189 protein-coding genes, 3 tRNA genes and 1 riboswitch are annotated in these 230,686 nt (G+C 41.1%); of the genes, 80 read left to right on the top strand and 112 right to left on the bottom strand.

Annotated elements, in window-relative coordinates:
- Positions 1–592: 592 nt before the first annotated feature.
- Together ABDW32_RS08405 and ABDW32_RS08400 are read right to left on the bottom strand one after the other, a co-directional pair.
- Entirely contained in the window at positions 593–1,846 is a 1,254-nt protein-coding gene (locus tag ABDW32_RS08405) for an outer membrane beta-barrel protein (RefSeq protein WP_343561331.1), read from the bottom strand.
- Complete coding sequence (locus tag ABDW32_RS08400) at positions 1,843–2,520, bottom strand: sigma-70 family RNA polymerase sigma factor (protein WP_343561329.1); 678 nt, start codon at positions 2,518–2,520, stop codon at positions 1,843–1,845. The genes ABDW32_RS08405 and ABDW32_RS08400 overlap by 4 nt, the downstream gene beginning before the upstream one ends.
- A gap of 63 nt (positions 2,521–2,583) precedes the next feature.
- Between ABDW32_RS08400 and ABDW32_RS08395 the strand changes: the two genes are divergently transcribed.
- From ABDW32_RS08395 to ABDW32_RS08380, 4 genes are all read left to right on the top strand, one after another.
- Positions 2,584–3,432 (top strand): hypothetical protein, encoded by an 849-nt coding sequence (locus ABDW32_RS08395; protein WP_343561327.1) that lies wholly within the window; start codon positions 2,584–2,586, stop codon positions 3,430–3,432.
- Between the two features lie 153 nt (positions 3,433–3,585).
- Positions 3,586–3,990, top strand: coding sequence for a cytochrome c (locus ABDW32_RS08390; RefSeq protein ID WP_343561325.1), 405 nt, complete (start codon positions 3,586–3,588; stop codon positions 3,988–3,990).
- A gap of 12 nt (positions 3,991–4,002) precedes the next feature.
- Positions 4,003–4,551, top strand: a complete 549-nt coding sequence (locus ABDW32_RS08385; RefSeq protein WP_343561323.1) for a YceI family protein — start codon at positions 4,003–4,005, stop codon at positions 4,549–4,551.
- Positions 4,552–4,569: 18 nt separating this feature from the next.
- The gene (locus ABDW32_RS08380; RefSeq protein WP_343561321.1) at positions 4,570–5,508 is read left to right on the top strand and encodes a DUF5777 family beta-barrel protein; all 939 of its coding nucleotides are present in this window, start codon (positions 4,570–4,572) and stop codon (positions 5,506–5,508) included.
- Between the two features lie 144 nt (positions 5,509–5,652).
- Here ABDW32_RS08380 and ABDW32_RS08375 read toward each other — a convergent pair whose 3' ends face one another.
- The 8 genes from ABDW32_RS08375 to ABDW32_RS08340 all read right to left on the bottom strand — a co-directional run bounded on the left by ABDW32_RS08375 (position 5,653) and on the right by ABDW32_RS08340 (position 20,537).
- Complete coding sequence (locus ABDW32_RS08375; RefSeq protein ID WP_343561319.1) at positions 5,653–7,983, bottom strand: glycoside hydrolase family 95 protein; 2,331 nt, start codon at positions 7,981–7,983, stop codon at positions 5,653–5,655.
- A 44-nt stretch (positions 7,984–8,027) separates the two neighbouring features.
- A complete protein-coding gene (locus ABDW32_RS08370; protein ID WP_343561318.1) occupies positions 8,028–10,385 on the bottom strand; it encodes a discoidin domain-containing protein in 2,358 nt (785 codons plus the stop codon).
- Positions 10,386–10,493: 108 nt separating this feature from the next.
- Positions 10,494–11,705 (bottom strand): DUF4998 domain-containing protein, encoded by a 1,212-nt coding sequence (locus ABDW32_RS08365; RefSeq protein ID WP_343561316.1) that lies wholly within the window; start codon positions 11,703–11,705, stop codon positions 10,494–10,496.
- Between the two features lie 23 nt (positions 11,706–11,728).
- Positions 11,729–12,910, bottom strand: a complete 1,182-nt coding sequence (locus ABDW32_RS08360) for a DUF5000 domain-containing lipoprotein (protein WP_343561314.1) — start codon at positions 12,908–12,910, stop codon at positions 11,729–11,731.
- Positions 12,911–12,962: 52 nt separating this feature from the next.
- Positions 12,963–14,876 (bottom strand): RagB/SusD family nutrient uptake outer membrane protein, encoded by a 1,914-nt coding sequence (locus ABDW32_RS08355; protein ID WP_343561312.1) that lies wholly within the window; start codon positions 14,874–14,876, stop codon positions 12,963–12,965.
- A gap of 19 nt (positions 14,877–14,895) precedes the next feature.
- Positions 14,896–18,258 (bottom strand): TonB-dependent receptor, encoded by a 3,363-nt coding sequence (locus ABDW32_RS08350; RefSeq protein WP_343561310.1) that lies wholly within the window; start codon positions 18,256–18,258, stop codon positions 14,896–14,898.
- Positions 18,259–18,449: 191 nt separating this feature from the next.
- Positions 18,450–19,625, bottom strand: a complete 1,176-nt coding sequence (locus ABDW32_RS08345; RefSeq protein ID WP_343561308.1) for a FecR domain-containing protein — start codon at positions 19,623–19,625, stop codon at positions 18,450–18,452.
- Positions 19,626–19,937: 312 nt separating this feature from the next.
- Positions 19,938–20,537 carry a sigma-70 family RNA polymerase sigma factor gene (locus ABDW32_RS08340; RefSeq protein WP_343561306.1) on the bottom strand — a complete coding sequence of 200 codons (600 nt, stop codon included), beginning with the start codon at positions 20,535–20,537 and terminating at the stop codon, positions 19,938–19,940.
- A gap of 510 nt (positions 20,538–21,047) precedes the next feature.
- On the opposite strand from ABDW32_RS08340, the gene ABDW32_RS08335 reads away from it, so the two are divergent.
- Entirely contained in the window at positions 21,048–21,521 is a 474-nt protein-coding gene (locus tag ABDW32_RS08335) for a hypothetical protein (RefSeq protein WP_343561304.1), read from the top strand.
- Between the two features lie 73 nt (positions 21,522–21,594).
- Here ABDW32_RS08335 and ABDW32_RS08330 read toward each other — a convergent pair whose 3' ends face one another.
- The 6 genes from ABDW32_RS08330 to ABDW32_RS08305 form a co-directional block, all read right to left on the bottom strand.
- Entirely contained in the window at positions 21,595–22,557 is a 963-nt protein-coding gene (locus ABDW32_RS08330; RefSeq protein WP_343561302.1) for a hypothetical protein, read from the bottom strand.
- 167 nt (positions 22,558–22,724) lie between these two features.
- The gene (locus tag ABDW32_RS08325) at positions 22,725–24,086 is read right to left on the bottom strand and encodes a Gfo/Idh/MocA family oxidoreductase (RefSeq protein WP_343561300.1); all 1,362 of its coding nucleotides are present in this window, start codon (positions 24,084–24,086) and stop codon (positions 22,725–22,727) included.
- A gap of 186 nt (positions 24,087–24,272) precedes the next feature.
- On the bottom strand, positions 24,273–24,851 hold the full coding sequence (locus ABDW32_RS08320) for a fasciclin domain-containing protein (protein ID WP_343561298.1): 579 nt from the start codon (positions 24,849–24,851) through the stop codon (positions 24,273–24,275).
- A 4-nt stretch (positions 24,852–24,855) separates the two neighbouring features.
- Positions 24,856–26,229: a RagB/SusD family nutrient uptake outer membrane protein gene (locus tag ABDW32_RS08315; protein WP_343561296.1), complete on the bottom strand. Its 1,374-nt coding sequence runs from the start codon at positions 26,227–26,229 to the stop codon at positions 24,856–24,858.
- Between the two features lie 9 nt (positions 26,230–26,238).
- Complete coding sequence (locus ABDW32_RS08310) at positions 26,239–29,331, bottom strand: TonB-dependent receptor (protein ID WP_343561294.1); 3,093 nt, start codon at positions 29,329–29,331, stop codon at positions 26,239–26,241.
- A 531-nt stretch (positions 29,332–29,862) separates the two neighbouring features.
- Positions 29,863–30,312 (bottom strand): protein-disulfide reductase DsbD N-terminal domain-containing protein, encoded by a 450-nt coding sequence (locus ABDW32_RS08305; protein WP_343561292.1) that lies wholly within the window; start codon positions 30,310–30,312, stop codon positions 29,863–29,865.
- Between the two features lie 620 nt (positions 30,313–30,932).
- On the opposite strand from ABDW32_RS08305, the gene ABDW32_RS08300 reads away from it, so the two are divergent.
- From ABDW32_RS08300 to ABDW32_RS08270, 7 genes are all read left to right on the top strand, one after another.
- Positions 30,933–31,430, top strand: a complete 498-nt coding sequence (locus ABDW32_RS08300; protein WP_343561290.1) for a DinB family protein — start codon at positions 30,933–30,935, stop codon at positions 31,428–31,430.
- A gap of 852 nt (positions 31,431–32,282) precedes the next feature.
- Entirely contained in the window at positions 32,283–32,654 is a 372-nt protein-coding gene (locus tag ABDW32_RS08295) for a hypothetical protein (RefSeq protein WP_343561289.1), read from the top strand.
- 31 nt (positions 32,655–32,685) lie between these two features.
- Positions 32,686–34,221, top strand: coding sequence for a glycosyltransferase family 39 protein (locus ABDW32_RS08290; protein ID WP_343561287.1), 1,536 nt, complete (start codon positions 32,686–32,688; stop codon positions 34,219–34,221).
- A gap of 20 nt (positions 34,222–34,241) precedes the next feature.
- Positions 34,242–34,793: a putative glycolipid-binding domain-containing protein gene (locus tag ABDW32_RS08285; RefSeq protein ID WP_343561285.1), complete on the top strand. Its 552-nt coding sequence runs from the start codon at positions 34,242–34,244 to the stop codon at positions 34,791–34,793.
- A gap of 259 nt (positions 34,794–35,052) precedes the next feature.
- Positions 35,053–37,341, top strand: a complete 2,289-nt coding sequence (locus ABDW32_RS08280; protein ID WP_343561283.1) for a family 20 glycosylhydrolase — start codon at positions 35,053–35,055, stop codon at positions 37,339–37,341.
- A 289-nt stretch (positions 37,342–37,630) separates the two neighbouring features.
- Positions 37,631–38,188, top strand: a complete 558-nt coding sequence (locus ABDW32_RS08275) for a hypothetical protein (protein WP_343561281.1) — start codon at positions 37,631–37,633, stop codon at positions 38,186–38,188.
- A gap of 26 nt (positions 38,189–38,214) precedes the next feature.
- Positions 38,215–38,727 carry a GNAT family N-acetyltransferase gene (locus ABDW32_RS08270; protein ID WP_343561279.1) on the top strand — a complete coding sequence of 171 codons (513 nt, stop codon included), beginning with the start codon at positions 38,215–38,217 and terminating at the stop codon, positions 38,725–38,727.
- 88 nt (positions 38,728–38,815) lie between these two features.
- Here the strand turns inward: ABDW32_RS08270 and ABDW32_RS08265 are convergent, their stop codons facing one another.
- Positions 38,816–39,199, bottom strand: a complete 384-nt coding sequence (locus ABDW32_RS08265) for a helix-turn-helix domain-containing protein (RefSeq protein ID WP_343561277.1) — start codon at positions 39,197–39,199, stop codon at positions 38,816–38,818.
- Positions 39,200–39,408: 209 nt separating this feature from the next.
- Between ABDW32_RS08265 and ABDW32_RS08260 the strand changes: the two genes are divergently transcribed.
- Positions 39,409–40,092, top strand: a complete 684-nt coding sequence (locus ABDW32_RS08260) for a YceI family protein (RefSeq protein WP_343561275.1) — start codon at positions 39,409–39,411, stop codon at positions 40,090–40,092.
- A gap of 167 nt (positions 40,093–40,259) precedes the next feature.
- On the opposite strand, the gene ABDW32_RS08255 is transcribed toward ABDW32_RS08260, so the two are convergent.
- Positions 40,260–41,789, bottom strand: a complete 1,530-nt coding sequence (locus ABDW32_RS08255; protein WP_343561273.1) for a DUF2931 family protein — start codon at positions 41,787–41,789, stop codon at positions 40,260–40,262.
- A 264-nt stretch (positions 41,790–42,053) separates the two neighbouring features.
- Here ABDW32_RS08255 and ABDW32_RS08250 point away from each other — a divergent pair, with 264 nt between their 5' ends.
- Both ABDW32_RS08250 and ABDW32_RS08245 read left to right on the top strand, forming a co-directional pair.
- Positions 42,054–42,623, top strand: a complete 570-nt coding sequence (locus tag ABDW32_RS08250) for a GNAT family N-acetyltransferase (RefSeq protein WP_343561271.1) — start codon at positions 42,054–42,056, stop codon at positions 42,621–42,623.
- 208 nt (positions 42,624–42,831) lie between these two features.
- Entirely contained in the window at positions 42,832–43,449 is a 618-nt protein-coding gene (locus ABDW32_RS08245; RefSeq protein WP_343561269.1) for an HPP family protein, read from the top strand.
- Between the two features lie 145 nt (positions 43,450–43,594).
- On the opposite strand, the gene ABDW32_RS08240 is transcribed toward ABDW32_RS08245, so the two are convergent.
- Complete coding sequence (locus tag ABDW32_RS08240; RefSeq protein ID WP_343561267.1) at positions 43,595–43,999, bottom strand: VOC family protein; 405 nt, start codon at positions 43,997–43,999, stop codon at positions 43,595–43,597.
- Positions 44,000–44,115: 116 nt separating this feature from the next.
- On the bottom strand, positions 44,116–44,544 hold the full coding sequence (locus ABDW32_RS08235) for a hypothetical protein (protein WP_343561265.1): 429 nt from the start codon (positions 44,542–44,544) through the stop codon (positions 44,116–44,118).
- Positions 44,545–44,723: 179 nt separating this feature from the next.
- Between ABDW32_RS08235 and ABDW32_RS08230 the strand changes: the two genes are divergently transcribed.
- Entirely contained in the window at positions 44,724–45,107 is a 384-nt protein-coding gene (locus tag ABDW32_RS08230) for a hypothetical protein (RefSeq protein WP_343561263.1), read from the top strand.
- Positions 45,108–45,118: 11 nt separating this feature from the next.
- Here the strand turns inward: ABDW32_RS08230 and ABDW32_RS08225 are convergent, their stop codons facing one another.
- Positions 45,119–45,640: a hypothetical protein gene (locus tag ABDW32_RS08225; RefSeq protein WP_343561261.1), complete on the bottom strand. Its 522-nt coding sequence runs from the start codon at positions 45,638–45,640 to the stop codon at positions 45,119–45,121.
- Between the two features lie 532 nt (positions 45,641–46,172).
- Here ABDW32_RS08225 and ABDW32_RS08220 point away from each other — a divergent pair.
- From ABDW32_RS08220 to ABDW32_RS08205, 4 genes are all read left to right on the top strand, one after another.
- Positions 46,173–46,916, top strand: coding sequence for a LytTR family DNA-binding domain-containing protein (locus ABDW32_RS08220; RefSeq protein WP_343561259.1), 744 nt, complete (start codon positions 46,173–46,175; stop codon positions 46,914–46,916).
- A 26-nt stretch (positions 46,917–46,942) separates the two neighbouring features.
- A complete protein-coding gene (locus ABDW32_RS08215; RefSeq protein ID WP_343561257.1) occupies positions 46,943–48,832 on the top strand; it encodes a histidine kinase in 1,890 nt (629 codons plus the stop codon).
- A gap of 419 nt (positions 48,833–49,251) precedes the next feature.
- Positions 49,252–50,220 (top strand): preprotein translocase subunit SecD, encoded by a 969-nt coding sequence (locus ABDW32_RS08210; RefSeq protein ID WP_343561255.1) that lies wholly within the window; start codon positions 49,252–49,254, stop codon positions 50,218–50,220.
- A gap of 440 nt (positions 50,221–50,660) precedes the next feature.
- Positions 50,661–51,275 (top strand): DUF1062 domain-containing protein, encoded by a 615-nt coding sequence (locus tag ABDW32_RS08205; RefSeq protein WP_343561253.1) that lies wholly within the window; start codon positions 50,661–50,663, stop codon positions 51,273–51,275.
- Positions 51,276–51,446: 171 nt separating this feature from the next.
- On the opposite strand, the gene ABDW32_RS08200 is transcribed toward ABDW32_RS08205, so the two are convergent.
- Positions 51,447–53,912 (bottom strand): DUF4965 domain-containing protein, encoded by a 2,466-nt coding sequence (locus ABDW32_RS08200; RefSeq protein ID WP_343561251.1) that lies wholly within the window; start codon positions 53,910–53,912, stop codon positions 51,447–51,449.
- Positions 53,913–54,020: 108 nt separating this feature from the next.
- Between ABDW32_RS08200 and ABDW32_RS08195 the strand changes: the two genes are divergently transcribed.
- Together ABDW32_RS08195 and ABDW32_RS08190 are read left to right on the top strand one after the other, a co-directional pair.
- The gene (locus ABDW32_RS08195; protein WP_343561249.1) at positions 54,021–54,155 is read left to right on the top strand and encodes a hypothetical protein; all 135 of its coding nucleotides are present in this window, start codon (positions 54,021–54,023) and stop codon (positions 54,153–54,155) included.
- 107 nt (positions 54,156–54,262) lie between these two features.
- Complete coding sequence (locus tag ABDW32_RS08190; protein WP_343561247.1) at positions 54,263–56,065, top strand: mechanosensitive ion channel domain-containing protein; 1,803 nt, start codon at positions 54,263–54,265, stop codon at positions 56,063–56,065.
- Between the two features lie 2 nt (positions 56,066–56,067).
- Here the strand turns inward: ABDW32_RS08190 and ABDW32_RS08185 are convergent, their stop codons facing one another.
- The gene (locus ABDW32_RS08185) at positions 56,068–57,522 is read right to left on the bottom strand and encodes a PLP-dependent aminotransferase family protein (protein WP_343561245.1); all 1,455 of its coding nucleotides are present in this window, start codon (positions 57,520–57,522) and stop codon (positions 56,068–56,070) included.
- Between the two features lie 99 nt (positions 57,523–57,621).
- Here ABDW32_RS08185 and ABDW32_RS08180 point away from each other — a divergent pair, with 99 nt between their 5' ends.
- Positions 57,622–58,503 carry a DMT family transporter gene (locus ABDW32_RS08180; RefSeq protein WP_343561243.1) on the top strand — a complete coding sequence of 294 codons (882 nt, stop codon included), beginning with the start codon at positions 57,622–57,624 and terminating at the stop codon, positions 58,501–58,503.
- Positions 58,504–58,540: 37 nt separating this feature from the next.
- On the opposite strand, the gene ABDW32_RS08175 is transcribed toward ABDW32_RS08180, so the two are convergent.
- On the bottom strand, positions 58,541–59,059 hold the full coding sequence (locus ABDW32_RS08175) for a GNAT family N-acetyltransferase (protein WP_343561241.1): 519 nt from the start codon (positions 59,057–59,059) through the stop codon (positions 58,541–58,543).
- Positions 59,060–59,193: 134 nt separating this feature from the next.
- Here ABDW32_RS08175 and ABDW32_RS08170 point away from each other — a divergent pair, with 134 nt between their 5' ends.
- The 5 genes from ABDW32_RS08170 (at position 59,194) to ABDW32_RS08150 (ending at position 62,343) form a co-directional block, all read left to right on the top strand.
- Entirely contained in the window at positions 59,194–59,805 is a 612-nt protein-coding gene (locus ABDW32_RS08170) for an FMN-binding negative transcriptional regulator (RefSeq protein WP_343561239.1), read from the top strand.
- An 18-nt stretch (positions 59,806–59,823) separates the two neighbouring features.
- Positions 59,824–60,363 (top strand): GNAT family N-acetyltransferase, encoded by a 540-nt coding sequence (locus tag ABDW32_RS08165; protein ID WP_343561238.1) that lies wholly within the window; start codon positions 59,824–59,826, stop codon positions 60,361–60,363.
- Between the two features lie 9 nt (positions 60,364–60,372).
- Positions 60,373–61,107 (top strand): YggS family pyridoxal phosphate-dependent enzyme, encoded by a 735-nt coding sequence (locus ABDW32_RS08160; protein ID WP_343561236.1) that lies wholly within the window; start codon positions 60,373–60,375, stop codon positions 61,105–61,107.
- Between the two features lie 11 nt (positions 61,108–61,118).
- Positions 61,119–61,850: a glutamine amidotransferase gene (locus ABDW32_RS08155; RefSeq protein WP_343561234.1), complete on the top strand. Its 732-nt coding sequence runs from the start codon at positions 61,119–61,121 to the stop codon at positions 61,848–61,850.
- Between the two features lie 175 nt (positions 61,851–62,025).
- On the top strand, positions 62,026–62,343 hold the full coding sequence (locus ABDW32_RS08150; protein WP_343561232.1) for a hypothetical protein: 318 nt from the start codon (positions 62,026–62,028) through the stop codon (positions 62,341–62,343).
- 110 nt (positions 62,344–62,453) lie between these two features.
- On the opposite strand, the gene ABDW32_RS08145 is transcribed toward ABDW32_RS08150, so the two are convergent.
- Positions 62,454–62,744, bottom strand: coding sequence for a putative quinol monooxygenase (locus tag ABDW32_RS08145; RefSeq protein ID WP_343561230.1), 291 nt, complete (start codon positions 62,742–62,744; stop codon positions 62,454–62,456).
- Positions 62,741–63,352 carry an NAD(P)H-dependent oxidoreductase gene (locus tag ABDW32_RS08140; protein ID WP_343561228.1) on the bottom strand — a complete coding sequence of 204 codons (612 nt, stop codon included), beginning with the start codon at positions 63,350–63,352 and terminating at the stop codon, positions 62,741–62,743. The genes ABDW32_RS08145 and ABDW32_RS08140 overlap by 4 nt, the downstream gene beginning before the upstream one ends.
- A gap of 97 nt (positions 63,353–63,449) precedes the next feature.
- Between ABDW32_RS08140 and ABDW32_RS08135 the strand changes: the two genes are divergently transcribed.
- Positions 63,450–64,346, top strand: a complete 897-nt coding sequence (locus ABDW32_RS08135) for a LysR family transcriptional regulator (protein WP_343561226.1) — start codon at positions 63,450–63,452, stop codon at positions 64,344–64,346.
- Positions 64,347–64,353: 7 nt separating this feature from the next.
- Here ABDW32_RS08135 and ABDW32_RS08130 read toward each other — a convergent pair whose 3' ends face one another.
- On the bottom strand, positions 64,354–64,923 hold the full coding sequence (locus ABDW32_RS08130; protein ID WP_343561224.1) for a Crp/Fnr family transcriptional regulator: 570 nt from the start codon (positions 64,921–64,923) through the stop codon (positions 64,354–64,356).
- A 308-nt stretch (positions 64,924–65,231) separates the two neighbouring features.
- Here ABDW32_RS08130 and ABDW32_RS08125 point away from each other — a divergent pair, with 308 nt between their 5' ends.
- Complete coding sequence (locus tag ABDW32_RS08125) at positions 65,232–65,702, top strand: OsmC family protein (protein WP_343561222.1); 471 nt, start codon at positions 65,232–65,234, stop codon at positions 65,700–65,702.
- A gap of 2 nt (positions 65,703–65,704) precedes the next feature.
- Here the strand turns inward: ABDW32_RS08125 and ABDW32_RS08120 are convergent, their stop codons facing one another.
- Positions 65,705–66,400 carry a LytTR family DNA-binding domain-containing protein gene (locus tag ABDW32_RS08120; protein ID WP_343561220.1) on the bottom strand — a complete coding sequence of 232 codons (696 nt, stop codon included), beginning with the start codon at positions 66,398–66,400 and terminating at the stop codon, positions 65,705–65,707.
- A 2-nt stretch (positions 66,401–66,402) separates the two neighbouring features.
- Complete coding sequence (locus ABDW32_RS08115) at positions 66,403–67,413, bottom strand: histidine kinase (RefSeq protein ID WP_343561219.1); 1,011 nt, start codon at positions 67,411–67,413, stop codon at positions 66,403–66,405.
- A 171-nt stretch (positions 67,414–67,584) separates the two neighbouring features.
- Between ABDW32_RS08115 and ABDW32_RS08110 the strand changes: the two genes are divergently transcribed.
- From ABDW32_RS08110 to ABDW32_RS08100, 3 genes are read left to right on the top strand one after another with little or no spacing between them, the layout of a single operon-like run.
- The gene (locus ABDW32_RS08110; protein WP_343561217.1) at positions 67,585–68,973 is read left to right on the top strand and encodes a TolC family protein; all 1,389 of its coding nucleotides are present in this window, start codon (positions 67,585–67,587) and stop codon (positions 68,971–68,973) included.
- Between the two features lie 10 nt (positions 68,974–68,983).
- Positions 68,984–72,274, top strand: a complete 3,291-nt coding sequence (locus ABDW32_RS08105) for an efflux RND transporter permease subunit (protein WP_343561215.1) — start codon at positions 68,984–68,986, stop codon at positions 72,272–72,274.
- Positions 72,271–73,368, top strand: a complete 1,098-nt coding sequence (locus ABDW32_RS08100) for an efflux RND transporter periplasmic adaptor subunit (protein WP_343561213.1) — start codon at positions 72,271–72,273, stop codon at positions 73,366–73,368. The genes ABDW32_RS08105 and ABDW32_RS08100 overlap by 4 nt, the downstream gene beginning before the upstream one ends.
- A gap of 144 nt (positions 73,369–73,512) precedes the next feature.
- On the opposite strand, the gene ABDW32_RS08095 is transcribed toward ABDW32_RS08100, so the two are convergent.
- Complete coding sequence (locus ABDW32_RS08095) at positions 73,513–74,550, bottom strand: linear amide C-N hydrolase (RefSeq protein ID WP_343561211.1); 1,038 nt, start codon at positions 74,548–74,550, stop codon at positions 73,513–73,515.
- Between the two features lie 244 nt (positions 74,551–74,794).
- Between ABDW32_RS08095 and ABDW32_RS08090 the strand changes: the two genes are divergently transcribed.
- The 4 genes from ABDW32_RS08090 to ABDW32_RS08075 all read left to right on the top strand — a co-directional run bounded on the left by ABDW32_RS08090 (position 74,795) and on the right by ABDW32_RS08075 (position 77,683).
- Positions 74,795–75,352: a YdcF family protein gene (locus tag ABDW32_RS08090; RefSeq protein ID WP_343561209.1), complete on the top strand. Its 558-nt coding sequence runs from the start codon at positions 74,795–74,797 to the stop codon at positions 75,350–75,352.
- A gap of 150 nt (positions 75,353–75,502) precedes the next feature.
- On the top strand, positions 75,503–76,288 hold the full coding sequence (locus ABDW32_RS08085) for a class I SAM-dependent methyltransferase (protein ID WP_343561207.1): 786 nt from the start codon (positions 75,503–75,505) through the stop codon (positions 76,286–76,288).
- A 58-nt stretch (positions 76,289–76,346) separates the two neighbouring features.
- Positions 76,347–77,270 (top strand): Dyp-type peroxidase, encoded by a 924-nt coding sequence (locus tag ABDW32_RS08080; RefSeq protein WP_343561205.1) that lies wholly within the window; start codon positions 76,347–76,349, stop codon positions 77,268–77,270.
- A 50-nt stretch (positions 77,271–77,320) separates the two neighbouring features.
- The gene (locus ABDW32_RS08075) at positions 77,321–77,683 is read left to right on the top strand and encodes a DUF4180 domain-containing protein (protein ID WP_343561203.1); all 363 of its coding nucleotides are present in this window, start codon (positions 77,321–77,323) and stop codon (positions 77,681–77,683) included.
- A 149-nt stretch (positions 77,684–77,832) separates the two neighbouring features.
- On the opposite strand, the gene ABDW32_RS08070 is transcribed toward ABDW32_RS08075, so the two are convergent.
- Positions 77,833–78,282, bottom strand: coding sequence for a VOC family protein (locus ABDW32_RS08070; protein ID WP_343561201.1), 450 nt, complete (start codon positions 78,280–78,282; stop codon positions 77,833–77,835).
- 207 nt (positions 78,283–78,489) lie between these two features.
- Between ABDW32_RS08070 and ABDW32_RS08065 the strand changes: the two genes are divergently transcribed.
- The 3 genes from ABDW32_RS08065 (at position 78,490) to ABDW32_RS08055 (ending at position 81,966) form a co-directional block, all read left to right on the top strand.
- On the top strand, positions 78,490–78,981 hold the full coding sequence (locus ABDW32_RS08065) for a GNAT family N-acetyltransferase (protein WP_343561199.1): 492 nt from the start codon (positions 78,490–78,492) through the stop codon (positions 78,979–78,981).
- Between the two features lie 51 nt (positions 78,982–79,032).
- Positions 79,033–79,929 carry a helix-turn-helix domain-containing protein gene (locus ABDW32_RS08060; protein ID WP_343561197.1) on the top strand — a complete coding sequence of 299 codons (897 nt, stop codon included), beginning with the start codon at positions 79,033–79,035 and terminating at the stop codon, positions 79,927–79,929.
- 96 nt (positions 79,930–80,025) lie between these two features.
- Positions 80,026–81,966 carry an oleate hydratase gene (locus tag ABDW32_RS08055; RefSeq protein WP_343561195.1) on the top strand — a complete coding sequence of 647 codons (1,941 nt, stop codon included), beginning with the start codon at positions 80,026–80,028 and terminating at the stop codon, positions 81,964–81,966.
- Positions 81,967–82,040: 74 nt separating this feature from the next.
- Here ABDW32_RS08055 and ABDW32_RS08050 read toward each other — a convergent pair whose 3' ends face one another.
- Both ABDW32_RS08050 and ABDW32_RS08045 read right to left on the bottom strand, forming a co-directional pair.
- Positions 82,041–83,180 carry a serine hydrolase domain-containing protein gene (locus ABDW32_RS08050; RefSeq protein WP_343561193.1) on the bottom strand — a complete coding sequence of 380 codons (1,140 nt, stop codon included), beginning with the start codon at positions 83,178–83,180 and terminating at the stop codon, positions 82,041–82,043.
- Positions 83,181–83,392: 212 nt separating this feature from the next.
- Positions 83,393–83,956: a Crp/Fnr family transcriptional regulator gene (locus ABDW32_RS08045; RefSeq protein ID WP_343561191.1), complete on the bottom strand. Its 564-nt coding sequence runs from the start codon at positions 83,954–83,956 to the stop codon at positions 83,393–83,395.
- A 357-nt stretch (positions 83,957–84,313) separates the two neighbouring features.
- Here ABDW32_RS08045 and ABDW32_RS08040 point away from each other — a divergent pair, with 357 nt between their 5' ends.
- Positions 84,314–85,006, top strand: a complete 693-nt coding sequence (locus ABDW32_RS08040) for an HAD family hydrolase (RefSeq protein WP_343561189.1) — start codon at positions 84,314–84,316, stop codon at positions 85,004–85,006.
- A 64-nt stretch (positions 85,007–85,070) separates the two neighbouring features.
- Here the strand turns inward: ABDW32_RS08040 and ABDW32_RS08035 are convergent, their stop codons facing one another.
- The gene (locus ABDW32_RS08035; protein ID WP_343561187.1) at positions 85,071–85,595 is read right to left on the bottom strand and encodes a DinB family protein; all 525 of its coding nucleotides are present in this window, start codon (positions 85,593–85,595) and stop codon (positions 85,071–85,073) included.
- Positions 85,596–85,722: 127 nt separating this feature from the next.
- Here ABDW32_RS08035 and ABDW32_RS08030 point away from each other — a divergent pair, with 127 nt between their 5' ends.
- The 3 genes from ABDW32_RS08030 to ABDW32_RS08020 all read left to right on the top strand — a co-directional run bounded on the left by ABDW32_RS08030 (position 85,723) and on the right by ABDW32_RS08020 (position 88,307).
- Entirely contained in the window at positions 85,723–85,857 is a 135-nt protein-coding gene (locus ABDW32_RS08030) for a hypothetical protein (RefSeq protein ID WP_343561185.1), read from the top strand.
- A 35-nt stretch (positions 85,858–85,892) separates the two neighbouring features.
- Positions 85,893–87,185 carry a serine hydrolase gene (locus ABDW32_RS08025; protein ID WP_343561184.1) on the top strand — a complete coding sequence of 431 codons (1,293 nt, stop codon included), beginning with the start codon at positions 85,893–85,895 and terminating at the stop codon, positions 87,183–87,185.
- Between the two features lie 135 nt (positions 87,186–87,320).
- Positions 87,321–88,307, top strand: a complete 987-nt coding sequence (locus ABDW32_RS08020) for an N-acetylmuramoyl-L-alanine amidase (protein WP_343561182.1) — start codon at positions 87,321–87,323, stop codon at positions 88,305–88,307.
- A 60-nt stretch (positions 88,308–88,367) separates the two neighbouring features.
- On the opposite strand, the gene ABDW32_RS08015 is transcribed toward ABDW32_RS08020, so the two are convergent.
- Positions 88,368–89,132 carry a DUF3050 domain-containing protein gene (locus ABDW32_RS08015; RefSeq protein WP_343561180.1) on the bottom strand — a complete coding sequence of 255 codons (765 nt, stop codon included), beginning with the start codon at positions 89,130–89,132 and terminating at the stop codon, positions 88,368–88,370.
- A 213-nt stretch (positions 89,133–89,345) separates the two neighbouring features.
- A riboswitch (SAM-I-IV-variant riboswitch) is annotated at positions 89,346–89,439 on the top strand.
- Between the two features lie 66 nt (positions 89,440–89,505).
- Here ABDW32_RS08015 and ABDW32_RS08010 point away from each other — a divergent pair.
- Positions 89,506–89,772, top strand: coding sequence for a hypothetical protein (locus ABDW32_RS08010; protein ID WP_077436141.1), 267 nt, complete (start codon positions 89,506–89,508; stop codon positions 89,770–89,772).
- A 154-nt stretch (positions 89,773–89,926) separates the two neighbouring features.
- Here ABDW32_RS08010 and ABDW32_RS08005 read toward each other — a convergent pair whose 3' ends face one another.
- The 22 genes from ABDW32_RS08005 to pxpB form a co-directional block, all read right to left on the bottom strand.
- The gene (locus ABDW32_RS08005; RefSeq protein ID WP_343561177.1) at positions 89,927–92,293 is read right to left on the bottom strand and encodes a glycoside hydrolase family 95 protein; all 2,367 of its coding nucleotides are present in this window, start codon (positions 92,291–92,293) and stop codon (positions 89,927–89,929) included.
- Between the two features lie 96 nt (positions 92,294–92,389).
- Positions 92,390–94,588, bottom strand: coding sequence for an alpha-galactosidase (locus tag ABDW32_RS08000; RefSeq protein ID WP_343561175.1), 2,199 nt, complete (start codon positions 94,586–94,588; stop codon positions 92,390–92,392).
- Between the two features lie 12 nt (positions 94,589–94,600).
- Positions 94,601–96,841 (bottom strand): glycoside hydrolase family 95 protein, encoded by a 2,241-nt coding sequence (locus ABDW32_RS07995; protein WP_343561173.1) that lies wholly within the window; start codon positions 96,839–96,841, stop codon positions 94,601–94,603.
- A gap of 21 nt (positions 96,842–96,862) precedes the next feature.
- The gene (locus ABDW32_RS07990; protein ID WP_343561171.1) at positions 96,863–98,458 is read right to left on the bottom strand and encodes a solute:sodium symporter family transporter; all 1,596 of its coding nucleotides are present in this window, start codon (positions 98,456–98,458) and stop codon (positions 96,863–96,865) included.
- Between the two features lie 19 nt (positions 98,459–98,477).
- Positions 98,478–99,518 (bottom strand): GntR family transcriptional regulator, encoded by a 1,041-nt coding sequence (locus ABDW32_RS07985; protein ID WP_343561169.1) that lies wholly within the window; start codon positions 99,516–99,518, stop codon positions 98,478–98,480.
- A gap of 9 nt (positions 99,519–99,527) precedes the next feature.
- Positions 99,528–101,552 (bottom strand): alpha-galactosidase, encoded by a 2,025-nt coding sequence (locus tag ABDW32_RS07980; protein ID WP_343561167.1) that lies wholly within the window; start codon positions 101,550–101,552, stop codon positions 99,528–99,530.
- Positions 101,553–101,563: 11 nt separating this feature from the next.
- Positions 101,564–102,742 carry a DUF4998 domain-containing protein gene (locus ABDW32_RS07975; RefSeq protein ID WP_343561165.1) on the bottom strand — a complete coding sequence of 393 codons (1,179 nt, stop codon included), beginning with the start codon at positions 102,740–102,742 and terminating at the stop codon, positions 101,564–101,566.
- Between the two features lie 20 nt (positions 102,743–102,762).
- On the bottom strand, positions 102,763–103,953 hold the full coding sequence (locus tag ABDW32_RS07970; protein WP_343561163.1) for a DUF5000 domain-containing lipoprotein: 1,191 nt from the start codon (positions 103,951–103,953) through the stop codon (positions 102,763–102,765).
- 20 nt (positions 103,954–103,973) lie between these two features.
- Positions 103,974–105,872, bottom strand: coding sequence for a RagB/SusD family nutrient uptake outer membrane protein (locus tag ABDW32_RS07965; protein WP_343561161.1), 1,899 nt, complete (start codon positions 105,870–105,872; stop codon positions 103,974–103,976).
- Between the two features lie 13 nt (positions 105,873–105,885).
- The gene (locus ABDW32_RS07960) at positions 105,886–108,084 is read right to left on the bottom strand and encodes a SusC/RagA family TonB-linked outer membrane protein (protein WP_343561159.1); all 2,199 of its coding nucleotides are present in this window, start codon (positions 108,082–108,084) and stop codon (positions 105,886–105,888) included.
- Positions 108,032–109,078 carry a TonB-dependent receptor plug domain-containing protein gene (locus ABDW32_RS07955; protein ID WP_343561157.1) on the bottom strand — a complete coding sequence of 349 codons (1,047 nt, stop codon included), beginning with the start codon at positions 109,076–109,078 and terminating at the stop codon, positions 108,032–108,034. The genes ABDW32_RS07960 and ABDW32_RS07955 overlap by 53 nt, the downstream gene beginning before the upstream one ends.
- 274 nt (positions 109,079–109,352) lie before the next feature.
- A complete protein-coding gene (locus tag ABDW32_RS07950) occupies positions 109,353–109,658 on the bottom strand; it encodes a hypothetical protein (RefSeq protein WP_343561155.1) in 306 nt (101 codons plus the stop codon).
- A gap of 487 nt (positions 109,659–110,145) precedes the next feature.
- Positions 110,146–111,609: a polysaccharide lyase 6 family protein gene (locus tag ABDW32_RS07945; RefSeq protein ID WP_343561153.1), complete on the bottom strand. Its 1,464-nt coding sequence runs from the start codon at positions 111,607–111,609 to the stop codon at positions 110,146–110,148.
- 39 nt (positions 111,610–111,648) lie between these two features.
- On the bottom strand, positions 111,649–112,404 hold the full coding sequence (locus ABDW32_RS07940; RefSeq protein WP_343561152.1) for a hypothetical protein: 756 nt from the start codon (positions 112,402–112,404) through the stop codon (positions 111,649–111,651).
- Positions 112,405–112,428: 24 nt separating this feature from the next.
- Complete coding sequence (locus tag ABDW32_RS07935; protein WP_343561150.1) at positions 112,429–113,973, bottom strand: RagB/SusD family nutrient uptake outer membrane protein; 1,545 nt, start codon at positions 113,971–113,973, stop codon at positions 112,429–112,431.
- Between the two features lie 12 nt (positions 113,974–113,985).
- Positions 113,986–117,084: a TonB-dependent receptor gene (locus ABDW32_RS07930; protein WP_343561148.1), complete on the bottom strand. Its 3,099-nt coding sequence runs from the start codon at positions 117,082–117,084 to the stop codon at positions 113,986–113,988.
- 276 nt (positions 117,085–117,360) lie between these two features.
- On the bottom strand, positions 117,361–119,496 hold the full coding sequence (locus ABDW32_RS07925; protein WP_343561146.1) for a TIM-barrel domain-containing protein: 2,136 nt from the start codon (positions 119,494–119,496) through the stop codon (positions 117,361–117,363).
- 5 nt (positions 119,497–119,501) lie between these two features.
- Positions 119,502–120,638: a glycoside hydrolase family 88 protein gene (locus ABDW32_RS07920; protein WP_343561144.1), complete on the bottom strand. Its 1,137-nt coding sequence runs from the start codon at positions 120,636–120,638 to the stop codon at positions 119,502–119,504.
- A gap of 118 nt (positions 120,639–120,756) precedes the next feature.
- Positions 120,757–121,926: an NRAMP family divalent metal transporter gene (locus ABDW32_RS07915; protein WP_343561142.1), complete on the bottom strand. Its 1,170-nt coding sequence runs from the start codon at positions 121,924–121,926 to the stop codon at positions 120,757–120,759.
- Complete coding sequence (locus ABDW32_RS07910; protein ID WP_343561140.1) at positions 121,923–122,681, bottom strand: 5-oxoprolinase subunit PxpA; 759 nt, start codon at positions 122,679–122,681, stop codon at positions 121,923–121,925. Before ABDW32_RS07910 ends, ABDW32_RS07915 begins: the two co-directional genes overlap by 4 nt.
- Positions 122,674–123,630, bottom strand: a complete 957-nt coding sequence (locus ABDW32_RS07905) for a biotin-dependent carboxyltransferase family protein (RefSeq protein ID WP_343561138.1) — start codon at positions 123,628–123,630, stop codon at positions 122,674–122,676. The genes ABDW32_RS07910 and ABDW32_RS07905 overlap by 8 nt, the downstream gene beginning before the upstream one ends.
- Entirely contained in the window at positions 123,620–124,345 is a 726-nt protein-coding gene (gene pxpB, locus ABDW32_RS07900) for a 5-oxoprolinase subunit PxpB (RefSeq protein WP_343561136.1), read from the bottom strand. Before pxpB ends, ABDW32_RS07905 begins: the two co-directional genes overlap by 11 nt.
- Positions 124,346–125,137: 792 nt before the next feature.
- On the opposite strand from pxpB, the gene ABDW32_RS07895 reads away from it, so the two are divergent.
- Positions 125,138–126,697 carry a hypothetical protein gene (locus ABDW32_RS07895; protein WP_343561134.1) on the top strand — a complete coding sequence of 520 codons (1,560 nt, stop codon included), beginning with the start codon at positions 125,138–125,140 and terminating at the stop codon, positions 126,695–126,697.
- Between the two features lie 86 nt (positions 126,698–126,783).
- On the opposite strand, the gene ABDW32_RS07890 is transcribed toward ABDW32_RS07895, so the two are convergent.
- Positions 126,784–130,005 carry a carboxypeptidase regulatory-like domain-containing protein gene (locus tag ABDW32_RS07890; protein ID WP_343561133.1) on the bottom strand — a complete coding sequence of 1,074 codons (3,222 nt, stop codon included), beginning with the start codon at positions 130,003–130,005 and terminating at the stop codon, positions 126,784–126,786.
- 468 nt (positions 130,006–130,473) lie between these two features.
- Between ABDW32_RS07890 and ABDW32_RS07885 the strand changes: the two genes are divergently transcribed.
- The 5 genes from ABDW32_RS07885 to ABDW32_RS07865 all read left to right on the top strand — a co-directional run bounded on the left by ABDW32_RS07885 (position 130,474) and on the right by ABDW32_RS07865 (position 139,732).
- A complete protein-coding gene (locus tag ABDW32_RS07885; protein WP_343561131.1) occupies positions 130,474–130,950 on the top strand; it encodes a hypothetical protein in 477 nt (158 codons plus the stop codon).
- Between the two features lie 665 nt (positions 130,951–131,615).
- The gene (locus tag ABDW32_RS07880) at positions 131,616–134,741 is read left to right on the top strand and encodes a TonB-dependent receptor (protein ID WP_343561129.1); all 3,126 of its coding nucleotides are present in this window, start codon (positions 131,616–131,618) and stop codon (positions 134,739–134,741) included.
- 18 nt (positions 134,742–134,759) lie between these two features.
- On the top strand, positions 134,760–136,715 hold the full coding sequence (locus ABDW32_RS07875) for a RagB/SusD family nutrient uptake outer membrane protein (protein ID WP_343561127.1): 1,956 nt from the start codon (positions 134,760–134,762) through the stop codon (positions 136,713–136,715).
- Positions 136,716–136,753: 38 nt separating this feature from the next.
- Complete coding sequence (locus ABDW32_RS07870; protein WP_343561125.1) at positions 136,754–138,031, top strand: DUF4959 domain-containing protein; 1,278 nt, start codon at positions 136,754–136,756, stop codon at positions 138,029–138,031.
- Positions 138,032–138,055: 24 nt separating this feature from the next.
- Positions 138,056–139,732, top strand: coding sequence for a DUF4998 domain-containing protein (locus ABDW32_RS07865; RefSeq protein ID WP_343561123.1), 1,677 nt, complete (start codon positions 138,056–138,058; stop codon positions 139,730–139,732).
- Positions 139,733–139,891: 159 nt separating this feature from the next.
- On the opposite strand, the gene ABDW32_RS07860 is transcribed toward ABDW32_RS07865, so the two are convergent.
- The 4 genes from ABDW32_RS07860 to ABDW32_RS07845 all read right to left on the bottom strand — a co-directional run bounded on the left by ABDW32_RS07860 (position 139,892) and on the right by ABDW32_RS07845 (position 142,893).
- Positions 139,892–140,722: a M48 family metallopeptidase gene (locus tag ABDW32_RS07860; RefSeq protein ID WP_343561121.1), complete on the bottom strand. Its 831-nt coding sequence runs from the start codon at positions 140,720–140,722 to the stop codon at positions 139,892–139,894.
- Positions 140,723–140,882: 160 nt separating this feature from the next.
- Entirely contained in the window at positions 140,883–141,533 is a 651-nt protein-coding gene (gene plsY / locus ABDW32_RS07855; RefSeq protein ID WP_077436109.1) for a glycerol-3-phosphate 1-O-acyltransferase PlsY, read from the bottom strand.
- A 15-nt stretch (positions 141,534–141,548) separates the two neighbouring features.
- Entirely contained in the window at positions 141,549–142,406 is an 858-nt protein-coding gene (gene nadC, locus ABDW32_RS07850) for a carboxylating nicotinate-nucleotide diphosphorylase (protein WP_343561116.1), read from the bottom strand.
- A 76-nt stretch (positions 142,407–142,482) separates the two neighbouring features.
- Positions 142,483–142,893, bottom strand: a complete 411-nt coding sequence (locus ABDW32_RS07845) for a DUF4783 domain-containing protein (RefSeq protein WP_343561114.1) — start codon at positions 142,891–142,893, stop codon at positions 142,483–142,485.
- Positions 142,894–143,115: 222 nt separating this feature from the next.
- Here ABDW32_RS07845 and gpmI point away from each other — a divergent pair, with 222 nt between their 5' ends.
- From gpmI to ABDW32_RS07825, 4 genes are all read left to right on the top strand, one after another.
- Entirely contained in the window at positions 143,116–144,648 is a 1,533-nt protein-coding gene (gpmI, locus tag ABDW32_RS07840) for a 2,3-bisphosphoglycerate-independent phosphoglycerate mutase (protein ID WP_343561112.1), read from the top strand.
- Positions 144,629–145,219, top strand: coding sequence for a hypothetical protein (locus ABDW32_RS07835; RefSeq protein WP_343561110.1), 591 nt, complete (start codon positions 144,629–144,631; stop codon positions 145,217–145,219). The genes gpmI and ABDW32_RS07835 overlap by 20 nt, the downstream gene beginning before the upstream one ends.
- A 167-nt stretch (positions 145,220–145,386) precedes the next feature.
- Entirely contained in the window at positions 145,387–145,734 is a 348-nt protein-coding gene (locus ABDW32_RS07830) for a hypothetical protein (RefSeq protein ID WP_343561108.1), read from the top strand.
- 256 nt (positions 145,735–145,990) lie between these two features.
- Positions 145,991–148,288, top strand: coding sequence for a TonB-dependent receptor (locus ABDW32_RS07825; RefSeq protein ID WP_343561106.1), 2,298 nt, complete (start codon positions 145,991–145,993; stop codon positions 148,286–148,288).
- A gap of 96 nt (positions 148,289–148,384) precedes the next feature.
- Here ABDW32_RS07825 and ABDW32_RS07820 read toward each other — a convergent pair whose 3' ends face one another.
- Positions 148,385–148,939 (bottom strand): ferritin, encoded by a 555-nt coding sequence (locus tag ABDW32_RS07820; RefSeq protein WP_343561104.1) that lies wholly within the window; start codon positions 148,937–148,939, stop codon positions 148,385–148,387.
- A gap of 211 nt (positions 148,940–149,150) precedes the next feature.
- Entirely contained in the window at positions 149,151–149,801 is a 651-nt protein-coding gene (locus tag ABDW32_RS07815; protein WP_343561102.1) for a tetratricopeptide repeat protein, read from the bottom strand.
- Positions 149,802–150,146: 345 nt separating this feature from the next.
- On the opposite strand from ABDW32_RS07815, the gene lon reads away from it, so the two are divergent.
- Entirely contained in the window at positions 150,147–152,624 is a 2,478-nt protein-coding gene (gene lon / locus ABDW32_RS07810) for an endopeptidase La (protein WP_343561100.1), read from the top strand.
- Between the two features lie 253 nt (positions 152,625–152,877).
- Here lon and dctA read toward each other — a convergent pair whose 3' ends face one another.
- The 9 genes from dctA to ABDW32_RS07765 form a co-directional block, all read right to left on the bottom strand.
- Entirely contained in the window at positions 152,878–154,131 is a 1,254-nt protein-coding gene (dctA, locus tag ABDW32_RS07805; RefSeq protein WP_343561098.1) for a C4-dicarboxylate transporter DctA, read from the bottom strand.
- A gap of 4 nt (positions 154,132–154,135) precedes the next feature.
- Positions 154,136–155,191, bottom strand: a complete 1,056-nt coding sequence (locus ABDW32_RS07800; RefSeq protein WP_343561096.1) for an alpha/beta hydrolase — start codon at positions 155,189–155,191, stop codon at positions 154,136–154,138.
- Between the two features lie 351 nt (positions 155,192–155,542).
- Entirely contained in the window at positions 155,543–157,453 is a 1,911-nt protein-coding gene (locus ABDW32_RS07795; protein WP_343561094.1) for an amidophosphoribosyltransferase, read from the bottom strand.
- 120 nt (positions 157,454–157,573) lie between these two features.
- A complete protein-coding gene (locus ABDW32_RS07790) occupies positions 157,574–159,451 on the bottom strand; it encodes an Nramp family divalent metal transporter (protein ID WP_343561092.1) in 1,878 nt (625 codons plus the stop codon).
- An 83-nt stretch (positions 159,452–159,534) separates the two neighbouring features.
- Entirely contained in the window at positions 159,535–160,137 is a 603-nt protein-coding gene (locus ABDW32_RS07785) for a 2'-5' RNA ligase family protein (protein ID WP_343561090.1), read from the bottom strand.
- Between the two features lie 81 nt (positions 160,138–160,218).
- Positions 160,219–162,171: a gamma-glutamyltransferase gene (locus ABDW32_RS07780; RefSeq protein ID WP_343561088.1), complete on the bottom strand. Its 1,953-nt coding sequence runs from the start codon at positions 162,169–162,171 to the stop codon at positions 160,219–160,221.
- Positions 162,172–162,495: 324 nt separating this feature from the next.
- Positions 162,496–164,172 (bottom strand): sodium/sugar symporter, encoded by a 1,677-nt coding sequence (locus ABDW32_RS07775; RefSeq protein WP_343561087.1) that lies wholly within the window; start codon positions 164,170–164,172, stop codon positions 162,496–162,498.
- Positions 164,173–164,224: 52 nt separating this feature from the next.
- Positions 164,225–165,553, bottom strand: coding sequence for a xylose isomerase (xylA, locus tag ABDW32_RS07770; RefSeq protein ID WP_343561085.1), 1,329 nt, complete (start codon positions 165,551–165,553; stop codon positions 164,225–164,227).
- A 1-nt stretch (position 165,554) separates the two neighbouring features.
- Positions 165,555–167,039, bottom strand: coding sequence for an FGGY family carbohydrate kinase (locus ABDW32_RS07765; RefSeq protein WP_343561083.1), 1,485 nt, complete (start codon positions 167,037–167,039; stop codon positions 165,555–165,557).
- 120 nt (positions 167,040–167,159) lie between these two features.
- Here ABDW32_RS07765 and ABDW32_RS07760 point away from each other — a divergent pair, with 120 nt between their 5' ends.
- From ABDW32_RS07760 to ABDW32_RS07745, 4 genes are all read left to right on the top strand, one after another.
- Positions 167,160–168,182, top strand: coding sequence for a LacI family DNA-binding transcriptional regulator (locus ABDW32_RS07760; protein ID WP_343561081.1), 1,023 nt, complete (start codon positions 167,160–167,162; stop codon positions 168,180–168,182).
- A 196-nt stretch (positions 168,183–168,378) separates the two neighbouring features.
- Positions 168,379–168,936 carry a hypothetical protein gene (locus ABDW32_RS07755; protein ID WP_343561079.1) on the top strand — a complete coding sequence of 186 codons (558 nt, stop codon included), beginning with the start codon at positions 168,379–168,381 and terminating at the stop codon, positions 168,934–168,936.
- A 1-nt stretch (position 168,937) separates the two neighbouring features.
- Positions 168,938–169,411, top strand: a complete 474-nt coding sequence (locus ABDW32_RS07750; protein ID WP_343561077.1) for a hypothetical protein — start codon at positions 168,938–168,940, stop codon at positions 169,409–169,411.
- Positions 169,412–169,523: 112 nt separating this feature from the next.
- Complete coding sequence (locus ABDW32_RS07745; protein WP_343561075.1) at positions 169,524–170,546, top strand: oxidoreductase; 1,023 nt, start codon at positions 169,524–169,526, stop codon at positions 170,544–170,546.
- 196 nt (positions 170,547–170,742) lie between these two features.
- Here the strand turns inward: ABDW32_RS07745 and ABDW32_RS07740 are convergent, their stop codons facing one another.
- On the bottom strand, positions 170,743–172,818 hold the full coding sequence (locus tag ABDW32_RS07740) for a Na+/H+ antiporter (RefSeq protein ID WP_343561073.1): 2,076 nt from the start codon (positions 172,816–172,818) through the stop codon (positions 170,743–170,745).
- Between the two features lie 83 nt (positions 172,819–172,901).
- Positions 172,902–174,284 carry a phosphoglucosamine mutase gene (gene glmM, locus ABDW32_RS07735; RefSeq protein ID WP_343561071.1) on the bottom strand — a complete coding sequence of 461 codons (1,383 nt, stop codon included), beginning with the start codon at positions 174,282–174,284 and terminating at the stop codon, positions 172,902–172,904.
- A 201-nt stretch (positions 174,285–174,485) separates the two neighbouring features.
- Here glmM and ABDW32_RS07730 point away from each other — a divergent pair, with 201 nt between their 5' ends.
- Both ABDW32_RS07730 and ABDW32_RS07725 read left to right on the top strand, forming a co-directional pair.
- On the top strand, positions 174,486–175,067 hold the full coding sequence (locus ABDW32_RS07730) for a phosphatase PAP2 family protein (RefSeq protein ID WP_120259090.1): 582 nt from the start codon (positions 174,486–174,488) through the stop codon (positions 175,065–175,067).
- Complete coding sequence (locus tag ABDW32_RS07725) at positions 175,067–175,888, top strand: ZIP family metal transporter (RefSeq protein WP_343561067.1); 822 nt, start codon at positions 175,067–175,069, stop codon at positions 175,886–175,888. Before ABDW32_RS07730 ends, ABDW32_RS07725 begins: the two co-directional genes overlap by 1 nt.
- A gap of 1 nt (position 175,889) precedes the next feature.
- On the opposite strand, the gene ABDW32_RS07720 is transcribed toward ABDW32_RS07725, so the two are convergent.
- Positions 175,890–176,339, bottom strand: a complete 450-nt coding sequence (locus ABDW32_RS07720; RefSeq protein ID WP_343561065.1) for a MarR family transcriptional regulator — start codon at positions 176,337–176,339, stop codon at positions 175,890–175,892.
- Between the two features lie 130 nt (positions 176,340–176,469).
- Between ABDW32_RS07720 and ABDW32_RS07715 the strand changes: the two genes are divergently transcribed.
- The 4 genes from ABDW32_RS07715 to ABDW32_RS07700 all read left to right on the top strand — a co-directional run bounded on the left by ABDW32_RS07715 (position 176,470) and on the right by ABDW32_RS07700 (position 180,848).
- Positions 176,470–176,709, top strand: coding sequence for a FeoA family protein (locus ABDW32_RS07715; RefSeq protein WP_343561063.1), 240 nt, complete (start codon positions 176,470–176,472; stop codon positions 176,707–176,709).
- The gene (feoB, locus tag ABDW32_RS07710) at positions 176,709–178,811 is read left to right on the top strand and encodes a ferrous iron transport protein B (RefSeq protein ID WP_343561061.1); all 2,103 of its coding nucleotides are present in this window, start codon (positions 176,709–176,711) and stop codon (positions 178,809–178,811) included. The genes ABDW32_RS07715 and feoB overlap by 1 nt, the downstream gene beginning before the upstream one ends.
- Before the next feature lie 62 nt (positions 178,812–178,873).
- Positions 178,874–179,038, top strand: coding sequence for a FeoB-associated Cys-rich membrane protein (locus ABDW32_RS07705; RefSeq protein WP_343561059.1), 165 nt, complete (start codon positions 178,874–178,876; stop codon positions 179,036–179,038).
- Positions 179,039–179,417: 379 nt separating this feature from the next.
- Entirely contained in the window at positions 179,418–180,848 is a 1,431-nt protein-coding gene (locus tag ABDW32_RS07700) for an amino acid permease (protein ID WP_343561057.1), read from the top strand.
- Positions 180,849–180,932: 84 nt separating this feature from the next.
- On the opposite strand, the gene ABDW32_RS07695 is transcribed toward ABDW32_RS07700, so the two are convergent.
- The 7 genes from ABDW32_RS07695 to mnmA all read right to left on the bottom strand — a co-directional run bounded on the left by ABDW32_RS07695 (position 180,933) and on the right by mnmA (position 188,750).
- A complete protein-coding gene (locus ABDW32_RS07695) occupies positions 180,933–181,997 on the bottom strand; it encodes a PA0069 family radical SAM protein (protein WP_343561055.1) in 1,065 nt (354 codons plus the stop codon).
- A 111-nt stretch (positions 181,998–182,108) separates the two neighbouring features.
- Positions 182,109–183,155, bottom strand: a complete 1,047-nt coding sequence (locus ABDW32_RS07690; RefSeq protein ID WP_343561053.1) for a S41 family peptidase — start codon at positions 183,153–183,155, stop codon at positions 182,109–182,111.
- Positions 183,156–183,403: 248 nt separating this feature from the next.
- Positions 183,404–183,793, bottom strand: a complete 390-nt coding sequence (locus ABDW32_RS07685) for a hypothetical protein (RefSeq protein WP_343561051.1) — start codon at positions 183,791–183,793, stop codon at positions 183,404–183,406.
- Positions 183,790–184,554 carry a hypothetical protein gene (locus tag ABDW32_RS07680; RefSeq protein WP_343561049.1) on the bottom strand — a complete coding sequence of 255 codons (765 nt, stop codon included), beginning with the start codon at positions 184,552–184,554 and terminating at the stop codon, positions 183,790–183,792. Before ABDW32_RS07680 ends, ABDW32_RS07685 begins: the two co-directional genes overlap by 4 nt.
- 9 nt (positions 184,555–184,563) lie before the next feature.
- Entirely contained in the window at positions 184,564–185,205 is a 642-nt protein-coding gene (locus tag ABDW32_RS07675; RefSeq protein ID WP_343561047.1) for a hypothetical protein, read from the bottom strand.
- 312 nt (positions 185,206–185,517) lie between these two features.
- Positions 185,518–187,269 carry a hypothetical protein gene (locus ABDW32_RS07670; RefSeq protein ID WP_343561045.1) on the bottom strand — a complete coding sequence of 584 codons (1,752 nt, stop codon included), beginning with the start codon at positions 187,267–187,269 and terminating at the stop codon, positions 185,518–185,520.
- Between the two features lie 389 nt (positions 187,270–187,658).
- Complete coding sequence (gene mnmA / locus ABDW32_RS07665; RefSeq protein WP_046672147.1) at positions 187,659–188,750, bottom strand: tRNA 2-thiouridine(34) synthase MnmA; 1,092 nt, start codon at positions 188,748–188,750, stop codon at positions 187,659–187,661.
- 188 nt (positions 188,751–188,938) lie between these two features.
- Between mnmA and ABDW32_RS07660 the strand changes: the two genes are divergently transcribed.
- Both ABDW32_RS07660 and ABDW32_RS07655 read left to right on the top strand, forming a co-directional pair.
- Positions 188,939–189,011 (top strand) — tRNA-Phe (locus ABDW32_RS07660).
- A 42-nt stretch (positions 189,012–189,053) separates the two neighbouring features.
- Positions 189,054–189,126 (top strand) — tRNA-Phe (locus tag ABDW32_RS07655).
- A gap of 333 nt (positions 189,127–189,459) precedes the next feature.
- On the opposite strand, the gene ABDW32_RS07650 is transcribed toward ABDW32_RS07655, so the two are convergent.
- From ABDW32_RS07650 to fucP, 8 genes are all read right to left on the bottom strand, one after another.
- Entirely contained in the window at positions 189,460–190,251 is a 792-nt protein-coding gene (locus ABDW32_RS07650) for an SDR family oxidoreductase (protein ID WP_343561043.1), read from the bottom strand.
- Positions 190,252–190,433: 182 nt separating this feature from the next.
- Positions 190,434–191,261: an amidohydrolase family protein gene (locus ABDW32_RS07645; protein ID WP_343561041.1), complete on the bottom strand. Its 828-nt coding sequence runs from the start codon at positions 191,259–191,261 to the stop codon at positions 190,434–190,436.
- A 24-nt stretch (positions 191,262–191,285) separates the two neighbouring features.
- Positions 191,286–192,143 (bottom strand): fumarylacetoacetate hydrolase family protein, encoded by an 858-nt coding sequence (locus ABDW32_RS07640; RefSeq protein ID WP_343561039.1) that lies wholly within the window; start codon positions 192,141–192,143, stop codon positions 191,286–191,288.
- A gap of 100 nt (positions 192,144–192,243) precedes the next feature.
- The gene (locus ABDW32_RS07635) at positions 192,244–193,008 is read right to left on the bottom strand and encodes a glucose 1-dehydrogenase (protein WP_343561037.1); all 765 of its coding nucleotides are present in this window, start codon (positions 193,006–193,008) and stop codon (positions 192,244–192,246) included.
- Between the two features lie 2 nt (positions 193,009–193,010).
- Positions 193,011–194,324 (bottom strand): alpha-L-fucosidase, encoded by a 1,314-nt coding sequence (locus ABDW32_RS07630; protein ID WP_343561035.1) that lies wholly within the window; start codon positions 194,322–194,324, stop codon positions 193,011–193,013.
- 20 nt (positions 194,325–194,344) lie between these two features.
- Complete coding sequence (locus tag ABDW32_RS07625) at positions 194,345–196,003, bottom strand: altronate dehydratase family protein (RefSeq protein ID WP_343561033.1); 1,659 nt, start codon at positions 196,001–196,003, stop codon at positions 194,345–194,347.
- 3 nt (positions 196,004–196,006) lie between these two features.
- Complete coding sequence (locus ABDW32_RS07620) at positions 196,007–196,339, bottom strand: L-rhamnose mutarotase (RefSeq protein ID WP_343561031.1); 333 nt, start codon at positions 196,337–196,339, stop codon at positions 196,007–196,009.
- A 9-nt stretch (positions 196,340–196,348) separates the two neighbouring features.
- Positions 196,349–197,614: an L-fucose:H+ symporter permease gene (gene fucP / locus ABDW32_RS07615; RefSeq protein ID WP_343561029.1), complete on the bottom strand. Its 1,266-nt coding sequence runs from the start codon at positions 197,612–197,614 to the stop codon at positions 196,349–196,351.
- A gap of 143 nt (positions 197,615–197,757) precedes the next feature.
- Here fucP and ABDW32_RS07610 point away from each other — a divergent pair, with 143 nt between their 5' ends.
- Positions 197,758–198,621 (top strand): AraC family transcriptional regulator, encoded by an 864-nt coding sequence (locus ABDW32_RS07610; protein ID WP_343561027.1) that lies wholly within the window; start codon positions 197,758–197,760, stop codon positions 198,619–198,621.
- Here ABDW32_RS07610 and ABDW32_RS07605 read toward each other — a convergent pair.
- From ABDW32_RS07605 to ABDW32_RS07570, 8 genes are all read right to left on the bottom strand, one after another.
- A complete protein-coding gene (locus tag ABDW32_RS07605) occupies positions 198,610–199,578 on the bottom strand; it encodes an NAD(P)H-quinone oxidoreductase (protein WP_343561025.1) in 969 nt (322 codons plus the stop codon). The two genes, ABDW32_RS07610 and ABDW32_RS07605, sit on opposite strands and share 12 nt — an antisense overlap.
- Before the next feature lie 141 nt (positions 199,579–199,719).
- A complete protein-coding gene (locus ABDW32_RS07600; protein WP_343561023.1) occupies positions 199,720–202,485 on the bottom strand; it encodes a TonB-dependent receptor in 2,766 nt (921 codons plus the stop codon).
- A 135-nt stretch (positions 202,486–202,620) separates the two neighbouring features.
- Positions 202,621–203,148 (bottom strand): ferritin, encoded by a 528-nt coding sequence (locus ABDW32_RS07595; protein ID WP_077436013.1) that lies wholly within the window; start codon positions 203,146–203,148, stop codon positions 202,621–202,623.
- A 379-nt stretch (positions 203,149–203,527) separates the two neighbouring features.
- Positions 203,528–203,902 carry a DUF6686 family protein gene (locus ABDW32_RS07590; protein ID WP_343561017.1) on the bottom strand — a complete coding sequence of 125 codons (375 nt, stop codon included), beginning with the start codon at positions 203,900–203,902 and terminating at the stop codon, positions 203,528–203,530.
- A 311-nt stretch (positions 203,903–204,213) separates the two neighbouring features.
- Positions 204,214–204,573, bottom strand: a complete 360-nt coding sequence (raiA, locus tag ABDW32_RS07585) for a ribosome-associated translation inhibitor RaiA (protein ID WP_343561015.1) — start codon at positions 204,571–204,573, stop codon at positions 204,214–204,216.
- Positions 204,574–204,587: 14 nt separating this feature from the next.
- The gene (locus ABDW32_RS07580) at positions 204,588–205,469 is read right to left on the bottom strand and encodes a tyrosine-type recombinase/integrase (protein ID WP_343561013.1); all 882 of its coding nucleotides are present in this window, start codon (positions 205,467–205,469) and stop codon (positions 204,588–204,590) included.
- A gap of 103 nt (positions 205,470–205,572) precedes the next feature.
- The gene (gene rpsU / locus ABDW32_RS07575) at positions 205,573–205,767 is read right to left on the bottom strand and encodes a 30S ribosomal protein S21 (protein ID WP_046672133.1); all 195 of its coding nucleotides are present in this window, start codon (positions 205,765–205,767) and stop codon (positions 205,573–205,575) included.
- Between the two features lie 89 nt (positions 205,768–205,856).
- Complete coding sequence (locus ABDW32_RS07570) at positions 205,857–206,489, bottom strand: HAD family phosphatase (RefSeq protein WP_343561011.1); 633 nt, start codon at positions 206,487–206,489, stop codon at positions 205,857–205,859.
- An 89-nt stretch (positions 206,490–206,578) separates the two neighbouring features.
- Between ABDW32_RS07570 and ABDW32_RS07565 the strand changes: the two genes are divergently transcribed.
- Positions 206,579–206,652 (top strand) — tRNA-Ile (locus ABDW32_RS07565).
- A 222-nt stretch (positions 206,653–206,874) separates the two neighbouring features.
- On the opposite strand, the gene ABDW32_RS07560 is transcribed toward ABDW32_RS07565, so the two are convergent.
- From ABDW32_RS07560 to ABDW32_RS07525, 8 genes are all read right to left on the bottom strand, one after another.
- Complete coding sequence (locus ABDW32_RS07560; RefSeq protein ID WP_343561009.1) at positions 206,875–210,519, bottom strand: M1 family aminopeptidase; 3,645 nt, start codon at positions 210,517–210,519, stop codon at positions 206,875–206,877.
- On the bottom strand, positions 210,512–211,396 hold the full coding sequence (locus ABDW32_RS07555) for an ABC transporter ATP-binding protein (protein ID WP_343561007.1): 885 nt from the start codon (positions 211,394–211,396) through the stop codon (positions 210,512–210,514). Before ABDW32_RS07555 ends, ABDW32_RS07560 begins: the two co-directional genes overlap by 8 nt.
- A gap of 188 nt (positions 211,397–211,584) precedes the next feature.
- Complete coding sequence (locus ABDW32_RS07550) at positions 211,585–212,097, bottom strand: GNAT family N-acetyltransferase (protein WP_343561006.1); 513 nt, start codon at positions 212,095–212,097, stop codon at positions 211,585–211,587.
- Positions 212,098–212,271: 174 nt separating this feature from the next.
- The gene (locus ABDW32_RS07545; RefSeq protein WP_343561916.1) at positions 212,272–213,240 is read right to left on the bottom strand and encodes an arginine deiminase family protein; all 969 of its coding nucleotides are present in this window, start codon (positions 213,238–213,240) and stop codon (positions 212,272–212,274) included.
- A gap of 66 nt (positions 213,241–213,306) precedes the next feature.
- A complete protein-coding gene (locus ABDW32_RS07540; RefSeq protein ID WP_343561004.1) occupies positions 213,307–213,693 on the bottom strand; it encodes a glyoxalase in 387 nt (128 codons plus the stop codon).
- A gap of 22 nt (positions 213,694–213,715) precedes the next feature.
- Positions 213,716–214,165, bottom strand: coding sequence for an SRPBCC family protein (locus ABDW32_RS07535; protein WP_343561002.1), 450 nt, complete (start codon positions 214,163–214,165; stop codon positions 213,716–213,718).
- Between the two features lie 110 nt (positions 214,166–214,275).
- Complete coding sequence (locus ABDW32_RS07530; protein WP_343561000.1) at positions 214,276–214,695, bottom strand: DoxX family protein; 420 nt, start codon at positions 214,693–214,695, stop codon at positions 214,276–214,278.
- Positions 214,696–214,716: 21 nt separating this feature from the next.
- Positions 214,717–215,139 carry an SRPBCC family protein gene (locus ABDW32_RS07525; RefSeq protein WP_343560998.1) on the bottom strand — a complete coding sequence of 141 codons (423 nt, stop codon included), beginning with the start codon at positions 215,137–215,139 and terminating at the stop codon, positions 214,717–214,719.
- Between the two features lie 137 nt (positions 215,140–215,276).
- On the opposite strand from ABDW32_RS07525, the gene ABDW32_RS07520 reads away from it, so the two are divergent.
- Positions 215,277–216,245: a helix-turn-helix domain-containing protein gene (locus ABDW32_RS07520; protein WP_343560996.1), complete on the top strand. Its 969-nt coding sequence runs from the start codon at positions 215,277–215,279 to the stop codon at positions 216,243–216,245.
- Positions 216,246–216,385: 140 nt separating this feature from the next.
- Here ABDW32_RS07520 and ABDW32_RS07515 read toward each other — a convergent pair whose 3' ends face one another.
- Together ABDW32_RS07515 and ABDW32_RS07510 are read right to left on the bottom strand one after the other, a co-directional pair.
- Complete coding sequence (locus tag ABDW32_RS07515) at positions 216,386–218,143, bottom strand: DUF885 domain-containing protein (RefSeq protein WP_343560994.1); 1,758 nt, start codon at positions 218,141–218,143, stop codon at positions 216,386–216,388.
- Between the two features lie 62 nt (positions 218,144–218,205).
- Positions 218,206–218,349, bottom strand: coding sequence for a hypothetical protein (locus ABDW32_RS07510; RefSeq protein WP_343560992.1), 144 nt, complete (start codon positions 218,347–218,349; stop codon positions 218,206–218,208).
- A gap of 193 nt (positions 218,350–218,542) precedes the next feature.
- On the opposite strand from ABDW32_RS07510, the gene ABDW32_RS07505 reads away from it, so the two are divergent.
- Genes ABDW32_RS07505 through ABDW32_RS07495 form a run of 3 tightly spaced genes read left to right on the top strand, consistent with a single transcriptional unit; the run spans position 218,543 to position 220,679 of the window.
- Positions 218,543–219,016: a carboxymuconolactone decarboxylase family protein gene (locus ABDW32_RS07505; RefSeq protein ID WP_343560990.1), complete on the top strand. Its 474-nt coding sequence runs from the start codon at positions 218,543–218,545 to the stop codon at positions 219,014–219,016.
- Between the two features lie 50 nt (positions 219,017–219,066).
- Complete coding sequence (locus ABDW32_RS07500; protein ID WP_343560988.1) at positions 219,067–219,405, top strand: YciI family protein; 339 nt, start codon at positions 219,067–219,069, stop codon at positions 219,403–219,405.
- A 47-nt stretch (positions 219,406–219,452) separates the two neighbouring features.
- Positions 219,453–220,679, top strand: a complete 1,227-nt coding sequence (locus ABDW32_RS07495; RefSeq protein ID WP_343560986.1) for a DUF6596 domain-containing protein — start codon at positions 219,453–219,455, stop codon at positions 220,677–220,679.
- A gap of 248 nt (positions 220,680–220,927) precedes the next feature.
- On the opposite strand, the gene ABDW32_RS07490 is transcribed toward ABDW32_RS07495, so the two are convergent.
- On the bottom strand, positions 220,928–221,461 hold the full coding sequence (locus ABDW32_RS07490; RefSeq protein ID WP_343560984.1) for a hypothetical protein: 534 nt from the start codon (positions 221,459–221,461) through the stop codon (positions 220,928–220,930).
- A 198-nt stretch (positions 221,462–221,659) separates the two neighbouring features.
- Here ABDW32_RS07490 and ABDW32_RS07485 point away from each other — a divergent pair, with 198 nt between their 5' ends.
- From ABDW32_RS07485 to ABDW32_RS07460, 6 genes are all read left to right on the top strand, one after another.
- Positions 221,660–222,478: a hypothetical protein gene (locus tag ABDW32_RS07485; protein WP_343560982.1), complete on the top strand. Its 819-nt coding sequence runs from the start codon at positions 221,660–221,662 to the stop codon at positions 222,476–222,478.
- Positions 222,479–222,679: 201 nt separating this feature from the next.
- Positions 222,680–223,768, top strand: a complete 1,089-nt coding sequence (locus ABDW32_RS07480) for a DUF6688 family protein (RefSeq protein WP_343560980.1) — start codon at positions 222,680–222,682, stop codon at positions 223,766–223,768.
- A 79-nt stretch (positions 223,769–223,847) separates the two neighbouring features.
- On the top strand, positions 223,848–224,414 hold the full coding sequence (locus ABDW32_RS07475; protein ID WP_343560978.1) for an AAA family ATPase: 567 nt from the start codon (positions 223,848–223,850) through the stop codon (positions 224,412–224,414).
- A gap of 258 nt (positions 224,415–224,672) precedes the next feature.
- Positions 224,673–225,095, top strand: coding sequence for an OsmC family protein (locus tag ABDW32_RS07470; RefSeq protein WP_343560976.1), 423 nt, complete (start codon positions 224,673–224,675; stop codon positions 225,093–225,095).
- A 1-nt stretch (position 225,096) separates the two neighbouring features.
- Positions 225,097–225,414, top strand: a complete 318-nt coding sequence (locus ABDW32_RS07465; RefSeq protein WP_343560974.1) for a hypothetical protein — start codon at positions 225,097–225,099, stop codon at positions 225,412–225,414.
- 113 nt (positions 225,415–225,527) lie between these two features.
- The gene (locus ABDW32_RS07460; RefSeq protein ID WP_343560972.1) at positions 225,528–226,406 is read left to right on the top strand and encodes a pirin family protein; all 879 of its coding nucleotides are present in this window, start codon (positions 225,528–225,530) and stop codon (positions 226,404–226,406) included.
- Between the two features lie 148 nt (positions 226,407–226,554).
- Here ABDW32_RS07460 and ABDW32_RS07455 read toward each other — a convergent pair whose 3' ends face one another.
- Positions 226,555–230,421, bottom strand: a complete 3,867-nt coding sequence (locus tag ABDW32_RS07455; protein ID WP_343560970.1) for a TIM-barrel domain-containing protein — start codon at positions 230,419–230,421, stop codon at positions 226,555–226,557.
- A 70-nt stretch (positions 230,422–230,491) separates the two neighbouring features.
- Positions 230,492–230,686, bottom strand: a 195-nt coding sequence (locus ABDW32_RS07450; RefSeq protein ID WP_343560968.1) for a hypothetical protein, incomplete at its 5' end; no start/stop codon positions are given.

Raw genomic sequence — 230,686 nt, 5'->3', positions numbered from 1 at the left:
CTCACAAAACAACTACAGTGCCCTTTCTCGGTATACCACCTGAATATCAATTCGATAAAAGCTGAGTCATTTGTAAAATCTTGGATTCTGAAACAGGCGACCCCAAACTTTATCCCTTGGTCATACACATAAAAGAACTGGTTTACATCTCGAACAATCAAGGCTACAAGTAAATAACATAAGACCTGCATTAAATCAGAAAGGATTCAACAACTTCGCATAGAGAGAAATGAACAGAGTTAGTGAATTGATCCTTGATTAAAACAGTACATAAACAAAAAAGGTTTTCAAACGGGGAGAATGAAAACCTTTAAATAACCAATTATAAACCTAAATTATGATAGGACAAATATAAACATCTAAAAGCATAAAAACAAAAATATCTACTAAAATAATAGACTTTTTATTTTATTTTTGCAGACCTCAATTTTGAACAGCTGTCCTTGCTCAGGATTCCATAGATATGCTTCACAAATACGTCCATAGTTCCCATTATTTTTAAACCGGATGATAAAAGCTTACCCCAGCTCGACAGGATAATTCACTTGTGAACATGAATAGCTTGATACTCGAGTGGTATATGCTGATCGCATCATAAACTCAATCCCAGTGTAACTGCTACACCTTTTGACTGTAGGTCCACATTCCCATATCCTATTCCTGTCAGAGGTATCTTAATAAAGGGCTTTACCCCGATATTGACCTTGTTGCTGATTTTCTTTTCAACTGATATTGAAAAATCTGCTACACCAAAAATATGCTGGTTCTCTCCCTTGACTTCATAGGTTGCACTTTTTTTATCTCCATAACTTCCTTGGGGTTCATAGACTGCCCCCTTTTTCCCACCATAGCTGCTTTCGGCTTCATAATCGAACGTATATTTTTCTTTCAGCATAAAATAGCTGGACAGGCCAGCGCTGACATTAAACTTTACTTTTTTACTTTTCAATACCGTATAATTTGCTGTCAAGGGGACATCGATGACATCACATACGGCACTGACCTGGCTAGGCAACTGTGTCAATTGGGGAGGATTCGAAGGCGCATAAAAGCTGTATGCTGACTTATAATTCTTCTTGGCATAGACAGCACCAACAGAGACACTCAACCCTTTAGTCAATGGATAGGAATACGCCAGACCAACGTTCTGACTTAAGGAAGATTTACCGGCGCCTTTTACACTCGTTAGGTCAGGTCCGGCCAAAAGTGTTAACACCGACGGCTCCCTTTTTTGTACATTGGGCTCCTCAACTTGCCTTTGATTATACAACGCGGCTAAGCGATCTCCTGTTGTTTCAACCGGGTCTATGGATAAGTTGAAACCTGGTAGTTGCCCAACTTGAGTTTTCATTTTTGGAACGGTAAAATCGGTTTTAGTTTCAATCCGTCGCAGGATACCATTATTTGCTTTTGGAAGCGCTCCTATCGTATTATACTGTATCAGCCCATCGCCAGTTTTTTCCCAAAGACTAAAATCAACATCCTCTTTCAACGCGGATTTTATATTTTCCGTTTTCCTTTGCGGTGTTATTCGTGAAAGGTGATCTTGAATAATCGTATCTCCTACCTGCTTCTCAGATCTATTTATAGCAGCGGATTCACCAGAATTACTCATTTTTTTGCTTTCTACCGGCACATCCTTATCCCAAATAAAGAAAAGAGCGAGAACTGCAGCTGCTGCCAAAGATAATGCTGTAAGGAAATACAAAGTTGACTTTCTTTTATTCCGATCATTGTTCAATCGAGACTCCATCTCCTCCCAATGCGATTCCTGAAAGTCAAAATTGGCTTCATCGAGACCTTCTCTAAAGATCTCATCAATCTTGTTCTTGTCCTTTTCCATCATGTATTCTCCCCAGTTTTACCTTTTGTCTCCTCTTGGTTTTTCACCATTTCAGCTAGCCGTCCGCGGGCTTTATGCAAATTGGATTTTGAAGTCCCAACGGCAATGCCCAACATATCACTGATCTCTTCATGTCCATAGCCATCAATCGCATAAAGATTAAACACTGTTCGATAGGCCGGCGGAAGCCGATGTATCATTCCTAGCAAATCTTCGTAATTCAATTTTTGAGTTATCGTGTCATGATCGGCAATAGCATGCTCAACCACAGCAATATCCACCAAATAACCCTGCCTAATTTTAGCGCGATAATAATCTATTGCCGTGTTTGTCATGATTTTTTTGATCCAGGCAGATAATGGCTTCTGATAATCATATTTGATTATATTCTTAAATACTTTAAAAAATCCCTCATTTAAAATACCTATTGCGTCTTCTTTATTATCGGCATATCGTAAACATATACCCAGTGCCAGCGCATAATATGTGGTATAAAGATCTTTTTGAGATCTCCGGTCCTCATTAATGCATCCCTTAATAATATGGATAGATTTTTCGTCAACTTCTGTTATCGCCACTCGATATTGTTGCTTTTCTTTTGATAAATATAGTATAAAATGTCGTACGATGAGCGAACAAAAAAGGTTGCCTGCAATGAAAAAAATTTTTTTTTTCATTGCAGGCAACCTTTTCCAGAACATGTCCGTAATGGCTAATATCAACAATTAAAACTCAATATTATGGAACTCAACAAAAAAAATGTAAAAACAGCCCTAATGGCCATTTTCATGTTATCCCTATTGATATCTTGTTCTAAAGATGAGGATAAAGCTCCTGAAGATAAAAAGAAAGGAATACAAACAGCCTCAAATGTTCAATTTGGTACTATCCTAACGGATGCCAATGGAAAAACGCTCTATTTCTTCTCGAACGATACAAAAGGTGTGTCTACATGTACGGGAAATTGTCTATCAACCTGGCCGATTTATCATAACAGTGAGACTAGTTCTGATATGAAGATCGATAAAAGTCTTCTGGGTGAAATTACGAGATCCGATGGTAGCAAACAAAGTACCTACAAAGGTTGGCCACTATATTATTATGCTGGAGATAGCCAATCTGATCCTGTAAAAGGAGATGCCGTAAATAAAATTTGGTATGTGGCAAAGCCTGATTATCTACTGATGGTTGCCAATGCACAACTTGTCGGGCAAGATGGAAAAAACTATTTAGGAGATTACACGGAAGGTACGGGCAACACCTTGTATTTAACCGACGATAAAGGCCGAACTCTTTACGCCTTTAACCCCGACAAATTCAATAAAAATACATTTACCAAACCCGATTTCAGCAATGATGCTATCTGGCCAATCTATCAAATGGACAAAGGGGCCTTACCATCCCTCGTAAAATCGGCAGATATTTCGGTTATCGATGTTTTTGGTAAAAAACAATTGACTTTCAAAGGATGGCCTATGTACTATTTTGGCCAGGATCAACAACGTGGTGACAACAAAGGAATTAGCTTCCCCCGCCCTGGTGTTTGGCCAATCTTAAACGACAAAACAGCTACCGCACCTACCAGCTAAATTATCGTTTAGGAAGCTATCGCGATTTATTCCCATACACGGCCCACTGCGCTGACCCGAAACTTTTAGACCAGGCTCGATCGGCAACAACTAATTAAAACGTGTAAGAAATAAAACTGATAGCTTCATCAACTTCACGAAAAAATGATACAGATGAAAAAACTAAAAATAGCTAGACCACTCATTCCGAACAATAAGCTCTTATTGACTATTGCGACTGTTATTGTAATAGCGATTGCACTTACAGGATGTACAAAAAAACAAGCGGAGGAATTATCTCCTGAACCTTCGGGTTCAGAAGAAGTTACTGTGAAAAATGTGTCTTATACAAATTTTGCAAAAGCCTTTTTTGAAACCAAATGTAGGTCATGCCATACCGCGGGAAAACCCGCCAGTGCACGCTGGGAATTTAACGGATATAACTCCGTCAAAGATCATATAACAAGAATTAACAACGTTGTATTGGTAACCAAGACGATGCCCATCGGGGGCACTCTGACAGCGAAAGAAATCGAATTGCTGGATGCCTGGATCAAACGCAATACGCCGGAAAACTAATGCAAAACTCATATGAATAAGATACATATCTATAGTATACTCCTGTTATTGCTCGGGAGTAAAGCGACGTTCGCTCAACAGACAAATTCTTTAGTCTCCAAAGCTGCAAGCATTTCTTTTTTCAGCAGCGCCCCCCTGGAAGATATAGAAGCAAAAAGCAATTTAGCAGGGTCTGCCCTAAATATCAAAACAGGAGAGATCATCTTTCGGGTGAAAATTACCTCATTCCAATTTGACAAAAAGCTGATGCAGGAGCACTTTAACGAAAACTATATGGAGAGTGATAAATATCCGCTTTCTGAATTTAAAGGTAAGATTGAAGACTGTGAAAAACTAGCCAAAGATGGCACCTACAAATTGAATGTTTCAGGTACTTTACAAATCCATGGTGTCGGTAAACCCTATTCTACTGCTGCGACTTTCAATGTAAAGAATGGTACAATAAAAGCTATTGCTGCCTTTGATGTCAGACTGGCAGACCATAAAATCAGTATTCCCTCAATCGTCGGGAAGAAAATTGCGGAGGTCGTGAAAGTAAAAATAGAAGCTGCTTATAACTAATAATTATTCCATTCCATCATGAAAAGTATACTAGGCATAATGCTATCTATTATTTCGCTGAAAGTAGCTGCACAGGAAGATCTCGAGAAAATGATCAAGCTTGACGGGCCAAAGAACGAAAAAGTTACAGCGACATTTAAATCGGGCAACTTGATCAATCTAAAAACCACTGAAACCATTCATCGAAATGAAATGGATTTCAGAGTAGATCACCGGTTTGGAGATATTGGCGGAAGTGCCGGCGGAGCAAAAAATTTCTTCGGTCTTGACAATTCAACAGATATCAGGATCGGTTTTGATTATGGTTTAACGGATAATATCAACATTGGAATCGCAAGAGCCAAAGGTGCCACCGAAGTCAGACAACTCTATGAAGGTAATATCAAATACCGCTTTGTTGAACAAACAATAGACAATAGTGTACCCGTATCGGTCGCTTTTTTTGGAAGCACAGTGGTGTCTGCGATGGCGGCTTCGGAAGAAAAACATTCAGCGGCAAGTTTCGAACGGTTCAGCGACCGCCTGAGCTATGTGACGCAATTGATTATTGCCAGAAAATTCAGTTCGAGTTTTTCTCTTACTGTCGTTCCCTCCTATCTTCACCGTAATTATACAGCTTATAATGACCAGAATAACATGTTTGCCATCGGCATTGGTGGTAGGGCGAAAGTCAGTAAAAGAATAGCATTCGTTGCCGACTATTTCCTTCCCTTCCGTCAATCCTCGAAAAAGAAATACCGCGAAGAACTCACTGGCCAACGCTACTACAATGCGCTAGGAGTTGGTTTGGAAATGGATACCGGTGGCCATATATTTCATCTCAATTTTACAAATGCCACAGCGATACAAGAATCACAGTTCATCAGTGAGACCAACAGTTCATGGGGGAAGGGGCAATTTAGATGGGGATTCAGCATTGCAAGACGTTTTAATTTTAACAAAAAAGATAAAGGATAAAGCCAATAAATACACTGTGTTTATCGGTTTGCTATGCATGATATTAACCGTTTAAAACTGAACTATTATCCCCCTCACCTTTATCGGCGGGGGATAATAGTATTTTTTCAAATGCACATGAGAGTCATTTTTTCGAACAGCTACTTATATATTTTTAAGTGTGGTGTACCACTGATAGCCACCATTTAATCTGATTTTTATTTTCTCCGGCTTCACAGAGCGTATGCTATATTTGATCAATTTACCATCTCTCCATTTCATGTCGACCGTGTAATTGCCCCTCGCTTTGAGGCCTTTCACCTCGCCATTTTTCCATGCATCAGGTAAAGCAGGCAACAGATCTATACAGCCATCATGACTCTGCAAAAGCATTTCTGCGATACCCGCTGTAGCACCGAAATTGCCATCGATCTGAAATGGAGGATGTGCGGAAAATAGATTCGGGTAAACACCACCACCACCGCCCATATTGTTGGGGTCAGCTACCGGTTTCAGCATTTCCCGGATCAATTTGAACGCTCTGTTTCCATGATGAAGTCTTGCCCAAAACAAGGTCTTATAAGCGATGGACCAGCTCGTACTATTATCTCCTCTTACCTCAAGTGTCTTCTTTGCAGCTTCCGCGAGTTCGGGAGTAGATAAAGGTGTGATTAATGGAGCCGGATAAACCCCATATAAATGAGAAACATGACGGTGGGTCGGTTCGATTTCCTTATAATCCTCCAACCATTCTTGTATACGTCCATCTTTGCTGATCACTCCAGCCGGCGGTACTGCCTGCAACAAATGCTCCAAATCCCGTCTAAACGCATGATCAATTTTCAGCTTTTTGGAGGCGATGATCACATTTGTAAATAGCTCCCGTACAATCTGATTATCGATAGTAGGTCCCATACAGATACTCGCGGTCTTTCCGTTAGCCATATAGAACGTATTCTCAGGCGAAACCGAGGGTGAAGTTACCATCCAGCCTGTTTTAGGGTCTTTCACTAGCACACTTTTATAAAATTCAGCCGAACCTTTCAATACAGGATAGATATCCTTTAAATAGTTTAAATCGTTTGTAAAAGCATAATGATCCCATAAATTGCTACATAGCCATCCAGAGCCTGCATTTGATGCTCCCCATGACGCGTTCTCGCCGGGCTCCGTAAATCCCCAGACATTGGTAATGACATGCGCAATCCAGCCATCAGCATTATAGTAAGCCTTGGCTGTTTTTTTTCCCGGTTCAACAAGACTTTTCACCAATTCCGCTAATGGCAGATTCAGTTCAGATAGATTGACCACTTCCAGGGGCCAATGGTTCATCTGTACATTCACATCCAGGTGATAATCCCCATTCCATGGTGTGTTGATCTCCTGTGCCCAAAGCCCCTGTAAATTTGGGGGCAGCAGTCCTACCCGCGTACTGCTGATGCTCAGGTACCTTCCATACTGAAAAAACAACGTAGCAAGTGACGGATCATTATTGAAATTGTTGTAGAAATTGGCAATACGACGGTCTGTTGGTAAATCTGCTGCTGTCCCTTCTCCAAGATCGATATAAGCACGTTTAAAGAGCTTGCTGAATGCAGCGATATGATTGCCTTTTTGCAGGTCATAACTTTTTTTCATCGCTGCGGACAAAAATTGACTTGTCTTTTCTTCAAAGTCAAAGCCCCTGAAATCAGTTCCAGCAGAAATGTAAATCAATACCTCAGTAGCATCTTCAATAACCAGCTTATTATTTTCCGGACGGATAGTTCCGTCTTTCAATTTCGCCTGTACCCGAGCCAGATACTTCATCCCTTTACCATCGGTACCGTTATTGAGCTGGCCAGACATCTGCAATTCGTTGCCCACCGTATTAAGCTGATAACGCTCCGGCCGATTCATCGCAATACGGCAATTGAGCTGCCCCGGCTTGTCTGCTGTCAACCGAATGACGTCAACATCATCATCAAAACTTGTAAAATACTCTCGTTTATACTTCACACCATTACGTGTAAATGTACAGTTCGCAATGGCTTGGTCCAATAAGAGCTCACGACTGTAGTTTTCAACTTTTTGGTCCTCTCCCTGATCCCCCTTATAGCTGAACTCGATTTGCAATGCACCCATTGTTTGAAACTTACCCCACCTTTCTCCTGCTGAGCCTTCGCCTTTACAAACAAAATTGCTGTTTACCAAGGCTTGCGCTTCATCATTTTTACCTTCTAAAATAAGTTTCCGAATGGCCGGAAGGCTTTTATAAGCCTCATAGTTATTGGCATCCTGCGGACTTCCAGACCATAAAGTAATATCGTTCAGGACAATGCGTTCTTTTAAAATACCACCATCAGGCGTCATTCCCAATCGGCCATTACCCAGCGGTAACGTGGCTTCCCAAATTTCCGCTGGTTTATCATACCACAATTTTAAGGGCTTTTGCTGGCCAGATACAGTTATTAGAGCGAAGCAGCAAAAATAAAATACAGTTAACAGTTTCTTCATGATATATATTGTTTCAAATCCCTCATTTTGTTGTGGAAAGCTCTTTAATCTCCATAAACCTTAAATTCATAGATATTGGCTATAGTCTTATCTTTTGCAGGTAACACTGTCAATCGTACCCATCTTGCTTTGGCATTGCCCTCATCGGCAAAACATGGAATTGATATTTTAGCGTTGTTGCTTTTATCGGCAAAAACAGACCATTTTACATTGTCGGCGGAATACTCAATTTTATATTGTGCTCCTTTATCTACAAAATCCGTAAAGGTTTCACATCTTTTGATTTTCTGTACAGAACCAAGATCCACCACCAGATGTTGTTCGGTACCGTCAGCTTTTGGACTCCACTTGGAAAGGCTATTGCCATCAAATGCACCAATCAAGCTATGTCCCACGGGATCAGCCGGAGAGGTAGCTGGTTTCCATGCAGACAGCAATTGACCTGAAGCTGGCGTATAGTTGAGGACAAGGTTGTCGAATCCAGCAAAATTAAAGCCTGACACGTAACCGGCTGCCCCAATTGAATAGGTATCATCCTGCACATCAACAACGAGTTGGCCGTCTATGTAACCTTTGATATTGCTTCCTTTTCCGGTCAGCTTCAGTTTATGCCATTTACTTGCATCCACATTTCCACTTGCAAGTATATTTTTCTTCGTCTGAAGTTTCCATGTACCGTCTTTATAGATATTAAAGCGATAGCCAAAAGGAATATTTGATTGATTGGCTTTATCATAGGCTCCTCTCAAAATTAGTCCGGCATAACCAACCCCATTAAATGCATCATTTTCGACAAAAACATCAGATGAAATTTCGCCCTGCTCCCATTCCGTATTTTGCGCAACAAACGTATAGGCACATTCATCTGGAATCCAATGGGTGATATCGTTTACGAGCAATTGTCTTAAGTATTTATTATTCCCTTCAGATTGCGCCAATTCAAAAGCACCCGAGTTGTCATAAAAATATTTCGGCGAAAGCGGTGCTCTTTCTAAGGAGTAATTATCAAAATTATCACTGTATTTTGTCGGGAAGGCTTTTTCCTTAGGGATATTGTGCGCGCCCTTTTGCTGACCCGTCGTCGTCGTAATCGTATAAATACTCTCCGGATCAACAGCTAAAGTAACTTCTCCATTGACTACTGAAACGTCTTCCTGTTGTACAAATTGGTTTTTACTGTCCGACTTCCACACATGCAACTTATCTTTAGGAAGATCAGCGATATTGAATGTTAATTTCTGCCCCTCTGAACCACTGACCACCACTATACTATAATCATTGCTGCCATCCATATTTTTATAAGTACAGTAAGCACCATCACCACTGAATTCCCCACAGCCACTATCAAGGTACTTCCATCCCGGTTTGGCAAACTGGTTAAAATGCGCTACTGCCCAGATCGTTGGCCACACCTCATAATATCCCGACCAGGGCGTAGTGCCTTTCATCAAACCTACATTCGAAAAACAGGAAATATCGGGCATTGAAGCAATCGGACACCACATATTTACTTTTACTATTTTCCATTTGATGTAACATTTTAGAATGTTCTTGGCCAAATATGTCGTGTTTCTCCAAGATGCTCCGGGCAATGAAAAATCCTCACCAGACCATAAGGGTAATTCTGTCAAAACAGAATTTGGGTTTGGTTCCTCACCTCTATATCCCCACATATAGGAATCTGGATAATGATAGCTGATCGATGAAATTGTATTTCTGAATACGGAGTCTTTCACCAGCAAATCACTGATTTCCCATGCTTTGCCGGCCCCTTCGGGTGCATTTATTTTAATATCTTTAAAGCCATTTCGATCGAGTGTAGGTCTTAAAACATTGACAATCCAATCCCTGTTATAATCGCGTTCATTCCAACAACCTGAAATATACTTCATCTTGAGTCCCCAATGTTTTGCACCTTCAATAAACTTGACCAGGTAGTCGGCGTTATCCTGTGACCACACGCCTTTAAACCATCCGGGCATGCTCCATTCCAGCGCATCGAGTTCTATATTCGGGTTTCGATTTGCAGCTTCACGCATCAGCCAGTACTCAAATCCCCGATTGTAATGAGGTTTTTCCATTTCGGGCCTTGTTCGTGCAAAACTTGGCTCCGAACCACAGGTGGTGTTACCATCTCCCCCAATTTCAGTCTTAAGGTAAGTAAAGCCAGCGCCGAAGTTCGGTTTGAACAGGTAATCTAAAATATCGCTTCTGGATTTATCGGCATAATCGATTAACAGTCTCGAGGAAGAGCCTGCACTGACCGCTCCGACCCCATCAAAAAGTCGTCCGGCACCTTTTCCGTTGATCTTAATTATTTTCGATGAACCAGCGTTTGTCTGTGCTAAAGCGGCACTGGCTGCAAGAGCTAAGTAAAGTGTTGTAATTGTGTTTTTAAACATAGTTGATTTCATTATATTACCCGTTTGAATTTTGCATAAATTTCAGGGTAAAATCTAACGGTTTTACCCTGAATATTTCTCGTATTAGCACATGCTAAAAAATCGTTATTATTTGCTTATCTTATCACTAGTCCATACACCTAGTTCTCCCATGGTGATAAATGAACCATTACCCCAAGTTTCCAGTACTTTAATTCGGATATACCTCGCTTTAGGTGTTCCCGGAGCAAGTTTAAATTCTTCACCTGCTTTTGCGTAGTTGATATCTCCGTCTGTTGTTTGCCCGACCGGTAATCCCGATGGTTTCACGGATTGACATTCGGCCAATTTTGTCCAACTCGCCCAAGATCCGTCTGAAGCAGGATTATTGCTCCCCCAGATTTCAAATCGCTTAATGCTTTCTGCCCTGAAAATCCGGTCTGTTGCCTGCCAGGTTTTGAATTTATTAATCGAAACAGACTCTCCCATATCGAAAGTGAACCAAGGTGTGTTACTGTATGTAGATGCAAACCCAGGTGTTTCGTAATTCTCATCCCATAGAAAACGCAATAGCCATCCCCAGTTGTCAGTAACATCTGTTGGCAGAACATATTCTTTAAATTTGGACTTATCCAACTGCCGTTCGAATAAAGGGATAGTCGATTCCATCGGCTCGACAGTAAACTCATCTATCGCATGGGGTTCGGGCAGATAAATGGATCTGTAAGTGATCTTGGATTGTTCCTTATACCCCGGCAGCTCCGTCGTTGCACTTCCTCCCGGAACAATGACTGTCTGTGCCACACCCGCTTCATCTATATACTTTAGCTCAATGGACTTTTCACCATCTAATGCTGCATTCCAATCGACAATAAGCTTGTTTCCATCTGGAGAGAAACCAATTGATTTTACTGTACGATTGGACAATGCACGTTGATAATTATCACCATACGCGGTACCCGTTACTTTTTTTACAATTGATCTTGCGTTATTGGCGGTATACGTATATACCTCAAAAGAATAGGCCCCTTGGGTAAGGTTATTGAACATAAAATCGACCACATCCTTTCCAGTTGTCTTTACAACATTAGCTTCCACGGAATCCGTATTATTTTTCCAGAACACTTTGACCTTAGTTACCAATGGGTCATTGCCAAGAATGATACGCAATTGAATCCTGTTCCTTCCCCCATTGGCTGCGACACTATCTGCTCTTCCCGGATAGTAAATTTCGCCATCTTTTGTAATTTCTTTATAATCGTCTTCTTTTGTACAGGACATTATAACAGTCCCAGCAACGATACAGAAAAAAAAGCAGGTTATATATTTTATTATTTTCATATTTTCTCTTTTAAAGTAGGTTACTACGGATTAGGATTTCCCCACAACGCCAGTTCCGTGAAATTTACATAAACACCATTGCTCCAGTTTTGTAAGGTCTTAAAACGGATATACCTTACTGCGGGTGCTTCTATCGGGATTGTGATCGTTTCTCCCTCAAGAGCAGCCTCATTATCGGCGTTAGAGTTCTGCCCTACAGGTAAACCCGAGGGTTTAATCTGTTCGTGCTCGGCAAGCAACACCCAGTTTGTGAAACTGCCATCTGGGCTCGGATTGTTAGAACCCCATATTTCTACCTTTCTAGGATTGTGCAGGTTATAATACCAGCCCTGTCTCATAAACCAGACTAAACGGCTCAATTTGGCTGTCTTCCCAATATCAAAAGTAAACCATTGAGGCATCTTTACAGGATCAATCGTATGATATGCCGTCGCATTGCTCACATCCCCATCGAAAAGATATTCAACCTCGTTTCCGGGGTAATTTTTAGCATCCGTACCATTGATATTTAAGCCTTTCATCTTTGTCCGATCCAGTCTAGCCTCAAAGATAGGTGTTAAGGTCACGTAAGTCGTGTCCGACAGGTTACCCCAGCGATCCCTGACCATCAATCCAAACCGGGTTTCCACGGCCGGAAGTTCCCTAGCCCCGAAACGTCCTGTTTTAGCCTTTGTACTAAGCGTTTTCACGGGGACAAAATTGCCCAGTTTATCATTGGTTAAGATCACGATAGCGACATCAGAACCAATCTCGTTTTGATAGGTAACATCTATCCCTCCAAATGCTTCACTCGCTACAAGCTTTTCCTTCACAAGGTCAAAAGGTGGCGTTTTGGGCTTTACCTTTACCACCAATGGTGCTGATACATTTTCACTTTTATCAACCGCATATAACCTTGCTTCATAAACGTCCGTATCAGCGAATCCTGCGAGAACAACACTGTCAAGATACCGGCTCACTTTTGTCGTCCGCACAATACCGTCTTTTGTGGTATACTCGGCTCTTACATACAGTAAATCATGATCTTTTGGCAGGCTATAGGTTATTTTCGCCGCCCCATTTAAATTTTCAACCTCAGCATTGCTCACAGGCCCCGGAGCCTGCTTATCACTTTTATCCATTGTACCCACCTCGGTTTTCTGACAGGATGCGATCGTCCCAGCGATCAATAGTCCCGCAAATAACACAGATATTATTTGTTTCATTTCTTCTTTTCTCAATAGTTAATCACTCATACTAAATTTTCTCCGGCAATTGCTACCAGCCGCCATTTTGAACCAGATTCGGATTTACCAAAATACTGTAGTCTTTTATCGGCCAAAAATAATCTCTGGGGCTATTAAAGCTCTGATTGAACAACAATACCCTACGGTTATAATCCGAATAGCTTGTTTGGATAACATCCCAACCATAAATAGGCTGATTCAAAAATTCACCAGCTCTTTTCCAGCGTCTCAGGTCCCAGAAACGACTACCCTCAAAAGCCATCTCAATCAAACGTTCCTGTTGAATTATCTCCCGCAAACCATTCTTGTCAGTATATTTATTCGGATTTTTCGAGAAGTTTGTCCATGAAGATTCGACAGATTTAAGTCCTGCACGATCTCTTATCATATTGACATACTCCAAAGCAAGAGCTTTGTTATCCGTCTCATTTAATGCCTCAGCATAAAGTAAATAAAGATCGCCTAAGCGCACCACAGGCCATGGATAGCGCTCTACCGTAATATTGGTTGCGCTTGCAACCATTCTCCAATTGACCAATTTTTTGGTGTAATAACCTGTCACCGAATAAATGCGGCTTTGCTTTTTCCCGGAATGTTGGCCTGATTTGGCTTGAATGTTAAAATTTCCATTTTCCATATACCATTTGGAACCGTCAAATGCCATATCTGCATAGAAGCGTGGTTCTCGGTTAAAATGCAAGCCAACTGACTGATAGCCATCCTGTATCCCAAGATCGGCAGCTGTCGCAGTCCGTAGCTGGAATCTATTGGCATAGTCCCATGTTTTATCCTCAGTAATGGGGACACCATTTTCGGTATAAAACAATTCGGCCATTTTCATGGTAGGCGCAAGTTGTCCTTTTAAACCGGAATTAGGAACGTTTGGATCTAACTGCGGACTCGCATAAAGTTGCAGCGTCCAGGTATCATTCGGCTTGGTCGTTGTGCCCCAGATCAACTCCGAGTTCCACTTCTCACATACAGCATTTCGGATGCTCATTTCCGTTTTTGTGAAATCATCAACCGGCTTTGTGGGCGAAATAAAACGATACAAATCAATATCCGCATTTCTTGCTGCCGTAATCGCTAATTTACATGCCTCTGCTGCCCTTTCCCATTTTTTCTGATCATAGGTTGCGTTAAATAATGCTCTCCCATCAGGATTCTTAATATTGGCAAAATCCGGATTTCCGTTAAATAAAGGACTCGCGGCTGTGACAAGCAATCTTGCTTTTATTGCAAGTGCGATAGGTTTCGTGATTCTCCCCAATTCAGTACTTTGATTTATAATCTTATCTGGTAAGCCCACACTACCTTCTCCTGCGGCTGCCTCATCTAATAAATTCACAATATAATTAACGACGGAGTCAGCTGGCTGCCGACTTACTTTGACCTCCTCTGGCGAAGCATAAATAGGCAGGTTCTTATCGACAATAGGGATAGGGCCATACATCCGAAAGAGGTACCAGTGAAAATAAGCCTTTAAAAATTTGGCTTCTGCAATCCAACGATCTTTCATATAAGGTTCAACATCTTTGACCCGATCTATATTTTCAAGAAATATATTACAGTTCCGAATGCCATTCCACATCGATCGTCCATCATAACCATCCCAATAGTTTAATTCGGGTTCATCTTTATTCTGAAGCCCTCTGGCAATATTATAGGGAGATAAACTTGAATAATCCTCCCCAGTTGGCATTGGCCAATAAATCCATAACTCGTCTCCGGTATTAAGACCTGCATTCATTTCCGGATGGCCTTCCCGCGGCAGACCATCATAACAGGTAAATAAAAACTTCTCTGCTTCATTCCGATTGGAAAAAGCATGGTCAATGGTAGAGACATTGTCTGGAACCACATCTAAAAAGCTTTTCTTACAGGAATTCATCATAAATAGCAGCAATGCTGCCGAAAGGATCAAACGAATCGTATATCTTTTCATATTGAATTTCTTTTTTGTATTAGAATTGGACATTTAGTCCGAAATTGTATACTTTTTGAAGCGGATATCTCAGACCATTACCACCCATCTCCGGATCCCAAAGATCAAAGCTACTTTTGACGAACAGGTTGCTGGCATTTAAATAAAGTCTGATCGGTCCCACCCCCATTTTATCAAGCATCTTGCTCGAGAGATTATACCCCAATTCCACTGTTTTCAAGCGTAAAAAAGAGCCATTACGCATCCACCAGCTAGAAGATTTGAGATTATTTTGATTCAGATTAGGACTTAAACGAGGCCAGAAAGCATAAATATTTCCATTCTCCTCGGACCAGTGATCATCAGCAATGGCCTGTAATAAACCATGTTGATAGGGGCCATTCATAACAAAAGGACTGGTTTTATCGGGGTCGATCCAGAAAGATGATCGCGCGGATCCCTGAAAGAATCCACTAAGATCAAACTTTTTATAACCTACTGATAATCCGAAGCCATAAATAATTTCAGGTACTGTCGGTAAACCCAATGGCACATAGTCTAAGGATGAGATGATACCGTCTCCGTTTATATCCCGATACTTAATATCTCCACCCATCACCTCACCGAAAGTCTGTACTGGAGAGTTTTTCACCTCTTCATTATCGACAAAAAGTCTTTCTGCAACGAGACCATAATATTGGCTAAGCGGATGGCCGACTTTGGACTGATAAGCTAAATTTGCTGGGTAATTGGGTTCCTCATTGACAAGTAATTTGCTCGTGGCATAGGTAAATGTTCCCCTTGCCTGCACCCACATATCACCAAAATTCTTGTTGTAATCTACCGAAAGATCAATACCTTTCCCTTCTGCTTCACCCACATTAGCCTGTATTCCGGCAGATAAACCCATTGTAGTAGGAACATAAGCCCGATTCATTAGAATATTTTTTCTATGCGTCTTATAGGCATCCAGAATAATATTAACACTATTAAACAAGCTCAGATCCATCCCCAGATTGACTGTGCTCGCCTGTTCCCAGGTAATCGTCTCATTGGCATATCTCGAAATCGATACACCATCTTTGCTGTAGGTATAGTTTGTACCAAAAGCTGATCCATGACCTCCATCTCTCAGATTCACTTTAGAAAGATAAAAGAAACGATCGTCTGTATTGCCAATCTGATCATTACCGATTAACCCATAAGTTGCTCTGAATTTTAGTTTCGTTATAGTCTGTCTTAAGGATCTAAAAAACTCTTCATTGGATGCATTCCAGGCAACCCCAATTGAAGGAAAGAAGCCATAACGATGATTTTTCGCAAAACGTTCAGATCCATTTAGCCCAAAATTTGCTTCAAGCAAGTATCTGTTATCGTAACCATATGTGAATCTTCCTGATAGTCCCTGATTGCGGAAAGGAAGCGAAGCTTGAAGATCAGCTGCATTACCTGTAAGAAAACTCCGCAGTTGAGTTACCAATAGACCGCCAACACTATGTTTTTCTGAAAAAACACGGTTATAATTAACCGCAGCCTCTAAGTAAGACACTGTATTCGAAACTTTTTCTCCCTTATTGTAATCCAGATACTCCGTGGCGTTTTTCTCATTGAGCAATTCCAATGCATATTTATCACCTTTGGCATATAGTGCGTTTGCCCTATAATAAAAAGGATTGTACCTTCTGCTCAAATCAAAATACGAATAGCGTTGTGTATAAGCCATCATCCTTGCACTCAGACCTTCTGTTAGGAATTTGAAATCCTGCTTAACTTCAAGCTGCACATTTAATGTTGAAGTGTTGTATTGTTGAAATCCCGAAACCATCTCTGCATACGGATTAAAATACAACGCTTCTCCCCTTTCACTAATTTTAGCATTTCCAAATAAAGGATGTTCGGCGTAAGGCATATCAGATGCCGGGAAAACAGCTGGAAACTTAACAGGATTAGCAGCTATTGCCCCTTGAAAGATATTCCCGCCGCCGCCGATCGGACCTTGATAATCATCGAAACTACCTGAAGTTCTTACAATTCCCTCCGTGGTTGGTGTCAGTTTAACATTGACATTCGAACGGATCTGATAGCTTTTCAGGTTAATATTGTTATTGAATTTATTTCCATGATCAGACTTCAGCACACCATTATCTACGTTATAGGTTCCTGCAATATAAAACTGTGCATTTTTTCCACCCCCACTCATATTCATATTAAACCGTTGATTGAGTGTGTAATCTTTGATTAATAGACCAATCCAGTCATTATTTGGATACAGTAAGGGATTATCACCGGCAATCGTCCGATCAATCTTGTTTTGACTGTATGGCAGTTCTCCCAAACGATCTCTAGTCAACACAGCTTCATTTGCCAGCTTCATATAAGTGATATTGTCCGCCAATTTGAAATTTTGGGTATTGGAAGAAAGCGAATTTTCAACCCGCACATTGAATTTCGTTTTACCTGAAATTCCAGATTTCGTTGTCACCAACACCACGCCATTCGCGCCTCTGGCCCCATAAAGTGAGGATGCTGCGGCATCTTTTAACACGGAAAAACCAGAGATATCATCCGGCTGTAACCGCGCTAACGCATTGGAAGAAGACTCCATACCATCAATCAAAATCAATGGATCTACTTTCCCACTTCCAAATGTTGTGATCCCACGGATAAAAAACTGTGCATTATCAGCGCCAGGCTCACCACTTCGCTGAAAGGCAACAACCCCTGAAAGCCTTCCTGCAAGCATCGTTGTCAAATTGCTGGTTGGCCCCTTCAATTCCTTCGGATTGATTGTTGTAATGGAACTGACCATACTCTCCTTTTTCTGCTGACCATAAGCGACAACAACTACCTCATCCAACTCACTTTTATCTTCTGTTAACTGTACATCTATCTGTTGAAGCCCATCGATCGGCACTTCTTTTCTCGCATAACCAACAATAGAAAAGATAAGAATCCCCTTAGGATTCGACACGTTGAGATTATAATTGCCATCAACGTCTGTTGTCGTTCCATTGCTTGTCCCCTTTTCCACAACAGATACACCCTGTAATTTTTTATCTCCTTCTCCCGAAACTGTACCTCTGATCGAATGTTGAATAATCCGGTTCTCTTTTCTTTTGGAGATGATAATCATTCTATCTTCTATCGCATACGCAAGTCCTAAATTAGCTGTAACTTCATTCAACGCATCTTCAAGTGTGGCGTTCTTCACTCGAAAATTTGTCTTTTTTAAAGGGCTGATCAGATCGACATTATAGAACATATCGTAGCCCGATTGTTTCTTGATCTCTTTCAGCACAGATTCTACCGCTGCATTTTTCAACTCGATATTGATACGTTGGCCATAGCCTTTCGCAAATGCCGAAATTGAACATAAAAATGTAATTACAAATGTTAGCTTCATTATGATTAGATGCTTGCGAGTACATATTGCAGGCCAAAATAGGCGCTGTAATAAACAATACAAATGCTTGTATTGAACTTTTAAATTCATACTTTTGTGATGTTAGGTTTTTAGAAAATTTTGTATTACCCTAATGTGTGCCGACGGTATGGCAGTACTGTCGGCTTCTTTGCTTAAGTTTTTTTCCCCATCTATTTTTCAAATTTTAGTGTAGTTCCAATTCGGTTAATCTTGATATTTGCCGTTCGCGCGATAACATTCAGCGCTCTGTCCAGTTCATAATTTCTCGGTATAGTTCCACTAAATGTAAGTGCTGGAAGGGATTCGAGGTCCACATCAATGCTATACCATCTAGCAAAATCCCGCATAATTTCTTTTAATGTCGCATTATCATAAACAAACACGCCATTTTTCCATCCCAATACCTGCTCCTCGTTTTCAGTCTTATCTTGTTTTAAAGCTTTGGATTTTTTATCAAGGACAATCTGTTCACCCGGTTTAAGAATGTACTCTTTCTGTGGAGATGATCCGATCAGATTCTGGACAGACACTTTACCATGGAATAAAGTGGTTTTGGTTGTTTGCTCATTTTCATAATTATTTACGTTAAACTTGGTTCCGTATACTTTGATACGTTGATCATGCGTTTTAACGATAAAGGGCTTATGTTTGTTGGATTCTATGTCGAAAAATCCTTCCCCCTGAAGCTCGACTTCCCGTTGACCTTCAGCATAGAAAAGTGGAAATTTGAGCTGTGAATCGGAATTTAAAACCACAGCACTACCATCGGTAAGATAAATACGTGATTGTCTGCCTTTGGCCGTCCGGATGGTTTGATAAATGATTTGACGTTTAAGACCTGAGAGACTATCCAGTGTTTTAACATGGATATCCCCTAAACTATCCTGTAAAATCACTGCACCATTTTCCCGCAATAATTCAACGTTGGAGGTACCATCAAGCTTGATCTCTTTACCATTACTTGTTATCAGCGTGCTTTGATTTTCTGTTATTCCCACAGGTTCAGATTCATTACCACGATGAGTGTGCCATAATACTGAAATTGCACATATGATTGAAGCTGCAGCTGCGATTGATATCCATGTGAATAATTTCTTACTGCTCTTTTTTCGATTCTGATAAAAATATGCGCGATCGAAATATTCATCAAGCTGCTGAATAGCCATTCTAGCATCTTCATCTAACTCGATTTCATCTTCAAGCTGCAAATCTTCCAGAATAAGTTCTTTGAAAAGCTTTGTATGCTCCTTTTGTCGCATATAATGCAAGAGCAGATGAACTTCCTCATCCGTACATTGTTTAGCGAGATACCTTCTATATAAGCTTATTAATTTGGTTTGTTCCACAGTATAATTGGTCTTACTTTACCTCTTATACGTAAGCAAAAAAAATATCAACTATGCCGAATCGAAAAAAAATAATTATCGGCAAACACAGGAGCCGTTGTGCTTGCTCCTGAATTATTAAAGTATAATTTATTGAGTTGAATATATGTTGGCAGGCAGACTTCGGCTGGATGCAACTACATTATTTAGGTGCGTAATATCAGGGCGCATGCAATTAGGAGGGAAACACTTTCATTAGAATTCCTAAATAAAAATATCGAGTGGTATTCTTTAAATAAAAAAACGTAAGAAAAACAACGACAGCTTATAATGCTAGGTAAGAAATATCGGATGATAATTTGCAAACAACATCATCAGAAAGCAGCAGTAATTCCAATTCCAATGTGATTTAATAATACTGGAAGCTTTAACAATATGATTGTTGATTGTTGCTGTAGAAATATTCAAAAGTTTGGACACCTCGTCATAGCTCCTGCCTTCGAGTTTGCAGAGTACATAGACTTCCCTACATCGCTCGGGAATAATATCCAATATATCATTGAGGTATTTCTCCATTTCTTTATAAGAGACTCCATCTTCAATATTATTTGTACATGTGCCCCTCGATAGAATCATCAATTGTTCGCATTTAGCTTGGTCTGAAGCTATTTTCCGAAAATAATCGTAAACTGTGCTTTGTGCAATTGTATAGAGATAGGATTTAAAATTTTTTGAAACATCTATCTGCGCTCTGTTCTGCCAAACCTTTACAAATACATCCTGAATAATATCCTGTGCAAACTCCACCGATCTGACCTGTTTTAATATTCTGCCGAAAATCTGAGTTCTATAGTTGTAATAGAGCTTTTCGAATGCCTTTTGATTCCCCTCAGCCAATTGTAAGAGCAATACTGCGTTGTCCTCTAGACTCATAATTCTATTTCTATCGAAGTTCAATAATCCATGGTTTTTCAATTGCATTCCGATGTGCGGGAAAATAATTCCTACGTTCCGCACATGTGCTTTTCTAGGTACTTGACGAGTTGAAAAAGCAGCAAAATCTCCTTAGGCCGCCTGACAGTCGCTTGACAATTGATCTTTAAACAAAAGAAATAATATAAAATAGATCCGAGATGTATAAAACACGTAAAAACATGTAAAATATTACGATAACCACTGGCCTTGCTTAATAAGCAAGCAGAAAAAAATCACTGGTCTTAATACCAAATACAGGACTATTTTGTCGTAAGAAAGCCGTTTCACTTCTGGACTAGCGTCCTAAAAATTTACGTGAACTTCGAGCGATTGCTCCGAAATATAGCAGTATAAAAATCTTAAAACTGGCACGAAATTCGATAACGTTCTGTTAAATATAACTAATCAGCTACTTAATAAAGTAAAAAATCGCAGAACCTTTTTTAGTCACAAATTAATTTTAGACCTATGATCGTATCATTAACCACTTATTTAATTGTTATTGGAATATTTTGTCTTTTAATAGTTATCAAGCCCCTATATACCCGATTTATCAAAAAAGAGGAAAGTAAAAATGATGCTATATTATTACTGCTTCTGTTAACTATCCCGATCAATTGGTTTACACCAACTATCTTGACTATTACCGATTGTAATAATTACAGCAAAGAGGTAGTGTTATTCCCTACAACAAAAGATGGCATTAAAATCAGCTACGGAAAGGCGTCCTACATCTTTAATAATACAGATCGGAACCTAATTTTCGAATATTACTACTACGGGGACAATACACCCGCAGCAGGAGAAGATAATAAAGTGATTGAGCCAAAACAACATGCGAAAGTAAATGTGGTTTCGATCGATTATATCCTTTCACAGCCAGCTGAGCGTGTATCTACCAAATCGAGTGGCGCAACGAAAACTGTACTAAGATGTCAATAAATAGCAAATGGCTTTTAGTCTTTTTAGCTTCTCAATCCTAAACGATATATGCTATAACCACCTGCCCCATGGGTCAATTATCACAATTCGCAATAAATATCGGATTCGACAATATTTTCACAGCTGTCTGGGGTTCTGATTTTCCCTTAATCCGGTCAAACTTCATTAATATACCATCGTAATGGTAGTCTGTGCTTTTATAGTCCAGTTCTTTTGCAGGTATCGCCCGGCTGAGATATAGATTTTTTTCCTTATCATATCTGTAAGCTGCTAACGCTATTTCCTGATCCATATCATCATGGGTATTGTACCCATTATTTACCAATTTGAAATCCGCATCAAAGGCGCTATCAAAAGATTGGTCTAAAAATTTCAGTTCTTCGAGCATAGTAAATTCTTCCTCTTTAGTAGATTTGCGAATAGGCTCATCTGACTGATCACTGACTGCATATAACCCTTCTTTGCTAATTTTGAGCATAATATCATTGTGATACAAGCTACGCTGCATATGTTGTACAATAAAATCATTGTAATCGCCACTGGCAAAATGATACATCAATTTAGGAATCTCAATTCCGCGATCATTGTCCTGATTTTCTTGCTCCAATAAAGTAATTGTATCCATCTTTTCATTAAACAGATGAACACTGGGAAAGTCCTTACAATTCGCATCTTCATTAAAAAGTGGCTGCATCTTGTCCGGGAACTTTCCGACCAAAATTGCGCTACTCAAACGGTCCCCCATGAAACAAACACGCATCCCGTATTTGATAGTCGGATTTTTCCGCGCATATACATAAAATTGAGCGTCAGGATTTTTAGGCTGTAGATAAATAAGATTATTTTCGATCTTCCAGGTACCTTTTATTAAGGTTCCGTAAGCTATTATCAAAAAAGTCTTGTTTTTGTTTATAACAAATGCAGCATCGGAAGATTGATATACCCCTTCAATATGTTGTTCGCTTTGTTGTGCGCAGACAAGATTAACGTATAATGTCAATAACAGCACAAGTAGTTTATTAAATTTCAATTGCATAATTTCGATATCCGGTTAAATATCGTAAAAATGCCAAAAGATAAATTGCCTATTAAAAATTAAAGGGAGGAGAACAAATTTTCGAATGCCTTTCGCTAATATTTGTTCGTCCAATTTCTTGCGCATACATCAACGTGCTCACTAAAAAATCAAGATTATCATTTATACTAGGACTGATAAGGATGTTGCCAGGGCATTCGATAAGGTCTTTTCAGTAACTTGGTTGCTTCTGGATCATCGATGCAGATTTTTTTCAAAGGGTCATATCTCAATGGTCTATTTACTTGCATAGAAATATTGGCGAGTATACAACAGGCTGTCGATATATAGCCCTCTTCGATGTCAGCCACAGGCAATCGATCCTGTTCTATTGCAGACAACAGATCCAATAGATGTTGCCGTGTGGCAGGAGCGGTGTGCAATTCAATTCTAGGTTCCTCCAGATCAGCTGGAAATTTCTCCTTTTCATAAACCACGTCTTTTTTTATGGGAGTGCCTTTACCAACTGGAATAAACTCATATTTCATCACACTTCCTTTTAGCGTTCCTTTATCCCCATAGATAATAAACGCCCAAGGATATTCGGGATCCATGGGATTACCCCAGGTTCGGTGTTGCCATATACAATTAAGCTCATCATATTCAAAAACTGCTGTCTGTGTATCCGCAATGTTCGACTTTCCCTCCTTTTGTACATAGATCCCCCCTGTTGCACTAATTTTCTTTGGCCATTTGAGCTGTAATAACCAACGCACTGTGTCAAACATATGCATCCCCATATCACCGGTGATACCATTTCCATATTCCATAAAAGTTCGCCACCAACCGCCATGAGGTAAACCGTCGTAAGGACGTAAAGGAGCAGGACCAGTCCATAGTTCATAATCAAGAAAGTCCGGAACAGGCTCCAGTGCCGGATTACCATTCCTTCTCATATGATAATAACAGCACATTTCCACATGCGATATCTTACCAAGTAAACCTTGATCTATAACCTGCTTTTTGGCGTCAATCAGATGCGCTGTACTCCGCCGTTGTGTTCCTACCTGTACTTTTTTATTATATTTTCGCGCATATCGGAGTATCGCCTCTCCTTCAAGGACATCAACACTAACAGGTTTTTGCAAATAGATATGTGCTCCCGAACGTATCGCATCTATGGCTTGTCTGGCATGCCAATGATCAGGTGTGCCGATCAGAATGAGATCGAATTGATGCTCGGCAAGCATCCTCCTATAATCTTTGTAAAGCTTTGGAACCTGCCCTGAGCGCTGACGTTCTCCGACCAATCGCCCGGCCTCCTCCAAATGACGGCTATCAACATCGCAAATCGCCACTACATTGACATCGCAGACCTGCATTAGCCTAAATAGATCGCTTTTTCCATACCAACCTGCCCCGATCAGTCCGACCTTGGTATTTTTCGGTAAAGGTTCAAGGGATAATCCTTTAGCGGATAAAGCGGATAAAGTAACAAGAGCACTTGTCCCCAGAATGAAGTTTCTTCGGTTCAGCGTATAATCAACCATAATTTACTGGCTTATTGTTTAGTTTAGTATAAAACAAAACAATAAACTGAAGATAATGTTTACCGGCCTATTATTTTTTCAATTATATCCATGATCACCACAGCTTTTTATCAGCTGTTAGAATTTCCATTTTTTCCTTATATTTTATACCCAAGACATTGTGCTGAAAACAGGTCGCCAATAGACCTACTTCGTCTTCTCGGATAAAAATACAATGTGATCAACGACATGGATGACACCATTATCCGGAGCTAAATTAGATGTGCGGATTTGCCATTGGTTATTAGTCCCTTCATTGATCAGCCCAATATAGGTACTGGTATGGGACAAGTACATCGTCTGACCTTTCTCAGTCGTATAAGCAATTGGCTTGTTACTCGGAGCCAAGGCAGGATCACTAAAATTCACTACCGCCTTGACAATATGATAACGCAAAATATCCTTCAATATCGATACCGGAATAGCGGCAATATTATCGTATTTATTTTCCTTGAGATATGCCGTAAAAGCTTGATTAGTCGGTAAAATAAACGTCGCTTTTTCTTTACGTTCATACAATGCTTCATCCTTACATTGCAAGATAGCTTGTTTCAGTAAAGACAATGAATCGTTCCCCTGGATGTATGTCCATGTTGACATATTCAGTTTACTATTGTCTTTTGCGTAGTCATACTCAAAGCTTTCCTGAATTTCGCAACTAAAGAACGTGGACAATATACCCAAGCTGCATAGAAAAAAAGTAAAGATATATTTGATCTTCTTCATAAGCTTATCTATAAAATTCATTTTGTTGCAAATTTGGATTTTTAAGAAGTTCACTTTCATGTATTGGCCACAGCAAATTTCGTTTATCAGAGAGGCCATTGATTGGTTTCATTGTCGAAATTGCAGTTTCATTCCGGAGGAGGTCAAACCAACGGTGTCCCTCAAAACAAAGTTCTATAGACCGTTCGTGAACAATACTGGCAACTAAGCTTCCGAATTGGCTTTCAGCCTTATGTTGATCCAACACCGAGAGTCCCGCACGGGTACGTATACGGTTCAGTAAATCCAATGCTTCGACAGGCTGATTTAAATTGGCATGTGCTTCAGCCTTTAGTAGGAGGATATCGGCCAATCGCGTTAATACAATATTGCCTGCCGAGGGTTCTGGGCTCTCGTCATTAAATCCTTGCCCAAAAAACTTCCATATCTTACGGGGCTGAACTTGGGACACATCGTAAATACGAGGTTTGCGGAGATCGTCGGATTCGATTGACGCTATAAAACCCGCACTGGGTACATAATCACTATCTGACCCATTCGCATACCATACACGTAGATTATTGGGCTGCACTTCATTATAGCCGACTTCAAAAATACTTTCGGTACTACTTCCTTTGACAAAGATGTTATTCCAATCCTCAATTGGCACCAAGGCATATTGCGAATCTACGATTACTTTTTCAGCCATTTCTATCGCTTGTGCATACTTTTTTTGCCACATATAGAGCTGTGTCAGAAAAGCATAAGCTGCGCCTTTGGTAATCAGCACACGGTTTTTGGCCCCTGAATAATCTGAAGCGCAATTCTCTGTTGCCAGAATTAAATCTGCTTCCACCTTAGCCAATACCTCCGCCTCCGTGTTCTTTTTGACAAACATGTCCTGATCCAATCCCTCATAGGGTTCTGTAACCAGAGGGACTTGCCCCCATATCCGAACCAAATAAAAATAAGCTAGTGCCCTTAAAGCATGGGCCTGCCCAAGTAGTTGCCTTTTAAGTTCACTATCTTCAGTTCCAAATGCCTGTGGAATATATTTGATCGCATAGTTCGCACGGGATATAACAGTATAAAAATTATCCCAACGTGCCGAATTAATAACCGGAGTCAGCGCGTTCTGCTGCAGCGCGGCAGGATCACCGGCATGACGGGTCACAATATTATCAGCCCGCCCCTCACCCCAGTAAGCAAAGTTCTGACGGAAAAGAGATTGCAAGCCATTATAGATGCCATTGACACCGGCCTGTGCATCACTGGGCTTTTTATAGTACCCCTCTCCAGAAACGTTGCTAATAGGCTCCTTATCCAGCAACGAGTTCGAACAACCGCCAACGGATAAAAATAGAAGAGAACAAAATGTATATTTTAACAATTTTTTCATCACGTTTTATTAAAGACCAAGGATTAAACCAAACATAAATGTGCGACTCTGCGGATAAGAGCCCTCATCCAGCCCTACACGAAGGCCAGAATAGGAATTAACATCGGGATCAAAACCGGTATACTTTGTCCAGGTAATCAGGTTCGTCGCCGTAACAAAAGCATCGAGCTTACGTAGACCAATACGTTTGCTCCAGCTGGGATCAAAAGAATACCTTAAATTGACATTTTTTAATTTCAGATAAGATCCATCTTCAACCCATCTACTCTGTACCCGACTATCAGACTGTTTGGGATCATCCCGAATCAATCGTGGAAAATCGGTTTGATCGCCCTGTTCCCGCCACCGCTTGAGCGCATCAGTAGACAGATTATTATAACGAACAATCGAATTGCGCTGATGATTCAACTCACTATAAATCTGATTCCCTACCGAATATTGAAAAAACACATTCAAATGGAAGTTCTTATAGCTAAAATCATTGGAGATCCCGCCGAAATATTTCGGTTCAGCATAACCAATAATTTCGCGGTCATTTTGATCGATTATATTATCATTGTTCACATCCTTCCAAATGGGATCTCCACCAACGAATACAGGTCCATTCGCACCATTGGTTAACCCGCTGGTATTGTCTTCATCTCGCGCATACACACCAAGATAACGCCAACCATAAAATACACCGATAGGCAAGCCTTCCTGTAGAATGTGGAATGCCCCATTTTGAATATGACCGCCAGTCAGAAGATTCTTAGGCAACGAGGTGACTTTATTTCTATTCAAACTAACGTTTATATTTGTGTTCCAACTAAAAGCCCCCTCCAGATTACGGGTCTGTAGGCTAAATTCCAGTCCTCGGTTCTCGATCGATCCTATATTTTGGGTGATAAATTCGAATCCTGTGGTTCCCGGAATAGGTACATTATAGAGTAGATCCTTGGTTTTCTTTAAATAAGCGTCAGTCGAAAACGAGATTCTATTGTTAAGGAAACCAAGCTCTAAACCCAGATTATATTGATGCGTCGTTTCCCAGGTGAGACTGGGATTAGGCATTACCGTGGGGGCCGCTCCAGAAAAATCCAAATAATTCGTTCCTAAAGTAAACTCACCTCGTGAGCTGTAGTCGCCGATGGCCTCGTTCCCGGTACTTCCAAGACTAAAACGTAGCTTACCATCACTTAGCCAGCCCAAATCCTTGATCCCTTTTTCCTCGACAAAACGCCAACCTGCCGACGCTGATGGAAAGAATCCGAACCGTCGGTTACGACCGAAACGGGAAGAACCATCGGTACGAAGATTGAACTCCAACAAATATTTACCTAAATAATCGTAAGTTACCCGACCAAAATAAGAAAGCATGGCATGCTCGGAGGCGATATTAACACCTTGATTTGAAATGATGGATGCCCCATTCAATGTACGGATATCATCACTTGGAAAGTATTCGCCATCGAGGCCTGTCCGGTCATAACGCCATTTCTGAAAACTCATGCCCAATACCGCCCCAATATTGTGTGCATTAGCTATATTTTTAGCATAGGTAAAATAACTCTCATTACCCCAAGTAAGGTTTCCGGAAGATCGTACAGCCCCTTTATTATATCCCTCACGGTAATCCAATATGGACGGCATAAATTCGTCTTCTTTCATTGAAATATAATCCAAATTTACATTACTTCGGAACTTAAGATCCTTATATAGATCTATTTCCACATACTGGCTACCAACGATACGGTTACTCTTATTCAAATTGGTCGAAAACAAAGCCATCCCAACAGGATTCCGCTGCCCGATCATATAACCATTCAGTGATCCATTGGGTAGATACATTGACATAATAGGCGGCCGTATCAATAAACTCCGGATAATACTCAGGTTCCCTGAGCCCGCGGCATTTGTCCGGTTGTTCACTGCATTTGTATAGGAAATACTTTGTCCAATCCTAATCCGATCTGAAATTGTAAAGTCTACATTCAATCGGGAGGTAAATCGCTTGTAATTGGAATTCAAGATCACACCATCCTGATCCAGATAAGATGAACTCCAAGCATATTTTGTTCCTTGATTCCCGCCTCGTACAGAGAGATCCAACTTATATTGCTTTGCTGAACGCATCAACTCATCCTGCCAGTCCACATCGCCGCTGTTCATGGGGTTGAGCGAATCTATAATTGTATAAAACGGTTCCTCGGGTTTGCTCATCCCCCGATAGGAATCCAAAACTGCTTCCCGGTATTGCCGTGCATTCAAAACACTGAGTTTGCGGGTCAGGGCACTCACTCCTGCAGTTGCATTTAAAATCACCTCGGGCTTACCTTCAGCACCTCGTTTCGTCGTAATCATTACAACTCCATTGGCGGCTCTAGAACCATAAATCGCAGTAGAGGCCGCATCTTTAAGAATCTCAATTGAAGCGATATCGTTTGGATTGATATCCGTCATCGGGTTCAGTCCAGAATTTTCGGTACCGTTTAAAGAAGAAATGGAATTGGATTCAAGTGGAATACCATCTACAACAAAAAGGGGGTTGTTGCCCGAGTTCAACGACGAACTTCCCCGTACGCGTATGCTCATCTCAGCACCGGGAGCCCCGGAATTGGACGACACCTGCACGCCTGCTGCCCTTCCCTGTAAAATTGAAATGGGATCCTGTAATGTTGTTTTGGCAATTTCTGAAGCACCTACTGAAACAATAGCCCCGGTTAGATTTCGTTTTTTCTGACGACCATATCCAACCACAACAGTCTCTTCCATCAGATTCGAAACAGCAACGAGGTCGATCGTATAGGTTGTACGTGAATCTATTTTTATCGTTTGGCTGGAATAACCCACAAAAGAAAAAGTAACCGATTGTCCTGTCTTGACATTATCTAACACAAAGCCCCCTCGTTTATCCGTACTCACTGTGGCATTTTTCGGGTCATTGAGCTTCACAGTAACACCAAGTAAAGGCGATTTTGTAACAGCGTCAACCACATGGCCCGTGATCGTTTTTTGTTGAGCCAACACTACTCCAGGAATAATTAAAATAGCATACAGAAAAAATAAGGATAAAACATAATACGGTCCTTTCAGGTTACATTGGTTAGCATTAAATTTCATATGAATACTTTAAGTTTATAGCACTATTAACTATCGATAATGATTAATAAAAAATATTTTAATGAAAACATTTACATTAAAACGTTAAGCATTACCAAATAATTAACGTTTGAAAAAAAACAATAGTATGTACAAGGCTAATTTTAGTAACATTTATGTGACGTAAATACTTTTAAGAAACATTATATTGCTCCACTATCTATTTCATAAATACTGTTTCTTTCCTAATCAGTCCATAAAAATTCTGAATCTGTTCTTCAGAAATTGGATAAATTCCAAACTGCTAACCACCTTGCTTATGTAAATTATCATATTGAATAAAAGGCATAAACAGGTCATAAAAAAGCCCTAGAGCGGGGAACTCTAGGGTCTTAGCCATATATTAACCTATTTTATGAAAAGTATTTGCATTATTAACGCTTTATTGTGGCAACTTATTTTGTGCTATATTGAAAAAAATTAATAATTATAACAAAATCCCATTTATAGCGCTATAAATGGGATTTTTTATACTTACAAAATAAGCTTTTGTTACTTGATCGTTACTGCAAAAGCATATTCATCTGGAGGAAGACATTGTGATGCATCACATGCCTGCCATTCTACGCTGCCTTTCACAGTTGCTGTTCCTTTTTTCAAAGTTACCTTTTGTTGGAAAATCACCTCATTTGTAAAATAACCCACATCCATTTTAAAAACCTCTTCGTGTTTTACTTTCGGTTTTGGCTCAGCAGTCTTGCCTACCAATACATAATCGCTCGCATTGGCAAATGTGAAAGAAGTCGGAATAGGTCCGCCATCCTTCACATTTTGCGAATAAATATGCCAGCCATTCTGAATCGTCGCTTTTACATAGACGACTGCCTCTTTGTTGTTTAGCTTTTTGCTAGCAACAGTCCATTTTACCGGCTTGTGAATCTGAGCGAAAGCGCCAGTTATCATAAAAATAACTGCAGTCATTAACAATACTAATTTTTTCATTTTTTTATATTTATTTTGGTTTGTCACGCGATGTCCATTCGCCTACCTTCATATCCGTTTTCTTATTGATTCAAATAGGGTGATATAGAAAGACAAAAAACGCTAGAACAATATTCGCCATAAACAATATAAAACACAATGGCTGGTCAGTAAAACAATAAATTTTATTGAAAACAATACAAAAAACAATACGATTCGCACTTTATCAGCTCCTTTTTCAATGCTCTCCCCTTATTTTTTTGTGTCCTAAAAAAAGAAAAATAAAGCTATATCATTCGACTATATCACCTAAAGTCTGCTATTATCCACTTAAAACCACAAACAACAGATTTGTTACGTTGCAGTACCTGACAAAAACCATCTTTGGCACAGAAATCGCACTATATAAAACTCATAATTTAGGTTAATAATTGGTTAGGTTAAACCGCTTGAAGTTCCCCGCTTCAAGCGGTTTTTTTTATAAAATCTTTTCCTCCGAATTTATACTGACATATAGCTGTCAATACCTAAACCTATCTTTGATGTAGCATACAAAAACAGAATGATCGATCCTTTGTTAAAGGATGGAAAAAACAAGATAAACGTATCAAAAATATTAAACTAATATATTCCAAAACAAGATGAACACACTTCAACAATTAAAGTCTGAACTTGAAAATGAGTACCAGATCACCAAAAATTTTATTAAACTTTTTCCAGAAGGCAAAAATGACTATGCCCCGCATGAAAAAAGCATGAAAATAATGCCCTTAGCGACCCACCTGGTGGAGGTGTTTGAATGGCCAAGTACAATTTTAAAAACATCTGAACTCGATTTTGCTGATGGGGGCTATACACCCACTATTCTATCAACGCGACAAGACTTACTTCAGAAATTAGACCAAGACTATGAAGCAGGCAAAATAGCCTTGGAAAATGCAGTCGAAGATGATTTAAATCCAATTTGGACGATCAAGAATGCGGGGCAAAAACTGGCAAGCTGGACAAAATATGAGGCAATCCGTCATTCTTTAAATCAGATCACACATCACAGGGCACAACTAGGTGTCTACTATAGACTGAATAATATTCCTTTACCATCAAGTTACGGCCCTTCTGCCGATTCACAAAACTTTTAGTATAGTCCAAATTATGGTTTTTTGAACGGAATTGCATAAAAACAGTCCGCGATCGGCATTCGTTTATGATCTAAGACTGTTTTTATGCAATTTCGCTTTGCTCTTGGAAAGGAACAAATTCTCTCGCTAGGAACCTCGTTGCAACCTTCGACCTACCGCAGTCGGGACAGCTTCGCGGTGAATACGTACTGTTTGCGTGGTGAGTCCGTGGTGAGTCCGCGTCTAACACGCTGAAACGGCGGCAGCAGTACGGCTACACCCTGCCCGCATCTGCACTCAGGTTGCTTTAAAGCCCGATTCCGTTCCGAACAGCGCTCGACAGCCAGTCGAAAAAATGCCAAAATAGGCCGAATACTCGGACTCACAGGTTGGAAACGCATATTTTCAGGTTGGAAACGCATATTTTTACGTGAAAACATTCCTATTTATAAAGAGAGACGGATCTGACAAAACATAAAAAATCCGGACTGCAATGCGAAGTTGTTATGTATTGGCTTAATATAATGGCATAATTTTTGAAAAAAATCAATTAACCAATTAGCGAATTACACAAAGAAAGCGAAAGGTTCAGAGCAAATATAGACGCTGCATATTTAAACCTTGATTATGATTATTTTCGGAACAAGAACAAAGTTACTACAAAACAGATCCAATACAGCTGTAGGAACTTGCAATTATTGTAACACAGTCGGATCCCTATATGCCTATAAACAGGTAAAATATTTCCACATCTTCTGGATCCCCATTTTTCCATACAATACAGAGATTATTAGTGTTTGTGATCATTGCAAAAAAGTAAATTACCAACGTGAGATTGATCCTCAAACCCTAACAACAATCCGTTCAAGCGGAATGCCGAAGACACCAGTCGGATATTTTTCTGGATTAATACTTATCGGCCTTTTCTTTGGAAGTGCTGCCGTAGCGGGAGTTTCCGGATCTATTAAAACAAAAAAATACTTGCAAAGCCCTGTCGCCGGTGATATCTATGAAATCAAGCGGAAGGAAAATGGAAAGTCCATGTACACGCTATACCGGGTTGCGAACGTCACAACGGATTCCATTACTTTCGACGTAAACGACTACGAAGCAGAGGGAACAAAAGGGCTTCGCAAATTGAGGGAACAACGCAGCGATAGCTATTCGGAAAAGGTCACTTTAGCCCGCGCAGAAATTGTCAAAATGAAAGATGATCATCAGATATCCTCGATAGAAAGAAAATAGAACTGGAGCTTATGGACAAATCCGTTCCTAAATGAAAAAACACCTTGTTCTAGTAGGCCTAATCCTGCTGAAATTTATTATTCAATATCAATTGATAAGTCCGATATATGATTTACATCGGGATGAATTCTTACATTTAGATCAGGCCAATCACTTGGCTTGGGGATATTTGTCCGTTCCACCGTTGACCTCCTGGTTTTCCTACCTCATCAAGATTTTAGGAAATACGGTATTCTGGATCAAATTTTTCCCTGCACTGTTCGGAGCGCTAACCATTTTTGTCGTCTGGAAAACCATTGAAGAACTCAAAGGAAATCTCTTTGCCTTGATATTTGGTACATGTTGTGTTATTTTTTCAGTCTTATTTCGTTTAAACACGCTGTATCAACCCAATTCTTTTGATGTCCTATCATGGACATTGATCTATTATTTTATCATAAAATATTTAAACAGCGGACATCCTAAATGGCTATACTTTATTGCGGTAGCCTTTGGTCTGGGATTTTTAAACAAATATAATATCGCCTTTTTGATCCTCGGGCTTATACCAGCCATTATAGCTGTTCCAGAACGTAAAATATTATGCAATAGCAAACTTTATTATAGTATGCTAATTGCTTTTTTGATCATCCTTCCTAATTTAATCTGGCAATACGTGAACAATTTCCCTGTTTTTTACCATTTCAAAGAACTTGCGGAAACCCAGCTTATTAATGTCAACAGATGGAGCTTTATCCGATCTCAATTTTTATTTTTTTTCGGAACTTTTCCTGTTATTGGCTTTGGATTATATGCTTTATTATGTTATCCCGCATTTCGAAAATATCGGCTATTCTTTTTGTCTTTTTTTATAACAATTGGTGTTTTTCTATTTTTAAAAGCGAAAGATTATTACGCAATCGGTATATATCCCATTTATTTTGCTTTTGGTGCAGTCTATATTTCAACATTTTTAGAAAATAAGGCTGGAAGAATTCTAAGACCTCTTTTAATTGCACTACCCCCTGTTTTCTTTATTCCTGTTTATTTGCTGACATTCCCCAACAAAAGCCCACAATATATTGCGAACCATCCAGAAAAATACCGCAAGATCGGCATGTTGACCTGGGAAGATGGCAAGGACCATCAACTTCCACAAGATTTTGCGGATATGCTGGGCTGGCGGGAGCTCGCCCAAAAAGTAGATCACATATATAGCAACATTCCCAATCCACAAAATACGCTCATACTGTGTGATAACTATGGTCAGGCGGGCGCTATAAATTATTATTCCAAACTTGGAATCCGTGCAGTCACCTTCAATGCTGACTATATCAACTGGTTTGATTTCCGCCATGAGTTTCGCAACTTGATTCGCATAAAAAATTCATGGGAAAACCAATCTGAAATGAACGAAACCGCTCCTTATTTTGTACAATCTATACGGTCAGACTCCATTACAAACAAGTATGCAAGAGAATATGGAGCTGTGATTTTCACATTTATCAATGCAAAAATCAATGTCAACCAACGCGTCAAGAATGAGGTAGAACAAGAACAACGTCAACATATGTTGCCTGTTAAATAATTACTTACTATAGGGATCAGATGAAAACAATATTATGGCGGGGAGTTGCTTTCAACTCCCTGGAATATTTCAACATACAGGAAAAGCAGGATCACCAGATCGTGGTCTCAAAAATTATTGGTTACTATCAGGAAAAAATTTATTCGGCAACTTATCAACTGACTATCAACAAACAGTGGGAAATCGAGGAATTTTTTATTGATTCTGAGGTTGATATGATCAAAAACACCCTAACTGGAAAAAAAACAGGTATCAATTGGGAAATCAATCATTTCGACAATCCGAGCTTCAAAGGTTTTCTATATATAGATATCTCTTTAACTCCCTTTACAAACACGCTACCAATAAACAATCTACAGCTGAAAATTGGTGATTCAAAAGAAATAGATATCATCTATATCGATCTAATTAACAACAACATCAAACCTGTTCGACAACGTTATACAAGGACAGATCTACGCGAATATCTGTATGAAAATATCGTCAGTGATTTTACAGCTCGTATTCAGGTGGATGAGAACGGACTGGTCTTAAACTATCCTGATTTATTTGAAAAGATAGCTGGAAACTAGTTTCAATTATCCCAATAGAACCAGTTTAAATCCCTCCCTCCCCCTGTTCTAATGGTACCTTCCGATCAAAAAAACAAATCGGCATGCGTATAGGCTTTATAATTATACCATTAGATAACAGTGCTACCGGCCTCCATCTTTTAGTACCTCCATTTACATAAAATATAGCTATATTGGTTCCGAGTTTTTATGCTAAACCCACAAAATCTATTTGGCAAACTCATAAACACATAATTATTAAAAAATCACAAAAAACTCTATGAATAAAGCTATTTCACTGATCCTGCTATTATCTGCTTTCTATTGGCCCAGTACAAGTGATGCACAAGAAAAAAATCATATTCCCCAGCTGATCCCTTTTCCTGAACAACTGGAATCATCCGCAGGTTTCTTTCAAATAGCCAAGGGAGAACTCTCTTATGCCCTTGATCCCGATATATCCTCAAATGTTCTAGACCAATGGGTACATCAATCGCTATTCGGGAACATCCCTAAAAAGAAGATGACACATGCTAATGCCACCTTACGATTGATAAAAAAAAATGGTCTTTCAAAGGAAGGTTATGAATTAACAATTGATAAAAAAGGAATACAGATTTCTGCCTCTTCCGATCAAGGGATATTTTATGGATTACAAACCGTACAGCAGCTTTATCTCCTTGGAAAATCAAATGGCGGGATTCGTTTACCCTATGTGTCAATTAAAGACCAGCCAGCCTTTCAATGGCGTGGTGTGGAACTAGATGTAGCGCGACACTTCTTCTCAAAAGACTATTTATACAAGTTTATCGATCTCTTATCGTCCTATAAATTCAACAAGCTTCACTTGCATCTGACGGATGATCAAGGCTGGCGTATCGAGATAAAAAAATACCCAAAACTTACTTCAGAAGGTGCGTGGAGAACGTATAATAATCAAGATTCTGCATGTCTTGCCAAAGCAAAAGACAACCCCGATTTCAATCTGCCCGGTGAACACAAACGTATCCATAACGGACGCGAGGAGTACGGCGGATTTTATACACAACAGGATATCAGGGATATCGTCGCCTATGCATCGAGCAGACACATAGAGATTATACCTGAGATAGATATGCCCGGGCACATGATGATCGCAACCAAAGCTTATCCCGAACTACTACTGGATAGTGCAACTGCAGGCTGGGGAAAACAGTTCTCGGTACCAATCAGTCCATGGAAAGAAAGTACTTATACTTTCATAGAAAATGTGCTTAGTGAGGTCATCGAGCTTTTCCCTTCCAATTATATTCATATTGGTGCTGATGAAGTTGAAAAGGATTCCTGGTCAAATTCAGCTATGGCTACAGCATTTATGAAGGAAAAAGGTATAGCCAACCTACATGACCTACAAAGCTATTTTGTAAAACGTGTTAATAACTTCCTACGTTCGAAAAATAAACGCAGCATCGGGTGGGATGAAATACTTGATGGTGGTTCGGATACATCGATGACAGTTATGTATTGGCGGGGATGGGTAAAAAATGCCCCTCGTGAGGCGGTTAATCGTGGTCATCAGCTCATCATGACACCTACGAACCCCTTGTATTTTGACTATCTTCCCAATAGTAGCAGTCTGGATGCGGTGTATAATATGTCTGTCATACCTTCCGATATCCCAGACAATAAATCAAATTTAGTTCAGGGTGCACAGGCAAATATATGGACAGAAATGATACCATCTACAGCCCGGTTAGAATTTATGATTCTGCCTAGATTGAGCGCTTTGGCAGAGCGGGTCTGGACCAATAAATCACTGTATGAGAGCTATAGGAATAGATTAATCGCCCACTTTGGGCTCTGGAACAAAATGGGACTACGTTACCGTATGCCGGATTTAAATGGTTTTGCCGATAATCAGGTCATCATTGATGGAAGATCCACGCTGAAAATTGAGAATGAACTTCCAGAAAATGCAATTCATTATACCACTGATGGCAGTCTCCCAACCCAGAAAAGCCCGGTGCTAAGCGATTCAATTATTGTTAAAGACGAAGGAACCATACGTTTCGCAACGATATCTTCTTCAGGAGCAAAAAGCGAACTGTACCAAGTGAATTTCAAGAAAGACACCTGGAAAAAAAGTGTTACCGAGGATGTAAAGAATATGCATCCCGGATTGACCGCAACGCTATTTAATGGAACATTTGCAAACACAGCTGCAATAACTGGCACAGCGATACGTCAGGAAGTTATCAAGAATATCCATTTGAGTGATACGATTAAAATGCCTTCATTTGGCGCAAAAATTAATGGCTATCTCTACGTGAAAGAAAAGGGTATCTATAATTTCTATTTCACTTGCGATGATGGTGGAGTTTTGCGCATACATGATCAGGTGGTCGTAGACAACGATGGACAACACGCCCCAATTATGAAAAGTGGACAGATCGCTTTAGAAAAAGGATATCATCCCATTAACATCGATTTCATAGAGGCCGGCGGTGGCTTTACACTAAAACTTCAATATCGTGTTAACGGTTCTAAAATAGCCGACATACCGGAAGAAAATCTATTCCGAAAAAATTAGACATGATGGCTGTCTCTTCTATAAAAAAGGGACAGCCTACATCATACCTTTTGTAGTATTATTCTCCCCTATTCTCCTTTCTATAGCAATCGAAAAAGATCCAGCTTAGGATCTGCATCAAAATCTTAGGATATTATCTATCGCTGCATTGTTGCACAATCAAAACTTTTACTATCTTTATTTTACTTAGCCAGAGTTATGATAAAGACAAATAAAAGCCATCTCACTGCAGCAGATGCAACCAAGATAATTTGTTAAAAACGGCTCAAAAATATATTAACAACAGCATATGAGCTTTTTAAATTTCTTAAAAGGACAACATAAATTGAAGCAGATTGATGTCAGTGAAGACCAGGACTTTGTTGATCTGCAACTAACGATAACCAAAAACTGGAATGATGAAAACCTAAATCATATTATCCAGGCAAAGGGTCTTTGGGGGAAAGAAACAGTAGGTATAGAAGTCTTATTTCGACGCGATATGAAATTAGGTATCGTCAATACAGAAGTAGACAAGAAAAGATTTTATCGAGAAGGGATCAACTTCTATTCCATAGGAGAATTGAGTGACAATTTCACGAAGGCTTTAAGTACTTTGTTTAAAACTGAGGCAAGCTCTTTTAAGATGCTTGACACGATAAGCTCCACAGCCTTTGTACTTAGCGGCCAACCAGAGTATTTTGACGAAGAGTATATAAAAACCAAAATTTTCTTTGACGATGCAAACGAAAAGAATAGTTATGCGGAATGGTATGTGAATATTGACCTAAAAAATAGAATTCTTGAATTAAGGGAAAAAGATCAAGAGTATCGAAAAAACATCATTCATGTGTTGACAAATAACTAGCTTTTCGATAATTTAGAAATCAATACATGTCTATTCAGCTTTTAACATTTCATTCTGCCCCCTATTCTATTCGTCAGTTATTGGAAAGCGAATTCGAGTACTATAAATCTATTCGTTTGGAAGCAATTCAAACGGAGCCAACCTTATTTCGATGGAGCGATCCGGCAGAAAGCGATCTCTCCGATTTGGACTGGCAAGAGCGTATAAAATATCCGAGAATTGTCTTTGGACTTTTCAAAAAAGACGAGCTCATTGGAATGACCAGCATGCTATTATTAAACGATTCTGAAGCATATTTTGGACAATCTTTTATTCGTCCTAAACATCGAGGACAAGGGCTTTCAAGTCTATTATACAAAATTAGAATGGCCTGGGTCAATACACAACAGATCAAACGGCTCATCATCAGTCACCGGGAAATTAACGCGGTTTCGAAAAAAGAGATTCAACGCGCAGGTTTCGAATATAGCCACCGGGAACTCGTGCGTTGGCTGGATGGCACAACTGGCTATTCATTGTACTACCGCTTAGAACTTTAAAACAAATCTGGTCTGATTTCGAAAATAAGCATCGCAATAATCATTTCATTCAAGTGAAAACCTATTGTAAACCTAGAGAAAAAACCACCTATATAGCAGCTGGACTAGTCTCATTTTTCTGATACAGCGTGCTTCTGTAAGTAATACCCCATTTGGCTATCTCATCAATAATGGGACCCAATGTTTTACCACAATCAGTAAGCTCATACTCCACAGTAAGCGGCTTGGTATTCAAGACGGTCCTTTTGATAAGATGGTTCATTTCAAGATCCTGCAGCTCTTTGGACAGCATCTTTGCCCCAATCCCATCAACTTCCCTTAACAATTCCATAAAACGCAGCTTTTCAAACAACATTAATGTCCCGATAATGTGGAATTTCCATTTACCTGCCAAAATCTCCATGCTGTCATTTATCGCCAATATCCGCGTTTTACAGCCAGTAGAGGAACTTGATAGTGCTTCCTTTTTCATTTTACTTGATCTCCTTCTATTGATTACAAAAATACGCAATTACAGCGTCACAGCCCACTATCTTTTTGGAAAGTAGTTTCTTTAAGGAAACTAATACCAAAAATAAACTATCTATAATCTACCTTTGTATTCATAAATTAAAATGGCATGATTGATGCCGACAATACAGAACAATACAAACATCTTATTAAAAATAAAACGATTAAAAAATGAAAAAACAATTAATCTCAGGTTTAGCACTTATTCTGTTATTCGCTTCTTGTCAGAATACAGGTGGAGACAAAGCAAAAACAACATCAGCACAGGAAGTAACTGAGCAAAAAGGACAGACGTATACTGTGGAGGCAGACAAAAGCACAGTAAAATGGACTGGCTACCACAAAGGCGGTTTGAATCCAAGATATGGTGTGTTAAAAAGTGAGGGTACACTTTCTGTGGAAAACAATGCTGTCACTGGTGGCTCTTTCACTATTGATATTAATTCAATTGTAACAGATAGCGCTTCTGTAGATCCTACTACTGCGGGTGGTAAAAAATCAACAGATTTGGATGCACATTTAAAAAGTGCTGATTTCTTTGATACAGCGAAATACCCTACAGCTAAATTTGAAATCACCAAAGTTGCTCCATTTGATGCTGCTCAAGGAAAAAGTGTTGTTGCTGATGCTACAAACACGGTCAGTGGTAATTTGACAATCAAAGACAAAACAGTAAACGTAACGTTTCCTGCCAAAATTACTTTTACTGGCGAAGAAGTTACGTTCTACTCTAAATTTACGATCCAAAGACAAGATTGGGGACTTACTTATGGTACAGAAGGTAATCCACAAGATTGGATGATCGCACAAAATGTCGACATTGAACTTAATGTTACAGCGAAAAACACAAAATAGATTCCTGGCTGATATAGCCTTATAGGATCTCATCGCTATAATCAAGCGGGCTCATAAAAGTGCCTGCTTGATTCATCTTCAGACCTTCAGAACAATTCCCCATACCGATCAGGTTTATCAATTACAAAATGCAAAGACTTTTTAACAGTGACTAATCTAGCCGAAGATCAAAACTTCTCGCCATATGCGATGATTTTGGTTTCCATAAGGAGAAGCTGCTGTTCAGCATTTATTAATCGGGCAGTCGCCTTGCCATTTTGGGTATCTACCGTAATTTCCATCTCAGCCCTTATATTTTTATCGCGTTCAAAAAAAGATGCGAATTTTTCAAAAATATCCGTTTCCTCAAATTCAAAATTTACAGCACAACGGTTTTGATTTTTATCATACCATTTGATATATATATACTGTGGAATTCCCCTTTTGCCAACTGTCGTATTTTGTGCTCTTTCATCGAAAGCAAAACGTTCAGCATTAAAATACTGAAAAATACCATCATATGTTTTTATTTCCGGAGCGATTAAAAACTTGGGGTTCCAGGTATAAGATGTCATCAGTTTATTCCAATAATCATCAGGAACAGGCCGGTTTTTTTTTGCCATTTGTATTGCCAAAGGAATGATCATTGTATCTGTCAAAACCTTATTACGCCATTCCTGATTAAATAAATCGCCATACACCATCTCCTTATTATCAGAAACCTGCTGGTCAATATCGACTTTTTTCGCCTGATAATGACCTATTTCGACCTGGCGATAGCCCGACCCACCAGCCCATATCACCAGCCTTCCGCCGGGTGCAAATCCGAAAATAATCTTGTCATAATGCTCTTCAACATCACTAGCTAGCCTTCTTTCTACATAAGGCTGTTTAAAAAGCGTAAGCAATTTCTTGTAGTCTATGCTGTCATGGAATTGGTAAAATGCATTCTCTGAAAACGAATACCAAGTAACATCAATTGCGCTGGGCAAAGACATCATCGTTTTATAGCTTTCGGCCCCTGTCGCGCCCCATTTTGCATGGTAATTCACGGTATTTCCCTCACTAAATGTAAAGTCACGATTCTTATCTTTCGGGAAGATGAGTGTCCCTTTGTAGAGCTGGACGGGGAAACCTGCTGGATTGCTCATTGCGGCAGCCCACTCGAATCGCTCCTCTTTTAGATTATCTGCCTGCTCTTGCCGCTCCTGTTCAGCTTCCCGAACCTCCCGGCCAACCGTCGAAAAAATAGAGACAAGTACACTGGATAAAATACAGGCAAGAAATGTTAGTATCAAAGCTGTCCATGATCTTAAGCCCCAAACGAAAGTAATGCTACTGAATAAACTCAAAAAAATACTCAAAATTAAAATCAAAGGAAACATTTCAGAAATTACTCCCCCCAGATCAGCGTATATCTTGTGCTCATATTCGTCGCCTAGTGTACCGACAAAAAGCAACGCCGGTAATAATGTGGAAAATATAAGGTACAATAAAAAACTATAAATCACTTCAAAGACAATATTGGGCTTGTCGGATACATTGATCTTTCTCCTAAGCTTATTGAAATGAAAATAAATAAGGGTAATTACAAGAAAATAAGGTGAGACACAAAATGCACCATAAACCATGTTCATATCAGCATCTTGTGTTAACAACATTGCCAATAATCCCAAAATAGTCACCATGAAGGCCGAAACCGTAGCTTTAAGAACCATATATAGGTTTTATTATTTATTGATAATAATATCGAGCATTATCCTGTCTACATTTGTTTCAAATTCACAATCTGAAAACAAGAAGAACTCACTTTACCAAAAGTAATAAGAAATGGATGTTTAAGGATACAACAATTCATATTCAGTGCAATCCGTTATATATTCGTTCTATTTATTCCAAGCCAGGTAAGAAACCAATACCACAACATTTAAAAGAAAACGGATCATTTTATTATCTTAGCTCATATACAGAAAATACGAGTTATGCATTTGAGAATTAGAGCTGCAAAAGCGCATGATGCAGCAGTTGTGCCTGAAATCATGTTACAAGCGATGGAAGATGTCATCTTTCGTTTTATACAAAAAGAAGACAAAAAAGAAGCAGTACATTTTTTAACAGCCCTTTTTCAGCAAAGTGAAAATCTATATAGTCATGAAAATACTTTTGTGGCAGTAGATCCCGAAGGCAATATTATGGGATCATTGACGGGATATGATGGTGATCATTTTATTGCACTACGACAACCAATCCTGGAGATCATGCAAAAACAATACGGCAATGATCTCATCCCTGAACCGGAAACAACAGGACAGGAATTTTATATAGATTCTGTAGCTGTATCTCCTACAGCAAGAGGTAAAGGCGTAGGCAGTGAATTATTGAAACATGCGATCACATATGCCAAAACTCACGGCTTTAGACAAATAGGATTATTAGTTGACCTAGATAATCCTAATGCCAAGAAGCTTTATGAACGGCTCGGCTTCACGCTAGGGAACAAAATGCCTTTCGCCGGTGGCGAATACTATCATATGTATATTCGATTTGTTTAGGTTAGGCTATTTATCAAATTCGTAAAAAACATCAACTTTCCTATTCAAATGTTGTTTTTTCCCAAAACGCTAAAGCCGGTAACTCACAAATTTGTCAAAAGAGAATCCACAAGAACTCATTGTCTATCTTATTTATAAATACCACAAAAATTGGTATAAAAGATATAAAAAAGACATCTTAAAAATCGCTATTTTTGCGCAGATCAACATGAAAAATCAACTTCATCGGCAACTCCGCATTTACAGATATGTTATCTATCGGGAAACATTAGTAGATCCTTGGGAACATTTCTGGTCTTTTATCGGTGCATTCGTAGGAATATTTATCATCGCTTTTATTCAATCACTACATTTCCCCACATTGGAAAATGTTTTCTTGATCGGGTCATTCGGAGCATCTTCTGTTTTAGTTTACGGAGCCATACAAAGCCCCCTTGCACAACCGCGAAATCTAATCGGTGGTCATGTGGTTTCAGCAATAGCTGGAGTTACTGTCGCGCAGCTACTCCCCGATATCATCTGGCTCACGGCACCCTTTGCTGTAGCCTTATCTATAATATGCATGCAACATACCCGCACATTACATCCACCAGGGGGAGCGACAGCGCTTATTGCTGTCAGCAGTGGAACCAAAATTTCTTCCTTAGGGTATTGGTATGTATTGAGCCCTGTACTTTCCGGCTGCCTGATCTTATTTGTAGTAGCACTTATTTTTAATAATATTACTAAAAAACGGCACTATCCTGTCAAGAGATCACGTTTACGTCGTTCACGACGCCAATATTTGAGGTCAAGATTTGCACAGGCCAAGGGCACATCAAATTAATTAAAATTAGCAGTCTTTCGGGCTATGGTTATTAGCTAAAAAGCAGGAGTTCGCATGCTTCAATTGCTGCGCGGTGATAACAATTGAAGCATACGATCTACACAATTTTGAATTTTATCAGGCAATTCCCGTAGTACAAAGGCTATTAAGCACTTGGAAATTTACTCATATCCATATAAAATATCTCCCAGGTATGACCATCATAGTCTTCCAGCTTTCTTAACTGCATAAAACCATGATCCATCATTGGCATTGGCTCAGTTCCTCCCGCAGCCAGCCCTTTATCAACAATTTCATTTACGCGATCCAGACTTTCCACAGAGAGAGCAAATAGTCCAGCAATATGATTTTTTGTATCGGCCAAAGGCTTATTCGTAAAGGACTTAAATTTTTCATGCGTCATGATCATAACAAAAATATGCTCACTCCAGACCATACATTTAGCATCATCATCACAAAATTGCAGATTTACTTCAAAGCCCAACTGGGTATAAAAATCCATTGATCTGTTTACATCCGCCACGGCGAGATTAATAAATACCTGTTTCATCTTTTAAATTTTTAATTGCTATCGTTAAAACAAAATTGCGTATTAGAATTCACAAAAATCTTGGCATAGGCCAAGATTTAAAGATAGACGAACATGCTCCGCATTGAAACCTTTCTTTAATACTTTTCTAATTTAAGGGTAATAAACTGTTCCCAATCACCGTTTTCCGAAAGCATATACCAATTCCCCACAAGCACCGAATGTTCCCTATCCATCTGCCCATTAAACTTTATTCCATTTCCCTCAATCGTAAAAATATTATCGATTAAATTTCCTGTCATGGTTCCACTTTCCCCCTTTGAATTGGCATATTGCATCTTTACTTTATCTCCGGGCAGCATGGTGATCATTTCAAATGTTTCACTATGTTCTCCTCCTATGTGTACATCCGCCTTATGCAAGATACAGTTGTCATTGAGTATAAACTCATAAGAATCAACACCGACTAAAGGCAGTTTTTTTGTACCAACCCGCACTTCTCCCGAGGTTCTCCATTGACCAATAAATTTATGATAATTGCTATCTTTAATGTTTTTCGTAGTCATATAATTTAAGACTTTAAGACACACTATTGATACAAAAATAATCTTAACATCATCATTGACCCTTAGCATAGGACAATAAATCCGTACCTGATCAAAATCTCCTATCAGGTGGCTGAAAGAAGCTACAAAAGCTATATTTGTCTAAGTATTAGTTTAATGTTGTCATTTAATTCTTAAATATGATCATCAAAAATACTTTCGGTGTTATTTTGCTCTTGCTAGGTTTATTTCTCGCATACGGACTATCCAAAGACAGCCGGCTGATGCTCTTTGGCAGCAAAATTAAAGCCGATGTGATTGGAATAGACAGTGTAAAAAGCAAGCGTTTTGGATACGTACATTATCCGATCCTTCAATTCAGGTATAAGCAAAAACAAGTTCGTCTGCTGAACGATTTAAGTAGCATTAATCCCCAAAAAGTACCTGCTCATATGGAAATATATTACGAAGAAGGTATCGGTATAAGTGATGGTTTCACCACTGTATATGCTGTCTTTTCTATTGTGAGCATCATCATGATAATCTTTGGCATCATTGTTATTCGCACCAAACACGTTGGTTAATTTATATCTGCTTATTTGGAAAGTTCAGCAAGGTCTGCTTGGGAGAATTTATGCTCGCCTTTGAGGTAGCTATTTGCATCTTTCAGGTAGACATAAATTATTTTTCTAGCCTCAGGATTCGGCAACTTATATAGGTTCTGTACCAAAAATTTTTTATCGCGCAATCGGTCTTTGCTGTAGTTCAAAAAAGATGGTGCATGGGTCTGCACACTCCAACGGATAAAACGTAAATCAATATTATCAGGATATTTGATAATAACGGATTCCAATAATTTCTTACCTTTTTTAAACTGGCCCAGCTTCGAAAAGGGATTTCCCATATGCTTTGCCCAAAGAATCTCATAAGCAGCAAGATAACCTTTCTCAGTTGCCGTATTCGCTGCTGCTTCCAGTGTTTTCAAATTGGCCTCACAAAGTTTTTTATCTTTGACCGCAGCGGCATAATCAGCGCGCATTTTGTCTACATTGACTTGACCAAAACAGTAAATTGTACTTAATATAAAAGAGAAACAAACAAAAAATCGTACTACCATCCCAAATTCAATTAAATAAAATCATGCATTATCCCGATGAATTTAATATACAAATATCATCCTAACCGAACAGATTGCTTTGTTCATATCGTCCTTACACCTTACCCAATCTTATTCTAGTTCATATAACAATGGTTTAAGCGCAAGAGTTTTCTTATTTTTCTCTTTCATCAGAAACCGCTGTTTCATGTTGCCTATTTAACGCTCATCACAGACTGGCCTTTCCCTCGCCTTAATTCTGACTTCAATACACTTCTATTCCCAAGCATTCTTGCTTTATAACTTTTGATCACAAAACCATCAAACAAGTATCTCGCTTTTCACGTTATTTGCGTTCCATCCGATTGGCGATAAAACGTGTAAGAAATTCCCCTGTTTTTTACATCTCCGTCAAAATCGTTTATGATTCGCAAAATAACGGAATATAAAAATGAACGATCAGGATCGGAAATTGAAAGGAATAGCGCAAATTCTAAATGAATGAGAATTTTTTACTCACAATTATTATTTTTACCGAACAGAAAGTCAGAAAATGATAACAGTAGCAATAATAGAAGATGAACCCGCTGTCCGTAAGGAAATCAGTTACCTCATACAAGAAGAAACCGACACTGAACTAATTGGTTGGAGCGACAGTGTCAGAACTGCTGTAAAACTAATTGAAGAAAAGAAACCGGATGTAATCCTAATGGATATTCAACTTAAGGATGGTACAGCCTTCGATCTTCTAAAAAAACTCAATGTTATTCCACAAAACGTCATATTTATCACCGCATATAATCATTTCGCCATTAAAGCGATCAAGTATGGTGCACTAGACTACTTATTAAAACCTGTTGACCAAATTGAACTAAAAGAAGCGCTAGAGCGCTACCGTCGTCGCAGTGACAATAATCCACAATGGATGCAGCAGTTAAATATGGCACATGGAGCTATGCAGCATGGCGATTTACCAGAAAGTATTGCATTGACATCCATTCATAATGTGCGTATCGTTGCTGTTCACGACATCGTTTACTGTAAAGGTGATGGTCCATATACTTTTTTCTTTCTGAGTGATGGTTCCAAGGAACTTATATCCAAACCCCTGAAATATTATGAGGAATTGTTACCCGCCCCCTACTTCCTACGCACCCATCAATCCTACCTGGTCAACCGTAAGTACATTACCGGTGTCAACCGTTCGGAGTATATTGTATTGAAAAATAAAGAAGAAATTCCCATTTCATCGCGACGGAAAAACATAATTTTAACCCAGCTTTTTCCAGAGAAATGAGATATCTATTACAAAGTATTTTCTTTATGCTGCTTATTTTACATCTTGTAGCTTGCAGCAAAAAACCGACTTTTTCAGCTCAGGATAAGGAGACTATTTTAAAGCAGATAAAGGAGCTCGAAGATACGAGGTTGACCCGTACGAATGGTGACTCACTGAAGAAAGCCTGGCGACAACTTGGCGAAAATCCTGATGTAAAAAAAGACAGCGTATTCTTTGCAAAGGTTAAGTACAATACTGCCCGCTTATATGCCATGCTTCAGCAAGATTCCGCTGGCTTTTTCGTGGAGCAAGCACTTGAATTAATCGAACCTACAACCGGTAACCTAAAATACAAGGCGCTTATCTACAATGGCATTGGCAATATCCGCAGCGTCGAAGCGAAAGAACGTGAAGCCGGCTATTACTACAACAAAGCAGCTGCCATCGTCCTCTCAGACAGTACTGCAGGACTTTCTGCTGAAGCGAAATCGGCCATCTTGCTCTCGGCAGCACAAAATAACCTGAGTTCGTTTCAGTACAATCTAGCTGAAAAGATGAATCGGGCGGCACTCCCACTTTCAGATTCGCTTCCAGAAGGGCATATCAATCGCCAGCGCGTATTCGTACAAATGATTCAGGTGCTAAATGCATTGCAGAAACCTGCAAAAGAAATCCTTCCCTATCTCCAGAAACTGGAAGATCTACACCGAACATTTCCAGACAAATATAACATCAGTTTTTTATACGATTCGAAAATACAGTACTTTGAAACAACAAAACAGCAAGATTCTTTATTACATTATCAGTTGCTTAAAATAGAAATTGATGAAAGCTCGGGCAATATAAAGGAGTCTACGGTTTTAATGAATAACCTGTTCGTAAATTATTGCAATGTTGCGGCAATTTATGTAGTATTTAAAAATCCGAAACAAGCAGCACAATATATAGTAAAAGCAAAAGAGCTTAGAACACAATTCCCTAAATTGATTTTTCCCCATAATGAAATACTCTTTCAAAAAAGCTTAGCCGAACTGTACCGTTTACAGGGCAAAAAAGAAGAAGCTATAGCTGTCCTAAATCATATTGTGCAATTACAGAAAGATGTCTATCATTCGGAAAACACACAAGCTATTGCCGAAATGAATGCATTGTATCAACTACAAGCCAAGGACCAGTCCATTCGAACTTTGAATGAAAGTATTAAGATCAATAAACTACAGTTACAGCAAAATCGCCTGTGGCTGGTAATATCCTCTTTGGGTCTTATCTTATTGATTATTATATTGTTCTTTCTATACTATAGTTTCCGTCAGCGACGCCTAAGTCAGGAGAAAGAAAAAGTCCTGCTGCAGCAACAGTTACTGCGCACACAGATGGAACCACATTTTATCTTCAATACCTTAGCAGCGGTCCAGAGTTTTGTGCGATTAGATAAGAAAGAAAGTGCTATCAAGTATCTCAATCGCTTTAGTCGATTGTTGCGGAGCAATCTCGAGTTAAGCCGGGAGAACCTGGTGCCTTTAAACGAAGAGATCGAAACACTGGAAAACTATCTGACCTTACAGCAAATGCGTTTTGAGAATGCTTTTACCTATCAGATCACACAGCCAGACGAGCAGGATCTCAGTGCCATCATGTTACCTCCAATGTTGATACAGCCTTATGTCGAAAATGCCCTACTACATGGTATTGACCTCGAAACCTGTAAAGGCAATATCGACATTCGTTTCCAATTGGAGGACGATATTTTATCAGTGGACATCCTTGATAGTGGCAAGTCTGAACCAAATGTTCAGGAAACTCCTCATCGCTCACTATCCGGGACCATCAGTCACGAACGCATGCAACTCCTGGGCAGGAAAGCAAGCATAAAAATCACAAAAAATCCTGCAGGCGGGACACTTGTCAAATTGCAAATACCAGTTACATCCTGATTATTTTTAAGGCGATGATTGGGTTATTCTTTATATTTCAATTCGGTTTATTTGTACTTGCTACTATTATTGCATTGGATCTGGCCCCTATTGCAATTTTCCTGTTTTACCAAAAAGATAAAACGCACTTACTTAGGAAATATGCCCGCTCATTGCCTTGCTATTTTTTGCAACGAAGGTTGATACAATGAATTTATTTCAATAGACAGCATATAGGCCAAATGTCGAATCCTTAAGATTGATAATTGCGAATCGTAAAAACTATTTACGATTCGTAAATATCACTGTTGTAGCCAGCATTCCTTTCTTAGCTTTGATAAAAAAAGAATAGTAAATACATGAAAAATACATTTTTCAATATCACATGCATTAGACGAATCATAAGTTTCACTATTCTTATTGTTATAACTAGAAATATTATGGCACAAGACGTCAATCATTATATCGCAACTGGTAAAGATAGAACCAAGACGATCAGCGGACAGTACGGTGATCTCAATGGCATCTGTCTCTTTGAAGACGGAAAATTCATGCTGTATGGTTATGCCACCATGGTCTTTGGATCCTATGTGTTTGAAAAGGACTATCTTCTTTTCTATCCAGACCGGTTACCGCAATTTCAACTATATGCAAGCCATAACCCCACTTTAGGAGATGATGTATCTATCAATTTTAGAGGCTTCGAAGAAGGAAAGACTTTTGTACAGTTTGGAGACAACAACATGCAGCCTCTTTTCAACGATGGGGCCAATTGCTTCGATTTCCCCTATATCTATGAGCAATCACAGCCCATATCGCAGTTGAAATTCTCTGTACAAAAGGAAGATTTTGATGCTGAACCAGCATACCAGACGTTCCACTATCAAAATGACAAACACTTCAATGACTTCATTGCAATCTATAATAAACCCCAGCGAGCACGGGCAAATTTCGCTGCCTATCTATATTTAACTGAAGATAAAAGGCTTGCCATAAGCCTTTCCAATTATGGCGGCAGGGAGGGCTTTTTAAGAGAAAACCAAGTAGCTCCAACCCAAGAGCGCTGGCTTGAAATACTCGCAATGAAAAAAGAATATGAAAGTGCGGGAAGCATTGAGCCGATGGCAATCTTCTCCAGTGCAGCGTATAATATTTCTTATCCCGATCTGGAGGAATATAATTTTAACAAAGCGACAAATCAATACATCAGCAAGTCCGTTGGGGATAATGATCAAGGAAGTGCTCAGGATGATCGCTTCCTGCGTCAATATACGAAAGAACCATTGGTACCCAAACAGGACAAGTTTGATATCAAAGCCGCCACCGCCCCAAGTTTATTTTTTTCCAGCTGTAGCCAATCTGACGAATCGTATAATCACATCAAAAGAGGAAAAGAAAAGGTTAAATGATCAGACAAACCTCCAGATGTCGAGAATGTCCGCGTTCAATTTCATTGCCACTTTGGGAGTCAATAACCGTTGGACACATAGGCCAAAAATCTCTTTCCATACAGATTGTCCGGTCGTCCCCCCTTACCAAAGCCCAAATCTTTCTTAGTAATTTCAATTAAATTACTTAACTTAGCATATAGACCAAACGATTACGTTTTGAACACAATTCTTAAATTTATAGTTGCTTAGTTAGCCTCACAAACCACAGGCTAATCATTCTTTTATTTGGGTAATCCTATCCAAACAGGTTTTCATTTGATTTTATTATTCACCCAACCACAGTAGCGAATGTCTCTTTTTTGCTATACAGCCTATCCATACACTCGTGTTTTGATAGCAGAAACATCGTGAATAATATCAAAAAAATTAATAAAGAATATTAAGCACGACTATAAAAAATGCAAAAGAAATATACATGGACTATCAGTCCTAAGAATACCCCAATACTCAAGAAATCATGTAGCCACTGCGATAGTAAACAATTTTATTGCAGTGAAAAATTCAGAATAAATGCACAGAAAAAAAACGTTGACGTATGGTTGATTTATCGCTGCGTAAAATGCGACAGCACATACAATTTGATTTTATTTTCACGTACCCGACTCACTGCAATAAACAGTATATTGTTCAACAAATTTCAAAACAACGATACGGAACTGGCTTGGAAATATGCATTTTCTGAAGAAATGAGAAGAAAGAATAAGGTGGAAGCCGATTTAACTACAGTAAGCTATGCTTTGCAATATGATCAGATTTCAAACGATGAATTGCTGTCTTCGAATGAAAGGGTCTTAACATTCGAGGTCGACTATCCCCATGATTTTCAACTTAGGCTATCATCACTGATTCGCGCCTGTCTCAACCTTTCCTCAAGACAGCTTGACCAACTAATCATGCAAAAAGCAATTACGGTAGCTGGAAAATACGTACAGAAAAAACATAAGGCAAAAGACAGAGACTGCATTGAAATTGACTGTCAAAAACTTAAAAGTTTACTGTGTAACGAGATCTAGAACATACTGTAACGGATTGATCTGGCCCCTGATTCTCGGAGATCAAATAGCCAGCAATTTTTGGAACTGTTTTTTACTGGAAAGCCATAGCGTATCACAAAAAAGGGAACCGTTGGTTCCCTTAATTTTTCATTTCAAAATGAAGTACTTTTTATGAGATATTTTACATACCTATTTTTGCTGAAGTTTATCCGACAGCATCTTCATATAAAAACCGCCTACCACACTACGCGCCTTAAAATTCTCACGTATCCCCGTATTCGCATCGTAAAAATCATTTAGTGGAACACGGGATTCTGTTCGGATCGCATGGTTGTAGACCGGATGCACCAGAGCTTCGAATTCATCCCGTGTTGGTGCAAATGTAGCTGTCCACAAAATCCAGTCGTTTTTGGTATATGCTTTTCGGCTATCCAATGGAATTCCAAATCTACTTTGTTTAGTCAGGTAATACTTGATCTCCGTATCATAGACTTTCTGCGGAAACAGATGTAGTCCCAGCACCTTGTCCCAAATCAGATTATATTTTTGGCTCCAGGTGTTTTTATTGTCAAATGTCAGCGCGTAATGGTCTCCAGCATCAGCCATTTCCATCCATTTTGGCACCATCTCCTCGGCGATGGCACGATATTTCTTCGCCGTCTCCATTTCACCGATCGCTTCAGCCATTTGCGCATAACAGGCAATCCCGACGATAGCCTTTACCGATAAGTTTACATTGCGGGCAAGATGGCCCGCAAAATCATCTGTACACAATTGCGTTTTAGGGTCGAAACCATCCTTTACAAGATAGTCTACCCAAGTGGTGAGCGTCTTCCAGTGCTTACGTGCATAGCTCGCATCTCCCTGTACTTTTGAAATCGCTGCTGTCAAAATAATCATATTTCCGGACTCTTCGACAGGCATTGGCTCGCCGTAAGTCTGTCCATTGGCCAATGGATATGTACCCAGGTCATGTGCCGCCCAAGGGTGAGGATATTTGCCACTTTCACTAAAATAAAAGATACCCGTCAACATGCCTTTCAATAATTCCGGATTATAGATCAGGTATAGAGGTGCCGATGGATAAGTGACATCGACCGTATTAATAAAACCGCCACTGTTGTTCTCTTTGGATAGCCAGAGCAATTCGTCCTGTGGACTTTTCACCAACGTGTGCGCAGCAATACTCTGACGATAGGCCAGTGTTGTCAAATGCGCATATTCCTTTCCGCCAGACTTTAGCGCGTCAGCGTAAACCTGTTTATCGAAAGCAACACATTTGTCCATTACGGAGCGATATTCGTTGGCTGCTAAGGTAAGCTGATTTTCAATAGTTTCCTTACCTGAATTATTCCACCAAGGACGTAGGTTATTTTTGAAATATTGAATCGCATAAATTTCATCATAGCCGAGTTCAACAAAACGTTCAACTTCCTTATTCCCCACCATCCCAAATGGAATGACCGTATTCAATGATAATGCTGTTCCTTTGGTAGTTGTTGAATTCGTATTCCCTTTTCTAAAGTTATCCACAGCAATAGCCATCGGACTTACAAACTGCTGTGCTTGATTCTCTTTCGGTGAAGCCACATAAAAATAGCCCCAGTCAATTCGCATATCATCGGCGCCCTTTTGCAACATGGGTTGTTCGACTGTTCCCGTTTTCAAAATAGCTAATTTGTCTGTTTCATATTTTTCAGCAGTAACTTCCTGTGAAGGTTTATAGACCGCAATGTTGGAGGCTGCACTTAGAAAAACCTTTACGGCATGTTGTTTTCCATCATTTGCCTTTATCTGGTAGGTAATATAAGAAACAGGTCTAGCCAATAGATTCAGATCATCCATCAGTAGCGGCGACGTAAAGGTAAGCTTCAGGTCGACTTGGCCTGCCTGGAACTTATATATGGTACGTGTGGCTGTTATCTCCACATCTTTCTGTACGGCAGTTTGTATTCTAGCTCCTTCCTCTTTTAGCTTATCTACGAGGCCAAAGTCAAGAAAACGTCCCCCAGCAGTATTGCGCAGATGAATAGCGAGCTGATTTTGACCCGCCTTTAGGTCAGATTTATTTATCGGCAAGTACTGGAAGTTGTTTGTCCAGCCCGCTTTTTCATAAACCTTTTTTCCATTTAAAAACACGACCACATTATCATCATGGTTCAATTTTAAGAAGAGTTCGTTGATCCCTTGCGGGTCGGTCACATTAAAGGTACGACGCACCCAGATATCATCTGATTTCCACAACGTCTTGACCTGTTTTTGATCATCCCCTAAAGGGGCAGCACCTGATTTCCAGCCGCTGGCTTTATATGAAGCCGATTGCCAGTCTCCTTGGGGTTTAGACTCGGTATATTGCACCGTAAAAGACTGATCTTCGGCTGTGGGAAGAATTGTTTTATAATGGGGTTCCTCTTTACCAAGAAAACGATAAATATTGCCGTCGACATTGATCAGTCCTAGGAGCGAATGATCCGCTTCGGTCCAATGTTTGGTAGTCGATGCATTCAACTGATCCGTCATTGACCAGATACTAAAGTTTGGATTATGGGTGATCAATGGGTAGGCTGGCGCTTTTCTTTGTTGCGCCTGTGCATCAAAAATGCTCGATATACAAGCTAATAGGCAACAAATACTCAGCTTTCTGAGTTTGTGCATCTTAAGAATAGGTTTTTTAAAGGGTTTAATCATATATTTTGAAAAAATTAGCGACCTAACTGTTTTTCAGGCGTAAAAAAGAATTATTAAGAATGCCTAAAGAAAAACATGAGTATCACAACAAATAACGTTGGAATAACTGACATTCAACAGCCTCTTCGTATCATTTTATATGCAATTTATATCATATTACAGCAGTCCGCACATCGATTAGTGGATAAAAAAGACAATGGTAAAAGATAAGAACATCCGATAACTGGGTTCAACAAAAAACATTATTATCTTTGGCTATCCGATCAGGATCAGCTTGGTTAGACTGATCGATTGGAATCAATTTTACCTTGGAGCATATGAGAAGATTTTACATTTTTTTCTTTACGGTTATACAATGCTTTTGTTCAACAATCGTTGGGCTTTATGCACAGGAAAATGATTCAATCAATAAAAAAGAGCTTGGTTTAAGCGCCTTATTAAACGATATCAGACAACAACAGATCAACGATTCACTCGAACGTCAGAAACTGCAGTATGAAATCGCCAGTCTCAAAAGTCAGAATAGTCCCAAGAAAGAAAATCTAAAACAGCAGCTCAATGACTTTGACGAAGAAAACAACCTGCGCAAGCAACAACTAAAAATCAAAGTTGACTCGATCAAAAAAAACTCCAAGCGGTATGCTGTCGCACCATTTAATGATACCCTTTTTTATATCTATAATAAATTGGGGTCATCCCTTGCTAAAGATCGCGCCTACAATGTAGTCAACAGGATTGAAAATCTCTATGAAGATGATTTTGTAAAAGTAGATTCCTTTAAAATCGAAAACAACGAAATCAGCGCCGACATTGTTTACAAAGATTTGATCATTACTTCCATCACAGAACTCGACGCCCTCCTGGAAGGGAAAAGCAAAGAAGAAATTGCTACACAATACCTCAAGCGTATCCAACAGGCCATCAGTCAGGAAAGAGCAGACAATAGCATCACCAAAGTGCTGATCCGTACGGGGCTTGTACTCCTTATTCTTGTGATCTTTTCGATGTTGGTGTATTTTATCAATAGATTAAAAAAGTATGGCACTAATCGCCTATTGAGCGAACGGACAGAGCGAATCAAGGATGTTAAGATCAAAAATTATGTATTCCTGACCTCGGTTCAGAAAACCCGTATTTTCATTAACATAATCAATATTGCGCGTTGGGGACTGATTGTGTTGATCGCTTTCATCATGCTCCCTATTGTTTTCAGTGTCTTTCCCTTTACGCAAAGCTGGGCATCCAATCTGATCGGACTTTTTACCAAGCCCCTGAAGAAAGCAGTCTTCGCCGTTTGGGATTATATTCCAAATCTGATCACCGTTTTTGTCATTCTCTTTGTCATGCGTTATGCCGTACGGTTTGTGAAATATATTTTTAACGAAATTGATAAAGGGAAATTAGAGATCAATGGCTTTCACCGGGAATTTGCCATGCCTACCTTTACCATTGTCCGCTTTCTGCTACAGGCCTTTACGTTGGTACTCGTATTTCCCTATCTTCCGGGAGCAAACTCTGATATCTTCAAAGGAATATCTGTTTTTATCGGAGTATTATTCTCTTTGGGATCATCCTCCGCTATTTCAAACATTATTGCCGGTCTCGTCATTACCTATATGCGCCCTTTCCGCATTGGTGACCGGATCACAATTGCGGACAAGACAGGTATTGTCATTGAAAAATCACCCTTGGTAACCCGGCTAAGGACAATTAAAAATGAGGAAATCACCATTCCAAATTCCTCCATCCTATCGGGTAATACGGTTAACTATTCCACCTTTTCAGAGGAGGGAATATGTTTTCAAGTTGAACTCACAGTAGGCTATGAAGAACCTTGGCAACGTATACACGAATTGCTCTTAAATATTCCCGCACGTATAGCACGTGTCAATCAACATCCGTCTCCATTTGTCTTACAAAAAAAACTAGATGATTTTTATGTTCTCTACGAGCTGAATGTTTATATTTCCAAATCTGCAGAAATTGAGTTGGCCAAATCCGAAATTTATCAACATATTCTAAATGACTTTCTCGCTGCAGGCATTGAAATGAATGGCCCACACCTATTTGCAAAAGTGGATCATGTACCACAATATCAGCCGAAAAACACGGGCAAATAGTATTAAAGTCTGCGGTCTATTTCTGAATCAGTGTTATTGGCATGGAGCATCATTTTGGCTAGATTTCCCAACTGTACCAGTGCAAAACGGAGTTCATCCGTCCAGGGTAGTCCTAAGCAGAGGCGCATGCAATTTTGAAATTGATTTTGCAGGGTGAACATTCGCCCCGGGGCAATACTTATTTTCTTTTTTAATCCGTAATTGTAAAGCTTTGTCGTGTCTATGCTTTTTGGCAGCTCGACCCAGAGTGCTAGCCCCCCTTGCGGTCTGCTGATCCGCGTTCCTTCTGGAAAAGATTCCGCAATCACATGGGCAAACCGTTGATAGTTTTCTAGCAATGTTTTCCGTAACTGACGAAGATGATGATCGTATCGCCCTGTCTTCAGAAAATTACCCACTGCCTCGTGAATCAACGTTGCCGACGACAAGGCATGGATTAATTTCAAACGTAGAATTTGATCCTTGTATTTCCCCGCAGCCACCCAGCCCACCCGGTAACCAGGGGCCAATGTTTTTGAGACCGAGCCACACCATAACACATTGTCCTCTTCGTCAAAAGTTTTACAACATGTAGGACGTTCGCTGCCAAAATAAATATCGCCATATGTATCGTCTTCAATCAGTGGAACAGCATGCTTAGCAAGTAAACGAACCACCTCCATTTTATTTTTATCTGGCATACAATAGCCTAATGGGGTATTGAAATTCGGCACCAGCAGGCACACATTGATTTCTGGCAACAAATCTTCCAACAACTGTACATCAATTCCCAAGATCGGATCGCAGGTCAATTCAATAACCTTCAAACCCAAACTCAGAACCAGCTGCAAAATACCGGGGTAGCAGGGACTCTCTAATGCTATCGTGTCTCCGGGCTTGGTCAATGCCATCAGACAGAGCGATAAAGCATGCATACAGCCATTCGTCGTAATGACATCATCCGCTGTCAATCGGCCATCCCAGCCCAAGGAACGGGCCGCTATCATCCTACGCAATTTCAAATTCCCCTGTAAAGGTTCATATTCAGCACCACCTGCATCCAATTGCCGGGTTGCGAGTACGATTTCCTTTTTTAATTTCGCCAAAGGCAGGAAATCTCCTGAAGGGACACCGATGGAAAACAGCGTGAGATCCTTTCTTCCCATATTGGCGTAAACACTACTGATCAGCTCATTTGGTTCAACACTATCCTCCACGAGCCGTATCTGGCCAGTTTCGGGCAGTTGTAATCTGAATTGAGTCAACGCATTCACAAAATACCCTGACTGTGGTATCGCATAAATTAGTGATTGCGCTTCCAATGCGAGGAATACCCGCTTAGCGGTATTCATGCTGATACCATGTTCTTTACTCAACATGCGCACCGACGGCAACCGTTCATTGGGCCTGAGAACACCATTTTTTATTTTACTCGCTATATTTTGAGCCAAAATACTGTATAGAAAGTCTTTTCCCATGTTGTAAATATAACTGTATCCCTTAATTAAACAAAAACTGTAACTGTACTCAATATTAACTATTCACGAGATTTGCATCAAACTATAGATCATCTGACAATGAGCAGAAATACAGAAGTAAAGAAATCATCCAATGCTTGGCTAAACGGTTTACTGGGCGTCATTATATTTAGTGGATCATTGCCCGCAACACGGATTGCAGTCTTAGATTTAGATCCATTTTTTGTGACCGTAGCCCGTGCTACGATCGCAGGCATACTCGCCCTTATCGTATTATTGATCAACAAGGAAAAATTCCCTCAAAAAACACAGTTTTTATCCCTTGGCATTGTAGCCTTGGGCGTAGTCATTGGTTTCCCCTTATTAAGTGCCTTGGCCCTACGTTATGTGACCTCCGCGCATTCCATTGTCTTTGTAGGTATACTTCCCGTATCAACTGCTGTTTTTGGTATCATACGTGGTGGCGAGCGTCCCCGCCCGGTGTTCTGGATCTTTTCGATATTGGGCAGTCTTTTTGTTGTAGGCTATGCGCTTATGCAGGGCATATCTTCCTCTCCTGTTGGCGATATACTCATGTTATTATCTGTAATTCTTTGTGGACTGGGATATGCCGAAGGGGGCAAGCTTTCAAAGACATTAGGAGGCTGGCAGGTAATTTCCTGGGCATTGGTATTTTCATTGCCGGTAGCTCTGCCCCTGACTTATATCTTTCTTCCAACCACGGTAGCACATGTAGGCATTGGGGCCTGGACAAGTCTTGCTTACGTTTCCTTCTTTAGCATGTTTATTGGCTTTATCTTTTGGTATAAAGGATTAGCCCAGGGTGGAATTGCCTCTGTTGGACAGCTACAGCTTCTTCAACCCTTCTTTGGTCTCATCTTAGCGGCCAGCCTACTTCGCGAAGAAGTAAGTATCGGCATGCTATTCGTTACCATTGCTGTCATACTTTGCGTAGGGGGTGCTAAAAAATTCGCCAGTTAACAAGAAACGAAGTACAACAGACCTTGTTGGCTGACCATTATAAAACCAACACATACATTAGTTCTTCTGCGACGGTACCATCCGGCCACTCGACCTCACGGGAATGTGTATAGGTAAAATTAAAGGCTTGATTAGCTGCCTTTGAGGATTCATTTCCAGCGCGATGTGATACAGTGATCCGTGCGCAACCTTTCTCGCGGGCCCATGCAATACGTGCCTGATAAAATAATCTTGACAGTCCTTTTCCGCGATGGGGTTCGCGAACAAAAGAAGCAATCAGAATCGCATTTGAGGCATCATCGCGGTCCACTACCACGCCCGTTAACCCGACGATAGCCTCTTGATCATATAGTCCAAACATCGCACAATTTTCATTCTCAAGTAGTGCCACCCAATCCTGCTGGCTATAAGCCGCCTCCCGCTGATAATTGCTGCCAAATACCCCCGAATCGGTACGCAATGCTTCCAGCCTAATCTTCTTATAATCTTCCCATTGTGCTGGAGTTAAGCGCCGCAATACGTAATTCTCTTTCCTTATTTCTTCTTTTACTATCATCAAAGATAAATATAACCAACAATCTCGATTAAACCCATTAAAATTGTCACTGGACTATCTGCTTTATTAAATTTGGACCATTTATTCCCATCACTTTAGCCCTATTTTTGTTGTGATTACGAAAACACCCTTGTATGTACGTACCCAAACATTTTCAATTTGAAGACTATACGGAACAGCTCGCATTTATGAAAGAATATAGTTTTGCAACGATTATATCCATTAAAAACAATATTCCGATAGCAACACAACTCCCCTTCCAGATCAAGGAACATGCAGATAAGCTATTTCTAAGTTCGCATTTTGCTGTTGCAAATGAGCAAGCCCACTGTATCGTAGAAAACAGATCATTGGTTATTTTTTCAGAACCACATGCTTATATATCCCCTATGCATTATGACAAAGAGGAAAGCGTTCCGACCTGGGACTATATCGCTGTACATGCCTACGGAATAGCTCGGATTATAAATAATGAGCAAGAAAAAATAGAAGTGCTTGAACAGATGATCAAGTCCTATGACAGTGGCTATTTGAACCAATGGCAAGGACTCTCGGACCGTTTTAAAAAAGGCATGATGCAAGGCATCGTCGCCTTCGAATTGGAAGTAACGGATCTACAAGGGCAAAAAAAGATCAGTCAGAACAAAACTGCTGCAGAGAGAGAGCGTATAGCTGCCTATTTAGAAAAAGGGGACAATCCTGGCGAAAAGAGCATTGCTAAATCTATCAGGCACTTATTATCTTAATTTATTACACACAGACAAATGGACAAAAATTCAATAAACATAACAATTCGCAAAGTGAAAATGACAGATATTGATCTATTGCAAAGTATCGCTCAGCAGACCTTCGTCGAGACATTTTCTGAAGTCAATACAGCAGCTGATATGGCGAAATATATGGTGGAAAAATTTTCGAATGAAATGCTATTAGCTGAATTGAGCAATCAAGGGTCAGAGTTTTATTTTGCGCAACTCGGTAATAGCGTCATAGGCTACCTCAAAATAAACAGTGGACAAGCACAAACAGAATTACAAGATGAGCATGCACTGGAAATAGAACGTATCTATGTATTACAAGAATTTCATGGAAAAAAAATAGGCCAGCTTCTTTATGAAAAAGCATTGGATATCGCTAGATTAAAAAATGTTAGGTTTATCTGGCTGGGTGTATGGGAGGAAAATTTTCGAGCAATTAGTTTTTATCAAAAACATGGCTTTGTCGCCTTTGATAAACATATTTTCAGATTGGGTGACGATGAACAAACCGATATTATGATGAAAAAAAATGTTGTTAACAATTAATCCCAAACTATGGATCTGACTATCAATGACAATATAAAGGCTATACTCCATCGCATCGAAAAGGCATGCCAGGCTAATGGTCGGGAACCACAAGAAGTAAAATTATTGCTTGCCACAAAAACGGTAACATCGGATCGTATTAAAGTTGCTTTAAAAGCCGGACAGACTTTGATTGCCGAAAACAAAGTGCAGGAGTTAAAGGATAAATACGAAGACCTAAAGGAAATTCCACATCATAATCATTTTATCGGGCACTTACAAACCAATAAAATTAAAGAAATCCTTAAATATAATGTATCCTGTGTGCATTCTATAGACCGCTTCGACTTAGCTCAAAAACTCCATCAGCGACTCACAACCGAAAATAAAACCATCGATATACTCATTCAGGTCAATACATCTTACGAAGAAAGTAAATATGGTGCTGCCCCAGATCTGGTTATTGACCTCGTCAGGCAGATCGCCCCTCTAAAAAGTTTACGCATAAAAGGACTGATGACGATCGGTCTTCTAAGTGCCGAAACTGAACAGGTGCGTAAATGCTTCCGCTTGCTCAAGCACATTCAACAGCAAATCATTATGCTCAATATTCCGAATGTAGAGATGCAAGAATTATCCATGGGAATGAGTGGGGACCTGGAAATAGCAATTGCCGAAGGCGCCACTATTGTACGGGTAGGTACAGCGATATTCGGACAACGAAATACTCCCGATAGCTATTATTGGAACGAGAATTTGATTTAAAAATAGAGCTTATGAATGTGCATTTTATACAACATGAAGATTTCGAAGCCCCTGGAGCCTATTTACAATGGGCATTAGCACGACACCATAAAACAAGTTTCTCCAAGGTATATCAATATGAGGCGCTACCACAAGACGGCACGATGATAGACTTATTGGTTATTATGGGTGGTCCCCAAAGTCCAGATTCGTCTCAAGAAGAATATCCCTATTATGATGCACACGCTGAAATCGCATTGATCAGGCAATATATCCATGCTGGAAAAGCCGTTGTTGGGGTCTGTTTGGGAGCACAATTGATTGGCGAAGCCTTAGAGGCAGCATACGAACCGAGTCCAGAAAAAGAAATAGGCGTCTTTGGGATCCAACTTACCCAAGACGGTTTAGCAGATCCGAAAATTCGACATTTTGGTGAATTTCTGCCTGTCGGTCATTGGCATAATGACATGCCGGGGCTCAGCCCAGCCAGTCAAGTTCTTGCAGTCAGTGCAGGTTGCCCTCGACAGATCGTAAGGTACACCGACCTAGTTTTTGGCTTTCAATGCCATATGGAACTCAATGCGGAGGTTGTCGAACTGTTAATTCAGGCAGAGAAAGACCTTCTGCACAAAAGCAAACAGGATAAATTTGTGCAGACTCCAGATCAAATCCGTGGTTACGACTATACCGAAATGAACAATAAGTTATTTCAGTTCCTCGATCACCTTGAAGCTGCCTATCGACATACAAAAACCAACTTTTAGAACAGATCACATCAATTCAAATCAGGTTCATCAAACATAGACATCAATCCCACATTACAGTGCATGTACAACAGCTTGAAAATAACCGACAGCACAGTATCTGTACTAGATTTAGCAGATTTTAGGGCCGAAATATGAAAAAAAACTGTAGATTTAGTTATCAAACAAAACGTCGATGGATTTTACACGCAAGCATTTTTTTAGATCAGCCACGCTAATCGTCTTCGGTCTGCTGTTATTTTCATGTTCGGTCAAAAAGAATGATGAAAATCTAATCTGGTATGAAAACCAGGTTATTGAACAGGCAGTACCCGAACAAGACTCGGTTTATAGAATACAGATTGGTATGATGGCCTCTTCTTTTTGGTTGGATAACAAAGGTGATGAGCGTAAAGATCAGTTATCTCTTTTACAAGAGAGTCTGAAGCAACGGAATCCCCTTACTATTGGCGTTGAAAAAGGAACCAATAAAATCATTCGTGTTACTAAATAGCAATAAACGATCAGCACTCCATAACGCTAACACGAATGATTTCAACAGGTTTTAATACCCACCGTATCCCAGTTTAGATTATAAATTTTGTTCACCCAGTCAAAATGGACTCAGGCTATTTTTTCCATTAAATAAATCTGTGGTGCCTCTTGTAGCTTTTCTTCTGCCATTTCCCCAAATGCCTGAATATAGGGTTGCTGATTATGTGCATCCAGTCCGGTCCGGTTTTCCCAGATTTCATAAAAAATAAACTGATTCTCATCCGCATCCACCTGATGCAGGTCATATTGAATACAAGCAGCTTCCTTTCTGCTCTCTTCGACCATACGCTGCAATGCAACAATCACTTCATCCCGAAATGCTGGATTTGCCTTTAAAATAGCGGTTATATAGATCTTCATGATAACTGAGTTTCAAAATAAAATACTTCTTCCAAATAGGCTTTATATTCCTTTTCGTAGTTATCCACACGCTCCTGCGTTGCACCTTTCTCCATATCGTGGAAATGGAAACTTCCAATACTTTCCAGTCCTGCAAATTGGTTCATTTTATGAAAACCGAACAGAACACCTTCATCAACAGAATGTTGATCAAAAAACTCACCTTCCAACGTAAAGGCGGTATCCGGCGCATTCCAGCTTGAAGTCACAAAATACTTTTTCCCCTGCATCAATCCACCGGTACCGTAATTAATTGCCGGATTCTTACGTGAACGACCATCGCTTCGATAGATTCCATTATTGTGTCCAGCTGTAAACACTTCATCGATATAAAGTTTTAGACGGTTAGGCACCTGAAACCACCATACCGGAAAGTGATAGACAATAATATCCGCCCATTTGAAATTTTCAACTTCGACCATTGCGTCAAACGCATCATTTACATTGGTCACACGAATTTTAAATCCATTTTTAACTAAAGTTTGCTCCGTCCAATTTGTAATTGTGGTATTAAAAGAACCACCGGAGTGTGCGAACTCCTGTCCGCCATTGATAATAAATATATTCATTTCTATTATTTTTATTATTGATAACACAAATTTCTATCATTTTTATAGATAATACAAATAATTTAAATTGTATATTTGTATCATTAAAATAATAGATATGAAATGGAACTTAGAGTGGCTTCGTACTTTTAAGGCGATTTATGACACTGGTACACTGTCGGCAGCAGCACAAGAATTATTTATTTCACAACCGGGCGTTAGCCTACATCTCAATTCGTTGGAAGCTTTTACAGGACACAAACTTTTCGATCGGTCAGCACGTCGTATGGTACCTACAGAGAAGGGAAAAATTTTATATAATTATATTATAGATCCGCTTAAAAAGCTGGAAGTAGGCGAGCAACATTTTCACAATCGGGCACTGGATGAGCGTATTACCATCAGCGTTGGTATGTGTTTTGAAACCTTTCAATACACACTTGAAGAGCATATTGCCCAGCTTCCCTTTAACCTTATTATTAAATTCGGCGAATATCCGCAGATGCAACAGGATCTGGATAATGGGCTACTCGATCTAATTATTACACCGCAAAAAGGCAATCAGCAGAATTTAGTTTATCAGCCCTTTTCAAAAGAGCGCATTGTGCTGATCGCAGGCTGCCAAACAGATACAACAGCGCTCGAAGCTTTATTGCACAACAACAAGATTAAGGAAGCTTCTGAGCTCTTAAAAAAACAGCTATGGTACAGTACCGCAGCAGATATGGATCACCTCAGGAATTTCTGGTCAACACATTTTGGCGAACATCCTGATTTCAGCCCCAATTACATTGTACCAAATATCAGTTCCATTATACGTTGTCTGAGCAATAACAAAGGCTTTTCTATTGTTCCTGATTTTTTATGTGCGGAAGCTATTGCCTCCGGCAAAATTAAACTGGTTTGGGAAGGTCAATCTCCGGTTGAGAATACCCTTTATTTCGGCACACGCAAGAAAACGATGTACCAAGAGGAAATCAGCAAGCTGGAAGCATTGCTACAGGAAAAATGGTAGATTTCGCTTATTGATTCAGCATCTTACTTAAAAATTCGGGGGTCACGCCAATATAGGCGGCCACCTGCTTTTGCGGAAGACAGGCAATCAAGCTAGGATAGCGTGTACAAAATCGTTCATAGCGCTCCCTTGCTGTCAAACGGAGGTTTTCCATGGCACGGCTTTGGTAATATACCAAGGCATTTTCCGCCAACACCCTGAAATAAATATTTAATTTTGGGATCTCGGTATACAACCTATTGAGATCCGTTTTTGCAATCATGGCGATTTCGGAATCAAATATGGCATCTACGGCAAGATACCCGGGTTTTCCCGTGACTAAGCTATACATATCCCCAATCCACCATCCTTCGGGAGCAAACTGCTGAATATATTGATACCCATTTTCATCTACACAATAACTGCGCAGACAGCCCGAGACGACGAATAAAGCATAACGGCTCACATCTCCCTCCAACAACAAAAATTGTTTTTTCTTGACCTTTTTCAATTTGACACTTGAAAAGAAAAGCTCCAGCTCCTCTGCATTAAGATCAATCTGATTCAGGATGCTCTCTGCCAATATATGTTGATCCATATGATAATGCTGATTGGTATACGACAAATATAGTCTATCCCTATCGTCGAACCAAGGATTCCGGCAATTTCATCCCCCTGCTCTACGACCGGCTGTTTAGTAAATCGTTGGTCCCCTCCAGCGGCAAATGCGCGACCAGCGGTTCACAAGGCACGGGAAGTGCTATAATCCTTACAGGTCTCTATATATTTATTTCCGCATTTACGCAAGCCAGCACCTTCTACCGGACAAGTAGAATTTATACGCAAAAAATATTTCGGATATTTCATAACTTCACAGGGAACAAGCGATAAATAGATCATTTCTCGATGAAAGAACATCAATATAAAGCGACCATCGAATGGACGGGCAATTTAGGAAGCGGCACAGATCATTATAAAAATTATGAACGAAGCCACAAGGTCAGCATAAAAGATAAAGTTATTATACAGGGGTCTTCTGATCCTGCCTTTCGTGGGGATCCCAACAAGCACAATCCCGAAGATCTCCTACTAGCATCCTTATCTTCCTGCCATATGTTATGGTATTTGCATTTCTGTTCGGTCAACAATGTGATCGTCGAAGCCTACATTGATCATGCTACCGCAATTATGATAGAGGAAGAAAGCGGCAGGGGCTTCTTTAAAGAGGTTGTTCTTAGTCCCTCGATCCGTGTACGGCAACCCGAAATGATCGCCAAAGCAATAGCTCTCCACCAAAAAGCCAATGAATATTGTTTTATTGCAAATTCAGTGAATTTCCCGGTACGACATCTTCCTCAGGTAAGCGCCGGAGAGTAAGCTTATCTATTCCCTAAACGTTCCTGTAGTTCCCTTCTAAAGGTGATCCCAACAGGTAAGCGTTTATCATTGATGTGAACCACACCATGTTCATATTTGCTGACCTTATTGATGGGGGCAATATACGATTTATGGATGCGGACAAATTTGGACGCAGGCACCTGCGTTAAAATCTGTTGGGTGGTACTGGCAGTAAGGTAAGTCTGTGCCGGTGTTACAATTTTCACATAATTACCAAAACTCTGGATAAAATCGATTTGGGAAAGCTTCACCTCAATCAACCGTCCATCCATACGGATACTAATTGTTTTTGGCTCCTCCTCCTGTGGTATTGTACTTTGGTTAAAAGATAGAAAGCGCTGTACAGCTTTAATAAAACGAGGAAAAGATATCGGTTTCAACAAATAGTCCACCACCCCATAGTCATAGCTTTCCAACGCGTACTCCGAATAAGCTGTTGTCAAGATGGTTTTGGGTGGATTGTCCAACATTTTCAAAAATTCCATTCCGGTAATCTCGGGCATATCAATATCCAAAAAGATCAGGTCAACCCGGTTATTGCGCAGATATTCCAGTGCTTCGAAGGCATTATAGCACTGAGCGACCAATTCCAGATCAGCACTTCTTTCAATATAATTTACCAATACATAATGTGCTGCCGGTTCGTCGTCAACCACAATACAGCGATTTTTCTCCATGGCTAAAGATTTATAACTAAAGACACCTCAAACTCCTCTTTACTTGCATTTGTATTTAACTGATAGCGGTTGGGATAGAGCAATTTCAATCGGGCTATCGTATTTTCCAGACCTATTTTTGCTGAAAAAACATTCCGCTTTTTCACTGGAACCGAATTTCGTACATGCAAATATAAGTTACCTTGTTCAATCCTGATCGAAATTGCTACGTAACAATCTTCTATACTACAGGTGCCGTGCTTAAAGGCATTCTCGACAAATGTGATCAAAAGCATCGGTGCGATCTGATACTTGATTCCCTCTTCCCGTTGAAAATCAACGTCAATCTTGGTTCGATAGCCCAGACGTTCGCGTTCCAATTCAATATAACTCGATATAAAGTCAATCTCATCATCTATTGAAACAAACTCCCTGTCACTGCTTTCCATCTGATAACGCAATAGTTGCGATACCTTGATAATCAATTCAGAGGTACGTTCCGGGAATTTAAGGCTGATCCCATGGATGGTATTTAAGGTATTAAACAAAAAATGGGGATTCAGCTGTTTTTTCAGATTAGACAATTGCGTCTGATTGGAGAGCAGTTCCCGTCGTGTTTTCAACCGCTGGAAGCGATAGAATTCAATAAATTGGATGCTCCCCAAAATACAGATCAACGAACCTAATAACACACCAACCTGATAATGAAATGTTTTCTGCGCAATACTCTTATATAGGAAACAGTTTTTATAGATAAAATTCTCCGTTATTTCTTTTAAAACCAAGGCAAATACCAGCAATATGGCGATAGAGGATAGCGCATACAGTATGGCCTTATTCTTTTTGAGCAGAAGCGGCAGCAGAAAAAAACGATTCACCTGCGCATGAATATATAAGATCAAAAAATAGATCACCCCCATAAAGAAGCCTTTCCAGCTCAAAATCAGAATCCAGTCATTTAATGTAAACAGGATAAACGAGAAAACCAGTAAGAAGGTTTCCTGTATGATCTTATTTTCCAGAACTTTTCTCATACGCCCTTATTTTGTTAAAAATCTGTTACAAAGTAAAAGTATTAAGTTTATAACAACCGAAAAATAAATGACGAATTACATTGGTCACTTTTAAATGCCATAGATCATTTTAAACCGACTATACAACGAGCTTCAGTCCTATCTTCGTTTCCATAAAATGATATATAACCTATGCTGAAATTGAATTTAGTGTTGTCATTGGCTGTATCTCTTGCGACCTCAACCTCATTTGCACAAAAGCTTACTATCCGTGATGCCGTAGAACAAGGTCTTGCAAATTATGGAATTATTAAGGCAAAGGCGTATTATGTCCAGTCAGCACTACAGACCAACGAACAGGTAAAACGCGACTTCTGGCCTAATTTGACCGTCGCAGCACAACAAGTTTATGGAACCATCAACGGACAGAATGGTCCCTTGTATGGATTTGGGGGACTCGGTGTTGCTTCTTCGGGCGCGGCACTTCCGGAGCAAAATTGGAATTCCGCTTTTGGAGCGCTTTATCTTGCCAACATCAATTGGGATATCTACACCTTTGGCCGCAGAAAAGAGCGCATCGAATTGAGTAAAGCGGACAGCAAACGATTGGAAATTGACCTCCAGCAAGAACAATTCCAACATAAGATCAAGATTGCTGCAGCCTACCTGAATCTTCTGGCAAGCCAGCGCCTTCAAAAAAATCAACAGAAAAACCTGGAGCGTGCGCTGGTATTCTTCAACATTGCGGCCACCAAAGCCAAGAATGGGATTTTGCCCGGTGTCGATTCAACCTTGGCCTCGGCAGAAGTATCCCGCGCGAAGATCAGCTTGAATCAGGCCGGAGAAAATGTGAAGGAGCAAAACAACAAATTAACGGTACTGATGGGGATCAACGCAACAGACCTTCAGATTGACACTGCACTGGTCACAAAAACACCTACCCAGCTCCTGAACACCGACCCGACGTTGGTGGACAATAACCCTGTGCTTCAATATTACAAAAGTCGGATTGAAGTTGGTGAACAACAGCTGCGACTGTCAAACAAGGAATATCTGCCCACCTTATCAGCCTTCGGTGTTTTTCAGGCAAGAGGTTCTGGCTTCAAAAGCAATTACACGACAGACCTCCATGCCTTTACAAGAAACTACTGGGATGGTATCCGACCCAATCGACAAAACTATCTTTTGGGCTTAGGGATTAATTGGAATCTAACCACAATCGCACGTATCAACAAAAAAATCAGTGCACAACGACATACCAACGATGCTTTACGGGAGGAATATCAAACCACCGCAGCACAATTTGTTGCCCAGCTGGATGCCGCCGACGTTAAGATCAGATTAGCGCAACAGAGCGATATCGAAGCCCCGCGACAAGTGTCAGCGGCCCAACAGGCTTACAACCAAAAGATGGCTATGTACAAAAACGGTCTGGCAACACTTGTGGATGTCACTCAGACCCTATATACACTTAATCGAGCCGAAACAGATCGCGAAATCGTCCATATCAACCTCTGGCAATCACTTTTGCTGAAAGCCGCAGCAGTTGGAGATTTCGATATTTTCAACAAAGAACTATAAATAACACCGCATGAATTTAATCCGTTTTGCCTTACGTAAGCCGATCTCCATCCTTGTGCTGGTTATGGGACTTATTGTATTTGGAATAGGCGCAGTACGCACAATCAAGGTAGACATTTTACCCAAAATGAACCTTCCTGTTATTTATATTGCGCACCCCTTTGGAGGTTATTCTCCAGATCAGATGGAATCTTATTTTGCTAAAAACTACGTCAATATCCTGCTTTTTGCCAACGGTGTCAAATCCATTGAGACCAAAAATATCCAGGGGCTGACCTTAATGAAGATCTCCTACTACGAAGACACCAACATGGCGCAGGCTGCCGCCGAATTGAGCGCATTGGCCAATCGTATCCAGGCCTCCTTCCCGCCCGGATCGCAACCGCCCTTTATTATCCGCTTTGACGCCTCTTCACTTCCAGTAGGGCAGCTGGTACTCAGCAGTGACAAACGCTCTAACAACGAACTACAGGATCTTGCCAACGTCTATGTACGGGCTTCTTTTACCTCGATACCGGGATTACTTTCCCCCCCACCATTTGGAGGTAGTCCACGTACAATCGAAGTCAATGTCGATCCGGATCTGATGCGCAGTCACAACATGACCCCCGATCAGGTCGTCGAGGCATTAAAACTCAACAACCAGACCGCGCCCGCCGGAAATGTCCGTATAAAAGATAAAAACTACATTACACCCACCAACAACACCATTCGTGATGTGAAGGATTTTGAAAAAATCCCGCTATTTAAAGGCGGCGTACAAAATCTCTATCTGGGTGATATAGCTACAGTAAAAGATGGTGCCGATGTTACGGCAGGTTATGCACTGGTTAATGGTAAACGATCAGTCTACGTCAGCATTGCCAAGGCCGGTGATGCCTCCACTTGGGAGGTCGTACAAAATCTGAAGGCCGCACTTCCAAAAATACAGAATACCCTGCCCGAGGATGTCAAATTATCCTATGAGTTTGACCAATCCGTCTATGTCATCAACTCCGTCAAAAGCTTGATTACCGAAGGTGCTATCGGAGCAATACTCACCGGTCTGATGGTCTTATTATTTTTGGGCGACCGTAGAGCGGCTTTAATCGTTATCCTAACAATCCCAATCTCCGTTATTTCGGGCGTACTCTTCCTGAAATTATTTGGACAGACAATCAATCTGATGTCATTGAGTGGATTGGCACTGGCAATCGGTATCCTCGTTGACGAGAGTACGGTTACGATAGAGAATATACACCAGCATTTGGATATGGGCAAGCCAAAAGCATTGGCAATCTGGGATGCCTGTAAGGAAATTGCCCTGCCAAAGCTGTTGATTTTATTGTGTATCCTCGCCGTATTTGCTCCCGCGTTTACAATGACAGGTATTCCGGGATCCCTATTCTTGCCCTTAGCCCTATCCATTGGATTCTCCATGATCATCTCCTTCCTGCTGTCACAGACTTTTGTACCGATCATGGCCAACTGGCTAATGAAAGATCATCACAAAACCGGTCCCCATAAAATAAATCCAAAAGGATTGAATGCAGATGAAGTAAAATTTGCCGAAACAGGCCTATCCGTCGAATCCGAACAAGATACGCTGAATCAGAAGAAACTTCTTGTCGAACGGGAAGATTTTAACAATGATGGCAAGATCAGCCTGTTTGAACGCTTCAGGAATCGGTTTATGAAAATGATCGACCGACTGTTCAAACAGAAGAAAATTATCACCATCGTCTATCTAGGCGCTGCCATAAGCCTGGTGCTCGTGTTGCTCAATACGATTGGACAGGACGTATTTCCAAAGGTCAATTCGAGCCAGTTTCAGATGCGTCTGCGTGCGGTTGAAGGAACCCGTATTGAACGTACCGAAGAGAAAGCCAAACGCGCCTTGGCCGAACTTGAAAAACTCGTTGGAAAAGAACATATAGGGATCTCCTCTGTGTACATTGGCCAGCACCCAGGACAGTTCTCCGTATCGCCGATCTATCTCTTTATGGCCGGACCCCATGAGGCAGTTTTTCAAATCGCCCTTAAAGATTACGAGCACGATATGGACAGCTTCCGTGATGAATACAGAAAACGGCTCAAAGCCGCCCTTCCAGATGTGCAAGTTTCCTTTGAACCCATCGAACTCACCGATAAAGTCCTGAGCCAAGGTTCACCAACACCGATCGAGGTGAGAATTGCCGGCAAGAACAAAAAGAACAATGAGAAATATGCTGGTAAATTAATCGAAGAGCTGAAAGCTATTCCCTATTTCAGGGATGTACAGCTGGCACAATCGATCAAATACCCATCCTATGACATCAATATTGACCGGGTACGTGCCGCTCAGCTCGGTATTGACCTTGCTGAAGTAACCCGATCATTGATCGCGGCAACATCCTCCTCCCGTTATACAGAGAAAAATACCTGGATTGATGAAAAAGCAGGGCTGTCCTACAATGTGCAGGTACAGGTTCCCATTGATAAAATGAAAGACGAAAAAGAAATTGGAGAAATACCATTGTTAAAAAATTCGTCAAGGCCGATACTGAGCGATATTGCAACCATTACGCCATCCTATACTTATGGTGAGAACGACAACTTAGGTGCAATGCCCTACATTTCTGTCACGGCTAATATCGATCATACCGATCTAAAAACAGCCTCCAATGATGTACAACGTAGTATCAAAGCGTTGGGCGAACTTCCACGCGGTCTTTCGGTGGAGCAAATCGGATTGGGAAAAGTATTAAATGAAACCATGGACAGCCTACAGGCCGGTCTGGCTGTAGCAATTATTGTGATATTTCTGATGCTGTCGGCCAACTTTCAGTCGTTCAAAGTATCCATGGTTGTCCTCACCACCGTACCAGCAGTTGTCCTTGGGTCCTTGCTGATGCTCTTATTGACCGGTTCAACGCTTAACCTGCAATCCTATATGGGTATTATTATGTCCGTGGGCGTATCCATCGCCAATGCGGTACTATTGATCACCAATGCCGAGCATATCCGCAAACACAATCAAAATGCACTGGCAGCAGCACGCGAAGCAGCCTCGCTGCGTCTACGTCCTATTATTATGACCAGTTTGGCCATGATTGTCGGGATGTTGCCGATGGCCATCGGTCATGGTGAAGGCGGTGAACAGGTAGCCCCATTGGGACGAGCCGTTATCGGCGGTTTACTCTTCTCCACCTTTGCCGTATTGGTGATTTTACCTTTAATATTTGCCTGGGCACAAGAGAAAAGTAGCACTCAATCGATCTCCTTAGATCCCGAAGACAAAGAAAGTAAACATTATATCGCAGCATTAAAACCTTTATCATGAAACATAACCTTCTAATAATATTATCCGCGGTAGGCCTACTCGCCTCCTTAACCGGATGTCAGTCTGCTGCCGAAGAAAACAGCAAAAAAGCAGCAGTAGCGACACCAAGTCCAGCAATGGAAACATTTGCGCCATCCAAACAGAAACTAACAAACAAAATGCAGATACCGGGCGAGATCAGTGGATTCCAGCAGGTAGAAATTTATGCCAAAGTGAGCAGCTATGTACGGGCATTAAAAGTTGATATTGGCAGTCGGGTTCAGGCTGGACAGCTGTTAGCAGTACTTGAGGCGCCAGAATTGAGCTCCCAGTTGTCGGCTGCAAAATCAAGGTTAAAGTCGCAGGAAGCGATTTACATGGCCACCAAAAGTACATACGATAGACTCTTCGAAACCAGTAAAGTCGAAGGTACTGTCGCCCGACTGGATCTCGAGGTTGCCGAAGCAAAAAAGAATGCTGATTTCGCCCAATTTCAGGCGGCGAAATCAGCCTATGCAGAGGTACAGAACCTATTGAACTACCTCGAAATACGCGCGCCATTTGATGGCGTTATCGCTACTCGGAATGTCAATCAGGGTGCGTACGTCGGACCAGCAGGCAGAGGTTCGGAGATGCCCATCATGACGATCCAGCAACAGAGTAAGCTCCGTTTGGCTGTCGCCGTACCCGAGCAATACGCCGGTTTCCTGGCAGCCGATCAACCGCTGCAGTTTACCGTAAAATCCTTGCCGGGCCAACAGTTTTCAGGTAAGATCGCACGCAAGTCAGGCGCGCTGGATAGCCGATTCAGATCTGAACGTGTTGAAATCGACATTAGCAATACCAACAACAAACTCCTCCCGGGTATGGTCGCGGAGGTCGAGTTGCCGCTAACTTCTCAGGATAGCACCTTTGTTGTCCCCAAAACAGCAGTCTTTACTTCGGGTGAAGGAAGTTTTGTTATCGCCGTTATAGATAACAAAACAAATCGTGTGCCAGTACAAAAAGGACGCAGTATTGACGGACAGGTAGAAATCTTTGGCAACCTTAATCCGACCATGCGGCTCCTGAGTAAAGCCGATGAAGAAATCGCGGATGGCACTACGGTTAAATAAAAAAGGAAGCTGTCCTAAAAATAAAAGTGAAGCCCATGCGCATTGAACGTTGAAAAGAGGCTCTCGGGAATAAGGATGAATTAAAAGCCAATAGGCTGTCCATAAATATCGGACGCCCTATTGGCTTTTATCATTTTTAAACGACTATATCCCCATAAATTTAAAGGCATTGGCAGATTTAAATAGTCCATTTGAGATGCCATTAATTGCTAAGCTTTGTTTTAAATCCAATTTCATTACAGGGGCACCCTTTTTCAAATCAAATTTAGTAAGGTCCACCCATAAAGTTCCGGGGTTCAACACATTCTCAAAATAATAAACTTTATTCTTTTGATCTGCGACTGACCGCCATCGGGTAGAAGAAATATTAGGCTCAGTTTCCGAGCTGATACCAAATGGGACAGAGCAATTACGAATAACGCTAAATACACTCGCGACAGCAGTTCGTGTATCCTCCGTTTGTGGGATGGCATTGATATAATACGAAGCACGCACAAAACGATCCGCAGCCCGATTGGTACCCGGAAGCATTATTGTCCCTGGGATTCCCTGCCAGTATCTGTTTAAAGCGAGCTGTTCCTCAAATACGGGTGAATTTGTCATCACCGTATATGCGGCATTATGGTGAATAACCAATTTTCCATTGATATATTCAAAGATGGCATTGTCACCCGTTGCATCCGAAAGGGATAAGTGTACGGTTGTAAACTTTTCGGTTCCCGGAATATAGTCGCTCACAATGACAAAAGGCTCGTCCTGCAACACCTTCACCGCCTCAGCTACCGTCGCAAAATTGTCAAGTACATATTGTGCCCAAGCCGAGATCGCTACCCCTTTTTTTGTTCCGGCGGGATCAAATTTAGGGTAAGTAGACTCAACCAGCCAAAGTACATTGGCGACCAGTCCCTTTTCATTCAGTCCATCCACGGTCGCAATATCCCAGGCACTAGCAATCACACTACCATATTGTGATGTCCAGGTCAGCGATTGCGGCCCCACTTCACCACTTCTTTGCATACCCCGCGGAAATACCCAAATGTTAGCAGCAATGTCATCCTTCCAGTCCATGCTACGCGCTGTAATAACCGTTTGACCGGGCCCTTTGTAAACCACCCTGGTGCAGGCATTCGTCTCTCCATACAGGAGGACTGCAATTAAGATCATTGAAAAAAGATACTTCATAAAATAGTTGTTTGATATATTAACAAATACTTAATGATTTTGTTTAAACAAAACTATTAATCAAAAAAAATGCTATTAAAAGCAACTTACCCAAACAGTTTAACATTGCATCTGCTGAAAGATCTTATTTCTCACCCGCAGATTATTTTTATAGTTTGAGTCTTTTAGCATTTAACCTTATTTTTTCCTATTTTCAACATATGTAGCGACGGTGATTCGGTAAAAAAATCAATGGCTAAAGGACATGTTGAAAATCATTAAATCAGGCATAAAACTTGGACTTATCGTATTTCTGATCCAAAGTATATTGATTTGTATCGATGGGCTGCGGGACAAAAAGACCAAAGCAGCTATTGGTATTGTCCTCGGAAATAAAATCAACCCCGACGGTAGTCCGTCGGAGCGGTTGCAGGAACGATTAAACAAAAGTATCCAGCTATACAGGGCACACCGGATTCAGATGATCCTTGTCAGTGGTGGCTTCGGGAAGGAAGGTTTTTGGGAAGGCGACAAAATGAAAGACTATCTGTTACTAAACCATGTTCCAGCACAAAAAATTATTGTCGACAACTACGGCAATGATACCGAAAAAACAGTGGTCAACAGCATCCGTATTATGGACAGTCTAAACTATAAAAGTGCCATTTCCATTTCCCAATATTTCCATCAGACACGGATAAAAGCGCTCTTTCGAAAAAGGGGATTTAACAATATAGAAAGTGCAAGTCCCCTCTATTTTGAATGGCGCGATGGTTATTCCATCTTCCGGGAGTTTGTTGCGTACTACAAAGAGGCCCTGTAGGGCCGAAAAAAAGGAACTGCGTTAATCCATTTATTGTATCTTATATTTGAGTGCATCTCCAATTGATATCCATCCGGGAGCCATTCAATCAAAAAGAAGTTTGTTTTATCGTCAAAGCAAATTATATTTACGCCACACTAAACCAATCAAATGAAAGAGAAATTTATTGACAGAAGAGATCAACAGGCAAATAAAATATTTGAAAGACGAACATTAGCAAATGACTATCGAACTATTCTCCCTTTGTTAAAACCCGGTTTAGCTATCCTCGATGTAGGCTGTGGCACTGGAACATTGACTAATGAAGTTGCCTCACTTGTCGCGGACGGAACAGTAATCGGTTTAGACAACACCCAATCTTTTATTGATATGGGGAACCAACAATACGGTGACACCGCCAATCTTAGTCTGATCTGTGCTAATATTTTCAGTTATGAGCCACCACATCAGTTTGACCTGATTATGACTGCAAGAACCGTGCAATGGCTAAGTGATATTCCTACGGCCTTACAACGGTTCAAATCCTGGTTGAAACCCGGAGGGCAGCTTTCGATCCTGGATTATAACCATACCGCAATTGAATGGCACCCAGCACCACCGGCCAGTATGCAGGAGTTTTATCATACATTTCTGAAATGGCGTGCCGATGCGGGTATGAACAACCGTGTCGCAGATGAAATCGCCCCTTTGCTCCAACAACAGGGATTTACAGCCATTGAGACAATCAACGCCGATCAGACCTATACCAAGGGCGACGATCATTTTCAGACCAATCTTGGAATCTGGATCAAAGTGGCCCAGTCGCAGCAAATGGTCATAGAAGGATATATTACAGATGAGCTGCGTTTAAAAGCCATTGCAGATTACAGCAACTGGATCGAAACAGAAGCCCTATCAATGACCTTAAAAATGAATGATGTAAGGGGAAAAGCATAGATTACAATTTTATTTGTAGCTTAGTATTATTGTCAATATCAAATCAACAGCATATTTTATGAACAATCAAGCGCAGAATGTTATCGATTCACCCAGCAACAATACCGTTTTCATGGTATGGAATTTTCAGGAAAATAAAGAGCTGAAACCGGTGTTTGAACGGATCTGTGCGTTGATCATCAATCTCAATAATTCGGCTCAGGTACGTTCAACGGGAATAAAAGCGAGTATCGTCATAGGGATCAGTTATCATGCCTGGAAAAAATTGGCACTTCAGGAGCCGTTACCAAAAGAATTGCTTCCTTTTGAGCCCATCGTAGGCCAAAAGCACGTTGCTGTTGCTACCCCAGGTGATCTGCATTTTCATATTCGGGCTGAAGAGCAAAGCTATTGTATTGACATGGCAGCCGAAATTTCCGATATACTAGCAACGATTGCTGACTGCAAGGAAGAAGTCCACGGCTTTCGTTATTGGGATGGGAGGAGCATCCTAGGTTTTGTCGACGGCACCGAAAACCCGACAGGTGAGGACCGTGCTTTCTTTGGTATTATTGGCGATGAAGATCAAGCCTATAAAGGTGGCAGCTATCTTTTTGTTCAAAAATACCTGCACGATATGAACAGCTGGCGAGCCTTACCCGTATCCGAACAGGAAAAAGTTATTGGGCGAAGTAAAACCAATGATATTGAAATGTCGGATGACATAAAGCCGGCCAATTCGCACTCGGCCTTAGCTAATGTAGGCGATGACCTCAAAATCGTCAGGGACAATATGCCTTTTGGCAATATCGCCACTAATCAAATGGGTACTTATTTTATTGCTTACGCCAGTAGATTTAGTACCGTGACACAAATGCTAAAGCGAATGTTTATCGGTGAGCCTGAAGGTAATTATGACCGTATTCTGGACTTTAGTACCGCGCAGAGTGGCACATTATATTTCTGTCCATCCATTGATATGCTGAAAGATTTTACCGGATAAAGCAATCTTAGGGCTTAAAAACAATCATTACTACTCAATATATTACAACTATGCAGATCGACATTATCCAAGTAAACGATAGAAATATCGCTGAAGTAAAAGATACTGATATCCTCATCAACAATCTCGATGATGGTTTACAGATCATGGTAGATTGTGGCGCACAGGGAGCATACAAAGCAATCTTATACCAAGAAAATATTTCGCCTGATTTTTTTGAACTCAAAACCAAGTTGGCGGGGGATATTCTTCAAAAATATACGCAGTACGATTTTGACGTCGCTATTGTTGGTGACTTTTCCATTTATAATAGCAAAAGTCTGAATGATTTTATTTACGAAAGTAATAGAGGCCGTAAGATCAACTTTGTTGCTACACGGGATGAAGCTATTATTAGACTATCAAAAGGTTAACGACGCCGCTCGATCCATTCAAGGCGGTCTTTACCTTGCCTAATAATACGCACGGAACTTAAATGCAAAATCGTATTGCTTTCTAAGCATAAAAATGCCCAAAAAAGTTAGACACTTTTTTGGGCATGTCTAAAATAGCCGCTTATTTTCTACGAAAGCTGCAACCAATCCTCGTAGGACATGACACCCAACTCTGGCCTCCCCTCGCCTTCCAATACGGCAATAAACTCCAATTGATTGCCATCTGGATCATTAAAATAAATAGCCAGTGCCGGCATCCAGGCAAATACCATTGGTTTTTCTACGCCATTTTTCAAAAAATTGTAAGGTTGCAATTCCCTCTCCTTCAGATAGTCTACTGCGTAGTTCAAGATATCTTCTTTACTGGCTCTAAAAGCAAAATGCCGCGGCTGAAAGTTTGCTTTCTCCTGCCAGAGTCCCAACATATACTCCTTTCCTGTACCTACCCACAGAAAGACAATAGGTCGATTGGGATCACGGTGTGCAATCCGCAGGCCAAGCACCTTTGTATAAAAATTGACCGACTCCTCCAGATTACGTACCTGGATATGCGTTTCATATATTCCTGCTATCTCCATTATTACAATTGTTAAATGTGATTTTCCGTCCATCATTTCAAACCTTTGTTGGCATAAACGGATGTATTTATTCTCCACGACAATTTAAGTTAAATCCGCATCTATTAAACGACAAAATCATAAATAAGACAGAAAAATGATTATTTGGAGTCCAACTTTTGATTTAGTAAAAAAACAACCTTATCTTGTGTAGAAGACACATGAGCCATGTACAACACACTAGAATTAAAAAAATATATAGCCGAAGATTTTCCCCTTTTTAGAGAACTTACCAAGGACGACGAGATCATGAAATATATTTCAGGCAAGGGACTGACAGCCGAGCAGGCCGAGAAAAAATTCGCTTCCATTCTCGAAATCAATACAGATCCATTATTGGGTTATTTTAAGGTGATCGATTCCGGGAGCCAATTATTTTTGGGCGACTGCAAATTAGTCAACTATAAAAAAGATCCGTCCGTATTTGAAATCGGTTATTTGCTTAAAAAGCAGTTTTGGCGTAAAGGTCTCGGTACCAAAATCTGCGAATCGCTGCTGGCCATGGCCCAAAACATCGACGTCAATAAGGATGTGGTCGGCATCATAGACCCCGAAAATACGGCCTCCAGACAATTACTGACAAAGTTTGGGTTTCAAAGCTACTTTGTTGGTATAGAAGATGAGGTTGCTACAGAAAAGCTTATTTTAAAACGCACATAACCTATTTTATCCAACCGAAAGAATAAGGTCAATAGCACATGACAATACCCTATGAAGTTTAGCATCAAGATCAATCCAAATACACACGACAGCCTACAAGACACTTTATCTTTCTTTGGAGTAGATTGCAATAGACCTTATTACATCTCATCGGGCAATCCCCTTTTCGAATACCCCAGAAATTCATTCCGCATTGATTTTTATGCTATTTGCATTTGTACGGCAGGAACGATTACGGTGGAAATTGATAATCAGGAATATACACTAACACAGCATAGCTTACTTGTTTCAGCTCCTTCCACCATTCTCAAATTTACAGCGGTCAGCAAAGATTTCAGAATGAAACTACTTTTCTTTGACAAGCTGTTCCTACTTAAAAACATTGCCAATCCATTTTTCATCGAAAAATTGGGACTATTCAACAATGCGACATTCGCCATTATACCCGAAGCAGAAAAACTTGCCGGAAAATTATTAAAGCTCCTTGAATATTTAAGAGAAGTGACCCTCCGGGCGACACGTTTTACCCCCGACATTATTCGCACCATTATATTTAACCTGCTCCTAGAAATAGCCGATGTGCTGGCCGCGGAGGACCAACAGGCAGTGGAAACAATTCAGGAGGCCAATAGCCTCTACTTTAAGTTTACGGACCTGGTACAGCAACATTGCAGCCAATCCAAAGATGTGAAATATTACGCCGATCGGTTATTTATTTCAAACAAATATCTGATTAGTATTGTTAAGAAGGCATCTGGAAAGACGCCACATGAAATCATAGACGAAAATTTGCTCAAAGAAGCATATGCCCTGCTCGGAAATCCGGAGAAGACCATTTCCGACATTGCCTACGCCATAGGTTTCAATTCGATCTCTGCATTTGGCCGTTTTTTCAAAAAATACGCCATGTTATCACCTTCGGAATATCGAAAAAGACAAAATATGTAAATAAAGGAAATTCGGTAGAACAATAGCGAATTTGAGGGCATAAATGATCGAAGGAGTATGGCTAACTTTACTCAAGAATTAAAAACAATAAGAATCATGAAAGAAATCACCTCAAAATTCGACAAAGTATTAAATGCATCTGCTGAATATGGAAATGTAAATCATGAACCGGATTCAAGCACCGAACAACAACGTAATACCCCTAAAAAGGCAATGCCTTTTTCAGATCAGATAGGAAATTACCAACGCAATAAAGGCATACCGAACAAATCTTACAAAGACAGCAAAATTTATATCGTCGGTAGCGGGATTGCAGGCATGTCTGCAGCATACTATTTCATCCGTGATGGACATGTCCCTGCGGAAAATATCACCTTCCTGGAGCAGTTACATATCGAAGGTGGATCCCTGGATGGTGCCGGTAATGCCAAAGATGGTTATGTCATCCGTGGCGGACGTGAAATGGACATGACTTATGAAAACTTATGGGATATGTTTCAGGATATTCCAGCCTTGGAAATGCCTGCTCCTTACAGTGTACTTGACGAATATAGATTGATCAATGATAATGATTCCAACTATTCAAAAGCACGGCTTATCCATAATCTTGGTGAAATCAAAGATTTTAGCAAATTTGGATTAGCCAAAAAAGATCAACTTGCAATTATCAAACTCCTGTTGAAAAAGAAAGAAGAGCTGGATGACCTGACAATTGAAGACTATTTCAGTGAGTCATTCTTAAGCAGTAATTTTTGGACTTTTTGGCGCACGATGTTTGCCTTTGAAAACTGGCATAGCTTATTGGAATTGAAACTCTATATGCATCGTTTCCTTCATGCGATTGATGGATTGAATGATCTTTCTTCGCTGGTATTCCCTAAATACAATCAATATGATACCTTCGTCACCCCATTACGCAAGGTGTTACAAGAGAAAGGCGTGAAGATCCAATTTAATGTACTGGTCAAAGATCTCGACATACAAAGCAACACCGAAGGAAAAACCGTTGAAGGAATCATTACCGAACAAAGTGGCGAAGAAGTACGTATTCCACTGGGGCCAAATGACTTTGTGATTGTTACAACCGGCTCAATGACCGAAGATACGTTTTATGGCGATAATACCAAAGCACCGATCATCGGTATTGACAATAGTACAAGTGGCCAAAGTGCAGGTTGGAAACTCTGGAAAAATCTGGCCGCAAAATCCGATATCTTCGGTAAACCTGAAAAATTCTGCAGCAACATCGAAAAATCAGCCTGGGAATCTGCTACCCTGACCTGTAGACCCTCGGCTTTGATTGAAAAATTAAAGAGCTATTCGGTCAATGACCCCTATTCTGGAAAAACTGTCACCGGCGGTATTATTACCATTACAGACTCCAACTGGTTGATGAGCTTTACGTGTAACAGACAGCCACACTTCCCTGGCCAGCCCGATGATGTTCTTGTACTTTGGGTTTATGCCCTATTTATGGACAAACAAGGGAATTATATTAAAAAGACGATGCCTGAATGTACCGGAGATGAAATTTTGGCTGAACTATGTCATCATCTCGGAATCATTGACCAATTGGATGATGTCATCAAAAATACGATCGTCCGCACGACGTTTATGCCCTATATCACATCGATGTTTATGCCCCGGGCGAAAGGCGATCGTCCAAGGGTAGTTCCAAAGGGCTGTAAAAATCTAGGCCTCGTTGGACAGTTCGTCGAAACCAACAACGACGTGGTGTTTACGATGGAAAGTTCGGTCAGAACCGCACGTATAGCTGTGTACGAGCTTCTGAATCTCAACAAGCAAGTGCCTGATATCAATCCTTTACAATATGATATCCGTCATTTATTGAAAGCCGCACGGACGCTAAATGATGATAAGCCGTTCATAGGTGAAGGATTATTGCGTAAAATCCTAAAAGGGTCTTATTTTGAACATATTCTTCCCGGAGGAGAGGAAGAAAGTGAAGATCATGAATCATTTTTGGCCGAGCAGTTCGGTAAATTCAAAGATTGGTTAAAAGGAATTAAGGGCTAAATTCCAATCAAAAACTCCAAATCGCCTATGTCTTCTAAAGACATAGGCGATTTTATTTTCCATCCGTAGGCATACTAATTCGCATATACGGCATTAAGCCATCTGAAAACAGATTTGCTATGGGCACTCGGATCCATCGGCTTAGGTAGTTTAAGGACCTCAAGCAGTGCGTCAAAAGCATCCGCAATCAGGAGGTCATCACGATTGCTAAATAAAGTGATAACAAGGTCTTTCTGCTGATCTAAATACACCATATTATGGAAACCCGTGGATTCTCCCGAATGGAAGAACAACCTATTTCCCGCCAGAGGATAGCTAAACCAGCCTAAATTGTAGGTAACACCATCTTTTACCGGAAGGCTTTCTTTTGCCAGAAAATCTTGTACAAAGGTTTCTGAAAAACGCTTATGAAGCAAAAAATTAGCCCATTGATGGTACTCCAAAGCCGATAGGTACACACCGCCATCACCTTGGGTCGCACTGGTCACACTCTGATCGGCAAACACAAAGGTATCCGCCTTAGGATGATAACCGAAAGCCCGATCGGGAATAGCTGAATCCATTGTATAGACGATTCCATCGTGGATACCATTCGGCAGAAATAAATGCTTTTTTACAAAGGCCGCAAAAGACTCTTTGGCCACCTGTTCCACAATTAAAGCCAAGAGGCAATAGCCTGTATTGCTGTACCTGAATTGACTCCCAGCTGGAAAATAAACCTTATCGGTCTGCCGGATATAGTCCAGCACATCGCTATCCGAAACCTGCGCGGTTCGATCACTTGGTATCAATGCTTCATAATCCATGATTCCCGAGCGGTGTTGAAGTAATTGAGCGACGGTAATATCTCGCAAGGCTAAGGGCAAATCATCAAAGAAAAGTTCCAATTGATCCGTTGGCTTTAGCTTTCCCTGAGCAAATAAACTGCAAATAGCTTGCGCTGTCACCTGCTTACTGACGGAGGCCATCCGAAAATGGGTCTTTTCTGTGATCTTTTGTCGCGTTTTTAGATCCTCCATCCCTACAGCATAATGGTAACGTACCTGTCCATGCTGACTAATCATAACGGCTATCCCAGGTTCATTTCCATTCGCATAATAGTTGGAAAGCGTTTTATCCAACACAGATTTTTCAATTTTCTGCCCCATTGCAAAGTTAGTTACGCCTATAAAAAGTAAAACGAGTTTGAGGTATCTGAGACTATGGTATTGCATGTCTATTGTTTTATATCAAAAACATTGTATTAATCGCTTTCAATTTACCCATTTTTTGGACAATGCTCAAATCTCCATGGTTATGCCTATGCTCTTATCTTCTCTGTTTTTCACTTTCAGGCTGGTCAAAGATCAACTAGTTATGCTGATGTTATATTGATCCAAGCTTCGAAACAAGTTGAAACACATTTTTTTTGGGTGTCTTTCTGAGATTATAGCAATTTTTTAAGTTCCCGATTGAGGCTTCTGACCGAAATACCGAGATAGGCCGCCATATCCTCTTTCTTTATCGTCATATCCTGCTGGGACTGGATTTCCAATAAACGATGTAAGCTATGTTCCAAACTGTATAACTGCTGGTAAGATGCCCGGCTCGAGGTATGCACAATACGCTGTGCCATCACATCCAGCAACATATTGCTCCATGTGCTATCTCTTTCCAATAGCTCCCTAAAATACGTTTTGGAAAATGCATACACTGTTACATCAGTCATGGCCTGTATACTACACAGGCTGGGAATATGACGAATGCTTTCGATCTCCCCGACAATTTCCCCGACCGAAAGAAATTCAACAATATACTCCTTGTCATTGGCCTCGGTAAAAAAGCATTTGACTATTCCTTCATTGATAACCATGACCTTGGTGGAGGTTGTTCCCTGATCATATAAGTTTTGCCCCTTGGTATATTTTCTGACCACAATATCCTCTTGCCGCTGTTGTTGAGCGTAAAGTGCTATCGTACGATCCAAAAATGATTGATTTGTTCTTAACATAACGATCCGGGACAAATGTCCTTTTAATAATGGTTTCCTTTTGAGAAATTAGCTTTATAAAATTACAAAAGTAGATTTAAAAACAGCATGATTTATTCAAGACGGGTCTTCTATACAAGTGGGTTTGTTAAACGTCACAAACCGAGCGCAGCGAGTTCATGAATACAAATTGCGATTGAATACCTCTTCAATAGAATAGGCCAAATCCAAACATTCAGATGAACGCTTGAACACTATGCCGCCGAAGGCAGTGTAAACCGAACGATTAAGCTCACGCATACCTTAAAATACCGATTTAATGAGCAAGCGAGCTCATGAAGATCATTGAAAATAATTGATGAACAGCTAATGATACAAATGAAAAATAAGATAACAACCATCGCTTTTGATGCCGACGATACCCTCTGGGCCAATGAATCCTATTTTCAGGAAGCAGAAAGACAATTTTGCATGCTTTTGGAAAACTACCTTCCACAACATACCGTCTCGCAGGAGCTCTTCGCCACCGAGATGCAGAATCTGCATCTATATGGTTATGGGATCAAGGGCTTTATGTTATGTATGATTGAGACTGCCAACCGAATCTCCGACAATACCGTCCCTATTCAGGTTATCAATCAAATAATAGCGATCGGACATGAGCTCTTGCAGAAACCCATCGAATTACTTCCCGGTGTAACCGAAACCCTAGAACACCTAAAGGGTAATTACAGACTGGTCGTAGCAACCAAGGGTGATCTTCTCGATCAAGAACGGAAATTAAAGAATTCGGGACTGGAAAGCTACTTTCATCACATCGAGATCATGAGCGACAAAAAAGAAAAAGACTATCGTAAATTGCTCAAGCATCTGGATTGTATACCCGATCACTTTATGATGCTGGGCAATTCCCTCAAATCCGATATTCTACCTGTTCTCGAACTCGGTGGCTTTGGTGTTCATATCCCCTATCATGTGACCTGGACACATGAACAGCAGGAGGTAAATTTAAAACATGAACGCTTTATCGCCCTTCAACAAGTCGATGAGATCCTGACCCATTTGGGCTAAAGGCATTTTGAACAGCATAAGCCAGCACATTGCCTACAGGGTGCTGGCTTATGCTGTTTGACCATTAATAGGTCATCTGCTCGTCCATTTCATATTTCATACCCGGATAACCGAGTATACGCCGCATCAATGCCATCTGTCCGCAGAGATAATCCTGCCTTCCGATACACATCCCCACAAAGTTGAGCTTGTTCTCCTCAACAAAGGGAATGTTCATATCAATTTTGAAAATCTCTGCCAGTTCTGCATCGTCAACTTCCAGCAGCCGCTGATAGACTTTCGGTGAAATAGCATAAAAACTATCTTTCAACTCTTTTAAAGTCGGATATTTAAACTGTTCATCCAAAGTTTTACCCATAAAAAATAAGTCGTGATAGGGATCTTCTTCCTGAAGCCCCAGGACGTATGCAATTCCATAACGTACATTAACAAAATTACCCGCCATCCAAACGATATGGTTGCTCTGTCCATTGATACGCTGACGCGCATGTTCCTCCGAAATCCCATCCAGCACATTGATAAAACTCTGACTGTGCATCCGATACGCAGGAATAACGATTTCTAGTTTTGCTGATTTTGGTTTATCCATTGCTCATTGATCTATAGGTGCCGGGGCACCTGGTTATACATCAAAGTTACCTGATATAAAGCACAGTACACTTGTCGTATGGCAAGAATAGCAGCTTTTTCCCTCTATCGTAAATTAAGGCTTTTCGATGAAGTTACAATTCTGCATCGATTTACTGATCAGACCGGCGGGTGAGAAGGCCAAAATCTGCCAAAAACAGGAGCAAGGTGGAAAACAATACGACGGCTTTGCTTATTATACTTATATATACTATCCACAGTAGCTATTAGGTTGATACCATTTACATATTAATTGATCATGAAAAAAGCCATCGTATTATTCCCATTAATCCTGATACAAATGAGCCATGCACAGGAATTTCTATCTGCGGTAGATTCCGATCCCAATAAACTGGGATGGATGCAGGGATTTCCGCCACCGCAAGATCGAATTATTTCGGCGTTGGACGGTACATTTTTTAAGTTTCCAGCGCTACGTTACAGTGTTTGCCATATGCGTGAATTCTTTCCCTCGAAAGTAGTTCCTGCACCCCTGATCAATCGTTATTCTTTTTCCACCGCCCAAGATTCGGCCATTGATACCCTAAGCTTTCGACCTCTTGGAGATGAAAAGCTTATAAGCTGGGCAGAATCTCTTTTAAAAAATTATACTGATGGCATCCTTATTCTTCATAAAGGGCGTATTATTTACGAAAAATATTTTGGCGCATTGACTCAAGAAGGCAAACATGCGGCAATGTCCGTTAGCAAAACATTCACCGGTACCCTCGCTGCGCAACTCATTGCAGAAGGTGTCTTGGTTGAAAGCAAGTACTGTCGGGATTACGTTCCTGAACTTGCACATTCCGCTTTTGGCGATGCTACGGTACGTCAGGTGCTGGACATGACAACAGGCCTGGAGTTCAGTGAAGACTATGCCGATCCCAATGCGGAAATATGGGGTTTCTCCAAAGCCGGAGATCCCTTCCACTTCCAGCGAAGTAGCGATGAACCGGCAAACTACTTTGATTACTTAAAGACGGTAAAGAAAAAAGGCCAACATGGTGACGCATTCGGCTATAAAACGGTCAATACAGACGTGATGGGCTGGATTATTTCGCGGGTATTAAAAAAGCCCCTGTCGCAAGTTCTCTCCGAAAAGATCTGGCAACCAATGGGAGCTAATTTTGATGGATATTATCAAATTGATGCTGCGGGTATATGCTTTGCCGGCGGTGGTTTTAACGCTAATTTACGGGATATGGCTATGTTTGGTGAGATGGTACGTAATAATGGATATTTTAATGGGAAGCAGATCCTCGCGAAGGAAGTAGTCGAATCCATCCGCTCCGGCGGTAGCCAGGCTGCTTTTGCAAAAGCCGGTTATACTAATCTCAAACAGTGGAGTTATAAAAATATGTGGTGGGTGAGCCATAATGCCGATGGAGCTTTCTGTGCACGTGGTGTCCATGGACAGACGATCTATATAGATCCCAAAGCAGAAATGGTGATCGTCCGATTTGCCTCACATCCCATAGCTTCCAATTCAGCCAACGATGCGTATTCCCTGCCTGCTTATCAGGCCGTGGCGGACTATTTATTGAAAAAATGAAATTAAGGTTTTCAAAAATATTTCCGCAACCGAACTAACGATATTGAAACCTGACCCCAAAAATAAAACAACTGTAAATCAGTTGATAAACTGAAAAATCGCTTCAATAATTGCTCGATCTTTCATTATATCGTGATGGATAAAAACACACTTGAAAGTCCCGAAGGTAAGCTCATCTTTGCCCATGAGGCGCAGCATATTCTTAAAGGACATGCCTGGGACAAATTATATATCGAACTGATGTGCTGCTTCTTCTGGATAAACCCGGCCATTTATTGGGTCCGGAAAGAATTGCATCGTCTGCATGAATTTCAGGTCGACCGTGCGGTGGGAGAATGCTATGGAAAGACCGATTATGCGAGCTTTCTACTGAACCTGACACAACAACATCAACAATTAGATTATATGCAAAGTAGAATTTTAAAAAGCCAAAATGAACTGGTAGAACGCGTCGACAGACTGATGCGAAATCTATCACCACGCACGAAAGGTTATCAGTATCTGCTGTTAGTTCCTTGTATATGCGTATTAATTGTCTCTTTTTCTTTTATTAAACCTCCGAAAGAAAAAATTACCGTTTCCAGCGCTGTTAAAAACGGCGCAAAGACCATTGTGCTGGATCCGGGCCATGGCGGCAAAGATAGTGGAGGCACCAATAGCAAAGGTCTCAAAGAGAAAGATCTCACTTTACAGGCTTGTAAAATGATTCAAAATGAACTCGAAAAAGAAGGTTTTAAGGTTGTATTGACCCATTCGAAAGACGAATTTATGATGCTCAAAGACCGCGCAGCCTTTACTGGCGACGCCTTAATTTCGATCCATTTTGATGTTGACCCTTCCAATGCCAAAAGGCCAATCGGCCTGCTGTATCCAAAGGCGGTTGAACTGCCCAAGATACAGGATCAAAGCCGCGAGCTCGCGTTCCGTCTCACACAAAATTTACAAAAGCAAGGATTGAGCACGCAAAAACCAGCTGAAAGCCATAGCCACGCGATCTTACGGGGAGCAAAAATACCGGCACTCATTGTCAGCTTGGGAAATATGAATACCTTTTCCAACACCTTGGATCCAGAATTTATCAGCGCTTTTGCCCAAGCCATAAAAACTTCGCTGTCGGAATAATTTTCTGTAAAATTACCAAACCGATCCTTTTTACAGAGAAGTCAAACAATAGAAGGTTCCCTACAGGGAATCTTCTATTGCGTTCCAGAGTTCAATACGCTTTTTAAGCGCCTCTTTACTTACTATTTTCATTTCCTCCCACTTTTCATCATCATCTTTGGCCAGATCGCCGATCATCTGCATGGCCAAGGGACCATGTTCATCACCGTCCAGATCAATATGACGTTGGAAATAGTAGATAAAATTATCTAAGCTTGATTCAGGAAAGTTGGACTTCAATTCCTGTAAGATCGAAGTAAACATTCCCGGGATAAGGTCTTCACGACCGAATGTAAAGGCAGCAGCAATTTTATGTACCTCGCCTTCTTCGATCAGTTCAAATGTAAAATTCAGAAAATCTTTGATCCTTTTATCCAAGGTTGTTAATGCGATGGCATCAAAAATACTTTTGGATTTCTTCGCATTCACGATAAACTTGTTGATCAGGTGAAGATCAGCTCCCATTTCATTCATTGCGTCCAAATACATTTCAAAATGGCTCAAACGGCGACCATCAATATATTCGTCGGACTCCTCCGCTAAAACAATTTCATTGATCAGATAACGTGTTGATGGATGTTCACTTGCAAACCAAGGCAATGTTGTACAGGTCAATTTAATCTGTAAAGCTTTTAATAAAGACATAAAATCCCATACAGCATACACATGCCCTTCTGTAAAAGAACGTAGATTCTTGATCGTTTTGATTTTACGATACAAAGGGTGTTGCAATAATACCTCGCGTTCGGCAGCAATGTATTCGTTAATTTCCGCAATTCTATTCATGCCGCAAAAGTATTGTCTTATCGCTGTTTTTTAAAGTATTTTCGACGAGATTACAGTATCATGATAAATTATCAGTCACCTATCCATCCACTTCATAACCAAATCAAAGCTGAATGACTAACCTCACTTTTGTATGTCTTATCTTCATAACTACAACCAATTACTGCTAAAAACAAAAATATTTTTAATTATAAAAAATAATCTACTATATTTGTAGAGTATTCAGAATTGCATGATGCAATACCAACCGAGTGTAGACACCGCGGTGGTAAATTAATACGGGTTTCGACCAAAATAAACGTTAAACAACGCTTATTTTCCCAACAAGATCTGGATACAGTTTATGGTTTAATCCTTTAAATTTTTAAATTGTATGGCTACAACAACAAATCTTTATCAACACTTACTGGAAAAATTCAACTACTATTCCACGGACGAACTGATCCAGCTCAACAATGACACAATCTTAGGCCAAGGCTGGGGTTCGGCTAAAGCAACCTTCAGGACTGCCTTAATCAGCACATTTTCCAAAAGAGGACTGGATCTTTCTAATATTATTTCCAAGGAAGATGGGTTTACCTCGGTTAAGCAGGTACCAGTACGTTTAGAACACAATGTATTGATTCCATTGCAATCGTAAAACAGCAGTCATAGCACTTTCAGCGTAGAAGCAATGGCTACAGTCTCTTCTGTTTTTCATATTTACATGTAATTGTGTATAACACATATTTATGCAATGAGATTGTAAAGACAAAAGGTTCCTACCGTGCAAAAATTGCAGGCTAAGGAATCTTTTATTTTGCTTTTGTATAATAAGCGATCCAGTTATGATCTATACATACCTGAAGTTGTTGTGATTGGGGGGAATAAATCCGGTAATTCAGTATTTTACCATCTTTCCATCCCATGTCTAAGGTATGATTTCCTTTAATGCGCATTCCCCTGACCTGACCTTCTTTTTTCCAGGCTTCAGGGATCGCCGGCAGGAGATACACACTGTCCTTATACGACTGCACCAGCATCTCAGCGATCCCGGCTGCTCCACCAAAATTACCATCAATCTGGAAAGGTGGCCCAGCAGTTAACAGATTAGCATAAACACCGCCACCAGCTCCATAATTGATATTTGTATCGACTCGTGGGGTCATCAGCTGCCGAAATAATTTATAGGCCCGTTCGCCTTCATGCAATCTCGCCCAAAACAGGAGTTTATGGGCAATGGCCCAGCTCGGGCCATCATCTCCCCGTACATTCAGGCTTTTTTTAGCGGCAAGCTGCCAATCTGAATGTTCATCATATCGAATCAGATAGCCTGGATACAAACCGTACAAATGCGAGATATGCCGATGCTGCGGATCAACCTCTCCATAATCTTCGATCCATTCCATGATACGGCCATCTTTAGCAATCTGCACTGCCGGTGCTAAGCGTTTCAATTGCGCTGAAACCTTCGTTAAAAAAGGATCCGATTGTTTGCCCAATAATCCCGCCGCATGGATTATATTTTCAAACAATTCGCGTACAATCTGATTATCTATGGTGGGGCCCATTGTCACATTTGCCTGATGTCCGTTGGGGAGCTTGAACGAATTTTCCGGAGATACCGATGGCGAAGTCAACAACCAACCTTTACCGGGGTATTCAGTCAAGACGCTGGCGTAAAATTGTGCCGCGCCATAGAGTATTGGGTATATCCGTCGCAGATAGTCCATATCTTCGCTATAAAGGTAATGTTCCCACAGATTATTGCACAGCCAGCCCGAGCCTGCATTGGCAATGCCCCAGGAAGCGGATTCCCCCGGTTCGGTATAGCCCCACAGGTTGGTGATCACATGAGCCACCCAGCCCGGTGCGTTATAGTACGCCTTCGCGGTCTTTGCTCCCGGGGCCATAAGGCCTTCAACAAGACTCACCAACGGATCATTGAGTTCACCCAAATTGGCCGTTCCCAGGTGCCAATGGTTCATCTGCACATTGATATCCAGGTGATAATCTCCATTCCATGGTGTCTGAATCTGATTTGCCCATAGTCCCTGCAAATTCGGCGGCAGCAGACCTAAACGCGTACTGCTAATACTAAGATAGCGACCATACTGATAAAATAAGGCCGCCAGCCCCGGATCCTGATCCGGTTCTTTACCGAAAGCCCGCAAACGTTGGTCGGTCGGCAAATTATCTTTCGAGCGGCCAAGACTGAGCGACAAACGGTTAAACTTTGTTGAATAATTCCGTAGATGTTCGGCATATTGCTTGGCATAGGATTTTTTTAAAGCCTTTGTTAAAGTTTCGGTTGTTGTACGCTCAAAATCCTTCCCTTTAAAATCGGTATCTGTTGCCATATAAATTAGTACTTCGTCAGCCTGTTGGATAACAATAGATTGCCCTTGTACAAGCTGTTTTCCACCTTTAACTTGCGCACGGACACGTGTTTTAAACTGCATACCTTTACCGTCCACACCATTATCCAATTGTCCCATCAAGATGAGCTCGCCATCTTTGGTGGTAGCAGTTGCCCTTTCAGGACGGTCAATCTTGATTGTTAGGTTTATCTGTCCTTTTTTACTACTCTGTAAACGTATAATACCCACATCGTCTGCAAAGCTTGTCCAATATTCCCGGTAATATCTTACGCCTTTGAGTTCATAATTCGTTTTTACCAGAGCCTTTTCAATATCCAGCTCACGGCGATAGTTTTGTACCGCAGCAATATCTGTTTTTCCATCAAATGCAAGCGTCAGATTGCCAAGCACTTGATAACAGCCCCATTGCTTACCACCTGATCCCGGACCTTTGCAGATAAAATGTTGGTCAATCAATCCCTGAGCGAGGTCATTTTTCCCGCTTTTGATCAGATTTCGGATGCTATCCAAGTACCTGCTGGCTTCATAATTATTGACATCCTGGGGGCTTCCCGACCATAGTGTAATATCGTTGAGCACAATATTTTCATTTATTAAGCCACCGTCGGGCATCATACCAATTTTTCCATTGCCCAGGGGTAAGGTCTCCTCCCATTGTTTTGCCGGCTGTTGATACCAGAGTTTGTTCCCTTGCTCCTGCCCAAATAACTTGTCCGTAAAAAAGAACAGCAGCATAACACAAAGTATTCGAGCTATTCCACGACTTATTTTTGGATATCTATTGATGTCGCCTTTTATCATGTTTTTTTGAGCATATTGCGCAATTAGGTTTATAAATTTGGCGCATCCGAAGTCCAGATTGTTGGAATTGGAGCTTCGGGTGTGCCACAGTTATTTTTAAAGTGCCGAGATCTTCAGCAAAACGCTGGTACGATTGCTATTCAGATCAGGATTCACGCCGACTTTCATCAGGTAATCGCCCGAATAAGTTTGTCCCTGGCTTAAGCTCGACTTGGTTCCCGGATACAAGTTGATCTCCTCCACACGGTATTGCTTTTGGGCATCTAGTCCTTTTAAACGCACTGGATCCGTTGATCCTATGCCATAACGGTTATTGACCAGGTAGTTGAAAATGACAGCTTCTGTTTTTTGGTTATTCACATAACTCAGGGCGGCAAAGTCATTTTCACGTGGATCGGCCAAGCGATACTGATCCCCATATAAGATCGTTGCTTTAAGCGCGTCGTAATTCTTTACCGCCTGCTGGGAGAATAACAGATCCTGCTCATTCAGGTGACTCACCACAATATCAAAACCCAGTTTGCCCATCATGGCTACATCCGTACGGAATTTGAGTGGCTGTTTTCCCCAGTCTGTCACATGGTTTGAGGTGCTGATTGCAGGGAAAAAGTAAGAATATTCGTACTGCATAAAAATACGTTCCAGGGGATCTGTATTATCCGAAGGCCAGAATTCGGTAAAGTACCGAAGCGCTGCATAGTCCACGCGGCCACCGCCCCCCGAACATAACATCATCGGAACCTTCGGATACTTCGCACGGATACGTTCCAACACCTTATAAAGACCTTCGACATACGAAATATAAAAGGTACCCTGATCTTTCAGAAATGCAGAGTGCGCATTGTATATCACCGCATTACAATCCCATTTAATGTATGCCAATGCCGGATTTTTGGTAAACAGGTCGTCCAAGATATGAAAAACAAAATCCTGCACCTTAGGATTTGTCAGATCCAGGATGAGTTGATTGCGGAAGTAATGTTCTTCACGCTGCGGCTGTTTGACGACCCAATCCGGATGTTGCTCGTAGAGTTCGGATTTGGGGCTGACCATTTCGGGTTCTACCCAGATTCCAAATTTAACGCCTTGTTTAGTCGCTTCTTCCACAAGCGTCGCAATACCATTGGGCAATTTTGTGCGGTTAGGTTGCCAATCTCCCAAGCTCGAGTGATCGCTATTACGCGGATATTTATTTCCAAACCAGCCATCATCCAATAAAAAAAGGTCTACTCCTAGTTTCTTGGTATCCTGAAGCAGTCCTTTCAATTTTTGCTCATTAAAATCAAAGTAGGTCGCCTCCCAATTATTAAGTAAAGTCAAGCGTTCGCCATTTCCATCCAGCAACTGATATTTACGGGCCCAGTTGTGCAAGTTCCGGGAAGCCTCTCCTTTTCCCTTCGTCGATAAGGTATAAATCAATTTGGGTGTTGTAAATTCTTGGTCGCCGACCAGTTTCACATTGGAAGCATAATTATTTATTCCGGCAATAATACGTAAGTTATTGAGGTAGTCGACTTCAAAATCTACTTTAAAATTTCCGCTATACCCAAGGCTTGCCATCAAAACCGTTCCTTCGTCTTCGGATGCCGCCTTGCCCAATGACACCATAAAAGAAGGTGGCTGGAATAAGTTTGCGCGTGTTCCGAGTTTACTGTCCAACACTTTAATGCCGTGCGTCAATGGGGTCTCCTCCACCTGCATTTCTTTTGCCCAGTCGCCATGATACTGCCGCAGCCAGTACGCTTTTGAGCGCAGGGTCAGGTTGGCAGAAGCAAACTTTTCGAGGGTAACAACTTTTTTTTCTTTATTCTGAATGGTTGCCCACTGCTCAATGATATTCTCATTCGAAAATGATTTGTAGTGTAACACGACGTAAATATCATATACTGGATCTTTCAGCGTGATATCAAGCTGTTTAACATTGGCATCCAGTTCTTTCACCGCATGCTTTTCATAGCGTAAGTCCAGGGAGCGATTACCATCGGCATGAACAACACTGATAGCTGGTTCCAGTAGATTTTTTGAACCTGAAGGTGTATAAGCCGAATTGGATAGGCCACTATAGTCTGTCAATTGTCTATAACCGCTTGCAATGGTCGCATACTCCTTTGAATCGCTCAATTTTTCACCGTAATAGAGCATTTTCAGTGTTTTCGTGGAATCGTACTCCAACACAAGCGCATTCGATCTGGTTTCAATGGGAATCTGTTTGGACTGCGCATGCACATCCAGACGGACAAGCCCTTGAGTCATCAAGAGCCCGAGTACAACCTGTTTAAAATGATGGGTTGGCATATATAAATAGATTTAGGATTTGTGAACGAACTTGATTACTTTGTTTGCTTTCAGTTGAATCTTGTAAAGATATTTGCCATTGACTTGCTGTTGCAATGCAAGACCTTCTAATCTGGAAGGACTTAATACCTGGATTGTTTGATCCTTCGGTGAAGAAAGGATGAGCTGCGTAATACTTCTGTTATTCCATTCCATCTTTTCAACAAGTACATTACCCCTCGCTTTAAGTCCTTTGACTGTCCCGGAAGACCAACGATCAGGCAAGGCGGGAAGTAATTCCAGAACATCAGTTTGCGATTGTAGTAACATTTCACTCAGGGCAGCCACATAACCGAGATTGCCATCAATCTGAAAGGGTGGATGCGCACAGAGCAAATTGGCATACACTCCGCCTCCATTGTTATAATCGATGCCCTCTCCCCCGACTAGATTAATAAAATTAGTTAAAATCTTATAGGCATGATTTCCATCCTGTAATCTCGCCCAAAAAGCAACCTTCCAGGCCATGGACCAACCGGTAGATTCGTCGCCACGTGCAGTTAGGGTGACTCGCGCAGCCTTGGCTAGTTCCGGTGTTTTCAAAACCGAGAATTGATTGCCCGGGTATAGGCCAAACAGATGCGATACATGGCGATGTCTGTCCTTCGGATCATCACGATCGGTTTCCCATTCCTGCAACTGCCCCCATTGTCCAATCTTGGGTTTGAGCAATGCATCGCGAAGTGCCGTGATATGTTTACGATAGTCAGCGTCAATATTTAAAACTGTACTTGCCTGGATGTAGTTGTTAAAGAGATCATAAATAATCTGATGGTCATAGCTCACGGCATCCTCCGTGGGGCCATGTTCCGGCGACCAACCCTGTGGTGCCACCACAGTTCCGTCCGGTCTTCGTACCAGACGATCATCCCAAAATTCACTTACTTCTTTTAAAATTGGATATGCAAACTCGCGTAGATATTTCTCATCCTTATTAAAGGCATAATGTTCCCACAAGGCCTGCGCATACCAAGCACTTCCAGGGGTGTTCCAAAGAAAGCTCTCGCCACCGAAGATATTATTTTCGGTCTTTACGGTCCAGCCCCGTACGCCCGGAAATTTCTTTTGTGTATTTACTTTCTTTACCTCGCGCATGCTATTGATATAATCGAGGTAAGGCCAGGCCGATTCACTCAGATTGGCCACTTCGGCAGGCCAATAGTTCATCTGCACATTGATGTTGGAATGGTAGTCCGAGCGCCATGGCGGATTGTTGCTGTTGTTCCAGAGTCCCTGTAAATTTGCTGGCAGGCCACCTTTTCGGGAGCAACTGATTAAGAGATAGCGCCCATACTGGTACAGCAAGGCTTCTAGCGCGGGTATCGGCTGTTTTTTATATCCCTCCAACAACATTTTTGTTGTCTGTCTGCCATCCAACTGACTATGGTCAAGATCAAGATACACCCGGTTGAACAGTACCGTATAATCTGCGACGTGCCTTGCCAATAGTTTATCTACACCATATTTTATCGCTTGGTTCAGATAACGTTCATTGGCGTGTACTGGATTTTCAGCCGACTTCCATTTTGTTGCGCGCGTATTGGCATAATCTGTAGCCGCACTCAGCAGCAGAACGATTCTATCGGCAGATTTTACCGTAAGGACAGCCTGTCCTTTTTCATCTTTTGTTTCAGAAAGTGAACCACCGATCACCTGTACCTGCACCCGGGCAGCATACTGCATACCATTGGCAAGCTTACCTTGAAACTGCAAATGGCCATTTTCCACTTGTACGGTCTGTCCATGCGCATCTTGCAGTGCAATTACGGCATTCAGTTTCCCTTTTTTACTGTTTGTATAGTCAAATACCATGACCTGATCGGGCTGACTGGCAAAATACCGTCGATTGATCTGCTGTCCATCCTGCTGATAGGCGGTTTCATGTAGCCCCTTATCCAAATTCAATTTCCGGCTATAAGCTGTAAAAGATTTGTTAACATCGGAATCAAAACGAACAAAAAGATCACCGAAAGCCTGATAAGCGCCCGTTTCCTGTTCATCGCCAGTCCATAGGCTATTTTCATTAAATTGAATATGTTCTTGATTTACTCCAGCAAAGATCATGGCGCCAATTCGTCCATTTCCGATTGGGTACGCTTCGGTCATCCAGTCCGTTGCGGGCTTATTATCCCAGAGGTAATAGCGTTGTGCATAGGTTGTGGCTGAGCAAAGGGTCAAGTATGTAAAGATGAAGCATTTAATTTTTCTGTGCATTAACATAGCGACTTATACAATTTATTGAGCGATGCCCAATGGTGAAAAAACAAAATAGATAACAATCATCAATAGAATTAGAAAGGTGCCGACCCCGTACCTCCCCTTCCAATAGCTACCTTTGTCCTGACCTGAAAACTCAAACTGATAGACCGATAGGTAGTTTGGCTGGCTCAATTTACTACCACTCCAGATGATTAGCGCAACAGCGATAAATAGTAGTGCGAATAGGTGCAGATAGTGTAGTTCTGTCTTCCATACAAATACCAGCAAAAAATAACTGAACATGTACAGAAACAAGCCAAATTGTGCCATCCTTGGCGTTACACGACGGGAGAGAATCCCCAAGATCATAATGGTGAAGATCGGCATATTGAACAGCCCCGATACCGTTTGTAAGTATGTATAAAAACCATCGTGAGCAAAGAGAATAAAAGGTGCGATAAACATCGCCGAGATGGAAATAATCAATTCGAATAACTTCCCTTTTCTGACCAATTCTTTTTCATTAAGGTCTCTTTTTTTATTTTCCAAATAAGGCTTGTAGATATTAAAAATAAATAAACTCCCACAGCTCTGAAGACCAGCGGTATAGGTTGTCATTGCAGCGCCAAACACCAGTGCTAAAGAAAAGCCAATCAAAATATCCGGAAAGATCAATACGATAAGTTTGGGGAAAACAGAGGCTGTAGGTTGTACATGAGGTAATAAATGCACTGCCAGAAGGCCGGGTAAATTGATCAATAGAGGCATTAGGAGCTTCCCACCGGCAGCCAAAGTCATTCCCTTCTGTGCTTCTTTTAAATTTTTAGCGCTTAATGCCTGTTGCGCAATATAGGGTTCCATTCCCCAGTAATAGAAATTGATCAGCAACATTCCTGTGAACAAGGTGGAGAAAGGCACTGCATCCTGTTTTGATCCCACCGCATTGAGGTGTTCTCTTTTATCGTGAAACAGTTGCAATATACCAGTCCAGATATCACCATTACCCAGTTGCCAAAACGCGAAAATGGGGATGAGCACAGCAAGTATAAACAAACAGAGCCCAAGCCCCATGTCAGACAAAGAAATCAGCTTCAATCCCCCCAATATGCTGTATAAACTACCGATGATACCCAATGCCCAGACCAATATCCAGATACTCTGCCAATAACTGATATGCAGCAGTCCTGGCACATCAAACATCGTGGTCAGGCTAAGCGCACCGCCATATAATACCGGCGGCAATAAGTTAACAATATATCCTATCAGAATCAGAATAGAGACCAATATTTTAGTTTTGGAATCAAACCGCAATGCCAAAAAGTCCGGTACTGTACGAAAGCCATGTTTGAAATAGATGGGCAGCAAAAATTCTGAGACCAAGAGCATGGCGACCACAGAGCTTACCCCCCAACCGATCACCGAAAGATTATTGATATAGACCGATTCATTTTCACCTATAAACTGATTGGCACTCAGGTTGGTCAATAGCAAAGCCGAACCGACCATCCAAAAACTGTTGCTCTTTCCGGCAAGAAAGAAACCGTTTAATGTATTGGAATAATTGGTCTTAAACTTCCATAAGGATCCCAAAGCAACCAGACCAGTAAAAAGACAAAAACTGAAAACTATCATCGTAAAAACCTTTCCTATTTTATACGGAGTTGCGATCTACCAATGTTGTTGGTACAACTTCCCTGATCAATGTTCTTTCCAGCACAAACTTGGCCGCTTGCGATCCGATCCGCGCAAAACTTGTCGAAAAGGTGGTAATACCGCCACTAATAATCTCTTTGATGACATCATCATTATGCGAAAGGATACCCAGATCCTGCCCCAAAGTCCAACCTTTTTGCAAAACTTCTTTCAGCATTTGGTACAGCTCTGGATTATGAATGGTAAAATAGAGCTTTCCCTTTTTTAGGTCGCCCACATGATATTGCTTTTCGATCCGACCTTTTATTTTATACTCTTTTAGAAAGCGTAAGAAAGCATTTTTGATTTCATTGGGTTCGGCTGTATTTTCCCGAAAATAGAAGATCACTTCTTTATATTTTTTGACCTTTGGGTAAAGTTCTTGAAATACAGCATAGGTTGCCTCCTCAAATTCCTGTGACACATAGGAATAGTCTTCGCCGAGGTCCATCAAGCGATCAATAATCAATAATTTGGAAGCTGGGATGGAACGCAGCAGCAATTCAGATTCTTTATTTTCAATTGGAGCGACAATATATACGGTATATCGTCCCTGAATACGATTGAAAATATCTTCAAAAGTCTCCATGTTGTTGTGATGGAAAAAGAGATCCACTGTCACCTCTTCCGGAAGATTGCCCCGCAATTCATTCACCAATGTATCTTGAAAGGTATCATATGCATATAACAGTACTGCGACTTTTTGTTTCATCTGCGTATTGTTACTCACCACAAAATATCCCTTTCTGTTTTTTGATTCCACGACACCATGAGCAATCAGATCCCGATAAGCCTTGGCAAATGTTTCGCGTGCATAGCCTAGGTATTGGATCAAGTTATTGACAGAAGGTAAGCTGGAATGTACCTCCAGTTCATTAGCGTCAATGGCGTCCAATACTCCCTGTACAATACATTCATGTTTTGACAGCGTATTCAATGCTTCCAAGCGTTTGATCCGATCGATCAATACTTTAAAATGTTCTTCTTTGCTTATCTTCATACGTTGTGATTAAAGCAGAGCAATTTTAAATAATTTTGCTCCTGCTTGCTCAAAGGCAATGGATTTGTCAGCGCTAAGCTCTTGATTTGTTTTATCAAACAAGTCCACCGCCTTATATTTTTTATTTGGTATTAGGCCAATCTGTTTAAAATCTATGTTTATTGCTGCCGGGGTGGTATGATAATTAAATACGGCCACATACAGATCTGTTCCTATCTTTTTGTAATAATAGGTATTTGCAGCTTTTCCTTCCACAAATCCTGCCGGACGGAAGCTCTTACCATCAGCTATAATCTTTAAAATTTCGGGATCCTGCAGATATTGGTTCATTTTAGGTTGCCAGTTTTCCTTTTTCGACAAATCATCGCCAAGAATAATGGTCCCTGTTACAACGCCCGAAAGCAATCTTGCTTTATTGACTTCATGACTTTCATCGTGAAAGACCAGGTGGTCTGCATCAATAAAATCATAGAGGTAGGTCTGCCACCAACCGTAGCTGACACTGTTTAAGGTATACTGTGTTTGGTCGATCGTCTTCCAGGCATCGCAGGCAATTCTGCGCATATGTGCAAATTGTGCTGTCGCCAAGGAAGGAGAAATCGCGGCATAGATTAGCATCTTACCCTGCAAAACATCGACCAAATGCTTCATTCCTACGGCGTATGCCTGCATACCTGTCTGAATTTTATTATCATAGAAACCCGTAGATTCAATTGCGGCATGAGAAAGAAAGTCGACCTTGATCATTCGGAACCCACAGTCCACTAGTTTTCCCAAGATCACATCCATGCGTGCCAGTGTACCAGGATGTGTTGGATCCAAGGCTCGTCCCCCGTCTAGATTGTGGTAGCCTTTTTCTGTTTTGGTCCAAAGTTGGCCAAAGGTAAATTCGCTTCCCTCTGCTTTGCGGTCGGGTCCACTTCCATGGCCCCAGTCTGTAAAAGGAGCCCAATAAACACCTGGTTTAAGACCCAAAGAATCACAATAGCGAACAAACTGCTTCAATTGTGTATAGTCGCCCGACATTCCACCTGGTGTCATATTATCCCAAAAGGAGTCCAGATCAATAAAAGCCTCGCCAGCTGCATTACGGAAATAAGGTATAACCTTCGCAAAATATTCGGCTGTGGCCGTGGCATTCTGAAAATTGATTTTATCTTGTATCACACCCCAACTATTCCAACCCACAGGAGTCGCCCCTTGCCATTTTTGCACATAGGGTGGTGACAACTGACGGTGGATTTTGGCATAGTTTTCCAATCCCATACGCCAGTCGTTTACATAATACACCGCATATTTCGGCGAACGGATGACATTGCCGCTCACAAAACCATGGGCCATTGAATCCCGTGTAATAGCGACATCGGTAAATCCCGCTTTGGCAGCAATCAAGTTATACCGCCCGTTATCGCCTTTGATATCAATTCCCGACTTCCAGACCGATTGATCCAATGAACCGATCAATACGCCATGCATACGCTCGCTGTCGTAGACCACAGCAACTTCCGCACTCACCTTATTATTCGAAGAAATCGCCTTATTTTCATAGGAGATAAAGGTATCATTGTCGAAGGGAACAGCTACCTGATAAAGTGATTTACCGAGCGATGATATGGTCGCATTGGACCATATCGGAACCAATTCATTACTTGACAGATTTTTTCCTTTGACTTCCAGTTCAAGGACAAGCATATCACTGTTGTCATAAAAATAAAAATGCTGTAACAACGTTATTCCAGTAGTAGTCTTGGAAGAAACGGTATAGCGTGTACCCTTTCCCAAATTATCCTGAATTACCGTCTCAGTTACTTTACGTCCATCCTTCAGTTTGTCTGTACTAATTTTTTGTCCATCAGCAAGTATTAGATAAGCACTGGCATCTTTTAAAAAGGTGACCTGATCTTTGCTTAACGAATATGTTCCGGTCTGCTTGTTGTAGGCCAAGGTTATCCCCCTTTTTTTTACCTGAAAGGACTGGGCCGCTAACATTACCGTACTGAGCATAAAACATAGCGCGAAAATAGCTGTCTTCATTCTGCTTGATATTATTGTAAATTGATCTGAAACCCGTTAATCTTCATGTAATGGTCCGGTTGAAAATTGACCAGCATCCCCATATTTACGGTGACTTTTTCCTTGATTTCAAAATAAGCCCCATCGGATTTTACGTCTGCATGGGCCATTGCCTGTTGAATTTGTTCAAGATCTGGAATTCCACTGTTTGCTTTGCTTACGACCAGTTTTGCTGGCGGTTGATCATAATTTGTCCAAGATAAGTTACAAAAAAAACGATATTTACCGGGAAATAAGGTTACTTTTTGCTCAATTTTACCATTTATGATCGCTGGAGCGCCCCATCCGGCTTCAATATTAACCACACCCCCATCATCTGAACCAAAGCCACCATAACCATTGTGGTTTTTCATGCTCGTATTAGTTATCCAATGATCCAGATTTCCCCAACGGTTGCCATCGAAAGCCGTCGCTGTAAACGGAGTTTTGTAATTCTTCAGACACCAAATACTGATGTCGCCTTTTTTTATCGGTAATTTGTTACGCTGCACCATAAAAGTATCAATCGCATTGCTATCGGGCCGAAATACAGTCTGGTAGACAATCTCCTGATTCGGTAAATAGTCCAAGAGGTTAATCTTCTCATTCAGCTCTTTCGTCCGCACCAAGGTGTCCGTAGTTGTATTATTCTGATTCTTATACGTCATGCGAACGGCATAAAATCCCACACTTGGTGTCACATCCTGTAAGACAAGTTGAAATTGTTGATCAGCTATAAAATTCTGATCCAATATTGTCCGCTGAAAAAGTCCTTCACGATAACGATCGCCATAAACGTTTCCGACAAGAAATGTCGGAACCGAAAATCTTCCTTGGCTATCTACTGTACGGATTTCGAAATTCATGGGCCCTTCTGGTAGATTTTCAATCACATAATGTACGGTATCTATAGCATCGGTCAATTTTACCGAAAACTTCATGGAATCCTGTTTACTGTTCCAATACACACGCAACTCGGAAACTCCGGCGTTCACCCGAAAGATGCCATCTACTTGTACACGATATTTTCCCGAACGTATTTTGATTGAATCCAGCTTCGCAGGATATACTATTTCCTGTCCATCAGTGAATTTGGTAAATTCATCCATCTTAGAACATGCGCCGAATAAACAAACGCCGAACAAGGCCAGTATGCATAGATATGTTCTCATCTTCATTTTCTTTTTAATAGTTAATAAACTCCCCATACTTGTACTTGTGCAATCTGGATAAAGTAACTCCCACGCCAGTTGCGCAGATTGCGGATACGCAAGTATTTGTATTTTGGTGCATCTTCGGGCATATCAAAAGACCACCCTGCGATGCCGTATACTTCATCGGCGTTGGTATTTGTTCCAGCTGGAGTACCCGAAGGTTTTCGCACGGTACAGGTTGCCAGTTTAGACCAAGACTCCCAAGAGCCATCCAGATTTGGACTATTACTTCCCCAGACTTCAAATTCACGCATGTTACCCTTATCGTAAAAACCATTTTCCCGACGTGGGAAAATCACGACACGGCTCAATTTCGCTTCCTTACCGATAGAAAAAGTCAGGGATTGCGGAGCACCGGCACTTTCAACCGTATATAAGGCCGGCCATCTTGAGGGATTCATGTTGCCGTCCCACATCATTTCCGAAGTCGTCCCGTACATATACTGCGCATCCCCCGGTAAATGCAGCGCTGCAAACTGCTGTCTCGGAAAAAGATTTTCTTCCAGCGGTGTCAGCGAGGTATACAATGTATCCGATTTATTTAACCATCGGTCACGCACATAAAAAGCAAATTTCATTTCACGGGATTTCAGTCCGCGGATATTATATAAGATCAGGGAATCCTGGCTATAATAGTTGTCCAATGGCAAATATTCCCCATTGTTTAGGGAGTCAACCATAGGGACAATAACGACATCACCTTTTTCCTTATTGATAGAACTGATCCGGACTCCGCCAAATGTCGGCGCAATTTTCATTTGCCCGAATACGAGATCAAAAATCGGTGTTTTAGGTTCTACTGTAACGTCCACAGCATCTGAAGCCACTTCGGCCTTATTGACGGCATAAAGCTTTACAATATGTTTTTGTGTATCTGGAAAACCGTCGATTAAGATCTCATTTTTATAGGTTGATGATTTTACGACCCGTGTCTGTCCATTGGCCATGACATACTCGGCTTTTACATACAATACATTTTGACCGGAAGGTAAACTGTAATGGATCGTTGCCTGTCCGTAGCCGTTGGTAACAGAAGTATTTTGCACAATACCTGGTTTCGTTTGGTCTTCTTCCAGCAGCGTCCATCCCTTTTCCTCTTTACAACCAGCCAATAGATAAAAAAGACCGATCAGGAAATAGCAATAGTTTAAATATTTTAGATTTTTCATAATTTCTATTTAATAAGGGATTACCAACCTGGATTTTGTACTAAGTTGGGGTTGACCAAAAGGTTGTTTTCCCTTATTGGCCAGAAGTAATCCCGAGGTGCCACAAAACGTTGTTGAAAAAAAGTCTGCTCTTTATAGAAAAGTTCGGGATGATCTTTATCCTGGTTTCTATCCCAGCCGGTAATATTTTTATTCAGCTCCTGTGCCGCCAGCTTCCAGCGTTTCAGATCCCAAAAACGTGATCCCTCAAAGCTCATTTCAATATTCCGTTCACGTTGGATAATGCTGCGCAAGCCTTCCTTGCTTGTTGGTTTAGCAGGGTTTAACGCATACTTTGACCAAGATTCTTGGATACCTTCCAACCCAGCCCTTTTCCGAATTTTATTTAGGTATAAAAAGACATCAGCTGTTGGTCCCTCGCTTTCGTTCAAGGCTTCGGCATACATCAGGTACAGATCTGCCAAGCGCATCATTGGCCAAGGATATTCTTCAATGTGTGAACTATTGCCATCTTTGAAAGCAAATTTCCAGTTCACTAACTTTTTGGGATAGTACGTCGTCACAGGAATAGAGAGTCCGCTGCCAAATAATCCCAAACGCAGCTGTGTGGTCCAGGTATTTTCATCACTACGACTCGGAGTATTTTCCATAAACCAGATCCCACCATCAAAACCAACATTGGCGTAAAACCTATTTTCGCGATCAAAATGTACACGTGCAGTCTGATAGTTCTGAATATTATTGAACCGCTCAGCATAGTTACCCGAACGAAGCTGATTCTTATTACTAAAATCCAGGGTTTTATCTTCATCCATTGGCACGCCATTTCGGGTATAGAACTGGTCAACAATCTTTAAGGAAGGTGCTAAGGTACCATGTACACTGTTATTACCTGCATTATTGGGATCAATATGTGCCATGGATGAATACTGCATCTGCCAGGCCCGTGAAGTCGGATTTGCCCAGATAATTTCCTTGTTCCATTTTTCAGTCACAGCATTACGCACGCTCATTTGAATCATCGTCGTATCGGAGAGCGGAAATACAGTACCAGGAAATTGGTATAAACCCATTCCCAGGTTCTCGCATGCGGTAATAGCTTCCTTTGCAGCACGGGCGGCCTTTTGCCATTTCTCCAACTGAAAGCGCTGGTTGAAAAACAGCGTACCATCGACATTTTTAAAGGTCGCATAATCTGTATTACCGTTGAACAGTGGACTCGCGGCATACAATAATACTTTTGCTTTAATGCCTAAGGCAATAGGCTTGGTAATACGGCCCAGATCTGTAACGGGAGACTGGACCGTATTGGGTAGTTTAGGAATTGCCTCGTCAAGAACCTTGACTATATAATCGACAACCTCATCAATAGGCTGGCGTTTAACTTTTGCATCCTCGATAGAGGTATTTACAGATAAGTTGACATCCATCGTGGGAATAGGCCCATAATGCCGCATCAACATAAAGTGATAATATGCTTTTAAGAACATCACCTCTCCTTCCCAGGTGGTACGCTCGTCCTGTGTCATATCCCGTACTTTTTCGGGATTACGAATATTTTCCAGAAAAATATTACAGTCGCGAATGGCATTATACATATAACCATCCCAATAGTTCACGTAGGGATTGGTGACGTTCTGATTTCCACGGGCAATATTCCAGTTTGTCCCATCAATACTCAGAGTTGGGTAGTCCAGCCAAAATTCATCCCCTGCAAGGTAAGCTGGATTTTTGGTCGGATCTCCATCCGGCGGCAGGTATGAGTAACAGGTAGCTAAGTACTTTATTGCTTCGCTACGCATTGTAAACGCATTATCTATTGTCGCCACATTGTCCGGTACGACATCCAAATAGTTGCAGGATTGAAAAAACAATAAACCTGACGCAACCAGTAATTTAATTAATCTTAGATTTTTCATGATAAACTGCCTTTTAAAACCCCACGTTAATACCTACGTTATACACTGCCTGCACAGGATAGCCTAATCCTTCACCACCCATTTCGGGATCCCACATCTTGAATTTGCTCCATACGGCAAGGTTGAGTGCATTGACATAAAAACGGACATTCGACATCTTAAACTTGTTGAGAAACTGATTTGGTAGATTGTAGCCCAATTCAACAGATTTCAATCGTAAGAATGCACCATTACGCATCCACCAGGTTGAAAACTGATTATTATTATTGTTAAAACCATCCGTCAAGCGTGGCCACAGGGCCCTTACGTCCTGGTTATCTTCGGACCAATAGCTGTTTGCCACTTCCTGCAACAAACCGTTTTGATAAGGTCCGTTGATCGCAAAAGGTGTAATATTTCCCGGATCAATAAAGAATGATGAACGGGCAGATCCCTGTAGGAATGCACTGACATCAAAGCCTTTGAAACCCACAGAAAATCCCATTCCATAAATAATTTGGGGATCTGTCGGATAACCGATCGGCACTTTGTCTAAATCCGTGATTTTACCATCGCCATTGATATCCCTGTATTTGATATCACCACCCATGGTTTTAAAGGCGCCACCAAAATTCTGTAGCGGTGAGTTTTCCGCTTCGATATCATCGACAAACAGACGTTCAGCAATCAGACCGTACGATTGTTTGATCGGATGTCCCAGCCGAGAGAGGTAGGATAAATTTGCCGGATAGTCGGGTTCTTCGTTAACCAATAATTTGTTGGTTGCATAGGTCATATTCGCTCGCCACTGAGTCCACCAGGTATTTTGAAAGGATTTATTGTAATCCAGGGCCAGGTCAAATCCTCGGCTCTGCGCCTTCCCGATATTAGCCTGGATATCGGATTGAAAACCAGTTGTAGAAGGAATATTCGAACGCACCATCAAGATATTGCTGCGGGTAGAGTTGTAGTAATCAAATACCACACCCAAGCCATTTTTTAGATTCAGGTCAAATCCAGCATCGAAGGTCTTTGCCCGCTCCCAGGTAATATCACGATTTTCATACCGCGATATGGAATAACCAGGCCGTGTGTAATCCCAGTTATTTCCCCAGGAGAAACCTCTGCCACCGTTATTCGGATTCACCTGCGATAGGTAGAAGAAACGATCCCGGTCCTCACCGATCTGATCATTACCCACCAGACCGTAGGTTGCCCTCAATTTTAAGCGGGAAACGACAGGGTTCATAAATTCAAACATTTTTTCCTCATTTAGGTTCCACCCCACACCAAAAGAGGGGAAGAAACCAAAACGATGATCTTTGGAGAAACGTTCGGAACCGTTGTAGCCAAAGTTGAACTCAAAAAGGTAGCGGTTTTTGAACGCATAGGTTGCGCGGCCTGACACCCCGAGATTGCGAGCAGGCAAAGAAGCCTGCAAATCGCCACCGTTAGCAGTCTGATAATTACGGATAATACCGATCAACATTCCTGTGATATCATGGTCCTCAGCGATGGTGCGGTTGTAATTGACAGCAAACTCACCGTAAGTCGTCGTATTTAGGATTTTATTTCCCTGGTTGTAATCCAGGTATTCCGTACCCTCATTTTCGTTGAGCAGACTTAAAACTGTATTGCTCGTACCTGGGATTCGGACCAGATTGTAATAAAATGGTTTAAAGCTCCGGGTGACAGAAAAATAAGAATAGCGTTGTGTATAGGCCATTAAGCGAGCGGATAGACCTTTGGTAATAAAATCGAAGTTCTGTTTCAGTTCCAATTGCACATTGACTGTGGAGCTATTATATTCCTGAAAACCATTGACCATATTGGCGTAGGGATTATTATATAGCGTTTTAGTGGTTGGGATAAAGTTATTTCCGAAAAGCGGATGCGTCGCAAATGGAGAATAGGACGATGGATAAATTGCTGGAAACATTACGGGGTTGGACCAAATTGCTTCACGAAATACGCGTTGTCCACCATTGATCAGATTTCCCCATTTATCATAGCCACCTATTGGTCCTGTATAGTCATCAAATTGGGCCGAAGTACGGATAATTCCAATAGTCGTTGGGGTAACATTTAAGGTAATATTAGAACGTAAAGAGTAGTTTTTCAGATTGATGTTATTATCAAAACTATTGCCGTTTTCAGATCGCAGAATTCCCTTATCGTTATTAAAGGTACCTGCGACATAATATTGAGCAAGGTTCCCCCCCGCCCGTGACATTGAAGTTGAAGCGTTGGTTGTTGGTATAATCCTTGATCAGCCGGTCTATCCAGTTATTATTGGGATAAAGCAATGGATCGTCTCCCCTTTCGGTATGATCAATCTTGTTTTGGCTATAGGGAAGGGTTCCTTTTGGATCTCTGGTCAACACCGCCTCATTTGCCATCTTCATATAGGTGATATTATCAGCGAATTTAAAATTACGCGTGTTGGTTGAGATGGAATTCTCAAAACGTGCATTGAATTTTGCCTTACCAACAATACCGCTTTTGGTGTTGACCAAAACAACCCCATTTGCCCCTCTAGCGCCATATAATGATGAGGCTGCTGCATCTTTCAATACGGAAAAACCAGCGATATCATCAGGTTGTAAGCGGGCAAGTGCTGTGGTATTGGATTCCATTCCATCGATCAAAATCAAAGGATCTTTTTTCCCAGCGCCAAAAGAACCGACACCGCGAATAAAGAAGGAAGCGTTGTCATTACCTGGTTCCCCACTCCGCTGGTAAGCAATTAGTCCAGCTACCCGACCCGCCAACATGGAGGTCAGATTGGATGTTGGCCCCTTAATTTCTTTCGGATTGATCGAGGTAATGGAGGCTACCATGCTCGTTTTTTTCTGCGTACCGTAGGCCACGACAGTCACTTCATCCAGATTGGAACTTGATGAGGATAAGTAAATGGTCATACGGTTGGTACTCGTGACCTGAACAGTTTTACGGTCGAATCCGACCGAAGTCAGGACAAGATGATCGTTGATGTGTGCATCTTTAATCAGAAATTGTCCCTGTGCATCCGTTGATGCAACTGCATTCTTTCCCATAAAGGCAATTGTAACATTGGAAATGGGTAAATGTCCGACGCTATCCAATACAACTCCTCTCAATTCAAACGATTGGTTCTGTGCGTGCGCAAAACCAGCCATTAGCATAAAAAGGAAGACAAGACTACATCGCTGCCATTTACAGATTCGGTAATACATGTGGTAGATCATAAATTGGTCTTCTTATAGATTGGTTATTATATTGTAGTATCACGAATATTAATCTATACTATTCTATACTACTATACAATAGTAAAAACATTTTCCGACATCCGCAAATATTTTTTAATAATAGCTTATGTTTGTACGATATACGCCACCAATGGGCAACTAGAAAAGGTGGGATTTGTTATAAAAATAAAGCGGTATATAACGTCAAAAATGAGTTATATACCGCTAGGAAATCTATTTAGAAAATTTTACACAAAAAAAAGGTAGGCCTAGCCTACCCTTTTGTCAATGAGTGATGATATTTTAATGTATGATTTAGCGAATGTGCAGTCTGTCGGGCATCATCTTGATAAGACGATAGATCCTCACAATTCCGAATATCTGCAACGTCTACTTTTTTTCTTACTTTGCTGATGACCTGATTTAACTCGGTTCTCCAGTTGCCCGGATCGCCAAAATCGTCCATCCAATTTTTACTGATAAACTTCTTGTAGTTCAAAAGCAAAATATACAATTCCTCACCACTACCAGCGCGATTAATTGATGTACGCCAGTTCTCTAATTTTTCTTTAAAACTCATAACCAGCAATATACAAAAAAATAGGGACATTCCAAAATCACTTCATTTGAAATGGATGAATATTATTAACTTTTTTCTTTTTCCACGATAATTTTTAGGAGCAGCAAAGGAAGAATATTTACCGACCAACTTACACTTTTTCACAGTGTTTGTTCAGTGCTCGTTCAGTGATTGTTCAGTGATCGCTCAGTATAGACTGATTAAACAGTGACTGATTACTGTCTAAAATCTGACTGAAATTTGTTTTTAGGTATAATTTGATACCAATATGTTTCTGTTTAATATTTATCCTGATTTTGTACAGCCGAACCAGGCTATTGCTTTGGAAATGCAAAACCGCACTTCATAAATTGAATATTCTTTTACCACTGGCAACCTATCCATTGTTGGGGTCGGGTATGGGGTGTATGCGGTAAGAAAAACATTGTTACCGAAAAAAGCGGAGAATAAACAGTTATTCTCCGCTTAAAACAATATTTAGTACCACTTACGGATTAATAACCAAGCTGCTCCCCAATCCGGTCATAAATCCCGGACCTATATTTTGTGCTTTCAGCAAATCCCGATGTTTGGCATCCAATTTTGGAGCGCCAGCGTCTGCCGCGGCCGCAAAAGGATAGTTACCCACAAAGGCCCCCAACACCGGACTGGTACTGGTCGGCTCGTAAATTCCGTCTGTTGTTAACGTATATTGTGGATTTTGACGTGTAAATCCAGCTGGAAGCTGTTGGCTTGTTGGCACATCAAATACAATATTTCCCATATAAGTAAAATTAACAGGTTGATCTGTAAAAGTCAGCATGGTTGAAGTCGCAGCCTGTGACACCACATTATTGGCGATATGTCCGTCTGTTGGTGGCAAAGTACGACCGTTTCCCCCTTTCCCTGAACCAATATCAAATGACTGTTTACATTTAATCATTGTATTGGCCACCACCTTCACACGTTTTACCTGAAAATAGCCGCTTAATGGCGAGTTAGGTACACCGTCCATGATGGCCAGGGGAGCTTTCTGTCCTGTTCCTGCCATATTCTGGAAGTAATTATTGTAGACAATATGGTCCTCTCCGATTATCCGGATACCACCAGCTGCACTATTGCCGTTACCGACAAAATAGTTTCCATAAACAGCAGAACCATTTCCATGTCTTAAGCATAGCGTTCCCTGGCTCTCATGGAAGAAATTATTGCGGATGGTATCGGCTCCCATTTTATTAGAGATAATTTCCGTTTCGCCGTTACAGCGTTGAAAGATATTATCTTCAATCGTCGTGTATGCATTGGTCATGGACCAGTCGCTTGTTCCGATACGGATTGTTTCGCCACCATTATCCGGTAACGCAGCCCGTTCGCCAAAGAAATTGTGATCAATCCGATGCTTCATCGTTTTACTTGTTCCCCAAACAACCATTGTAGGTCCTTGATGTAATTTCCCTTTGAGATAACAATGATCAATACGATGATTGGATCCGTTAATGGACACCCATCTATAGTCTGTCGTCGCAGCTGGTGGATTATAATCCACAATAGCGGTATTTGTTAAGCGACAGTTGGATGAAGAAGAGGTAAAATCAACCACATTCTTTCCAGAAGTATACCCATCCTGAAAGACCAGTCCATTGACAACAAGCCATTTACCCGTGACGCTAAGGGAGGAAGTACCTGTCATGGTCACAGCACCGGGTTGCTCAGCCATTAGTACAATAGGTTGCTGACTGGTACCTTGGGCATTAAATGTCAATTCCTGATTTGTCCATTGTCCCGATTTCATGATCACCGTGTCGCCTGGCTGTAGACTTAAGGCCTGCAGGTCGGCAGCCGATTGAATGGTATGGCACTGCACACAGGCGATACCATTTAGTTGCAATTTTACCGCAGCCGGTTTTTCACAGCTACTCCCCATCACCAATAACAGCGATAAAGAGGATAATACTGAAAAATTTCTCATCATATTTACATTTGTTTATAAGGTTCTTTTTGCTAGGATCACCTAAAATGGATACACCGTGGTATTTCCCTTAGATCCAAAAACATGGACCACACCATTCGTTGTCACATAACCGCCAGACCTATTCGTTGTTTTATCGTTGATCTGAATCGGTGCCAAATCATTGTTATTGACCAGTTTTAGATACATTACACCCTCTTGGTTGAAACCTTTTCCCTCATTCATGTACCCTAAAAGCGAGCTTTTACTTGCCACGGTATTTGCGGGAAGCAATGTCTTGGCTTTTACATTGGAAATAGTCAATTTATCAAAATTGTAATTTCCCTGTAAAATGAGATAAAGAAAATAGTTACGAACATCATCGCGGTTATAATCTTCCCATTTTGTAGCCGGGCGGGTAATGGGTTTACCTGTACCATCAACACCAGTTACAATGGGAACATCGAAGAAAAGTCCTGCAGTTACCTTCTTCGTTTTGGCATCCCAAGTCTTTATCGCCTCATTATGTAAAAAGATAAAGGTGCGATCCGTCTTATCTAGCTCCTCAAGACCAATACCAGCATAATCCAACCCCTTACGCATCCATTTAAAGATCGTATCCGACGGGTTCTCGGGAGTCTCATAAGAACGATTTTCTAAAAATTTACGGGCACTGATCCCAATATTGGGATCTAGTGTTTTATGCTTATAATCATAGTTTTCCTGCAATTCCATATCAAAAAGGGAACAGCCCGTTATCATTAAAGTCAGGAGCAGCACCCCTACTTGTATCCACTTGATGTTAAAATTTCTTTTCATGATTTCCTTTTCTTAATTCCCGCATTAATCTGTATACCCCGGATTTTGAACCAACAAACTATTGGAGTTCAAAACATTTCTATTCAGCGGCCAGTAGGCTCGATTTTTAGGATCTAAGAATCCCGGCATTTCCAGATTTCCGGCATCCTCCTGCCTACGTTTCAGAATAGGGTCCATCACGGCCTTAACACGATTTGTTCTTACCAGGTCAAACCACCTTTTCCCTTCTCCGAAAAGCTCCAACTGCCGCTCGTTCAGGATTGCCGTTTCCAGTGCGTAGGGGCTCCCTACTTCAGCTGCATTCACATCGTATAATGGAAGTTGAGCTCGTTTCCGCACAAAATTCAAGTATTTAATGGCTTTTTCCCTATCGCCCCTGGCATTCAGGGCCTCGGCATATAATAGATAGATGTCACTCAGGCGGTACATGGTTAGATAGACCGGAAGCAATTGATTTGTTGCGGGCCAAGGGTCAGCCTTGGTTGGGTTTGCTTCTGTCGGATACCATTTAATAAATCGATCACGCTTATTGCTTGGCATACCGAAATAAACATCCAACGTCTGTTTTGGTCGAATATCCGGACTTGGGGTACCCGTTGTCTGCGGTAGAAACCAACTGTTCCAGATCCCCTCGTCCACAATCACCTGTTTGTTATTTGAAGTCCAGGAAGTTTGCATGCATGCGCAGCCATTTTTCAGATAATCCCAGTGGATACTCCAGATCGTTTCCTTACTCGAAGATGGGTTTGTAAAGATGGTCTTCCAAGTCGCTGCATCCTGCAGATTGGTTTCATTTAAACCGGCATAAGTGACATTGGTCGGCGACTTTGCCAAGAATAATTTCTCAATCCACTTTATCGCATTTTCATGATCCCCTTGCCACATATATACATCGGCCATGATCGCGCATATTCCAGCCTCTCCGATTGTCCACAAGGGACTTCTGGCGTCTTTTATAATCAACGAATAGGCTTTTTCCAGATCAGGAATGATGACTTCTTTTATGAGCTTCTCTTTCGGTTCTCGTGCTCTTTCAGCGGGTTGTTGCACATCTTCGTATGGTTCTAACCAGATTGGTGCATCACCCCAGACACGGACAATATAAAAGTAAGACATGGCGCGAAGTGCATAACTCTGTGCTAAATAGTCATTCTGCATGGCCATGGTTATGCGACTATCCAATTGTGCGGCCTGCGGAATATATTTGATATTATTATTCGCTCGCCCAATCGTAGTATACAGGCCGCTCCAATCTGAAAAATCATTAGAAGGAGTGATACTGTTCAATACAATTTCATCCACATAGTCCTTGGTATAGCTAATAAAGCGATCAAAATTGTCGGACCGATATTCTCCCCAGTAAAGATATTTCTCGGTATACTGTTCTTTTCCGACCATTTCAAGCTGAAAAGCACTATACATGCCAGCCATTGCAGCCCGTACATCATACATATTTTTGTAGTGCTGCTCCAATGTTCCATCTGCAAGGGGTTTTTCGTCAAGGAATTTTTTACAGCCACCCAAGGTGCCTAAAAAAAGTAATGCTCCTAAAATTTTTATTTTGTACATAATTGAAATCTTCTAAAAATTAACATTTACACCGAAACCAAACTCTCTCCTTCTTGGATAACGACCATCGTCCTCCCCCGGTGTCAACGGATTCGATGTACTGAATTCAGGATCATAGCCCGTATAGTTCGTCCAGGTCAATAGATTTGTCCCATAGATATAGGTCGTAAGCCCTTTCATTTTCAATTTATTAGCCAAATTTGGACTAAATGTATAAGCGAGACGTGCGCTGGCAAGTCGAATAAACGAAGCATCTTCGATGTAAAGACTGTTTTGGTTCGTCTTCATGTTTCCGCGGTTATTTCTTTCAGGATAGTAAGGATACTTGGCCTCATCTCCGGGTTTACGCCATACATTGTATACCATATCCGGTGAGCCAGCTCCAGTATTTGAAGGATAGTTCTGGCGTTGTAACAAAGCGTTATACACTTCTCCACCGATTGCGCCATTGAACAAAACATTTAAAGAAAAGCGTTTGTAGGTAAATGTCTGCATAAAACCAAAATAGAAATCAGGAGTAGGATTTCCCAGAATCATACGGTCATCATCGTTGATCAAGCTATCACGTTTGTTGTTGAGCCACTCAGCATCCCCGCCTTTCAGCTTGCCGTCCGGAGCATACAGATGATGGACCGTACCCTCATAATTTTGACCATTTGATGTATACACTGGTTTACCGTCACGGTACAACGGCTTACCTTGGTCATCGAGCACAAGTGTCAACTTATCCCAGTTGTCGTTATAGGCATTGGATTCATCCCAAGCATATACACCGAGATTTCGCCATCCGTAAAAATTACCGATGCGTCCCCCTTCTTCGAGATACCATTTATTACCCGGAAAGAAAGGAATACCGTCAGCCAGTTTTACCACCTTGCCCCGCTCAAAGGAGATATTTCCATTGATTTCCCAGCTAAAATTTGATTTAACGATCGGTCGGGCACTAACAACAAATTCCATTCCTCGGGTTCGGATTGATCCCACATTTACCTGAAGTTTGGTATATCCGGTTTCCTTTGGCAGTTCCCTTGGATATAATAGATCCGTGGTTGTTTTCACATAGTAGTCCGCAGTAAAGCCCAGCCTTCCATTGAGAAATGTAAGATCTAAGCCCACATTATTCTGCGTAGTCATTTCCCATTTGATCAAATAATTACCCAATGTCGGCGTCATCGCAGCTCCCCCTACGCCATTATAATTTCCGCCAAAGGCTACTTTGGCATACGATTCGTAATCCCCAATTTTATCATTTCCGAGCTGTCCAAAACTATATCTCAATTTAGCATCCTGTAATGCCGGTTTAGCCCATTTCATAAAATTTTCGTCAGAGAATCGCCAAGCGGCAGACCCCGAGAAAAAATTCCCCCATTTGTTACTCGGTCCAAACCTTGAAGACCCATCTCTTCGATACGAAGCCTGTAGAAGGTAACGGCTTTTATAATTGTAGCCGATTCTGCTGAATAAGGAAGCTGTCGCATTTGCAGTCGCCGATGTATAGGTCTTTGATGAAGTCAGATAATCTGGAAATGTAACCAGAACCTCCTCGTTTACACTGTTCAGATATTCAGAGTGGAAACGATCGAAACGTCTACGATCTGCACTGAACCCCAATAGGGCATATACATTATGATCCTGCGCAAATGTTTTGTTATAATTGGCAAATGCCTGGAATTCCCAGGAGAATGTCTTGGTAAATTCATTCGAACCACTGTTCTGATCCTTATTGGCCGAAAGAAAACGAGGCGAAAAACCGGTATTTTGCAAGTTATCCAAGCGCGCATTAAACAACGTTGTCAGCTTTAGATCATTCATTAACTGATAGTCCAATTGGTTGTTAAATTGACCTGAATAGGTTTCGTCAATATTTTGTTCATACAATGCATTGGCGATGGGATTTCGCTTAGATCCAACATAACTCGTTAATGATCCGTCGGGATAATAGATTAATGAATATGCCGGCCTGTCCATCACGACGCGCACCGTGTTGGCGATTGGAATGGTATTGCCTTTTTGCCATGAAAAGGAAATATTGTTGGAGTATCGCAGTTTCGATGAGGCTTGATACTCCACATTGATCCGCGACTGCAAACGCTTTGCGTAGCTATTCAGGATAATAGACTTGTCATCCAAATAGTTTAAACTGCTGTAATAACGAAGATTTTTTTGGCCACCTCCTACACTTAACTTGATCTCTTTCTTTTGGGCAAGATTGCCAAGAAGCAATCGCTGAAGATCATTATCTGCATTAAAGCTTGGATTTAGCGAGTCGATATTGCTATTTTGTCCCTGTATATTTCTAAACTCGCGGACTTCAGCCGAATTGCTCACCGGAATATAATGTGCCAGACGGCCAAAGAGATGATTATAATTAACATTAATCAGAGGTTTCCCTTCGGCACCACGTTTGGTTGTGATCAAAATAACACCATTTGCTGCACGCGATCCATAGATGGAGGCAGATGCAGCATCTTTTAATACTTCGATGTTTTCGATATCCGTAGGGTTAATATTTGCGCCATCTGGATTTATTACACCATCGACCAGATATAAAGGCCCGTTACCACCGTTCAAAGTTGAGGTTCCCCGCACCTGTATGGAGCCCGTTGCCCCCGGAGCACCACCGCCATCATTAACAATCAGTACACCGGCTGCTTGTCCCTGCAGGGCATCAAATAGATTAACAGGTTGTCTTTCCTGGATTTTTTTTGCGCCGACGGAAGATATTGCCCCGGTTAAGTCCCGTTTTTTGGCAACGCTACCATAACCGGTTACAACAATCTCATCCAGTGCATTGTCATTTTCGACCAGCTGTACATCAATTTGTCGCTGCGCACCGACCGTGCGTTCCTCTACTTTCATCCCTACTTGACTAAAAACTAGTGTACTTGTGGGAGTAGCCTCAATCTGATACTTACCGGCTGCATCTGTGCTTGTCCCTTGGTTCTTTCCTTTTACCCGGACGCTTACCCCCTGCAGTGCCTCACCTTTGCTATTGCTCACCTTACCGGAAAGCCTAACATTTTGCTGTGCAAAGAGCGGTAAACCCATACTTCCCATCATTAAAAATAGGCAGAGTACAAAGCACCCCATTTTTGTGATACTTTTCATCATAAGTTAGATATTTATTAATTGGTTATTTATTATGCTAAGGTACGCTTGGCTCCCATAGCCACATTCCGTCACAGCTTCCCTATAGATCGAAGCTCATGACAAAACTATCCGTATTCCTTTATTGGTTATTTTTTTATAATTCGTTATTACCCCAAATATCGCATACTTACGCTCGTCAGAGGGTGTAAATTCTGTTCTTTTTAGCAGTAAAAAATGATCAATTGGCCTCAAAATACACTTTATTAAACCCTCAGGCATATACTATTTTTGGTTTTTCTATTTTGACATAAATTCAAATTTAACCCTTCCATACGTGTTTGGTTTTCCGTTCTGCGCTCCGGATATTTCTCCGAAAAGCTGTCCTTTTGCATTCTTTTTGATCAACACCCGGCGCCATGAATACAGTCCTTTTTCATAATCAAAGCTCACACCATCATCATCGTATAACTGATAATTACCCTCCTTCTCCCCATAGTGACGAATGGTCAGATCAACTTTCTCATCTGGAGAAGGTGCATGCAAGCGGCTGTCCATCATAGGGATAATACCGCCATCTTTGACATAGACCGGTATGCGGTCCAAAGCAGGATCAGCAAGGATCTCTTCGCCATTACCCACATATTTTCCCGTATAGAAGTCATACCAGTTACCTTTGGGCAACAATACTTTTCGGGATGACTCTCCAGCAAATAAAGGCGCGACCAGAATATATTCGCCACACATATATTGATCCTTTACTTCCCTGTTGACAGCTTCCAGGTATGGATTTGTCTCCAGATCCTGATTGCCTAAGACAGCCTTAGCCTGCCCCTGGAAGCCTTCTTCCAATACCATCGCACGGAAAGGCGGTGTACCCTCAAAATGATACTTTGCAAATTCGGAATATAAATATGGCATCAGCTCCATCCTTAACTGTGCATAGTATTTCACCTGATCAGCGACTTCGGGAAAAGACCAAGGTTTTGTCCCGCTGGACCAGGCATTGATCATAGCCATTGGCGAAAAGACAACGGACTGAAAACGACGTAACCATTCCTGTCCTGTTTTCGATCCCCGCACTTCCGGCGTCCATAGTACACCGCAAAATCCACTATTGACCAGTGCTGTGATAAAATCTTGATGACTATAATAGTCGTTATAGATGACATAGGGCAAATTATTGGCTCCCGCATTCGATGCGCGCACCAGCCCATAGGTTCGCGTATTCTTGCTCCGGTATAAACTATCTGTCAGTTTCTGCGCCAGCACACCATAGGTTTGTCGCATCTGGATCCCACTGATACCCGAGGGAAATTTGGCCATATCGGGCCAAAGGTAATAATCGTAGCCATCGACTTCATCCATTTTATAACCACTGACGCCAATATTGAGCTGCGCATCCGTGAATTGTTTAGCGAGGATCTTTCTGGCCTCAGGGTGATTTAAATCTGGTACCGTACCGCTCCATACCGTATGGGAGCCCGTATAAGGTTCGATAGCCTTACTGATCCCCGCTTCGGGTGAGATATATGGGTTCGTCCAGAGATTTAGACGGATTCCCTTTGTGGCCAACTTCTTGATCAGGGAAGCAGGATCTGGAAAACGTCCTTTATCCCATTCAAAGGTACAAGGGTAAGCGCGCGATTGCCATCCGGGCTCAAGGCCAATGAAATCAAGTGGGAAACCATGTTTTTCAAACTGGTCGGCTTCGTTGAGCACCTCTTCAGCAGTGTAGAGTTTCTGTACCCGCTGTGTAAATCCTAGCCCCCATCGCGGTGGCAATGTACCGCCACCACAGAAAAGATTGTATCTTTTGATGGCGTCCAGGGGGTTGATGCCTGCGAAGACATAAATTTCCACGCCTGCAGCCGGGATATAAATCTCCACCGCATCTGAATAAGGGCGCGAGTTCCAGCTTTTATCAGTATTGCGATCCTTAGCTTCTGCCGGCTCCTTTGCATCTTTGCGAACACCCGTCCCCACATAATAAGTCAGGTACTGTGCAGAGTTAACAAGTACACCATAGCCCCTGGAAGAAACATAAAAAGGAACAGGAGCATGTGTACGACCGTTATCTTTACCTCCATAATGATCAACATGCAGGTTAAGGATCTTACCCCGTTGGTGAACAGTTTGGAAATTCAGGCCTAAACCATAGATCTGTTCATTTTTTGTCAATGGCATCCGTACATAGGTTTTCCCATCAATCAGTTCCGCATGAACCTCCATTTTTGGCAATGGAAAATCAGTTGACTGTAGCCGTTCAAGTGTTGTGGCCCGCGGTTTAATAGCAGCAGCACCTAGCAGTGTGTATTTCTCGGGTTGACCGAAGGTGCCTTTCCATACACCCGGATACTGCTCCTTCCACTGAATAGGTTGTGCTTTTGCCTGACTACAGAGCAACAGCATAAGAATTATTAGTATTCTTTCCATTGCAATTATTTTTTTAACAGGGCATATACACACCAAAGTATGGGAGCCTGTCCATGCATATCACCAATCTTTTGTTTTCTGTCCAAATAATACTGATAGTCATTTTTCCGGTTGGTACCTTCACAGACATTCGCGATATCGCCGTCGTTATTAATGTATCCGACAAGTGCCAACCAAGCCCTGCGGGCGATTGGTGCATATTCCTTTTCATCCAGCCAGCCATTTCGCACTCCCGTAATCAAGGCATAAGTAAACATGGCTGACCCGGAAGTTTCCACCCAGGATTCCGGTTTATCAATCAGCTGTCCCCATAGACCGTCTCTCCGCTGATACTTTTTGAGGCTTGCCATCATTTTTTTGTAAGCGGCTAATATCGCAGGCCTATTGGGATTATCGGTTGGTAAGGAAGACAGGAGCTCGCTCATCCCCGCCGCCATCCAACCATTCCCCCTTCCCCAAAAGAAGGGTGCATCCGGCGCATGATAGAATAGACCATTCTCTTTTTGGATGGTATCGAGGTAGACCAGCATTTCATGAGCGGCCCTATCGATGTATTTACGTTCCCCGGTCACCTCAAAGGCCTTGGACTGTACCATGGTAATCATATACATATCATCTATCCAGTAACGTGTCTGCCAGGTCAATCCCTTGTCCAAAAACTTTTGGTAAGTATCCTTCACCGCTTGAGGTGAATCAATGGGGATAGTCCATTGCGCATCGGCGAAACGCATCCCCATCTCCCGAAAGGTTGTATTTTTTGTCTGCTGATAAAGTTCAAGTGGAACGGTTCCAAATACGGCAAAATCCACATGCCAGGGTCGTGGCACGAGATGTTTCTCTGAATCAAAAAAAGGCATAAAGCGTTTGGTAAGCTGCTCAAGTAACACCTTGTCCTTGTTGATATCGGCAAACTTCAGGGCACCATACCAGGTACAGACTTCGGGGTAAGTAATAGATCTGGGGGGCGCCGGTGGTTTAAAGCTGTTATGTGGACTTTCGACAAAACGCTGCGCGACCAAACGGCCAACGGTAATAGGATTGGCCTTCTCGGGCCAATTTTTTAAATCTATGCTTTGTGCCTGGCCATATAGTGCCACGAACACAGCAATACCCGAGAGTATTGACCTCAAAACATTCATCATTAGCTTGGTTTATATTCAGTTATTACACCAAATATCGTTATGCAGCAGCTTTTTTGAGGGGTAATTTTCGGTCATTTAGGTGGAAATATTGTCAGCTTCGGTGGCATAGAGAAAAGACTTACAGATCCCGAATTACGCTGATACTCATAAAAGCCATTAAGACAACAATCGTCGCACCGACCAGTGTCAGCAGTATCGGTTGTTTATAGGTCCCTACGATAGCGGGTTTATAAGCCGCGATCAACATCACAGTCAGTGAGACTGGCAATATAATACCATTGACTGCACCGGCAATAATTAATAGATGAACAGGTTTACCGACAGAGACAAATATGAGCGTGGAAATAACTATAAAGGCAATAATAATCCAATTTTCATTTTTTGCGATACGCTTATTAAATGTTTTAATAAATGAAACGGAAGTATACGCCGAACCGATAACCGAGGTAATTGAAGCCGCGAACATAACCAAACCAAATAGGCGATAACCAAAATTGCCTGCGGCAAGTTGGAAAACCGATGCCGTAGGATTAGCGTCGTCGATCAATGAGCCCTGGCTCAGCACACCAAGTGCAGCCCAAAATAGGCAGACCCTAACCAGCGAAGCGACAGAGATCCCCATGACGGCACTTCTATTCACGGTAGGCAGCGCATCAAATCCTTTTACCCCAGCATCAATCAGACGATGACCGCCAGCAAAAGTAATGTAACCACCAACCGTACCTCCCACTAATGTTATGATCGATACAAAATCTATCTTTACTGGGGCCACCGTCCGCAAAGCGGCCTCTCCCATTGGTGGCGAAGATACCCATGTGATGTAGATAAATGCTAAGATCATGATTGCTCCCATGAGCTGTGTAAAACGGTCCATGGCCTTACCGATCTGTCTGTTTATAAATACGGCAATGGCGATTAATGTTGAAATACAAGCCCCTGTCACAACATGCACACCAAAGAGCGCTTCCAGTCCCAATCCAGCTCCAGCGACATTACCGATATTGAACGCCAGACCGCCGAGAATAATCAGGAGCGAGATAAAACCGCCCAGACCGGGCAATAGCTTATTGGCAATATCCTGCGCCCGCATTTCAGATACGGCGATCACGCGCCAGATATTTAATTGAACACCAATATCAATCAGGATGGACACAAGAATGACGAATCCAAAGCTGGCACCCAGCGACTTTGTAAAAAATGTTGTTTGCGTCAGGAAGCCCGGGCCTATAGCCGATGTGGCCATTAACAAGGCCGCGCCAAACAGGGCGGATGTATTTTTTTGTTTCATCGGATCCGTATATCGTGATCTTTTAATGTTTGATGGATTGTCCTCGCAAACTGTACAGCTTCGGAACTATCCCCATGCAGACAAACGGTATCGGCTTGGATGTCCACTTCCGTACCTTGCACGGAAATCACCTTTCCAGTTCTGATCATATGTAAGACTTGTTGGGCTGCCTGCTCTGGATCATGAATAAGCGCATTTTTATCCGACCTCGCGGTCAATGTGCCATCCTCTTGGTAAGTGCGGTCGGCAAAAACCTCACTATATACGTTCAACCCTTTGTTCCGACCAGCTTTAATCAGTTCACTGCCCGAAAGACCATATAGGATGAGGTTTGGATCGATTGCGTAGATTGCGGTTGCAATTGCATCCGCCAACGCCGGTTTCCTCGCCGCCATATTATAGAGCGCTCCATGCGGCTTCACATGTTTTAATGTTGTCTGCTGTACTTTGGCACATGCTGCAAGTGCACCAACCTGATAAACAACCAGCTCATAGACTTCCCTGGCAGTAGTCTGAATCTCCCGTCTTCCAAAACCTGTCAGATCCTGAAAACCGGGATGGGCGCCTATTTTGACATTATATTTCAGGCCCAGCTGAATGGTTTTCATCATTGTCGAAGGATCTCCGGCGTGAAAACCACAGGCAATATTTGCTGCAGAAACATAAGGCATGATCGCCTCATCATTGCCCATTGTCCAAGCGCCAAAGCTCTCGCCCATATCACAATTTAAATCTATCGTCAGTTGCTTATTCATATTTCAATGCGATTGCTCTTTTCAGTTTAATTAATTCTATGTATCGCTGTTTCAATAAATTTTGCGCTTCATCCAGCTCGATCCGTTCAAAACGGATGTTTTCCTCGGGTCCCTTTTGCGCCAGGAGCGGAAGGTCTACGGTAGCCACCTGTGCAATGACGGGATACCCGCCTGTGGTCGGATGGTCGGCCATTAGGATAATCGGGTTGCCATCGGGAGGTACCTGTATACTACCAAAGGTAACGGCCGTTGACAGCAGTTCCTTTTTTTCTTTTAACAGCAATGGTCTGGACTGTAAGCGGTACCCCATCCGATCCGAGTTTTTGCTAATGGTAAACACATCCGCAAAAAAGCTTTGCAAGGAGTTGCTTTCAAACTGATCCCGTTGCGGTCCATCCATCACCCGGATAACTTTTGTGGACAGGTCGGGATACAGCGTAGGGTCAATACGCCAAGGAAATTGCCTGTGTTCCCCATCATAGGGATTATTAAAGGCAATACGATCCTGTTCTTTGAGCGCCCGACCTTGCCAGCCACCTATTTGTCCTTTGCTATAAGTCGATCTGCTGCCCAGTACTTCAGGGACATCAAGCCCGCCGCGAAAACAGATATAAGCCCGACAGCCCGAATTTGGTCGCCCGAAGGAGAGTAATGAGCCAGCCTCAATCAGGACCGGTTTCCACATCGGTAAGGGCTGACCGTCAACCTGGGGTGACAGGTCTGCTCCCGTCACTGCGATAAGCTGTGGCTGCTCGAAATAAATTGTTGGGCCAAGGAGTGTACATTCTATTGCGGCTTCATTGTCCGCATTTGCCAGTATACTATTACCGAGCAATAAGGCATAGCTATCCATGGCTCCACTGACAGCCATTCCATAACGTTGTAGGCCATAACGTCCCAAATCCTGTATCGTGGTCAACATGCCGCCTTTGATGATTTTAATGCCCATAAGATTCTGTTTTTAGTTGCACAAACTCATCATAACCAATAGGCACAAAGCATACAAGATCCCCCACTTCAAGCAAAGAGGGCTTTTCACGGCTTAGCTCAAACAACTGTAGTGCTGTATGCCCGATAATCTGCCAACCTCCGGGCGTAGCGATCGGATATACACCGGTCTGTTGTCCAGCGATCCCTACCGCTCCGGCTTCGATCCTCAAACGAGGAACTTCTTTACGTGGTGTTGCGATCCGGCCGTCCATCCCGCCCAAATACGGAAATCCAGGGACAAAACCAATCATGTATACCCGATATTCCCGGGAACAATGTATGCGGATAACTTCCTCCTCAGTCAAACCATTGTATTGAGCTACATAAGCGAGATCATCTCCATTGTAATAAACCGGGATTTCTTTTTTCGCACTTCCATAGTTAAAATCATCCGATATATTTTGTAAGGTTATTTGAAGCGCAGCTAATAGTTCCTGATAGGTAATCACTACCGGATCATAGTATATCGTGATTGTTGTGTAGGCGGGGACATATTCGATTACACCGGCCTGTGGACAGTTTTCAAGACAGGTTATGACTTTGCGAATCTGTATATTAATAGCTTCGGAAATTACGTCACCAAAAGAAAAGACGATTGCCTGATCTCCCAGGGGATAATGCTGAATGGAATTGGGCAAGTCTATACCTAAAGACTGCTTGTGGGAACTTCCCATAATTTATATCTTATAATCTATACAAAGATTATAAATACCAAACGATAATCAAATAACAGAATTTAAAAAGCAAGTTCCCATAATCGCTTCGTATTTTTTTGCAAAAACAAGAAGAAAATTATGGGATACTTGCCTTTGCTCTAACCACTCTGTCTGCCTTAATCAGAGTAGAAAGAGTCAATCATTGTCCATGATAACCTGGACAATTCTATATATTAATAAGTCTCGAGTAAATTTACCTCTATCCCTCGGAAATAGGAAGGAAAATAAATTGCCAATTTCAACTATAATGTTGCTATTTTCAATCCGAAATGCATTATTTTTTTGTAATACAACAAACCACTAGGTTCGCACTATAGGTATTTCATTTTTTTTAATTTTAAACACATATGTGTAAGCCATTCTTCTTTGGTTCTTGTAATTAAGCAGGCATATTTTATAAATCAATAAATAAACCTATTAAACTATTCATCCACCTAGTAGCTATTGTCAAAATATTTACGTGCAGTAAACCTTAGTATTTATTAACTCTAACAAAACCTCGAATTAACCGATTTACCCACGTAAATAACTTAAAAGCAAGCTGAGCACAATTATCTATCAATATTCAAATTAAAGAAGCTAATCCTCTAAAATAAAGCTATATACTAATAAATAACGAGTTATATTGCAAAATTCCTAATGCAATATAATTCGTTCAATAAATTGATTACATAAACTTAATACAAATTAAATAAATAATGTGGAAAATTATTTATTTTTATACATAAATCATATAAACAAAATTACATTATGAAAAGTATTATTTTCGCCCTATTATCGATACTATTAATTAGTATCGCTAGCTGTTCAAAACTTGATGAAAAGTCAGAAGTTCCTATAGAACAATCTCGTTCGTTAAAAGCAAATATCACTCAACCCAACGATCCCAACCTTGATCCGAATTGGGATTGGAATAATAGTTCGTTAAACACGGTTAAGGTGTATTATACTACACAGGCAGGTTCGACTATCAATGAACACAATATGTTAGTTCCTTGGAAAACACAGGGAAACCCAATGAATCAGGTCAATCCTGATATAAAAACGGAAGATGGATGGGTCCTAGCCTATAGAGATTTCGGTACGCCTACGAGAGGGGTATATATGCCATACTTCGCAGTGTACAATAAATACCGTGGAATTTTAAGAGTTTTTGTCATGAACTCCCAAAGTATAGGTACTTCTTATTTTTTAGGCTCTTTAAAATTTAGAAACTCAGCTTATACAAATGCGAGTTTATCATTTTTTTCCGACGCAAATTATCTTGACTCCTATGATAAAACAGAAAATCAAGAAGTTATGGCAGTTGCAAATCAATTTGGGTCATGGATAAATTTCGATTTTAATTTAATGAACTATGATCCGAACGTTCAGGCAAATCAAATTTTAGACTTAAATATCAAAAGCGTACTTACTTCACAGATTAAACTTGCTTCAACTGAATTTAGCGCGGTACCACAATATCTTAGTCAGATCACCCCATCTTATGAAAATGGAGTTGGTAAAGTTTTGGCCGACGGAAGCAAAGTTGTGAAAGGCGCTGGAGGGCTCACAAGTGCTTTATTAGACTCAAAAAATCTTCTCGAAAAACTTAAGAGGTCTCAGGATCAAAAAGATAAAAACTTCTTAAATAAGGCCTTAGGTTATGGCGAGATTATCCCCGTAGTGGGAAAGTATCTAGGAATCATTCAGGGATTTTTCGGTGGTGGTGGTTCTACTTCGAGCTTCGACCCCATTGTCAAAATTGAAGGAACTCTCAAGTTAGATGGATCTGTAGTGACGTCTATTCCTCTATATACTATCTCATTGTCAATGAAGAAAGAAGGAAATTTAACCCCAAGTTACTATCAGCCAGTACGCGATATAAAATTTGGAATATTCTCTTTGAAAAATAAAATTCCTATTACAGGAACGATAGATAATTATACTGAATATAATTCAGGCCCTTATGGTACCGATCCTTACACATGGGCTGAAGGATCTTTTGCGGTTGATGGCAATACACTAAAAACAAACAATTTACAGATCAACCCAGCAATTGGTTTAACACTTAAATCCATCAGAATCAAGGCAAGCTCTTCGCCAGGAGGCGGAGATGGTTACGGTTATTTTGTACCGTTAACAAACACTTTTCAATATAACGATTCTACAAGAGAGGGATTTATGATGGGTAATAGCGAAAACTTTAAAATTGGATTGGAACTAATTTTCAAAAGAAATGACGATCCGGATCCATCAAAAGATTTAATTTTCATGAAGGATTTCGAAACGGCGACTGACATTTATGTGGATTACATTTATTACAACTAGACATCGCTAATCGATTTTTGTTAAGTAATAAATCAAAAAGACCGTCCTGAAATTCAGGACGGTCTTTTTAAGATATATTCTTCAGATTAGTTGAAGATATAGCGAATACCAATTTGTGCAGACCATCTTGATGGAATATCCGAGACAAAATAAGGACTATTTTTGTTTAGGTCCCCTAATTTGTATTGAGGAATTTTAGTATCCTTAACAAAACTATCAAACGCTATTGCACGGAAGGAATTGTCCCAGAAACTTCCCCCTCCTGAATATTGTTCTCCCCATTTTTTATTTATTAAAGCACCAACATTCATAATATCCAATGAAATTTGAATTTTATTTTTTGTATTACCAATGTTGGTAAATACATCTTGTAATATTTTCAAATCGAATCTATGAGAGAACGGTGCTTTATCGCCATTTCTTTCAGCGTATTTACCTCTCCTATTTTTTAAATAAGGATTAGCTTCAATAAATTGATTAAAAGCATTCCATTGATCATCGGGTGTTTGATCCCCATTTTGAACAAATCGGATTTCGCTCTTATCACGAGGAATATACATCAGTGAAAATTGATCACTAGCACTTCCCGCTGAGTATCTTCCTGGATCACCTGTAATTAAATAAGAAAACCTGGCCCCCGATTGACCGTTATAAACTAATGATAAAGTAGTTCCTAGATGCCCTAAATACTCTTTCGTGTAAGAAGCAAAACCGATTATTCTACTTCCTGTGCTAAATGGATTATGTCCTAAAGTGATACTATTCGAACCATTTACTGACGCCGTTCTAAAGAAATTTGATTGGTTTTGGGAAGAAGAGCCTGAAAACAAATCTTTCGATTCAGTATAAGTATATGCTAATGAACCGAAAAATCCACTTGCAAATGATTTCGATAATTGGGCTGTTGCCGACCAAGAATAACCTTGATTAACATTATTAATATAAATGACTTGAGTATAATTTGGCAAAACACGTTTTTCTGCGTTTGTTGCCCCATACAATAATCTATTATCAGCGCCTTCCAATTGACCAATAGGGTCTTTCATGTTTAGATCTGTAAATTTAAAAGAACTTAAATTTTTAGAATACATGAACTCAGCTGTTCCCTGAATATCCCAAGGAAGTCTATAATCAAATCCTAGGGAAGTTCTAGCAATTTGAGGCAGTTTTAGGTTTTTATCTAATACCGATATATTCCCAGAAGGCTTAACTTCTTGATTACTTTTAGGTTGGTTATTTGGATCTGCAATAAAGTTAATATTTGGTGCGTTTCCAGAACCTGCGTTTAATTGGTTTCCTCCCAACAATGCACCGCTTTGCGTATAGGCACCTGCTGACCAAACAAATGGGAATCGAGAAGTAAAGATGCCAAGCCCCCCTCGTAGTATAGCAGATCTATCGCCTTTAATATCCCAATTAAAACCAAGTCGAGGCGACCACATGAATGCGGTTTTTGGCATACGGTTGGTCATAACATCATATCGCTTTGCTAAAATTGAGTTGTTGAAGTCCGTATTCTCCATTGGATCTGTTAAATACATAGGAATATCTACTCGGATACCACCTGTTAGTTTCAAATTCGATGCTAGCTGGTAATCATCCTGAATATAAAAGCCCAACTGCATCGCTTTAAAATCAGCCCCTTGTCTTGGGTCATCAGTATTACTATAATTATATTGGAAACTACTTGCCAAACCACGCTCAAAATTTTCAATAGCAGTATAGGATTTTCCTGTGGCAGGATTTACATCAGTTGCAGGCGAATTACTAAAAGTGTAATTTCCGAAGGCACTTCCAATAAATCCATTGTACATTTTATAAAACTCATTATGTGTACCAAAAGTAAATCTGTGATTACCTTTATAAACAGTCAAGTTATCTGTAAGTGTAAACACATCTTGGTCTAATTGATTTACTGTTGAGAATGGCTCTGTACCTAAATTTACATTTCTATCGCCTAACTGCAAAGTTACCCTAGGGAAAGGGTTACCAGGAGCTGACCTTGGTTCACTTACCTTTGTGTAACCAATAACTAAATTATTAGATAATGTGTTAGAAAAACGACTATTTAACTCCAATACTGCTGAATTTGTAGTGCTTTCTCTTAAAATTGCACCATTCGAAAAAGTCAATGCCGTTTGTGAACGGCTTAAATCTGTTGCAGTTCCTTTAACGTAACTATATCGAGCAGATAGTTTGTGCTTTTCATTGATATTATAATCGAATCTAGTAAAGATTTTATCAGATTTATTGCTACTTTCTTGGTCTAAAAAACTACCCGCATCATATCCTAAAGCCTTGGCACGATTCGCTATTTGTTCTAGCTCGGCTACTGTAAATTTCGAACCATCAACACCTGGAGCAAATCCTAGCGGTGTATTATTCTCTGTCTTTTCATAGTTAAGGAAAAAGAACAATTTATCCTTAATGATCGGTCCTCCAACACGAACACCATATTGCTTTTCGCTGAAATTATCTAACTTCTTTCTCTCTTGGTCTCCAGAAATCAAAGAATAAGGAGTTTTACCAGTAAGATTTTGGTTTCTGGTAAAATAGTAAACTGAGGCTTGTGGTTTGTTAGTACCTGAACGTGTTACAGCTGAGATTCCTCCACCAGCAAAACCGCCAGCTCGAACATCAAATGGGGCAATCTGGACAGTCATCTCCTCAATTGCATCCAAAGAAATTGGAGAAACTCCTGTGCTCGCGCCATTAGTACCACCACTACTCAAACCGAATACATCATTACTAACTGCTCCATCAATAGTTAATTGGTTAAATCTATTATTCATACCGCCAATAGATAAAGCATCTCCTTTAATATCCGCCTGAGGAGTTAAACGTGTAAAATCATTTAGTCCTCTTGAGATAGTAGGTAAAGTTTGTAATTGTCGGTTTGAAATACTTGTGGAAGCCCCGGTTTTAAGGTTTTGTCCCTTTTTTGTTCTGGTGACTGTAACTTCATCAATAACTGTTTCTCTCTCACCGAATATCGGGTTAAGTTCCAAATCACGTCCCAATTGCAAATAAACATTCTCGTAAACAACTGGATTCTGTCCAACATAAGTTACCTCGACTCGATAAGGGCCACCAACACGCATGCCTGGCAAACTGAATCTACCTGCTTCATTTGAAGAACTTGAGTATACAGTTCCCGAAGGTACGTGCACGGCTTTAATAGTTGCTCCAGTTGTTTTTGTACCATTAGTTTGAGTTACTACCCCTGTCATGCTACTTGTCGTAACCTGAGCTTGTACAGCACCGTAACTGGCCATGACAAGAGCGAAAAAGAGTAAAGATCTTTTCATATAATGTGATTTGTTAAAAAATGTTAAGCAAAATTACTAAGAGATTTTAAATAACAAAGGACTTAATATAAACTTAACATACTATAGCACATCCACTTCCTATCATCTTCACCAACATCATTACCTTAGAATACAATTTTTTTTATAATAAAACGTTATAACACCTTTTAAACCACCATCCCCAGCGAAGCCTATAGATGTAAAATAGTTTTCCACAGTCAACAGATTCGATGGATTTGTAACAACATTCTTCCATTCCTGACCTAAACTTTTTAAAAAAAATTCATTAACTTTCTTTCAACCGAGCGTTTTATTAATCAACTCGTTTACGTAGCCATTGCGCTACGCGCCTTATATTTATTTAAAAACTGTAAACTATTGTCTTTGCGAACTGGTTTTCTATAATAATCTGCTTTTAAAAACGGATAACTTTTTAGAAATTCGCACACCTTTATAACTCATTTTTTCATGGAAGTCGGTATTCAAAATTCATCTTTTCAAGAGCCCGAAGACATCAAACTGTCTCCAGCAGGGCTTTCCTTCTTAGCTTCAGCTGCTAAATGGGCCAATTTTTTGGCTATTATCTGTTTTATTTTTATCGGATTATCGGCTATAACCATGATTAGCCTGATCTTTGGAGCAAGTGCCTTATCCTTAGGTCAGGGCGAATATGTTTCAGCAGGTACGATATCAACCTTCGGTATACTTTACCTGCTCATGATGGCGTTCTCCTGTCTCCCGATCTATTTCCTGTATAATTTCGGATCAAAAGCAAAAAAAGCCATCGAAAACCGCGATAGCATCCAACTTGAACTCTGCCTCGAAGCGCTAAAAAAACATTATAAGTTTATCGGAATCATAGTCATTATTACCATCGGATTTAATTTTATGGGACTCCTCATAGGAATTGTATTAGGCATTCACGACGCGTTTGCTGCAGTATAAGCCAGACACGCTGAAAATACCTCCGTCAACACCTCCAAGACTGCAACGGAGTAGCCCTGCTATTCCGTTGTCTATCGATCTCCTCCTCTTCTCTATCCTTTTCCACACAAACCCTAATAATACGGTCGCAGAAACAGTCACTTTCGAAGTATTACTGCTGAAACAGGTCCTAATTCCACTTCTTGACCAAGTAATTATTTTGAAAAACAGCAAAAACAACCTGTAAATAATTAAACAGCAGAAAACTAAACTTCCAACAACAAATATATTTTTCATTTAATTTAATTTTTTCCAAACAAAATCTTGCTTAAATCGTTATAGCAATAGTGAAAGGAAAAATAAGATCGAAAGCTCTTTAGCTTTCACTTGAAAACAACCGATTTGTATAATCTAAACCTAACCTTTATGCAAAAACAAAGAACTCATTGACTGTTGTCCCTGGCTCCAGCAAGAAGACCAGGAGGGAAATAGCTAGTCAGGATGATACCGAAAATCTGAATAGGGAGAAATAACCAAATTATTTAAAAACCACCTTAAACCATTTTTATTTTTTAGGGCAACTCCTGTATTGGGGGCTCCTTGTCTTTAAAAAGGAAGAATTGAAACATTATGCCTACTCTTCCCAGTGTAAATCAACCAATTTATTTATCTAATTACCTAACATTATGCAAAAACGAAAAGAAAAACTATTTCTTTTCCTGATGCTCTTTGTCTTACCCATGCTGTCTTTCGCGCAAAAGCAGCTTACCGGTATTGTGAAAGACGCATCAAATGGAGAGAAAATTGAAGGTGTTACCATCCTCAAAAATAGGATTCCGGTAACGAAATCCGATGCAAATGGAGAGTTTCAACTCTCCGGTGCTGTAGGCGATAGCCTGGTCTTTAAATTTGTGGGAAAGAAAGATGAAAGCCGTATCATCGGCCCACAGAATATTATCGAAGTGCTGTTATACGACGATGGAAAGAGCCTCGATGAAGTTACCGTCGTCGCTTTCGGAACACAGAAAAAGGCAACTGTAGTCGGCGCGATCACCACCGTAAAAGCCTCGGACCTAAAAATTCCCGCAACCAACCTGACCAGCGCCTTTGCTGGACGTATCCCTGGTGTGATTTCCTTCCAGAACTCAGGCGAACCTGGTGCCGACAATGCCCAGTTCTTTGTCCGCGGGGTGACAACATTCGGCTATCAGGCTTCCCCACTGATCCTGATTGACGGTTTTGAATCCACTACCGACAATCTCGCTCGCATACAACCGGATGATATTGAAAGCTTTTCGATATTAAAGGACGCTTCAGCAACCGTACTCTACGGTGCCCGCGGCGCCAATGGTATTATCATGGTCACCACCAAAGCGGGAAGAGAAGGTCCCGTTGCACTAAATGCCCGTGTAGATGTCAATACCGCGTCACCAACCCGAATAATCAAAATGGTCGATGGCATTGAATATATGAAACTCTATAATGAAGCCCGTATGACCAGGTTTCCTATTCTTGGTCCTTATTATTCCCAGCAGAAGATACAGTCGACAATGGATAATGAAAATCCGATGATCTTCCCAAATATTGACTGGTATAACACGCTGCTCAAAAACTATACGGTCAATACAAAAGCCAATGTCAACCTGAGTGGCGGCGGGCAGGTGGCGACATACTATGTATCGGGTGGTTTTGACAAAGAGTCTGGTTTACTGAAAGTAGATGATCGAAACAATTTCAATAACAACATCAATATCAACCGCTTTTTTATCCGCTCAAATGTCATCTTTAAGCTGACGAAAACAACCACCTTGGACACCCGGATCCAAGGACGGTTTGAACGTTATAACGGGCCGTTCAAATCGGCAAGCGATATCTTCCGGATGGTAATGAACAGTAATCCCGTTGATTTTCCGGCTGTATTTTCTCCTGATGCCAAAAACGAATTCACCCAGCACACCTTATTTGGAAATACTTTTGTCACAGGGTCTCTCAAAGATAATCCCTACGCGGAGATGGTGCGGGGCTATGAAGACCGCAATGAAAATACCATCACCGCACAGGCAACCCTGATGCAGGACCTGGATTTTCTGACACCGGGCTTGAAAGTTCAAGGTCGGGCTTCGGTAACAACCTGGAGCAAATATGCCGGCGTCAGGAGCTATGATCCATTTTACTACGATCTGGAGAATTACAATCAGATTACCGGCGAGTACAGTCTGTACGCGCTCAACCCGACAACAGGTCGGGCTACGCTCGGCGATGTGGATCCAAAAAGAGATGCCAGCTCCAATTATTATTTCGAAGCTCGATTTAACTGGAACCGTAGTTTCGGCAACCACAACTTAGGTGCCATGACTGTCGGGATGATTGAGGAAAAATTACTGACATCCGGAAATAGCAACTCCATCTACGAAACCTTACCCGAACGTAATATGGGCAACTCGGGACGTCTGACCTATGATTTCGACAATAAATACTTTGCAGAATTTGCCTATGGTTTAAATGGTTCAGAAAAATTCATGGGGCAAAAACGTTTTGGTTTCTTCCCCTCTTTGGGTGGGGGCTGGATGATTTCGAGCGAACGTTTTTTTGAACCCCTTAAATCCGTTGTCAGTACATTAAAACTACGCGGTACCTGGGGACGTGTCGGAAACGATGCCATTGCCGAACGAAAAGATCGCTTCTTTTACCTATCGGATATTTCAAGGGGTAATGATGCGATGTATCGTTGGGGAACCGATTTTATGAATGCTTATAATGGATTTAATGTAAACCGCTACGCTAATCCTGATATCACCTGGGAAGAGTCCGAAAAATGGAATGTTGGTGTGGAAGCGAACTTCTTTAATGAGTCACTTAAATTGCAGGGTGACTTTTTTAAAGATGTACGGAGCAAAATCTATATGCGACGGGAGAACTTCCCCGCCTCTGCAGGATTGGAGGCCGCAATCAGTGGGAATGTAGGCAAAGTCAGTTCACAGGGATTTGATGGCTCGTTGACCTATCAAAAATTCTTCGAAACAGATCTCTGGCTTTCCGCCCGTGCCAATTTCACTTATGCAACCAATAAATATCTTGCACTGGACGAGAAAAACTATTCAGATACCTACCTCAAAAAACTTGGACATAATTTGAGGCAAGAATGGGGATTGCTTGCCGAGCGGCTATTTGTCGATCAGTATGAAATTGATAATTCACCAAAGCAGGATTTCGGGGAATACATGGCTGGCGATATCAAATATAAGGATATCAATGGCGATGGCATTATCAATGATAACGACAGAATCCCAATGGGCTATCCTACTGTTCCGGAGATCCAATATGGTTTTGGTATGTCTGCTGGTTATAAAGCTTTTGATTTTTCCTTCTTCTTTCAGGGGAATAAAAATGTCTCTTTCTTTATTAACTCTACCGCGGAATCCAACCCAAATACTGGATCTTATGGAATAGCTCCCTTCGCTAACCGAAGAAACGCATTGGCTATTATCGCCGAAGACTACTGGAGCGAGACCAATCCCAATACCCATGCATTCTGGCCGCGTCTGTCCACAGACCCCATCAATAATAATATACAACAATCTTCCTGGTGGTTGCGCGATGGTTCTTTTATCCGGTTAAAATCGCTTGAAATCGGTTACAGCCCGCGGAATTTAGAGCGTTTTGGTTTTGGCAAAGGCAGCCGGGTCTATATTAGCGGCGAAAATCTGGCCGTATTCAGTCCATTCAAACTCTGGGATCCGGAAACAGGACGAAATGGACTCGGTTACCCCCCAAACCGACGGTTTAATGTTGGTATTCAATTATCATTTTAACGCATAACGAACTTACAAATGAAAACAATAAAATATATCGCAATTGCAACAGCATTCTTTCTAGGTTCCTGCTCCAAGTACCTCGATGTGGTACCCGACAACACCCTAAAACTGGAAGATATATTCAATATCAAAGTTGAAGCTTATAATGCGCTGGCAAAAGTATACAGTTACCTGCCCAACGACGATCAGACACATGTAACCTCTTGGTCGCTGGGAGATGAATGGCTTGGCCGATTAGATTTAAACTCCAATACGGGCAACCTGCGGGCGATCCGTATTATGCGGGGCTTACAATCGCAAACCTCGCCACAACTCGGACTTTGGTCTGGCACCGAAGGTGGTAAGCCGCTCTATCAGGGTATACGTCAATGTGAGGTCTTCCTAGCCAATATCGATAAAGTACGTGACATGACCGAAGGAGAGAAAGCAGAGTGGAAAGCGCAAGTCAAATTTCTAAAAGGTTATTTTGCTTTTCTACTAATTCAGCGCTATGGCCCCATCGTTCTACCTACAGGTCTTGCATCGCCAACATCTACACCGGAGGAATTGTTTTTGAGCCGTTCAAAAGTAGAGGATTGCTTTAATTATGTATTAAACCTCATGAATGAGGCTATTCCAAATCTGACTGAACGTGTATCATCAAACAACCTCGGACAGATTGACCAGGTAGCAGCCAAAGCAATCAAAGCGAGGGTACTCATGTTCAGAGCTAGTCCATTTTTCAATGGCAACCGCGAATACTTTGGCGATTTTATGGATAGTGACGGGCAGCCTTTCTTTCCGCAGACTGAGGATAAAGAGAAATGGAAGGCAGCCATTGATGCGCTTAACGAATCAATTGCATTGTGCGAGGCAAATGGGCTGGGTCTCTATCATTTTGCCAAAGAGCCTTTTATTTACGACCGTCCTGCATTCACAGCCAATCCCGAAAGAATGCAGACATTATATGATCTACGGATGCTTATCGTGGATCCATGGAATAAAGAACTGGTTTGGGGAAATTCAAACCTCAATTACTATAACCAAGGTGAATTGGCTCATTCCTCCAATATCCGCTTGCCTGAAGGCTATGGAGACGGGGTTGTGAACGAACCTTCTTATTCTTGGCAATGGATGGGTGCTACCTATCAAATGGCAGAACGTTACTACACCGAAAATGGATTGCCTATTGATGAGGATCTGACCTATGATTTCAGCAACAAATATGAAATCATCAAGACACCAGCGTCCAGTGAGAGCAGCTATACGCACTGGAATGGCTATATGCAGCCCAATACCGAAACTATTAAATTATACATGAACCGAGAGCCCCGTTTCTACGCCAATCTGGGGATTACAGCCGGCTATTGGCGGGCACATACCGTTCGCATCAATACCATGTTTTATGGAAATTCACATGGAGGCTATAACTCCTCGCAGCACACCACAGACTTTTTTGCTACGGGTATCGGCACACAAAAAATGGTTCACCCGGAGTCGCAGTCCGGAGCTTGGCAGCGTACAATAAAATTCCCTTATCCCATTATCCGAATGGCCGATTTGTATCTGATGAAAGCGGAAGCATTGAACGAATACTCGGGTCCATCTCAGGAGGTATACACCCTTCTGAACCGTGTGCGTGAGCGTGCCGGAATCCCTTCTGTGGAAAAAGCCTGGTCTGATGCTTCACTGGCCAAGACCGTCAATAAGCATAGGACAAAAGAAGGTTTGCGTGATATCATTTTACAGGAACGCAGTATTGAGTTTGCATTTGAAGGTATCCACTTTTGGGATATGATGCGCCATAAAAGGGCGACATCAGCATTTTCAATGCCTATATGGGGCTGGAATCATACCGGTACTTCGGGTACTTCATTCTTTGTGCTCGATGTCAAACAGGAACGACGCTTCACCATCCGGGATTGCTTGTGGCCAATTGATCTCAATGAGATGAATACAAATGGTAAACTTATCCAGAATCCAGGCTGGTAATGCTAAATTCTTATGATAATAACTAATAAAAGAAAAACATGATCAAATTAAATTTCAAATATATCTATATCGCATTTAGTCTTCTATTGCTTTTCATTGCCTGTAAAGAGATTGAGCGATTTTCTCCGGCTGCGGACGATAGTACGCCCCCCGGAAAGGTAGAATTGCGCAGGTATACGCCCTTATACGGCGGAGCCCGCTTTTTTTACAATATCCCAAAAGATGAAGACCTGATGAGTATCGATGCCGTATACACCAATCCCAACGGTAAGTCTTTCACCTTCTCGGCCTCTTATTTTGTGGATTCTTTAGATGTGTACGGACTGCCCAGCACGGATGAATATACCATAAAACTATATGCGGTAGACCGTACGGGCAACCGGTCAGAACCACTGGATGTCAAGGTGCGGTCCCTGGAACCCGCTTTTACCCGCGTCGCCAGTTCCATACAGGTGAAACCAGGCTTCAGCTCGTTTTTCCTCGACTGGGAAAATGAGCTCAAACAGGATGTCAATGTGTATGTCGACTTCACATTTAACCAAAATGGCACACCGCGCAGCCTGACCTCCGTCTTTTCATCCAATCTACCGACCGACCGTAGGTTTGTCAATGACCTGGTGCTCCCACCGACAGAAAAAGTAAGTGTAAAAGTCCGTGTCGAGGATAGCTACGGAAATACCACAGCAACTATCGACAAAGGAAATATATCCCTTCTCGAGGACACAAAAATATCCAAAAAAGACTGGATATTACCCAAAGCAGCCGATTCCATCGGCGGTATACCCATGGCCTTTGGCGACGGGCTGGAGGGGCGCTCACGTTATGTAATAGACGATATCATAGACCGGGGCGACAACCTCAACTTTATGCATACACATGGAAGAGGACGGACGGGAAAAACGGCAGATGGCAATATGCCATGGAACTTTATCATCGATCTGGGCGCCTATTATGAGCTGAGCCGCATCATTACCGTACAACGGCACTCTGGTGGACTGGCCAATATCTCTAGAGGCCAGTATTATCGTAGTGAAAATGTTGGAAGATATAAAATGTATATCTGGGATGATGCAAAAAAAGATTGGGAACCCGTATCAGAGCACATTATTCCAGTACCTTTTGGGATCAGTGAACTGGAATATGTAAAAAAAGGTGAAGCTGGCGATATGGCTTATATGTATCCCGATAATCCGAAGTATACCAAAAAGACAAGATGGTTCAGGTATGAAGCTTTAAAGGGTTTCACCTCTGATTATACATTGGAGGATGCAAACTGTCTTTCCGAAATCACGCTTTACGGACGCAAAAGCAATTAAACAGGAATAATAAAGACATAAAGTATGAAAACAAAAAATAAGTTCAGAACAATAGCTGGTTTTTTAGTTGTCTTGACATTAATGGCTTTTAGCTTTTCCTGCAAGAAAATGTACGATAATATAAAACCTTACGCGGAGGAAACTGTGTATCCGCAACGCTATGACACTATCGCTGCTAAAATCGGCTATGAACGGGTCGAAATTGATCTGATAAAGGCAGGACGGATTCCTTCGAGTCAAATCCGGATGGGAAAATCCAATAAAACGATTGTTGAATATGACAACCAGAAAATCATCATTGATTCATTGGTTTCCTGGCTGAATATCAAAGGCCTCAAGCAGTCCAAACTGTACCGGTTCAAAGTCTATACAATAGACGAATTTGACAATAAGTCGGTACCGCAGCAAATCGCTGTCATCCCATTTACCGAAAGTGACGTAAAAAACCTGGTCATCGCTTCACCACGGATTATGACCTCGCCAAATGCCATGGTCATTGACTGGGCGAGCTCACTATCATCGATCTTATTGACTTATAAAAGTCTTTCTTTTGAATATAAAGATAAGACCGGAAAAGTAATTACCGGAACGCGGGGAGCCTCACCACGTATATTTGCTGCAAACCTCAATCCCGGGTCAACTGTGGCCATGAAACTGTCCTATAATGTGATCCCGAAAGTAGGTGGACAAGAAATCATAGATTCCATTACCTATACACAGACACTTGACATTACCATGCCGACGGGAGAGACAACCTTCAATCCAACAGAACGGGATATCCTCGTCGCTAACGGAATTACGACCTTCAATGCGAATGTCGCAGCAGGGATCAAAAAGCTGACCTTTCCAATTCACACCAATAGCTTACAGGATTTATTCTATTTTTCCAATGTAACTGAATTGGATCTGACTGGAGGTGACATATTTAACCTCAAGACCCTTGATTACAATAGAAATGGTGTGGTTAAAACAATAGGCGGCGGTAAGTTCCAGCCTTTTATACGCCATGTATCGGCAGTATCTGAGGCGAATGCGCAAGCGATGTTGGACCTCCTAGATCTAGGGATAATCAAAAAAATTAAATATATCCCCAATTCCTTAGGAATAGATGAACTGTTGAAACGCTATGAGGACAAAAACATTGTCGAATGGGTGGCACAGCCAGATGAAAGTTTAATTCCGATGAATTTCTTCTTGGATGGAAAGATTCAGGACAATAACTGGGCAACGGATATTGTCAATCCGGCGGTGGATGCTCCAGCGGGTACAGCTATTGTGAATCCGATGAAAATAACACTAAAGGCAGCGAGCGCTTCCTTTGTATTTACACTTCCAAAGGAATACCGATTTAATATCGCCACCTACAAGTATCTTAAATTCAAAGTCTATGCACCCGACAAATCAAAATTCACAGGTAATTACAGTGCTTTTCAAAAACTGTGGCCCAGATTTATGAACTACATGTGGGCATTTTCCAGTGAAAGTGCTTTCGGGCAGGAATACTGGGATCTGGACAGAAATGCCACCCCGATTCCGGACAGCGATCTAACCAAATGGAAGGATATAACCCTCGATTTGTCATCAGCAAAAGATAAACACAATAGGGTAATCGTTATTAACATTGGTGGTGAACCCGGTGGAACATTCAGTCCTCCGGCAGATATCGTCTATTACTTTGCTAATTTCAGATTTTCGAAATAATAGCAAGAAAATATCTGCTCAAAAAACTGTTAGAAGAGTCGTTGAAAATAGACTATAATCTAAATTCTAGCAAATTTAAATCAAAACGGGAGTGTCGAAAAAGATCAACACTCCCGTTTTGTTCGATATAGGCATATAAACTATGCTTGTATTTTTTTGCTATTTTTTATAATACCGCATCGCATTCGGAATCTGCTTCTCGATATCAGCAATACGTCTAGCATCACTTGGGTGAGTGCTCAGAAATTCTGGTTGACCTTTTTGACTGCCTGCGGCCATACGTTTCCAAAAACCAATAGCCTCATTTGGATCATAGCCAGCCAACGCCATAATAATCAATCCAGCCGCATCTGCCGAGGATTCATCGCTGCGTGAGAATTTCAACTGTGCCAAACTACCACCTAAGCCATACAGGTTGTTAAAAATTCCAAGGGAAGTACTCCCTGTCATGCCTGCAGCTGAGCCCAGTATCTGTCCCCCCATTTGCAGGGCCATCTGATTAGAAGCCTGTGCTACAGAATGCTCCTCAATAGCATGGGCAATTTCATGCCCCATTACAGTTGCCATACCAGCTTCTGTACGTGTTACCGGTAGGATTCCTGTATATACAGCAACTTTACCACCAGGCATACACCAAGCGTTCACATCATCACTCTTTACCAGGTTAAATTCCCAGTTGAAATTATATTTATTGGCAATCCCCTTACTCTGCAGGTACTGGTTGACCGCTGTTGCCAATCGGTTACCCACACGTTTCACCATCGCTGCATCCGCTGTACCGGTAATCACTTTTGCACTATTTTTAGACAAAAAATCCTTATAAGCTAATGCTGCTTGCTGGTTGACCTGGTCTGCACTAACCAGCTTCAAATATTTTTTTCCGGTAACAGCTGAAGTCGCACAACCTGACAAGCCCGATGCCAGTGCAACACAGGCCATTACCATAGCCGAATACTTAAACATCCCTTTCATATGTATTTTATTATTCATCTGTGTTTATTTCAATTGCATTTATAAGCGCGCCGGCCCATTTATTTTTTTCAATGGCTATAGGGAACATCCAGATTATCTTCAGCAGGGTGCCTGCTTTATAACATGGATATTTCTACATAATTTATTCAATACTATTGTTAAGATGCAATTATTGTGCCTATTCTTTTGCCTTCGCTTTTTTCTTGAATAGATAAATCTTGGATTCATGTCCTTTCAGCAAACGCTCAATATTTTTTTGATGGGTAATTAACAATAGTGCACAGATGGCAATACCATAAAGTAATACCGAAGGAATCGTGGTTTTAAAAATAAATGCCAAGCTAAATGGAAAAGCAAATCCAGCAGATATCGAACTTAACGATACGTAATGCGTGGTCAATAGGATAATTACAAATACAGATACACAGACCAATGCTGCGGGTGTATGTATGGCTAGGATCATCCCGCACAGGGTTGCCACTCCTTTTCCACCCCGGAAGCCCGCAAACACAGGAAATAGGTGCCCGATTACGGCAATCACCCCCAAAGCTAACTGAAAATTAACAAATTGAACGTCACTCGTATTCTGCCCCAATTCGATCAGATAAGCGAGATTTGTCGCGGTCCAGCCCTTGAATATATCTACAAACATCACAATGGAACCAGCCCGCGGTCCTAATACGCGAAAAGTGTTAGTCGCTCCAGCATTACCACTCCCATACTCCCGAACATCTACGCCATAAAATGCCTGACCCAACCAAACTGCTGTCGGTATAGAACCAAACAAATAAGCTAGTAATACTGCAATTACTAAATAAATCGATATCATTAATTAAATCAGTTCTTATAATAATTTGGCTTTCAGACTAAGATCTAAACTCCTGACACTGTGTGTCAGAGCGCCTACCGAGATATAGTCTACTCCAGCCTCTGCGTAGGCCCGAATGGTTTCAAATGTTATTCCTCCAGAGGCTTCTGTCTTAAATCGATGATCGATAATTCCAACAGCTTTGGCCACATCCGCAGGTGAAAAATTATCCAACATGATTCGGTCCACTTCGCCAAAGTTAAGAACTTCGTCAAGTTCCGCAAAATTTCGGACCTCAATTTCTATTTCTATTGGTTTATTTAATTTCTTTCGATAGTCGTTTGCACGCGTCAAGGCCGGTATAATGCCACCGCTATAATCCACATGATTGTCTTTGATCAGGATCATGTCGAACAATCCAAAACGGTGATTGGTACCCCCACCGATTTTTACGGCTTCCTTTTCCAACACACGGAGTAAAGGTGTCGTTTTACGGGTATCCAATACCTTTGTATCCGTACCTTCTAACAGTTCCACATATTTTCGGGTTGTCGTCGCTATCCCACTCATGCGTTGCATCACATTCAATACCAAGCGCTCTGCCAATAGGATACTCTGGATATTTCCGCGGACATAAAAAGCAATATCACCAACTTTTACTTGACTCCCATCTTGGATAAACACCTCACAGGTCAAGGTTTCGTCAATGTAATTCATAATCGCCTGGGCAACTTCTACACCAGCCAAAATGCCCTCGTCCTTCACAATTAGTTTCGCCTCTCCCTGCGCTTCTGCCGCTATCGTGGACAACGAAGTATGATCGCCATCGCCAAGGTCTTCCGCAACGGATTGTTTTACAAATTGAGCCAAATAATCCTTGATTTCCTTCTCCATAAATACAATTTATTGGACTAAGATGTGGAATAATTTTTTAATCGAAAAATAGAATGATAAAAAAGTACAGGCTGACCTAACTTTTATCGACCCGAAGTTCTTCGATTGTCTGGTTATTGGATCCGGCTCCGATCTTGATAAATACACGATAATTAGCTTGTTCGGTAGCTAATGAGAAGGTGAAGTATTGATAACCATTGTTCGTATTACTGGCCTGGGTCAGCTTGACGGACTTGGGCTTATGTTGGTTAAAAAAAGAGCCTAGCATAATCTCAGATTGATATTTGGTATACACGCCGTTTTCCCCTAAGAGGGAAAAGGTAAGATTGGAACCAAAATATTTGGCTATATTCTTTGCATTGCCCTCCCGTAAATAGGTTTTAAGTTCTTCGGAAATACTCCCCAAGGACATGGTCTCAACCTGTAAAATAGGTTGTGATGATTCGCTTAAATCTTTTGAAATATGCCCTGCGGCGTTAGTGTGCATAAAAAGACTACAAACAAATATAAGTACGCAATAGCTTAAAAGTTTCATATAGCTCAATATAAGATAGAACAGTTTCCACAATAGATGTATCAATCATTAGGTAGCATAGTTTATATCAAACATAAACTATGCCACAAACCTATAAAATTATTGCATATAAACAAGGGAAGATTTTAAAGATACATTGACAGATTCTAAAATTAAGGTTATCTTTGTTATACGATGAATAAGAAAAAAGTTGCACTCCTTATCCTGGACGGACTAGGATATGGAAAACATGATAAATCAAATGCAGTTGAAGCTGCAAATACCCCATTTTTAGATTACTTATTGGACACATACCCAAATTCAACGCTGGAAGCCTCCGGGGAAGCTGTAGGTCTTCCTGAGGGACAGATGGGAAATTCTGAGGTTGGTCACATGAACCTAGGCGCCGGAAGAATTGTCTATCAAGAATTGGGACGGATTCACAAGGCCGTAAATGATGGTGTATTCAATACCGATATCGTTATCCAGGATGCCTTTAAATATGCACTTGAAAACAATAAAAAAGTACATTTTATCGGTTTACTTTCTGATGGCGGTGTGCATGCGCATACCAAACACCTAAAAGGACTTTGCGATGCCGCAAAACATGCTGGCCTACATAGTGATCAAGTATTTATCCATGCTTTCCTGGACGGCCGCGATACGGACCCTAATTCCGGAATCGGCTATGTCAAAGATCTACAGGAATATCTTAAGACAAGCTCAGGCACCTTCGCTTCTGCCATCGGTAGATATTATGCAATGGACCGTGACAACAGATGGGAACGCGTTAAGTTAGCTTACGACCTTTTGGTAAAAGCCGAGGGCGAAAAATCCAGTGACCTCGTTGCTGCTATACAGAAATCATACGATGACGGCGTGACAGACGAATTTGTTAAACCAATTGCATTGGTTGATGCTGAAGGTAAAGCTGTAGCGACCATTCAGGAAGGTGATGTTGTGTTCTGCTATAATTTCAGAACAGACCGCGGCCGTGAAATTACCATTGCACTGACACAAAAGGCTTTCCCTGAGTACGATCTTGCACCATTAAATCTGTACTATGTCACCATGACAGCGTATGATGAAACCTTCAAAAATGTACGTGTTGTTTTCCAAAAAGATAATCTAACAAATACACTCGGTGAGGTTTTGGAAGCAAATCATAAAACACAGACCCGTATTGCCGAAACAGAAAAGTATCCGCACGTGACATTCTTCTTCTCAGGTGGCCGTGAGCAACAATTCGAAGGTGAAAATCGTCTTTTGGTGCCTTCACCAAAGGTAGCTACTTACGATCTTCAGCCAGAAATGTCGGCTAACGGAATTACCGAAGCAATCGTCAATGATATGGAAACGCTGCAACCCGACTTTATCTGTCTCAATTTCGCCAATCCAGATATGGTAGGCCATACCGGCGTATTTGAGGCTGTCGTAAAAGCAGTAGAAACAGTGGATCAATGCACAAAAACAGTAGTGGAAACAGGATTGAAAAATGGTTACTCCTTTATCATCCTGGCCGATCACGGTAATTCAGAATTTATGATCAATGAGGATGGCTCACCAAATACAGCACATACAACAAATTTGGTTCCCTGCATCTTGATTGATGAGCACTACAAAAAAATAGCAGATGGTAAATTGGGAGATATTGCCCCAACCGTCCTCAAACTTTTGGGCGTCGATATCCCCGTTGAAATGACAGGAAATGTATTGGTATCAGAATAAGAATTTATATAAAACATTAGGCAGCGCACTCCCCCTATTGGCGGGTAGTGCGCTACTTTTTTGGAGCTGCAGCTCCCCTTCAGGCCAACAAAAAGCTAAAAAGACGACGGATATCTTTTCGGTAGACTCTTTTTTTAGCGCGGAAGCACAACGCTTGCAGCAGCTCAACCCCTTGGTTTTAAAATCTGTCAACAAAGACGGCGAAAAGGAACAACGTGAACTCAAGATCGAAAACTGGCAAAATGAACTTTCGGCTTTCCAGTCCGCGGATATCAGCAAGAATTTTGATCCCACGCTTTATGAGGTCAAAGCCATAGATTGCGTAACGGAATTTACCGCCAAAAAGAAAGAATTGCAGATACAGAAACTCCGGATCGAGTTTGATCGTAAAAACGAGCGCGTGAAACATATACATATCGATAAAAAAATCGCGAACTCCCTTTATGATAGTGATGAAAAACTGGATTATTATATCGATTCATTGTACAGCATCGTAAAACTCCAAGACGTACAGGGACTTGACGCCAATCAATATGAAATTATTGGACGATTTGTACAGTCCAAAAAATAATTTTTTGATCTCATTGGTTGCTATAAAAAAGGACCAAATCCCAACATGCTGTCCCAAAAATCGTCTAGCTTTTTGGGGCTGCTAAAGCACGGTTTTTGGTTCTTTTTTTAATAATAGATGCAACATCATTGCTTTATTTGTAATTTTCCTTATATTTGCGGTATTGATTGTCTGCAGAGACATCGTATAAGAAGAATAAGGTGCGCGGTATACCATTGAACAAATTAGCAGCGTTTACGCTTTTGATGACCTTTTTAATTGGTCAGTTCATTGTCTATACCCATTCCCACGAGTCAGCAGCCTTGAGTATCGTGGACTGTAGTGCGAAAAAACATCATGCAGACCATCCAAAATGTTCCATTTGTGATCAGAATGCACACCCGCAGTTACTCTTTCATTTTAGCCAAAATGAAATTTTACTTCCTGAACGGGAAATAGCATTTGGCTTCTTTGTACCTAGCGACCAGATGATCAGTGCACTGCTATCTGGTAATCGCGGCCCTCCGCATTGTTAAATTTCATCCAATGTGCGGCGACAAAGTTATTGATGAAAACTTTGTTCTCCATGATTACAATACGCTCAAGCCAGACTTTCTAGCAATTGCTGCGGACGTAATCATAATGGATTTCCCTTAATTTAACAATCAGCAATTCATTTGATGAATCCCTCCCTATTGACAGCTATTTTCATAACTGATGGAAATACAGATCCAATAAGGTCGGTTATCAGGTGAATAGGCGCCATTTACAGATGGTATAAACTATTTACAGATGAAACTCAAAATCAAAGGCAGCATATGTATGCTTGTCTTCTATTTCCTGCTATTTTCTGCTCAGGCCGCGACCATATCGGGCAAAGTGACGGATTCAAAAACCAATCAACCGATAGCTGGAGCAACCATATCTTTACTCCAGCTTCGCTCAAGTACCTCTTCGGACCAACAGGGTCATTATACGTTCAAATCACTTCCCTCACGCGGACGTTATCTCGTTGAGGTGCGTTTTATTGGTTACCAATCACTGATCAAAACTATAGAGTTGACATCGGAGGATGTGTCGGTAGATTTCTCATTGACTGAAAGTATTATCGAGACAAATGAAGTCGTCGTAACGGGCACACTCGTTACTGCGCAAAGCCGTCGAAATAGCACCTCGGTCTCCGTTGTCTCCAAAGACGAACTACAAGGTGCTGGTACAAATCTCATTGATGCACTCGCTCGCCAGGTTCCTGGTCTAAGCCAGGTAACAACAGGACAGGGCATTTCCAAACCAGTCATCCGCGGTCTTGGCTATAACCGGGTTGTCACGGTCAATGATGGGGTAAAACAAATGGGCCAGCAATGGGGCGACGAACATGGTATTGAGATCGACCAAAATCAACCCGACCGAGTAGAAGTTCTGCGCGGAGCAGCTTCACTGATGTACGGTTCAGATGCCATCGGTGGTGTGATCAATATCCTCGAACCCAGTGTACCGACTGCTGGGGAAATAAAAGGAGAATTGCTTTCCAGCTATTCGACCAACAATGGCCTGACCAATAATTCATTGATGCTTACGGGGAACGAAAACGGCTTCGTATGGCGGGGACGCGGATCTTATCAGAATGCCCATGCCTACAATACACCCGCTGGACACTATATCAATAGTGGTTTTAATAACACCAACCTTAGTGGAATGCTGGGGTTAAATAAACAATGGGGATATTCACATCTAAATTTCTCTTACTTCAAAAATAACATCGGTTTTTATGACGCCGAGCCCGGAGATCCTCTATACACCAACGCCAAAAGCCGTACCTTGGATTTTCCGAAACAGGATATCCGTCATTATAAACTCGCACTCAATAATAATTTTGTGGTCGGCTCAGGAAATTTAAAACTGGATTTGGGCTACCAAAAAAATCAGCGTCGCGAGCTTGAAAGCGCAAATCCTTCCTTATTTTTTGATTTAAACACCTATTCGCTTGATGCGAAATATCATCTGGCTGAAAGGAACGGCTGGCAGCATGTCTTCGGTATCAGTGCTAGTCAGGAACATAGCATCAATAAGGGAGTGGAATTTTTGATCCCTGCTTATGATCAGATCGAGCTAGGAGCTTTTGGCTATGCCAAGAAAACCTGGGGCGAGAATACCTTCAACATGGGACTTCGTTATGATTACGTTAATAGCAAGGGTAAACAGCTGTTTGTTGAAGATGAGGAACAATTTCCGGGATTTAAAAACAGGTTCAGTAATGTTAGCGGCGCCCTAGGGTATACGCATAGCTTTAGTGAAGATTTCAACTTCAAAGCCAATGCTGGGTCAGCCTTTAGGGCACCTAATCCCGCGGAACTTGGCTCAAACGGTGTGCACGAAGGAACTTCCCGCTATGAAATCGGGAACGAGAACCTGAAAGCGGAGCGTAGTTTTCAGGCAGACGTAACCCTCGAATTTGGACATAGCATTGTAACGGGCAGCATTGGTATCTATGAAAATTATATTCATAATTTTATCTATGCCTCAGCGAAAAAAGGAGACACAAAAACAATCCTCGATGAGGATAATAATGAACAGACCTATGATGTCTATCGTTATGGCCAGGTAAATGCCAACCTTTTTGGTTTCGAAGGAAGTCTAAACTTCCATCCGCTCAACTGGGTGCATCTAGATAACACATTTACCTATACCCATGCACAAAACAGGACTTTTAATAGGCCACTAGCATTGATTCCTGCGGGTGTCTTACATAATACCCTACGTCTCGAACCTAAGATAGATGGTCTACATGCGTTTTATGTATCTGTAGGTTTAGACAATTATTTTAAACAAAACCGCATTGACGAAACTTTCGAAACGGCTGCAGATTCGTATTCATTGATCAATGCCGGAATAGGTACTACCTTACTTTTAGGGAAGCAACAAGTGAAGGTCTATGCTACTGCATCCAACCTCAGTAACAAACGCTATTACGATGCCCTGAGCAGATTACGCCCGGGAAGGTTATCACAGGAGGATCCTACCTACGGGGTTTACAATATGGGAAGGAACATTACCTTCGGCGTCTACCTACCACTCAGCATAAAAAAATAAAACACCCTATAAGAAAGCAGGGATCCTTTTGGATCCCTGCTTTCTTTTAAGGCCTTCTCCGTCCATTCAAATGATCCGAGAATAAGCTATTTGATATTATTTGGGGTCATCGGCCGTTGCTTCGCGGGCCAAGGGTACATCGTCAGGCATGCGCTCTAAGGACGAATCCAATGCGAAAAGCGACTCATCCGAAGCCCGGTCTCCACCTGCTATCTTCAATTTATCAATTAATTCAAGGGCAAGTTTTTCCTCTTCGATTTGTTCTTTGACAAACCATTGGGCAAAATTCCATGTCGCCCAGTCTTTCTGTTCCATAGCTAGATTGACAATACGATAAATAGCTTCGGTATTGTCCACCTCGTGTTTAAATACCCGTTGGAAACATTCAGTTAGGCTTTGAGGATCCGCTGGAGGTGCTGCAATCGCCTGTATCCGGGGGCGCCCTCCACGTTCGAGGATGTAACCCATAATTTTTGTCATATGATTGCGTTCCTCCTGCGCATGCCGATATAGAAAATTGGCAATCCCACCATAGCCCTGATCATCGGCCCATACACCCAAAGCCAAATAAATTTGTGCGGCTTCAGCTTCTTTTGTCATCTGACTGATTAAAATGTCCTGCATTTCTGCTGACAATCGATTCGTTTCCATATACTAAATTCCTGTTGATTCAGGTAAAGAACAGAATTTTCCTGCTTTTCGTTTGTAAATTTATCAAATGCAACGGGTAGCTGCCTGATCAGATCGAAGATAGTGACAGCAGAAATGACTGCAGGCATAATTGGGAGGGTATCTGTGTCAATTGAGCAAATAAAAAGGGGAACTCAATAAGCTCCCCTTTTTATGTTATATATTGATAAGCTTATTTCAAGTTATCTCTATACACTTTCGCTTTTTTGATTTCTGTTTGGATATCTTTTTTGGAAGAATCAAAACTCAATACTTTTTCGTAATCCTTGATCGCATTATTATAAGCATCAGTCGCCATAGCTTTGTTGTAATTAGGTGTACCCGCTGTTCCAATCAAAATACCCAAATCGCGGTTTGCGATCGCTCTATTTTGATAGAATTTGGAATCCGTAGGTGTGATTTCAATTGCTTTTGAATAATCCTCAATTGCTACGCGCAATAACTGCTCTTTGTTAGCTGCAGACACTTTGTTTGACTGAACAGCAAGTGTATTGTTCGCTTTCGCTTTGAAGTACAATGCATTTGCATTTTTAGGACTCAATGCAACAACCTTTCCGAAAGTTTCAGCTGACTTTTTATAATCACCATTTTGAAATTGGGAGTAACCCAACATATACAAGACATCCGGATCTTTGCCTTCCTGTGGTAAAGCTTTTGTCAAGTATGACTCTGCATTTTTGAAGTCACCATCCAAAAGAGCTTTCTGCCCCATTCTCACATTGGCATTGCTATGCTCAGCTTGTTTTTGTTGTGCATTGGCACTAAGTGCGACCAAAGCAAAAACTCCTGTGAACAAACCTAATTTAAGTGATTTTAAGTTCATATCTAAATAGTTACGTTGTTTCTATGTACGTTATTAATGATCAATACCGATCGTTTATTATCCTAAGAAAAAATAGTCCTAAAGCTTATCATCCGCAAGAATCTGCCATCGTTTATTCTTTCACATTCCAATATTACAATTATTATGCCTATTTATCCAACAAATGGCAGATAAATTTTATTTAACCTGCCTTTTTTGCATATTCTAGAAAATAGATTTGTAATTTTGCTACCTTTTAGCAATTGGCACTTCCCTTGCAATATAGGGGAAACAACATTTGAAGTTTAAAATTTGAACGTCTACCGACAACATGTCAGCGACTGCCAAATACACAAAATAAACACTATGAGCAAATTCGAAACTTTTGATTTCAGTCAGGCTATTCCAATCGTTACGGAAGACACAGAATTCTTCCCCCTATTGACACAGCAGGATGAAGATGATATGGCAAATGCTGAAATTCCAGAAGCGCTATCTATTTTGCCTTTGCGCAATACCGTTTTATTTCCCGGTGTTGTCATTCCGATTACTGTAGGACGGGATAAATCCATCAAACTGGTAAAAGAAGCCTATAAGGGCAATAAAACAATTGGTGTAGTCTCCCAAAAGGATATGACCGTAGAGGATCCCGGTTTTGAAGAACTGAATAAAGTGGGTACTGTTGCTCACATTATCAAAGTGCTCCAGATGCCGGATGGAAACACGACGGTTATCATTCAGGGAAAGCAACGTTTCAACCTGATAGAGATTGTAGAAACCGAACCTTATCTGAAGGCACGCGTCGAAAAATTCAGTGAGGCAAAACCAAAGATGACCAAACATTTTAAGGCGACAATCTCCACCTTGAAAGAAATGGCATTGCAGATTATTCAGCTTTCACCAAATCTTCCCAGCGAAGCCGGTATTGCGATCAAAAATATCGAAAGCCCTTCTTTTCTGATCAACTTTATTTCGTCCAACATCAATGTCGAAATGATCAAAAAACAAGAGTTACTTCAAATTCCAAAGGTTGAAAACCGTGCAAAACTTTTGTTGGAGCTGTTGACCACTGAAATCCAGATGCTGGAACTGAAACATCAGATCCAGAATAAGGTCCGTGTAGACCTGGACAAACAACAACGGGATTATTTCCTCAACCAACAATTGAAAACCATCCAGGAGGAACTCGGCGGAAATACACCTGACCTTGAGCTCGAAGAACTCAAAAAACGTGGCAAGACCAAAAAATGGGGTCTTGATGTCGAAAAACATTTCAACAAGGAACTTGAAAAGCTTTCACGTATCAATCCGGCGGCAGCAGATTATTCTGTGCAATTAAATTATCTTGAACTGCTTCTTGATTTGCCATGGAACGAGACGACCAAAGATAATTTTGACTTGAATAAAGCACAAAAAGTGCTGGACAAGGATCACTATGGATTGGAAAAAGTCAAAAAACGTATCATTGAGTACCTTGCGGTATTAAAATTAAAAAATGATATGAAAGCGCCAATCCTTTGTTTGGTAGGCCCTCCCGGGGTCGGAAAAACCTCTTTGGGAAGATCTATCGCTAAGGCATTGGGACGCAAATATACACGTATGGCCCTAGGGGGTGTACGGGACGAAGCCGAAATCAGAGGCCACCGTAAAACGTACATCGGTGCAATGCCAGGCCGTATTATCCAATCGCTGAAGAAAGCAGGTGCTGCCAATCCGGTCTTTATCCTGGATGAGATCGATAAAATGAGTGCAGATTTCAAAGGAGATCCTTCTTCGGCCCTACTTGAGGTATTGGATCCTGAGCAAAACACACATTTCTACGATCATTATGTGGAAATGGAGTTTGATCTTTCCAAAGTTATGTTTATCGCAACCGCCAATTCGTTAAGTTCCATCCAGCCCGCTTTACTGGACCGTATGGAGATTATCGAAGTCAATGGATATACCATCGAAGAAAAGATTGAAATAGCAAAAAAACACCTGCTTCCGAAACAACGCGAAATGCACGGTATGGCATCCAAAGATGTTGCGCTAAAAGGTAAAATCATTGAAAAAATCATCGAAGATTATACCCGCGAATCAGGCGTACGTGGACTGGAGAAAAAAATTGGTTCTATCGTCCGTGGTATTGCGACACGTATTGTCATGGAAAAGGATTATAATCCAAGTATCAACGATCAGGATGTTGTGGATATCCTGGGCGCCCCGATCTTTGATAAAGATATCTACGAAAACAACAATGTTGCCGGTGTAGTGACAGGCCTGGCCTGGACTTCCGTAGGCGGTGATATTCTGTTTATCGAATCCTCTCTGAGTCCCGGTAAAGGACGCTTGAGCCTAACTGGTAATCTTGGTGATGTCATGAAAGAATCTGCCTCTATTGCATTAGCTTACTTAAAAGCTCATGCGGCTGATTTCGGTATTGACTATCGGGTATTTGACCATTGGGATATTCATATCCACGTTCCTGCAGGTGCTATTCCTAAGGATGGTCCATCCGCCGGAGTAACGATGCTAACAGCACTGACTTCTCTATTTACACAACATAAGGTTAAAGAGAAACTGGCGATGACCGGAGAAATTACCCTAAGGGGAAAAGTATTACCGGTTGGTGGTATAAAAGAAAAGATCCTTGCGGCCAAACGTGCGAATATCAAAGAGATCATCCTTTGTAAATCCAACGAAAAAGATATCCTTGAAATCAAGGAAGACTATATTAAAGATATGCAGTTCCATTATGTCACCGAGATGGCACAAGTGATCAAACTTGCACTTCTTAAAGAAAAAGTAAATGGTGCTTTGGATCTAACCCAAGGTATTGAAAATCCGAAAAAAGAAGCTTAATTTCTTTCTAAGGGATCAGAAAAAATTATTCGGAAAAGGGGTATCCAAAATGCATTGGATACCCCTTTTTTTTTGCCATTCGTATCTCGCACTGTTTTCAGGTTAACCTTTCCGTTATCTTCGTCACCATACTGCAACTATCCTGAGCAAAACGGGTCTGATCTTTCTTTTTCGACTGACCATTCCTGTAAAAACAGCCCCCCATTAAATAAAAGTGTTCATTGGCTAACCTTGACCTGTGGTTGATACACTATCAACCAAGTTTTTCATGTAACACATCTTCATTCAGGCTATTTTCATATTTGGAAATTACGAGTGTTGCCGCTGAATTGCCAATCAGATTGGTAATGGCGCGTGCTTCGCTCATAAACCGGTCCACTCCAAATACTAATGCCACAGACTCCACAGGCACATGCCCGACAACGGGCAAAGTCAGCGCCAAAGTCACAAAACCACTTCCTGTGACACCCGCAGCCCCCTTCGAAGTGAGCAATAAAACCAACAATAGTGTAATTTCCTGCTGTAAGCTCAGGTGCATATTCAGTGCCTGCGAAATGAACACCGCCGCCATGGTCAGATAGATACTCGTTCCGTCGAGATTAAAAGAATATCCGGTTGGGATCACCAATCCGACCACAGACTTCGCACAACCTGCATCCTCCATTTTCTGCATAATGCCCGGCAATGCAGACTCCGAAGAAGATGTTCCCAATACAATCAGAATCTCGTCTTTGATATATTTCAGAAATTTGAAAATATTAACCCTAAGATAGAAATATAGTACCGCACCGATGACAATGACAATAAAAATAAAACAGGTCAGGTAGAAACTTAACATTAACATACCCAGCTTGGTCAAAGCCTGAATTCCAAACTTACCAATGGTAAATCCCATCGCGCCCATCGCACCCAATGGAGCCAGATACATCACCATCTTAATAATGGAGAAAAGTACCTTCAGAAAAGATTGCAACACATTGATAACAGGTTCAGCAGCCTTTTGACCTATTTTAGTCATTCCTATTCCGAAGAGCACCGCAAAAACCAATACCTGTAATATATTATCTGAAGCAACTGAGGCGATCACATTCTCCGGAATAATATCCATGATAAAATCCATGAAACTATGGGGTTTCTTGGACTCGGCAATATAATGTGATACAGAAGAGATATCCAGACTAGCCAGGTCAGCATTCATACCTTTGCCAGGCTGAATCACATTGACAAAGATCAAACCGATAATCAGCGCAATCGTGGTCATGACTTCGAAATAAATAATCGACGTCAATCCAATCTTTCCCACTTTTTTTACGTCCTGCATCCCAGCGATACCGATCACGATCGAACTAAAGATCAGGGGTGCTATCACCATCTTGATCAACTTGATAAAGACATCGCCCAGCGGCTTTAGCTTAACGGCAAAGTCCGGAAAATAGACCCCACAGAAAATACCGATCACTATGCCGACAATAACCTGAAAATAGAGACTCTTAAAAATATGCTTCATTGTGCTAACGATTAACGGCAATTCCCTCTGCTTTTAACATCGTCTTAAATTTAGGATTTCGGATGTATTTATTAAAATCATGGCTTTTCATGCCTGTAAAATCCGTATACTTCATAACCGGATAATATTTCACCAATTCATCGCAGACATTGGATTTATAGCCCAGATCAGTCGCTCTTAGTTTATTCGACAAGAATCCAACAAATTTCTTTAACATCACATCTGTATTATTGATCGTGATATGAATCCGCTTGACCTGTTTGCTTAGGCTGCAGAATGAATCTGATCCTGTTGTTAGGTCCTTGATCTTAAAGTCATCAAGTCCTATTGCTGGCGCAAGCATAATACAGGTAATCTCATTCCCATTCTCAGCAAGTTTTTTTGCTGCATCAACGTCTACGTTATGTTTTTCCAAAGTACCTTTAGCAAAGCTCTCGCTAAAGGTTGCGCTACTCAAGGCACTTAATACAACGGATGCCCCACGACTATGTGAGATTAGAATAATCTTTTTGTTGCTGATGCTATTCAGCAGGTTACGCAAACCAAATTCACCCGCCATCTGGCTAAAAGAGGTTGCCGAAAACCAAACCTTCGCCCCGCCAAAAGGGTTGGTCGTATGTAGACCATCCCAATAAAATTTGATTACCTCGTCTTTACTGGTATTAAGTTTTAATAATTTGCGCATATACTCATAACTCTCGTTGACCTCATTTGATGGCGCATTGAAACCATGCACAAAGATGAATACGCGATCTTTCGCCTTTACTTTACTGCCTATTGCTAGCATTCGGGTCTTTTCAAAACCTTTCAACTGGTTTTCAATTCCCTTTTCTGTTGCAATCTTCATCAGCGAATAGGCATTGATATCCCCACTCTTAGGCGGTTCACCATAAGTTTTTCGCCAATTGTCCGGATAAAAATTACCGTTCTGATCTACAAAAGAGTTTACAATATTCGGTTTGTCAAACGAATTGGGATAAGGTCCCTTCGGCACGTTATGGCTTATCCCACAGGAAACCATTGAAAAAAGAAGAAAAAGATAGAAAAGTTGTCCTCTCATGGAGCTATTTATTTAAGCTGTTAAAAACCATAATTTTCGTTAAAGCAAAAGGTTGATTGAATCGTAAAAGTATATATTGGCAAAATACAGCAACTACATTCTGATGCGTTGTGTCATTATAATCAAATCGTATTACGAATATATAAAAAAAGAAACTGTACATAAAGTAAAAGCAATCTCAAGGAAGTGAATATTAAAAAAGAGGCTGAAAAGAGCAGGAGAATATCCCCAAATAAAAGTGACTCTCTTTGATTAGGGAATGTAAAAAAAAGAGACTGTGCGGAAAAATAAGATGAAAGAAAAAAGGGGGCATTCTATCTAGAACGCCCCCTTTTTCTGATATTTTTATACTTAGTTACTGAAGTATGCGCGTACATTTTTACCTTCAATCCAGTTCATATAGGCTTTATTAACAACCTTGTTACCACCTGGAGTAGGATAATTACCAGAGAAGTACCAATCTCCGCTATGAGCTGGACATGCTTTATGTAGGTTGTCCAATGTCTGATACACCACCTCTAGCTCTGCTTTCAAATGATGCGGTCTGACGATACGGCCAATTTCTTCAGAAATTTCCTCATCTGTAAATGGCGCATAAATGGCTTTTACATGATTTTCGATTTCATTGACATCTTGGGTCATCGACAAGAGACATTTTTGATACACCTCATCAATAATATGTGCCATACCACGTTGTTTCAACAGGTTGATCGCTGCTTCGAATGCAACGAATTCACCCATACGCGACATATCAATACCATAACAATCCGGATAACGGATTTGAGGCGCTGAGGAAACGATCACAATTTTCTTCGGATTCAAACGATCCAAGATCGTGAGGATACTCTGTTTCAACGTTGTTCCCCGTACAATGGAATCATCGATTGCTACGATGGTATCTTCATGATCCTTAACAATACCATAAGTGGTATCATACACATGTTGTACCATATCTGTACGATCTGCATCTTGCGTAATGAAGGTACGTAGTTTAGCATCCTTTACATTTAGTTTTTCAAAACGTGGTTTAATGCTTAGGATCTCATCCAGCTCCTCATCAGAGATTTTATCGGCACGTTTTAATAAGGTTTCTTTCTGAAAATCCCTAACGTAGGTATTGATACCATCCATCAAACCGTAGTACGACACTTCGGCTGTATTTGGGATAAATGAGAATACCGTATTCTTAATATTACTTTTGACAGATTCCAGTACCTGCGGTACCAATAATCTACCCAGTTCTTTACGTTCTTTATAGATATCAGCATCCGATCCGCGGGAGAAATAGATACGTTCAAAAGAACATGAACGTTGTTCAACAGGTTGTCTGAACATCTCCTGCGATACAGTTCCGTCTTTTTTTGCGATCAAGGCATGTCCCGGTTTAATTTCTTTCACGGCATCAATAGGCACATTGAAAGCCGTTTGGATAACAGGCCTTTCCGAAGCCACAACCAAAATTTCCTCATCTTGGTAATAGAATGCCGGACGGATACCTGCAGGGTCACGCATCACGAATGCATCCCCATGCCCAAAAATACCGGCAATGGTGTAACCACCATCCCAAGTTTTCGCGGAACGCTTAAGGATCTTGGAAACATCAATATTTTTGGCAATCAATGAACTGATCTCAACGTTGGAATATCCTTCTTTTTTAAACTGATCAAAAAGATCCTGATTTTCATCATCTAAGAAATGTCCAATTTTTTCCAAAACGGTTACAGTATCCGCTTTTTCCTTTGGATGTTGTCCCAACTCATACAGTTGTTGCAAGAGTTCATCCACATTGGTCATGTTGAAGTTACCCGCAACAACAAGATTGCGTGACATCCAGTTGTTTTGTCTTAAAAATGGGTGACAGCTTTCGATACTGTTCTTTCCATGCGTTCCATAACGCAAATGTCCTAAAAGTACTTCTCCAGTAAAACTGACATTATCCTTTAACCATTGGGTATCCTTTGACTCATCTGGAAATGCCTTCTGAACAGAAGCAAATTTTTTCTGTACATATTCGAATATGTCTGCCACAGCAGAGGAGCCCATGGCTCTGTAACGCGAAATGTAACGATTTCCAGGTTTAACATCAAATTTAATGGTTGCAATTCCAGCCCCGTCTTGTCCACGGTTATGCTGTTTCTCCATTAATAGGTACAATTTGTTGATGCCATAGAATGGCGTACCATATTTTTCCTGATAATAAGATAAGGGTTTTAACAGGCGAATTAGTGCGATTCCGCACTCGTGTTTAATAGCGTCGCTCATATCTTGATTTGATGACGCAAAAATAAGAATTATTTAGAACTTACCGATCCCTTGCTGCACTTTTTCCCTAATAAAATTACAGTGAATCGACACTGTCTCTTCGGGATAGGTTCCTAAGCCCTATTGCGCGATAAAAACCGGAACTTTTACAGCATGGCGCAACTTGTTTACTGTCTCTCCAAATACAAAATCTTTGACCCCGGTGTGACCGTGGCTCCCCACGACCAAGAGATCAGCATGGTATTTCTCGCAAACTTCGGCAATACTTTTGATCCGATTGTTATAACCAAGTTCATATTCCGTCTGATATCCTTTGGACAGTAAAAAGTCTGCATATAGTTTCAGACGTTCCAAATCTTGTCGTGACTCAAAATCATCAGTAGACTCCCCCGTATATTTGACAGAGGCGCTTTCAACAATATGGACAACGACAAAGCTGGTATCGGCATGTGACAGTTGTAAAGCATATTGTATCACTTTCTGATCTGAGTTTGAAAAATCCAAGGCAATCACCACTTTCTTGAAAGATCCTCGGTCCTCAAAATGTAAAGCTTCAAATGGTGGGTGTACCTCCAACTCGATTGGTTTTGATTTACGCATAATGGGAATTAATACCGTCATGATCAGCAGAAAGAGCAGGCCAACGGCTCCCAGGATAAGTAACACCGTAACCAAAAGATTGTTTGCTTCGGTAATCCATCCGCTGACCTCATCATAGACCAACTTAAAATTCAACACAGCGATCACAGCCGCAATCAACCAGGCAAAAGCCTTGGTCAGTGGCTTAATGGCAAAAATCCCCATTTTCGCCTTATCGCTAACAAAGTGAATCAAGGGGATGACTGCAAAAGCCAGCTGCATGCTTAGGATGACCTGACTAAAGATCAACAGCTGCCCTACCCGCCCTTCGCCGGAAATCAGGATCACCAATACGGCGGGTATAATGGCCAAAAGCCGTGTGATAATTCGGCGTAGTGTGGGACTGATCCGCAACCGTAAGTAGCCTTCCATTACGATCTGTCCAGCCAAGGTACCGGTTACCGTGGAACTCTGTCCCGCCAGGATCAATGCCACAGCAAATAACTTCGAGGCCCATTCTGTACCAAGTAAATTGCCCAATAGGTGATAAGCATCTTCAAGTTCGGCGACATCATGCATACCATTCTTATGAAAGACCGATGCTGCAAGAATAAGAATTGCAGCATTGACCAGAAATGCCAGATTTAAGGCAATGGCACTGTCCCAAAAGTTATATTTTAGTGATTTTCGTATGGAGACCTCATTACGGTCAATCTTTCGGGTCTGCACCAGAGCAGAATGCAGATAGAGATTGTGCGGCATCACGGTAGCACCGATAATACCAATTGCAATATAGAGCGCAGCGCTATTGGGAATACTCGGGATAAAACCCGTAGCCACCTCCGCAAAATCAGGTTTGGCCAGAAACATCTCCACCAAAAAACACATACCGATCAGGGAAATTAAGCCGATAATAAACAGTTCCATCTTGCGCATTCCGAGCTTCTGCAGGTAGAGCAACAGAAAGGTATCGGCAAAACTGATCAATACCCCCCAGAGCAAATCGATACCAAACAGTAGATTAAGACCAATAGCCATTCCCAATACTTCGGCCAGATCACAGGCAGCGATGGCAATTTCAGCCAAAATATACAGCACAAAATTCATCCGCTTGGGATAGGTCTCCCGATTACATTGCGCTAGGTCCTTTCCACGCACAATACCCAAACGGGCACAAAGATTCTGAAGCAGTAAGGCCATAATATTACTCATCAGTAAGACCCAGATTAGCGCGTAGCCAAACTGACTTCCGCCAGCGAGGTCCGTCGCCCAGTTGCCCGGGTCCATATACCCAACACTGATCAGATAGGCGGGACCAAAAAAACTGAGTATCTTTTTGAACTTGGATTTTCCTTTATTGACATCAACACTTTCGTGGATATCGGATAATGATTTATGATGGGAATCGTCGTGATGCATAGTTTACATAAGGACAATATCTTTTATTGCTAGGGCTAAAGATAAAAAGCTTTACAGTATTAGGCAATTAAACAGCCATATAATTAGAATTTAAATGTAAGTTGACCCGAGTTTTCTTTCGACTGATTTCCGAATTTAACAAAATCTACAGGTTCGTACTGCCCCATATCGGGATTGAAGCGGCGGATATGCACTCCGGCACACATAAAACTCAGATCGACCGAGCGTAATAGTTTTTTTGCGATTTCAAGCTGCTCAGGTTCCAGCCTACGCCCGATAGAGATATGAGGTTCATCACTGATCTCCATCAGATCAAATGAGCCTAGGGTATGTACAACTTTTCGGGCTCGATCCTTCAGGTAACTTCGTGCATGTACTGTTGGGGCGATATAAAAGGCCCCGCCTGTAAAAGAAGAAAAATGATCAAAATAAACATACTGACTACGTTCATGCAACAATGCCTGCTGCAGAAGTTCAGTAGCCCGTATCAACGTATCTTCATTTCCGGTAAAAGCACAAATAGTCACATGAGCTTTGGAATTACAACTGTGGTACCAGCCCTTATCCTTGCCTGGAAATTCCGCCGCCAATGCTGCTCTCAACTGCTGCTTTAATCCATCGACCAATATCAAACCCGCCTCATCAGGCTGAAAAACAAACGAATATTTATTGATTCTACCCTCCATAACAAAAAATCAGCTTTTGATCAGTAGGTAAGATACCAAATCCGAAGGAGATAACAAAACGATGTTGCTTTTCTGCTCAGGCTACCATCCAATCCCATAATCCTCTCCATTGTTACTGCTACCACCCCAGAGTGTACCATGCTGTTGATCGAAGTAGATCGCGTTAATTGGACCACTGTTGCGTTCACCGAACTGGATATTGTAGCCCATTTTCTGCAGTTTTTCGACGACATCCTTCGGCGTGCGTTTATCGAGCAGTAAACTTCCGGCACGAGGTTTTCGGTCCTCGATTTTGGTTCCGCCCAAAGATAACCACAGCTGATTACTATTGATATTTGGAGCCTCGCTGGCCTGCTGCGGCGTCATGCCAAACTCAACGGTATTCAGAAAGAATTGCAACAGGTTCTGATCTTGTGTGTCGCCACCTTGTACTGCAAAAGAAAGGTAGGGTTTCCCTTCTTTCAGCGCCAAAGCTGGGGTAAGCGTTACACGCGGTCTTTTACCTGGAGCCACCACGTTAAAAGGATTGATCAGGGAGTCGAGAACAAAACTTTGTAAACGTTGACTCATCCCCACCCCCGTATTTCCAGCAATACAGGCGGGCAACCAGCCCCCACTTGGGGTGATAGAAACAACCCAGCCCTCCGCATCCGCAGCCTCCACACTTGTGGTTCCTCGTAAAAGGCGATCCATATACAAACTATCTGTAGTCACTGAGGCTAAAACGGTGCTGTCCGCGAGGGATAACAAGGAGGAAGTCGAACTCACATCGTGCTTGGGAACAAAGTCTTTTTTTGACTCGTTGTCTGGAGTAAACTGCTTTTTACGCTGTTGAAGTAGCTTTGTAAATGGATTCTTCTTCCCTTCATACGGATAAGGATCACCCGGATGAACCTGTGGATCGTTACGCAACGGATCAATGCTGGCGGCGCGTGCCTTGGCATAAGATTCACTTAATAGCCCTTGAATAGGTGCCTTAGGTAGGAAATAGGGATCGCCATAATAAAAGTCCCGGTCTGCAAAGGCCAGATTCATGGCCTGATATATCGTGTGTATATAAGGAGCAGAGTTATAGCCCATCGCTTTGAGATCGAAGTTTTTCAATAGTTGTAAACTCTGCAGCATCGCCGGTCCTTGCGTCCACTCCTGTAATTTATAGACTTCAATGCCTTTATAATTGACGTGTAAAGGTTCTTCTTCAATGGGTCTCCAGTTGGCCAGATCTTCTTTTGTGATCAAGCCCCCCTGCTCTTTGCTACCGCGTACAAATTCATCGGCGATATCACCTTTATAAAAACGGTCATAGGCGGCCATAATCGCCGTCTTCCGATCCTTGCCGGCCGCAAGGGCTTTCTTTTCAGCTTCAACAAGTTTGGTTAATGTCCGAAACAGATCCTGCTGTACAAAAAGTTCACCGGCTTCGGGTGCTTCTCTTTCTTTCCCTTGATGAACCAGGAAGACTTTTTTGCTGTATGGCCATTCTTTGATCCGCTCTTTACCCCGTTCAATACTATTAGCGGTCTGTGCATCGATGGGATAACCAGCCGCCATTTCGAGTGCTGGTGCTAGTACTTCCGCCAGGCTTTTGGTACCGTACTGAGCCAACATATAACATAAGCCACCCGGTGTGCCCGGTGTAACTGCAGCAAGGGGACCGTATTCTGGAGGAAATTCATAGCCCTTTGCGCGAAAGAAATCAACCGTTGCCCCTGTTGGCGCAACACCGAGGGCATTGATGGCAATCACTTTTTTTAATTTCGGATGATAGATCAATGCCTGTGTTTCTCCACCCCAGCTGAGCACATCCCACATCGTACAGGTTGCCGCAAGCATGGCACAGGCGGCGTCGACAGCGTTCCCTCCTTGATGGAACAATTGGGCACCAGCGGTTGCAGCCAAAGGCTTACCTGTAATCGCCATCCAGTGTTTCCCATGTAAAGGTGGCTTTTCAGTACGTTGTGCCTGTCCCTGAACTGGCGCAAATGTTGTCATCATTCCTACAAAAGCGGTGAGTAGCACATATCTTCTTTTCATCTGAGTTATTCTTTTAGGGTGTTGATTTTTCATAAGACCCATGCCTGCATCGCAACCAACGTCCGTCTTTTTTGGCTTCCTCTTCTACTTAAACAGGGATACCAGGCCGTTTAGCGCATCGTAGCACATGTAATTTTTATTAAAGACAAGATAGGAAATTTTTAAAAAATCGCCAGATCAAGGGTACAAATCCTGAATAAAAAGAGATAGCACGTAGCTAAAGGGAAATAGAGGTCGCAAAAAACAACGTGCCCATACCAACCGGAGTTGCTATGGGCACGCTATTGAATCTTCTTGACGATCAGATTACCATTGACGATCAGATTACCAATAAATGGAATACAATGCTGTGACCAATAAGGCAACAATCAATGTACCGATCAAGAATGCTTTATGTGGTTTAAACATGGTTGTATCTACTTCCAGACCAGCTGGTACCACCCCACGTTTGTTGTCAATCAAGCTGATAATGATCATACCTATGATACAGATTGCAAAGACAAAACCCATCCGGTCCAAAAACGGAATTTCGTAAATTCCCGTTGTCGGATTCGGAATAGAGAAACCGGTCGAAGCCAAGAAAGAAAGATCTGCCCAATCCGGTAATTTTTTGAAAATAATGGATAGAATAAATCCACCTATCGTCGCAAATAAAGCCGCATTGGATGTTGTTCTTTTCCAGAAAAATCCCAAAATGAACATGGCGAAAATTCCAGGCGACACAAATCCGGTATACTCCTGAATGTATTGAAATCCGCCTTTTTTGTCAATTCCCAGATGTGGCGCGATGATCACGGCCAAAATCATGGCAACAACAACAGTCAGTTTACCAATATTGACCAATTTCTTATCAGAAGCTTCGGTATTAAATACTTTTTTATAAATATCCAATGAGAAGATCGTAGCAATACTATTTGCTTTACCTGCCAATGAGGCAACTACCGCAGCTGTCAAAGCCGCAAATGAAAGCCCCTTTAGCCCCGCAGGCAACAGATTCAATAAGACCGGATAAGCATGATCCGGATTGACCTCACCATGCTGCATCATTTCATTTTGAAATAAGCCATCTTTCCACATAACGTATGCTGCAATACCCGGTAATACCACAATAATCGGCATCAACAGTTTCAAGAATGCAGCAAACAAAATCCCGTTACGTGCAGTCTTCAGATCAGCCCCCAACGCCCGCTGTGTGATATATTGGTTACAGCCCCAGTAGTTCAGATTCACAATCCACATACCACCGATCAGAACAGTCAGCCCCGGTAAATCCAGGTAGTTCTCGTTTTTACGGTCCAAAACCATATGAAAGTGGTCGGAAGCTTTTTCGGTCATCAGTTGATAGCCCTGCAGGATACCCGAACCACCATAATGTTCCGAAACCAGATTTAATGCCAAATAGGTTGTTGCCAAACCACCCAACACCAAAAAGAATACTTGAATAATATCGGTATACCCGATCACCTTCATACCGCCCAATGTGATGATAACGGCAAAAATAGCAATAGCATACATACAGGCTTCCAGACTAATACCGGAGATACTGCTCACCGCAATAGCGCCTAAGTAAAGAATCGAAGTCAGGTTGACCACCACATACAATAGTAACCAAAAGACTGCCATAATCATGGCTACAGTACCGTTATACCGCTTGTGCAGAAATTGCGGCATTGTAAAAATCTTATTCTTGAGGTATACCGGTATAAAAAACACCGCTACGACAATCAGGGTAATTGCCGCCATCCACTCATACGTCGCAATGGCAAGTCCCATTTTGAAGCCCGACCCACTCATGCCGATAAATTGTTCTGCAGAAATATTGGATGCAATCAGGGAGGCTCCAATCGCCCACCAAGTCAGTGATCCTTCGGCAAGGAAATAATCCTTGGAGCCTACCGATTCAGACTTCTTGCGATAATACACCCATAATCCATAACCTGCAACAATGACAAAGTATATCAGGAAAACGATGTAATCTTTTGTACTTAAATAATTATTCATGTATTGGTAATTGGTTTAATTTGATCGCCTAATATATAAATATTTTGATTAACTATATATATCTATTGATCAAATTTTCTAAATACTCCTGCCTTCCACTGATCGTTTGTGGCTCGCCAAATTCTATCGCTAAATCTCTCAAATATTCCAATGTTAGCTTACCTTGCTCAAAAGAAGCCCCATGACCACTATCGAAGGACGCATAACGGTCTGTTCTTATTTTACGGTATTCACCATCTTGCAAGATACGTTCGGCGGTAAGCAAAGCCCGTGCGAAAAGATCCATTCCGCCAATATGCGCATAGAATAGGTCTTGAGGATCAGTCGAGTTGCGACGGATTTTGGCATCAAAATTAACACCACCGCCCTGAAAACCGCCGCCTTCTAAAATAATCAGCATGGATTCGGTCAGTTCATTGATATCATTGGGAAATTGATCCGTATCCCAGCCATTTTGATAATCACCGCGATTGGCGTCAATGGATCCCAATTTTCCGGCATCAATGGCAACCTGCAATTCATGTTGGAAGGTATGCCCTGCTAAAGTTGCATGATTCACTTCAAGATTGAGTTTGAAATCGTCCAATAGGTCATACTGTCTCAAAAATCCCAATACGGTGGCCGCATCATAGTCATATTGATGTTTGGTCGGTTCACATGGTTTTGGTTCGATAAAGAAAGTGCCTTTGAACCCATTTTTACGCGCATAATCCTTGGCTAAATGTAAAAACTGGGCAAGATGTTCCTGTTCCCGTTTCATATTGGTATTCAACAGGCTCATATAACCTTCCCGTCCACCCCAAAACACGTAGTTTTCACCACCGAGTGCAATGGTGGCATCCAATGCAGCTTTTACCTGCGCAGCGCCATGTGTCAATACCTGAAAGTCCGGATTGGTCGCAGCTCCATTCATATAACGTCTGTGGCTGAAGAGGTTGGCTGTACCCCAAAGGAGCTTGACACCGCTCGCCTGCTGTTTTTCTTTCGCGTAGTCCACGATCGTCGCCAGTCTTTTTTCATTTTCCAGCACATTATCCGTGTAATCCACCAAGTCTACATCATGAAAACAGTAGTATGGAATATTCATTTTGCTGATAAACTCAAAAGCAGCATCCATCTTATCTTTCGCCCGTGTGATCGGGTCACTGCTTTCATCCCAAGGAAATCTGTGGGTTGGTCCGCCGAATGGATCGGAACCATCACCATTGAAAGAATGCCAATAGGAACAGGCAAACTTAAAATATTCTTCCATGGTCTTACCAGCAACCACTTGTTTTGGATTGTAATAACGAAAAGCAAATGGATTTTTGCTCTCCTGTCCTTCAAATTCGATCTGTCCGACCCCTTTAAAAAACTCCTTTTGTTCTTTGATAATGTTCATTTTATTTAGTATTGATTTTTGTTTCTAAAATTTCTTTCCACTGTTGATAATTTTCTTCATACTGATCAACCCCCTTAGGTTCCACCGTATATACCGGTTTTAAGCGATCGAAAGCCTCCACGAAATTAGCGTAATAGCCACTACCGATTCCTGCGCCTATGGCAGCGCCCACACTACCGTCATGATCGTATACTTCTACAGGAACATTAGTCGCCCCCACAAACGAGTCACGAAATACAGGACTCAAAAATAGATTGGCATTGCCGGCACGGATCATCTGCGGATATAATCCATTTTCGCGCATAATATCCAGTCCATAGCGAAAGGCAAAAGCAATCCCTTCCTGAATCGCCCGTAGGATATCAGCAGGGTCATGTCTATTGAGGTCTATTGAGGTTATCGATGCCCCCACTAATTGGTTATTCAACATACGCTCCGCTCCATTTCCAAAAGGAATAACCTGTAACCCTTTACTACCGATGGGTGAAGTCGCGGCCATATTATTGATCTGATCGTAGGATAACTCTTTTCCCAGAAGCTTCCGCCCCCAGCTGTTCATAATCCCGGTACCGTTAATGCAGAGCAATACACCTGTCCGGATTTCATCCGGTCCATAGTTGACGTGGGCAAATGTATTGACACGAGACTCGCGGTCAGCAATCAGCTTGTCGCTTACTCCATAGATAACACCCGAAGTACCTGCTGTAGCGGCGACTTCACCCGGTTGAAGTACATTTAGGGAAAGCGCATTATTCGGCTGATCTCCGGCTTTATAGTTGATAGTTGCCTTCGCTGATAGCCCCAACTCATCTGCCACAGTTGGCTTAATCTGACCGTGTTCAGCAAAAACGGGCAATATGACCGGTATTAAATCCGCATCGAAACCATAATAGTCCATCAGTGCCGAAGAAAGTTCATTGCGCTGAAAATCCCAGAATACTCCCTCCGATAATGCCGAGATGGATGTACTGATGGTACCTGAAAGTTTCATGGCTATAAAATCCCCGGGAAGCATGACCTTATCGATTTTCTGGTAGATTTCGGGTTCATTGGCTTTGACCCAGGCTAATTTTGAAGCGGTAAAATTGCCCGGTGAATTGAGGTGGTGTTTCAAATTGAATTCCTTTCCAATCTCCTCAAAAGCTTTGTTTCCAAGCGCAACAGCTCGGCTATCACACCAGATAATCGCATTGCGCAATACCTGTTGCTCCTTATCGACAACAACAAGGCCGTGCATCTGATAGGCTATACCGATTGCCGTGATCTGCTTGGGGTCGTACAGCCCCGAAGCGTTTGCCTGGGATAAAGCCCGTTTGAAATAGGTCCACCAGTCCTGGGGATCCTGTTCCGCCCAATTGGGCTGCGGCGAAATAATAAGAGCCTCCTCCGCGGGATATTGCGTCGAACAGACCTTGCGTTGGGAGGATGCTTCAACAATGGAAACCTTGACCGAAGAAGTACCAATATCTATACCTAAAAAATACATGCTAATCGTATAACTGGTTATTTAAATAATGTCCGGCAACAAAATTGCAACCGGTTGCATAAAAGTAGGATATGTTTCCGAATTTTCCAAAATATTCAATAAAATTATTTACTTTGGGGTGTGAAAAGAAAAACAACGATTTACGATATTGCACGGGCGCTTGGAATCACGGTTTCAACAGTTTCACGTGCCTTGAATAATATACCCACCATTAGTGAGGCTACACGGCAGTTGGTCCTGGACAAAGCAAAAGAACTCAATTACAGTGTCAATAAAATTGCGTCTTCACTCTCTTCGGGTCGGTCCAATACCATTGGGGTGATCGTACCAACAATGCAAATCCATTTTTTTGCAGAAGCAGTTCACAGTATTGAAAAAGAATTAAAGAAGCACAACTATAGCCTACTGCTTTATCAATCGAATGAATCTTATTCGGATGAAGTAAATGGAGTCAAAACTTTATTGGAAGCACAGGTGGACGGCATCATCGCCTCACTCTCCTTGGAAACCCAGCAAATAGCACATTTTCAGGAAGTCATTAAGCAAGGCAAGAGTCTAATTATCTTTGACCGAACACACCAGGATATTGCAGCACCTGTAGTTAAATTGAATGATTTTGAGGCGGGCTATCTTGCGACCAAACATCTGATCGAACAAGGGTATAAAAAAATTGGTTTTATCACCACGAACAAGGAAATCGCTATTTTTCAGGATCGTTTCAGCGGTTTTGAAGCAGCCTTGAAGGAAGCTGATCTTCCGCAGCTGGATGAACTTATTGTCCGCGGGGAGCTCTCTATTGAAGCGGGTATAAAAGGCACCAAGCAGATTCTGCAATCTTCCGTTCAACCGGATGCGATCATTGGTGGTGACGACTTTACTGCTGTGGGCATTATCCAGGCGCTTAAAGCGGCCGAGATTGCTATTCCAGCAACCGGTGTTATCGGTTTTGCCAATCAGACTTTCTCTTCGTTTATTACGCCGACTTTGTCAAGTATCGATCAACAGGCCAACAAAATGGGCGAAGAATGTGCTAAACTGTTTCTGAAGATGGTTAAACAAAAGGATCCTTATGAAGATATCGAACAGGTTGTTCTCGATCCAATCCTGGTAAAAAGAAAATCTACCTGTAGAATAGACAACTAATTGATAACATGATGAGGATATCCAACGGCTTGCACCCGATCCAATCCTGGAAAAGAAAATCTACCTGTGGAATAGACAACTAATTGATAACATGATGAGGATATCCAACAGCTTTTACCCGTTCCAATCCTGGTAAAAAGAAAATCTACCCGTAGAATAGACAAATTATTGATACCTTTGCCGAAATTTGAAATCAATGCAAGCCAGGCAGAAGTTTAGAATTTTAAGTATTTGCTTATTATTTGTTATTCAGGCACTCTTTCTAGTCGCCATTTTTGTTGAAAACACCAACTCCTATATTGTACTGTCATTCATCGGATTCCTTTCCTTATTTATCTTATATAGCTACCTCAAATCGCCGATACACCACCACAGCCATGAATACGAATCAATCAAAATTGCGGTATGGGTGCCAGTAGGTGCCATCATCTCCTATTACTTCAATCAGATCTTTGGACTCGGACCGGTCATGGGCGCTGCACTGACAGGTACATTAGCTTCATTCATTCCCAATATGAATAAAAATTCCAGCTACCTCCCCCATCTCCCTGCAGCCATCTATTGTGGTGCTTTTGTGGGTATGTCAAGTTCCCAGGTTGCTCATGGGTTTTCTTTTATATTGACAGCGGGTGTCTTTACCGCAGTCTTTCTGGTCATTTCAAAAAGCTTACTGAATGGCGTCGGTGGCAAATTGGGCACCCTGGCTTTCCTCGGTGTTTCGCTGACCTATTTACTACTTTATCTTTTCAAATAACATGGAAACATTCATTCTATATCTTGTCGGAATTATCGGAAGTACAGCGACCTATTATGTAAACACAAAATACAAACAGGGCGCAGTACGCTCCTCCGCCTTACTAACATTGATCGTATCCGGTTTCCTGTATTTCTTTCCCCATCTACTCTCCAACTATCTCACCCAGTATATCCCGGCCGTATTTATTGGTGCATCTTTTATTGGTATGGTATCCAAGACACAGCTATCTACCTATTTTGGACTTTCATTAGCCGGTGTTATCTTTACCACCATTCTACTCAACACCAGTAAATTTTTTAATGGATATGGTGGCGCATTGGGAACATCAGCCTGCATATCCTTGCTCGTGATATTAAGTATCCCTTATTTTAAATCGCCTAAGAAAATGACTGTTGGCTTACTCCTATTGAGGAAAACGATAATAAAAAAAAGACGTAAAGCAGCCCGCAGAAGTGTAGATTTGTCTAAATAATATCCGTAGATTTATCCGAATAACGCGAATGAATTTACTGCGATAATACAATTGGATTTAGCGTAAATTGATCTCTGCAATTAGTATGACTGGATTTAATGTAAATAACCACATGAAACCACTATTTTTTCTCTTTCTCGTTCAGGTCTTTCTTGTCGAAAGTCTGTCTGCACAAAAAAATACAATTCAGCTATTGAACCAGGAGCGTAACAGCAGTTATCGGGGGCTAAGTGTTGTCGATGATCAGACACTTTGGGTCAGCGGAAGCAATGGCACAGTAGGCCTGAGTACCGATGCCGGGAAGAATTGGCAGTGGGTCAATCCTATCGGTTATGAAAAGATAGATTTTAGAGATATCGAGGCTTTCGATGAAAATCAGGCCCTGATTATCTCGGCAGGTTCTCCAGCCCTAGTATTGCTTACAACTGATGCTGGCAGAAGCTGGAAAGAGGTTTTTAAAGATACACGTCCCGAAATATTTTACGATGGTTTTGCTTTTACACCAAAGGGTGTGGGTATCGCTTTCGGCGATGCCATTCACGGAAAGATGCCCTTATTAAAAACAACAGATTTTGGGCAGACCTGGAAAGATATATCCGCCAATCTAAGTCATACCATTGCCGACGGTGAGGCCGGTTTTGCTGCCAGCGGTACATCCATCTTTAGTCTTGCCACAGGAGACTTTTGGATCGCAACTGGTGGAACGGTTTCCAATATCTACACGAGCAAAGATCAGGGAGATACCTGGCAGCGTTACAGCTGCCCTATTACGCAAGGACAAAATAGCACTGGCCCTTTTTCCATTGCATTCAGTACGCCTAAATCGGGGATTGTCGTTGGTGGGGATTACAGAAATGATAAAAATAAGGATAAAGCCTGCTTTTTGAGCAATGATGGTGGTAGAACTTGGCAAGCCTCGCGTCAGCCAGTATCGGGGTTTAAATCGGCTGTCATCTATCTCTCGAACAAACAACTGATCTGTACCGGAACGTCAGGAACAGATCTGTCAGCGGACAAAGGAAAAACATGGTATAATATCTCATCGGACAGCTACAACGCAGTGCAGAAGGCTAAAAAAGGTAAAGCTGTCTTTTTCGCGGGAGATAAAGGAAAAATAGCCAGGCTGGTCCAATAAACCAACCTGGCTATTTTTGAATTCTAGGGCTCAGCCATCGGATGTGATTAAAGAACCCTAAGCATTTTTGCTGTATCCTACCCGCTACGTCAATATGGAGTACACAGCAATAACGGATAATCATTTGAGCTAGCCTTATGCCTATGCAGCGCTTAACAATGTTCCATCAGCTCGATACAACAAAAGCGGACCCGCCTTATCTGCGTGTCAGGCGCGACTCTTCTAAGTCCAATGAATATTCCAGATCCTTGATTACGTCACTGTCATACTCTTTGTTCTCCTTCATTTTCGCTAATCCTTCCCGACGCACCGCCAGAATTTCCAGCATAATTTTATTATACAAACCCCTGACGGCCGATAACTGCGCCCGGGTATCCTCTTCTTTGGCACGTTCAGATGCGTTTATGCTTCGGATAAGTTGTTCTTTTACCCTTGCAATTGTTTCGTATTCCATCATCTCCTTGGCATAATGCTTATCAAGATAAGCGATGGAGTCCTTTCCAAGCCGAACACGGATTTCATCAATTTGCTCCTCCATGGGTACCTGTTCATCAACCTCCTCAATCTTGATCAATTTTATAAGCAGAGGTAGTGTAAGTCCCTGAAACACCAAAGTCACCAGAATAACAACAAAAGTGATAAACAAAATGAGATTACGATGCGGAAAAGCTGTTCCGTCATATAAGGTCATCGGGATAGCCAAGGCTGAAGCGAGGGAAACGACACCCCGCATACCGGCCCAACCCACGATCAAGGGTAGCTTCCAGCCCGGGCTTTTTTCTCTGACACGAACTCTTTTGAACAATAAACGTGGAACATAGGCCGAAAGGTAAACCGCAATCAGGCGCAATACAATCACAATAACGCAGATCGCCAAAGAAAAATCGATGGCCTCTTCCATGGAGTATTCACCTAATCCATTGATGATCACCGGTAGTTCAAGCCCAATGAGAATAAAAACAAAACCATTCAATAAAAATCCTATTGTTGCCCAAACTTCCTTGGTTTGTATCCGGGTATGATAGTTCAGATAATCACCCGCCCGGAAAGAAAGGAACAAGCCGCCGCTGACCACAGCCAAAACACCTGACCATTCAAAATGTTCGGCAACGATATACATCAAGTAGGGAGCGATCAGTGTAATGGGCGTCGATATACTCGAGGATTTAGCGACATAACGCAAAAAGAAATACAAGATATGGCCGATCACAAGTCCAACGACAACCCCCATTACAGAGAGGACAAGAAATTGTGTGGTTGCTGTTCCCATGGCAAATTGCCCCGTTAGGATAGCGATGGAAGCAAACCGAAACACGGTCAAAGAAGCCGCATCGTTGACTAGACTTTCGCCTTCCAAGATCGTGATACCCCGTTTAGGTATACTCACGCCTTTTAATACCGAACTTGCGGCAACTGCGTCCGGCGGAGAAATAATACCGCCCAGCAAAAAGCCCAAAGCCAAGGTAAACCCGGGAATAATACTGACTGAGAAATAAGCAATAGCCAAAGATGTGAAAAAGACCAGCCCAAAACCCATGACGAAAATAGATCGTCGCCATTTCAGAAAATTATTCCAGTTGGTATACCAGGCCGCTTCAAACAGCAGGGGTGGCAAAAATACCAAAAAGACAATATCTGGATCTATGCTTATCACCGGTGCTCCTGGAATAAGAGAAATCCCCAAGCCCCCTATAACCAATAAGATGGGATAGGATATTTTTAGTCGTTGACTCAGCACAAACAGCATCGCCATAAAGAAAAACAGAACCATGACCAGCAACAGGTTATTATGCACGTTGTGTCCCAACTTTCCACCAATGGCCGACTTCACCTCCTGATAAGGCGTAAGCATAGACAGGTTGTATTGCCTGATCTTCCAATCATTATCGATCTTACTCAGCACACCTGTACCCCTAAAATACTTGGTATTTATCTTAAAAGTCTCATCAAACCAAGCCGTTGTGCTATCGGTATTAAAATGGACAGATCTATTTTGATAAGTATAGTTCCAGGCATATTTAGTATTAAAATATTGCTCAGAGAAGGTATTACTGTGATTTTTATCCCAACGTTCCTGCCGGTCGGCCCCCAATATTACCGCATCTGCCGAAAGTGAATTGATAAACGGGCCGAACTTCACTTCGCCCGAAGATTTATGCCAGGTATCCAAAGTCGTATTGACTGCATCAATAGGCTTTTGAGCCATCAGCGGAACGGCATATAAAAATAGACTCAAAAAACAATAAATCGCTATAAGGGTCTTTTTGATCATAAATTATGCTTACGTATTATTTGGTGGAAATATATTATTATGTAGAACATAAAACAAAAAGCTGCGGATGCAGCTTTTTGTTTTTATTTAATTATTTCTTCGATCTCGCGAATGATTTTTTGCGCAATTTGCTCAGCGGCTTCCGGTGTTGGCCCTTCGGAGTAGATCCGAATAATTGGCTCGGTATTGGATTTACGCAAATGCACCCACTCATTTTCAAAATCTATTTTCAGACCATCGATGGTACTATGCTCTTCGTTTTTATACTTTTCTTCCATTTTCGCCAAAAGATTGTCGATATCCAGTTCTGGTGTCAACGTGATCTTATTCTTGGACATAAAATATTGTGGCAGTGAAGCGCGGTACTCCGAAGCTTTCTTACCCAACTTTGCCAAATGCGTCAGAAAAATAGCGACACCTACCAAAGCGTCACGACCATAATGTGAAGCCGGATAGATTACCCCACCGTTACCTTCACCACCGATCACAGCATCCACTTCCTTCATTTTAGTAACCACATTAACTTCGCCAACAGCAGCAGCATAATATTCACCACCGTGCGCTTTGGTTACATCACGTAGCGCACGTGTCGATGATAAATTGGAAACCGTATTACCTTTTTTATGTTGTAAGAGATAATCAGCCACTGCGACAAGTGTGTATTCCTCACCAAATAACTCCCCGTCTTCCATCATAAATACCAAACGGTCCACATCTGGATCAACGGCAATTCCCAAGTCAGCTTTATTTTCGATCACGGCAGCAGATAAATCTGTGAGATGTTCTTTTAGAGGCTCGGGGTTATGCGGGAAATTGCCATTCGGCTCACAGTGAATTTTATAAATTGTCTGTACACCCAGCGCATCCAGTAATGCAGGAATAAATGTTCCACCCGTACTATTCACGGCATCCAGAGCAACTTTAAAGTTCGCCGCTTTGATGGCTTCTTTATCTACATATTCCAATGCCAATACAGCATCCACATGTTTTTGTAGATAAGAATAATCTTTGTGTACCGAACCTAGTTGCTCAACAGCAGAAAAATCAAAATCCAGGGATTCACCAAGGGCTAAAACTTCCTTACCTTCGGCATCAGATATAAATTCGCCTTTTGCGTTTAACAATTTAAGCGCATTCCATTGTCCTGGATTGTGCGAAGCTGTCAGGATAATCCCCCCGGCTGCTTTTTCCATGGGAACAGCAATCTCCACGGTAGGCGTTGTCGATAATCCCAAATCAATGACATCAACACCGATACTTTGCAGCGTTCCGATAACCAGGTTGCTGACCATTTCGCCAGAAACACGGGCATCTCTTCCGACCACAATCTTCTTTATTCCGCTTTGCTTTACGATGATAGTTCCATAAGCCGCTGTAAATTTAACAATATCTATTGGCGTAAGTCCTTCTCCTGCACGACCGCCTATCGTACCTCGTATTCCTGAGATTGATTTAATTAAAGTCATTTCCTTTGAATTGATTAACGTGTAAATTTAGCATTATGGCAATAAAATATCGAATTAAAATTATAATTATTGAATATTTAACGTATCTTTGTTGCAACAAAGTTGTTTTTAAAAGAAACAATCGTTTGCAATGAAATTATTTTTACTTTTGAAAAGCGAGTTTTTAAAAGTTTGGGAATTTCATTGTAATCAACAACATTTATGATTCAACAATTAGTACACATCGACCAGGAAATTTTTCTTGCCATCAACCAAGGTTTAAGTAACCCTGTATTTGACTGGCTGTTGCCCATATTGCGTAATCCATACACATGGGCTCCATTGTATCTGTTTCTGGTCATTTTTTTCATCAAGACCTATGGAAAAACAGGTATACTAATTGTTGCGATGACATTGGTTACTTTTGGTATTTCCGATGGTATCTCATCGCATTTGATCAAAAAGACTGTCAAAAGAATCAGACCCTGCAATGATGTCGAGTTTAAGGAAAATGTCAATATTCGGGTACGATGTGGTTCCGGATTTAGCTTTACTTCCTCACATGCAGCCAATCACTTTTCTTTGGCCTTCTTTTGGATTGTGCTATTCCGAAGAAGATGGAAGTATGTGCTTTGGCTATGTATTGCCTGGGCATTCCTGATTTCGGTCTCCCAAATCTATGTTGGTGTTCATTACCCGTTTGATATACTTTGTGGTTCGGCGCTGGGAATCCTGGTCGGCTTGGCTACTGGCTATCTATTTAAGCGGTTCGTACCTAGCTTTTTTAAAACTGAACAAGTATAATGAATTCAATTTTATTGATTTTAATTTTATTCGTACCTGCGTTTGCAAGTGGTATCGCTGTCTTTTTTGTACAGAAAAAAGGGACAAATTTTCTAAAATTAATCCTTTCATTCAGTGGAGCTTATCTATTCTCCATTACTGTACTGCATTTAATTCCACATGTTTATCAGTCAACGAACACTTCTCCCGAAATATTGGGCATCTATGTTCTTGGTGGCTTTCTGTTCCAATTATTCCTAGAGCAATTTTCTCAGGGGATTGAACACGGGCATATCCATACCGAAAATGGACATGGCCATCACAGCCACAGTTTTCCGATCGGGATAATGTTTAGTTTATGTCTCCATGCCTTTCTGGAGGGAATGCCGCTGGCCGCGACACATCAGACCGAGCTTGCATTGGGGATCTCGATCCATCATATTCCGGCTGCATTCGCCTTAGGCAGCATCTTGATCAGTACACACCTGAAAAAAAACACGATTATCATTACGCTGGCATTATTTGCCGCCATGACCCCTTTCGGCTTTCTATTGAGTAAAGCGATTAGCGCCGGGGAGGTGGGTAATATTCAGCAATATTTTGATAAGATCATGGCCGTGGTAATTGGTATATTTCTACATATATCGACAACCATATTATTCGAGTCCGGATCGATAGACCATCATAAATTTAACAAAAAGAAAATGATTGCGGTAATCGCGGGGGTGGCCATCGCCTTAGCAAGTTTTGCTTTCGCTGGCGAGCATGATCATGCCCACGACCACGGACCGGGCAAGCAAGAAGAGCTGCATGATCATGATCATCATGACCATGCACATTAATTTAGCCTCTCAGCTTGTCCAATAAAGCGCTGAGTTGAGTTGCTTCTTTGGGGGTAATCCTATCGGACAAAATATCTTTCATTAACATCGGTTCTTCCAGATTCTCGAGAATCTTCAGTCCCTTATCAGTGATAACCAGATCAACTGCCCGCTTATCACCGCCGGATTGACAACGGGAAACAAGTCCTTTTGTCACCATCCTATCCATCATACGGGAGATATCAGGTGTGGTACTTAACATTCTTGATTTGATCAGGTTATTGGTTGCAGGTTTTGGATATTGTCCCCGGAGGATACGTAAGACATTAAATTGTTTCAAAGTGATCCCCTCTTCGGCTGCCCTTTGTTCAAGTTCATTATTAAGCCAATTGTACGTGTATAGGATATTTACGGTACAACGATGCCATTCATTACTGAATTTACTTACTTTGATTTCGTCCTCGATTTTCATTTTGGTTGATAATTAATCCCTTTTAATCGTAAAGATAGCTGTTTTTTGCGCTAAATACATAACTATGACATTAGAATCATTCTAAATGGTAGAAAATCTGTATATTTGGAGGATACAAAAAAACAGGTAGATGCGTAATAAAAGTAGCTTAGACAAGCTAAAAAAAGGGGAAAAAGCGGTAATTATTGATTTTGATTCGCACGATATTCCAGCTAAATTTTTCGAATTGGGTTTTATACCCGGTACAGAAGTAGAAGTGAAACATATCGCACCTTTAAATGGTCCTATATGTTTAAATATTATTGCTAATAACGCCTTGATTGCTATTCGCAAATCAGAAGCTAAAGTCATCCTTATTGATCAAAAATAATGAATAACCCGATTATTGCACTTTTGGGTAATCCAAACGTGGGTAAAACCTCTCTTTTTAACCGGATTACAAAATTAAATCAAAAGGTAGGAAACTATCCTGGTATCACAGTAGAAAAACGTGAAGGGCATGTTAAAGCCAACAACAAGACCTACCGTGTTATAGACCTTCCGGGAACCTATACTCTGTTCCCAAGTTCAATGGATGAAGAAGTTGTTTTCAATACTTTGGTCAACAAAGAAAACAGTTTTAGACCCAATCTTGTCGTTGTCGTCGCTGAGCCGACCAACCTAAAAAGGTCTATCATCCTCTATCAACAGGCGCGGGAACTTGGGCTTCCAGCGATCTTTGTCATCAATATGATCGATGAGGCCAAGGAAAAAGGAATTCATATAGATATCGCCAAACTCGAGCAGCTACTCAATACAAAAGTATACGAAACAAATGCACGCACAGGGCAAGGCATAGATCAACTGATCAAAAACTTCGATGCAGTACCGCCGATGTATATCAGCAAGTTCCAATTGCCAGCCATAGCGAATGAAGCATTGGAAGAGACGAAAAGACTGTTCCCTTTGGATACCGAATACCATACCTGGCAATATCTAGCCAAGGGTGAAGTATCTTTTCTATCCAAAGAAAAAAATCAGGCGATTCAACAAATCCGCGAAAAGCATCAATTAAAGGCGGAGAAATTGCAAAAAGAAGAAGCTATCCTGCGGAGCAAATCCTTAGATGGAAACTTAGCTGAAATCTATACCAAGGACGATGCATCCAACACAAATAAGACAAACGCGATCGACAAAGTATTGCTCCATCCGATCTTTGGCTATCTGATCTTTTTTGGTATTCTTTTCCTGATTTTCCAGGCTATATATACCTGGTCAGGTCCGGCCATGGATTTTATTGATGGTCTTTTTGGTGATCTCGCAGCCTATACGCAAGCAATCCTGCCTGCAGGGCCATTAACAGATCTGTTAAGCAATGGGATTATCAAAGGTATCGGCGGTATCGTCATCTTTATCCCACAGATCGTTATTCTATACATTTTTATTTCCATTATGGAAGAGACGGGCTATATGAGTCGTGTGGTTTTCCTGATGGACCGTTGGCTCAGACCTTTTGGGTTAAATGGAAAATCGGTGATTCCACTGATCTCAGGCGTAGCATGTGCGGTACCTGCCGTCATGTCTGCACGTAATATCGAAAATGCAAAGGAAAGACTAGTCACCATATTGGTTACGCCATTCATGACCTGTTCTGCCCGTCTACCTATCTACATCGTGTTGATCGGATTGGTGATCCCGAATACCAAATACGCCGGATTTCAACTGCAGGGGATGGTTTTGTTTGTCATGTATATCCTTGGGATATTTGCCGCATTATTTTCAGCCATTCTCCTGACAAAAATCATTAAATCCAAACACAAGTCCTTCCTCATCTTTGAGCTTCCGACATATAAGTCTCCGGACTGGAAAAATGTCGCTTTAAATGTATGGGAGAAAACATCAAGTTTTGTCTTCGGAGCGGGTAAGATCATCTTGGCCATCTCGGTTATCCTTTGGGCCTTGGGCAGCTTTGGACCTAACGACAAATTCAGTAATGCAAAAGAATATGTAATACAAAACAATCCTAATCTCTCGGGCGAAGACCTAGACCATGAGATCTCTTCCTATCGTTTGGAACACTCCTTTCTCGGTTATCTTGGCATGGCAATTGAACCGGTTGTAGAGCCACTAGGTTACGACTGGAAGATGGGAATTGGTTTGATCTCTTCTTTTGCTGCAAGAGAGGTTTTCGTCGGTACCATGGCGACGGTATACAGTCTAGGCGACGAGGTTAATATTGAAGATGAAGCAACGAAAACAACCGTATTGAGCAAAATGCGCAGTGAGATCAACCGCAACACAGGCTTACCAGCCTACAATTTTGCTTCGGGGATATCGCTTCTCTTATTTTATGCGTTTGCCATGCAATGTATGAGTACCATAGCGGCGGTTAAAAGAGAAACCGGTTCGTGGAAATGGACATTAATTCAGGTTGGTTTTATGACAGGTCTGGCTTATTTCAGTGCCTTGATTGCTTATCAGCTTTTAAAATAGATTGACATGTTGTGTGAGTTTGCTTAGTAGCGACTTTTACAGCCCTTAAAAAATAAAAGATTATGGATAATATAACAGTACAATATCTCATCGTTGGAGTTTTGGTATTAGCGGCTGTATGGTATGTCGTTAGAAATGTCCGCAAATCATTGAAAGGTAAATCAGCTTGCTCCAAAGGTTGTGGATGCAGCTGTGGGACAGTGGAAAAACCACAAAAAGCAAATTAATTTATCTTTTACTGTATCATTTACAAACAAAATTTCGTTCTAAGTTAGAGTGGCCAAAAATCACACTAGCTACGAACAAATGAGACGCCACCATTTTCATGGTGGCGTTTTCCATAAAAAGGTGTCTTTCAGCCCAATTAATCATATTTACTTTTCGGTTCAAAAAAAAGCGATGGCTCAGGTGCATAAAATAACTAAGTGTTTTATTAACTTTATGCGCTTAGGTTAATATGCACTTGTGCCAACATAAATAATTTGTAGTACTTTGCATTGCAGATAAATCGCTTTGCCTCTTGATCTCTCGCTGGACAACAGATGAGTAGAACGTTCAGGACTAAGACTGGTCAACAATAAATAAATAACCGCATTAACCATACAGATGGAGAAACAGAATAACGAGGATTCGAAACAATTAAAAAGAGGACTTCAAAATAGACACATTCAGCTAATCGCTTTGGGTGGCGCCATTGGCACTGGCTTATTCCTTGGAATCGGAAAAGCAGCTACATTAGCAGGACCAGCGGTGATACTTGGTTATGCCTTTGCTGGGATTATCGCTTTTTTCATTATGCGCCAATTGGGAGAAATGGTGGTTGAAGAACCTGTCTCTGGTAGCTTTAGCTACTTCGCTAATAAATACTGGGGATCTTTTGCCGGTTATGCCTCAGGCTGGAACTACTGGGTACTTTATATTTTAGTGAGCATGGCCGAATTGACAGCCATAGGTGTGTATGTCCAATTCTGGTGGCCGGAAATCCCACTCTGGGGATCCAGCTTATTTTTCTTCTTCGCTATCAATGCCCTGAACCTTGCGTCTGTAAAAATTTATGGTGAGACAGAATTCTGGTTTTCAATCATTAAGGTTGTGGCTATTATTGCCATGATTGTCTTTGGTGCATACCTTTTAATTAGTGGCACCGGAGGTGAGCAGGCTAGCCTGGGCAACCTCACGTCGCATGGTGGTTTCTTTCCTAAAGGCTGGTTTAGCCAGACTGGCGATGGCAGCTATGAAGGTCTGCTATCCGCCATGGCACTCATCATGTTTTCTTTTGGTGGACTCGAACTGGTGGGTATTACTGCAGCTGAGGCCGCGCATCCTGAAAAAAATATTCCCAAAGCGACTAATCAGGTGATCTATCGGATTTTAATCTTTTATGTCGGTGCTTTAATTATCTTGTTTTCACTTACTCCCTGGACAAATATCACTGCTGACACAAGCCCTTTTGTTCTTGTATTTGACAAACTCAATGGTTTTGAATTTACACTGTTCGGAAAGACCTTTTATTTCACAAAAATTATCGCAAACGCACTCAACCTGATCGTGCTTACAGCAGCCTTATCTGTGTATAATAGCAGTGTCTATAGCAATAGCAGAATGTTATTTGGGCTCGCTGAACAGGGTAATGCGCCCAAGTTTTTGTCCAAGCTTAACAAAAACCATGCGCCTATTAATGCTATTTTAGTTTCGGCAGTATTCGCAGCAATCTGTGTTTTTATCAATTATGTCGCGCCAAAGAATGCATTGGAGATCCTGATGTCGCTGGTTGTATCCTCATTGATCATCAACTGGCTGATGATTTCAATCACGCATTTATATTTTAGAAAAAGCAAAATCGATGCGCATGTAAAAACGAAATTTCCTTCGTTTCTCTATCCATTGAGCAATTATATCTGTCTGATCTTTCTGATTGCTGTGCTGGGTATCATGTGGGTAACTGGCATGAAACTACCGGTTGAACTGATCCCTGTGTGGTTATTACTATTATATATCAGCTACGTATTAATCAATAGAAAAAACAAGAATTCGTAGCATCAATTGGACTCCGTGATTTCGGAAGCCATATTATGCTCGAAACAAAGGCCAGACTCTCAAACGACTCTGGCCTTTGTTGTATTAAAACAAGCCCAGCTGCATACCCGCATCGGGCAAGCGGAAAAGATCCCTTCTCAAGGGCGGAAGCACCCCGTTATTCATATATTTCTTCACAGAAAGCTTAAATAAATGCTGCAGGCTCTCTGCCATGTTGCCATCCCCTTTTATCCGTCGTCCGAAATCAGTGTCATTAATCTTTCCACCATGACAAGCCTCGATCCAATGCAATACCTTCTCGGCGCGATCTGGGTAATTCTGATACAACCAATCTTTAAAGATACCACCGGTCTGTCCATTGAGCCTAACAATCGTATAGGAAGCTGTAATCGCCCCTGCATCTGCTCCCGAACGGATCAAATCTGAAATCTCGTCGCTGTTGATCCCGGGAACAATGGGTGCCATCATCAGCATCACGGGTACACCAATTCCTGTCAATCCCTCAATGAGTTTTAAACGGGCCGAGGCTGTAGCCGTCCTGGGTTCCATCTTTTGACGTACCTCCTCCCGCAGGGAATTAATAGTCACAGCAACCGATACCAGATTCAGGGATGCAAGCTCACGCAGGAGGTCAAAATCTCTTCGCATCAATACATTCTTGCTGATGATAGAAACCGGATTCCTGTATTTAAGCATTAATTCTAAAAGCGAGCGTGTGATCCCCAATTTTCGTTCAATAGGTTGGTAGCAATCGGTATTGCCTGAGAGCATAATCAAATCAGGTTGATAACTCGACTTGCGAAACTCATGCTCCAGGAGTTGAGCAGCATTATGCTTGACCAAGATTTTGCGCTCGAAATCTAATCCAGCACTAAAACCCCAGTATTCATGTGAATTGCGGGCATAGCAGTAAATACAACCATGCTCACAGCCTTGATAGGGATTAATTGACCTCTCAAAGCGCAGGTCTGGACTATTGGATTTGGAGATAATGGACTTCGGATGTGTCGGAATAAATTGCGTTTTTTCGGCCCCAAGAAATTCTTCGTCCAAGCCTTCAATATGCTCCTGCACATACTGGTTGGAAAAAAATTTGTTATTGGGGTTGATCTGTGCCCCTCTACCCTTAAAATACTCTGACTGATTCATAAGTTAAAATTACTAAAATTATTAGTAATCAGAAAATAAAAAAAGTCTTTGAGTTCTCAGTAGATGACAGGTGGGAAATAAATTGCTTGTATGGTTTGAAAATAGCGTTCCCTATTGAGTATCCATCCATTTAATAGCAGCTTTTATTTTTTCATCATCTTTTAATGACGGGAAATTATCCCCTCCTGAAATATGAATATCAGGAACAAATGTTTTCCTATAAACCCGGTTATTAATATCCTTGACATAGCCTATAGAATACGAAAAGGAAATTTCGTCCGAAAGTTGGTGAAGACCTGTCACTGTAAGATAGCCAGCTGTAGGTTCACCTATAAATTTCACGCCGTCTATTTTTCTCAAGGCAACAGCGGTCATTTCACCGGCGCTCCCCGTTATTGGCCCAGTAATCACAACAATCTTTTTATCTTTAAAAGAACAACTATTCAATGTATTTACTTGTTTTGTGTTATTCGTATAAATAGCGCCGTTAACTAATCTAATTTGGTCATCCTTCGAACTATTACCCGTTATGCTAAAAAGATTTCCATTCCCGAGCAAAGGTATCAACGCTCCTAAGTCTACCCAGAGAGTTCCTCCCATGCATAACCTTAAATCAACTATCAGACCTTTTAGATCATACTTATTCAGCGAGCATAGCGAATCCTGTAGTTGCTGCGCCATTTGTGATATTCGTGTTATTGCAATTAAACTATCCGTATATTCCTCTCGCGTGAGTTGAGCTGAAGGGAGTACAAAATACCCGTATTTATTATCGATAACAGCGGTCCGGAATGCATATTTTTCATCAAAAGCATATCGATATAAAATAGAATCCGAAGTTGAGTGCCCATCATTCCGATAGGATCTGACTGATTTTGTTTTAGTCATAAAGGTACCATGATGATCTCCTAATTCAGTATACAACCTTCGAATTGCAGGAAGAGCCTGTTCGGCAGGATCCGACACCGTACGATCTAGCGTTTCGGAAGCAGTTTTCTTTAGATCATTCCAATTCACACGATTTCTATAAATAGATTTGTCCGCTAAAACTCGAATGACGGAATCCAATATCACATTCTGTTGTCCAAAAACGCTAGTTATGCTACAGAAAATCATTAAGATTGCGAGTAAATATAGATTTCTTAAAATTGGCTTCATGGGGTTTAATAAGTTATTTGTTTTCATCCAACGGATACGTAATAATCATTTTCTAAAAAGAACAATGATCTAAACGAAAAGTACATTTTTATTTACTGATATACAAGCTCACCCATCAAGATCTTTTCTTTGACTGGAAAATACTCCCAACCAAAGAAAAGATTAATTAAATTAATGAATTAACGACCTCCTGTGGATGTAATCTCCGCGGGAATAGTCATAAGGTGTAAGAATTGCAAATAGCAAAGTTAGTCTTCTTGTATTAGTTCATTATTCTCATCCCCATCATCTCTCATAATTTCATGAATACGATTTTCCAACACAGCTTTATGCCATTCGTCAATGATATTGTAAACTTTCTCCAAGGCATCTTTCTTTGCATTGGACAATACAGTCTCCATAATGCGATCTACAAAACTAGCATATCGCTTTAAGTACTTTTCATCCTCCAGATTTTGTAGAACACATTCAACAGTAAAAATATTTGCCCATCGATCCGGGTCAAATGGATTGGAGAAATATAAACCCAAATCGACATGATCTAAAAATTGCTGTACCAATTGTTCCACTGTCAAACCAAAAATATCACAGACCTGCGACACAGGTTTAGGAACCGTTATTTGTTCTAAATTTTTCATTGTATATTAGTTTTATTCATTTCATTATAATTTTCTAGAAATCGTTCTCGATAGATTTCTATTCGATCAGACAACCTGTAAAATAGAAAATAACGCATTTTGAATTCTTGCAAATCGCATAAAAAGTCCTTAAATCCCAACCCATTAATATGTTCAGCATCAACTAGATTACCATAACCGCCCTGCACCCGGAGGTACATTCCCAATATTGGATTATATTCGATTTCATCTAAATGATCTCTAGCGTAAAGGTCAGCCAAAGACACTTTTAGCATCATTGCATTTAATACTGGTATTGCCGGACAATTATGAATAATACTCCATATTCGAAAATCGCGACTGAGACGTATCGGAGTGTTTTCATCTAAGTATATAGTAGGCTTCATTTTTACATCTTTATTCAGGATTAAGAAAAGTTTATCAACAGTTTTCTTAGCTAGATTCCGCTTCATATTCCACGAATAATTTCGATTCATGGCTAGCTTAAAAAGCTGCTTATATAAAGGAAAAGACTGATCTGCATTATGCATTTGTGAATATTCGGTTTTGTAACCTCCGATATTCCCTAACACATTATCGACTTCCGCAAAGCCCCTTGCTACTAAGTTGTATACCGAATCCTCTTCTGCAAAAAGATTAACAAAGGCAAAGTGATCGATCAATAACTGTAAAAAATCCGCCACCTTAATTCCAAAAGCTTCACAGGCTATGCGAAAGTCCACAGGAACCTCTAAAACCTCTTTATTTATTCTATTTTCCATTTTATTGAATTATTTGTGCATAGTAAAACGATAGCCATAACTCCGTCTCTTGGTTCGTTTAAGGAGAGCTACTCCTTTCTTACCCCATAATTTATCCAGTTCAGTTTTTAATTGCTTCGGTTGAAAATGACTACTGACATGTGTTTTTAGTACATTGAAAATCTCTAGCGCTGTAATATATTTGCTGAAACGACCTTCATTCAAAAACATATCTAATATTATCTTTGCCTGACGCAGCTCTTCTTTAACAGAATTTGGGGCCAATTGATCCCTCATGTTTCCATCCTCCTCAGTGACATCAAACACAGATATACTTTCTCGTTCGTTTACATACTTTTCCATACGGTAGCGGATCAGATGCCCTTCAACACTTATACTATGCTGATATGTAAACTCAGAAGCAGCCTTTACCGACCCCATCAACAAGTTACCATCAGGCATAACATTCAGCAGCTGCCCAAATAATTCTACACTATAATCAAAGGCGATAAAACGCTCTAGATTATCGATAAAATCATCGTCCTGCCCGAGCAAAAAAGATAGTTCTTGCGCAGACCATCCTCTACTGATCCTATTAATAAGGATGCAATACAAAAAACTGATGTATTGAGGCTTGCATACTATCGTGTAAGTCCCAATTTGATTTTCCATATTCTTATTCGATTAAATTTCAAAAAACACATACCTATTCGCCCCATTCTTCACATACACTTTTACCGTTTTATTTCTCATAATTGACAAATTTTGGTTATCCGTAATCACATAAAACATCTACCTAATCCTTCTAGTCACAGTGCTAATGTAGATTTCACTACATGCAACTCTTCTTTCAACCTCCAAATCACATCCTCCAATGGAACCAAAAAAAGGTTCAGGAGCCTTACGTTTAGACAAAGCGGTGGCTGTAGACACCAAACAGTATCCGTTTCTAAAGTCTTTTTTATATGGTTGTTTGTTTAGTTTTTAATTGATCATTGGATCTGCTATTGGTTCTATGGCATGGAACTCCATAGATTGAACAGCCTCCTTACACAGATGAACAAAAAACTCAACGAGTTCTTTCGCTTTTCTAAGTACAGCCTGTCTGGCCTCAGGGCTAAAATTCTTGGCTACTCCCATCCAGCAAACCTTCTGGGGCTCCATTGCAAGAATAAACACCTTCTTTTCCAATGTGCTCCAAGTAGACAAATAATCAATAACTTGCGTATCAACAATTGTGCACCAATCAATCAAAGTACACAAAGCTACCCCCTCTGGAATAAAGCCGACCACACATTTCAGATAAGTCCTAACCGATATATCAATTAACTGATGTAACATAAGTAAGGAAGTATCATCCATTAAAATCGGAGCATCCCTCATCAACATGAATAAATTTCTCATAGAAGCCTCTGCGTTACAGACTAACGTATCCACTCGATCAGCCTTTGCCTTCCAGTTAATTTCCACAGGCACTACAGGTGTATCAAACTCACTTTTCTTCCGTACCAGCCAACCATTTTTCCATACTGCATTCACAAAGCGACTTCCTTCTTTCAATGCTTTTTCTACATAGGATACATTTAAGAACACCATAGTGGCACAAACAACTCTGTTCCGTACTTCACGGAACCGAAATGGTCCTCTATTCTTCATCAATACCACCAAGTGCATTTCAAGTTCCTCACTAGGCCTTTGTTCGGATGCTCCTTCTTGAAACGGATTCCCTTTACTTAATCCAGCTGTCCGATAATTAACCAACAAAATCTGCTCAGGCCTATGCTTCGAATAAATGGCATCCAACAACCTATTAGCATTATCCTTATACCGCTGAGGCCACGGAAAACCGGAAAAGTCTTCACAAACCGCCGGTTGAGACACATTCAACTTTTCTTTCTGTTTCACAACTTCGACAGTAGATTTTTTTCCTTCGTCCGGCTTATCCGCAGGTAACAGAGCACGATAGACTGCAACCCCTGTCGCCATGCGTTCCACCATTGCATCAAGTATCTCTGCTAGACAGATACACTGCGTACTAATAAAATCATATTGTTCCACAGCAATTTCCAAAGATTCTCCTTTGACACAGGCTCTGTAAGCTAGATCAAGTAACCTATACATCTCCACATCATCCGTGTTGTAGGCAAAGACAGATAAAAGCTCGGGTACAATTCCTCGCACATTCTTGATAATATTCTCTAGATTATGGCTCTTACCCAACTGCCTTCCCAATAGCGTATAAAACGAACGAATCCGAACCTCTAAGGATTGATGCAGCATGTACAATGACTGATCGAAACGCTCTTCCAATGCAAACTCCACAGCAGCAGCTAAATACTCCTCTGAAAACTGCTTAGCCTTCTCATAGTCCGAACGATTCAATTCTATAAGCGAGCTAACTACTTTTTTATTCAACAAACTATCGATCTCTTTCGCCCGCTCATAATATAGTCGATGTTTCGGCAACGAAGCAAAACTGTGGTACAACGATCCATTACGTAGTTGGCTTAACCAGTCCCCTTCCAATACAACGTGAAAAGATATTTCGGGCATGTCTGCCATGCAAAGTTTGACAATAGGTGTCATGGTAGAAGGCGAGACGCCCTTTACAGGTCTAATCACCACCATCAAATGTGCTTTGATTTCATCTCCAATACAGTAATCGTATAGAAATACCGCCTGTAAGTCCAATTTTGAGGACAACCGCTCAATTAATAGATTCTTGTTCAATTCCATAATCTAAAATTACAACATACTATTTATTATATTTTATCTATACAAATGTAAAAATAAAACAAACAAATAAAAACAAATTACATGTATTTTCTATACAAATAGAATAAAATACGAAACAGGTACCCACTTTTGGATCACCTGACAAAGATTACGATACTATCTTAGTATCGCTTTCGACTCTCTATCTTGAAAAAAGAGGTAGTTATGCCCTTCTTCTTAATTCAATTGACTTAAATCCTGCCGGCATAATAGCTGCACACAACCTTAGAAATCCCTTATGAAAATAGAGGAACACTATCGTTTACAATTGGTGCACAAATAAAAATCCCTATACTGTATCTACAGTATAGGGATTTGCATTCTTACGCTGAATTTCAGATCAGCTTTTATTATTTCATCAGGAAACCACCACCTAAGAGATCATTTCCTTCGTAGAATACAGCCGATTGTCCTGGCGCGATACCTTTTACATTGTGCACAAAGTCGATACGCACTTTATCACCCTCTTGGGAGATGGTAGACAAAGCGCCTGAATCTTTATAACGTACTTTCGAAATTGCCTCCATTGGTTGGTCAAGACCGGCATATTTGACGAAGTTTACATTGCGAACATAAGCATGTGATTTTTCAAGCTCATGTTCTTCGCCCAATACAACGGTATTACTTTCAGGAAGAATTTCAATCACAAACATCGGTTTACCCAAAGCAATACCTAAACCTTTACGTTGGCCGATGGTAAAATACGGGTATCCAATATGTTTACCGACAACTGTTCCGTCTGAAAGAATAAAATTACCCGGCCCGATTTGTTGATCTAATGTAGGTACCTTATGTCTCAGAAACGCGCGGTAATCATTGTCTGGTACAAAACAGATTTCGTAGCTTTCCGATTTATTGGCAAGCTCCTTCTGTCCCATGTCGAGCGCCATTTGACGGATCTCCTTTTTCGTGAAAGATCCTAATGGAAACTGTGTACGAGCTAGATTTTCCTGCGATACGCCCCATAGGACATAGGATTGATCCTTATTTTCATCCTTACCCTTTGATATGACATAACGGCCATTGTCGTGCATACGGATATTGGCGTAGTGGCCCGTAGCGATAAATTCACAATCCAATTTATCAGCACGTTTCATCAACGCTTCCCATTTGATGTGGGTATTACAAAGGACACATGGATTGGGTGTACGCCCAGCAATGTATTCCTCAACAAAATTATCTATTACAAAGTCTCCAAACTCATCGCGTATATCTAATATATAATGCGGGAAACCATAGTTTACGGCTAATGTACGAGCATCATTGATACTGTCGAGGCTACAACATCCCGTCTCCTTGGATGAACCACCTGCAGATGCATAATCCCAGGTCTTCATCGTGATACCTATGACCTCATATCCTTGTTCGTGGAGCATGACAGAAGCAACGGAGCTATCGACCCCTCCACTCATTGCAACTAAAACTCTTCCTCTTTTACTCATCGCTATTTATTGAAATGCAAAGATACAGCTTATTCCTTTTCCTCTATGTTAGTTTCTTGTAATTTTATCTCGATCAAAATCAACACTTTCGAAAAAAGAGCGAAAATAATCCACATAAAAATTTTAGAATTCAAATTATCACACTATATTTGCATCGCAATAGGGGAACAAACCCATAGCAAAAAAGCGGTGCCATAGCTCAGCTGGTAGAGCAAAGGACTGAAAATCCTTGTGTCCCTGGTTCGAACCCAGGTGGCACCACGCTTCAATCTGATGATCACAGATTTAAATAAAAGGTCAACTGGTGCCATAGCTCAGCTGGTAGAGCAAAGGACTGAAAATCCTTGTGTCCCTGGTTCGAACCCAGGTGGCACCACAAAAAAAGCCTGTTCTTCTGAACAGGCTTTTTTTGTTTAATTGTCCCCTCCTTAAATAAGTCGACACCTAATAAAACTTATAAACGAAAACATCTAACCATCCAAATAGGTACCCCAACGGAACTATTCATTAGCCTGTCCCGTCATGACATAAATTAACCGCAAATAAAAACCATCAATAAAAAATCCTTGTCCGCGTACCGAACAAGGACTATTTAAGCTTAAATTCTTTTCCAATGACTCACTTCTCCGAATAAACATTCTTTTAGCTATCGCGGAACACTGCATTTTTCCAGCAGATCTTAAACGACAAGGGAACAGATCGAGATCGATTATTGCTCATTGATGATCGAACGATCCAAATGTACATACCCGCCGTCGACGTGTATCAATTGGCCTGTTGTATGGCTTGACTTGTCAGATAATAAGAATACGGTTGTATCTGCAATTTCCTCTGCTGTGGTCATGCGATGCTCCAAAGGAATGCGGTCCGTAATTTTCTTCAATGTTTCCTCTGGATTTGGTAAAGTCTGGATCCAGGTATCGTATTGTGGCGTAGCGCATTCAGCGACAATAATCGCGTTTACACGAATTGAATAAGGCAATAGTTCTACAGCCCATTCACGTGTCAGCGCATTTCGTCCACCATTGGAAGCAGCATAGGCAGATGTATTGCCCTGACCTGTTTCCCCGGTTTTGGAAGAGATATTAACGATACTACCTTTAGATGCTTTCAATGCATCCAATGCATGATGCGCCATCAAATAATAATGGATCAGGTTTTTATGCAGTGAGGCTACAAATTTTTCGTAATTACCAGAAGCCAAACCTACTCCATCATTCTGTCCGGCGTTGTTTACCAAACCATCTATGCGTCCATATACCTCAAGTGCCTTTTGTACCGCTTTAGCACAATCTTCCGGCTTAGACAATTCAGCTTCGATACACAAGGCATCAATACCAAACTGTTTCACTTCTTCCCTGACTTTCTCATTGTCGGCCTGCTTACGTCCAACAATAACAGGAATAGCCTGCTCCTTGGCCAAAGCATGTACGACAGCACGGCCTATACCTTTTGCTCCTCCCGTAACGATAACAACTTTATCTTTTAAATGAAGATCCATAATATTTTTATTGAGTTTTCGTTTTTCGTTGATACGCTTATATTTTCCGAATCAACGAACTCGTTTCACTGGTTATTGATTAAAGCCAATATAGACAGCAAGGAGTCTATCCAGCTCCATTTGTCTGCCTGTAAATGATTTCAGTATGTGTTCTTTCCCTTTCATACATACTGAAATCATTTTTATAGATTATATATGCGTATCGCATTTTCAGCCCAAAACGCATTTTTTTCCGTTTCCGTAAAATCGCCCAATTTATCCTCTACAATAGCGATACTTTCCTCATAGGAGGCCGCTAACAGGCATACAGGCCAGTCCGATCCGAACATAATCCTTTCTTTTCCAAAACGTAAAAAAATATGGTCAAGATATTGTTTGAAGTCATCCAACTTCCAACCCGACCAATCTGCCTCTGTAGCCAATCCCGAAACTTTACACACCACATTTGAAAAGGCAGCAAGTTTATCGATAAACGCAGCCCACTCATCAAACTCCCTGGATTTAATCGGAGGTTTGGCAATATGATCCAACACAAATTGAAGATTTGGATTTTGCTGCACACATTGCAACGTAGCCTCATAATGACGCGGACGGATCAATAAGTCGTAAGTATAACCAAATGCCGCCAGCGCTTTCAGTCCATTCAACACAGCCGGTCGAATCAGAAAGTCCGGATCCAATTCTCCTTCAACAATGTGTCGGAAACCTTTGATCACAGGTAGTTCTCGATAACTCGCCAACTGTTGCTCAATATCTTCGGCCTGAAGGTCGATCCATCCGACCACACCTTTGATAAAGGGGTAACTTTTGGCTAGCTGAACCAAATAATTCGTTTCCGCGTCAGATTGATCAGCCTGAACCGCCACACTACCTGCAAATCCATTTCGTTCCAATACAAACTGAATATCCAATGGCGTGAAATCCCGTTTGATAACGTTCATTTCGTCTGTAATCCAACTGTCTCTCACAGGATCGAATTGCCAAAAATGCTGATGGGTATCTATGCGCATAATAAACCTAAACTAGGAGATAAATTAATTTTTCGAATAAGCAACCACGGTCTGGCGCGATTCGCCCAGTCCATCTGCGCCCAGTTCAATTACATCGCCAGGTTTTAAATAGATCGGCGGATTGAATCCAAGACCTACACCAGCAGGAGTTCCTGTTGAAATCACATCTCCAGGTAGTAGTGTCATAAATCGGGACACATAGGAGACAACATGTGCTATTGAAAATATTAAATCTTTGGTATTTCCATCCTGATAGGTTTTACCATTAACTTTCAACCAGATACGCACATCGTTAATATCCTTGATCTCGTCTTTCGTGGCCATAAATGGTCCCATTGGTGCAAATGTGTCACAGCCTTTTCCTTTATCCCAGGTGCCACCGCGCTCCAGTTGATACTCACGTTCGGATACATCATTGTGAAGTACATACCCCGCAACATAATCCAAAGCCTCATTTTCGGCTACATAAGAGGCTTTTTTACCAATTACAATACAAAATTCCACTTCCCAATCCGTCTTTACAGAATCTTTAGGAATCATCACATTATCGTAGGGTCCTATTAATGAAGTCGTGGATTTCATAAAGATAATAGGCTCAGCGGGGATCGGCGCATTTGTTTCCTTAGCATGATCCATATAGTTAAGCCCGATACAGACTATTTTAGATGGACGCGCAAATGGTGCTCCGATACGTTCATCTTGTGGTACTTCAACCAATTTACCAGCGTTCGCCTTTACAAATTCTTCCAAACGAGCCAGGCCATCTTCAGCAAAAAATTGCTCATTGTAGTCACCACCAAATGCACTTACATCGTAGTTCACGCCATCAATCTGAACACCGATTTTCTCTTTGCCAAAGGCTCCAAAACGTATTAATTTCATATTATTATATATTAAGTAGTGCTTATAGAGATGTTGGTATAACAGCTCCCAGCTTAACTAACATACTCTTTTCACGCTATAATTTCGACTTTTTAATTCCTTAGTTATTCAATTTAATAAAACCACCGTCAATAGGATAGTCATTCCCTGTGATAAAACCGGCATCATCACTACAAAGGAAAAGTGCCAGTTTTGCAATTTCCTCCGGTTGTGCCATACGGCCTATCGGTTGACTTGCCGAGAGCTTTTCAAACATTTCAGCCTCTTTACCAGGATAGTTCTTAGCAATAAAACCATCCACAAAAGGAGTATGTACACGCGCTGGCGAAATACTATTGCAACGTATACCGAAAGCCATATAATCACGTGCCACCGACAACGACATTGCGTAGATCGCACCTTTACTCATAGAATAGGCAAAACGGTCGCTAATCCCTACCCATGCCGCGATCGAAGCAAGATTAAGAATAGCTCCCGATCCCTGCGCTTTCATGATCGGTACGATAGCATATAGGGCATTGTAGGCACCTTTAACATTCACATTAAAAATGCGTTCAAAATCTTCAGATTTACAATTTTCTAAATTGCCAACATGCGCAATACCCGCATTATTCACTAAAATATCAATTTTTCCTATATGTTGAGCAATGCTGATAATTTCCTCTTGGTCTGTTACATTGCAACGATTGAATTCAGCTTGTCCGCCTAGAGCCAAAATTTCCTCTACCACAGCATGTCCACCTTCTTCATTTAAATCCAAAATATGGACTTTCGCTCCCTCTGTAGCAAATTGCACGCTGATAGCACGTCCAATCCCACTACCACCACCTGTAATAACAGCTACTTTTTGTTCTAATTTTCCCATTGTTATTTAATTGTAAGTGTTAAAACCAGATCTTCCTCATCAGTCGATGCGGGCAAATCCAGTCGCAAACTATGATCTTTATTAGTAAATTTAATGTCCTTATTTCCGATAAAGGTCTTTACTTTCTTCACCTGATAAGGAAGCTTGGCGATATAAAAGTCCTTCTTCTCTGGTTTAAGGATATGCAGGTACACCTGATTTCCCTTTCTTGTCAATGCATAATCATCGGTAGGGGGTACACCTCCGGCTTCAGTTCCATAGATGGTCTCCCCATAAACAGCCAACCATTTGCCAAGCTCTTTCAAACGATCTTGTTGATAATCCTGAATCTCGCCATTCGGCATCGGTCCAACATTAAGTAATAAATTTGAACCATGGCCGGCAGCTTTAACCAAGTAGGTCAGAACCTCTCTGAACGACTTACGTGTTCGATCTTTCAATTGAAATCCCCAAGATCCAGCAATTGTTCCACAGACCTCTTTCGGTAATTTACCGACGTCGTGCGACTTGGTACCAAATCCCGTTGTATTCTCTCCCGGTAGATCACGTTCAAACATCTGAAAGTCCTCTCCGTCAAAAGGCGCTAAATGATGATTATTCCCCACCAAACATTGTGGCTGTAACTTGTGGATCAATTCATAAATTTCACCTAAATGCCAGTTCTCTTTTGGTTTATCCCAGTGACCATCAAACCAAATTCCGTCAATTTTACCGTAATTTGTAAGCAGTTCAGTCAACTGGTCCTTCATAAACTGTATATAATGATTCCAATCTCCTTTTGTAGAATCACGTCCCAGTATTGCTTCACCGGACCTACCCACCGGTAAATAATCATCTCGTTTCCAGTCGAGCAATGAATAATAAAACATGACTTTAATGCCTTCTGCGCGACAAGCTTCAACAAGCTCCTTCACGATATCCCGCTTGAACGGTGACTTTTTAACAATATTATAATCCGAAGCCTGACTATTCCACATCGAAAAGCCGTCATGATGTCTCGTTGTGAATGTTATGTACTTTGCTCCCGATTGTTTAAATAATTTAGCCCATTCTTTTGCATCAAAAGCTGTCGGGTTAAAAAAGCGGGGCAAAAGCGCATATTCATCCAAACCGATATCCTGGCTATTCATGACCCATTCACCATCACCTAACACACTATAGACCCCCCAATGGATAAAAACCCCGAATCGAGATTGTTCAAACCACGCCCTATTTTTTAAATTTTCAGGGCTTGGCTGGTACTGTTGTTGACTATAAGCAGAGGAAAATGATCCTATGAGTAGCGCCAGACTGCAGATGACATGTTTTAATTTCATTATGTTTTATATTTGGTTATTTACAAAGAAACTCCCCTGCGCCAAGGGATAAAATCATCCTGTCCCAACAGCACTGCTTTAGGTTTGATCTCCCCTGAAGCAACTTCAATTACATAATCAAGGATACGATGCGCTGCCTGCTCAATAGTCTCTGTACCCTCAATAATGGTACCGCAGTTTAGATCGATGATATCAGGCATTTTCTCAAATGTTTTGGTATTGGTCGACAGCTTTACAACGGGTGTAATCGGATTTCCTGTCGGCGTTCCTAAACCAGTCGTAAACAAGACAATATTAGCACCCGCCGCTACCTCTGCTGTGGTACTCTCCACGTCATTACCCGGTGTACACAGCAAGTTCAAACCCGGTCCATTGGCCAGTTCCGGATAGTCAATTACCGCAGCCACAGGCGAGGTTCCCCCCTTTTTTGCAGCTCCTGCCGATTTAATCGCATCCGTAATAAGCCCATCACGAATATTACCCGGTGATGGGTTCATATAGAAACCCGAACCATCGGCTTCTGCTTTCGCATTATAGGTCCGCATCAAGTTCATAAACTTCTCGGCAGTAGCTTCATCAACACAACGGTCACTGAGTTCCTGCTCCACCCCACATAACTCCGGGAATTCAGCTAAAATAACGGAACCACCCAAAGTCACCAGAATATCGGAAACAAAACCAAGTGCCGGATTAGCCGAAATACCCGAAAAACCATCTGATCCACCACACTCTAAGCCGATACATAGCTTATCGAGCGTGGCCGGTTGACGTTCATTTTTATCGGCTTGCATCATGCCCGCAAAGGTTGCTTTGATTGCCTTTTGCATCAATTCTTTTTCGGTCCCCTCCTTTTGCTGCTCAAAAATATATAACGGACGGTCAAATCCCGGATCCCTTTTCTCGATTTCAGCTTTCAAAATGGAGGCTTGGGCATGTTGGCAACCTAGGCTCAATACTGTCGCACCGGCCACATTTGGATGCGTTATATATCCTGCCAACAACCCGCACAAGGCATCAGAATCCATACGTGTACCACCACATCCCATTTCGTGGTTTAGGAATTTGATGCCATCCACATTTTTAAATAAACGTTCCTGATCATTTGACACCGCATTAGCCATCAAATCTTGTCCTAGAATCTGGTTTACATCCGCACCGGACTTATATAACCCAATCAGCCCCTCCACTTCGGAGACATAATCGTTGGCTTTGACTTTATAACCGAGTTTCTCCTCGAAAGCAGCTTTTAATGTTAATACATTCCGATTCTCACAGAATACCAGCGGAATGACCAACCAATAGTTGGCCGTTCCCACCGTACCGTTCGAACGGTGGAATCCATTGAATGTTTTATCTTTAAACCCAGCGACATCCGGTTTGGTCCAGGCGGTCTTGCGATCCCCCATTCTAAAATCTTCGGATGCGTGACGTAAATTTTCTGTTGTTATCAGCTCTCCGGCTTCTAAATCACTATTCAGCTTCCCAACCAAAACACCATACATCAATATTTCGGCGTCTTGCTTCATAGGCTGAATTGTAAACTTATGTTTGGCCGCAATGGTTTGTTTCAATGTAAACTCCTTACCTTCGAAAACAATTGTTGTTCCTTCAGCCAGGTCCTGTAATGCAACCAGGACATTATCCATTGGATGGATCTGTAAATAGCGTTGTATGGCCATAACTTAAACTAATTCAAATATTTTATTCATCATTACCCATTTCTCACCGGGTTTGCTCCCAGGAATTGCGGCTTGATATTTCCACATCAGCTGCTCCCATTCCTGAACTTTTTCATTGGCAGCATCCATAGCAGATTTGCGCTCAAATGAAAAATCATCAGCAACTTCCATATTCATAAACAATCTATTCTCAAAACGATAGATCTCCATTTGTGTCACTCCGGCGTCCAGTATAGATTGTTTAATCTCTGGCCATACTGCGCGGTGGTAATCCTCATATTCTTTGATCAATTGCGGATCATTGACAAGATCCAGAGCCATGACATATTTTTTCATTGCAATCTATTAATGTGATTTAAGATTTTCTGTTTCATCTATGCTCACGTTCCTATTCTGAAAGGCAAAAGCCAATACAACAATAAAACATACGAGCGGTACAAAATAGCCATATTGAAAATGACCTGTTTCATCCGATATTAAGCCCAAAAGTGGTGGTAACAATGCTCCGCCGACAATTGACATCACAATCAGACTGGAAGCAGATTTGGTATCCGCACCAATTCCCTGAACCCCAAAGGCAAAAATAGTTGGAAACATAATGGACATAAAAAATGCAATTCCAATCAAAGCATATAATGTTTGTATCCCTGTTCCAAAAATAACGAACAGTGACAAAGCAATCGTAACAAAGGAATATATGATCAAAAGTTTGGATGCTGATACAAAACGCATAAAGAAGGTTCCAATAAATCGACCTAACATAAATGCTAAGCCAGCAAAGCCAGCATAATCCGCACCGTCTTTACCTGATATTCCTGCTACTTCTGTAGCATATAGGACCAAAAAGCTTAAGATACAGACCTGAGCACCGACATAAAAAAACTGAGCTATGACTGCCCACCTCACATTTTTATGCTTCAAGGCATGGAAGAAACCCGCTTTCCCCTCTTCCTCATCATCTTTGATGTCAGGCAGCTTGGTAAAGAAGAACAAAGCTGCAATCAGTAAGATCAGTACGCCCAAAACAAGATAAGGCAATTTTACAGCAGCTGTTTCCGATTGGATATAGGCCTGTTTTGCCTGTTCAGCCATTTGTGCAAGCTCTTCCTGTGATTTCGGTTCGTGTGACAAAATAAATTTCCCACCAAATATAGGGGCCAGAAAGGCCGCCAGACCATTGAATGACTGCGCAAAATTAAGTCGTTGCGCAGATGTGGAAGGATCTCCCAATATGGCAACATAAGGGTTAGCTGCAGTTTCCAATATGGTCAAACCACATGCAACGACAAACAAGGCACCCAAAAAGAAAGCGTAACTGATGGTATTCGCTGCCGGAACAAACAGGAAACAGCCCAGCGCAAAAAATAACAGCCCGATCAGAATACCGGCCTTATAGCCATAACGTTTCATAATAATTCCCGCAGGAATCGCCATCACAAAATAGGCGATAAATACCGCTGAATCGACCAAAGAAGCCTGGAAATGTGATAAACTAAAAGCATTCCGCAAATGTGGAATCAAGATTGGATCAAGGTTATGGATAAATCCCCAGAAGAAGAACAAGGAGGTCACCAAAATCAAGGCAAATGTGTAACTCTTTTTGTTAGTCATATATTCAAATGGTTATAAGTAGTTATTTTATGTAAAATAAGCCTAAAAATCCTAGACAATATTCAAGTATATTATCAATTCATTAAGCTATATTACCATATCTTAACAGGAATACGTAACTTTAATGCATATATTTCATAGTTATGAAAGCACAGTTACTGCATTTAAACAACAATCACACGCATTCATTCAATGCGCGAAGAGATAACACACCGCAATACCACAACATTTGGCATTATCACGAAGAACTTGAGTTGATTTATTTTGCAGAAGGCTCGGGCACACAATTTATTGGCGACAGTGTCCGACGCTTTGAGCCCGGCGATATTACACTAGTAGGCTCCAATCTCCCCCACTATTGGCTGTTTGATGAAGTCTACCTGAAGGAGGATAATCCTCAGGTGGCAGATATCCGTGTATTGCATTTTAAAGAAAATTTCTGGGGAAATGAATTCATCAATCTGCCCGAAAACAAACACATCAAAGATCTGATACGGATTTCGAAACGGGGTATCGCGCTTTCCCGATCAATCCGAGCAGAGACCATAACACATATTGATGCAATACTTAACATGTCCGGTACTGCAAGAATCATCCATCTGCTACAGATCTTAACTTGCATTGCAGCGGATGAGCAACATGATCTATTAACCAGCGCCGGCTTTACAATCCAGTCCCAGGATCAGGACGCAGACCGCATGCGTATTGCGATGCATTATATCGGTGAAAATTATCGGGATCAGATCCGCTTACAGGAACTAGCCTCCTTGACAGGAATGACCCCCAATTCATTTTGCCGTTATTTTAAATCGCAGATCGGTAAGACACTTTTTCAGTTTCTAATTGAAATGCGGGTGAAAACTGCCTGTAATTTGTTGCTGGAAAATAAACAAACCATCAAGCAGATCTGTTTTGAGTCTGGATTTCAGAATTTTTCGAGCTTCCATAAATATTTCAAGAACATCACCGGAACCACTCCTCTTAACTATCAAAAATCAAAAACTTAATACAATTTTTCCCAACAGGTTTGAGTCCTCCATGAATTGATGTGCTTTTGCGGCCTCCTCGTAAGGAAAAACACGAAATAGCCTGGGTTTAAAGTCACCCGAAATAATCTTAGGCCATACTTCAGTCCAGATCTCATTACGTAAGGTTTCTTTAAATCGATGGTCTCTCGCCCGCAATGTACTTCCGGTAAGCATAATCCGCTTTTGCATCAATTTGAGCAAATTGATTTCTGCTTTAGCCCCTTCCATGGCGTTGATATAGACCAGGCGGCCATCGGGATTCAGTAGATTGATGTTTTTCTCGAAATAGGCACCACCTATACTATCTAAAATTACATCAACCCCTAGACCGGAAAGTGCGTCCTGAAAATCTTGAGTCTTATAGTTTATTACTTTTGATGCGCCCAGTGATCGGCAAAAAAGGGCCTTTTCCTCCGAACTAACGGTTGTATAAACCTCCGCTCCGAATAAGGCACCCAATTGAATTGCAGTACTACCTATTCCACCTGCTCCACCGTGTACCAAAAAATGTTCCCCGCGCTGCAGTTTTCCGCGACGAAAAACGTTGTCCCAAACGGTGAAAACTGTCTCCGGAAGCGCTGCTGCTTCTTCAAAACTTAAGCTGTCCGGAATCGGAAGACACTGCCCCTGATAAGCGGCAACATAGCTTGCATAGCCACCACCGGCAATAAGTGCACATACACGATCACCTATATTCCAGTCAACTACCAAAGGTCCTTTTTCCACAATAATGCCAGCTACCTCCAGTCCCGGAATACGCGGATCAACACCAGGAGGCGCGGGGTAATTCCCCTTTCGCTGGAAGACGTCAGGCCTATTCACACCTGCAGCTCTGACTTCGATCAACACATCCATGTCTCCAATCCTTGGACGCTCCAACTCCTCAACCCTGAGCACCTCAGGACCTCCTGCTCTGCTTATTACAACTGCTTTCATCTGTAAATAATTATTTCTCACGTTTTAAGATCAATAGTACATGAATCCCACGATGCCAATCCCAGCTTATTTGCCTAGCCCCATGCGCTCCAATATGGTATATTGCATATTTAAAATTGATATATCAGTAGGAAGACTTCCTCAGGATTTCTTCGGATATTTCTGCAAACGAACATTGAGTGATAGCATAAAATAACGCGCCAGGCGATTATTTTGAACGTCCAATATATCATTCCCTACAACAGCACGGGATATTCCGGTATTCTGATTCATTAAATCAAAGCCCTGAAACCGCAACATGCCCAAATTATTCCGTCCAAAAGTATATTCCATGTAAGCATTGATGATGGTTGGGCTAATATTGCTCCATGAGCTTGAATACCCCGCATTAAACTTTTGAGACAGCTCCAGGCCCATGGTGAAATGCTTTCCCAAATAAGCCTTGGAACCGAGTCCGACAATTCCCGAATGCGCTGTGATATTATCCCGGACTGGCCAGTCAAAAGTTGCCCGATTCAATGAGTAATTACCATTTAATTCCGCTTCAAAAATATCATTCCAGGCATAACGAAACTGAATGGCCTGTGTAATTAGAATATGTCCGCCAAAGCTCTTCTTATCATTCATAAAGGAGATATTGTTATAATAGTCTCCATTTCCGTTGAGGCTCATCTGCAAATTATCCGAGAATAGGGAAGCCGTAAAAAGGTAATAACTTTTAATATCAAAATAACCGTCCGTATTCCGATATGTTGTTTTTTGTATGGTTGAATTAGGCTCTATGGTACGGTCAGCAACAATTTTATCGTTTACCAGATTATAGGCAAAACTCGCTTCAAAATACTGTCCTTTTCCCGTCATTGACTTGCGGTATTTTGAAACAATGGTATTCGCAAACTCTGCTCTCAAATCTTTATTACCAATAATAATATTTTGCGTATTTGTATTATCGACCACCGGTTGTATCTGATAGAAACTAGGTTGGTTATTACGTCCATAATAATCTATCGAAAGATCTTCCTCCTTGGTAAATTTCCATTTCAATCCAGCTGAGGGTACAAAGTTCACATTCGGATAAGAGGCTGGATTGGCCTGACCTGCCAGCTGTCCCTTCAACTCTGAGGCTTGAACGGCAAAGCCAAAATTCACCTTAATGTTTTTACCCATATCCTGCCGATAAACCATTCCAACCTTATTGCTGGCAAAAGAATAGTTATATTTCAGGCTGAGCGAATCGATCAAGATAGGTTCTTTATCAGGATCCTTGCGGTCAAAAGTTGAGCGACTGGCATCTATTTTCGTGTAGTCCAGGTCATAGTTGATCTCCAACACCCCGCCAAGGTCCACCGGTTCGACAAGGGATAGCCGGCTCTGAATATTTTTGCTCTCGTTATCCGTTCGGGTCGTTTGATTCACAAAGGTTTCTGTGATCTTAGGTGGTACCATCGTACTGTCTATGCCCCTATTGTTATCACGCAGTACTTCGTCCTTATCCAACGCATTGAAATCACTGTGAAAAGTATATAATATTTTCCGGCCGGGCTTATCAAAACTCCGCGTATAGAAAAGGTCAAGAGCTGCTGCCGGGCTTTCCGTACTATTCGCAGCCTCATAGTTACCGGTACTGCTTAATCTATTGTTCTTTATCCGTCGATCCTTTAATGTTCGACTGGTCGAATTGGTCCAGGAGAGTTTCGGAGAGAGCTTCAATTGATCTTTAGGCGATAGTTTCATATCAAAATCCCAGTCCATCTTATGTGTCCGGTCCACAGATTTTATCCGATAGTCTTCATAATTACTGATTGAAGTATTCACTCCTTTTCCAGATCCGTAGATAGATTGTAAAAACGAATTCCCTACGGTATAATTGTTACGCTGTGTGAAGGAATATTTTCCACTCGCATTGACATTCTTTGATAATGGGCTGGAAAAACTGGCGCCAATAGAACCTATTTTGTTGACTCCATCTGTAGGATCGGCAAAATCTGCCAGCTCGCCCATTTCCCGCTCCCGCTCGCCGCCATTGGGAGAACCAAAGGAAAATAGATTGGTATTTGTATTATTGATGGAGGATACAATAGAATATTCTTTCCCGTTATCAAATCTATTTATGCCAACACTTCCCAGGTAGCGGTCAGCAGTCCCACCGCCCAATGTTGCCTGTCCAAAAGTAATTTTTTTCTTATCCTCCCGAAGTACGATATTCAATATCTTTTCGGATTCTGTGCTTTTGATCCCTTTGGCTGTGGCTTCGTCGCCATAAAAATCAATAACCTGCACACTTTTCACAAAATCGGCAGGTAGATTTCGTGTCGCCGTCAGGACATCTCCGCCAAAAAAACGCTTGCCATCAACTTTCACAGAAGAAATAGCTTTTCCGAAAGCATAAACTGATCCATCCCGAGATACCTGCACATTGGGCAAGGCTTTAAGCGCCTCTTCTAAAAGTGCACGTCTATCAAATTGAAAAGCGTCTAAATTAAACTGTACCGTATCTTGTTTATAGACAATAGGTTTATATTTTTGAATAACAATCTCCTTTAACAAAGAAACATGTGGAAACATGGTCAATTTTCCCACATCCAGTTTGGCCGTACTGCTATTATAAAGTGGGTAGCTACGTTCGAGAATACTCAAGCCTATCTGACTGCAGCTTATCCGAATATCGTTACCTAAAACCCGTGCAAAATGAAAATATCCGGTCTCTGAAGTGGATGAAAACAACGTATCCCGGGAACTTGTTAAATGTACATTGACACCTTTGAGAGGCTTGCCAGCTGTATCTATAACAATTCCATAAACTTCTTTTTTTGTCGCCTGACCAAACGAATTCCTTGGCAGAAAAAACAAGCTTATAATAGATAACAAAAGTATAAACCGGATGATATTCCCGCCCCTTAGTTTCATCAAACAGACTTTGCAATAATACAATTCAATATAAGAATTCTTAAGCTATTAACGTAAAAACTTGTGATTTTGTATAAAAAAAAACGAGCTGTCAGGAAAACAACTCGTTTTTTCAACTAATTTTTTTATAATTTGTTACTCGCCTGCGAAGCTAACCTTAACAAGATGCTTGTCAATTTCCCAACGGCCAGTACCATCTTCACCAATTACATCAAATAATTCCAGGATACGTCTTGCAACAAATTCTTCCTCTACTTGCTCTTCCAAGAACCATTGTACAAAGTTAAATGTCACATAGTCTTTCGCTTTTGCACATTTGTCTGCAATATTATTGAATTGCTCTGTTACAAACATTTCCTGTTCCAATGTTTGCTCAAATACGCCACGGAAGGATTCGAAATCCTGTGGAATCCCAGTAATTTCCGGAGAGATTGCACGGCCGCCACGATTATTGATGTAATTGAACAGCTTCAACATATGCTCACGTTCTTCATTAGACTGTTTTGCAAAAAAATCAGCAGCATTTTCCAAACCTTGGTCATCACACCATGAAGACATTGCTAAATATAATGCTGAAGAATGTGCTTCAACTTTAATCTGTGCATTCAGTATATTTTCGATTTCTTCTTTCAAAGAAGATTTTAATTTCAATAAATCTTTCATATTTACCTTAAGTTTAATTTCTAAAACAAGATCAGCTGATACACCTTATCATCTGATTACATTACAAAGATACATCGCATTTCGAAAATATGTATACATTATATGCAATACAAATTCAGTCTAAATTAGACAAATAAAACACAACTTGTTTAGAATCAATACAATTACAAATACCGATCATTGATACTTTCAATGACCCATAAATTTAAATAATAAGACCATAATAGGTGCCGCAAATACTGAATCACAATAAATATAGGAATGGGACATGGCATACTTATTTAATTTTAATTTAAATAAGTACTTGGACAATAGAAAAAGCGGTGTATATCTAGGATATACACCGCTTTTTCGAAATTATGATATAAAGAGCGCCTCTTTATGCGAAGACAGCAAAGGGCGAGACTTGTAAACAAGTTCTGATAACTGAATTTAATTCCATCATAAATTTGGCCCCATCCAGCAGTTCGCGAAGCTGAAGCACATCCTCTACAGCAAGAATAAAACACCTTTCTGTACGAAAAGGCATAATAATTTCAAAATCAGAGGAACGTGTTGTATCATGGATCATTCGCTCGATATCAATTGTATCCACACGTTTCTTGAATTTCAAAAAGTCTGACACCGAAAATGATGTAGTCTGATTATTATATTCCAACCAGAAGCAATTTTTACGACTACATTGATAAACTTTACCCGCTGCTGTGGCAAACACTTCTTCAACATGCGCTAATGGACAAACCAACTCTGACATTTTTATTACCCCTTATCTTTTAAACTGCTCAAAAATAAATATTATTTATAATCAATCCAAGTAAAACAAGCGATTATTTTGATTTAATATAAATAAGCAGTTTTCGTACTTATACTGCCGAACAAACTGCCCCTTGCCATATGATTAATTGCTAAAAGTTCGCGATCGCCCTGAACGCCTAAACAGTGCTATAAAAATAAACCGACTTGTCAATGCATAAAAATCTATAGCAATTCATAGGGCAAGATGCCTTCAAAAAAAAGGAGGTCAATTTAGATTGACCTCCTCCGTTACAATGTATATAGTATATTTTAATCGTATTCTTCCTCTTCTTCTTCCTCTACAGTAAGTACTTCTTTGCGGTTGCTAATGACTGTATTTTTTGTCTTTGTTTTATGTTTGTTAATCTGTCTACGTAAGGATTCGACTGCGATATCCGTCGCCTCTTCAAAACTCTTCGCCTGCCCTTTTGCAAAAAGTTGGCTTCCCGGGATATTCAGTTTGATTTCTGAAATCTTATTTGCCTCGTCATCGACATTTTCCAATCGCAGGTAGCATTCACCACCGATGATTGAATCCAAAAACTGCTCTAATTTTCCTGTTTTCTTTTTAATGAATTCGATAAGCTTTTGATCTGCATTAAATCGAATGGATTGCACAGTAATGTTCATTTTTCCTCCTTTTTTTAAGCTTTTGGATGAGCTTGTTTATAAATAGACTTCAATCGTTCTGCTGAGTTATGCGTATACACTTGCGTTGCGGCAAGCCCGGCATGTCCCAACAGTTCTTTAATTGCATTTAAATCCGCACCGTTATCCAATAGAGCGGTAGCGTATGTATGCCTCAAAATATGAGGACTGCGCTTACCTTGTGTGGAAATCAGGGTCAGATGCCGATGCACAATATCATAGATAAGCTTGGCATAAGCAGGTTTACCCTCTTTTGTAACAATCAGTAAGCTGTTATTAGTATCAACAAATTGCGCCGCTTTTTGTTGCAAATAGTTTTTCAATTCCTTTACCAAAAGATCATTTATCGGAACAAGGCGTTCTTTGCTCCTTTTACCTAATATAAGAATATTTTTATTAAAAAAATCAATATCCTGTTCCTTAATTTTCAACAATTCAGCCAAGCGAATACCTGTCCCAAAAAGCAATTCCATCACGAGGTAATTACGACAGGATTCAAAGTCTTCTTGCTCTTGTTCCAGATGATCCAGCAACTGAACCAATTTTTCCTTCTCCACAACAACAGGTAGCTTTTTCGCAGTTTTCAACGCCTTAATCAGTGCCATCGGATTTTTATCAAGACATCCTTCGCGTTGCAGAAATTTAAAATAGGTACGCAACGAAGACATGCTTCGATTGACAGAACTTGCATTTTTACCTGATTCCATCATCTGAGCGAAGTAATGGCGTAGATCCCGATAAACAACATCCGATACCGCCAAGCCCTCTACGGTCAAAAAAGATTGAAACATTTCCAGTTCATGCCGATACGCAATAACCGTATGTTCTGAATATCTCTTTTCAATCTGCAAATACCGGATAAATTCCTTTTCCAACATAATTTCCCTCGCTATACTATCCTTAAATTACAAACTTAAAAGCACAAAAAAAAGGGAAAAGCAATGCTTTTCCCTTTATATTTTTAAATTCTCAACGAATCAATTAGTTAGCCACATCTTGATTCAAAGATTGTTTGTAAATCGCTTTTTTCACTTGAATGCGACGAGTTACAGATCTCTTTTCATAAGCTTGACGTGAACGCAGCTCTCTTAAAACACCAGTTTTCTCGAATTTCTTCTTGAAACGTTTCAATGCTCTATCTAAAGATTCTCCTTCTTTTACATTTACGATAATCATGCGTTGTATATACCTCCTTTCGTCGCTTTTAAAATTTAAAGTGGGACAAAGGTACAATATTTCCACGAATATGAAAAGAAAAATTATTTTTATAATAATCCAAACTCCTCTAGTATCAATTGCAACGGTTTTTCCTTGGTACACAGCGCTGTATGCCAGCCCAATTGTTTTGCGGTAGCCAAATGCTGAGGGCTATCATCAACAAACAATGTCTCTTCGGGCTTCAACTGCTGCTCCGCCATCACTAGTTCGAAAATCTCGGCGTCGGGCTTGCGCATACCGACTAAATGTGAGTAGTAGGTTTTTTCAAAAAATCCCGCATTATCGGCAACACCATATTTTTCCTGAATATCGTTCATACAATAGGTATAATGAATCGCATTATTATTACTCAACAAAAAAGTACGATACTTATCTTTCAATTGCAATAATAACTCATGATACCCTTCAGGAACTCCGATCAACAAACTGTTCCAGGCCGTATCAATCTGCGTATCGGTCAAGGCATGGTTTTTAGTAATTTCGCGAATCCCATCCCGAAATTGCTTAGCATCAATTTTTCCCTTGTCAAAATCATCAAAAAGTGCACTTTGACCATGATGCCCAAAAACTTCGTCAACATTTTCTATACCTAACTGAGTAAAAGCAACTTTCAACTTTATAAAATCGATCATGAAGATTACATTCCCATAATCAAGAACAATATTTTTAATTTTTTCCATCGAATTATTTTGAAATACCGATGCAAATATCGATAATTGCATCGTCAAAACAGTATTAACAAAACTAAAATTGACAATACAAACGATCTGCTCCTATAGCTCAGTCGGTTAGAGTAGAAGACTCATAATCTTTTGGTCCCTGGTTCGAGCCCAGGTGGGAGCACAAAACAAAAATCGCTTTTCTGAACAAGGAAGCGATTTTTTTGTTTCATCCCATTTAAAAAATCAATTTTTTAGTTTATTCGCTTTGGGATAAACCCTGTAAATGAAACGTCAGACAACGATATCCGCAGGAACAAAAATGGTTGAATAGCCAAGGGCTCTTTGTGTATTGGCTATTCAACCCGAGCAAGATTATTTCCGTATCGCTATGGTATTAGCAGTATTAAATATCTTTTCTATTATCATCTGAATCAATATCAATCAGTTTATTATAGGGATCGATACCGACCTGAATGGGTTGCTGATCGACGATCAAAGTCAGCTTATTATTAATCTGGTCAATCCGATGTTTCCTTAGATAAAGTTCCTGCGGTTTCCCGTTTTTCTTATCTGTTGATTTGGAAAAAACTCCCACCTCAATATAATCCCTAAGAGGTAGAGATTTCAATGTCACCCGGTCAGATTTTTTAAATACTATCGGCTGTCCCCCCTGATCATTGTAGCTCTTTTTCCCATTGGCATCCACGCGATATTTGGCGACTTCAAATTGAATATCGACTTGGTATTTTCCATTATTCAATTTTTTAGTACTTACTTTCTCCACCCTATTATTATATAAGGTAATCGTTTCAAACATATCTTTGATCAGATAACGCAATGAATCTGGCGTGGCACGACGAAATGCCTCCACAAACTCCAAGGATGTTGTATAAGGCGGATTTTGGAAAGCCGTATTTTTCAGATAAGCTTTTGCCGTATGGTTGAAAACCGTTTCTCCCAGATAATCGCTCAGCGCGTACAATACCAATGAACCTTTCTGATAATGTATGTATGTCTGATTTTCATTGTACATCAATGGTCTTTCACCAAATGACTCCGCCCCTCTTCCTTTTAAATACTCATCCAGCGCATCTTTGAGAAACTTGCGCATCTGCCCTTTTCCATAACGCTTTTCCAGTACTTTCAAAGAGGAATATTCAGACATACTTTCTGACATCAATGTCGCTCCCTGCGTATTGGCGCCTACCACCTGATGTGCCCACCACTGGTGCGCTATTTCATGCGCGGTGACAGCATAGGGATAATCCACCGCGTCATCTTTTTTTTCATCCACATCTGCAATAAAACCTATCGCCTCAGAAAATGGAATAGTATTGGCAAAGGATTGTGCAAAAGTTCCGGCTGTTCGGGGAAATTCAACAATGCGCAACTGTCGATGCTGATAAGGACTATACTCAGCAGTATAATAGGCTAACGAAGCCTTACTCGAAGCCATCATCCGGTCCAGATTGTAGGTATGTCCTTTGTGGTAATATATCTCTAAGTTGACTCCATTCCATTTGTCCTTTTTAATTTCATATCGAGCAGAGTTAAAAGCGAAGAAATTCAATATAGCAGCATCCATTTTATACTGATAGTATTTCCGTCCATCTTTCTCCCATTGTTTGGTCAGGTATCCCGGCGCAATGGCCAGCTGATCCGGATCCGTGCTCACAGTGGCCTCAAAGCGAATCCAGTCTGCATCATTGGAAATGTAATTATCCTTTCGCGCATTGGAATCACTGGGTGGAGCCATACGGTCCCGATGGGGCAAGCCATATTTTTTACGGATATCATTATCGACCAGCTCTCCCCGATCCAGGTAGCCGATATTCGGAAACAGCATATTGTTAATAAAAGTTCCATTGCCTTTAACGGGTGATTTCTCGTTCACCCAAGTGTTAGCCGGACTAAGCGTACTGAAATTTAAGATAATGGAATCCCCTGGAGCCATTGGTTTGGCCAGCTTGTAGATATTAAAATTGTAAATATCATCAGCCGAGATTAGCTTATGGGGAACATTGAAAGAAAAGGTATAGTCGTAATCATTATAATTGACAAATATGGAATCTATGGCAACCGCAGTTTTATTCTTCAATACATAAGAAGCCTGCGCTTTAAAGCTGCGTGTAGAAGGATAGATATCCATATTGAACTTGATATCAACAACACGTGGTTGGGGCCGAAGCTCGTATTTTTTATACTTCTTCTCCCATTCCACAGACTGCTTTTCATGATCAAGGCTAGTGTAATAAGGGTTTTTAATATGGTTTTCATAATATATACCCGCACCAATACCCACAAAACCAATAACACTTACCAGAAGCACAGTCGCACTCGTTGGATTTAAGTTTGACTTTAATATTGCCCAGCGTTCCTTCGTTCCTGAGAAGCCACCTCTACGCCATAACAAAAGAGCTACCGTAAGAAAAAACACCGCGAATAATAGCCAATATACCCGATAGGTTAAAAAAGGTATGATATAACCAAAACCGTCCATATCTGAATAGTCGAGATCAGGCCCCTGGTTAAATTGATAAATCGTCTGCTCGACACCTACCAAGGACAAAAATGGCAATCCGATAAACAGGGTTAGCAGAATAAAAAAACCGGCCAGATAATTCTTAAAGAGCGTATGCACAAAAATCGATACAAATAGCCATACGATATTTCCCAACATACCATATAGCATGAGATGCATAACGTACTGGCCTATTTCGAAATGATAATAATGATGATAGACCTGAAATGCCATACAGGTGAGCATGACAACCGCAAGCAAAGTCAATTGCATTAAGATAATTGCGATTATTTTGGATCCCATAAGCGCCCAATTTGGAACCGGTGTAGCATCCAATAAGCCACCCATACGTGTAATCGTACCACGATGAACCAGTAAACCTGTAAAGAGAAAAGTCAGGATCAACAAAAAGAATTTAAAGGTCGTCCCCGGTATCATCAGCATTTTCCAGGTAACCGGATAAGTCGACGTACCAAAAATTGCACCGATTGTACTGGCCATTAATATAACAAACAGTACACCGACAAGCGTTAAAATCAAAAAGACCGGATTTTTAACAATATACCGATAGTCATATCGTGCCAATGTCCAGGTCGTTTTCAAATAATGAAGGAACGAAAAGTCGTAGCTAACTTTAGGTAGATTAAGCCGAAAAACACTATCAAAATTATTTTTTGTCAATCTTTTCCCCTTCCTGCCTGTCTTGACTGAAATGGACTCCTGGGAGAAAGAAAATAAAACATAAAATCCACCAATAAATAATGCCGCTACTGCGAGCCATATCAGACGATTATAAATAATCGCCCCTAAAAAAGGAAGATTATTTGTATTTTTTTCCTCTGGGGACCAGTACTGTGTATAATAAGAAATAGCGCTGTCGCCAAAGGGATCGATCAATGCCCCAAGATAACGCTGATCAGCATTTGTGGTCAGATTTTGGACAAGCACCTGTAGAATAATAAGTACCAGTACCGCAACAAAACCAACATATACATTACGTGTAAAGGTGACCAACACAAAAATAATAGCACTAAGGATAATCAGATTGGGGATAACCTGAATGAGATAGGTCTGGAAATAAGCTAAAATATGTACCGGGCCCAATAAATCTGGATTAATCCCTGGGACGAACTGTGCAACAACGATACCCAAGGTTGACGCCAGTACGATAACGAGTACCACAGCGATTGATCCGAAAAACTTACCCAGCAGATAGTCCGTTTTGGTAAAGGGATAACTAAAGAGAATGGTATGTACATTATATTGAAAATCCCGATAGACACTGGCTCCCACAATCGAAGGAATTAAGAAATAGATAATGGAAGACATCCCGTTTATCATCTCATTAATAGCCCAGGGCGAATTTCTAACCGTATTGGATGAAGTCGTTGCCGTAACGCCATCAAATATCCCCAGCGAGGACAACATGATGAATAACGCCAAGACAAAGAATAAAGCCATATAAATATAAACGGCCACACTCTTAAACCAGCGCGTAAATTCAAAATTAAAAATCGGACTAAACATGGCGCTGGTCATTTTTTAATGCAACAAAATAGACGTCTTCCAGTTGCCCTTGTGCGTTCACAAAGGATTCATCTGGTCGCACATCACTATAAACCCGAATGTTGAGCGTGTTGTCCTGATTGTAGTTGGTGGAAATTACATTATATGTTTGTGTATACTCATCCAATTGATCACGGCTAATGATACGTACCCAGATCTTGCCTTCCAATTGTGCTATAGTCTCTTTTGGTGTGCCACGCAATAATATTTTACCGCCATTGAGGATAGCCAGTTCATGACATAATTCGCGGACATCATCCACAATATGTGTCGAAAAAATAACCGTATGATTGGTTCCGATCTCCCGTAGTACATTTAAAAAACGATGCCTTTCGGCCGGATCCAATCCTGCAGTAGGTTCATCAACAATAATTAGTTTAGGGTCGTTAAGCAATAGTTGGGCAATGCCAAAGCGCTGCTTCATCCCGCCTGAATAACCACTGACATTTTTGTTGCGTACATCCCAAAGGTTGGTTACCTCAAGAACCCGCTTGATAATAGCCTGCCGGTCAGCACCCGTCTTAATCCCCTTGAGTTTTGCGAAATACTGTAATAAATCTGTCGCTGAAAGATTCGGATAAACACCAAATTCCTGCGGCAAATAGCCCAAAACTTTCCGCAGCTCCATCTGCTTACCAAGGACATCAATATCACCAAAAGTAATGCGGCCATGGTCAGGCTTCTGAAGCGTCGCTATGGTGCGCATCAGAGAGGATTTTCCCGCTCCGTTTGGTCCAAGAAGACCAAACATACCTGGTTTTATTTCAAGATTTACTTCGTCAAGGGCTTTTACACCATTAGGATAGGTTTTACTGAGACTTTCAATTGATAAATTCATAAATAAGTTTAACTGTTAATAATTCGTTAGTATACCCAAACGACAATTTGTTACAGCAATATAACAAAAGTTCGCCTAAAACAGGTAGATCTACCTATTTTTCAGGGCAATATCGAAAAAACAGTTATTGATTATACAGCTTTCACATTATTGAAAACGATATAATCACGTAGACTTAATTATCCCTTTCAGAGCCTGATCTCAAACAAACTTACGGTTGCATTGTCATAATGTGCCGGCAACCCTGTTGTATTATGAAGCTTCTTTAATCCCAAAAAATCAAAACCACATTTAGTATAGTGATCAATGAGGCCTCTATTTTCACCCACGGTATCCAGCCGAACAAAATTCTTATTATTTACAGCAGCATGGCCTATTGCCCAATTCACAATGTGATTAACAAGATTTCTTCCTCTAAAATCGGGATTCGTTGCGATTCGATGGATATAAACCGCTGAATCATCATTTCTTTCCTCCCAGATCTCGGGGTCATCGAAAGTGGTCGCCCAGACACAGGCAATATCCCGGTCGGAAATCAATTTCCATTGTCGTTCCTCTTCAATTTCCTGTTCGATAAGCCTCCGGTCGAATTCGGGCCAGGACACCATGGACTTCGCTTTTTGAAAATCTGTTGCAAACTTATAAAACTTAAAAATTGTTTCGATGTCGTTAAGGGTGCTATTCGTTATCTGTAGTTCCATGATCGTTACTAAACTAAATTACAACTGATTAAAGTGTGCCCGAAGCACTTACAAAGGTACACTTCGTCAGAAAGTAATTAAGGGTACAGATCAAAGCACACATATGGTACCAGAAAAAGTGCGGCAATACTAATTCGCTTCCCACTGTAATAGCGCTAGATTAAAATCATCCATTTAAAATCTTCTTAATAACGGTTGCGTACTACAACGGAATGAACCACCGAAACTTCTGCTGATTTGGAAATCAATATATTCTACATGAATCCCGTATAGAGATAGCTTATCGCCTATGGATTTGAATACGGGATCGGTAACATATACATCTGGATTGATCGGCAGGCCATTGGTCGCCAACTGGCCCGCTTCGGCTAAGGTGACATTGATCTTGTTCCAATATCGCAAATATTCGGGTACACCGTCAAGAAAAGCCTCTTCGCAAACAACCATTAGCCCTTCACGAATAAGTCCAAGTGCACAATCCAAATGTAAAATATCCGGATGTAATCGTACCTCCTCCACCTGATAACCATAAGGCTTGAGTAATTTTGCCAACCAACGGATACCTAAGCTATTGGATGCGAGTCCAGAGTTACCTACAAATACCCGCTTGCCGAGAACCAACACATCTCCACCTTCGATAAAAGGTCCATGCCAATTGGAAAGGTCAGCATGATCATTGATCGCGGGTTTGGGAGCCGCGACATAGAGGCATTCATCCGGATAGACCTGTGTTTCAAAAATATCCCGAATGGGCAAAATTTCATTCCTACGCTGAAGAAAACGCAATGACCCCTCAATAACGGCATTGCCTACCGTAAAAAATGGATCCCGCACAAAGAAGTTGGCATAACCGTCTTCAGCGCCGGCTTTTTTTTCCAGATCTGTCAACGGACGGGGACGAAACACCTCCACGTCATATTTTTCAAGTACAGCAGCAAAATTTGTCCGTTCGAGATCCCATGCTTTTTGTTGCTCAGGATACACTGCTGCAAAATCTTTTCCAGCATTTGCAGGATCACTTTCGGTGTTCGTATCAGAAAGAAAACGAAGATCTTCGGCACGTATTTCATTTGGGAACCCAAACTCCGAAACCGCTAAAATTACCTTCTGTAAAGGCGCAAATTCATCTTCTACATATATCATCACAATAGCGTTTTTTATAATACTACTGATTTTGTCCTAACTAAACAAAAAATAAGCGTATAAACGCTATTGAATTCCCAATATCCACCTTACATCGAATATATCGGTCACCTCCACCAGCTGATCCGTCTCGTTATTTCCTTGTACAGCATGTCGTCCCGCGGTTAATTTGGAAACAAGCTCACTACGATCAATCACATTTGTACATGATAAAAAAACCGAAAGATAATTGCCGATTTTTCGCCCATCGTCAGGTACCAGATCCGAACCATAGATAACCACATTTGGGGAAATAAGTGCGGCACTTACAATAGGTAGCTCTGCATACCCATTTATCTTTTTATCCAGTATATCAAACTCCAAACTTCCTCCAAAACATGACTGATAAAAGGTAAGTGCCTTTCTGCAATTTCCCGAAAATGTGATAAAAACCCCACTTCTTGACCGTTTCATATCCTAAAAAAATTGAATTAAATTATGCATCAGGTATGACAGGCTCCACAAGTTTTTTCATTTTTTCCAGAGATTCCTGCCATCCCAGATAACACATTTCTGCAGGAATAACCTCAGGAATACCTGTTTGTTCAATTTTAAGTTCGGTACCGCAGCTGACTGCACGTAAAGAAACTGTCGTCGTCATTTCTCCGGGTAAGTTGGGATCATCAAAGCGATCGACATACTTGATAAATTCATTGGTCGTAATTTCGAGATACTCGCCACCAAAGGAATGACCATTACCGGTACCGAAATTGATAAACGTCATCTTGAATTGACCGCCTACTTTAAAATCCATCTGCTGTACAGTGCAGACAAAACCATAAGGAGGAAGCCAGGTGGCATGCGCTACGGGATCTGCGAAAGCGCGGAAGACTTTTTCAGGACTCGCCTGAATAATCCGATGTAAAGAAACTGAATTTGTTTTCATCTTGATTGATTGTTTATAATGTAAATAGATAATACTATATTTTTGTTCTGTCTAATAAATTTTCAATAAACCTATCCTTTCGGAGGGGAACACTGTCATACCGCAATATATTAAGATAGCTCAGATGCGCCAGTATAGACATTTTGCTGCGAGGCAGGATTTACACCAGCTAGCTTTGAACGATAGACATAAGATAACATCAGAATACCCAGTACGATAAGTGGCAATAACATGTAGGTTATATTTTTGTCCACACAAGCATGGCTGATAAAGGCAAATAGCAAACTGAATGTTAATCCTGCATAGGCCCATTCTTTTAACTTAGCCGGAAACTGTGGAATAGCAATGGCAATGACCCCGAGAACTTTACAGACAATAAGTGCATAGGCGAAATAATCCGGATAGCCCAACGGTTTTGCCCCCGCATTGATATATTGCGGTGCAAATAGTAGCGTACCCAATGGCATAATGCCTTCCCAGATAACAATAAATACTGTTGCGATCCAGAAAATAATTCGATTCTTTTTCATTGTATGGATATTTTATGCTGATTAATTTGTTGATTCAACGTGTTTTACAAAATTGTTCAGAATGGATTGCCAGCCTTGCTTCTGAAATTCAGGATCATTCATCTCCTCGGCCTCAAATGTGGTGATCATGACTGTTTTCCCATCCGTCTCAGAAAATAGTGTACTCACCGTCCGGCCATCGGCCATGGTATAGGCAATTTCCTGATGTAACTCTACCTTATCATACGTTCCTTCAAAATCGAACCCAAAACTTCCATCCTTTGCTTCCATGCGATTCTTAAATGTGCCATTCACACGCAGATCATTTTCGCTGCTTGGACAATGCCAGCTTGGATCTGCAGCATTCCATTGCATAATATCTGCCGGTGTATTCCATTGCTGCCATACTTTTGCCACTGGAGCTTTTACAGTTGCTTCTACCTTGATTTTTGTTTGCGTTTTCATAATTTATTTTTATTTGTTTATAATGATATAGCAAAGATGCAAAGGATTTCAAAGGTCGGCACATTGTAAAACCGACAACTTTAGGGGTGGATTACGACAAAAACAATTTGTACCTTTATCACATAAACCCAAAAGATATGCAGATCTCTGTTTTTGTTCCCCAATATGGTACAATTGAAGGTATCACACCGGCATTTAGAACCTTCCACACAGCCAATGAATTTCTATCAGCATTTGGAAAGAAACCGATATTCGATGTTGAGTATGTCGGTCTTAGTGAATATGTACCGGCCAATAGCGGTGAGTATACGATAAAAACAAATCGCTTACTGCAAGATGTCGACCGTACCGATCTACTGATTATACCGCCGACCTTTGGTGATATTGACACCGGAATAAGGGACAACGCCGAAGCCATACCTTATTTTAGAAAACTTCACTTAAGAGGTACCCGTTTAGCCAGCTTATGCGTCGGCGCTTTTCTATTGGCTGAAACCGGGTTGTTAAATGGTAAAAAATGCTCTACCCACTGGGCCTATATCAGCGAATTTCAGGAAAAATACCCCGAGATAGAAGTCGAAGATGGCGCCGTTATCACCGAAAACGACAATATTTACAGTAGCGGTGGAGCCAGTAGCCTATGGAATTTAATTCTATATCTCGTCGAAAAGTTTTCTGATCGCGAAACGGCAGTTATGATCGCAAAATATTTTGCGCTGGATATCAGTAGGGACAGTCAGTCTCAGTTTGCTATATTCCGTGGACAGCGAAATCATGATGACGTTGATATCCAAAAAGCACAAGACTACATTGAGCTGAAATATGAGGAAAAGATTACAGTCGAAGATCTGGCCAATTATGTTAATATCGGCCGTCGGACCTTTGAACGCAGATTTAAAGAAGCGACAAACAATACGCCGGTGGAGTATATCCAGCGAGTCCGTATAGAGGCCGCTAAGAAGTTTTTTGAGGCATCAAGGAAAAATGTCTCCCAGGTGATGTATGATGTGGGCTATACAGACACCAAAGCATTTCGCGATATCTTCAAAAAAATAACAGGCCTGACCCCAATAGAATATCGGAACAGGTTTGCTAAAGTCGCTTAAACAAAGAAAACGTAACCGCAATAATGTCGCAATCAAGCTTGTGACAAAACTAAAAAGCCACCCAGTGTCTGTACTGCCCCCAAATAGTGTCTTTTCGGAGTAGTGCAGGTCAGGTGGCTTTCTACTAAAGCTTATTCTACCTATTTTTTCAGCATCATTTCCCGGATATATTTTACGGGCGAATTGCCAAAACTTAAAAATTTCTCATTGAAGTTTTTGAGCTTAAATTGGGCACCTTCCTCTTTTTTTACAGCTTCTCTTAAATCATAGATTTCCTTATATCCTGTAAAATAAGAGGTTAGTTGTACACTGCTGACAGAGACCCTCTTCCATTTCCCAGCGGCTTCTGCCTGTTGCTGAAATGCTTCGTCAACCAATAGATGCATAGCATCCTTTTCACTCATATTCTTTACGTGTACGCTATAATCCAGGATCGCATTACATACGGTACGTAAATGCCATTTGTACCACATCAACCACATTTCAGGCGCATTGTCCCCATAGCCATTTTCAAGCATCATCTGCTCTGTATATACAGCCCAGCCCTCGATCATGGCCCCATTTCCCAAAACACTCTTGATTAAGCTTGGGGACTGATTGGCATACACCAATTGCGTATAATGGCCTGGGATAGCTTCGTGAATATTCAAAATCTGTAAAATATAGTGATTATATTCCCGTAGATAACTTTCTGAAGCCTCTTTTGTCCACCCTGCGAGACTACCAACATTATAATAAGTATTTCCGCCTTTATCATAGGGGCCTGGAGCACTGATGGAAGCACCAGCCACTCCCGCCATATAGGCAGGTTCTTTCCGTACAACCAGCGGTTTGCTATCATCAATGTATAAGAGATCCTTCTTTTTCACAAATTCCACCAGTTTTGGTATCTGTGCCTCAATAGCAGACTGGAAATCTTCCGCTTTGACATGGTTAACAGATAAAGTATCGATCATCTTACGGATCAGCACCAAACTATCTGCGGGCGACGCGGTTTTTCCAAAATATTTTGGCCATAGCTCCTTACTGATTTTATACATTTCCGTATGGAGATAGCGCTTACGTGCTATAGCGGCATCGTAGATCTCTGCCGCAGTAGATCCAGACTGGATATCATACTTAAATTTTTGATCGTATAGTTCCTGCCCCAGCCTAAAGCTTCGCGGTGATGGGTTTGGATTGGTCTTTAAAAATGCTACAAATCCATTTATCGCTTTTACGGCCTGATCGGCTTTAGCTTGAATAGCTGCTTTTTCGTTTGCCGGAAGATTAGATTTTTTTAAAGAATCACGTAGATCCGTTTCAAAGACCGATAACCCACCTAAATTCTGTTGTATCGCCAGATCCGTCAATACGATTGCTGGATTTTTAATTTGTGCTTTAGCGGCTTCGTAATAGGCAGGGATTTTCGCCATGCGCTGTTCAATGGCGTGAAGACGATCGTGCAGGGGGGCGTAGTTCTCGGCCAGCATAAAGGCGATGGTCCCACTTACATTATAGGAAGAGGGATTCCATTCGTAAGCTTTTTCCTTTTCGATCGACCATACGTTGGATTCCAGGTAATTCTGGATCAGGTGATAATCGGTCTGCTGTGAGAGGTTCAGATCGTCCAGGTCAAAGCTTTTCAACTGATTGAGATGCTGTTTCGAAAATTCCAAACGCAAAGACCTACTTTTGGCGTCAGGGAGCGTTAGCAACGAGTCGTATCGATGAAAACCTACCTGTGTGGCCCATTCAGGATTTTCTTTCCAAAGCTGTTCGATAAATCGATCTTCGTAAGCTTTAAAACTTGCATTGGTGGCAGTATCTGCAAGGGCTTTTTTTGTATGGGATCCCGATCCGCAGGATGCCAGGATGCCAAAGCCCAGCATTGTAAACGTATATGTTATTAGTTTCATTGGAGTAATTTGATTAAAATTAACAATTGTCGTCGATTTTTAATCACATTACGCCAAGGATGTTACAATTCAGTCGCTGCATCATTCCGATCTAAGGCTAATACCCATAGCCCATCCATCCATCCATCCATCCATCCATCCATCCATCCATCCATCCATCCATCCATCCATCCATCCATCCATCCATCCATCCATCCATCCTGCAAAGGTCATTATTCTCAAAATAACGGAAAAAATTAGCGAAAGTGATTTGAATTTTATATATGAAAAAAACAAATTAAACAACTAAAAACCAAAAGCTTAAAAAGAAATAAAAAAATATTACAGGCCTTATGTCCAATTTCTTTAACTTCAATCATTATTGTAGTGTAAAACAGTTACACTTAAAACAATAATAAAATGAAACAACGAATCAATTTTTTCGCAAAAGGCCAAAATGCTATGAAAGCAATGTTTGGATTGGGTGCTTATTTAGGTAAATGTACGATTGAACAAGAGCTTTTGCATCTCATTTATTTTAGAGTGTCACAGATCAACGGCTGTGCTTATTGTCTGGATATGCATTCTAAAGATCTACTAGCAACCGGTGAAAATCCACAACGCCTGTTTTTATTGGACGCTTGGCGTGAAGCACCACTATACAGTGCACGTGAACGCGCGGCTTTGGCCTGGGCAGAAGCGGTAACAAAGATAACCAATGGGGATGTACCGGACGAAGTGTACGCCATAGCGAATCAGGAATTTTCTGAGGAAGAGCTGATTGACCTGACGCTGGCTATAACCACAATCAATGCATACAACCGTTTTAACATTTCTTTCCGTACTGAAGCCGGTGGATACAAAGTCGGTCAGCATAAAGTGCAGACAGCATAGTAAAACTAAAACCAGATACATCAATTTATTAAACAAATTAAACGCTAAACATGAAGGATTTCATCTTACTATTCCGGCAGGCGGGCAATGAGCAGCCTCTTTTGAATGATGAAGAAATTGCTAAGATCAACCAAAAATGGCAGGATTGGATCGCTGGTATCGAAGCACAGGGAAAACTATCCGACCATGGTTCACGGCTTGAAAAAGCCGGGAAAGTGCTAAAACCCGGCGGAGTAATCACCGATGGTCCTTTTGTAGAGATTAGAGAAAGCCTAGGTGGCTTTATTGTCATCTCAGCAGAAAACCTGGAGGAAGCGACAACTTTGGCACATGGCTGCCCGATTTTGGAAGCAAATGGCAGCGTCGAAATCAGAGCACTTTTCGTTTAAAAAAGTTTTATGGGCAGTTGTAACAAGCAACTGCCCAATTATAGATAATGGATTCTAACTTTCTAAAACAGCTTTTTCAGCAAGAATTTACCAAGATTGTCGCTGTGATTTCAAAAAGCTTTGGGCTACAATATATTGAAATTGCTGAAGATATCGTCAGTGAGACATTTTTGCTAGCCACAGATTCGTGGCAGACAAAGGGTTTGCCCGCCAATCCAACAGCCTGGCTTTACACCGTCGCCAAGCAGAAAACTTTAAGCCACTTTAGACGGAATAAAGTATTCGAAGATAAGGTAATCCCCGAAATACGTCAAAAACAAGTCCTTGTGGAAGATACTGATGAATTTAGCTTTACACAGGAGAATATCAAGGATAGCCAGTTAAAGATGCTATTTGCCATCTGTACACCTGCAATTGCCAGTGAGGCTCAGATCGGACTGGCTTTGCGGATTCTATGCGGTTTTGGTATTGAAGAAATTGCCGAAGCCTTTCTCTCCAATAAGGAAACCATCAACAAGCGCTTGTTCCGCGCAAAAGAAAAACTGCGTACCGAAAAGATCCAGCTTGCGTTGCCCGCCGAAAAGGAAATCGTCCAAAGGCTTGACAATGTATTGCATGTTATCTACCTCTTATTTAATGAAGGATATTATTCCAAAACGCAGAACCAGATTCTAAGAAAAGAGCTGTGCATAGAAGCCTTACGTCTCGCGCTAATGTTAGCTAATTATGAGAAGACCAATGTTCCAAAAACAAATGCACTCATTGCCTTAATGTGTTTTCATGCTTCACGTTTCGAAGCCCGGCACAGTTCCGATGGTGAATTTATCCTATATGAGCAACAGAACGAGAAACTTTGGAATCAAGAGTTAATCAATCAGGGAATTTATTTTTTGAATCAATCCACCAATGGTGATCAACTAACATCTTATCATATTGAAGCAAAAATCGCACAATGGCATTGCACAAAAGCCGATACCGCAGAAAAGTGGGGCGAAATTCTTCAGCTTTACGATCGTTTGCTGGAGGTCAATTATTCGCCTGCCGCTGTACTCAACAGAACATTTGTCTTATATAAGGCAAAAGGGAGAAAAACAGCGTTGATCGAGGCAAAAAAACTAAATTTATCAGACAATCACTTTTATTTTATGCTGTTGGGAGAACTTTACAAGGATATTGACCGCCAAAAGGCAATCGCGAACTTTCAGCGTGCGCAAGCATTGGCAAAAAACTCCCTGGAACAGGAAACAATCCAACGCAAAATCAACATGCTGTAAAGTTCGCGATCCGTTATACTGTGTTAACGCATGAACGCTAATTCATGTACGCTACTAATTACTATCCTTTAGTGTATCCCGGACTCTATTTTTCGAATGCTGCCAATAACTCATAAATAATTCGTAAAGTTCGGTTGATTCGATGGCTATCACCGAAGCAGCATACATGCTATTTAATTCTTGTGTAGCTTCATTATAAGCCATATTCCATAACATGTGGAAAAGGGGTCTCAGTTCCCCGATTCCTCTTAGTTACCCCAGTTCACATTAAGGTTATGTTTCTCGGCATACGATTTTCCTAAAACATAGACTTCATCAAATACCTTGTCGATCTCAGGCATATAATCCTTTTGAATCTTTTCAAGCAATTTCTGCTTTTCCTCAGCGGATCCCTTTGTATCGCAAAGTTTGGCATAGGCGGTATACTCGTTTTTATAAACCGGAAGTACCTTCTCAAATAAGGTGATAGACTTTTCCTTTAATGCCTTTGCATCCTCGTCCGAAACATGGAGCTCATTGATATCTTTCAATGCTTTTTCAACGGTCTGAATTTTAATATCTACGGATTTTTGGGCTTCATCACCCGCTTTCTTACTGGAGGGGATGTCGGAAAATTCGACAGTTTCCTGTTCAAGACGTTTACCAAAACGCTCAGGAGCGAAATCAGCAATAAGGTTTGTATTTAAAACAACTTTCCCGAAAAAATTTTCCGGACTTGGAGATTGGCAAGCCGTGAAGAATAAACTTGCCGACATGAAAATAATCAATAGTAAGTGCTTCATATAAATTTTATTTTGCTCCAAAATACCCAATATTACTTACAACTACAAACCAGCATATATTCGATTTCATCGATCCGAAATAGTCAGTAAATCGTTATATGGAATCAAACAAAAACGATCTTTTGTATTATACTTGCCCAACACGTTAATTTTTAATATTTTAGTAAATAAAGAACGACAGATTAAAAACCGCTGATTATGGGCTTTGACATTAGTTACCATCCGATTTCCGAAGAACAGATTAATACTTGGTATTTTGAAGTGATTACAAATCCGGAAAAAATAGAGTCCCTGGCTTCCGAACACCAAATTGACGATTTCTATAAAACAAAATATCAGGATACGATAAACGCAGGTCGGGAAACAGATCAAAATGACTATTTCGACAAGACACATGGTTTCTTTATCGCCGTTGTTCAAGGATTTTTTGAAACCTATTTCTACGTCCGCGGCGGCGCATTGTCCTTTTCAGAAAATACTCTGTTAGATTCCTACTATAAAAAATGGGCAGAATTTATCCCCCAGGAGTTACTGACGAAAAAAGTTGAAAATAGGCTTATTGAAAATTATTGCTCGGGTGTATATATTTCTGCTGATCAAGTGGTACGCTTGTTGGAAGATTACTACCATAATCCGGAAATTAAATCGGAGTTGGATCAACTATTTTCAGATGGGCGCATTAGCATTTTCCTAAAGGCTTTGAATTTTGCCAAAGAGCGTGGGCTGGGCTTATTGGAAGCTACTGAAGTTGTAGAACCTCAGCCCCTTGATTTAAATGAATCCAAAAGTTACTCCAACCTCTTTAACTGTGATAAAGAAGGTCCACTGCTCTATCAAGCTGTGGCATTCGAACAGATCAAAGACATCGAACAACGCAATGGTGTCCCTGAAAATGAAATCCTGCACAATGTCAAAGTGGAAACCGTGCATGTAGAGCCTACAAATACAACAGCCGGAACAGAAAAAACCAATGCCCCTACCCAAAAGAAAGGTTTCTGGAAGCGACTATTTGGTTAATATAGAAATGGAGCTATCCCTGATGGGTATCGCTCCCGGCAAAACAAAATTCGGTTTTCGAATGATATTTAGTACCGCTGAGGAATGCAACAGAATCAATAGCTTCGTCGCGGATAAAAATGAAGAAAACTTTGATAGGCTCGAACGCGAATTAAAAACAATGTTTTAATTACATTCGCTTATTAATTTTATTTTGATGCCATGGACATCGTACTTATTGTAATCGTCACGTTATTTGCCGGTTTGGTTTATCTGCTGCGTTCTGCAATTAAAAAACAGCATAAAAAGATATCATCCGTTGAATATGCTGTTATTATTGGCTACATCCTTTCCTTAGCCATCTCCGGAGTTGGTCTATTGACTCATTCCAGTCAATATCATGAGGCTGTCGATCCTGTTGATGGCGCCTGTTACTTACCTTTTGGCGGGAAACATGCCCTTTCATTGTTTCTCTATTTTGTTGCTTTCAACTGTGCTGTGCTGGCTATTTGGATAAAAGGTCGCAAGATACCACCTATCCCATTAGTACTCGCCCTCATTATATTGATGCTGGGAACTATAATCAGTCTCTTTGTGTTAGCACAGGTTAGCTATCACGACACCTCAACCCTTAGTATCTACGTTGGTAATGAAGGGACTTTTTACTTTATTTTCACCCCTATTTTCTGTTTTTGTTTTGGCGTTGGTTTTATCTGGAAGGTCATTCAGGAAGAGCGGGAAACATCCTGCCTCAGAACTTATCGCAATCCGACACTGAATAGGATAAATAAACTGCTTTCCTCCAAATTTGATTATCCGGTATGGGCACTCATCTTGCTTGTTCCTTTTTTTCTGGTGATAACTGCGATTCTTATTCTGTTTGGTCAGGATAGCGATTCAATGGCCAAAGTATTTACAGAGACCAGTACCTGGGCCTTCTCTCAAAAAATGCACCCGCCTATTTTAGATCACCAGGGCCATTATCTTTGTACCGTAGCAGCCAAAGGAGACCCGGCAGTTGTGAAACCCCTACGGTTGGGTAAGCGGCATGGAAATACGATCATTGTTAACCGTCAACTACTGATAGCGAACGCTTTTGAGGAAATTTTAAGTGATCTATCTCCAATCCTTCATCGCTATGTACGATCCTTTTATGACAGGTACGGATATAATATCTCCGTCAAAATAAACACTGTCAGCGCATCGAATCTGACCTACAGGATAATGAAACCGCTGGAGTATATTTTTCTTTTCTTCCTGTATTTATATTATGTGGAACCGGAGAAGAAAATCGCCAGGCAATACACATAGCTATTTTAATCACTACAAAATTTTCTCCTTCAAATAGATACGCTTGGAATATATTGGAGGGGTATGGCATTTTTTTAATATGGATCAGACAACTTATTTTATTATCCTCACCGGCGGCCCCGGCGTAGGTAAAACCACATTACTAAAAAAACTACAGCAACAGGGGTATCGAACTGTGCCGGAGGATGCACGAAGAATTATTCAGGAACAATTGGTAAACAATGGCAATGGTTTGCCCTGGAAGGATAAGCAATATTATGCCACATTAATGTTGGCTGCATCCATTTCAAGCTTCCATGAGGAAATAAAAGAATGCTCCATACATCCGGGCTATGTATTTTTTGACCGTGGTATTCCAGATACACTCGCCTATATCGAAATGGAAAATTTAACTGTCGGAGAGGCGTTGCTTGCTGAAGCAAAAGCAAACCATTATCACAAAAAGGTATTTATCCTACCCCCATGGCAGGATATTTATGAAACCGATCATGAGCGCAAACAGACCTGGGAGGAAGCCGAGGCCACATTCCATTGGATGAAAGATGTCTACCAGCAGCTTGGCTATGAAGTCATCGAAGTGCCAAAAACAACAGTCGAAGGACGTTATCAATTTATACTTGAGACGCTCGGATTAATCAGCCATTAAGGCTTTGTCAACCATCCGGTCACATGATCTGCAAATTGATCGCCTAATTTTTACCATAAGAAGTCGCTGTTGCATAATCCTGTTATCCAGACTCAGTTAGACAGCATTGAGCAGCACGTCCAGTTCCTATAAAATTGCAAAAACCGCAAGTGATCCCCACACGAACTTCTAAATCCTTGATATTTCTTGAACTACATCAATGGAATTGAATCAAATGGACTTTAATTTTGTTGTATCAGAATCCAAGGAACAAAGCGTATGAAATATATTTTAGAACAACCTGTCAGCGGCCATATTGGTCAGCAAAAATATAAAACGACCATCTTATGGCGTAATGGTGAATTTATTACGGATGAACCGCAAAAATTGGGTGGAGAAGATTTAGGTCCCGACCCTTATACCCTACTGGTATCTTCTCTGGTTTCCTGTACATTGGCAACCTTACGGATGTATATTGACAAAAAGGAACTTCATATCGATGAGATTCAGGTCTCAGCCAATATGTATTTACGTATTGAGAAAGAACAAGTGGTCACCTATTTTGAGCGGGAAATTTCATTCGGACAAGCTGTTGCAGAAGACCTTATGGTACGGCTCCAGCAAATTGCAGATGAATGTCCGATTTCTAAAATATTGAAGGGGAATGCTATCGTCAATACAATTATGAAAACCAATCCGTAAAATGAAAAACCTAGTCATTATTGTATTCGGAAAAAACGAGGAAATTCTCCATACGTTAAAGCGAATCATCGAAAGTAACCAGGGCTGGCAGGCCATCATTCAGCAGGATCTTTCCACTTGTAAGAACTATTTGTCTGCTCATCCTTGCGACATCCTATTGCTGAGTTCCGGTCTATCGATTCAGGAAGAGACTGAAATCACAGACCATTTATTGCGTTTAAACCACACGATTGGTCTAATAAAACATTATGGTGGCGGAAGCGGTCTTCTGAAAAATGAAATTTACAGCTTATTCCCCGATTTGATTCCCGGAAATTAAGGAATGTGCTTTCGGGAATTTTTCGAAGGTGTCGATTACAAAGCTTTTATTAAACTAGTTCAATGCAAATTAATCTTCGGTAGATTAATTTTGAATACATAAATACGAAGATCATGAATAGACAGAATTTTATAAAAAAAGGACTTTTGGGTTCCGGAATATTCGCAGCAAATGCTGCCTCAGCAGGTATTATGAAGAATGACATAGACGAAATAGAACCTTTGGAAGCGCTGGATGCAGATGCCGTCCATTATGATTCCGCTCAATTGGAAAATCATAGTGTACTCCATAAATCAACGAGCCGAGGCCATGCAAACCATGGTTGGTTGCAGAGCAACCATACTTTTAGCTTTGCCAATTACCATAATCCTGAACGCATGCACTTTGGTGTACTCCGTGTCCTTAATGATGATATCGTTGCGGCAGGGAGAGGGTTTGGATTACATCCGCACGATAATATGGAAATCATCAGCATACCTTTAGAAGGAGATCTCGAACATGAAGACAGTATGGGCAATCAGGCCATTATCCGAAAAGGAGATATTCAGGTAATGAGCGCAGGAACCGGGATCATGCATAGTGAATACAATAAAAATAACGATCAGGATGTGAAGTTTTTACAGATCTGGCTCTATCCGAATCAACGCAATGTAGCGCCTCGGTATGATCAGATTACACTGGATAGATCACAAAGGCACAATAAGTTTCAACAGATCCTTTCGCCCGATCCCGCTGACGAGGGGGTATGGATCCATCAAGATGCCTGGTTTCACCTGGGGCATTTCGACGCTGGTATCACAACAAACTATAAAGTCAAACAAGCTGGAAATGGTGTCTATATTTTCGTCATCAGCGGAACTGCCAATGTAGAAGGGCAAGAACTGGAAACAAGAGATGGCTTTGGAATCTGGGATATTTCGGAAATTAAAATCACAGCTACTTCGGCAGATACCGAAATTCTTCTGATGGACCTCAACATGATACTAAACTAAGGAAGTACAACAACGACAACATCGCTGTTTATGTTCAAGGCGTAAGATCACTTTATAACACGACCGCTGTATTCTTGGTCGAATCAAAAGATAGAAAAGGGGAACTTTAACATTCCCCTTTTCTATATCTACTATTTCTATAAATTACTTAAAAACTGATTGAATTGAGTTTTTTATCCACCAGAATACCGTCGATGGCTTTTAAATTGAAGTTGACGTTACGTTTAGCTTTCAATTTGATTTTAAATAACACATCAGAACCATTCAGCGTTTCCTTGTTGCCCAGATTCACAAAAGTAGGGTATAGTGCTTTGCTACCGTTTGTATGAAGACGGTCATTGGTATAATTGTTCATTTCCTTCAGGTGAAGCGGTTCGACTCCCACAAACTCAAAGTCGCCCTGATTATACGGCAAGGCAAAACTAAGTGCATTGACTGCTTTAAGATTTTCACCACTTACGGCAATTTCGACAACATCACCAGATTTCAAGGCTGTTTTGGATGCTGTTAATTTAAGCCTACCAGCGACTTTTTCTTCTTTGGTTGGTTTGGCGCCCCCTTCGATCGACACGGCAACATTTGAAATATCATAAGCATCGATCAGGTTATTTTTGTTGACATCTCCATTACTCACATAGCCTTCGAAATCACCATCCCCCATTCTTAATCCGGTGTAGTTAATATAAGAAGTCAAATCATTCTGATCGATCAAGCGGTCGTTATTGATGTCTCCTGGTAAATAGCTCGCTGATCCCGGTACTTTGAAGACATAGAGTTCACGACCGGAACCGAATCCACCAACAGCTTCTGAAACTGAGATCTTAATAAATCGTGCGACAGGACGCTGACCAAAACTAAAGCCTTTCTTTTCACCATCACGTTTCCAGTCAAAGCTTCCAGCCTCAGACCAAGTGTCTTTATCGTTGCTATAAAATACTTTACCCTTCAAAATGATACCGTTTCCGCCATCTGTCCGCGGAAGATACTCAAACTTATCCAGTTGATTGACCGATTTCAGATCCAACGTGATATCAAACGGAACGGCAGTTTGTCCCCACTTGGTATGCCACATATCCCCTTCGTCATAGTTGAACAGTTTATTGATACCATTGCCGCCCTGATTGTCTACAGAGGTTTCTGCTTTAATACCTTCAATCGCAAACTCTAACGGATTGGCCTTTGTTTTTGCACTAAATGTACTCCAATTAGAAGCACCGGCTTTATTCACAGATCTAATCTTGAAACTATAATCAGTTTCGGCTTCCAGACCTTCGAAGAGTAATTTATTCTCTTTAATGGTTGAATAGATCAGATCATTGAAAGCAATCTCATAATAGTCCGCATTGGCGACTTTTTCCCAAGTAGGTGTTAATGTATAAGCCTGCGTATTATTATCCGTTATTTGAGCGGTAGGAGCTGTCAGGGAACCCGTCTGTACCAAATACGAATCACTTGGCGCAAACTTGAACCCATCAACTTGAATTTCAACTGCTGATGAAGATACATCCTGCTTCCCGATACGTATCAATAGCATTGGATTTTTGATCAGGCTAACCTTTTCAAATGCTGACCCCTTTGTTGCAAACTGATTCAAATTGGGCTGGGCATCATAGAAGTAAGCATTTTCCAAATTCTTAAATTCCGCCATTGAATGTGCCGCCTGAAGTTTAATTCCTTTTTTATTCACTTTAACAGTCACCTTCTTTGGGGCAGCAGTCACATTGAAACGGACCTCCGTTGTTTTCGCTTTTTCGAATCCCTCAAATTCTCCTGTTGACGGCGCTATTGTGAACAGCACTTTATCGCCCTTCTGTATGGAAGAAATCTTTGTATTGACGCCTTTGCCGTAACGATATGCTTCTGTTTTTCCGTCATCATCATATTCCGTGAATTCTGAATTTCCGAATGGATACACTTCGTAAATGCGTTGATCTTTTTTGATTTCCTGCACATTATTATTCGGGTTAGTTACTGGAATAATGGCACCATTTTTAACAAAAACCGGCAGCTTCCAAATTGGTACATCAAAATTATTGAGGATACGACCACCTTTATATTTTTCGCCTGTAAAATAATCGATCCATTCTCCGTCAGGCAAATAGATGCCGTTGCGGATGTCATTCCCCTTTTCATCTACACGTGTTTCCTGATAGATCGGTGCCACCAAAAAGTTGGGGCCGTACAAATACTGGTATTGTGTTGCCTTCCCAAGGGTATACTGATTTGCCTGTTCCAAAAACATCGCACGAATTATCGGCAGACCATCGACGGCCTGTTTAGCGATACTATAGCTATAAGGAACGAATTGAGATTTCAGCTTCAGGTAAAGACGGTTGATGGAAGTCGCAGGTTCGCCCAAAGCATGCGGATACTTTTCATTGGATCCCCAACCATCCATATTGAGTTCCATCGGTGTCCAGGTCTTCCATTGAAAGTCCCTGATATTAACCTTGAAGTTTTTTCCACCAAAGATTCCATCCATATCCGAGGTAATATTTGGCTGTCCAGAAAGACCTGAACCGATATATGTCGGAATGTGGAACCGAATATATTCCCAAACCCCACCTGTCTGATCCCCCGACCAAATACCAGCATAGCGTTGCGTTCCTGCCCAGCCGTCCAATGAAATAATAAACGGTCGCGCATTATTTCCATAATAAGGCATGATATGTCCCACATCAGCAACACCGTTTAAGCCAAAGGAATATCCCGGACCTACCCAGGCAACATCCGTCTTTAGTACCCTGACACCAGCATCTCGTACTTCCTTCACAATATCCCTTTGCAATAATGCACTGATGCTGTCTTTGGGATGTAGGTCAGACTGTGTCCATAGGCCAATTTCCACGCCATTTTTACGGGCATAATCCCCAAATTCTTTAAGGTTATTGATATTGCCATCCAAAGTTTCGGTCTGACCATACCCAGCACCGTAACCATCGTTTGGTAGTATCCAGCCCAACGGCATATCATGTTTTTTATAACGATCTATAACTGCACGGGCGGAAAATTGATAATTCCCTTTTTCACCATTCAGTGACTCTTTGGTTCCGCCATTTTCCTTTTGGCTCTCTTTGTAGCGTTTGCCGTCTTCAAACAAAATCCCCTTTTCATCTTCTTTCCAAAAATCCCTATTGTAAGCATTAAGATGCCCCTCGTACAAACCAAATTTTGGCAGAAGAATAGGGTTACCGGTCAACTGGTAAAAGTCATTCAGCAAAGGTACCGTACCATCATTGATCATAAAAAAGACATCCAGATAATCGGTCTCGTGCGATAACTTCACGCTACCTTTTGTCTTGGCACCGAAGGCATAACTCCCTTTCTTAAACGTGTGCCACAAAAAACCATAGCCATTCGTCGACCAAAAATAAGGTGTAGGCGATGCAACTCCCCCGTCGGTCCAGCTATTTTGATTCTCAATTGCTATGATCTTCCCCTTATGGGAGAAGCGACCATTTTGTACACCACCGCCAAAAAAGTACTCATCCTTATTTTCTTTTAATTCCAAGGAGACTTGTTTAGGTTCAAAAGCGATGGGTTTTAAACTCTCGACAACGACTTTATTTGTGATACGGTTTAGAATACTAAATTGAGAAGTCTGTTTATCTATGGAGAATACAATATCTTTGGTTGTAATTGTAGCTTTACTGCCATCGTCTTTTACGTCCAGCTCATTCACCACCTTACGCGGTTGTTCGACAAGGATCTTTGCCTCGGGTTTTGCCTCTGGATCACGGATAATACCGCCCTGAGTATCCTGAAACATTCTGAAAATATGATTTCCGTAAAAATCCAATGTCAGTCTTTGATTGTTTTCATATACAATCTCCACCGTCGTTGGATTAATTTTCTGTATGGCAATGATCTTGCTAACAGGAACAGTTTGTTCGATCTTATAATCAGCTGTCAGATGAGCCATCGCACAAACCTTATTCGATTGAAAAATAAATGGAGAAGCCAATCCCACCAATAAACCAACTTGCGCTTTTGTACTCCAAAAAGAAATCTTCATGTGTAGAATTTATAATGTTAAATCGCCTTGCTATGTTTCTATCCTTGTGATAGCTGCGAATGCTGTTAAATTAACATAACAATAATACAATAGTAAATCCAAGTAAAAAAGAGCTTGTGGAATGCAAACGATTGTCCAATAATAATGTTGCAGGAATAAAGTGACTGTGGGGAACTTCCCATCCAGCCCGGTTGGCCGGCGGTAGAAGAGCGAGAGAAAAGTCTCCAAACGAAAGAAGCCCTTGACTGTTTCCAGCAAGGGCTTC

The sequence above is a fragment of the Sphingobacterium sp. genome (genome assembly GCF_039596235.1).
Lineage (GTDB): Bacteria > Bacteroidota > Bacteroidia > Sphingobacteriales > Sphingobacteriaceae > Sphingobacterium.
The sequence above is the reverse complement of the archived record's forward strand: the minus strand, read 5'-3'. Positions and strand labels throughout refer to the sequence as shown.

What these genes read in the sequence shown, in the direction of transcription:
- ABDW32_RS08405 (WP_343561331.1), bottom strand. Translation starts at nt 1,846, where the DNA reads ATGATGGAAAAGGACAAGAACAAGATTGATGAGATCTTTAGAGAAGGT.
- ABDW32_RS08400 (WP_343561329.1), bottom strand. Translation starts at nt 2,520, where the DNA reads ATGAAAAAAAAAATTTTTTTCATTGCAGGCAACCTTTTTTGTTCGCTC.
- ABDW32_RS08395 (WP_343561327.1), top strand. Translation starts at nt 2,584, where the DNA reads ATGGAACTCAACAAAAAAAATGTAAAAACAGCCCTAATGGCCATTTTC.
- ABDW32_RS08390 (WP_343561325.1), top strand. Translation starts at nt 3,586, where the DNA reads ATGAAAAAACTAAAAATAGCTAGACCACTCATTCCGAACAATAAGCTC.
- ABDW32_RS08385 (WP_343561323.1), top strand. Translation starts at nt 4,003, where the DNA reads ATGAATAAGATACATATCTATAGTATACTCCTGTTATTGCTCGGGAGT.
- ABDW32_RS08380 (WP_343561321.1), top strand. Translation starts at nt 4,570, where the DNA reads ATGAAAAGTATACTAGGCATAATGCTATCTATTATTTCGCTGAAAGTA.
- ABDW32_RS08375 (WP_343561319.1), bottom strand. Translation starts at nt 7,983, where the DNA reads ATGAAGAAACTGTTAACTGTATTTTATTTTTGCTGCTTCGCTCTAATA.
- ABDW32_RS08370 (WP_343561318.1), bottom strand. Translation starts at nt 10,385, where the DNA reads ATGTTTAAAAACACAATTACAACACTTTACTTAGCTCTTGCAGCCAGT.
- ABDW32_RS08365 (WP_343561316.1), bottom strand. Translation starts at nt 11,705, where the DNA reads ATGAAAATAATAAAATATATAACCTGCTTTTTTTTCTGTATCGTTGCT.
- ABDW32_RS08360 (WP_343561314.1), bottom strand. Translation starts at nt 12,910, where the DNA reads ATGAAACAAATAATATCTGTGTTATTTGCGGGACTATTGATCGCTGGG.
- ABDW32_RS08355 (WP_343561312.1), bottom strand. Translation starts at nt 14,876, where the DNA reads ATGAAAAGATATACGATTCGTTTGATCCTTTCGGCAGCATTGCTGCTA.
- ABDW32_RS08350 (WP_343561310.1), bottom strand. Translation starts at nt 18,258, where the DNA reads ATGAAGCTAACATTTGTAATTACATTTTTATGTTCAATTTCGGCATTT.
- ABDW32_RS08340 (WP_343561306.1), bottom strand. Translation starts at nt 20,537, where the DNA reads ATGAGTCTAGAGGACAACGCAGTATTGCTCTTACAATTGGCTGAGGGG.
- ABDW32_RS08335 (WP_343561304.1), top strand. Translation starts at nt 21,048, where the DNA reads ATGATCGTATCATTAACCACTTATTTAATTGTTATTGGAATATTTTGT.
- ABDW32_RS08330 (WP_343561302.1), bottom strand. Translation starts at nt 22,557, where the DNA reads ATGCAATTGAAATTTAATAAACTACTTGTGCTGTTATTGACATTATAC.
- ABDW32_RS08325 (WP_343561300.1), bottom strand. Translation starts at nt 24,086, where the DNA reads ATGGTTGATTATACGCTGAACCGAAGAAACTTCATTCTGGGGACAAGT.
- ABDW32_RS08320 (WP_343561298.1), bottom strand. Translation starts at nt 24,851, where the DNA reads ATGAAGAAGATCAAATATATCTTTACTTTTTTTCTATGCAGCTTGGGT.
- ABDW32_RS08315 (WP_343561296.1), bottom strand. Translation starts at nt 26,229, where the DNA reads ATGAAAAAATTGTTAAAATATACATTTTGTTCTCTTCTATTTTTATCC.
- ABDW32_RS08310 (WP_343561294.1), bottom strand. Translation starts at nt 29,331, where the DNA reads ATGAAATTTAATGCTAACCAATGTAACCTGAAAGGACCGTATTATGTT.
- ABDW32_RS08305 (WP_343561292.1), bottom strand. Translation starts at nt 30,312, where the DNA reads ATGAAAAAATTAGTATTGTTAATGACTGCAGTTATTTTTATGATAACT.
- ABDW32_RS08300 (WP_343561290.1), top strand. Translation starts at nt 30,933, where the DNA reads ATGAACACACTTCAACAATTAAAGTCTGAACTTGAAAATGAGTACCAG.
- ABDW32_RS08295 (WP_343561289.1), top strand. Translation starts at nt 32,283, where the DNA reads ATGCCGAAGACACCAGTCGGATATTTTTCTGGATTAATACTTATCGGC.
- ABDW32_RS08290 (WP_343561287.1), top strand. Translation starts at nt 32,686, where the DNA reads ATGAAAAAACACCTTGTTCTAGTAGGCCTAATCCTGCTGAAATTTATT.
- ABDW32_RS08285 (WP_343561285.1), top strand. Translation starts at nt 34,242, where the DNA reads ATGAAAACAATATTATGGCGGGGAGTTGCTTTCAACTCCCTGGAATAT.
- ABDW32_RS08280 (WP_343561283.1), top strand. Translation starts at nt 35,053, where the DNA reads ATGAATAAAGCTATTTCACTGATCCTGCTATTATCTGCTTTCTATTGG.
- ABDW32_RS08275 (WP_343561281.1), top strand. Translation starts at nt 37,631, where the DNA reads ATGAGCTTTTTAAATTTCTTAAAAGGACAACATAAATTGAAGCAGATT.
- ABDW32_RS08270 (WP_343561279.1), top strand. Translation starts at nt 38,215, where the DNA reads ATGTCTATTCAGCTTTTAACATTTCATTCTGCCCCCTATTCTATTCGT.
- ABDW32_RS08265 (WP_343561277.1), bottom strand. Translation starts at nt 39,199, where the DNA reads ATGAAAAAGGAAGCACTATCAAGTTCCTCTACTGGCTGTAAAACGCGG.
- ABDW32_RS08260 (WP_343561275.1), top strand. Translation starts at nt 39,409, where the DNA reads ATGAAAAAACAATTAATCTCAGGTTTAGCACTTATTCTGTTATTCGCT.
- ABDW32_RS08255 (WP_343561273.1), bottom strand. Translation starts at nt 41,789, where the DNA reads ATGGTTCTTAAAGCTACGGTTTCGGCCTTCATGGTGACTATTTTGGGA.
- ABDW32_RS08250 (WP_343561271.1), top strand. Translation starts at nt 42,054, where the DNA reads ATGCATTTGAGAATTAGAGCTGCAAAAGCGCATGATGCAGCAGTTGTG.
- ABDW32_RS08245 (WP_343561269.1), top strand. Translation starts at nt 42,832, where the DNA reads ATGAAAAATCAACTTCATCGGCAACTCCGCATTTACAGATATGTTATC.
- ABDW32_RS08240 (WP_343561267.1), bottom strand. Translation starts at nt 43,999, where the DNA reads ATGAAACAGGTATTTATTAATCTCGCCGTGGCGGATGTAAACAGATCA.
- ABDW32_RS08235 (WP_343561265.1), bottom strand. Translation starts at nt 44,544, where the DNA reads ATGACTACGAAAAACATTAAAGATAGCAATTATCATAAATTTATTGGT.
- ABDW32_RS08230 (WP_343561263.1), top strand. Translation starts at nt 44,724, where the DNA reads ATGATCATCAAAAATACTTTCGGTGTTATTTTGCTCTTGCTAGGTTTA.
- ABDW32_RS08225 (WP_343561261.1), bottom strand. Translation starts at nt 45,640, where the DNA reads ATGGTAGTACGATTTTTTGTTTGTTTCTCTTTTATATTAAGTACAATT.
- ABDW32_RS08220 (WP_343561259.1), top strand. Translation starts at nt 46,173, where the DNA reads ATGATAACAGTAGCAATAATAGAAGATGAACCCGCTGTCCGTAAGGAA.
- ABDW32_RS08215 (WP_343561257.1), top strand. Translation starts at nt 46,943, where the DNA reads ATGCTGCTTATTTTACATCTTGTAGCTTGCAGCAAAAAACCGACTTTT.
- ABDW32_RS08210 (WP_343561255.1), top strand. Translation starts at nt 49,252, where the DNA reads ATGGCACAAGACGTCAATCATTATATCGCAACTGGTAAAGATAGAACC.
- ABDW32_RS08205 (WP_343561253.1), top strand. Translation starts at nt 50,661, where the DNA reads ATGCAAAAGAAATATACATGGACTATCAGTCCTAAGAATACCCCAATA.
- ABDW32_RS08200 (WP_343561251.1), bottom strand. Translation starts at nt 53,912, where the DNA reads ATGCACAAACTCAGAAAGCTGAGTATTTGTTGCCTATTAGCTTGTATA.
- ABDW32_RS08195 (WP_343561249.1), top strand. Translation starts at nt 54,021, where the DNA reads ATGAGTATCACAACAAATAACGTTGGAATAACTGACATTCAACAGCCT.
- ABDW32_RS08190 (WP_343561247.1), top strand. Translation starts at nt 54,263, where the DNA reads ATGAGAAGATTTTACATTTTTTTCTTTACGGTTATACAATGCTTTTGT.
- ABDW32_RS08185 (WP_343561245.1), bottom strand. Translation starts at nt 57,522, where the DNA reads ATGGGAAAAGACTTTCTATACAGTATTTTGGCTCAAAATATAGCGAGT.
- ABDW32_RS08180 (WP_343561243.1), top strand. Translation starts at nt 57,622, where the DNA reads ATGAGCAGAAATACAGAAGTAAAGAAATCATCCAATGCTTGGCTAAAC.
- ABDW32_RS08175 (WP_343561241.1), bottom strand. Translation starts at nt 59,059, where the DNA reads ATGATAGTAAAAGAAGAAATAAGGAAAGAGAATTACGTATTGCGGCGC.
- ABDW32_RS08170 (WP_343561239.1), top strand. Translation starts at nt 59,194, where the DNA reads ATGTACGTACCCAAACATTTTCAATTTGAAGACTATACGGAACAGCTC.
- ABDW32_RS08165 (WP_343561238.1), top strand. Translation starts at nt 59,824, where the DNA reads ATGGACAAAAATTCAATAAACATAACAATTCGCAAAGTGAAAATGACA.
- ABDW32_RS08160 (WP_343561236.1), top strand. Translation starts at nt 60,373, where the DNA reads ATGGATCTGACTATCAATGACAATATAAAGGCTATACTCCATCGCATC.
- ABDW32_RS08155 (WP_343561234.1), top strand. Translation starts at nt 61,119, where the DNA reads ATGAATGTGCATTTTATACAACATGAAGATTTCGAAGCCCCTGGAGCC.
- ABDW32_RS08150 (WP_343561232.1), top strand. Translation starts at nt 62,026, where the DNA reads ATGGATTTTACACGCAAGCATTTTTTTAGATCAGCCACGCTAATCGTC.
- ABDW32_RS08145 (WP_343561230.1), bottom strand. Translation starts at nt 62,744, where the DNA reads ATGAAGATCTATATAACCGCTATTTTAAAGGCAAATCCAGCATTTCGG.
- ABDW32_RS08140 (WP_343561228.1), bottom strand. Translation starts at nt 63,352, where the DNA reads ATGAATATATTTATTATCAATGGCGGACAGGAGTTCGCACACTCCGGT.
- ABDW32_RS08135 (WP_343561226.1), top strand. Translation starts at nt 63,450, where the DNA reads ATGAAATGGAACTTAGAGTGGCTTCGTACTTTTAAGGCGATTTATGAC.
- ABDW32_RS08130 (WP_343561224.1), bottom strand. Translation starts at nt 64,923, where the DNA reads ATGGATCAACATATATTGGCAGAGAGCATCCTGAATCAGATTGATCTT.
- ABDW32_RS08125 (WP_343561222.1), top strand. Translation starts at nt 65,232, where the DNA reads ATGAAAGAACATCAATATAAAGCGACCATCGAATGGACGGGCAATTTA.
- ABDW32_RS08120 (WP_343561220.1), bottom strand. Translation starts at nt 66,400, where the DNA reads ATGGAGAAAAATCGCTGTATTGTGGTTGACGACGAACCGGCAGCACAT.
- ABDW32_RS08115 (WP_343561219.1), bottom strand. Translation starts at nt 67,413, where the DNA reads ATGAGAAAAGTTCTGGAAAATAAGATCATACAGGAAACCTTCTTACTG.
- ABDW32_RS08110 (WP_343561217.1), top strand. Translation starts at nt 67,585, where the DNA reads ATGCTGAAATTGAATTTAGTGTTGTCATTGGCTGTATCTCTTGCGACC.
- ABDW32_RS08105 (WP_343561215.1), top strand. Translation starts at nt 68,984, where the DNA reads ATGAATTTAATCCGTTTTGCCTTACGTAAGCCGATCTCCATCCTTGTG.
- ABDW32_RS08100 (WP_343561213.1), top strand. Translation starts at nt 72,271, where the DNA reads ATGAAACATAACCTTCTAATAATATTATCCGCGGTAGGCCTACTCGCC.
- ABDW32_RS08095 (WP_343561211.1), bottom strand. Translation starts at nt 74,550, where the DNA reads ATGAAGTATCTTTTTTCAATGATCTTAATTGCAGTCCTCCTGTATGGA.
- ABDW32_RS08090 (WP_343561209.1), top strand. Translation starts at nt 74,795, where the DNA reads ATGTTGAAAATCATTAAATCAGGCATAAAACTTGGACTTATCGTATTT.
- ABDW32_RS08085 (WP_343561207.1), top strand. Translation starts at nt 75,503, where the DNA reads ATGAAAGAGAAATTTATTGACAGAAGAGATCAACAGGCAAATAAAATA.
- ABDW32_RS08080 (WP_343561205.1), top strand. Translation starts at nt 76,347, where the DNA reads ATGAACAATCAAGCGCAGAATGTTATCGATTCACCCAGCAACAATACC.
- ABDW32_RS08075 (WP_343561203.1), top strand. Translation starts at nt 77,321, where the DNA reads ATGCAGATCGACATTATCCAAGTAAACGATAGAAATATCGCTGAAGTA.
- ABDW32_RS08070 (WP_343561201.1), bottom strand. Translation starts at nt 78,282, where the DNA reads ATGGAGATAGCAGGAATATATGAAACGCATATCCAGGTACGTAATCTG.
- ABDW32_RS08065 (WP_343561199.1), top strand. Translation starts at nt 78,490, where the DNA reads ATGTACAACACACTAGAATTAAAAAAATATATAGCCGAAGATTTTCCC.
- ABDW32_RS08060 (WP_343561197.1), top strand. Translation starts at nt 79,033, where the DNA reads ATGAAGTTTAGCATCAAGATCAATCCAAATACACACGACAGCCTACAA.
- ABDW32_RS08055 (WP_343561195.1), top strand. Translation starts at nt 80,026, where the DNA reads ATGAAAGAAATCACCTCAAAATTCGACAAAGTATTAAATGCATCTGCT.
- ABDW32_RS08050 (WP_343561193.1), bottom strand. Translation starts at nt 83,180, where the DNA reads ATGCAATACCATAGTCTCAGATACCTCAAACTCGTTTTACTTTTTATA.
- ABDW32_RS08045 (WP_343561191.1), bottom strand. Translation starts at nt 83,956, where the DNA reads ATGTTAAGAACAAATCAATCATTTTTGGATCGTACGATAGCACTTTAC.
- ABDW32_RS08040 (WP_343561189.1), top strand. Translation starts at nt 84,314, where the DNA reads ATGAAAAATAAGATAACAACCATCGCTTTTGATGCCGACGATACCCTC.
- ABDW32_RS08035 (WP_343561187.1), bottom strand. Translation starts at nt 85,595, where the DNA reads ATGGATAAACCAAAATCAGCAAAACTAGAAATCGTTATTCCTGCGTAT.
- ABDW32_RS08030 (WP_343561185.1), top strand. Translation starts at nt 85,723, where the DNA reads ATGAAGTTACAATTCTGCATCGATTTACTGATCAGACCGGCGGGTGAG.
- ABDW32_RS08025 (WP_343561184.1), top strand. Translation starts at nt 85,893, where the DNA reads ATGAAAAAAGCCATCGTATTATTCCCATTAATCCTGATACAAATGAGC.
- ABDW32_RS08020 (WP_343561182.1), top strand. Translation starts at nt 87,321, where the DNA reads ATGGATAAAAACACACTTGAAAGTCCCGAAGGTAAGCTCATCTTTGCC.
- ABDW32_RS08015 (WP_343561180.1), bottom strand. Translation starts at nt 89,132, where the DNA reads ATGAATAGAATTGCGGAAATTAACGAATACATTGCTGCCGAACGCGAG.
- ABDW32_RS08010 (WP_077436141.1), top strand. Translation starts at nt 89,506, where the DNA reads ATGGCTACAACAACAAATCTTTATCAACACTTACTGGAAAAATTCAAC.
- ABDW32_RS08005 (WP_343561177.1), bottom strand. Translation starts at nt 92,293, where the DNA reads ATGATAAAAGGCGACATCAATAGATATCCAAAAATAAGTCGTGGAATA.
- ABDW32_RS08000 (WP_343561175.1), bottom strand. Translation starts at nt 94,588, where the DNA reads ATGCCAACCCATCATTTTAAACAGGTTGTACTCGGGCTCTTGATGACT.
- ABDW32_RS07995 (WP_343561173.1), bottom strand. Translation starts at nt 96,841, where the DNA reads ATGCACAGAAAAATTAAATGCTTCATCTTTACATACTTGACCCTTTGC.
- ABDW32_RS07990 (WP_343561171.1), bottom strand. Translation starts at nt 98,458, where the DNA reads ATGATAGTTTTCAGTTTTTGTCTTTTTACTGGTCTGGTTGCTTTGGGA.
- ABDW32_RS07985 (WP_343561169.1), bottom strand. Translation starts at nt 99,518, where the DNA reads ATGAAGATAAGCAAAGAAGAACATTTTAAAGTATTGATCGATCGGATC.
- ABDW32_RS07980 (WP_343561167.1), bottom strand. Translation starts at nt 101,552, where the DNA reads ATGAAGACAGCTATTTTCGCGCTATGTTTTATGCTCAGTACGGTAATG.
- ABDW32_RS07975 (WP_343561165.1), bottom strand. Translation starts at nt 102,742, where the DNA reads ATGAGAACATATCTATGCATACTGGCCTTGTTCGGCGTTTGTTTATTC.
- ABDW32_RS07970 (WP_343561163.1), bottom strand. Translation starts at nt 103,953, where the DNA reads ATGAAAAATCTAAAATATTTAAACTATTGCTATTTCCTGATCGGTCTT.
- ABDW32_RS07965 (WP_343561161.1), bottom strand. Translation starts at nt 105,872, where the DNA reads ATGAAAAATCTAAGATTAATTAAATTACTGGTTGCGTCAGGTTTATTG.
- ABDW32_RS07960 (WP_343561159.1), bottom strand. Translation starts at nt 108,084, where the DNA reads ATGTCACGGGCGGGGGGGAACCTTGCTCAATATTATGTCGCAGGTACC.
- ABDW32_RS07955 (WP_343561157.1), bottom strand. Translation starts at nt 109,078, where the DNA reads ATGATCTACCACATGTATTACCGAATCTGTAAATGGCAGCGATGTAGT.
- ABDW32_RS07950 (WP_343561155.1), bottom strand. Translation starts at nt 109,658, where the DNA reads ATGAGTTTTAAAGAAAAATTAGAGAACTGGCGTACATCAATTAATCGC.
- ABDW32_RS07945 (WP_343561153.1), bottom strand. Translation starts at nt 111,609, where the DNA reads ATGATGAGAAATTTTTCAGTATTATCCTCTTTATCGCTGTTATTGGTG.
- ABDW32_RS07940 (WP_343561152.1), bottom strand. Translation starts at nt 112,404, where the DNA reads ATGAAAAGAAATTTTAACATCAAGTGGATACAAGTAGGGGTGCTGCTC.
- ABDW32_RS07935 (WP_343561150.1), bottom strand. Translation starts at nt 113,973, where the DNA reads ATGTACAAAATAAAAATTTTAGGAGCATTACTTTTTTTAGGCACCTTG.
- ABDW32_RS07930 (WP_343561148.1), bottom strand. Translation starts at nt 117,084, where the DNA reads ATGATGAAAAGTATCACAAAAATGGGGTGCTTTGTACTCTGCCTATTT.
- ABDW32_RS07925 (WP_343561146.1), bottom strand. Translation starts at nt 119,496, where the DNA reads ATGGAAAGAATACTAATAATTCTTATGCTGTTGCTCTGTAGTCAGGCA.
- ABDW32_RS07920 (WP_343561144.1), bottom strand. Translation starts at nt 120,638, where the DNA reads ATGATGAATGTTTTGAGGTCAATACTCTCGGGTATTGCTGTGTTCGTG.
- ABDW32_RS07915 (WP_343561142.1), bottom strand. Translation starts at nt 121,926, where the DNA reads ATGAAACAAAAAAATACATCCGCCCTGTTTGGCGCGGCCTTGTTAATG.
- ABDW32_RS07910 (WP_343561140.1), bottom strand. Translation starts at nt 122,681, where the DNA reads ATGAATAAGCAACTGACGATAGATTTAAATTGTGATATGGGCGAGAGC.
- ABDW32_RS07905 (WP_343561138.1), bottom strand. Translation starts at nt 123,630, where the DNA reads ATGGGCATTAAAATCATCAAAGGCGGCATGTTGACCACGATACAGGAT.
- pxpB (WP_343561136.1), bottom strand. Translation starts at nt 124,345, where the DNA reads ATGGGAAGTTCCCACAAGCAGTCTTTAGGTATAGACTTGCCCAATTCC.
- ABDW32_RS07895 (WP_343561134.1), top strand. Translation starts at nt 125,138, where the DNA reads ATGAAAAGTATTATTTTCGCCCTATTATCGATACTATTAATTAGTATC.
- ABDW32_RS07890 (WP_343561133.1), bottom strand. Translation starts at nt 130,005, where the DNA reads ATGAAAAGATCTTTACTCTTTTTCGCTCTTGTCATGGCCAGTTACGGT.
- ABDW32_RS07885 (WP_343561131.1), top strand. Translation starts at nt 130,474, where the DNA reads ATGGAAGTCGGTATTCAAAATTCATCTTTTCAAGAGCCCGAAGACATC.
- ABDW32_RS07880 (WP_343561129.1), top strand. Translation starts at nt 131,616, where the DNA reads ATGCAAAAACGAAAAGAAAAACTATTTCTTTTCCTGATGCTCTTTGTC.
- ABDW32_RS07875 (WP_343561127.1), top strand. Translation starts at nt 134,760, where the DNA reads ATGAAAACAATAAAATATATCGCAATTGCAACAGCATTCTTTCTAGGT.
- ABDW32_RS07870 (WP_343561125.1), top strand. Translation starts at nt 136,754, where the DNA reads ATGATCAAATTAAATTTCAAATATATCTATATCGCATTTAGTCTTCTA.
- ABDW32_RS07865 (WP_343561123.1), top strand. Translation starts at nt 138,056, where the DNA reads ATGAAAACAAAAAATAAGTTCAGAACAATAGCTGGTTTTTTAGTTGTC.
- ABDW32_RS07860 (WP_343561121.1), bottom strand. Translation starts at nt 140,722, where the DNA reads ATGAATAATAAAATACATATGAAAGGGATGTTTAAGTATTCGGCTATG.
- plsY (WP_077436109.1), bottom strand. Translation starts at nt 141,533, where the DNA reads ATGATATCGATTTATTTAGTAATTGCAGTATTACTAGCTTATTTGTTT.
- nadC (WP_343561116.1), bottom strand. Translation starts at nt 142,406, where the DNA reads ATGGAGAAGGAAATCAAGGATTATTTGGCTCAATTTGTAAAACAATCC.
- ABDW32_RS07845 (WP_343561114.1), bottom strand. Translation starts at nt 142,893, where the DNA reads ATGCACACTAACGCCGCAGGGCATATTTCAAAAGATTTAAGCGAATCA.
- gpmI (WP_343561112.1), top strand. Translation starts at nt 143,116, where the DNA reads ATGAATAAGAAAAAAGTTGCACTCCTTATCCTGGACGGACTAGGATAT.
- ABDW32_RS07835 (WP_343561110.1), top strand. Translation starts at nt 144,629, where the DNA reads ATGTATTGGTATCAGAATAAGAATTTATATAAAACATTAGGCAGCGCA.
- ABDW32_RS07825 (WP_343561106.1), top strand. Translation starts at nt 145,991, where the DNA reads ATGAAACTCAAAATCAAAGGCAGCATATGTATGCTTGTCTTCTATTTC.
- ABDW32_RS07820 (WP_343561104.1), bottom strand. Translation starts at nt 148,939, where the DNA reads ATGGAAACGAATCGATTGTCAGCAGAAATGCAGGACATTTTAATCAGT.
- ABDW32_RS07815 (WP_343561102.1), bottom strand. Translation starts at nt 149,801, where the DNA reads ATGAACTTAAAATCACTTAAATTAGGTTTGTTCACAGGAGTTTTTGCT.
- lon (WP_343561100.1), top strand. Translation starts at nt 150,147, where the DNA reads ATGAGCAAATTCGAAACTTTTGATTTCAGTCAGGCTATTCCAATCGTT.
- dctA (WP_343561098.1), bottom strand. Translation starts at nt 154,131, where the DNA reads ATGAAGCATATTTTTAAGAGTCTCTATTTTCAGGTTATTGTCGGCATA.
- ABDW32_RS07800 (WP_343561096.1), bottom strand. Translation starts at nt 155,191, where the DNA reads ATGAGAGGACAACTTTTCTATCTTTTTCTTCTTTTTTCAATGGTTTCC.
- ABDW32_RS07795 (WP_343561094.1), bottom strand. Translation starts at nt 157,453, where the DNA reads ATGAGCGACGCTATTAAACACGAGTGCGGAATCGCACTAATTCGCCTG.
- ABDW32_RS07790 (WP_343561092.1), bottom strand. Translation starts at nt 159,451, where the DNA reads ATGCATCACGACGATTCCCATCATAAATCATTATCCGATATCCACGAA.
- ABDW32_RS07785 (WP_343561090.1), bottom strand. Translation starts at nt 160,137, where the DNA reads ATGGAGGGTAGAATCAATAAATATTCGTTTGTTTTTCAGCCTGATGAG.
- ABDW32_RS07780 (WP_343561088.1), bottom strand. Translation starts at nt 162,171, where the DNA reads ATGAAAAGAAGATATGTGCTACTCACCGCTTTTGTAGGAATGATGACA.
- ABDW32_RS07775 (WP_343561087.1), bottom strand. Translation starts at nt 164,172, where the DNA reads ATGAATAATTATTTAAGTACAAAAGATTACATCGTTTTCCTGATATAC.
- xylA (WP_343561085.1), bottom strand. Translation starts at nt 165,553, where the DNA reads ATGAACATTATCAAAGAACAAAAGGAGTTTTTTAAAGGGGTCGGACAG.
- ABDW32_RS07765 (WP_343561083.1), bottom strand. Translation starts at nt 167,039, where the DNA reads ATGTATTTTTTAGGTATAGATATTGGTACTTCTTCGGTCAAGGTTTCC.
- ABDW32_RS07755 (WP_343561079.1), top strand. Translation starts at nt 168,379, where the DNA reads ATGCAAGCCAGGCAGAAGTTTAGAATTTTAAGTATTTGCTTATTATTT.
- ABDW32_RS07750 (WP_343561077.1), top strand. Translation starts at nt 168,938, where the DNA reads ATGGAAACATTCATTCTATATCTTGTCGGAATTATCGGAAGTACAGCG.
- ABDW32_RS07745 (WP_343561075.1), top strand. Translation starts at nt 169,524, where the DNA reads ATGAAACCACTATTTTTTCTCTTTCTCGTTCAGGTCTTTCTTGTCGAA.
- ABDW32_RS07740 (WP_343561073.1), bottom strand. Translation starts at nt 172,818, where the DNA reads ATGATCAAAAAGACCCTTATAGCGATTTATTGTTTTTTGAGTCTATTT.
- glmM (WP_343561071.1), bottom strand. Translation starts at nt 174,284, where the DNA reads ATGACTTTAATTAAATCAATCTCAGGAATACGAGGTACGATAGGCGGT.
- ABDW32_RS07730 (WP_120259090.1), top strand. Translation starts at nt 174,486, where the DNA reads ATGATTCAACAATTAGTACACATCGACCAGGAAATTTTTCTTGCCATC.
- ABDW32_RS07725 (WP_343561067.1), top strand. Translation starts at nt 175,067, where the DNA reads ATGAATTCAATTTTATTGATTTTAATTTTATTCGTACCTGCGTTTGCA.
- ABDW32_RS07720 (WP_343561065.1), bottom strand. Translation starts at nt 176,339, where the DNA reads ATGAAAATCGAGGACGAAATCAAAGTAAGTAAATTCAGTAATGAATGG.
- ABDW32_RS07715 (WP_343561063.1), top strand. Translation starts at nt 176,470, where the DNA reads ATGCGTAATAAAAGTAGCTTAGACAAGCTAAAAAAAGGGGAAAAAGCG.
- feoB (WP_343561061.1), top strand. Translation starts at nt 176,709, where the DNA reads ATGAATAACCCGATTATTGCACTTTTGGGTAATCCAAACGTGGGTAAA.
- ABDW32_RS07705 (WP_343561059.1), top strand. Translation starts at nt 178,874, where the DNA reads ATGGATAATATAACAGTACAATATCTCATCGTTGGAGTTTTGGTATTA.
- ABDW32_RS07700 (WP_343561057.1), top strand. Translation starts at nt 179,418, where the DNA reads ATGGAGAAACAGAATAACGAGGATTCGAAACAATTAAAAAGAGGACTT.
- ABDW32_RS07695 (WP_343561055.1), bottom strand. Translation starts at nt 181,997, where the DNA reads ATGAATCAGTCAGAGTATTTTAAGGGTAGAGGGGCACAGATCAACCCC.
- ABDW32_RS07690 (WP_343561053.1), bottom strand. Translation starts at nt 183,155, where the DNA reads ATGAAGCCAATTTTAAGAAATCTATATTTACTCGCAATCTTAATGATT.
- ABDW32_RS07685 (WP_343561051.1), bottom strand. Translation starts at nt 183,793, where the DNA reads ATGAAAAATTTAGAACAAATAACGGTTCCTAAACCTGTGTCGCAGGTC.
- ABDW32_RS07680 (WP_343561049.1), bottom strand. Translation starts at nt 184,554, where the DNA reads ATGGAAAATAGAATAAATAAAGAGGTTTTAGAGGTTCCTGTGGACTTT.
- ABDW32_RS07675 (WP_343561047.1), bottom strand. Translation starts at nt 185,205, where the DNA reads ATGGAAAATCAAATTGGGACTTACACGATAGTATGCAAGCCTCAATAC.
- ABDW32_RS07670 (WP_343561045.1), bottom strand. Translation starts at nt 187,269, where the DNA reads ATGGAATTGAACAAGAATCTATTAATTGAGCGGTTGTCCTCAAAATTG.
- mnmA (WP_046672147.1), bottom strand. Translation starts at nt 188,750, where the DNA reads ATGAGTAAAAGAGGAAGAGTTTTAGTTGCAATGAGTGGAGGGGTCGAT.
- ABDW32_RS07650 (WP_343561043.1), bottom strand. Translation starts at nt 190,251, where the DNA reads ATGGATCTTCATTTAAAAGATAAAGTTGTTATCGTTACGGGAGGAGCA.
- ABDW32_RS07645 (WP_343561041.1), bottom strand. Translation starts at nt 191,261, where the DNA reads ATGCGCATAGATACCCATCAGCATTTTTGGCAATTCGATCCTGTGAGA.
- ABDW32_RS07640 (WP_343561039.1), bottom strand. Translation starts at nt 192,143, where the DNA reads ATGAAATTAATACGTTTTGGAGCCTTTGGCAAAGAGAAAATCGGTGTT.
- ABDW32_RS07635 (WP_343561037.1), bottom strand. Translation starts at nt 193,008, where the DNA reads ATGGGAAAATTAGAACAAAAAGTAGCTGTTATTACAGGTGGTGGTAGT.
- ABDW32_RS07630 (WP_343561035.1), bottom strand. Translation starts at nt 194,324, where the DNA reads ATGAAATTAAAACATGTCATCTGCAGTCTGGCGCTACTCATAGGATCA.
- ABDW32_RS07625 (WP_343561033.1), bottom strand. Translation starts at nt 196,003, where the DNA reads ATGGCCATACAACGCTATTTACAGATCCATCCAATGGATAATGTCCTG.
- ABDW32_RS07620 (WP_343561031.1), bottom strand. Translation starts at nt 196,339, where the DNA reads ATGAAAAAATATGTCATGGCTCTGGATCTTGTCAATGATCCGCAATTG.
- fucP (WP_343561029.1), bottom strand. Translation starts at nt 197,614, where the DNA reads ATGACTAACAAAAAGAGTTACACATTTGCCTTGATTTTGGTGACCTCC.
- ABDW32_RS07610 (WP_343561027.1), top strand. Translation starts at nt 197,758, where the DNA reads ATGAAAGCACAGTTACTGCATTTAAACAACAATCACACGCATTCATTC.
- ABDW32_RS07605 (WP_343561025.1), bottom strand. Translation starts at nt 199,578, where the DNA reads ATGAAAGCAGTTGTAATAAGCAGAGCAGGAGGTCCTGAGGTGCTCAGG.
- ABDW32_RS07600 (WP_343561023.1), bottom strand. Translation starts at nt 202,485, where the DNA reads ATGAAACTAAGGGGCGGGAATATCATCCGGTTTATACTTTTGTTATCT.
- ABDW32_RS07595 (WP_077436013.1), bottom strand. Translation starts at nt 203,148, where the DNA reads ATGAAAGATTTATTGAAATTAAAATCTTCTTTGAAAGAAGAAATCGAA.
- ABDW32_RS07590 (WP_343561017.1), bottom strand. Translation starts at nt 203,902, where the DNA reads ATGTCAGAGTTGGTTTGTCCATTAGCGCATGTTGAAGAAGTGTTTGCC.
- raiA (WP_343561015.1), bottom strand. Translation starts at nt 204,573, where the DNA reads ATGAACATTACTGTGCAATCCATTCGATTTAATGCAGATCAAAAGCTT.
- ABDW32_RS07580 (WP_343561013.1), bottom strand. Translation starts at nt 205,469, where the DNA reads ATGTTGGAAAAGGAATTTATCCGGTATTTGCAGATTGAAAAGAGATAT.
- rpsU (WP_046672133.1), bottom strand. Translation starts at nt 205,767, where the DNA reads ATGATTATCGTAAATGTAAAAGAAGGAGAATCTTTAGATAGAGCATTG.
- ABDW32_RS07570 (WP_343561011.1), bottom strand. Translation starts at nt 206,489, where the DNA reads ATGGAAAAAATTAAAAATATTGTTCTTGATTATGGGAATGTAATCTTC.
- ABDW32_RS07560 (WP_343561009.1), bottom strand. Translation starts at nt 210,519, where the DNA reads ATGTTTAGTCCGATTTTTAATTTTGAATTTACGCGCTGGTTTAAGAGT.
- ABDW32_RS07555 (WP_343561007.1), bottom strand. Translation starts at nt 211,396, where the DNA reads ATGAATTTATCAATTGAAAGTCTCAGTAAAACCTATCCTAATGGTGTA.
- ABDW32_RS07550 (WP_343561006.1), bottom strand. Translation starts at nt 212,097, where the DNA reads ATGGAACTACAGATAACGAATAGCACCCTTAACGACATCGAAACAATT.
- ABDW32_RS07545 (WP_343561916.1), bottom strand. Translation starts at nt 213,240, where the DNA reads ATGATATATGTAGAAGATGAATTTGCGCCTTTACAGAAGGTAATTTTA.
- ABDW32_RS07540 (WP_343561004.1), bottom strand. Translation starts at nt 213,693, where the DNA reads ATGAAACGGTCAAGAAGTGGGGTTTTTATCACATTTTCGGGAAATTGC.
- ABDW32_RS07535 (WP_343561002.1), bottom strand. Translation starts at nt 214,165, where the DNA reads ATGAAAACAAATTCAGTTTCTTTACATCGGATTATTCAGGCGAGTCCT.
- ABDW32_RS07530 (WP_343561000.1), bottom strand. Translation starts at nt 214,695, where the DNA reads ATGAAAAAGAATCGAATTATTTTCTGGATCGCAACAGTATTTATTGTT.
- ABDW32_RS07525 (WP_343560998.1), bottom strand. Translation starts at nt 215,139, where the DNA reads ATGAAAACGCAAACAAAAATCAAGGTAGAAGCAACTGTAAAAGCTCCA.
- ABDW32_RS07520 (WP_343560996.1), top strand. Translation starts at nt 215,277, where the DNA reads ATGCAGATCTCTGTTTTTGTTCCCCAATATGGTACAATTGAAGGTATC.
- ABDW32_RS07515 (WP_343560994.1), bottom strand. Translation starts at nt 218,143, where the DNA reads ATGAAACTAATAACATATACGTTTACAATGCTGGGCTTTGGCATCCTG.
- ABDW32_RS07505 (WP_343560990.1), top strand. Translation starts at nt 218,543, where the DNA reads ATGAAACAACGAATCAATTTTTTCGCAAAAGGCCAAAATGCTATGAAA.
- ABDW32_RS07500 (WP_343560988.1), top strand. Translation starts at nt 219,067, where the DNA reads ATGAAGGATTTCATCTTACTATTCCGGCAGGCGGGCAATGAGCAGCCT.
- ABDW32_RS07495 (WP_343560986.1), top strand. Translation starts at nt 219,453, where the DNA reads ATGGATTCTAACTTTCTAAAACAGCTTTTTCAGCAAGAATTTACCAAG.
- ABDW32_RS07490 (WP_343560984.1), bottom strand. Translation starts at nt 221,461, where the DNA reads ATGAAGCACTTACTATTGATTATTTTCATGTCGGCAAGTTTATTCTTC.
- ABDW32_RS07485 (WP_343560982.1), top strand. Translation starts at nt 221,660, where the DNA reads ATGGGCTTTGACATTAGTTACCATCCGATTTCCGAAGAACAGATTAAT.
- ABDW32_RS07480 (WP_343560980.1), top strand. Translation starts at nt 222,680, where the DNA reads ATGGACATCGTACTTATTGTAATCGTCACGTTATTTGCCGGTTTGGTT.
- ABDW32_RS07475 (WP_343560978.1), top strand. Translation starts at nt 223,848, where the DNA reads ATGGATCAGACAACTTATTTTATTATCCTCACCGGCGGCCCCGGCGTA.
- ABDW32_RS07470 (WP_343560976.1), top strand. Translation starts at nt 224,673, where the DNA reads ATGAAATATATTTTAGAACAACCTGTCAGCGGCCATATTGGTCAGCAA.
- ABDW32_RS07465 (WP_343560974.1), top strand. Translation starts at nt 225,097, where the DNA reads ATGAAAAACCTAGTCATTATTGTATTCGGAAAAAACGAGGAAATTCTC.
- ABDW32_RS07460 (WP_343560972.1), top strand. Translation starts at nt 225,528, where the DNA reads ATGAATAGACAGAATTTTATAAAAAAAGGACTTTTGGGTTCCGGAATA.
- ABDW32_RS07455 (WP_343560970.1), bottom strand. Translation starts at nt 230,421, where the DNA reads ATGAAGATTTCTTTTTGGAGTACAAAAGCGCAAGTTGGTTTATTGGTG.